The following is a 222,294-nucleotide window of genomic DNA, read 5'->3' on the forward strand; positions in this document are numbered from 1 at the left end:
AGAACGATGCCCAGTCCGGCCTGACCCCGCACGAGAACTCGCTTGAGAGCTATGTACGCACGCTGATGGACGCCGTCAACCGGCCGTACAAACCGTACGAAGCGCTGGGTACCAAAAAAGACGGCGAATGGATTCAGCTGTCGACCAACGTCCTGCAGATCGAGAACGAATACTATTCCACCATCCGCCCCAAGCGCGTGATCCGCACGGGCGAGCGCCCGGTGCAGGCGCTGTGCAAGCGTGGCGTGCAATACATCGAAGTGCGCTGCCTGGATGTGGATCCGTTCGAGCCGGTTGGCATCAGCGTTGAAACCGGCCGCTTCATGGACGCCTTTTTGCTGTTCTGCGCCCTGGACGACAGCCCCATGATCAACCAGATGGAAAGCCAGGTCCACGCGCGCAATTTCTCCCGCACCGTGAAGGAAGGCCGCCGTCCAGGGCTGACGCTCACGCGCGAGGGCGAGGAAGTCGCCTTGCAGGACTGGGCCAACGACCTGATGGCGCGCATTGCGCCTGTGGCAGCCCTGCTCGACGAGCAGCACAACGAAGGCGGCGTGCATGCCCAGTCGATGGCGGCCCAGCAGGCCAAGATCGACAACCCGGCGCTGACCCCGTCGGCGCGCGTGCTTGACGAAATCCGCGCCCTCGGCTCGGCCGCGGCTTTTGGCTTGCGCCAGAGCGAGGCGCATGCCGCCTACTTCCGCGAAAGCCCGCTGCTGCCGGCAGAAGAACAAATGTTCATCGAGCTGGCTGAAAGCTCGCTGGCCGAACAGCGCGAGATCGAACAGACCCAGACTGGCAGCTTCGACGATTTTGTCGCTGCCTACAACAGCAGTACACTGTGCGGTGACTAAGATCAGGAGCCGCCTTGCTCACCTTTTATAACGAACACCACGCCCAGCACCGCGGCCGCTTCGAGATGTTCCGCGGCGAGCAGGTGCCCTGCTTCGAAAAGCCGGAACGAGCGGACATGGTACTGGCCGAATTCGAGCGGCGCGGGCTGGGCAAGGTCGTCACGCCGCATGGCGTGTCGCTGGTGTCGCTCGAGCGCATTCATACCCCGCGTTACCTGCATTTTTTACGCAGTGCCTGGAGCGAGTGGTGCGCGCTTGACCCGGCCAACGCGGAGCGCGACGCCTTTCCTTCGGTATGGCCGATTCGCGGCATGCGTCACGATATCGAACCGGACAACTTCGCCGCGCGCATGGGTTTGTACTCGATGGATTCTGGCACGCCGCTCACGGCCGGCACCTGGATCGCCGCCAAGACCGGAGCCGACTGCGCCGTCAATGCAGCCCATGCGTTGCGCCTGGGCCAGCGCGCCACCTTTGCGCTCACGCGCCCACCCGGGCACCACGCGGGCGCTGATTTTTTTGGCGGCTACTGCTTCCTGAACAACGCCGCGCTGGCCGCGCAGCACCTGCTCGACGACGGTGCCAAAAAAGTCGCCATTCTCGATATCGACTACCACCATGGCAACGGCACCCAGAGCATTTTTTACCAGCGTGACGACGTGCTGTTCATCTCCATTCATGCCGATCCGCGCAGCGAGTATCCGTTCTACCTGGGCCACGCCGACGAAACCGGGGCGGGCGCCGGGGCCGGCTACAACATGAATCTGCCGCTGCCGCACGGTAGCGGCAGTTCGCAATGGTTCGCCGCCCTGGAAACGGCCTGCTACAAGCTGGCCGCGTTTGCACCGGACGCGCTGGTGGTCTCGCTCGGGGTCGACACCTTTGCCGGCGATCCGCTGTCGCACTTTACGCTGCAAAGCGCGGACTTTTTGCGCATTGGCGAGCGCATCGCCCACCTGGGCCTGCCGACCGCTTTCGTGTTCGAGGGCGGCTATGCCGTGACCGAAATCGGCATCAACGTGGTCAACGTGCTCGAAGGTTTCGAGACCGCGGCCTGAACCGAAGGAGAATGCCATGTCACGCTACCGGCTCGCTCAGCTCAATATCGCCAGGATGCAGGACGCGATCGACTCGCCGTTGATGGCCGATTTTGTGGCCAATCTGGACCGCATCAACGCGCTGGCGGAGCAGTCTCCCGGCTTTGTGTGGCGCCTGCAAACCGAAGAAGGCAACGCGACTGCGCTCAGCCCACTTGGCCACAACGAAATCGTCAACATGTCGGTGTGGGACGATGTGGCAGCGCTGAACCACTATGTGTACAAGACGGCCCACGTCGAGATCATGAAGCGGCGCAAGGAGTGGTTCGAGCGCATCGCCGAAGCCTACGTGGTGCTGTGGTGGATACCGTACGGGCACAGACCGACGGTGGATGAAGCGATTGCCCGCTTGCGCACCTTGCGCGCGCACGGGCCTACCGCGCAGGCCTTCACATTCAAGCAAGCGTTTGCCGCACCCGACGTTGCGGTCGATTCCGCCGGCCCATCGTTCGGCGACGCCTGCCCTGCACTTTAATTTCAAGGAAAACCCACATGACCGAATGGCAGCGCAGTTCTTTTGCCGACCTTGCCGTGGCTGATTTGTACTGCGTGCTGCAGAAGCGCCAGGAAGTGTTCATCCTCGAGCAGACTTGCTTCTACCAGGACTTCGATGGCCTGGACCAGAACGCGCACCACCTGCTGGGGTGGCACACGGTGGACGGCAAGCGCGAACTGGGCGCCTATCTACGGGTGCTGGCGCCCGGCGCAAAATACACCGAAATGTCGATCGGGCGCGTGCTCACATCGAAGGCGGCGCGTGGCTCGGGCATCGGGCGCGAGCTGCTGGCAGAAGGCATCGCCTACGCCGAGCATCTGCACCCGGGCCATCGCATCCGGATTGGCGCGCAGCGCTATCTGGAGAAGTTCTACACCGGCTTCGGCTTTGTCACCTTCTCGGAACCCTACGACGAGGATGGCATCATCCACGTCGACATGCTGCGCTAAGCGGCCGCCCTGCGCCGCAGCCCGATCAATCCCAGGCCGGTCAGCATGAGCACCCAGGCTGCCGGTTCAGGTACCGGGGCAAGGTCCAGCAGCAAGGCGGCGCAATGCTCGTCGTCGCGACAGCCATAGGCCGCGATTTGTCCGCTGTCGTTGATGCCGTGCGCGTCGTACAAGGTCCAGCCAGAGTGCGGATCGATCAGGGTGTTCAGGTTGGTCATGACGCCGTGCTCGTACAAATAGGCGTAGTAATAGTCGTCGTTTGGGTCGTTCGCGTTGCCCACCACCTGGCCTGCATTGTTGATGTCATAGGCGAAGCTGCGCCGCCCACCCAGCGTGCCCAGGTCCTGCATAACGCCATCCTGAAACAGGAAGGCATGGTGGCTGCCCTGCACCCAGCCGAAGCCGGCGATCTGGTCATGGTCATTGATGGCGGTGGCTTCGCTCAGGCTGGCATCACCCATGGTGCCCAGGTCGGTCATCACGCCGTCGGCATAGTAGAACGCGTGCGAGAGCCAGGGCGAACTGTCGTCGAGCGCGGAAATGCCGACTGCATGCCCTGCGTTGTTGATGCCGTTGGCCCAGGTATCGTTTCCGCCCAGGCTGCCCAGATCGACGCTGACACCGCCACGTTGAATATAGGCGCGCATGCCGCGATCGGCGCTGTAATAGCCGCCCGCGATATGGCCGTGGTCATTGATGGCGATGCCGTAGTTGGTGGTCGAGTTGAATACCTGTAGCGCTGTCATGCGGCCTGCCGCGTAGCTGAAACCGCGATTGTCGGCGCTGCCCGTGGCGGAATAACCGACGACCGTGCCGCTGTTGTTGATGGCCAGGGCGCTGCTGGTGGGACCGCCCAGGGTGCCTATCTGCACCAGGGAGCCGTTGGACCAGACGAAGCCACGCCAGCCGCCGTCGACCGTGATGTCACCGATGATCTGGCCGGCATTGTTGATCCCGTTCGCACTGGTGCCAAACGGCAAAGCGGTGATGGTGTAACGGGGTGTGGCCAGCGCGGCCAGTGGCGCACACAGCAGCGCCAGCAAAAAATGTCGTGGAGTCATGGCCCATCCTTTGATCAGTGAGATAACAAAGGATGGGCGAAAACGGGGCGCGGCCCCTGCGCCAGATCAGCTACAGTACTTCGACCAGCTCCATCTCGAACACCAGACCAGAGTTGGGTGGCACTACGCTATTGCCGTTGGCGCCGTAGCCGAGCGAACTTGGAATCACCACGGTGCGCTTACCGCCCACGCGCATGCCGAGTACGCCCTGTTCAAAACCAGGAATCACTTGATTGGTGCCAATGGTGAACGTGAATGGTGCCTTGCCGGCCGAGCTGTCGAATTGTGTGCCCTTGAAATTGGCCATGTTGGTGTTGTACAGCCAGCCCGTGTAATGCACTTTCACGGTCTTGGCGGCCACGGCTTCAGCGCCGGTGCCAACACTGATGTCCGTCTTGCTCAGTGCAGCCGGGCTGTACACCGATGGCGTTGGGGTATCGTTGCCGCCACCACCGCAGGCGGACAGGCTGGCGACGGCAAACATGGCGGCAGCCAGAGAAAGCTTGAGTTTCATAGATTCCTTCGGAGGTTAAACAATGCCTCCGAAGTGTAGCTGCCGCCACTGCCACTGGCTACGCGCAAAAGTGTCACCAAATGTCTTAAATTTCCACTTGGGTACCGAGCTCGATCACGCGGTTGGTCGGGATCTGATAGTAGTCGGCAGCGCCGCGTGCATTGCGCGACATGCCTACAAATAAATGCTCGCGCCACGGCGCCATGCCCGCGCCCGGCGTGGAGATCACGGTCTGACGGGCAATGAAGAACGAGGTTTCCATCATCTCGAACGGCAAGCCATGCTCGGCGCATTGGGCCAGCACGCGCGGAATATCCGGTTCATCCTTGAAGCCGTAGTACACATTGACCTGGAAGCAATTGTGGCCCAGCTCGACGACCTTGGCCTGGTCTGCCACCGGTACCCACGGCTCCTCGACCATATGGACAGTGAGGAAGACCACGCGCTCGTGCAGCACTTTGTTGTGCGACAGATTGTGCAGCAGTGCATGCGGCACGCCATCGCTCTCGCCACGCAGGAAGATCGCGGTGCCGTACACACGGGTCGGTGGCGCCACGAACAGGGAAGCGAGGAAATCTTCCAGCGGAATCGCGTGCTTCTGCAGGTTCTGGAACACCAGATGGCGCCCCTCTTTCCAGGTCATCATGCCGGTGAACAGCACCGCACCCAGCAGCAGCGGGAACCAGCCACCGTGGAACAGCTTGAGCGTGGTCGAGGACAACAGCATGATGTCCATGATCAGGAAGAAACCAGTCGCACCGAAGCACAGCGCCAGCGGCAGATGCCAGCGGTAGCGCGTCACGAAGAAGGTCAGCACAGTGGTGCACAGCATGGTGGCGGTGACCGCGATGCCGTAGGCGCCGGCCAGATTGTCGGACGACTGGAAGATCAGGACCGCGAGCAGCACGATGCTCAATTGCAGCCAGTTGACGGCCGGGATGTAGATCTGGCCGATTTCGCTTTCCGAGGTGTGCAGCACACGCATGCGCGGCAGCAGGCCAAGCGCAATGGCTTGCTTGGTCATCGAGAAGGTGCCGGAAATGGTGGCTTGCGACGCAATCACAGCGGCCATGGTCGAGAGCAGCACCAGCGGATAAATCAGCCAGCCCGACACTTGATTGAAGAAAGGATTGCTGACCGCATCGGGATGGGCGATCAGCAGCGCGCCCTGGCCCAGATAATTAAGGGCCAGCGCCGGGAAGCAGACCATGAACCAGGCCGCGCGAATCGGCTTCTTGCCGAAGTGGCCCATGTCGGCATACAGGGCTTCGGCGCCGGTAATGGCCAGCACCACGGCACCCAGCGCGACAAAGGCGACAAATTTATTCTCGACCATGAACGCCAGCGCGCACAAGGGATTGAGCGCAGCAAGAATTTGCGGCGCCTGCGCGATATGCACCACGCCCAGTACCGCCAGGGTGCCGAACCACAGCACCATCACCGGCCCGAACCAGCGGCCAATGCCGGCCGTGCCATGGCGCTGCAGCATGTACAGGCCGATCAGCACGGCAATCGTGATGGGCACCACAAAGCGCGTCATGCCAGGCGCGGCCACTTCCAGACCTTCGATCGCGCCGAGCACCGAAATGGCTGGGGTGATCACGCTGTCGCCGTAGAACATGGTGGCGCCAAACACGCCGACGATCATCAGCGGCAAGTGCCAGCGCGAATGGCGCGTGACGGCATTGAGAACCAGGGCCATCAGCGCCATGATCCCGCCCTCGCCGCGGTTGTCCGCACGCAGCACGAGGGTGACATATTTGAGCGACACAATCATCGTCAGCGCCCAGAAGATGAGGGAGATGACGCCCAGCAGATTACCGCTGTTGAGGGTGAGACCGTGGTCCGGATCGAAGATTGCCTTGAGGGTGTAGAGCGGGCTGGTGCCGATATCGCCGTAGACGATCCCGATGGCGGACAAGGTCATTGCCGCCAGACTGCTTTTCTTGTGTTCCGAGGTCAAGATTGCACCTTATTGTGGTTTTGTTGCATCGCACAATAGAATACGGCTGGAGAAAAAGCAAGGAGGATTCGCATGGTGGTGGGCCGCGCCGGCATCTGTGCAAGACGCTCAACTGTACCACCAGCGCGGTACATACGAGGTGTTCTGCGGGCACCGTGGCGAGCGCTGGCGCCGGGGGCGTGGCAAGCAAGGGCGGGACAAACGCGCCATAATGTTGATCCACCGAATTTTTTAGATCGCCCACCCATGCGTACCGGCATTTTGTCCGCCGCCCTGGCATTTCTCTGCTGGGGTCTGTTCCCGCTGTATTTTCATGCCCTGAGCGCGGTGCCGCCGACCGAGATTCTGGTGCATCGGGTGCTGTGGTCGCTGCTGTTTCTGGCCATTGTATTGACCGTGCGGCGGCAGTGGAAATGGCTAGCGGCGCTGCGCGGGCAGCCGCGCGTGATGCTCAGCTTCGCACTCAGCTCGCTCCTGCTGTCGGGAAACTGGCTGCTGTACATCTGGGCCGTCAACAGCGGGCACGTGATTGAAGCCAGTCTCGGCTACTTTATCAATCCCCTGGTCAATGTGATGCTGGGCTACCTTGTGCTCAAAGAAAGGCTGCGGCTTGGCCAATGGGCGGCGATCGGCCTGGCGGGCCTGGGCGTGCTGTGGCTGACCTGGCAGGCCGGGCACATGCCCTGGATTGCCCTGATGCTGGCCGCGTCCTTTGGCGGCTACGGCCTGATGCGCAAGACAGCGGCCCTGGGCGCGCTGGAAGGTTTGTCGTTCGAGACCATGATCCTGTTTCCGTTCGCGCTAGGCTACATTATCTGGTTGACCGTGCATGGACAGAACAGTTTCATCACAACCGATTCGGACAATGTGCGCTGGCTGCTGGTGGCAGCCGGGCCGATCACGGCGGTGCCGCTGCTGCTGTTCGCTTCCGGCGCGCGCAAGATTCCCTTGTCGGTTCTGGGCCTGCTGCAATACATTGGCCCCACCATCCAGCTCAGCCTGGGCATTTTCCTGTTCCACGAAGCCTTCACCAGCGCGCGCCTGGCCGGCTTTGCCCTGATCTGGAGCGCCCTGGCCCTGTACGCCGCCGAAGGCATGCTCAAAAAAACCTGAACCAACAATGTTTGGGGTTGGCGCGGCGCGGGGTGCTTTCCGGGCCGTGTTTACTGTATCCTGTTGCACTTCCGTTCAATACCCGAGACTCCTTAATGGCCAATTACGTCTATACCATGAACCGCGTGGGCAAAATCGTCCCGCCGAAACGCCAGATCCTCAAGGATATTTCGCTGTCGTTCTTTCCAGGAGCGAAGATCGGCGTGCTGGGCCTGAATGGTTCCGGCAAGTCGACTTTGCTGAAAATTATGGCAGGCATCGATACTGACATTCAGGGCGAAGCCGTGCCAATGCCGGGCCTGAATATTGGCTACCTGCCGCAGGAACCGCAGCTTGACCCCGAGATGACGGTCCGCCAGGTGGTCGAGTCCGGCCTGGGCGAAGTATTTGAGGCGCAAGCCAAGCTTGACGCCGTGTACGCCGCCTATGCCGACGAAGATGCGGACTTCGACGCGCTGGCTGCCGAGCAGGCGCGCCTGGAAGCCATCATTTCCACCTCCGATGGCGGCAACTTGAATTTGCAGCTGGAAATGGCGGCCGATGCGCTGCGCCTGCCACCCTGGGAAGCCAAGGTCGGCGTGCTGTCGGGCGGTGAAAAGCGCCGCGTGGCGCTGTGCCGCTTGCTGCTGGCCAAGCCCGACATGCTGCTGCTCGATGAGCCAACCAACCACCTGGATGCGGAATCGGTCGACTGGCTCGAGCAATTCCTGCTGCGCTTCCCGGGCACTGTGGTTGCCATCACCCACGATCGCTACTTCCTCGACAATGCTGCCGAGTGGATCCTGGAACTGGACCGCGGCCACGGCATCCCTTGGAAAGGCAATTATTCGACCTGGCTGGACCAGAAGTCGGCCCGCCTGAAGCAGGAAGAATCGAGCGAATCGGCACGCCAGAAGGCCCTGGCCAAGGAATTGGAATGGTCGCGCCAGAATCCGAAGGCGCGCCAGGCCAAGTCCAAGGCCCGTCTGGCCCGCTTCAATGAGCTGAGCGAGTACGAATACCAGAAACGCAACGAGACCCAGGAGATTTTCATTCCTGTGGCCGAACGTTTGGGTAACGACGTGATCGAATTCAAGAACGTGTCGAAAGCCTTTGGCGACCGCCTGCTGATGGACAACGTCTCCTTCACGGTTCCACCTGGCGCGATCGTCGGTATCATCGGCCCCAACGGTGCCGGTAAGTCGACCCTGTTCAAGATGATTGCCGGTCTGGATACGCCAGACAGCGGCGAAGTGGCCATTGGCCAGACGGCGCGCATTTCGCTGGTCGACCAAAGCCGCGACAAGCTGGCCGACAACAAGTCGGTGTTTGACGATGTCTCCGGCGGCGCCGACATGCTGACCGTGGGCCGGTTCGACATGCCATCACGCGCCTACCTGGGCCGCTTCAACTTCAAAGGTTCGGATCAGCAAAAGTTGGTGGGCAACCTGTCGGGCGGTGAACGCGGCCGTCTGCATCTGGCCAAGACCCTGCTCAAGGGCGGCAACGTGTTGCTGCTCGATGAACCATCCAACGATCTGGACGTGGAAACCTTGCGCGCGCTGGAAGATGCCTTGCTGGAATTTGCCGGCAGCGTCATGGTTATTTCCCACGATCGCTGGTTCCTGGACCGGATTGCGACCCACATCCTGTCCTTCGAAGGTAACTCGCAAGTCACCTTCTTTGACGGCAACTATCAGGAATACGAAGCCGACAAGAAGAAGCGTCTGGGTGAAGAGGGCGCCAAGCCGAAGCGCATCCGCTACAAGCCGCTCACGGTGTAAAACAAAAAGGGTCCCATGCGGGACCCTTTTTTCATGCTGCCGAGAACTTAGAAGCTGAACTTGGCGCCAGCGGTGATGGCGTCTGCCTTGGCGCCCACATCCTTGCTCTTGCCATAGCGCTCATATTCGAGAATCAGGGCGGCCTTGTCGCTCAGGTTGTACTGGCCACCCAGGCCAGCGTACACCTCGGTCTTGCTGTCGCTGCCGGACAGGCCAGGCGCCGTGGTGCTCAGCTTGGTCTTGGTGTAACCAGCACCCAGCTTGCCGTAGACCGAGAATTGCTCGTTGACGGGCATGGTTGCCTTGCCCGCCAGATAGGCACGGTGACCGTCGGTGGTGCCCGTGTAACCGGTGCCGCCAATGTTGAACGAGGTGTCCGCCTTGCGCAGGTCGGTGTAGCCGGCTTCCATACCGAAGGTCGGGGTGAAGTCGACGCCGCCGAAGATCTTGGCCGCTGGCTTCCAGCCTTCCGCGTCCACATTGGTCGCGCCGCCGATCTTGAATTCGTTCGAGGCGCTGGCCACTGCCACACCCACGTACGGTTTGCTTTGGGCCATGGCAGCGCCACTGAACACGGTTGCACCAGCGATCATTGCAAAAATAATCTTTTTCATTTGCGGTTCCTTTTTTAAAACGGTCTGTTCCGCAATTCCCGATGAATCGCGGAGTAATCAAGATAGCATCGGGATGTGTCCTGCGCTTTGCCGTTTAAGTAAGAAACGTAAGCGAATGTTACTGACTTTCCAGTCATCAATATATGCATGTATTGACCGAAATTGCCGGAAATTAGGCGATGAAGCGGAAAGTGAGGTTGACGCGCGGTCCCAAAGGCCGGGTGGATTTGTTGATGCCGTGCTGCCAGTTAGCTTGAGTATTGCCTGCCATGAGCAGCAGGCTGCCATCGGTCAGATCGATCTTCAGGCTGCGTTTGCTGGCCTTGTGGCGCAGGATCAAGGTCCGGGTTGCGCCGAAACTGACCGAGCCGATGGCCGGCGCCGGGCCCAGCTCGGCTTCATCGTCGCTGTGCATGCCCATGCTGTCGCGTTCGTTGCGGTAATAATTGAGCAGCACGCTGTTGAAGGCCCGGCCGGTCGCCGCCTCGACGGCAGCCCGTATTTCGGCCAGCAAGGGTGTCCATGGCAGAGGGTCCAGGGTCAGGCCGGAATAGCGGTAGCGTGCGTCACCGTGCCAGGCCGTCAGGCGCGGCTGCAGGAAAGATTTGCCCCACAGCGTGATCGAATCGGCCCGCCAGTCGGTTTCGGCAATCAACTGCGCCAGCACGCTCTCGTTGCTGTGCGCGAGCGGCAACTGGGACAGCATGGCCAGTTCCCCATCTTCCAGTGGAATCGGGCGCAAGGTGGCGTCAGGGGCGAACAAGTCCATGGGCGAAGCGGCTATGATGGCGGAAACAGAAACGAGGACATTTTCGCATGAATAAACGTGACTTCATGGGCGCTGCCCTGCTTGCCGCCAGCGGCGCCGCCGCGGCGGGCACGGCCAAGGCAGGCAGCGGCGGCCCAGTCCTGCTGACCCTGACGGGCGCACTGGGCAAGACCAATCGCGGGCAGTTCGATCCCGGCCGGGACATTCTGATGGGCAAACACAAGCTGGCATTCACGCAGGCGTTCAGCCTGGACTTTGCAGCGCTGGCTGGCTTGCCTGCCGTGACCATCCGGCCGACCCTGGAATACGACGGCAAGGTCCACACGCTGCGCGGCCCCTTGCTGACACAGGTTCTGGCCCTGGCCGGGATACGCTTGCAGGATGGCAGCAAATTGGCCTTGCGGGCGCTGGATGGCTACGCCGCCAGCGTCAGCGGGGCCGAGGTCAGGGACTTGCGTTTCATTGTTGCCACACACATCGACGGGCAGCCGCTGGCACTGGGCGGACTGGGCCCCTTATGGGCTGTGTTTGACGCCGACCGGGTGCCTGCGCTGGCTGCCAAACCGCTCAATGAACGGTTTGGCAATTGCCCCTGGGGCATGTATCACATCGAGGTGCTGGGCTGATTCAGGCGTAGGCTTCGGCCAGGGTCATCACGCGCGGGGTGACCTGAATACCCATCCCGGCAAACAAGGCGTCGATGGCAGCCAGATTGGCAGTGCACTCCTCGGTTTTCCAGCCATTAAACAGGTCGGTCCCGTTCTTTTGGTAATGCAGGTCAAGCACTTTGCCGCGGTCGCGGTGGGTATAGGCCTGGCTGTGGGTGTTGGTGAAACCCATTTCCGCCAGCGCTGTCAGCAGTGCCGTGGGTGGGTTGTCGGGATCGGTCGCAAGAAAGACGCCGAACGTCTTGCCCGGTGGCTTGGCAGCGATGTCGACTTCGTAAATGCCAGGCGCCTTGGTCTCTGAGGTGCTCTTCAAAAATAACATCGCTGTCTCCTTTGCGGACCGCTTGTCTTTCCGAGTCGGTGCAGCTTCTGCACGAGTAATCTAGCTTATTGCGATTCGCGGCATTTGTCGATGCATCATTGCATGTTTTCTTACGCAAAACCACGGGCCGGACGCAGCCAGCCCATAACGGTGTCGGTTTCCGCTTCGCCCCGCGCATTGTTGACCCGTGCCCGCAGCCGCCCTTCTTCGACGAAACCAAGCGAGGTGTACAGCTTGCGCGCCTTGACGTTGCTGTCGCGCGCAAACAGTTCCACCCGGGTGATGTGAGGCATCTGTTCCATCACTTCGTCCAGCAAGCCCTGGAACAGGGCGCGCCCCACCCCACGCCCTTGTGCATGGGGCGCCACGGCAATGGTCAGATCGGTCAGCAAGTGGGCCAGGCTGGCAATGCCCACCCGCGAGGCGTGGATCTCGCCCAGCAGCTCACCCTCTTCCTCGTAGACGAGCTCGATGCCGTCGGCCGCCGCCTTGCCCATGAAGCCGGCCACATAGGCTTCGCTGACCTCGTCCGGCGTGCGCGCCAGGCCGTCAGGCACGGCTGCCACTGCACGGTACAGGCGCAGCAATTGCGCAAAATCGTCTTGCCTTGCATGTCGAATCATCACGTTTTCCGCTTTGTTTTCTATAGGGCATTCTAACCACAGTCATGCCAACAATCCATTGCACCGCTCCGACCCCTGCGGCATACTCGGGCGTTGCTCAAAAATTACCAGGATAAGTGACACACTGATGCGTCTGTTTGCAGCGAACTACCGCTTGCTGGGCTGGATTACACTGATACTGATCGGCGGCTTTTTGACGACCAGCGTGGCCGCGTACATTGCGTCGCGCGATGCCATCGAGCACAGCATTTCCGAGCAGGCATTGCCTCTTACCGGCGATCTGATCTACTCTGGCTTGCAGAAGGACATTCTGTACCCGGTGTTTGTGGCCTCGCTGATGGCGCAGGATCCGAAAGTGCGCGACTGGCTGGCCGCCCCCGACAAACACGAGGCCGCCATTCTGGCCTACCTGGGCGACATCAAGGCCCAGTACGGGACCGTGGCCAGCTTCATGGCGTCTGACGCCAGCCGCAAGCTGTACCACACCTACGGTGCGCCCGATGAACTGCTGGAAGACCGGCCCATCGACAAATGGTTCTTCAAGATCAAGGCACAGCCGCGTACCAAATACGACACCAATATCGACATCGATACCGAACAGACGGGCCAGCCCACGCTGTTCATCAATCACCGGGTGGTCGACGCCAGCGGTCATTTTGTCGGCGCGACCGGGGTCGAGATCACGCTGGCCGCCCTGAATGAGGTGCTGGCGCGATATCAGCAGCGCTATGGGCGCAACATCTATTTTGTCAACGGTGAAGGCAAGGTGGTGCTGTCCGGCTCCAGCGTCAAGCCGGACCAGAAACTGCTGGCGCGCCGCACCGGCATGAAGGACATCGCCCCGGCCATCCTGAACCGCAGCACCGAGCCGACCAGCCTTTCTTACGGCAATGGCAAATCGGAGGTAATGGTCAATTCGCGCTATGTGCCCGAGGTGAACTGGTATCTGGTGGTGGAGCAGAACGTGAGCGGCAATATCCAGCCGCTGACGCGCATCTTTGCCATCAACTTTGGCATCAGCTTTGGCGTGACCCTGCTGGTGCTGATTGTGACCCTGTTTACCGTCAACCGCTTCCAGCGCCGCCTGCAGAAAATGGCGACCACCGACGTACTCACTGGCCTGCTCAACCGCCAGGCCCTGGCGCTGCTGTTCAATCAGAGCGCCCTGCTCAGCAAGCGCACCGGGCGGCCCCTGTCGGCGATCTTGTTCGACATCGACCACTTCAAGACCGTCAACGACAATTTTGGCCATACGGCGGGCGACGCGGTGATCCGCCAGGTGGCCGCCATTGCGCTCGACGCCGTACGCGCCAGCGACGTTGTCACGCGCTGGGGCGGCGAGGAATACATGGTGCTGCTGGGCGACTGCAACCTGAGTCAGGCGATGGCGATTGCAGAAAACCTGCGCATGCGTGTGGCCGAACATGATTTCGGCCTGCGCAACGATGGCGCACCGGTCACCATCAGCCTGGGTGTGGCCCAGTTCCATGACGACGAGACCCAGGCCGCTTTCTTTGCGCGGGTCGACGATGCGCTGTATGCAGCCAAGAACCGCGGGCGCAACGTGGCCAGTGCATCGCACCCGGCCACGCTGGCGCACCAGCTGTTCTAACGGCCTTGCGCCAAGGCCGTGGTGGCCACCGCCAGGGCCCGATACAGCTCGCCGCTCGGTCCGTCCCAGTCGTCCAGCGCCGCCTGCTGGCGCGCGACGGTAGCAAAGTCGCCCCGTGCGATCGGCCCGGTCAGCGCCGCGCCGGCGCCCAGGCGAAATACATTGGCCATCGATTCCTGGGCCAGCGGGGCTGCCAGCTCGCGCGCCACGCTTTCAGAGATGCCCGCAGCCTGATAGGCCCGCAGCGCGGCATCGAGTACTGTCACCAGGTAATTCGAGGCAAACACCGAAGCGGCGTGATACACCGTTTTTGCCGCGGCGTCGATTTCAACGCAGCGCGCGCCAATGGCGGCGAAGGCCGGCAGCAGCACGGCCAGCGCGTCGCTGTCGCCTTCCACGCCACAAAACGTCCCTTCAAACTGCGCCGCCACCTGCGCCGGATCCGCAAAGCTGCGGATCGGATGCACGCTGGCGGTCATCGCGCCCGCGGCGCGCAAAGACGCCAGTTCCAGTGCCGAGCGCGCGCCGCTGCAGTGAAACACGATGGTGCCAGCCATATCGGCACGTGCAGCGAGGGCGCTGCCAACAACGGCCAACTGGTCGTCGCCGGCCGCCAGCATCCACACCTGCGCTGGGCGCATGGCGCTCAGGCTGGCAGCCGCAGTGCCGGCGCCGATGAAATGCAGCGCCTCGTGCGCGCTGGCGGGAGAGCGCGTGAGCACATCCTGGATAACAAAGCTGCCGCCGGCAGCAAACAGGCGGCCCAGCGTACGCCCGACCTTGCCCGCGCCAACAATATTGAGAGTCGGTGCCATCAAAAACCGGACCCTGGCTGCGCCAGGTAATCGACTTCTTCGGGCGTGGAAGCACGCCCCAGAATCGGATTGCGGTGTGGGAAGCGGCCAAAGCGGGCAATCACCCCACGGTGCTTGTGCGCGTAATCGAGCGCGCCTTCAAAGCCCGGGTTCTCAGCTGCCAGTGCGCCGAACAGCGCCACCGATTGCTCCTGCATGCGGGCATCCTCGGCATGTTCGAAGGGCATGTAGACAAACCAGCGCTGCAGCGGCGTCAGGCCGCGGTCGGCGCCACGCGCGACCAGGCCTTCGGCCGCGGCCAGCGCCAGCGCGTCACCCGAAAACGAGGCCGGGGTGCCGCGCCAGGCATTGCGGGTGAACTGGTCCAGCACCAGGATGCGCGCCAGTACGCCAGCTGCGCCCTGCTCATCCCATTCGCGCAAGCCACCCGCCACTGCTTGTTCGAGCACGCCGCCAAAGCGGGTTTTGATGGCGGCGTCGACCTCGTCGTCCTTGCGGAACCAGAGCGCGCGCTGCTCGCCATGGCCAGGGCTGCCAGGTGGCAGAAACCAGAAATCAAGTACGTCCTGGGGGCTCATTGCAGCTCTCCTTGGGCAGTGAATCAGTTACGCGCGTGCGAGATCTGGAAGCTGTCGATGCCGGCAAACGCGGCCAGTTCGGCCGCCAGCGCGGGCAGCGGCGCACCACTTTTTTTCGACAGCGCCAGCGCCACAAAACGCCACTCCTGCATGCCTTCGGTGCAGCCAATGGTGAGCGAACCGCCAGCAATGGCGTAGCCGCGTTCCAGCGCAATACGGCGCAGCGCATCTTCGCGCGGTATGTAATCTTTTTTGAAGCGCATCATGATGGCAACCGCGTGGCGCGATGGCAGCCAGGCCTCGATCTTGGACAGGTAAATCATGATCATGGCCGACATGAAGGCCAGGCCCATGGCCGCCATGTAAAAGCCGACACCCACCAGAATCCCGATCACGGCCGAGGTCCAGATGGATGCCGCGGTGGTCAGGCCGCTGATGTTGAAGCCCTCGCGCATGATCACGCCGGCCCCCAGGAAGCCGATGCCGGTGACAATGCCTTGAATGATGCGGGTCGGGTCGCCCGCCGTCATCATGGCGGCACCATTGCCACCAAACCAGAAGCCTGGGTAGCCGCCCACGATGGTCAGCGCGGCCGACGCCATGCACACCAGACCATAGGTGCGCATGCCGGCGGCGCGGCCATGGTAGGAGCGTTCGTAGCCAACCAGCAGGCCGAGTGTGAGCGCGCCCATCAGGTTCAATAAAATCACCAGGTTGGTGGCGATTTCGGGTTTCGACCAATAGGCCGCGATCAATTCACTAAACGTCATGCGATGCTCCTGTGGCGCCAAGCGCCTACGGCTTTTTGCGCGTCAGCTGTTTTTCGAACGCCACATCGAGCTTGCTGACGCGGCGCGGCGTCTGCGGCCCCAGGCCGTTGACAAAGGCGACAAATTCGTCCAGCTCCAGCGGTGCGCACAGTGGCGGTTCGCCCGGTGCTTCGGACAGAAAAAACAGGCCTTCGCCCGTGCGTGCCATGGAGTAGCCAGGATTGCCGCTCCTGACCTTGAGGCGGTCGACGGCGGCGCTGGCGCGGGTGGAACGTGCGGTTGACATCAGATTGCCTCCGTGGTGCGTTCGAGCCAGTGCGCCGCCGCGCCTGACACATGCGGCGCCAGGCGAGTGCGCACCAGCGCGTGATAATCATTGAGCCAGGCCCGCTCGTCCGCGTGCAACAGATCGGGATCGATGCAGCGCACGTCAATCGGGCACAGGGTCAGGGTTTCAAAGCGCAGAAATTCGCCAAACTCGGTCAACCCGGCACTCTGGTTCAGCACCAGGTTCTCAAAGCGCACACCCCAGCGCCCGGGCCGGTAAATACCCGGCTCGATGGAGGTGATCATGCCCTGTTCCATGGCGGTCTGCGGCTCGGGCATGGCGGTGGCGGAAATCGATTGCGGGCCTTCGTGCACATTCAGGAAGAAGCCGACGCCGTGCCCGGTGCCGTGGCCGTAATCGATACCGGCTGCCCAGATGGGTGCGCGCGCCAGCGCATCGAGCATGGGCGCACGGGTAGCGCGTGGAAACTGCGCGGCCGACAGCGCAATCAGGCCCCTGAGCACCAGCGTGCAGTCGCGCCGCTGGGCTGCTGACGGCGTGCCGACTGCGACCATGCGCGTGATGTCGGTGGTGCCGCCGAGGTACTGGCCGCCGGAATCGATGAGCAGCAGGCCGTCGCCTTCGATGACGGCATCGGTACCGGCCTGGGCGCGGTAATGGATCACTGCGCCGTTGGCGTTAAAGCCGGCAATGGTGGCAAAACTGGGGCTGACAAAGCCGGGACGGCGCGCCCGCGCTTCGGTGATGGCGCCGTCGATCATGCTTTCGGTGAGCGGTGCGCGCAGCGGGTCGGCCAGCTGCTGTTCGAGCCAGGCGAAAAACTCGCACAGGGCCGCGCCATCCTGCTCCATGGTGCTGCGCACGTAGACCGCTTCGGTATCGTCCTTGCGCGACTTGGCAATGGTGCTTGGATTGATCGCCTCGATCACCTTGATGCCACCATCGAGGGCAGCGCGCATGCCAGCCGTGACGCGACGCGGATCAAGCAGCAGCACGGCGCCCGAATCGAGGTCGGACAGGGCTTCGCCCGCTTCGCCGTAGCGCGCCACTTCAACGCCTTGCTGCATCAGGCGCTGGCGCAGTTCGGGGCTGATTTTGCCGTCGCCCACAAACAGGGTCGCGCCTTGCGGACCAATCAGGGCGTGGGCCAGGAACACGGGGTTGTAGCTGACGTCGGCGCCTCGCAGATTGAACAGCCAGGCGATGTCGTCGAGGGTGGAAATGAAATGGTGGGTCGCACCCAGCTTGGCCATGGCGGCGCGCGTGGCCGCCAGTTTGCCGACCCGGTTGATGACGACATACGGCCCCTTGTGCTCGTACACCGGCGCCTTTGGCAGCGTGGGGCGGTCGGTCCAGACCGTGTCGAGCAGGTCGACATCGGTCAGTAGATTGATGCCGCGCACGTGCAGCGCGTCCGCCATCAGGCGCGCGCTGGCCAGCGCCAGCACCTGCGCGTCAACGGCCACCGTATGCCCGCGCTTGAGGTGAGCCGCCAGCCAGTCGATATGCTGCAGGCTGGCGCCGGAACTGGTCTTGTGCAGGGCGATGCCGCTGCCGGCCAGTTCAGCTTCGGCCTGGGTCCAGTAGCGCGCATCGGTCCAGACGCCGGCGCCATCGTGGGTCACAATCAGGGTGCCGACCGAGCCGGTAAAGCCGGACAGCCATTCGCGCCCCTTCCAGCGTTCGGGCAGGTATTCAGACAAATGCGGGTCGGACGACGGCACGACCAGCGCGTCGATGCGGTGATGGCGCATGGCTGCGCGCAAACGTTCGAGGTGGGTGCTGCGCTGTCCGGATGTTGCGGGTGGTGTCATGGTGTTCCATCGCCCTTGCCGACCGGGGCGACGTGTGTTTTTTCAGATGCCTCCATCATACCCCCTCAGGCCTGGAAATGACGCAAGCCTTCCAGGTCGAGGATGCGGATGCCGCCATAGTCGAGCCGCAGCAGCCCCTCCTTTTCCAGCAGCTGCAAGGCCTGGTTGGCACGCTGGCGCGAGGCGCCCGACAGATAGCCGATCTCCTCCTGCGAAATCTGCACGACTTTTTCCAGACCCGGGTACAGGTGCGAATTGAACATCGCGGCCAGGCAGCGCGCCACGCGGGTGTCAATATCGAGCGTGCGGTCACTCTCGACCTGGCCGATGAACTGACCCAGACGCTCATTGAGCTGCATGAGCAAAAAGCGCGTGAACGGCAGGCTGGCGTCCAGCAGCCAGATGAAGGTGGCACGCGGCATGCGCGCCACGCGCGTATCGCGCAGGGCCATCACATCGTATTTGCGCGCTTCATCCTTGAGCAGCGAGCCTTCGCCAAACCACCCGCCAGGCGGCACACCGGTGAAGGTGACGCTTTTCCCTTCGGGCGAAAAATTGTTAATCTTGACCAGGCCTTCGATGATGCCGACCCAGTTTTCGGTCAGCTCACCCTTGCGGCATACGTACCCGCCTTTGGGCACGAACTGCTCGAAACAGTCGGCTTCCACGCGCATCATTTCGGCGCTGGTCAGGGCGCGGCTCCAGATGGTGGCACGCAGATGGTCGATCAGAGTTTGTGGCTGGCTTGTCATTGTGCGACGCAACATCGAAAAGGGCGCAATTGTCATTCAAAAGACAACACGCGATTCAAACGCAAGCTACTATCATCACACAAAAAGACCCCTGCGCGGCAGGGGCGAGTACAGGGGGACGCTGGTGCAAGCAACCGAACTGCCAACTTTTCCGCGGCGCCTGCTGGCGCACGGTCAGGCGCGCCCGACGCGTCCGGCCTTCCGCGAAAAATATCTGGGCATCTGGCAGACCTGGAACTGGCTGCAAGTGAACGAGGAAGTGCGCGCGCTTGCCTGCGGCCTGGCGTCGCTGGGGTTCGCACGCGGTATGAATCTGGCCATCATTGGCGACAATCGGCCGCGCCTGTACTGGTCCATGCTGGCGGCCCAGTGCCTGGGCGGTGTGCCGGTACCGCTGTACCAGGATGCCCCTGCCGCCGACATGGCGTATGTACTGAACGATGCCGACATCGCCTTTGCCATCGTCGAAGACCAGGAGCAGGTCGACAAGCTGCTCGAACTGCGCACGCTGTGCCCGCAAATTGCCCACATCGCGTATGAAGATACGCGCGGCATGCGTCACTACCACCAGGATGCGCTGGTTTCGCTGGCCGACCTGCAGGAACGTGGGCGCGCCTGGGACCTTGCCAACCCTGGCTACTTCGAGGCCGCCATTGAGGCCGGCCGGGGCAGCGACACCGCCATCATCCTGTACACCTCCGGCACCACCGGCAAACCAAAGGGCGTGTGCCAGTCGCACGCCTCGCTGCTGGCGGCCGGCATGGGCGGGGTTGCCTTTGACCGCCTGACCGAACACGAAGATATTCTGTCCTACCTGCCCATGGCGTGGGTGGGCGATTGCCTGTTCTCGCTGGCCCAGGCCATGGTGGCCGGCTTTACCGTCAACTGCCCGGAGTCCGGCGATACAGTCATGACCGATCTGCGCGAAATCGGACCCACTTATTATTTTGCACCGCCGCGCGTATTCGAAAACATGCTCACCAGCGTCACCATCCGCATGGAAGATGCCGGCCGCATCAAGCGCCACATGTTTGCTTATTTTATGGATGTGGCCAGGCGCTGCGGTGCCGAAATCCTCGATGGCAAGGCGGTCTCGGTTGCAGACCGCGCTGCCTATGCACTGGGCCGGTTGCTGGTGTATGGGCCGCTCAAGAATGTACTGGGCTTGTCGCGCGTGCGCGTGGCGTACACCGCCGGCGCAGCCATCGGACCTGATTTGTTCCGCTTTTACCGCTCCATCGGCGTCAACCTCAAGCAGCTGTACGGTTCCACTGAAACCTGCGCCTACGTGTGCCTGCAGCCGGACGGGAACATCAAGTTCGACAGCGTGGGCCTGCCGGCGCCCGGCGTCGAAGTGCGCCTGGCCGATAACGGCGAAGTGCTGGTCAAGTCGGCGGCCACCATGGACGGTTACTTCAAGCGCGCCGACGCCACCGCCGAAGTGATCGACGCCGACGGCTACTTCCATACGGGCGACGCCGGCCTCTTTGACAGCGAAGGCCACCTCAAGATCATTGACCGCGCGGCCGACGTGGGCAAAATGCGCAGCGGCGCGATGTTTGCGCCCAACTACATCGAGAACAAGCTTAAATTCTTCCCCTTCATCAAAGAGGCTGTCGCATTCGGCAATGGCCGCGCCCAGGTTTGCGCCTTCATCAACATCGACATGGAGGCAGTCGGCAACTGGGCCGAACGGCGCAACATGGCCTATGCCGGCTACACCGACCTGGCCGGCCATGCCAGCGTGGGCGAACTGATACGCGGCTGTGTGGAAAAGGTCAATGCCGACCTGGCAGCCGAGGCGCTGATGGGTGACACCCAGATTCACCGCTTCCTGATTTTGCACAAGGAGCTCGACCCCGACGACGACGAACTGACCCGCACGCGCAAGGTGCGGCGCACCTTCATTGCAGACAAATACGCAGTGCTGATCGATGCGCTCTACAGCGACAAGACCAGCCAGTTCATCACCACCAAGGTCAAGTTCGAGGATGGCCGCAGCGGCAACGTCAGCGCCGATCTGCGCATCTGGGGCGCAACCACCTATCCCAGTGTCGCGAGAGCGGCGTGAGCGGAACCGCCGACATGCAGATGAATGAACTGAACACATCGAACCAGCCGCCAGCGCCGGCGCGCACGCCCGGCCCGGTGATCCTGGACCTGAAAAATATTTCGCTCTCGTTTGGCGGCGTGAAGGCACTGACCGACATTTCCTTCGACGTGCGACAGCATGAAATTCGCGCCATCATTGGTCCGAACGGCGCGGGCAAGAGCTCGATGCTCAATGTGATCAATGGGGTGTACCGGCCGCAGAAAGGTGAAATCGTTTTACGGGGCGAGCACCGGCGCAATATGGATTGCTATGGCGCGGCAAAGGCCGGCATCGCGCGCACCTTCCAGAACATCGCCTTGTTCAAGGGCATGACGGTCCTGGATAACATCATGACCGGCCGTAATCTGAAAATGCGCTCCAACTTTCTGATGCAGGCCCTGTACTGGGGCCCGGCACGGCGCGAAGAAATCGCCCACCGGGAAAAGGCCGAGCAGGTCATCGATTTCCTCGAGATCCAGGCGATCCGCAAAACCCCGGTCGGGCGCCTGCCTTACGGGCTGCAAAAACGCGTCGAGCTGGGACGGGCCCTGGCGGCCGAGCCGGACATTCTGCTGCTTGATGAACCGATGGCTGGCATGAACGTCGAAGAAAAACAGGACATGTGCCGCTTCATTCTGGATGTGAACGACCAGTTTGGCACGACCATCGTGCTGATTGAACATGACATGGGCGTGGTGATGGATATTTCGGACCGGGTCGTGGTGCTTGATTATGGCAAAAAGATCGGCGATGGCACGCCGGATGAAGTGCGGGCGGACCAGGCGGTGATCAATGCGTATTTGGGAGTCGCACATTAAGAACAACTTGGGCCCCCGCCTTCGCGAGGGCGATGTGGCACTGATTCGTCGTCCTCGCGAAGGCGGGGACCCATACCATGCATAAGCAGCTAAGAACATGAGCTTTTTTCTTGAAGTGTTAATCGGCGGTCTGCTCTCCGGCGTGATGTACGCGCTGGTGGCCATTGGCTTTGTGCTGATCTACAAAGCGTCCGGCGTCTTCAACTTCGCCCAGGGCGCGATGGTGTTCTTTGCCGCCCTCACCTGCGTCGGCATCATCGACAAGTTCGGGGTCTCGCTCTGGCTCGCCATTCCCCTGACCATGGCTGTGATGGTGGTACTTGGGCTGGCCATCGAAAAGGTGGTGTTGCGGCCCCTGGTCAACCAGCCGGAAATCACGCTCTTCATGGCCACCATCGGCCTGGCGTTTTTCATCGAGGGCCTGGCCCAGCTGATGTGGGGCTCGCAAGTGCACAAGCTGGACTTGCCGATTGACGACGTGCCCATCGCCTGGCTGATGGAAGACCACAACATCATCGTTTCGCAGTTCGACGTGACCGCGGCCGGCATCTGCGCCCTGCTGGTGACGGCGCTGGCACTACTGTTTTCGCGCACCAAGGTGGGGCGCGCGCTGCGCGCCGTGGCCGATGACCATCAGGCGGCACTGGCTGTCGGCATTCCCCTGCAACGCATCTGGGCCGTGGTGTGGTCGGTTGCCGGGCTGGTGGCGCTGGTGGCGGGCTTGCTGTGGGGCGCGCGCAACGGGGTACAGTTCGCGCTCACCTTCATCGCGCTCAAGGCGCTGCCGGTGCTGATTCTGGGCGGCTTTACGTCGGTCCCGGGCGCCATTGTGGGTGGCTTGATCATCGGCGCATCCGAAAAACTGGCCGAGGTGTACATCGGACCCATGGTCGGTGGCGGCATCGAGGGCTGGTTCCCTTATGTGCTGGCCCTGTTGTTCCTGCTGGTGCGGCCGGAAGGTCTGTTCGGCGAAAAAATCATCCGGAGAATCTGACCATGTTTTACCGCGAAGCCGGACAATTCAAGACCAGCTATGCCTCGGACGGCCAGATCTTCCCGATCCGCCAGGACCGCATCGCCCTCGGCATTTTGCTGCTGGTCGCGCTGGCGGCGGTACCCCTGTTTGCCTCACCCTACCTGCTGTCGGCGATTCTGATTCCCTTCCTGATTTTCGCGCTGGCCGCGCTGGGGTTGAACATCCTCACCGGTTATTGCGGCCAGCTGTCGCTGGGGACGGCCGCATTCATGGCCGTGGGCGCCTTTGCCTCGTTCAATTTTGTGGCGCGCATCCCGGGTCTGCCCATGCTGCTGGCATTTGTGCTGGGCGGTCTGTGCGCGGCCATGGTCGGCATTGCGTTCGGGTTGCCGTCGCTGCGCATTCGCGGCTTTTACCTGGCCGCGTCCACGCTGGCTACCCAGTTCTTCGTGGTCTGGTGCCTGACCAAGATTCCCTACCTGACCAATTACAGCAGTTCGGGCGTGATCACGGCGCAGAAAATCGTCATTCTCGGCTACCTGTTCGACACCCCGGTCAGCAAATACATGCTGGTGCTGGCGATTGTGGCGGTCATGGCCCTGATGGCCAAGAACATGATCCGCTCCAACGTGGGCCGCTCCTGGATGGCCGTGCGCGACATGGATGTGGCAGCCGAGGTGATTGGTTTTCGGCCCATGCGCACCAAGCTGCTGGCGTTTGCCGTCAGCTCGTTCTACTGCGGCGTGGCGGGCGCGCTGTACGCTTATGCCTATCTGGGCACGGTGGAACCGGAAGCCTACAATCTGGACCTGTCGTTCCGGATTCTGTTCATGATCATCATTGGCGGCGTGGGTTCGGTACTGGGCTCGTTCCTGGGTGCGGCCTTCATTGTGCTGCTGCCAGTGGGGCTGAACATCCTGGCACACGCCCTGTCGCTGCCGACATCCGTGGCATCGAATCTCGAATTGATGGTATTTGGCGCGTTGATCATTTTCTTCCTGATCGTCGAGCCACACGGGCTGGCACGCCTGTGGCAAGTTGGCAAAGAGAAGCTGCGGCTATGGCCGTTCCCGCATTAACCTCAGGAGACAAGAACATGCATCAGATCCGGAAAATCATGCTGTGCGCGGCGCTGGCAGGCGCATTCACCCAGGTGCAGGCGGCCGATCAGTTTGTGGCCCTGCCGTCCTACCGCGTGGGGCCGTACGCGGCTGGGGGTTCGGGCTTTTATGGCGGCGCGATCGACTATTTCAATCTGGTCAACGCCAACGGCGGCGTCAATGGCGTCAAAATCCAGTGGGAAGAATGCGAGACCGAATACAACCCGTCGCGCGGCATTGAATGCTACGAGCGCCTGAAGACCAAAAATGGCGGCGCCACTCTGGTGGAACCACTGTCAACGGGTATCGCCTACGGCATTCTGGACCGCGTCGGCACCGACAAGATTCCCCTCACCACGCTTGGCTATGGCCGCTCGGACGCCGCCAACGGCAAGGTCTTCCCGTACGTATTCCCGCTCATTACCAGCTACTGGAACCAGGCTGCCGCCATGGTTAAGTACCTGGCCGACAAGAGCGGCGGCTACGACAAACTCAAAGGCAAAAAGATCGTCCACCTGTATCACGATTCGGCCTTTGGCAAGGAACCCTTGCCGGTACTGGAAGCGCAAGCCAAACAATACGGATTTGAACTGATCAAGATCGCGGTCGCGCCACCCGGCAGCGAGCAGCAGTCGCAGTGGCTCCAGATCCGCCAGGCCAAGCCGGATCACGTGATCCTGTGGGGCTGGGGCGTGATGAACTCGGTGGCGCTCAAGACCGCCCAGCGCAACGGCTTCCCGCGCGAGAAAATGCTGGGCGTGTGGTGGGCCGGTTCCGAAGAAGACACCATCCCGTCGGGCGACGCGGCCAAAGGCTATACCGCAATGACCTTCAACACGCCGGGCAATTACCCGCTGATCGACGAGATCCGCAAAAAGGTCTACGCAGCCGGTAACGGCAATCTGGCCGACCAGGCGCGTATTGGCTCGGTCTATCACATGCGCGGCATGACCATGGGCGTGCTATGGGTGGAGGCGATCCGCACCGCCCAGGAAAAATTCGGCAAGGGCAAGGTCATGACGGGCGAGCAGGTACGCTGGGGCCTGGAAAACCTGGATGTGAACGAGGCGCGCCAGAAGAGCATTGGCGTTCTGGGCATGTTCCCGACCGTGAAAACCAGTTGCGACGACCACGAAGGTTCGGGCGCGGTCAAGGTACAGCAGTGGGATGGCAAGAAGTGGAACGCGATCACGCCAAAATGGATCGTGGGCGACAAGGCACTCACGCGCAAGCTGCTGGAAGAGTCGTCCAACGCCTATGCGGTGGAAAAGAAAATCACCCCGGCCTGCATGAAATAAGACCATGACGACTGCACCGTACCTGTCGGTTAATAACATCGAGGTCATTTATGACCACGTGATCCTGGTCCTGAAGGGCGTCTCGCTACAGGTCCCGAAGGGCAAGATCGTCGCCCTGCTGGGAGCGAATGGCGCCGGCAAATCGACCACGCTGAAAACCATCTCCACGCTGCTGCGTGGCGAGCGTGGCGACGTCACCAAGGGCGAGGTGCAGTTCAACGGCGAACGCATCGATCAGCTCACCCCCAATGAACTGGTGCGGCGCGGCCTGTCGCAGGTGATGGAAGGACGGCACTGCTTTGGTCACCTCACCATCGAAGAAAACCTCATGACAGGCGCTTACACGCGCACCGATTCGCGCGCTGCCATCAAGGCATCGCTGGAAGCGGTGTACCACTATTTTCCGCGTCTGCGCGAGCGCCGTACCAGCCAGGCTGGCTACACCTCGGGCGGCGAACAACAGATGTGCGCCATTGGCCGCGCGCTGATGGCCAAGCCATCCATGATTCTGCTGGACGAGCCGTCGATGGGCATTGCGCCTCAAATTGTGGAAGAAATTTTTGACATCGTGCGCGATCTGAACCAGAAGGAAGGCGTGTCCTTCCTGCTGGCCGAACAGAACACCACCGTGGCCCTGCGCTATGCCGATTTTGGCTACATTCTGGAAAACGGCCGCGTGGTGATGGAAGGCGCGGCTGCCGACCTGGCCAGCAACGAGGACGTCAAGGAGTTCTACCTGGGCGTGTCGGGGGCAGAGCGCAAGAGTTTTCGCGACATGAAATTTTATCGCCGCCGCAAACGCTGGCTGGCTTGAGGAACACCCATGAACTTTGAAGCCGCAAAGGCGCTGTGCCGCACTTTTCCTGGTTGTACAGAGGACGTGAAATGGGGATGCGACGCCGTATTTTCCGTAGGCGCCAAGATGTTCGCCGTCACCAATCAAGACGTACCGGCTACTGGTATCAGCTTCAAGGTCGATGACGACCGCTTTCTTGAGCTGACCGACAGGCCCGGCATCATTCCGGCCCCCTACCTGGCGCGGGTCAAGTGGGTGCGGGTCGAAAAGGCGTCAGCCTTGAGCGACAAGGAAGCGGCGGCATTGCTGCGCCGTTCCTACGAGCTGGTGTTCGCCAAGCTGAGCAAAAAAATGCAGCGCGAGATTACCGCAGCGCACGGAGACGCCCAATGACGGTCGACACCCTCGACGCGCTGGAACGGCGCGACCCACAGGAGCGCGAACACGACCTGATGGCGCGTTTGCCGCAACTACTGGCCCGCGCCCAGTCCGCGCCTGGCTGGGCCGCCATTCTGGACGGTGTGGATCCCGCCCAGGTGACCAGCCGCGCCGCCCTGGCCGAGCTGCCGATCACGCGCAAGGCCGATCTGAAGTCACTGCAAAAGCGCGCCATGCCGTTTGGCGGGCTGGCCGTCACACCGGTGGGCCAGCTGGGACGGGTCTTCGTCTCGCCCGGCCCGATCTTCGACCCCGAGGGCCGCGGCCCGGACTGGTGGCGCTTTGCACGGCCCATGTACGCCGCTGGCATTCGCGCCGGTGGGCTGCTGCAAAACTGCTTCTCGTACCACTTCACCCCAGCCGCTTTCATGGTGGAAGGCGGCGCGGCCAGGATCGGCTGCGCTGTCATTCCCGCCGGCGCCGGACAAACCGAAATGCAGGTGCAGGCAATTGTGGACCTGCGGCCCGACACCTACGTCGGCACCCCTTCCTTCCTGCGCATCATTATCGAAAAGGCGCGCGAGATGGATGCCGACATCAGCTGCCTGCAGCGCGCCGTGATGGGCGCCGAGGCGCTGCCCGAGTCGCTGCGTGCCTGGTTCCGCGAGCACGGCGTGCCACATGTGTTCCAGACCTACGCGTCGGCCGATATCGGCAGCGTCGCCTACGAAACCGCCACCGACGGCGTGCTCAATCCCGGCATGATGCTTGACGAAGACGTGATCCTCGAGATCGTACGCCCCGGCAGCGGCGAGCCAGTCGCGCCAGGCGACATTGGCGAGATCGTCATCACCTTATTTAATCCGGACTATCCGCTGATCCGCTTTGCCACGGGCGACATGTCGGCCCTGCTGGTCGATACGCCGCCGTCCAGGTGCGGGCGCACCAATCAGCGTATTCGCGGCTGGCTTGGCCGCGCCGACCAGACCACCAAAGTGCGCGCCATGTTTGTGCATCCCACGCAGGTGGACAACATCACACGCCGCCACCCCGAGATTTTGAAAGCGCGCCTGGTGGTGTCGGGCCGCATGGCCAACGACGTCATGACGCTGCGCTGCGAGGTGCGCAGCACGCCCGCCCCCGAAAAGCAGGCGCTGATTATCGAATCCATTCGCGAGGTGACCAAGCTGCGCGGCGAGGTTGAATTTGTGGCGCGCGGGGCGCTGCCGTCGGACGGTGTGCTGATCGAGGACGCGCGCGACTATCGCTAGGCAGAAGGTTGTCGCATAAAACCAACTGCTGGCCGTTTGTGCACTGCGATATGCAGGATAATCAAGCTGTGTGCATTTTCAGCGAATAATCATGCAACAGTTCCATGTAGACCGCGCCCGTACCCTTCTGGCCAATGCGGAGGAAATCTTCGACGCCACTACCGTGCAGCGCGCGGTGACTGATGTAGCCAACAAGCTCAATGCCCGCTTCGACCGGCCCGAAGACGAAACCTTCCCGCTGGTGCTGGGCGTGATGGGTGGCGCGGTGGTATTCGTGGGCCAGGTGCTGCCGCAGCTGCGCTTCCCGCTCGAATTCGACTACATTCACGTCAGCCGCTACGGCGACGACGACCAGGGCGGACGCGTGGTGTGGAAGGTCATCCCGCGCCCCAACGTAGCCGGCCGCACCATCATCGTCCTTGACGATATTCTGGACGAAGGCGAAACGCTCGCTCACGTCAAACAGCGTTTGCTCGACATGGGCGCCGCCGAGGTGATCGTCGCAGTTTTCGCCGACAAGGCCATCAAGCGCGCCAAGCCCCTCAAGGCCGACATCGTCGGCTTGACCATTCCCGACAAATTTGTGGTCGGCTTCGGGATGGACGTGTACGGGTACTGGCGCAACTTGCCCGGTCTGTGGGCCATCCGTCAGGAAGACCTGAAGGGCAAATAGGCCCTACCACCCGCGCTCGGTCTCGGTCCACGTCGCCAGACGCAGCGATATTGGGCCGAATACCCATCCCACAATACCCGCCTGTTAATTTTTTCATCAATACCAGTCGCAACGGGTATTAAATTGGTCCTGTTTTCAGAAGCCGCCAATTTGCCGTCTACGCCCTTGCTATGTCCCTCAATATTACTTGCACAGGCCCAACTGGTATGCTTGTCATGCCACTGTCATAAAACCACTTGACTACCAATTTTGCCGGTCGCATTCTCAATCCGCTTTACGCGAACGTTCAAAATAATAGGAGAGAAACATGGAGAATAGAAAAAGCGGCGTGCTACTGGCGCTGATCGCAGGGATGCTGGCAGCTTGCGGCGGCGGCACCGAAACAGGCAGCGCACCGCAAACCAAGCTGCTGGCCGCAACAACGCAATGCTTTGCAGCCTGGAGCGCTTCTGCTGTCTACACGGGCGGACAGACGGTGAGCTACAACGGCACCAACTACACGGCGGCTTACTGGACCCAGGGCGACAACCCCGGCACCAGCAGCGGTGCTGCCGGCAGTGGCAAACCTTGGACCACCGGGACCTCGTGCGGCGCTACCCCAACGCCGACGCCAACCCCAACACCTACCCCAACACCGACACCAACACCAACACCGACGCCTACCCCGCCAACGCCAACCCCGACGCCACCGCCTTCGTGCGCCATCTGGGCTGAAGGCGTGACCTACACGGCAGGCAAAGTGGTGAGCTACCTGGGTCTGTCGTACACGGCACTGGTTACGCACACTGCCTACGCGGGCACCAACTGGAATCCGAAGGATTCGCCAACGCTGTGGGGCGCAGGCGGCAACTGCAACACGCCAACCCCAACGCCGACGCCTACTCCAACGCCTACTCCAACGCCTACGCCTACGCCGACTCCTACACCGACGCCTACGCCTACACCTACGCCGACACCGACGCCTACGCCAACGCCTACGCCAATCGGTGGCCGTGAAATCGGCTCCTACTTCGCACAGTGGGGCGTGTATGGCCGCGCTTACGAGGTGGCAGACATTCACACCGCCAAAACCAACGTGGGTGGCGTGCAGACCAGTGTGGCGGACCAGCTTACCTTCATCAACTACGCCTTCGGTAACGTCTACGCCAAAAACGGCGGTTACGAATGCGACATGGTGACCAAGGCGGAAATCGGCAACGATTCGCCGACATCGCCAGAGGCCGGTACCGGTGGCGACGCCTATTCGGACTACCAGCGCTCGCCGGCACGTACGGTCGACGGCAAGGCAGTACCATGGGACGCCAAACTGTCGGGTAACTTCCTGCAGCTCAAACTGCTGAAGGCAGCCCATCCGAAGCTGCGCATATTCATTTCGCTCGGTGGCTGGAGCTGGTCGAAGAACTTCTCGGCCGCATCCAAGACCGACGCCCTGCGCAAGCAGCTGGTCCGTTCCTGCGTCAAGCAGTTCATCGCTGGCGACCTGCCGGTACAGGATGGCCGCGGCGGTCCGGGTGCGGGCAAGGGTGTGTTTGACGGTATCGACATCGACTGGGAATACCCAGGTGGTGGCGGTCAACCGTACAACACGGTCGACACGGTCAACGACAAGCGCAACTTCACGCTGCTGATGCAGGAATTCCGTACCCAGCTTGACGCGCAGGGCGCCATCGATGGCAAGCGTTACGCACTGACGGCGGCAATTGGCGCGGGCACCGAGAAGATCGCCCAGACCGAGCCTAACCTGTACGGCCAGTACATGGACTGGGTCAACGTCATGACGTACGACTTCCACGGCGGCTGGGAAAGCAGCACCAACTTCCACGCGCCGCTGTATCATGATCCTGCCGATCCATCGACTGGCGTGATCGCAAAGTACAATTCGCATGATGCGATCACTGCTCTGGTAGCAGCCGGTATGCCGAAGAACAAAATCCTCCTGGGTGTGCCGTTCTACGGCCGCGGATGGAAGGGTGTTGCGGCAGGTCCGAACGGGAATGGCCTGTACCAGGCAGCGACCGGCGGCGCAAGCGGCGCATACGAAGCAGGTATCGACGACTACAAGGTGCTCAAGGCGAAAGCCGGCCAGCGCTGGATTCATCCGGTCACCAAGCAGCTGTTCCTGTACACCACGGGCGGCGAATGGTGGAGCTACGACGACCCGGCCGTGATCCGCACCAAGATGCAGTACGTGCGTGACCAGGGCCTGCGTGGCGCCTTCTCGTGGGAGCTTGACGGCGACGCGAGCGGCGAGCTGACGACGGAGGTCTGGCAAGGCCGGTAAGGCTTGAAGCGTGGCGCTGGCGGTTCCCCCGCCGTCAGCGCCCTTTCCGATTTCACCAATAATTGCGGGGACAGGAGACAGCAGTGAAGACTCAAGCAAAAGTGCAAACGATGGCGCGTGTCGGCGATGAATGGCGGCGCTGGATTGCAGAGAACCTGATGCTGGGCGTTGCCCCTCCTGCCATTGCAGCGGTTCTGGTCAACGCGGGCATCAGCAGCAGGGAAGCGAATGCGGAAATCGAAACCGCCATCCGCAGCCCATACCTGCATGGTGCGCGGCGGCTGGTCAACCGCATCAATAAACGTGACTGGGTGTTGTCGATCCAGTCAAAGCTGAACCGCATTGGCGCAAACGAAATCGAACGACGCGAAAAGCTGACCGGGAACGAGTTCCTGGAGCAGTACTACCGCACCAACCGGCCGGTCATCATCACCGGCATGCTGGACCACTATCCGGCACGGACCAAATGGAACCTCGACTATTTTGGCGCGGAGCGTTTCCGCGACCGCATGGTGGAAGTCCAGTTTGGCCGCAACGGCGATGCGAACTATGAACTCAACAGCATTGCGCACAAGCGCAAGCTGCCATTCGGCGAATATGTGGACATGGTGCGCAACAGCGGCACCAGCAACGACTTCTACATGACGGCGAATAACGACTCGCTCAACCGCGAGGCGATCAAGGAACTGTGGGATGACGTGGGCACGCTGCCCGAATATCTGGACGACGATCCGGCCCGCAAAGGCTTCTTCTGGTTCGGACCGGCCGGCACGATCACGCCCTTCCATCACGACCTGACCAACAACTTCATGTCCCAGATCCTGGGACGCAAACGTGTACGCCTGATCGCACCATGCGAACTGGCAAACGTCTACAACCACCGTCACTGCTTCACCGAAGTAGATGCGCGCAACATCGACCTGCAACGCTTCCCCGCCATGAATGGCGTGCCCGTACTTGAATGCGTGCTTGAACCAGGCGAGATCCTGTTCCTGCCGGTCGGGTGGTGGCATTACGTTGAAGCGCTCGACATCTCGGTCACGCTCGCGTCGACCAACTTCCACTGGCAGAACGACTTCTACACAAACTACCCGCCGGACCACGACTTCTGACGGGTTAACAAGGAGTAGTACATGTACAAGCACCGACTCATCATCGCCGTGCTAGGCGGAGCTTTGTCCGCTTGCGGCGGTCAGGCCCCAGCGCCCACGCAGCCGGCCACCAAACTGCTGGCCGCGACGGCCATTTGCAATACCTGGTCGGCCAGCGCCGTCTATACCAAGGACGATTGCGTCACCTATCAGAACAAGACGTACACCGCCAAATGGTGGACGCAGAATAATGTGCCCGGGGCAGAGGAATGGGGACCGTGGGCGCTGCAGACGACGCCGACGCCGACTCCGACTCCGACTCCGACTCCGACTCCGACTCCGACTCCGACTCCGACTCCGACTCCGACTCCAACACCAACACCAACACCAACACCAACCCCTACTCCGACTCCGACTCCAACTCCCACTCCCACTCCGACCCCGACACCGACACCTACGCCGACGGTTGCCTGCCGCCCGGACGGATTGCGTTCGACGGTTGCAAACGTGCCGTATTGCGGCGTGTACGATGCCAACGGCCGCGAGGTTCTGGCGCACGGCTTGAATCGGCGGATTGTCGGCTACTTCACAAGCTGGCGTACTGGCAAAGACGGTACCCCGTCCTACCTGGTGAATAACATCCCATGGGACAAAATCACCCACGTTAACTACGCGTTTGCGTCGGTCGATACCAGCACGTCCAAGGTACTGATCGGGAGCGGTCCGAGCAACCCGGACACCGGCCTGACGTGGCCTGGCAATCCCGCTGCCGCAATGGATCCGAGCCTGCCCTACCAGGGCCATTTCAACCTGCTGGCGCAGTACAAGAAGAAGTACCCTGACGTGAAAATCATGCTGTCGGTCGGCGGCTGGGCGGGCAGTGGTGGCTTCTACACCGCCACTACCAACATCGACGGATCGCTTAACAGCGCGGGGATCGACACGCTGGCCGATTCAATGGTCGCCTTCCTGCGGCAGTACCGCTTCTTCGATGGCATCGACATCGATTACGAGCACCCGACGACCAACAACGCGGCCGGCAATCCGCTTGATTTCTCGCTGTCCAAACCGCGTCTGGCCGGTCTGATGAAAGGCTATAACGTCCTGCTGGAGCGCGTGCGCAGCAAGCTCGATGCAGCCGCAGTCGCCGACAAGAAGTACTACATGCTGACCATTGCCGGCTCGGCATCGGCATGGATACTGCGCGGAGAAGAAAACCTGTCCGGCCTCAAATACCTCGACTATGCGAGCTTGATGAGCTACGACCTGCACGGCGGCTGGAACCAGTATGTCGGTCCCAACGCAGCGCTGTTCGACGACGGTAACGATGCCGAGCTGCGCGCCGGGAACGCCTACCAGTTCGCTAACATCGGCTACCTGAACGTGGACTGGGCATACCGCTACTATCGCGGCGCCTTGCAGGCCGGGCGCATCAACCTCGGCGTGCCTTACTACACCCGCGGATGGAAGAACGTCAGCGGCGGCACGAATGGCTTGTGGGGCACCACCGCCCTGGTCAATTCAAGTGTCACCTGTGCTGGCGTACCGACCTGCGGCGAAGGCGCGGTCGGCATCGACAATCTGTGGCATGACCTGGACAGCAACGGTCAGGCCGTGCCGGGTGGCGGCAATCCGCTGTGGCACGCGCTTAACCTGGAAAAGGCGATCCTGCCCGACTACCTCGACGCCTACAAAGTGCCTGACAAGGTCCTGACCGGCACTTACGCACCGAACTACAGCGCCACAATGGCCGCACCGTGGCTGTGGAACGCGAGCAAGCGCGTGTTCCTGTCGACCGAGACTGCGCAATCGATCGGCGCCAAGACCAGCTACATCGTCAACAACAACGTTGGCGGCATCATGATCTGGGAACTGGCTGGCGACTACGCGTGGAACCCGGCGGCCAATGCAGGCAAAGGCCAGTACTTCATGGGCTCGACCCTGACCACCAACATCTTCAATGCCTTCAAACTGGCTGGCCCGTATGGCAACCAGCGGGCCGAGACGGCAGTGCCGGCAACCAGCGCCAATGTGAGCATTGAACTGGGCGGATGGAAGCTTGGCGACAGCAACTACCCGATCAACCCCGTCATGACGATCACGAACAAGTCTGCACTGACCATCCCTGGCGGCAGCGTGATCGAATTCTCGTACCCGGTGGCGGCGCCGGCGGACATGAGCGACCAGTCGGGATACGGACTGAAGGTGATCAGTGCCGGATACAACGGACCAAACAACATCGGCGGCTTCAAGGCCAATTTCAACCGCGCCCAATTGACCATACCGGGCTGGCAGGCGCTTGCGCCGGGTGCGTCCGTGTCGGTCACACTGAACTACAAGCTGCCGATTACCGGGCCGTCCGCCTACGTGATCACGGTCGGTGGCGTGCGCTACGCCCTGGCTGACGAATATCCGGAACTGCCGGTCGGGCTGCGTTAATACCAACTACAAGAGAGAACAAGATGATACGAAATCAATTATCAGTACTGGCCACCGTGCTGGTGGCCGGCGCGCTGAGTGGATGTGGCGGAAGCGACTCCGCACCGCAGCCGACGGCGACCAAGTTGCTGGCAACAACAGCGGCGGCCTGTCCAGCGTGGAATGCGGCCTCGGTCTACACCCTGGGCATGTGCGTGAGCTATCAAAGCAAGACGTACAAGGCGAAGTGGTGGACGCAGGGGAATGTGCCGGGCGCCGAACAATGGGGGCCGTGGGAGCTGACGACGGAGACGCCGACACCAACTCCAACTCCGACTCCGACTCCGACGCCGACTCCGACTCCGACTCCGACGCCAACGCCTACGCCCACGCCGACGCCGACGCCTACGCCTACGCCGACACCGGGCGGCATCCCCACAAAAGCGCAAGCATTGGCACGCGAAGTACAGCTGACGGACAACGCATTCTTCCGCACGATGAAGGCATCACTGCGTACGCTTGACAACGCGTCGCTTGAACAAGTCACGCCGGGTCGTGCTGCGAACCCGATCAACGTTCGGCGTGTGGAGCGTCTGCTGCCTGCGGCGAGCTGGGACTACTACTTCCCGGTACGCGAAGCGAGTTACACCTACCAGCGCTTCCTGCAAGCGATCGCCAAATTTCCGGCCTTGTGTGACGACTACAGTGATGGGCGCAACGCGGACGCCATCTGCAAGCATTCGCTGGCCACCATGTTTGCCCACTTCACGCAGGAGACCGGGGACCACAATGCCAGCGGCAGCGTGCCCGAATGGCGCCAGGGCCTGACCTATTTGCGCGAGCTGGGATGCAACGAGACAGGGCCTGGCTGCGGCTACAACGCCGAGTGCGCGGACCCGGTTTTCAACGCCGTGTGGACCTGCGGTAAAAACGCCGACGGCTCATTCAAGAAGTATTTCGGGCGCGGCGCCAAGCAGCTCTCGTACAACTACAACTACGGACCGTTCTCGCAAGTGATGTTCGCGGGTGACCAATCGGTGTTGTTGCGCGATCCGGACAAAGTCGCATCGACCTGGCTGAACCTGGCCTCGGCGACCTTCTTCTTCGTCTACCCGCAGCCGCCGAAGCCATCGATGCTGCACGTGATTGACGGCACCTGGGTACCGAATGCGGCCGACAAAGCCGCGGGCACGGGGAACAACTTCGCCACCACCATCATGATCATCAACGCCGAGTGTGGTGGTGGAACAGAGCGGCTGGCCGCGCAAAACCGGATCGACTACTACAAGCTGTTTTCCGCCGGTCTGGGCTGGAACATCGGCAGCGAACAACTGTCGTGCGCCACGATGCAGCGCTTCGGTCCGAGCAGCTCGGCCGCGTACAGCATCTACTGGGAAAAGAACTGGAACAGCGGCGGCGAGTACCAGTGCCAACTGGTGAACTACCAGACCCCGTACAGCGCGCTCATCCCCGACAACTACGTCAAGTGCGTGCAAGACAACTGGAAAGTCAAACTCCAGTAAGCAAATTCGGGGTCAGACCTCAATACTGCAATTCGAGGTCTGACCCCAATAATGCAACGAAAATGCCCGATTATTCCTATCTACACAAAGTTTCATCCACTTTTTCAGATGATTGAAAGCTGATTTCTTCGCGTTTTCAATCGAATACGCTTGCAAGCTCGCCTTTCGGCAACAAATCGACCCAAAAAAGTTTTTTAATCGGGGTCAGACCTCTAGTTGCAGTATTGAGGTCTGACCCCGATTTTGAAAGATTTAGAGGGCGAGGCGGGCGCGGGCGGCGCTGTATTCGCGTTGCAGGCGGGCGACCATGTCGGCGACCGTGGGGACGTCGTCCATCATGCCGACACCCTGGCCTGCGCCCCAGATGTCGCGCCAGGCTTTGGCGGTACCGTCGCCAAAGCTCATCTTCGATTTGTCCGACTCGGGCAGCGCGTCCGGATCCAGTCCGGCGTTGACGATCGATTTTTTCAGGTAGTTGCCGTGCACGCCGGTGAACAGGTTGGTGTAGACGATGTCCGCTGCCGAGGATTCGACGATCGCGTCACGGTAGCCCTGGGTGACGTTCGATTCCTGCGTCGCCAGCCAGCGCGAACCAATGTAGGCAAAGTCGGCGCCCATGGCTTGCGCGGCAAGTATGCCGTCACCGGTGGCGATCGATCCGGACAGTGCCACCGGTCCGTTGAAGAACTTGCGCACTTCGCCCACCAGGGCAAACGGCGACAGTGGTCCGGCGTGTCCCCCTGCCCCTGCGGCCACTAGAATCAAGCCGTCCACGCCTGCTTCCAGCGCTTTTTCGGCATGCCGGATCGAGACCACGTCGTGCAGCACGATCCCGCCATAGCTGTGAATCGCGTCGAGCATGTCCTTCGGCGGCGCACGCAGCGAGGAGATGATGATCGGGACCTGGTGTTTGACGCACATGGCGACGTCGTGCTCGAGCCGTTCGTTCGACTGGTGCACGATCTGGTTCACGGCGATCGGACCTACTTTGGCGCCAGGGTTGGCCAGCCGGTAGTCGTCCAGCTCTTGCTTGAGGTCCGTCAGCCAGGTGTCGAGCATGGCCGCGGGCCGCGCGTTCAACGCCGGGAAGGAGCCGACGATGCCAGCCTTGCACTGGGCCGCGACCAGGGCCGGGCCGCTGGCGATGAACATCGGCGAGCCAATAACGGGAAGGGACAGGTTTTGCAGGGCGACAGGCAGGGCCATGACTTTCTCGCAGTCGAAAAAAGGGTTCGGAAAAAATACGTTCCGGCCATTATAGTGCGAAAAAAGTACGGTCGTGCTGGAAAAATGTCCTTACAGCTCGCCGTTGAGCAGGAGGCCGCCTTCGCGCCTGGCCGCGCCAGCCCGGACTAGCGATTGCACGGCCCATTCGGCCAGCTCATCCGCACTGCGCTTGAGGAAGCGGCGGCGCGCGCCTTCGATCACGGGATTGGCTTCGAACATGGCCGGCAGGCTGTCCAGCGCAAACTGCTGCCGTTCGAGCAGCAGGAACTTGAGCATGACTTTGACGGCATTTTCGGCATTGCGCACGGGGTCGGCCGCCATGTAGTCCAGTCGTGAAAGCGCGCGGCCCAGCGCCGCTTTCACATCGGTAAAGGGGGCGCCATGGCCGGGGATAACCAGATCCACATCGAGTGTGTCGATCAGCGCCAGCGTGGCACGCGCTTCGGCAAAGCCGGATTCGCCCTCCAGTTCGGGGAAAATGACACCGAAGCCGTTGCGCCACAACGCGTCGGCCGAGATCAGAATGCGCTCGCTCGGGCAGTAAAAAATCAGCGAGTGCGGGTCGTGCCCCGGTGCGCCCAGGGCTTGCCATTCCAGGTCGCCCAGCATCAAGCTGTCGCCATGCTGCAGCGTGGTGTTGAAGCCGAAGCGCGCGCACTGTTGGCCGGTGGCGCGGTAGCTGAGCGCCTCTTCGTCCCAGGCTGCGACCTTGGCCGCTTCGGCCGCGGGAATGGCGGTGCTGCAGCCATAGCGCGCCTGCAGCGCGGCGTTGCCGCCGCAATGGTCGGAGTGCAGGTGGGTGTTGATGATACGGTCCAGCGTTCGGCCGCCCAGCGCATGGTCGACCAGCGCCAGCGTCTGCGGCGCGTGCGTCAGGTAGCCGCTGTCGACCAGGGCGGTGTCGTCGCGGCCGATGAACAGCACGTTGTTGGACGAGAGCCAGCCGCGCTCGAACACGCGCATCGATGCCGGCAGCGCCAGGCCCGTGTCGTTCATTTTTTGGCCTGGAAGGCGAGCGAGATTTTGGCGAATTCGATCAGCACTTCCGGGGTGCCGCCGTTGAAGGTCATGAAGGCGTTGCCGGTCCGGACCACCATCCGCGGCGGGAACAGCCACGATAAATAGGGGATGCCGATCATCTTGGCACTGCGTACCTGGTCCCAGCTGACGTATTTGTCGTACACCCAGCTTTGACGGATGCCGCTTGCGTCGATGGTGGTGCGCGCGCGCAGGAACCAGTAATAGCTCACACCGAGCATGATGCCGGCCAGCGCCAGCAGAGCCTTGACGCCAACGCCAAAGGACAGCATGGGAAAGCGCCAGGCGACGCTGATGCCATACACGGTCAGCACGGTGGTCAGGATGGTGGCGACCATCTTGAAGCCTTCGCTGTACGAGGGGCCGCTCACATGGCGTTCGGGCTGGTAAAAACTCATTTGAATTCCAGGGTCGCTTCGCGGCGGCGGATTTCGGCCCATACGCTGCGCTTGTAGTCATCGTCGGCACGGCTCCAGGCGACGATTTCTTCGATCGTGCGCATGCAGCCGCGGCACAGTCCTGTATCGGGCGCCATTTCGCACAGGCTGATACACGGCGAAGGCACCGGCGTTTGCAGTTCGGGGGTCATGCGGCTTTCCTTTTTTGTTCCAGTTTGGCGGCAAAGCGAAGCGGGTCGATGATGTGCCGTTCGTGGGTGCCTTCGCAAATGCGCTCGACATCATCCCATGCTTCGACCTTGAACAGCACGCGCCGCCCCGCCACTTCCAGCACTTCGCCCTTGATGCGCAGGGTCATGCCGGGCGGGGTGGGTGCGAAGTGGACGAAGTTGACCATGGTGCCCAGGCTTTGCTCGCGCGGCCAGTCCATGTACGGCAGCATGCCGTTCACGCAGGCCAGCTCCATCATGCCCACCATGTAACCGGTGGCCAGCACGTCCGGCATGTCGAGACAGAAGGCGGTGTCGTGGTAGAGCTGCGGCACGGTGGCGCGCTCGGGCACGGTGTAGGTCCATTCAAACTGCAGGCCGGGTTGAAAGTCGGGACTCATGCGGCGATCAATTCGATGCGGTTGCCAAACGGGTCGAACAGGTTGCCGCGCAGGCGCCCGCCCACTGTTTCTTCCGGTGTCAGCGCCACGCCGTGGCCAGCCAGCATGGCAGCGAAGGCGGCGAAATCGCTGACGACCAGCGCCGGATGGGCTTTTTTGGCTGCCTGGAAGTTGCTGTCGGCGCCCAGGTGCAACTGCAAGGTGCCGCACTGGAACCAGGCGCCGCCGCGCACGGCCAGCACCGCCGGCTTGGGAATTTCGGGCAGGCCCAGAACGCCGCTGTAAAACGCGCGCGCTTGCGCCTCTGCGCCAACTGGCATGGCCAGCTGGACGTGGTCGACGCCTGTGATCCGGGCGAGGTTGGTTGCCATTGCCGCTCCGCTGTATCTCGAATCCCACATTATCGCATTGAGACGAATCGCGCTTGACCCAAGCCCCCAGATCGGTACACTACCATCCATACAGATGGTGAATGGATGCCACAAGGATGATTTCTGGAGCCGTATGAACGCCCCTGATTTAAAACCGAAACTTTCCGAGTCGGAAAAGATCACAATTAACCTGGGTCTGATCGACCTGGGACAGATTGATCTGCTGGTCAACGAAGGTTTTTATTCGAACCGAACCGACCTGATTCGCACTGCAATTCGCAATCAGTTGAATAGGCATGCTGATGTGGTCCGCCAAACGGTGGCGCGCAAGTCGCTGGTATTGGGCATGCACCATTATTCCCGTGCCGATCTGGAGGCGGCGCGCGAGGCCGGTGTCCGCCTGCAGATCCAGGTTCTGGGCATGGCAAGTATCGCCAGTGATGTGTCCGAAGAACTGGCACTGGCGACCATCGAATCAATTTTTGTGCTTGGCGCGCTGCATGCCAGTCCCAGTCTCAAGACCGCCCTGGCAGGCCGCATTCAGTAGTGCACCTTTTTAGGATAGCCAAATGAAATTTAATGAACGGCTGATGGCGCAGATGCGCGCGGCCACCAATTCGCTCAAGAACGGCCAGGGCAGCAAGAGTGCCACGGCAACCATCCAGGAGGCGCTGAAGGTCCTGTCGCCTAAAAATACGGCAGGCCAGGCGCAGCCGGCGCCGGCAATGCGCGACATCAATGCGCCGCCTTCGCATGCCCAGCCGCAATCGCGGCCCGAGACGGCACCGCAGCCGGCGTCAGTCCCGCCCCGTTCTCCCATGGACGAGGTATCCGAGGTGTTGCGCAATATGGTGCCGGAGATGATGGCCAATCTCGATCGCGCTGGCACCATGTCGGGCGGCAGCCTCAAGATGCCTTCATTCGAATTGCCGGGGGGCCTGAACGGCACGCTGGCGTCCGCGCCTTCGCTGCCTGGTCAATTTATCGACGGCAGCTACAGCAATGCCGCTGGCAGCCGCGACTATAAACTGTATGTGCCCAGCACTTATACCAGTGCGCCCATGCCGCTGGTGGTCATGCTGCATGGCTGCACCCAGGACCCGGACGACTTTGCCAAGGGCACCCAGATGAACCTGCTTGCAGAAGAGCTGCAATGCTTCGTCGTGTATCCGGCCCAGTCGCAGCAAGCCAACCCGTCGCGCTGCTGGAACTGGTTCAATGAACAGGATCAGCAGCGCGGCATGGGGGAGCCTTCCATCATTGCCGGCATCACTGAAACTATCATGCATAACCACAATGTGGACCGCAGCCAGGTCTACGTAGCGGGCTTGTCTGCGGGCGGTGCCATGGCCACCATCATGGGCACGCTGTATCCGGACCTGTACGCCGCAGTGGGCGTGCACTCGGGCCTGCCGTTTGCGTCGGCCCACGATTTACCGTCGGCACTGGCGGCGATGAAAGGCCAGTTTGGTCGCAGCGCATCGGGCAGCAAGCCGATTCCCATCATCGTGTTCCATGGCGACAAGGACACCACGGTGCACCCCGCCAATGGTGACGAGCTCATCAAACAAGGCGCGCACAAGGCTGCCAGGAAGGTCGTGGTCGAGCCTGGCCGGGTGCCGCAAGGTCACGCCTACACGCGCACGGTGCACCATGGCGACGATGGCACTGCCCATGCGGAACAATGGCTGATTCACGGCGCAGGCCATGCCTGGTCGGGCGGCAGCGCCCATGGCAGTTATACCGATGGCAAGGGGCCGGATGCCAGCCGGGAAATGATGCGCTTCTTCCAGACGCGACGCGCCTAGCGTTCAGGGCGCCGTGAGCAGGCGGCGGATGGCGGGCGGCATGGCGTCAAGCAAGACCGCTTTGCGCGGCTCGCTGGCGTCATAGACCAGCGGCTCGCGTGCTTCGTCGCCCAGTTGCGCGGTCTGGTGGCTGGACACGCAGGCTTCGTGCACGACGCCGTCGGCGGACTGGAACTGGAAATACACCTGGTACACGGTTTGGCGATTGATTCGGGTGCTGGTGGCGACTTTTCTGGCGACTTTGCCCGTCGTTAGTACCCCATACCGCACCAGATGCAGATAGCGCCTGCAGCGCCTGGCGGCGAAATACAGCATCAGGAAGCCGATCGCCGGAAAGATTGCGGTCATTAAGCCGGTGATCGCGCTGAACGGCGCGAGCCGCATGCCGTCGATGCGCGAGCGGGCGGGATTGTTTGCGGCATATTGCACCAGCACCGCGTCGCCCGGATTGCTGCTGGTGTAGGTCGAAAAAGCCTGTCCCTGGTAGCGCGCCGCGCCGACGCGGTAGCGGTAGTTATATTGGTAGATGCGTTGTTTGTTCACCGCCGCGTTCACGGGCTGCTTGTCGACAAGAACGCCAGCCACCAGCGGATCGCCGCTGCGAAAAAGGAAGGGGGATTGAAAGTCGCTGGCCCTGGCAAAAAACAGCGTGAAGACACATCCGGCGACAAAAAACAGCACGCCGATCCAGGCGAACGGGTGACCAAAAAAAATGCCGCACTTGCGCTGCCACGGCAGTTGGCGCGGCTCAAGCATGGAGCCGGCGCGCGAAGTACCACTTCATGCCCAGAACGCAGGACGCCAGCACCAGCGTGATGGCATTGGCAATGACGACCGGCCATGATTTCAGCGCCAGGCCGTAGAACAGCCAGAGCGCGACGCCCAGAATAAAAATCAGATACATGCCAGATGAAATACCGGGGGCACCGCGCTGGCGCCACACCATCAGCACTTGGGGAATGAATGCACCGGTTGTACAAAACGCCGCGGCAAAACCGAGGTGATTAACATCCAGAAGCATGCTGAACTTTCATTGACGGCAGAGCTGTCAATTATAGTGCAGAGAAGAAACTAAAATCGAGCACATCGCTGATGCGCCCCGGCACCTGTTGCGCGAATCCGTCGCGGGGGGCCAGCGCCGATCCGGAGTTCAATCCGGCTTGGTCGACTCGGGGGAACTTTTCTGCGTGAGCTCGATATGCTGTTTCAGGCAGGTCGGGCACCAGCAACTGGCAACGCCGCTTGGGACTGCGACCACCGGCGGCAGGCTGATACACCAGCACTCCCCCGGCAAGCCGTCCGCCATGGCGCAGCCAAAGTCGGCGCCGCAGCGGCTGCACACGCTCACGGCTGCATGTCCTCGGGCGGACCACGGCGCATCGCGCGGCGCAACAAGTCCATCTGGCCATTGAATCGGGTACAGGCTTCGCACACCACCAAATGCAGACGCATGCGCGTCCGTTCGACCAGACTCAGTTCACGGTCCATGCCCTCGGACACGAGACGGTGTACTTCACGACAAGTTGGTTTTATGCCATCCATATGCTTTCCTGTCAGCGCGTTGCGCGGGTGCCGAACCAGTTCAGGTCCAGGCATTCACGCAGGCGGATGCGTGCGCGGTACAGTATCACCCATGCATTAGCCGTGGTAATGGCCAATTCCTTACAAATTTCTTCGGTATCGAGTTCCAGCCATTCGCGCATCATGAAAATGCGGGCGGTTTGCGCAGGCAATTTTTCCAGACACACTTCCAGCACACGGAAGAAATCTTTCTGTTCCAGGGTCGCGTCCGGATTGCCCCAGGCGCGCGGCTGCTCCGTGGTGTGGCCGTCCGCGGCAAACAGGGCGTCGATGGCGTCGTCTTCGGACTGGTCGTCACAGCTGTCGATCTGGCGTTCCCGGCCGGCGGCGCGCAAATTGTCGATGATCTTGAATTTGAGGATCCCGGTAACGTAGGTACGCAGGGTGGACTGGCCGGCGAAGCGCTCCGGTTTCTCCAGCACCGCGATCAAAGCGTCCTGAACGGCATCTTCGGCCAGCGCTTCGTTGCGCAACTGTAAATGGGCAAAACGGACAAGCTGGGGCCGCATGGCTTGCAGCTGGCGGTGGAGGTCGGTGAGGTCGATGGTCATTTGCCGCCCAGCCTAACGGATCAGGAATTAAAATACAACAAGATGGCCCTATAATGCCTACAGGGTTCGCCCTGTTGCCTGTAAAATCTCGCAAAATTTCCATAACGGACCTGCCATGACCGCACCACTGCCCCCTTTGAAGACTGACCAGTCTGACGACCTGACCGCGGTTTCGCCGCAAATCAAGGCGCAGATCCTGGCCGAGGCGCTGCCTTACATCCGTAATTTCCATGGCAAAACCATTGTCATTAAATACGGCGGCAATGCCATGACCGACGAGCGCCTCAAGCACGGCTTCGCGCGCGATGTCATTTTGCTCAAACTGGTGGGCATGAACCCTGTCGTGGTGCACGGCGGCGGCCCGCAGATCGACAATGCGCTGAAAAAAATCGGCAAGCAAGGCAGTTTCGTTCAGGGCATGCGCATCACCGACGAAGAAACCATGGAAGTGGTGGAGTGGGTGCTGGGCGGCGAAGTGCAGCAGGATATCGTGATGCTGATCAACCACTACGGCGGCCAGGCAGTGGGCCTGACCGGCAAGGATGGCGGCCTGATCCGTGCGCGCAAGATGGCCATGCCGGACAAGGAAAACCCGGGCGCCTTCCTCGACATCGGCTTTGTCGGCGAGATTGATGCGATCAACCCGGCCGTGGTCAAGGCGCTGCAGGATGACGCTTTCATTCCGATCATTTCGCCTATCGGCTTCGGTCAGGATGGCCAGGCCTACAACATCAATGCCGACGTGGTCGCAGGCAAGATCGCGGAAATCCTGAAAGCCGAAAAGCTGATCATGATGACCAACATCGCCGGCGTGCAAGATAAAAAAGGCAACCTCGTGACCGACTTGTCGGCCCGCGAAATCGATGAAATGTTCGCCGATGGCACCATTTCAGGTGGCATGCTGCCAAAAATCTCGTCCGCACTCGATGCCGCCAAGTCCGGCGTGAACACCGTGCACATCATTGATGGCCGGATTGAACACTCTTTGCTGCTCGAAGTCTTGACCGAGCAGGCATTTGGCACTATGATCCGGTCGCACTAAATATTCTTGGCGGTGCAGTTCGCCGCCAGTCTGCCGCCCTTTTAGCTCAGTGGTAGAGCACTCCCTTGGTAAGGGAGAGGCCACGTGTTCAATCCACGTAAAGGGCACCACTCCCCTCAGTACACCCGTTCCACGCTCAGCCCGCGCGCGCTCAGCAGTGCCGGTACGCTGGTGTCGCCAATCAGGTGCAGGATGCCGATGGCCGCCACAGTGTTGTTTTCCCGCTTCAGCATGCCAGCCAGTTTGTCTGCCAGGCCGATATTTCGTTCGTCGAGCATGAATTTCTTAACGAATTGACCAGACAGAGTGTTGTCGGCGGCAGCGCGCGCGGCAATCGCGTCCAGCGCATTGCGGTCGGCCGTGCGCCAGGCTTCGACGATCTCGCGCACCTCGGCGCGCTGCCGGCCCGACTCGATCAGGGTAAGGCTCTCTTCCAGAAAGCGCTGCTGCTGGGCTTCGCTCAGACGGTCGAACATGCTCAGCTGTGCGCTGGGGGTTTCCAGCGAGACGATCGGCACCTTGTTGGCCTTGGCCAGCTGGGACAGATGTGCTTCAACCGACAACTCCGTCAGGTAACCCTGGGAGCGGTACTCGGCAATGGCCAGCACCGTGGCCAGCAGCCACGGCCGGTAGCTGCTCATTTTGTCCGCATTCATGCCGGCCCTGGCTGCGGCCTGGCGCAAGCGCTCCCGCAGGGACGGTTCCAGCAACTGGCTGGTGCCTTCGCGGTACAGGCCGTACATCTGCTGGGCTTCGGCAAGGGCGCTGTAATCGGCCTCGGCATCGACTTCCAGCGCCAGCTTGGAGGCGCCGGAAACGGCTGCTACGATACGCGGTTCGAGGGGGTAAAATCCGGCCTGGCCTACGTGCATGGTGCCAAACAGGTACATGGTGTGGCCTTCGCCGACCACCTTGAACAGGGCGCCGCGGTCGGCGCTCCAGGCCTTGGGCGACACCAGCAGGAACAGGCTGAAGAACACCACTATAATCTGACGTTGCATGAATTTCCTTGAAGTATTTTTTTAGAGTCTCCTGTGTCGAATCTTACCGCGTCCACTCCCGTCTGGCTGTTTGATCTGGACAATACTTTGCATGATGCTTCCCATGCAATTTTCCCCAGCATCAGCGCCAACATGAACATTTACATCGCGCGCGTGCTCGGTGACGGGGTGACGCCGGCCAGCCAGGCCGCGGTGGACGCAGCGCGCATCGGCTACTGGAAACGCTACGGCGCCACCCTGCTGGGCATGATCAAGCACCACGATGTGCGCGCTGCCGATTTTTTGCACGAAACCCATACCATCGGCGATTTGCGCGCCTTGATGCGCTTCGAACGTGGCCTGGCGGCCATGCTGCGGCGCCTTCCCGGCCGAAAGATTTTGCTGACCAATGCACCGATGCGCTATTCGTCGGACGTGCTGCGCCACCTGAAACTCAAGCGCCACTTCAGCCACCACATCGCGATCGAAAACATGCAGGTGCACGGGCAGCTGCGGCCCAAGCCGTCCAAGCTGATGCTGCGCCGCCTGCTGCGCAAGCATGGCCTGGGCGCGCGCCGCTGCATTCTGGTGGAAGACACGCTGGAAAATCTGCGCAGCGCCAAGCAGGTCGGGCTGCGCACGGTGTGGCTGACGCGCTACCTGCGCCAGGTCGAACCGAGTGGCAGCGCCAGCCTGCCAAAAATGGCAAAGCAACCCACTTACGTCGATGTCAAAGTAAAATCACTGCGGCAGCTGCCCGCCCGCTTGCACCGCTTGCGCTGACCTTCAATCCACCTTAACCATCGAGACAACATGGCAAGCACCAAGCCAGGCCAGCGCAAGCTGCAAATCCTCCAGGCCTTAGCGGGCATGCTGGAACAGCCCAAGGGCGAAAAGATCACCACCGCGGCCCTGGCTGCACGCCTGGAGGTGTCCGAGGCGGCCCTGTACCGGCACTTTGCCAGCAAGGCCCAGATGTTCGAGGGCTTGATCGATTTTATCGAGTCCAGCGTCTTTGGCCTGATCAACCAGATCACCGAACGCGAGGCCAACGGGGTCGACCAGGCCCACGCCATGCTGCAAATGCTGCTTAGTTTTGCTGCCAACAATCCGGGCATGACCCGGGTGCTCATTGGCGACGCGCTGGTGGGCGAAGACGAGCGCCTTCAGCTGCGCATGAACCAGTTCTACGACAAGGTGGAACTGGCATGCAAGCAGGCGCTGCGCCTTGCAGTGACTCAGGGCCACGGGCAGGAACAGGACGTGGCAGCGCGCGCCAGTCTGCTGGTGAGCTATGTGGTCGGGCGCTGGCACCGGTATGCCAAGAGCGGCTTCCGTCAAAACCCCACCGAAGGCACTGCACTGCAGATTGCACTGATGCTGGCTGCCTGAGCGCATGGACAGTGCCGATTGCTTCGCCCTGCTCGACGACGCCAGCGCCGCCGACCCGCACAACGCGCGTTCGCGTCTGTACGGCGGACATGCAGGCACGCTGCGCTGCGACGACATAGGCCAGTGGCCACGGGTGCTAGCCGACATGCAGGCAGCGCTGGCCAAAGGCCTGTACGCGGTACCAGTATTAAGCTATGAATTGGGCGGACACTTGCTCGGCATCGATGCCCATGCAAACAGCGCGCCGCTGGCACAGGTGCTGCTGTTCGAGCATTGCCAGTTTCTGGCACCAGAGGAAGTGGCTGACTGGCTGAGCGCACGGGCTGGTGCCGCGCCAGCCGGTATTGCCGCGATCGAAGCCAACGTCAGCGCAGCGCAGTTCGATGCCGCGCTGGCGCGGGTGCATGCCTACATCGAGGCGGGCGATACTTACCAGGTCAATTACACCTATCGGCTGCGCTTCGACGCCTTCGGCTCGATCTACGCGCTGTATGCGCGCCTGCGTGCGCGCCAGCCGGTGCCGTACGGCGCGCTGATCGGCCTGCCCGATGGCGGCGCCTTGCTGTCGCTGTCGCCCGAACTGTTTGTGCGCCACGCGGATGGCGAAATCGTGGCCCGGCCCATGAAGGGCACCGCGCCTGCCGACGCCAACGACGGCGAGAACGCGCGCCGCGCCCATGCGCTTTCGCAGGACAGCAAAAACCGCGCTGAGAACCTGATGATCGTCGACTTGCTGCGCAACGACCTGGGACGCATTGCCGTCACCGGCAGCGTGGCGGTGCCGGCCCTGTTCGATGTGCAGCGCTATAGCTCCGTGCTGCAGATGACGTCAACCGTGCGCGCGCGCCTGCGCGCCGATGCGTCGCTGGCCGACGTTTTTACGGCCCTCTATCCCTGCGGCTCGATCACCGGGGCACCCAAGCGGCGCACCATGGAAATCATCCGTGAACTGGAACCTGCCGCGCGCGGCGTCTACACAGGCGCAATTGGCTGGTTCGATCCGCCGTCAACGGCAGGCACAATTGGCGACTTTTGTCTGTCAGTGCCGATCCGTACCCTGTCGCTACAAGCGCCCGGCGATGGCGTGCGGCGCGGCGAAATGGGCGTGGGTGCTGGCATTGTGTTTGACAGCGACAGTGCCGAGGAATACGCCGAATGCCAGCTCAAGGCGCGCTTTCTGACCGGCCTTGTCAACGATTTCGAGATCTTTGAAACCATGCATGCCAGCGCTGCCGAGGGCTGCCGCCATCGCGGTCTGCATCTGGCGCGCATGCAGGCATCGGCACGCTACTTTGGTTTTGTGTTCGACGCGGCGCTTGCCGTGCGCACGCTCGACCAAGCGTGTGCATCGATGGAAGCGGGGCCGCAGCGCCTGCGCCTTGCCTTGCGCTGCGATGGCAGCTTCGTCACCACTGTGGGCGCCCTGGCGCCGCTGTCCACGCCGGTGCGCTTGCTGCTTGCGCCGGATGCGATGCAGGCCGACCAGCTTTTCCTGCGCCACAAGACCAGCCACCGCAAGCGCTATGACGAAGCGTGGCGCACTGCCGAGGCCGAGGGCGCCTTTGATACCTTGTTCTTCAATGAGCGCGGCGAGCTGACCGAGGGGGGGCGCAGCAATGTCTTCGTGCGCATTGATGGGCAATGGCTGACCCCACCTCTGGCGTGCGGCGTCCTGCCGGGCATCATGCGCGCGGTGCTGCTGGCCGACCCGGCATGGGATGCAAGGGAAGCGGTCATTACGCGCGCCATGCTTGCCAGCGCCAGCGAGATCGTCGCATGCAATGCCCTGCGCGGGGCACTGCCCGCTACGCTGGCGTGAACCGGCGCCGGTAAGCGCCAGGCGAGGTCGCAGTCACGCGCCGGAAGTGGTGGCGCAACGATTCCTCGGAACCGAATCCGGCCCGCTGCGCCACCAGCGCCAGCGGCAGATCGCTAATCTCCAGCAGATCCTTGGTCAGGGCGACGCGCTCGCGCGTGACCCACTCCACCGGGCCGAATCCTGTGGTGTCCTGGAACTGGCGCTGCAGCGTGCGCGCACTCATGGCGGCGCGGGCAGCCATGCTGGCCACAGTGTGCTTTTCCTGCGGATGCGTGCGGACCCAGTCCATCAGGCGCGTCAGCCGCCCCCGTTCGTCGTGCGCCATCGGCCGCGGCAGGAACTGCGCCTGGCCACCTTCGCGGTGCGGCGCCACCACCAGCCGCTGCGCCACCAGATTGGCCACGCGTGCGCCGTAGTCGCGCCGTACCAGATGCAGCAGCATGTCCAGTCCCGCGGCCGATCCAGCTGACGTTATAAGCTGGCCGCTGTCGACATACAGGTCGCCCGGCAAAACGTCGATTGCCGGAAAGCGCTGCGCCAGCTGCTGCGCGTAGCGCCAGTGGGTGGTGGCCCGCTTGCCATCCAATAGCCCGGCTGCGGCCAGCAAAAAGACGCCGGAACAGATCGAACACAAACGCGCGCCCCGCGCGTGAGCGGCACGCAGCAGCGCCAGAATGGCTTCCGGTGGCGCTTCGTTGGGGTCGCGCCAGCCCGGGATCACGATGGTGTCTGCGCGCTCGAGCAGGGTCAGGTCGTGCGGCGCGGCCAGCGTGATGCCGCCAGCGGCGCGAATGGGCCCAGCTTCCATGGCGCACACGGCAAAGTCGTACCACTCGACGCCCAGTTCGGGTCGCGCCAGCGCGAACAGTTCGACCGTGCAGCCGAATTCGAATGTGCATAGCTGGTCGTAGGCCAGCGCAACCACCAGATGTTTGTTCATGGCGCAATCTTACCGGAGATTGGCGATTGCGCCACTTCTGCCGGCGGCAGGCGGCATTGATAATCAGGCTTCACTTTTCAAAAAAGGAGTCCTCCATGTCCCGCGTTACCGATGTCGCCCCGGCCGCCAGCGCAGCCGCCCTCGCCCACTTCGAGAGCCAGTTTTCGTTCGAAACCGATTGCTGGGATGTGCATGACAGCTTGAGCGGCGGTGCAGCCGACTTTGTGCTGCTGGACGTGCGCGGGACGGAAAAATACGCAGCCGGGCATGTGCCGGGGGCAGTCGATCTGGCGCAGCGCAAGATCATCGGTTCGCGCATGGCCCAGTTCCCGCAAGGGACCGTGTTCGTGACCTACTGCGCCGGGCCGCACTGCAATGGCGCGGCGCGCGCGGCCATCCGGCTGGCGCGGCTTGGCTTGCCGGTCAAGATCATGAGCGGCGGGATCACGGGATGGCTCGATGAAGGCTTTGCGCTGGCTCAGAGCCAGGCCAGCAACTGATCGCTGACCTGCCGGGACGATAACAACTGCATGTGGTTGGTCTGGTACAGCACCAGCGGCTCGAGCGGCAGACAGCGTGCCGGATCGGCATGCTGCCCCAGCGCGCTTGGTACAGGCACCAGGCCGTCGCCGGCGAGAAGATTGTCTTTCCAGTCGCCTTCGCGCTGGCCAACGGTGGCGGCAACGGCAAGGCAGCGCACACCTGGCGGCAGCGGCAGCACGGTGGGCAAAGGCACGCCATGAGCGAAACGGTCCTGCTGCGCATCGAGCACACTGCCGTGGCGCAGATCGGTGATGCCGGCGCTGCGGATTTTAGCCAGGCGCGAAAACGGGGCGCTGTAGACCGAGCTGTCCGTCAGCAGATGCACCCAGTTGCCGCCCCGTTCAAGTGGCGCGCCATGGTGTGGCGTACCCAGAAACACCATGCTGCGCAAACGCTGCAGCCAGCCATGCCCTGACTCGGCGGCGGCATGGCAACTGCTGCGCGCCACCAGCCCACCCATGCTGTGCGCGACGATGGCGATTTCCTCGACCGGTACTGGCCAGCCGTCGACCAGGGTTTGCAGCTGAGCCGCTAGTTCACGCCCGTTGTCAGCGATATGGCGGCCGCTGTTGTAGTGCAGGTAGACGGGCGTGTACCCACGTTCGCGCGCCAGCATGGCGCCGTGGTCGTGGCGATCGCGCAGCCACTGCGCATCGTTCATGCACAGGCCATGGGCCAGCAGCACAATGCGCGCAGATGGTTCGCCAGCCACACGCAAGCGCATTGGAATGGCAAGCGCATTGCCGCTGGCGGCCAGGCGGTCGCCCAGTACGCCGTTCAGTGCAGCAACCAGGGCCTCGCGGCCGGCCCATTCAGACGGCGATCCCAGTGCGGGAGCGAGGCGCCCGAGCACGGCATCGAGGCCGCCGCCCACCAGCCGGGTGGCGCCCTTGACGCTGCGGTAGACCAGGGAAGTCACGCCGGAGACAGGGCGGATCAGCGGGGTGCCAATCGCCTTGTCGAGCACATTCATGTGGACTGCTTCGACGAGTTCGGTCACCCCCGTCACCGCCTCGAGCACGAGGCGGGAAGCGCCAAGCAGATCGGCGCCGACGGTGGGTTTGGCAGGCATGGCCTAGGAGCCGAGCGCCTGTTCGATCTTGCCCACCAGCGCAGGGTCTTGCGGCGTGACTTTGCTTGGGTAGTGCTCGATCACGTTGCCCTTACGGTCGATCAGGTACTTGGTAAAGTTCCATTTCGGTTCCTTGCCAGTGGCCTTGATCAACTGGCTGTGCAGCGGGTTGGGCGTGCTGCCGCTCACTTGCGACTTGGCGAACATGGGGAACTTGACGCCATAGGTGTTGTAGCAAAGGTCGGCGATTTCCTTGGCGCTGCCCGGTTCCTGCTTGCCGAAGTCGTTCGACGGGAAACCCAGCACCACCAGACCCTTGCTGCCATATTTGGCGTACAGCGCCTCCAGGCCCTCGTACTGCTTGGTGTAGCCGCAGTAGCTTGCTGTATTGACGACCAACACCACCTTGCCCGCGTATTGACACAGGTTCTGCGGCGCGTCGTCCTGCAGGCGCGGGAAGGTTTTATTGAGCAGTGCCGGGCAGGCTGCTGCTGCCGGGGCGGCCGCCGGGGCCGGGGCTTGCGCCATGGCTGCCGGGGCGGCGCTCAGGGTGGCACCCAGCGCTGCCAGGATGAATGCGGTCGTCTTGATCATGATCTGTTCTTCCATCCAATAAGAATTGAAAATCGATTCTATGCCAATTCGGCCGCCCCTGCCGGCCCTACTCGATTACCAGTTCGGACAAGGCCGGATCGGCCGCCGGGTAGGACAGCTTGAGCGCCGCCATGACCTCCAGCAGCAGCGTGGAGATGATCAGGTTGCGGTGGGTTTTCGAGTCCGCCGGAATCAGGTACCAGGGCGCGTGCGGCGCATCGGTGGCCATGATGGCTTGCTCGTAGGCCTGCTGGTACTGGTCCCAGTATGCGCGCTGGGCGATGTCGTTGCGGTCGAATTTCCATTGTTTGTCGGGGTCGTCGAGCCGCTCCTGCAGGCGCTTGCGCTGCTCGTCGCGCGAGATATGCAGGAACAGCTTGACGATCACGGTACCGGTTTCAGCGAGCATGCGTTCAAAGTCGCGGATGTGCGCATAGCGGCGTTTGCGCTCCTTGTCGTCAATTTGTCCATGCACGACCGGCACCAGCACGTCCTCGTAGTGGCTGCGGTTGAAAATGGCGATTTCGCCGCGGCCCGGTACCTGGCGGTGCACACGCCACAGGTAGTCGTGCGCCAGTTCCTCGTCGCTGGGCGCCTTGAACTGCACCCCGCGCAAGCCCATGGGATTGATTTGCCTGAATAGGGCGCGCACGGTACCGTCCTTGCCCGAGGTGTCCATTCCCTGCAGTACCAGCAGCAGCTTGTGCTTGCGCTGGGCGTACAGCATTTCCTGGATTTCGGCGATGCGCGCGGTCAGTTCGGCGGTGGCTTCGCGCTCGCGCGTTTTGACTTCGCCTTTGGCCGCCTGCGCGTCACGCAGCGGGGTGGCGCCGGCGTCTTCGTCGCGCAGCTTGACCCGCTCCGGGGCGCGAAACTGTGCGCGCGCCTTCATCGCGTGCCTGCCGCGTGCTCGACCTTGATGCAATGGTCCATGACGACATCGAGTCCGGCAGCGGCGGCAAGGTCGGCAGCCGCCTGATTGACGACGCCAAGCTGCATCCACAGGCAGCCCGCGCGCACGGCCACCGCGTCACGCGCGATGGGCAGCATGTCGTCGGGATTGCGGAAGCAGTCGACAATGTCGATGGCGGTGCCGCTGGCAGCGAGCGCGGTCGCCGCATCGTGCAGGCTGGCGTAAACGGGTTCGCCAAGAATCTGGTCGCCCGTGTAACTGGGGTTGACCGGCACCACACGGTAGCCGTTTTGTTGCAGGTACTTGGCCACGGTGTGGCTGGCGCGTTCAGGTTTGTTCGACAGGCCGACCACGGCGATGGTCTTGCTGTCCTGGAGGATTTGCGCAATGGTTCTCATGCTGGTGCCTGGTAGTTGACGGGTTGTCCACTAGCGTAGCAGGATTGGCCACCACGGTGGCGCGCAGCATGCCAGTGCCGAGCCAGTCGCGCAGCCAGGTCGCGACGAGTGTGGCTGCGTCGTCGGACTGGGCGTCGGCGCAGATGGCGCCAAAGCTGGCGCCTGCCCGCAGTGCCATCAGCGCTGCTGCTTCGTCCACCGCAAGCGAGCGAAAATGCGGCTGCAGATTGTGGCGCCAGACCAGCCAGGTCTGGGGCGACGCGAGCGCTGCCGGCTCGGGCGGGCCACACGCGTCGCCCAGTCCCTGCCACAGGGCGACACTGTTGTGCTGCATGGTCAGCAACTGAACGGCGGGATGCAGGACAAAGGTCTGCGCAGCCCAGTCCTGCGGCGCCAGTAAGCGCAAGGCGTCCATGCTTGCTGGCGCCGCGTCTGGCGCATCGAACGCCAGGCCCAGCGTCCATTCAAATTGCGCCAGTTCCGCCACGAAGGGATGCTCGGCCAGCTGCTCGCGCAAAAAGGCCGGAAAGGCGTCGCCGTACCAGCGCAGGTTGTGAAACGATGAAGGATGCGCCAGCAGGTAGGCGCCGGCCATCTGGTTGAACAGATCGTCGCCGATATAGGTCCAGGTGCGTTCGAATGCTTCGCCCAACGCCTCGCGCATGCGGGCCCGATACGCATTGTGATAGATCGCCAGGCGCGCCGCCGGCGACAGTGCGCCCTGCTGGCGCACCGCAGGCAGCATGGGCGTCGCGTCGCCCTCGCCAAGCACATAGTCCTGAAACGCGGCCTGAAGTTGCGGCAGTGCGTTCATGCTGCCACCTTGCCGCACACGCGCGCGGCGATGGCGCGCGCCATCTCAAGTTCGCTGGCCAGTTCGGCCAGCGGCGGAATGGCGTCGTCGCGCTCAATCATGGTGGCCACGGGACCGAAGCGCTGCAGCGCGCGCGCGTACAGCGACCACACCGGATCGGCCACGGCGTGATCATGGGTGTCGATGATGATGCCCTCCTGGACGCTGTGTCCGGCCAGGTGGATTTGCTGCACGCGTGCCGGCGGCAAGGCGCGCAGATAGGTGTCGGGGTCGAAGCCGTGATTGACGCTGCTGACATAGACGTTGTTCACGTCCAGCAGAATCAGGCTGTCGGATTGTTCGGCGACTGCGCTGACGAATTCCCATTCAGGCATCGTGTCGTCGTTAAAGGAGAGATAGCTGGAGACGTTTTCAAGCAAAATGCGGCGTCCCAGAACGTCCTGCACGCGGCGCACATTGGCCACCACAGTGGACAGCGCCTCGTCGCTGTACGGGAGCGGGTACAGGTCGTGCAGATTGCGGCCCAGGGTGCCAGTCCAGCACAAATGATCGGACACCCACAGCGGCTGCACGCGGTCGATCAGCGCCTTGAGCGCTTGCAGATAGTCCGGCGAGGGTCCATCGGCGCTGCCGACGGACATGGACACGCCGTGCATCACCAGCGGGTAATCGCGGCGCACCATCTCGAGCATGGCCAGCGGCTTGCCGCCGCCCAGATAATTTTCGCTCAGGATTTCAAACCAGTCCACGCCCGTTTGGGCCGGCGTGGTGTCCGCCAGTTCGGCGTAGTGCGCGCTGCGCAAGCCCAGGCCGAAACCGGGTGACGGCATCTGTCGTAGTCGGTTCATGGTGGGCTGCGCAGCGCTGCGGCTTACTTGTTCAGATCGATGATCTTGCCGTTTTTGGCCAGGCATTCGCCCGCCTTGGTGGCCAGGAAGCCGTGGCCTTTGCAGCTGTTCTGACCCTTGCACTTGTTTTCCGCAGTGGCGCAGTCGCTGGTGCCCTTGCAGCTGTTGATGCCCGCGCAATGGACGACGTCCGCTGCAGCGATGCTGGTGGTCGGGGCGGCAATGGCCGATGTGGACATGGCCAGGACGGCTGCTGCTGCTGCAATCATGGCGCCGGCTTTGTTGGTGTTGTTCATGGTCTCGTTCCTCAATAGTTTGGTGGGTTTGGCTGGTTCCGCCCGCGCCTTCCTTGACGCTGGCTTGGGAGTCAGTCGGACCGGAGAAGGATCTCCTTACAAACTTTTCAACTTTTTTTCATGGCCAGCGATAAGCCATGCATGTATGATGAAACAATGTTAAGCAATCGATAAGGAATCAGCATGATCACCATCCGTGCCTTGCAAGCAATCGTTCTGGCCAGCGCCATGTTCTCTGTTGCGGCCGGCCAAGCCCAGGCAACCCCCGTGTCCGGCGCCATTCACATGGAAGCCGAATACGGTAATCACGTCGGGTACGAACTCGACAATGGCGCGGCCAGCTGGCGTCATGGCCTCGACGGCACCATGTACACCAGCGACAACATCAATTGGGCCAATGACGGCGTCAATATGTTCTTCGAACGGGGCGACCAGCGCTGGTTGATGCAGTTTGTAGCGCCGCTGTACGATCCGCGTGACGGCAGCGATGATGGGCAGATGCTGCAAGTGGGCCTGTACGACAATGTCAATGGCGACGCGCGCTACGCCCCCAACCAGGCAGGCATGGCCATCTCGAGCCCCCTTGGGTCGATGGTGGAATGGTCAGGCTGGTTCCGCGTGCTCGATATCGCGTACGGCAATGACGGCAATCTGAGCCGCTTTGCGGTCGACTTCATGCAGTACGACACATGGAATCAGACGGGTCCTGCGCTGAGCGGCTCGCTGCGCTACAACTCGGCACTGCCGATCAAGGGCGTGTCCGTGCCGGAACCTGGTTCGGTCCTGCTGCTGCTGGCGGGCCTGGGTATACTGGCCGGGGCGCGGCGCCGCATTTAACGGTGACGCGTATCGAACGCGTCGTTCCAGCTGGGCTTGGTCGGGGTCCGGTTGATGAAGGGCGCGTTGGCTTCTTCGATGTTGTAAATTTCGGTCAGCACCTCGGGTGGGAAGCCGGCCCGTTTGGTGGCGCGGCTTTGCACCGATAGCGAGATCAGATATTCCTCAAGATGATTGGGCTCGGTGCAGAACATGCAAATCCGTTCCCACACGTGAGGATAAGCTGCCTTGGTATGGCCCAGCGGCGCCAGCGCTTCGAGCGCCTTGACGGTCAGCGAGGTGGCACGCGCGAAGGTAATGCTGGGCATGTCGTCAAGCAGGCTGCCCGGGGCGGAAGCGAGATTTTCCGCCTCGTCCTTGGCAGCGGCCGGTTCCGCGTAGGAGCCGAACATGCGCTGCATCTGTTCGCTGGTAGGCAAGTTCTGCTTGTCCCAGCAGAAATGACGGATGCTTGCGGAGCGCAACAGCTGGGCGTTCGAGCCCGGTGTGTTGTCAATCACGCCGCCGGACTTCAATTCAATCACGCACAGCAAAGTCAGGCGGGCATCGAACACCGCGTAATCGACCTTGCGGCCCAGTAAATATTCCTTCTCCGAACGGCGTTGCCGGGTATCCGTGCTGACGGGGGTCATCAAAGCACGCAACTCCACATCCGGGAACACATAGCACTTGGGCAAAGCGCGCCGCAGCCTGCCATAAAACGCCTTTTGCTCACTCCGGAAGAATGGCTTTTTGGTAAAAGCCGGAATCGCTTCTGGAGGTGAGTTCTTCTTTAAGAGGCGCGAGAGCATGGTGGGATATTTACTGGGAGAAGTGGGTAGACAGTGTGCAATTTCTTTGTAAATAACACAAGAAAAATCGGCAAAATGTTATCACTTTCTATGAAAAATGAATAGTTATTGCACCATAGAACTGTAGCGTTTGCACCAATATGATCGTTTCATTATGCCGATTCCTGTACAGACGCTTGGGTAAACATGAGCAAAGACGTTTTTACGGCGCCAATGCCGACTTTTACGCGAAAGTTCCGGGCTAGTATGGCCTCCGCCTAAAGGCCAGGTAGAACGCGAGTTACCCACCTTCGCGTTTGACACGCAGCGCAGTCCCGATCCCGGAGTGCGTTTGCGTGTCACCACCCAACCACCAACGGAGAGAGACCATGATCATAAAAAAACCAACGCTCGTGCTAGCCGGCGTTATTGCCGTCTGCGCCAGCAGCACCGCTTTTGCAGCAGCCCAGGCAAACGATGGCCACACGCACCAGCGCCTCAAGCAAGCTGAACCACCACACGCCCGCACCATCCTGCCGCCGTCGCTCGAGCAATCGACCTTCAAGCTGCCCGCCACCACCAAACCACGCTATGACCTGATGCCGAAAAATCCGGCATTGCGGATGCAGGCAATGGCAGCGACACCGGAATGCAAGAACATGGATACCCTGGCGGGCTACCGCGGTGCCGCACTGGCCGAATACCTGGCCACCCTGCCTGACTACGAGTGCACCTATCCGCTGTTCTCGCTGAGCGCTGCGCAAGCTGCCACCGTGTATTCGGCCAGTAATTTCGCTGCAGTGGTGAGCCGCTTCAGCAGCGAAGCGAGCACTTACTCTGCCTCCAACCGCGCACTGGTCAACCTGGCCTTGTATCTGCGCGCTGGCTACTATCTGGCAGGCAGCAACACCATTCCGGCCCCGGCAACCGCGCAGACCACAGCGCTGCGCACGCCGATCCGCAATCTGGTGGAAGGATCGGCACTGTTCCGCCCGAACGCGGTCGCAACCACGACTGCGGGCGAAACCATCCGCCTGATCACCAATATGCATGACGAGGCGTACTACCTGCCCTCGATGAAGAAGGTGCTGGCCCGCTTTACCAATTCGTCCAGCACGCCGAACGCCGCAGATGCAGTCAAGGACCCGAGCGCGGCCGGTGGCCTGACCTCGGCACTGACGGTGATTTTCTATGCCCATTCCCGTCCGGATGGTGTGCCCGTGCTGCAGAACGATAGCTCCTACCCTATCGCGCTGAACAACTTTGTCACGCAAAACAAGGCTGCCCTGCTTTCGTCTTCGGTCGCGTATCAGCTGACCGACGCCGCCAACGAAGCCTTCCGCTTCATGCAATACAGCGGCTTAAAAGCCACCGTCAAACCGATGGTGCAAGCCACGCTGGCCAGCAGCAGCATGACCGGGACCGACAGTGGTCTGTGGCTGGCAGGCGCGGCAGCGGTGAAATACTATGACAACGCCAACTGCGCGCAATACGGCACCTGCGACTATGAGAAGAAACTGGCTGACGCCGTGCTCAAGTACAGCTACACCTGCAGCCCGTCGCTGCGCATTCGCGCCCAGGACATGACGACCGCCCAGCTGCAGGAATCGTGCGCCATCCTCGGCAAGGAAGAAGGCTATTTCCACGACATGCTGCAAACCAACCGCAAGCCAGTCGCCAACGACTTGAACTCGACGCTGGAACTGGTGGTGTTTGACGACTATGCCAACTACAGCAAGTACGCGTCGGTCATTTACGACATCTCGACCGACAACGGCGGCATGTATCTGGAAGGTGACCCATCGGTGGCTGGCAACCAGGCCCGCTTCATTGCACACGAAGCCTCGTGGCTGCGTCCGACCTTCTCGGTCTGGAATCTGCAGCACGAATATGTGCATTACCTCGATGGCCGCTTCGACATGAAGGGTGACTTTGGCGACGGCACCACCAAGCCCACCGTGTGGTGGATCGAGGGGATCGCCGAGTATCTGTCGCTGGGCAACAATAACCAGCAATCGATCGATATTGCCAAGAGCGGCACATACAAGCTGAGCCAAATCTTCGGCAACACCTATTCAATGGGCGACTACACCAACCGTGCCTATCGCTGGGGTTACATGGCAACGCGCTTCATGAATGAACGCCACCGCGCCGACATCGACGCCGTTGTCGCCAAGTTCCGCGTGGGCGACTACGAGGGTTACCAGACCTATATGAACTATATCGGTACCCGCTACGACAATGAGTTTGCCGCCTGGGTCCAGACTGCCACCACGGCCGGCACGCCACCGTTGCCAAGTACCGGCCTGCCGCCTTGCACGCAAGCCAGCTACCTGGGCAAAGGCTGCTCGATCTACAACCTGTCGGGCAACAGCGAAGCCTATGTGTATATCCAGGTGCCAGCCGGCGCCAAGAACCTGCGCGTGTGGACCAGCGGTGGCACCGGCGACGCCGACCTGTACATGGCCTTGAACCGCTACCCCACCACCACCGGCTACACGATTGCCTCGGCCACGGCTGGCAATAATGAAAGCGTGAAGCTGGTGTATCCGGTGTCGGGCTACTGGTACTACATCATGCTGAAGGCCAAAACGCCGTTCTCGGGTGTGACCGTCAGCGCCACTTACGACTAAGTTTCACGATCGCCTCCTTCGGCCCTGCACCGTGTCCCCGGTGCAGGGTTTTTTTTACTTCAGGCGGCTACCGGGATATTCCTGCCCGTTCTGCAACAAGACCAGCTTGTCATTGCCGTCAAAGCGTACCTTGGCCGGGACGTCGCTGACAGCAAACACGGATTCCGATTCGGCCACCAGCGCGTAAGCAGGCTGCCCGGTCACTTGACCGATGAGTTTGTCGCCCTCGCGCTTGATGGTCAGGACAACCCGCGGCGCCAGTTCAAAGCGGCCGCTATACGCGTCCAGGGTCGTCTGGCTCACCGGAAAGCCTTTGGCGGGCGGTGGTGCATCACCGGTGCGCTTGCTGACGATATCTTTTCCGTCCTCATGCAGGGTGAGCTGGGTCACCTGACCCTTGGCATCGCGCTCGAACGTGAAGGTGGAGAACGTGTCGGGGACAAAATAGCTGTCCTTGGCATAAGGGACGATCTCGACCGGTGAACGGTCGCCACGCTGCATGGTCAGTTTGCCCCCAGCGAAGCGTACTGTCCGCAGCAGTTTTTCATCCTGCTGGTACACGCCAGTGGCCGCGGCCAGGACGGCCGGGTCGGACTTGATGGCTTTGAGCACCGGGAAAGGGTTGCCAGCGGCTATCGCTGCGATTTTACGTGCGACAAAATCCGGCGACGCCAGGCCGCCGTCGATGTTGGCTAGTACGGCGACGAACACCTTCTTCTCAGGCAATCGCAAGGCAAAGGTGGAGAAGCCGTTGATGCCGCCGCCGTGCGCGATCATCGGCGTGCCGCGCAAACTGTCGATGCCCCAGCCGTAACCATAGTTGGTCAGTTTACCGTCAGCCAGCTTGTACGAGGTGAAGGCCCTGGCCCAGCTGTCGGGCTTGAGCAGTTTGCCGGCACTGATCGCGGCGTCCCAGATCGCCAGATCGTCCACGGTCGAGACCAGCGCGCCGGCTGCATAGGGTTGGGTCATGCTCAGCGGTGTTGCCAGCACGAAGCCGTCGCTGTCCTTGCTGTGGCCCACTGCCCGCAGCGGCGGCACTTTTTCACTGCCTTCATAGGCGGTATGAACCATGCCCAGCGGTGTGAAGATGCGCTGCTCCAGGAAGTTTGCGTAGCTCACTCCGGAGATTTTTTCGATGATGGCCCCGAGCACGAAATAGCCGGAATTGTTGTACTTCATGCGCGTGCCCGGCTCGAATTCAAGCGCGTCATTCTTGAACGAGTCGATCATTGCGCTGGGAGTCAGGTCGCGCGTCATGCCTTTCACGTAGTCCGGTTTGCCGGTAAAGCTGACGATGCCCGACGTATGGGTCAGAAGGTGTTCGATCGTGATGATCTTGCCCTGCATGGGATAGTCGGGCAGGAATGTGGTGATCGGGTCAGACAGGCTCAGCTTGCCCTCCTCGGCCAGCATCAGAATTGCCACTGCAGTAAATTGCTTGGTGATCGAGCCGAGGCGCAAAGTCATGTCTGGTGTCATCGCGACCTTGCCAGCCACGTCCGCACGGCCGTACGCCTTGCGCAGGACGGTCTTGCCTTCCTTGGTGACAATGACGGTCACGCCCGGTTCGTCTGCCTTGTACATGGGAGCAATGGCTGCGTCAATTTTGGCAGCGAGTGCCTGGTCGACCTTGGCGGCGACCGGGGCAGCCTGCACGACGCTGACAGGTAATTGAAGCAGAAGAACAGCGGCGAGGCAAAACGGGGTGAGCTTGAGCATGGAAGCGTCCTGTTACGTTGGTTTTAAAGAAAAATCAATATAAGACCAACGCAACAGCGGGGACAGCGCCATGCGACGAACGGTGCTTACGGCGTGATCAGCGGAAAAAAATAAGCCTTGATCAGCCGATGGCGTTGAGCTTTCGGATGCTGTCCGGATCGAGCACCAGACTGCCGGCAAGCATGTTATCGCGCAGATGCGCCACTGAGGTGGTGCCTGGAATCAGCAAAATGTTGGGCGAGCGCTGCAGCAGCCAGGCCAGCGCCACCTGCATGGGGTTCGCGTGCAATGTCGCGGCCACCTCGGACAGGACGGAAGACTGCAATGGCGAGAAGCCGCCCAGCGGGAAGAACGGTACATAGGCAATACCGGCCTGGTTCAGCTGGTCGATGAGCGCGTCGTCGGTCCGGTGCGCCAGGTTGTACTGGTTCTGCACGCACACAATGTCGCAGATCCCACGGCCTTGCTGAACTTGTGTGGCAGTGACATGACTCAGGCCGATATGGCGAATCAGGCCGCGCTGCTGCAGTTCTGCCAGGGCCGCGAGCGGTTCCTCGATCGAGCCCTCGACCGGGTGATGCACGTCGAGCATGATGCGCAAATTGACCACATCCATCACCTCCAGACCCAGATGGCGCAGATTGTCTTCCACCGCGCTGTGCAGTTCCGCCCGGCTTTGGGCCGGCAGCCAGGCGCCGTCGCTGCCACGCCGCGCGCCAACCTTGGTCACAATCGTCAAATCGTCCGGATACGGCGCCAGGGCGGACTTGATGAGTTTGTTGGTGACATGGGGACCGTAAAAGTCGCTGGTGTCGATGTGATTGACGCCCAGTGCCAGCGCCTGCTCCAGGACGTGCTCGGCGGCGGCCTGGTCAGCGGGCGGGCCGAACACGCCCGGTCCGCTCAGGCGCATGGCGCCGTAGCCGATGCGCTTGACGGTGCGCTGTCCCAATTGATAGGTGCCTGCCGAATTCAAGTTGTTCATGTTCTTTCTCCAAGTGGTGGACGACTGGGTACAAGAATAAGCGCTGGGGATTACTTCAACAATTGGGCATAATGTGTACGGGCTGTGCGGATTGATGGACAATGAAAACAGAACTGAACGACTTGCATGCATTCCTGGCGGTGGCGCGCGCACGCGGATTTCGGCAGGCCGCGCGCGCTGGTGATGTCAGTTCATCCCAACTGAGCGAGGCGGTGCGGCGTCTGGAAGCACGGCTGGGGGTGCGGCTGTTGCACCGCACCACGCGCAGTGTCACGCCCACCGAAGCGGGCGCAAAATTAATCGATCAGCTGGCGCCGGCACTGGGCGCGGTTGAGGCAGCGCTGGATGCGGCAAGCAGTGTCGGCGAACGCCCGGCTGGTACGCTGCGCCTGAACGTCCCCGTCAGTGCGGCCAGGCTGGTGTTGCCGTCCATCCTGCCCGGATTTCTGGCTGCCTATCCGCAAATTCAGGTCGACATCGTGGCGGAGGACCGGTTTGTCGACGTGCTTGAGTCAGGCTGCGATGCCGGCATCCGTTATGACGACCGCCTGGAACAGGACATGATTGCCGTGCCCATCGGCGCCCGCGTGCAACGCGCGGGTCCCGCCGCGGCGCCGGCTTACCTGGAGCGGCATGGCCGGCCCAGTCATCCGCGCGAGCTGCTGCAGCACGCCTGCCTGCGTGGCAGGTTTTCTTCGGGAACAATGGTGCCGTGGGACTTTGAACGCGATGGCGAAGTCGTGCACGTCAAGCCGCATGGACCGCTGATCGTGCAAGTGGGTGGCGCCGCCGACCTGAGCGTAGACATGGCCGTGGCCGGCGTCGGCATCGTGTATCTGTTTGAAGAATGGCTGCGCCCGCATCTGGAGAGCGGCGCACTGGAGCCGGTATTGCCCGACTGGTGGCCATCGTTTTCCGGTCCGTTTCTGTACTACTCCGGGCGGCGCCTGGTGCCGCCTCCCCTGCGCGCTTTTATCGACTTCATCAAGACGCTGGATCAGCGCTGAAGTTCGATGCGGTTGTTGGTATAGGCGTAGCCTTGCGGCGGACCAAACACACGCAGGTTCTCTTTTGAATCCGCGTTGCCCTGCTCGCGCTTCATGCGCCGCACCAGGGCCGGATCGGTGAGCTCGGTGTTGTCGATGGTGTAGACGTCGCGCCGGACCGAGGCCTTGGCATCGTAGCCGCGCTGAATCCAGGTCAGCGTCCGTGTGCTCGGGTTGTAATACAGGCGCATCGGGTCGGTATTCATATCCTGGATGAACAAGCCGCTTTCCTGCCACTGCGCATAATAATGCTCGCTGCAAACCGCTTTCGGCTCCCGCTTCCACTCGCATGCCAGCAGAATCAGCAAGTGCTTGTCGTCGATCTTTTTGATGGTAATGCGGCTTTTGCTGAAGCCCCATTTGCTCACCGGGGCCGTGTCCGACGAGACCAGACCGTAATTGCCTTCCAGCGAAACCGGTGGCGTTTGCGCGTGGGAAATCAGGGAGACAGACAAGGCAGCCAGCGCGGCGGCGATACGGTAGAGGGTTCGTTGCATGTTTGGTTCAGAGATGGACTAAGATTGCATATTATGCATCAGCTCGGACAATAAAAAAGGCAGCCGAGGCTGCCTTTTTGCTTGCTGCTGTGCTGCTTAACGCTTGTGGCGAAGCTTGGCGATGGCCGCCAGTTGCGCGATCGCGGTGGCCAGTTCTGCTTGCGCAGTGGCGTAGTCGATCTTTGCATCCTTGTTGACCATCGATTCCTCGGCTGCTTTTTTGGCAGCCAATGCTTTCGCTTCGTCCAGGTCGTGACCGCGGATCGCGGTATCGGCCAGAACCGTCACACCGTGAGGCTGCACTTCAAGGATGCCGCCAGCGACGAAGACCAACTCTTCGTCCGCCTGGCCAACCACCTTGATGCGCACCGCGCCCGGCTTGATGCGGGTGATCAGCGGAGTGTGGCTGGGATAGATCCCCAGTTCACCCGATTCACCCGGCAACGCGACGAATTCGGCTTCGCCCGAAAAGATGCTCTCTTCGGCCGATACCACGTCAACGTGAATAGTGTTTGCCATAAGTGTCCTATCGGCTCTTACTTAGTTGAGCTTCTTGGCTTTTTCGATTGCTTCTTCGATCGTGCCAACCATGTAGAACGACTGCTCTGGCAGGTGGTCCAGTTCGCCCGATGCGATCATCTTGAAGCCTTTGATCGTGTCTTTCAGCGAAACGTACTTGCCTGGCGAACCAGTGAACACTTCAGCGACGTGGAATGGCTGCGACAGGAAACGCTGCATCTTACGCGCACGGGCCACCAGCAGTTTGTCTTCCGGTGCCAGTTCGTCCATACCCAGAATCGCGATAATGTCACGCAGTTCCTTGTAGCGCTGCAGGGTGCCCTGTACGGCGCGCGCGGTGTCATAGTGCTCTTGACCGACGACGAGCGGGTCCAGCTGGCGCGAGGTCGAATCGAGTGGATCAACTGCTGGGTAGATACCGAGCGAAGCGATGTCACGCGACAGAACCACGGTCGAATCCAGGTGACCGAAGGTGGTCGCTGGCGACGGGTCGGTCAAGTCATCCGCAGGAACGTAGACGGCCTGGATCGAGGTGATCGAACCGGTCTTGGTCGAGGTGATGCGCTCTTGCAGACGGCCCATTTCTTCGGCCAGGGTCGGCTGGTAACCCACTGCGGAAGGCATACGGCCCAGCAGTGCGGATACTTCGGTACCGGCCAGCGTGAAGCGGTAGATGTTGTCCACGAAGAACAGAACGTCTTTGCCTTCGTCACGGAACGATTCAGCGATGGTCAGACCGGTCAGCGCCACGCGCAGACGGTTACCTGGTGGTTCATTCATCTGACCGTAGACCATGGCCACTTTCGAGTTGGCCGGGTTTTCCAGGTCAACCACTTTGGCGTCAGCCATCTCGTGGTAGAAGTCGTTACCTTCACGGGTACGCTCACCCACGCCAGCAAACACGGACAGACCCGAGTGTGCTTTTGCGATGTTGTTGATCAGTTCCATCATGTTCACGGTCTTGCCCACACCTGCACCGCCGAACAGACCAACCTTACCACCCTTGGCGAACGGGCAGACCAGGTCAATCACCTTGATGCCGGTTTCCAGCAGGTCTTGCGACGGCGACAGTTCGTCGTACGCAGGGGCCACGCGGTGGATCGAGGCGGTTTGCTCGTGCGAGACAGGACCGCATTCGTCGATCGGGTTACCCAGCACGTCCATAATGCGACCCAGGGTTGCCTTACCGACTGGCACCATGATTGGTTTGCCGGTGTTCTGGATGCTCATGCCGCGACGCAGACCGTCGGACGAGCCCAGCGCGATGGTACGGACAATGCCGTCGCCCAGCTGCTGTTGTACTTCCAGGGTCAGTTCGGAGCCTGCCATTTTCAGTGCGTCGAAAACCTTCGGCATTGCGTTGCGTGGAAACTCAACGTCAACAACAGCGCCAATACACTGAACGATTTTGCCATCAGCCATGTTCGTTCCTTCTATATATATTTAAAATCGGGTTAGACCGCTGCCGCACCGGCGACGATCTCGGAGAGTTCTTTGGTAATCGCAGCCTGGCGGGTCTTGTTGTAGACCAGCTTCAGTTCACCGATGACGTTACCGGCGTTGTCGCTTGCCGATTTCATCGCGACCATCCGCGCCGATTGCTCGGACGCGATATTTTCAGCGACAGCCTGGTAAACCAATGCTTCCACATAGCGCACCAGCAATTCATCGATCACGACTTGCGGTTCCGGCTCGTACAGGTAATCCCAGGCGTGTGCGCCCTTGTCGCCTTCGAGCTTGTCGGCCGACAGTGGCAGCAGTTGCTGGACCACCGGCTCTTGCTTCATCGTGTTAATGAACTTGGTGTAGCAGATGTAGACTGCGTCGAGCTTGCCTTCCTGATATTCATCGAGCATGACCTTCACAGGCCCGATCAGTTTGTCCAGGTGCGGGGTGTCACCGATCTGAATCGCATGCGACACGACCCGGACACCAACCCGATTCATAAAACCCAAACCCTTGTTGCCAATGGCAACCGCTTCAATCTTGTTGCCAGCTGCTTCCAGCTCGCGCGTTTTTTGCGTCACCATCCGCAGCACGTTGGTATTCATGCCGCCGCACAGACCCTTGTCGGTCGTGACGACGATGAAGCCAACGGCTTTTGCCTGCACGCTCTTGGCTTGCGCCATGAACGGGTGGGTGTATTCCGGATTCGCAGTAGCCAGATTGGAGGCGATATTCCGAATCTTGTCACTGTAGGGACGGGCGGCGCGCATGCGATCCTGCGCTTTGCGCATTTTCGATGCGGCGACCATCTCCATCGCCTTGGTGATCTTCTTCGTATTTTCTACGCTCTTGATCTTGCCACGTATCTCTTTGCCTGATGCCATGAGTCCTTACTCCTTTTGCGCTTTCGAGCGCCGCGGTACAGCGACGGCGCTCTCAGTCAATTAATATGCGCCGGATTTCTTGAAGTCAGCAATCGCAGCGGACATGGCGGCTTCGCCGTCTTTGTCCAGTGCTTTGGTTTCTTCAATCTTGGACAGCAGGGCAGCTTGCTTGGACTTCATGTAACCATGCAGGCCGGCTTCGAACGCCAGTACCTTCTTGATTTCGACGTCGTCGAAGAAGCCCTTGTTCACTGCGAACAGCGACACGGCCATCATCGAGATCGACAGCGGCGAGTACTGCGACTGCTTGAGCAGTTCGGTCACGCGGGCACCGCGGTCGAGCTGCTTGCGGGTCGATTCGTCCAGGTCGGAAGCGAACTGCGCGAACGCAGCCAGTTCACGGTACTGTGCCAAGTCGGTACGGATACCGCCGGACAGGTTTTTGATGACCTTGGTCTGAGCAGCACCACCCACGCGCGATACCGAGATACCTGCGTTAATGGCCGGACGCACGCCCGAGTTGAACAGTGCGGTGTCCAGGAAGATCTGGCCGTCGGTAATCGAAATCACGTTGGTCGGCACGAATGCCGAAACGTCGCCTGCCTGGGTTTCAATAATTGGCAGTGCGGTCAGCGAGCCGGTCTTGCCTTTGACTTCGCCTTTGGTGAACGCTTCGACGTAGTCCGGGTTCACGCGTGCTGCGCGCTCGAGCAGACGGCTGTGCAGGTAGAACACGTCGCCTGGGTACGCTTCGCGGCCTGGTGGGCGGCGCAGCAGCAGGGAAATCTGACGGTAAGCAACTGCTTGCTTGGACAAGTCATCGTAGACGATCAGTGCGTCTTCGCCGCGGTCACGGAAGTATTCGCCCATGGCGCAACCGGAGTAAGCGGAGATGTACTGCATGGCAGCCGATTCGGACGCCGAAGCAGCAACCACAATGGTGTATTCCATCGCGCCGTGCGTCTCGAGCGAGCGCACGATGTTCTTGATGGTCGATGCTTTTTGACCGATCGCGACGTAGATACAGGTCATGTTCTGACCCTTTTGATTGATGATCGCGTCAATCGCCACAGCCGATTTACCGGTCTGACGGTCGCCAATGATCAGCTCGCGCTGGCCACGGCCGATTGGTACCATCGAGTCAATCGACTTCAGGCCGGTCTGCATTGGCTGCGACACGGACTGACGGGCGATCACGCCTGGGGCGATCTTTTCGATCGGGGTGGTCAGCTTGGCGCCAACTGGACCCTTGCCATCGATTGGCTGACCGAGCGCGTTCACAACGCGGCCGCGCAGCTCAGGACCGATAGGCACTTCCAGAATGCGGCCGGTGGTCTTCACGGTGTCGCCTTCGGAAATGTGCTCGTAGGCGCCCAGAATCACGGCACCGACGGAATCGCGTTCCAGGTTCATTGCCAGACCAAACGTGTTGCCTGGGAATTCCAGCATCTCGCCCTGCATCACGTCCGACAGGCCGTGAATACGGCAGATACCGTCGGCTACGGAGATAACCGTGCCCTGATTGCGAATGTCAACGGAACCTTCGAGGCCTTGGATACGGCTCTTGATCAGTTCGCTGATTTCAGATGAATTAAGTTGCATGCTAACTCCTAATAGTTTCTTGATGCGTAGGGCAAGGGCGCGGTCGGTGTGGCTGCTCGGTCGTTACGACGCCAGCGCAACATGCATCTGTTGCAGCTTGGCGCGTACCGAGGTATCGAGCACTTCATCACCGACGACAACGCGCACACCACCGATCAGCGCAGGATCCACTGTCACCGTTGGGTTGAGCTTGCGGCCAAATTTCTTTTCCAGCGAGGCGACCAGGCTAGTAACCTGCTGCGCCGAGATCTCATACGCACTGACGATGCTGGCATCTGCCGCACCGGCGTCCGCGTTCTTGAGTACCTCGAACTGCTCGCCGATTTCCGGCAGCAGCGCTACGCGGTCGTTCTGGACCAGCATCGCGATCAGGTTGTTCACTTCCGGGGTCGCAGGCGACTTCAGGAGCGATACCAGGGCGCTGGTCACGTGTTCCGGCGCCACATTCGGGCTGGCAGCGTAAGCGAGCACATCAGGATGGAGACCAAGTTGCGCCAGTTCGGACACAACTTCGGACCAGGCTGCCATGTTGCCTTGCTTGGCAACACGGAACAGCGCTTCGGCGTAAGGACGGGCGACGGTTGCGATTTCGGCCATGATTACAGCTCGGTCGAAAGTTGCGACAGCATGTCGGCGTGAGCCGATGCGTTCACTTCACGCTTGAGGATCTGCTCGGCGCCTTTGACAGCCAGACCAGCAACCTGAGCACGCAGTTCGTCGCGCGCGCGCGAGACTTGCGATTCAGCTTCGGCTTTGGCGTTGGCCAGAATGCGCGCAGCTTCGTCAGCAGCGGTTTTCTTGGCTTCGTCGATGATCATGGCAGCGCGCTTTTCAGCGTCCACGATGCGCTTTTGTCCTTCGTCACGAGCGGTTGCCAGTTCGGCGTCGACACGCTTCAGTGCTACTTCCAGTTCGGTCTTGCCGCGGTCGGCAGCAGCCAGACCACTCGCGATCCTCTGGGCGCGCTCGTCGAGCGCTTTCATCAGTGGCGGCCACACGAATTTCATCGTGAAGCCCGCCAGGATGAAGAAGACCACGAACTGTGCAAACAGGGTTGCGTTTAAGTTCACGGTGTTTTCCTTCTCACAAAAACGGATGCCGAACCGCGAGGTTCGGCCATTCTTTAACTACGGCGTGACGCTTGAATTTAAGCGTGGAACGGGTTTGCGAATGCGAACAGCATTGCGATACCAACACCGATCAGGAACGCAGCATCGATCAGACCAGCCAGCAGGAACATCTTGGTCTGCAGGGTGTTCATCAGTTCAGGCTGACGAGCCGAAGCTTCGAGGTATTTGCCGCCCATGATAGCGATACCGATACAAGCGCCGATAGCGCCCAGACCGATGATCAAACCGCAAGCCAGAGCAACAAAAGAATAGTCAGTCATGAGAGTTCCTTCAAAAAGTAAATTAAAAAATCAAAAATCAAAAAAATTACAAACTTTGCTTACAACCACAATCTTTTTCTGTTCGAGCGGTGCCGATCAGTGGCCTTCATGCGCTTGGCCGATATACACCAGCGTCAGCATCATGAAAATGAACGCCTGCAGGAACACGATCAGGATGTGGAAAATAGCCCAGATCGAACCGGCAATCACGTGGCCAACGAAGCCGAACGTGGTAGCCATCGCACCCAACAAAGCGATCAACAGGAACAGCAGTTCGCCAGCAAACATGTTGCCGAACAGTCGCATGCCGAGCGACACGGTTTTTGCTGCGTACTCGATGATGTTCAACAGCAGGTTGAACGGCGCCATATAGATGCCGAATGGTGCTGCGAACAATTCGTGGATCCAGCCGCCGAAGCCCTTGATCTTGATGCTGTAGAAGATCATCAGAGCAAACACGCCCAGGGAGATACCCATGGTGCCGTTCAAGTCGGCGGTAGGCACGACGCGCTGGTAAGGGAACTTGTCGCCCAGGCCGAGGAAATTGATCAGTGCCGATGGCGCGTCTACTGGCAGGAAGTCCATCGAGTTCATCAGGGCAACCCAGACAAACACGGTCAATGCCAATGGCGCGATGAAGGTACGGTCGCCGTGGACGATGCCCTTGGCCTGGTTGTCGACCATTTCAACGACCATTTCAACGGCAGCCTGGAAACGGCCTGGCACGCCGGAGGTGGCTTTGCGCGCGGCCATCCACATTAGCAGGCAGCCGAGTACGCCACACAGGACCGACCAAAAGATCGTGTCCATATTGATAATCGAGAAATCGACCACACTTGCTTGGTGGTGATTCGAATAATGACTCAGGTGGTGCTTGATGTACTCTGACGCGGTTGGTGCGTGCGCCGCTGCGCCTTCAACTGTTGAACTCATAGTATCAGTGCCTAAATAATAGAATAATGTAACTTTTCAGTGCCACGATGAAGCCGCCAATTAAGGCGAACCAGTTCAAATCGCGGTACAGCGTCGCGGCCGCGCCTATCAGCGCCACCGTCAGTGCAATCTTTATGAATTCCCAGATAAAAAACGAGATCGGGTCAGCGCCACCAGGCCGCTTCGTGTTGAGGAACAGCCGCCCCGCCATGATCGCGTTCGGCACCACACAACACAGCCCCCCGAATATTGCAGACACCATCGCCGCCCAGCCTCCCAGCAGTCCGGCCACCAGGCCAGCGACGACTGTAACGATCAATTGCAGGGAGACTAAGCGCAGCATTTTTTGTTCTTCGCGCCAGCCATGATGAAAGCTGTTTCGGGTATTGGGATCACGTGAATCAGCGGGATTATAAGGCGATACGCACATATGCGTCAAACGTTGCGGCGTCGACAAAGAGATTAAATGTGGTGATATGTCACCTTTTTTTCGAGCGTCCGCACTAATTGAGGGCAGTCATCACTGGCAAAGGAATTGTTTCGCATAGGAAACGATTTTCATGATGAGAAACGGATGGGCGCGTCACTCCACATCGCCCTCGCGGAGGCGGGGGCCTATACCATGTGACCGAAGTCGCTGCCGTGGTATGGGCCCCCGCCTTCGCGAGGGCGATGTGCTTATTCCGCTGAGGACGATCAGGCGCGTAGTCTTGCTAAAACGCCATCGAGCACATCGAGATCGGCGAAATCGATGATCATCTGGCCCTTGCCTTTGGCGCCCATCTTGAACAACACCGGCGTGGCCAGTTTGTCGGAAAGCTCTTCTTCCAGGCGCACGATGTCGCCCGACTTCTCTTTTTGACGCGCCACCGGCGTGTTGGCCTGCTCTTCCATCGCGCGATTGACCAGCTTTTCCGTTTCACGCACCGACAAACGCTTGGCCACCACCTGATTCGCCAGGCTGATCTGGCTGGCCGAGTCGACTGCCAGCAGCGCACGGGCATGCCCCATGTCGATGTCGCCGGCCATGAGCATGGTCTGCACCGGTGCCGCCAGGTTCATCAGGCGCAGCAGATTCGACACCGCGCTACGCGAACGGCCAACCGCGCTGGCTGCTTGTTCGTGGGTAAAGCTGAAATCGGAAATCAGGCGCTGGATGCCCTGGGCTTCTTCCAGCGGATTAAGGTCTTCGCGCTGAATGTTCTCGATCAGGGCCATGGCGGCGGCAGCCTGGTCGTCCACATCGCGCACCAGCACCGGAATCTGCTCCAGGCCAGCCAGCTGGGCCGCGCGGAAGCGGCGTTCGCCGGCGATGATTTCGTACTTGGTGGCGCCGGTCAGCTTGTCGGTACCGACCGGGCGCACCAGCACCGGCTGCATGATGCCCTGGGTTTTGATGGATGCGGCCAGTTCGGCCAGCGCGCCTTCGTCCATGCGCGTACGCGGCTGGTATTTACCAGCCTGCATCTGAGTGACCGGCAGCGAGGACGGGGTGCCCGGGTCAGGCTGGGGCGCATCGCCATCGCCGCCCAGCAGTGCTTCGAGACCGCGGCCGAGGCCCTTGAGTTTTTTGGTTGCCATGATTCGGTAAGTCTTTCTGCGAAATTCTGATTACAGTGTTTTGATGCGTTTGACCATCTCGGCGCCGAAAGCAACGTAGGCTTGCGCGCCTTTCGAGGTGGGGTCAAAGGTCACACCGGGAATGCCGTAGGACGGCGCTTCGGCCAGGCGCACATTGCGCGGGATGATGGTCTTGAAGACCTTGTCGCCGAAGTGCTCTTCCAGCTGGGCCGACACTTGCTGCGACAGCGTCATGCGCGGGTCGAACATCACCCGCAACAGGCCGATGATCTTCAGGTCCGGGTTGAGGTTGGCATGCACTTTCTTGATGGTGTTGACCAGGTCGGACAAGCCTTCCAGCGCGTAGTACTCGCACTGCATCGGGATGATCACGCCATGCGCGGCGCACAAGCCATTGAGGGTCAGCATCGACAAGGCGGGAGGGCAATCGATCAGAATGAAATCGTACTCCGCATCGACCACGGCCAGCGCATCCTTGAGGCGGCGTTCGCGATGCTCCAGTTCGACCATCTCGACTTCGGCACCGGCCAGTTCACGGTTGGAAGGCAGCACATCGAACCTGCCTGCTTCCGAACGCTGGCGCGCGGTGGCCACGTCGGCCTCGCCCAGCAGCACTTCATAGGTGGACGCTTTCAGGCCGGCCTTGTTGATGCCGGCGCCCATGGTCGCGTTGCCCTGCGGGTCCAGGTCGACCAGCAAGACGCGCTGGTCCAGGCTGGCCAGTCCGGCCGACAGGTTGACAGTGGTGGTGGTCTTGCCGACGCCGCCCTTCTGGTTTGCAACGCAAAATATTTTTGCCATGTATCTTCTTAGCGTAGGACGCAACAATAATGATTTATACCGTTTATACTATCAACATCGTTTATTCGATATGTATAGTATATCTGGTATAAACCAGGTAAATGGTTTATACGGTTTATTCTGATTTCTGGATAAACACGAGGTGACGCTCTGCCTGCAGTCCTGGAACCGTGATAGGCCGTAATTCGCTCACTTTCCACTCTGCCGGCAGCCTTTCCTGCTCTTCCGGTGGCGCCGTTCCTTTGAGGGCAATAAAACGCCCGCCCTCTGCCAAAACGTGTCCCGACCAATTGACGAAATCCGACAGATCCGCAAAAGCGCGGGAGGTGACGACATCGAATTTCTGTGGCGGCTGCAGGTCCTGCACCTTCATCGTGTACACGGTGACGTTGGCCAGGCCCAGTTCGGCTTTCACTTGCGTCAAAAATGCGGTCTTCTTGTGTACCGTGTCGATCATCGACACTTTCGTCTGTGGCAGGCTGATGGCCAGGACCATGCCTGGCAAGCCGCCCCCTGCCCCCACGTCCAGCACGTTGTGCGCGTCTGCGAAGGCGGAAACGGCGGCCAGCGAGTCGAGCACATGGTGCGTCATCATTTGCATGGGATCGCGCACCGAGGTCAGGTTATAGACTGCATTCCATTTGAACAGCAGCGCCAAATAGTCCAGCAGCTGTTCTTGTTGCTTGTCGTTCAGGTTCAGTTGCAGTTCTTTGATACCGTTGGCCAGGATCTGCGCCAACGCAGGCCGGTCGAAAAACTTCATTGCGCCAGCTCCTCATTGAGGGTGGCAAAACCTTTCGCACCGCGTTTCTTTAAATGTACCAGCAAAAGCGAGATCGCGGCAGGTGTCACGCCAGAAATTCTTGAGGCCTGGCCCAGCGTTTCAGGACGTTGCTTGTCCAGCTTTTGCCGCACTTCGATCGACAGCGCCGTGATGTCCAGATAGTTAAACTCGGTCGGCAGTTTGAGGTTTTCGTAGTGGTCGTGGCGTTCGACTTCCTTAGCCTGGCGGTCGATATAGCCCGAGTATTTCAGTTGAATCTCAACCTGCTCGCGCACGGCCGGATCGGTCACGCCGGGCCCGGCCAGGTCCTGGCCTTCCACACCGGACAGGCTCATCAGCTTGTCGTAAGCCACGCCGGGACGGCGCAGCAGGTCGGCCAGATTGTATTCGCGCTCGATGGCCTGGCCAATCACACGCTCCGATTCGGCCGCCGCCAGGATGCGCGGGTTGACCCACGTGGTGCGCAAGCGTTCCAGTTCGCGCGCCACGGATTCACGTTTGCGCTCGAAGGCTTCCCACTGGGCATCACCCACGCAGCCAAGCTTGCGGCCAATTTCCGTCAGGCGCATATCGGCATTGTCTTCACGCAGGCTGAGGCGGAACTCGGCACGACTAGTGAACATGCGGTAAGGCTCGGCCACGCCCTGGGTGGTCAGGTCGTCGACCAGGACGCCCAGGTAGGCGTCGGCACGGCCCGGCACCCAGGCGTCGCGGCCCTGGGTCATCAGGGCAGCGTTGATACCTGCAAGCATGCCTTGCGCCGCCGCTTCCTCGTAACCGGTGGTGCCGTTGATCTGGCCGGCAAAGAACAGGCCCTGCACTGCCTTGGTTTCAAGCGACATTTTCAGGCCGCGCGGATCGAAGTAATCATATTCGATGGCGTAGCCAGGGCGCAGGATGAAGGCGTTTTCCATGCCCTTCATCGAGCGCACCAGGTTGATCTGCACGTCGAACGGCAGGCTGGTCGAGATCCCGTTCGGGTAAAACTCGTTGGTCGTCAAGCCTTCCGGCTCCAGGAAAATCTGGTGCGATTCCTTGCTGGCGAAGCGGTGGATCTTGTCTTCGATTGATGGGCAATAGCGCGGACCCACGCCTTCGATGACGCCGGTGTACATCGGGCTGCGGTCGAGACCGGCGCGAATAATATCGTGTGTCTGCGCATTGGTGTGAGTAACCCAGCATGGTACCTGGCGTGGGTGCATGGTCGTGTTACCCATGACCGAGAACACGGGGACCGGGTCCAGGTCGCCTGGCTGTTCCAGCATCTGGGAAAAGTCGATGCTGCGGCCATCAATGCGGGGTGGCGTGCCGGTCTTCAGGCGCCCCTGCGGCAGCTTCAATTCCTTCAGTCGGGCCGAGAGCGAGATGGCAGGCGGGTCACCGGCGCGGCCGGCGGAGTAGTTTTGCAAGCCGACGTGGATCTTCCCGTCGAGGAAAGTACCGGCCGTCAGCACGACCGCGCGGGCGCGGAACTGCAAACCGATCTGGGTAACGGCACCAACCACCCGGTCGCCCTCCACCATCAGATCGTCGACGGCCTGCTGGAACAGCCACAGGTTGGGCTGGTTTTCCAGGCGCGAGCGGATCGCTTGTTTGTACAGAATACGGTCGGCCTGGGCACGGGTTGCACGCACCGCCGGGCCTTTGGACGAGTTCAGGATGCGGAACTGGATCCCGGATTCGTCGGTGGCAATGGCCATCGCGCCACCCATCGCATCGACTTCCTTGACCAGATGACCCTTCCCAATCCCACCGATGGACGGGTTGCACGACATCTGGCCCAGGGTCTCGATGTTATGGGTGAGCAACAAAGTCTTCTGGCCCATGCGGGCGGAAGCCAATGCAGCTTCGGTACCGGCGTGACCGCCGCCGACGACAATGACGTCGAATTCAGTAGGAAATAGCATGATGGAAGTGTGGTGCGAGGAGTATGAGGGCAGATTATAGAGTCTTTTTGGCCCTCAGACTTTTTTCCGGCTAGATATCCGCCTCTAGCACCACGATTGTTCCACGTGAAACATTCCCGATTTGGGGTTTTGGAATGTTTCACGTGGAACAAAAGGAGCCTACCAGCGAAGCCATGCGTCGTAACTGGTCTTGAAAATCAGCAGAGTAACAACGATCAGGAACAGCTTGCGAACAAAGCCGCTGCCATGTTTGATGGCGAGTTTTGTCCCAACGAGCGAGCCGGCCACCTGGCACGCCGCCATCAATAAACCCAGTTGCCAGAGAAGATGACCACTGACGCCAAACCACATCAGCGCGGACAGATTGCAGGCCACGTTCACCACCTTGGCTGCCGCTGACGCGCTCAGGAAGTCGAACCCGAAAAAACGCACAAAGAGGAACAGGAGAAAGCTCCCGGTGCCGGGGCCAAAGAAGCCATCGTAAAACCCGATGCAGGCACCCATGCCTATGGCCAGGTAGCGCTCGGCATTACCGGTGTGCACAGGCGCGTGGGCCGCACCAAAGTCCTTCTTCTTGAAGGTATAGATTGCGACCGCCACCAGCACCACCGGCAAGAGCGTTCGCATGAAGTCCGCTGGCACCTTGGTCACCGTGTATGCGCCAACGAAGGAAAGGATGAAGGCGGCTACCGCCGCTGGCGCCGCAGCGCTCCAGGCCACCCTCACCCGTCGCGCGTAATTCACGGCTGCTGCGCTGGTGCCGAAGATACCGGCCAGCTTGCTGGTGCCAATCAAGGTAGCGGGTGCCTCGCGAGGAAACAACGAGAACAGAACGGGTAGCTGAATCAGACCACCGCCGCCAACCACCGCATCGACCAATCCAGCAGTAAAGGCTGCCACACCAAGCAAGGCAAAATCGAACATGGAGACACCAGAAACAGGGGAAGCATCCATTGTACGGAAGAAACTCCCTGCGCGTTCACGATGGCTCATCCTTGGTGTAAGCTTGTCGGATCAACCCGGAAAGCCAGATACCATGAACAATTTCAGCTTCAGTACGGTCCCCAACATCATCTCGGAAACCGGCGCGGCCAAGAATCTTGGCACGCACATCCGCAGCCGCTTCCCGCAGGCCAAACGGGTGATGGTCGTCACTGACCCGGGCTTTCTGCGCACTGGTCGGGTAGACCTTGCCGAATTGAGTCTGAAACAGTCGCAGCTCAAGGTGCTGGTGTATTCAGACGTGGTGGCCGATCCACCGGAAGCAGTTGTCCTCGGCGCAGTCGAGTTTGCACGCATGAATGAGGTCGACATGATTATCGGCCTCGGTGGCGGCAGTTCGATGGACGTGGCAAAACTCATCGCAGTGCTTGCACCAGGAACGCAGGCGATTTCTCAGATCTATGGGATCGGCAATGTCACGGGTACACGCTTGCCGCTGGTACAGATCCCCACCACGGCCGGCACCGGATCCGAAGTCACCAATATCGCGATCGTCACCACTGGCGAGACCACGAAGATGGGTGTGGTGGCGCCGCAGTTGTACGCCGACCTTGCCATTCTGGACGCGGAGCTGACGCTGGGTTTGCCACCCTTGGTCACGGCAGCAACGGGCATCGACGCCATGGTGCACGCAATTGAGGCCTACACCAGCAAGCACAAAAAGAATCCACTGTCCGATTCCTTGGCACGGCAGGCGCTCGGCATGCTGTCCGCCAACCTGACGAAAGCCTGTGAAAACGGGCGCGATCTGGCTGCGCGACAGGCCATGCTGTTGGGCGCCTGTCTGGCGGGGCAGGCGTTTTCAAACGCACCGGTCGCAGCAGTGCATGCGCTGGCTTATCCGATCGGCGGCATCTTCCACGTACCACATGGTCTCTCGAATGCGCTCGTGCTGCCGCACGTTCTTCGCTTCAATATGGAGTCAGCGGCACCGATGTATGCCGAACTGGCCGGAATCGTCGCACCCCATGTGGCCGGCACCGACGAGGCACGCGCGGAGGCGCTCGTTGTTGCGATGCAGCATATCGCAACCATGACAGGCATCGAAACGACCTTGCAACAAGTAGGAATCGGCGAAACTGATCTGGACCGGCTGGCCGACGACGCGATGCTGCAGACCAGACTCTTGGGAAACAATCCGCGCGAGTTAACCCGCGCGGACGCGTATGGAATTTACAGAAGCGCCTTGTAAACCTCAGGCGCTCTTTTTACTGCGACCGGCAGCGGCGAGGGCCGCGCCGATCTCACCCACGATGCCCTTGCGGAACAGCAGCACACAGGCAATAAAGATCAGGCCCGTGACCATGCCGACCGACTCGCCAATGCTGGCAAACCACTCTACCCCGGTCTGTTGCGCGAGGAAGTTGCCCACATCGCCCAGCTTGTTCTCGAGCGCGATGATGATGAAGGCGCCGATCACCGGCCCAACCAGCGTGCCCATTCCGCCGACCAAGGTCATCAGAATGACCAAGCCGGACATTGCCCAGTACACGTCAGTCAGCGTCTCGAATCCAAGCACAACAGTCTTGGTGGCGCCGGCCAAGCCAGCCAATGCGGCCGACAAAACAAATGCCAGCAACTTGTACTTGTCCACGTCAAAACCAAGCGAAATGGCGCGCGGCTCGTTTTCCTTGATGGCCTTGAGGACCTGACCGAACGGGGAATGGACGGTGCGGACGATCAAGGCGAAGCCAGCCAGAACAATTGCCAGCACGACGTAATACATCACCAGGTCATTGCCCAGATCCACAGTAGCCAACAATTTGCCGCGCGGTACACCTTGCAAGCCATCTTCGCCGCCCGTGAACGGCGCACGCAGCGCGCCGAAGTACACCATCTGCGCCAAGGCCAGGGTGATCATGGAGAAATAGATGCCCTGCCGGCGGATTGCCACCGCACCCATCACGAGACCGATCAAGGCACTCGCCCCAACGCCGGCCAGCACCGCCAGCTCAAAAGGCCAGCCTTTGTCGCGCAGCATGTACCCGGCCACGTAGCCAGCCGAACCGAAAAACGCAGCGTGTCCGAACGATAGCAATCCAGTGAAACCGATCAGCAAATTGAAGGCGCAGGCAAACAAGCCGAAGCAAAGCAACTTCATCAGGAAAACCGGGTAGCCAACAAACGGGGCCGCCAGCATCAGTGCGAGCGCGATCAGATAGCCATAGTTCTTGTTTAGCATGTGCAAGGCCTTCCTACTTTTCTTTGCCGAACAAGCCGGCTGGGCGGAGCAACAGAACGATGACCATCACGACAAACACGACCACCTCCGAGCCGGGCGGGTAGAACACCCGGGTCAAGCCCTCGATCACGCCCAGTGCAAGACCAGTGATGATCGAACCCATGATCGAACCCATCCCCCCGATCACTACAACGGCGAACACGACGATAATCAGGTGCGAACCCATCAGTGGAGTCACATTGATGATCGGAGCCGCCAGCACCCCTGCAAAGCCCGCCAAAGCGACGCCAAAGCCATAGGTGAGCGTGACCATCAACGGCACGTTGATGCCAAAGGCTTCCACCAGTTTCGGATTCTCTGTCCCAGCACGCAGATAGGCGCCAAGTTTTGTCTTTTCGATCACAAACCATGTTCCGAGGCAAACCACCAGGGACGCCACGACGACCCATGCCCGATAATTAGGCAGCACCATAAAGCCCAGGTCGGTGGCTCCCTGCAGGGCGTCCGGCACAGGATAGGCCTGGCCAGAAACACCGTAGAAAGAACGGAACACACCTTCCAGCACCAGGGTCACGCCAAACGTGAACAGCAAGCCGTACAGGTGATCAAGCTTGTAGAGCCAGCGCAGCATCGTGCGCTCGATCAAAATCCCGAAGGCACCGACAAGCAAGGGCGCTACCGCGAGCATGACCCAATAATTGACGTCAAAGTAACTGAGTCCCATCCAGGCAAGAAAGGCGCCCATCATGTAGAGCGCGCCGTGCGAGAAATTGATCACATTGAGCAGACCAAAGATCACGGCCAGCCCGAGCGACAGCATCGCGTAGAAGGAACCGTTGACAAGGCCCAGCAGCAGCTGACTCATCATCGCCTGATGAGGAACGCCGAATATTTCCATGGCTTCACAGTACAAAAGAAGGAACATCCAGGACGGCGCGCAGCACCGCCCTGCCTGGCGCGACTAACTTATTTCCAGAGCGAGCACTTGGTCTCGGCCTTGGTGGTATAGGCCTGCGCACCTGGAATGGTTTGCACGACCTTGTAGTAATCCCATGGGTATTTGGAATCGCCAGGCTTTTTCACTTCCATCAGGTACATATCGTGCACCATGCGGCCATCCGGGCGGATCTCGCCGTTCTTGGCGAACATGTCGTTGATCTTGGTCTTCTTGAGGTGCGCCATGACCTTGTCGGCATCGTCGGTCTTGAGGGTTTTGACGGCAGCCAGATAGTTCATGGTGGCCGAGTAGTCCGCCGCCTGCAGCATCGACGGCTCCTTCTTCATCTTGCTGAAGTAGCGTTTGGACCAGGCGCGGCTTTCCGGGCTTTGGTCCCAGTACCACCCGTCCGTCAGATACATGCCCTGCGTGGTTTTGAGGCCGAGCGTGTGGATATCGTTAATGAACACCAGCAAGCCTGCCAGCTTCATGGATTTGGTCACGCCAAATTCGTTGGCGGCCTTGACCGAGTTGATCATGTCGCCGCCGGCATTGGCCATGCCCAGAATCTGGGCCTTGGACGATTGTGCCTGCAACAGGAATGAGGAAAAGTCCGACGCCGACAAGGGATGCTTGACGCTGCCAACCACGGAGCCGCCATTGGCCTTGATGACATCGGTCGTGTCCTTTTCCAGCGACTGGCCGAAGGCGTAGTCTGCCGTCATGAAGAACCAGCTCTTGCCGCCCTGCTTGACGATGGCGCCGCCCGTGCCGCGCGCCAGTGCCACCGTATCGTAGGCGTAGTGTACGGTGTAGGGCGTGCACTCTTCATTCGTCAAACGGGCCGAGCCGGCGCCAATGGAGATGAACACCTTTTTCTTGTCGGCGGCGACCTTGGCCATTGCCAGGTTGGCGCCCGAATTGGTGCCGCCGATCAGCATGTCGACGCCCTGCTGGTCAAACCACTCGCGCGCCTTGCTGGCGGCGATGTCGGCTTTGTTCTGGTGGTCGGCAACAATGAATTCGATTTTCTTGCCTTCAATGGTGCCACCCATGTCGGCAATCGCCATTTTGACTGCCTCGGCACCGCCGGGCCCGTCGATATCGGAATAAACGCCGGACATGTCGGTCATCAGGCCGATCTTGATGGTGTCGCCCGATACCTGCGCGGCGGCTGGAAGGGAAAAACCGAAAGCGCATACGGCGGTTACCGCGACGGCAAGTGCTTGACGTTTCATTGTTGTCTCCGTGTGAGGGATAGTTCTTGTGGTTTGCTTACACACCCAGCAGCTCGGTCAGTACCGGCATCTTGGCGCTCAATTCGGACGCAGCAAAAGTCTCGACAATCTGACCGTGCTCCATCACATAAAACCGGTCCGCCAGCGGTGCTGCGAATCGGAAATTCTGTTCCACCATAACAATCGTGTAGCCCTTGGACTTGAGCGTGGTGATCATGCGCGCCAAGCCCTGCACAATGACCGGCGCCAGGCCTTCGGATATTTCATCCAGCAAAAGCAGGCGCGCGCCGGTACGCAGAATGCGCGCCACTGCCAGCATTTGCTGTTCGCCACCAGACAGCCGTGTTCCCTGGCTGTGCCTGCGCTCTAGCAGGTTCGGAAACATCTCGTAGATTTCCGCCACCGACATACCCTTGTCCGGACCAGCCAGCTGCGGCGGCAGCATGAGGTTTTCTTCGGTGGATAAGGAAGAAAAAATGCCCCGCTCCTCCGGGCAATAGCCAACGCCAAGATGCGCCACGCGGTGCGTGGGCAAGCCAATTGCCTCGACCCCGTTGATTTTGATCGACCCTTTGCGTGCCCCGGTTAGACCCATCAGCGCGCGTAAAGTTGTGGTGCGCCCGGCGCCGTTCCGGCCCAGCAAGGTCACCACTTCGCCCTGGTTCACGGTCAGATTGACGTCGTGCAGAATATGGGACTCGCCGTACCAGGCGTGCAGGCCGGTAATTTCCAGCGCGGCCGCCATCAATGGGCCCCTTCCAGCGCCACTTCGGCAGTGCCCATATACGCTTCCATGACTTGCGGATTGGCGGACACTTGCGCATAGGTACCTTCGGCCAGCATGGCGCCGCGCTGCAGCACGGAGATTTTGTCGCAGATGCCGGAGACCACGTTCATATTGTGTTCCACCATCAAAATGGTGCGGCCGGCGGAGACCTTCTTGATCAGCGCGGTCACGCGATGCACGTCTTCGTGGCCCATGCCCTGGGTTGGTTCATCCAGCAGCATCAACTCCGGTTCCATTGCCAGCGTGGTGGCAATTTCCAGCGCACGCTTGCGGCCATATGGTAAATCGACAGTGAGCGTATCGGCAAAGGCAGCCAGGTCCACTTCGGCCAGCAATTGCATGGCGCGCTCGTTGAGACGATCAAGACGGCGCTCGCTCTGCCAGAAATGAAAGGACGTGCCCAGTTCGCGCTGCAAGCCGATGCGCACATTCTGCAGCACAGTCAGATGCGGAAAGACCGCAGAGATCTGGAACGAGCGGATGATGCCCATGCGGGCAATCTGCGCCGGCTTCGCACCGGTGATGTCGGTGCCATTGAACAGGATCTGTCCTGCGCTGGGAGTGAGAAACTTGGTCAGCAGATTGAAGCAGGTGGTTTTTCCTGCCCCGTTCGGACCGATCAGGGCGTGGATATGGCCACGTTCAACCTTGAGGTTGACGTCACTGACTGCGGTAAACCCCTTGAACTCTTTGCTCAAGTTCCGTGTTTCCAGAATGACGTCTGTCATCGTGTCTCCGTTTTCTGGCCTTTTGTTAAGCTCTGAAAAACATTTTTAGACAGATAATACACATGAAGGTTTTTGCTCACAATACAGTAGAACTACCTTTACGTATTGGGAAAGTCTAGGCGGTATTGACGATCATTTGCGCCGCCTTTTCCGCAATCATCAAGGTCGGCGAATTGGTGTTTCCGGATGTGATGAACGGCATCACGGATGCGTCAACCACGCGCAGTGCCTTCACGCCGCGTACCCGCAGCTGACTGTCAACCACGGCCAGATCATCGTCCGTTTTGCCCATCTTGCAGGTACCCACCGGATGGAAAATCGTGGTGCCAATTTGCCCTGCGGCCTCGGCCAATTCGTCCTCGGTGCAAAAATGCACACCCGGTGCGAATTCTTGCGGCGCGTATTTTGCCAAAGCAGGCGCGGCAACGATGCGGCGGGTCAGTGCCAGCGCAGCGCCGGCAACACGACGGTCTTCTGCCGTAGTTAAATAGTTCGGCGTGATTTTGGGTGCAGCGTAGGAATCGCCGGAAGCAACGCGTACATGGCCGCGCGAACTTGGGCGCAGGTTGCACACACTGGCGGTAAATGCCGGGAACGGGTGCAAGGGGTCGCCGAATTTTTCCAGTGACAAGGGCTGCACGTGATACTCCAGATTCGGCGTTGCCTGTGATGGATCCGAACGCGCAAAGGCGCCAAGCTGCGATGGCGCCATCGACATCGGCCCGCTCTGCCGGAGTGCATACTCAAGCCCGATTTTAAATTTGCCGAACCAGCTTGCCGCGCTGGTGTTCAGTGTCTTTGCGTTGCTGACTTTGTAGATCATCCGCAGCTGCAAGTGATCCTGCAAATTTTCGCCGACGCCGGGCAAATCACATTGCACGGCAATGCCCTTGTCTTGCAATAAGGCCGCGGGCCCGATGCCTGACACTTGCAGAATTTGCGGCGAGCCAATCGCCCCTGCTGTCAGCACTGTTTCACGTGAAGCATGCGCGAACCAGGCCGTGCCGCCGCCTGTGAATTCCACGCCGCTGCAACGCTTGCCTTGATCGCTGTCCTCCAGGATCAGGCGCTCCACGTGGCACCCGGTCATGATGGTCAAGTTGGGGCGCGCGGCCGCAGGCTTGAGGAAGGCCTTGGCGGTATTCCAGCGAATACCACGCTTCTGATTCACGTCAAAATAGGCGCAGCCTTCATTGTCACCACCATTGAAGTCCTGCGTTTTGGGGATGCCGGTTTGTTCGGCGGCATCGCGAAACGCATCCAGGATTTGCCAGGACAAGCGCTGCTTTTCCACACGCCATTCACCGCCGCTGCCATGGGCAGCACTGCTGCCGCCGTAATAGTCTTCGCTTTTCATGAACATGGGAAGCACTCGGTCCCAGCACCAGGAGGAATCGCCGGTGACCTCGGCCCAACGGTCGTAATCCTGCGACTGTCCGCGCATGTAGATCATGCCGTTGATGGAAGAACTTCCGCCCAATACTTTGCCGCGCGGGTAGATCAGCGAACGGCCACCGAGGCCAGCTTCCGCTTCGGTACGATACAACCAGTCGGTGCGCGGGTTGCCGATGCAGTGCAGATAGCCGACAGGAATATGAATCCAGAGATAATCGTCGCGCCCGCCCGCTTCGATCAACAGTACGTTGACGTCACGATTGCGGGTCAGCCGATTGGCAAGTACACAGCCGGCTGTTCCAGCGCCGACAATAATATAGTCATAGTCACCTGCCGATTCCAATCCACGTCTCCTCTACTTGGTGCGCATTTCCGCGACCAGGGTCTGCATTAATTTGGCAACGGACATCGGGCGAGCGCGGCGAATATCGGCGCCTGCCCATAGGGACATCAAACCCGTGTCGCCCTTTGCCGCAGCAGCAGCACGAATGCCGGTTGTCAAAGCGTTTTGCACAGGATACGCGGGAACGCGCGTTTCCACGGCTTTCATTTCTTGCATGAAGCGATTTTCAAGTCCGCGCGCATAGCGGCCGGAAAATGCCCGTGTCAGGCGGGTAGGCGTGTCGCCAGCATGAATGAGGGCGTTACGGTAATGCTGGTTGATGCCGGACTCATCACAAACCAGGAAGGCGCTGCCCATTTGTACTGCCTCTGCTCCCAGAGACATGGCCTCAAGGATATCAACACCGGTCATGATGGCCCCGGCAGCAATGGTCGGAATCTTGACCGCGGCAGCGACCAGGGGCCACAAGGCCTTGGCGGACAAGGTCGCCTCCTCCTGCGGACCGAGGAACGTACCTCGATGTCCCCCTGACTCGACACCTGACGCAATCACGGCGTCGGCACCCACCGTTTCCCAGGCCAGGGCTTCGTCCACCGTCGTGACAGTGCCAATCACAAAGATACCGGCGCTATGCAGGCGTTCGACCTGGGCCGGGGTAAGAATGCCAAAAGTGAAGCTGGCTGCCGCAGGACGCAATTCAATCAGTGCAGCAAGTTGCCCCTCAAAGCTTTCGCACCAGGCCGCCGGAACGGACAGGCGGTCCCATCCCAGGCTTTCCCACAGCGGCCGCAACAATTCGGATGCCTCTGCAATGTCTTCCTGGGAGGGTGACGGCGTCTCAAGTACGAACAGATTGATCAAAAACGGCTGCGTGGTCATGGAGCGGATGATGGCGGCCTGATCGCGCATGACAGAGGGTGACAGCAAGGAAGCTGCCAAAGAACCTAAACCACCGGCATTGGAAACACCGGCAACCAGTGCAGGCGTGGTGGCGCCGCCCGCCATCGGACCCTGAACAATCGGAAACTTAAAAAGATCCTGTAGAAGCATGACTACCCCCCCTTGTGGATAACCGTCTGGATATCCACAGGTGCCATTTGTGGATAAACGCGGTTTTATGCACAGCCTGTTTTTTGTCCAGATTTGACCCCAAGCAGATACAGAGCAAGCAAGCGCCTTATACCGGCTGTAAACCCATGATTCGATGGAACTAAAGAGGCTTATCCACAGAAAACAGCATGCGTTAACAACTACTATTAAACATATATATTACCTTCTTAAGTAAACAAACAACGGAGCACCCCGAAAAACCAAAGGCGCAAACCTCGGCAACAAAGTGCTCTGAAGACAAGAATCTCAACATTGAACAAACGCGTGAAATTTGAAAATTGCAAGAAGTGAACTCCGATCCTGACACTGACGCAATTGCTCTGAAGACAAAAAAAAAGACGGTGAAGCCAACACTCTGTGGATAAGTCATTGCATATCCACAGGATGGGATGTGTAAAACCGCTCTACTTGTGAACAACCGAAAACTTATCCAATAAAGCTCCTGTTTTCCTACACTGTTTGTCCAGCCACTTTTTTTGCACGCAAGTTCTTGATCCTTTGGATAAATCGCGACTTATCCACAACTTCTCTCTCGTTTACTATCACTACTACTTTATGTATACATACAAGTTATATAAAACAGTAAACCAGGCGAAAAGCGTGCATAAAGCAGAGCCAAACTTTCTTTGATATGCATAAGCCAGCAAAATGTAAATATTGCTTGTTGATATGCTATTCTGGGCACCGCCTGTACAGGCCATCACCCACCTTCTCGCGAGCATACGTTCCTATGGAAATGACCAAAACTGCCGACATGCCTGGCAACTCCCCCTTGAGCGCAGTGACATCCATGTTCTATGAGCCATCAAGAGCGTTTGCCATGCTTTCGCCGCGTCGCTATGGATGGTTGCCATTGCTGTTGATCGTGGCTTGTTCACTCATCGTCATGGTGTGGTACTTCACCGCCGTCGACTTTCCTTGGCTGCGCGAGCAAATGGTTGCAAACATGCCTGCGACTGAGCGTGACGCAGCTGCCAATATGATGAGCAAAGGCATCTTGATGGGCGGTAGCATCTTTGGGGTACTCGTGGGAACGCCGATCATCATGGCCATCATGGGCGTCTATTTCATGCTGGTTAGCAAAGTTACCAACAAAGAGTTCACCTTCAACGACGGCTTTTCTCTGGCCACCTGGTCCAGCATCCCTACCATCCTTTCGTTGCCGTTGGCCGCGATCCAGATTTTGATGTCGTCCAATGGACAACTGACGTTTTCCGATCTCAACCCCTTGTCGCTGAACCAACTGATTTTCCATTACGAGTTTGGCAGTTCAATGGCAGGCGTCATGGACGCAATCAGCTTGCCGATGCTCTGGAGTATTGCGTTGACAGTCATCGGCTACCAGATCTGGGCCAAGGCCTCACGCATGTCCGCGCTGCTGGTGACGCTGGTTCCCTACGTAACGATCTATGGCATCTGGTTTGCGTTTGCCATGAGTAAGGCAGCATGAAGGGCAAATACCTGGGCATAGCTGCGGTTGTTGTTATGTTGTGCATCCCTGTGGTGCTCAAGATCACCCGGGGCGAACCTGCCCGCGCCGTGGAAACAGACAAGATCGCCTTCCGTGAAATCAAGTCGTCCATTCTGGCTTCCGGCCACCTGCTCTATGAAGAACAGGTGCTGTTGTCGCCGGAAGTGATCGGCAAGGTCAGCACCATCTTTGTAAAAGAAGGTCAGCAGGTCAAAAAAGGTGATCTGCTGTTGCATCTGGACGATCAAAGCTATCGCGCCGAAGTGGCACAACAGGAAGCAGCGGTTCGCCAGCAGCGCATCAATATCGAGCAGCAGCAGCTCAATCTGGCCAACCAGGAAACTCAGCTCAAGCGCAAGGAAGAACTGCACCGCATGAAAATGATCGCGGAATCGCAGATCGACGATGCGCGGTTTGCTGTGAATTCCGCCAAGATCGAGCTGCGTAACAGCCGATCGCGCCTCGAGCAAGTGGAAGCAATTCTCAAGCAATCAAACGAGCGGCTTGCCAAGACCACGATCCGGGCGCCGATTTCGGGCACGATTACCGCGCTAGACATCAAGGTTGGCGAAACCGCCGTTGCCAGCCAGGTCAGTATTGCCGGTTCCAGCCTGATGACGATTGCCAACACCTCGACCATGATCACTGAAGTCAATGTCGATGAGGCCGATATCGGGAAGATTGCTGTCGATCAGGAAGTGGCGATTCACACTGCCGCCTATCCAGACACGCCGATCAAAGGCAAAGTCACGATGATTCCCCTGTCGCCGAAACAAAATGCCGCTGGCGCGGCGCAAGGTGGGAATTCCTTGGCCCGCAACTACAACATCAAGGTCAAGTTGCTCGATTCGGGGAATTTATCCCTGCGGCCAGGCATGACTTGCCGCGCCGAGATCTTTACTGCGCATTCCGGCAAGTCGCTGGCCTTGCCTTTGCAAGCTGTGTTGTCGAACAACGATGAAAATACCGAGCTTGCCAACAAAAAGGACGGCAAGAACGCCAAGGTCCAGATCAAGACTGAAAATTACGTGTTCGTTGCTAAGAATGGCAAAGCAGACAAACGCATCGTGACTGTCGGCATTTCCGATGACAGTCAGCAGCAGATACTGGCCGGTGTGGAAGCAGGTGAAGCGGTGATCGTGGGGCCCTACAAAGTTCTTCGCCATTTAAAACAGGGCGATCCGGTCAAGGCCGAGCCAGTCAAGCCGGTACCGGGAAAATTGACGACGGAAAAAGCCAAGGCATGACCGTCGCAGCGCCGCTGATCCGCCTGGAAGGCATTACCAAGCATTATCAAATGGGTGGAGAGACCATTGCCGCGCTTGATGGGATTGACCTGCAGGTGGCCCGCAACGATTATGTGGCCTTCATCGGCTCGTCGGGTTCGGGCAAGTCGACCATGATGAACATTCTTGGTTGTCTCGACAGTCCCACTCAGGGTAAATACTTTCTCAACGGACGAGATGTGGCGGGGATGAGCGAAAGCGAACTGGCCCGTACTCGCAATGAAGAGATTGGCTTCATTTTCCAGAGTTTCAACTTGCTCACGCGCGCCACTGCCTTACAGAACGTGATGCAGCCACTCATTTACCGTGGCATGCGTCCAGCGGAACGGGCGCGCCGGGCACGGGAAGCAATGGCCCGGGTTGGATTGGAAAATCGCCTCGATCATTTGCCAAATCAACTGTCTGGCGGGCAGCGGCAGCGCGTCGCCATTGCCCGCGCACTATGCAGCGAACCGTCAATTCTGCTTGCCGATGAACCAACGGGTAATCTGGACTCCACCACGGCGGCCGATATCATGGCCCTGTTCGATACCTTGCATGCCGAAGGCCAGACCCTGATCGTTGTGACCCACGAGCCCGATATTGCCGCCCATTGCAGGCGCTCAGTCCGCCTGGCCGATGGACGGGTACTCAGTGATGTGATGAACGCGCCGCGAATGGCTGCAGGCCATGAGGAGAGCGGCCATGTTTAGCATCATTGAAAGCTTCCGCTCTGCCCTGCAAAGTATTCGTGCCCACAGTTTCCGCAGCTTCTTGACGTCGCTGGGGATCATCATCGGGGTGGCGTCCGTCATCGCGGTAGTGTCCATCGTACAAGGCCTGTCCGCTTCCATCAGCAATGAATTCAAGGGACTTGGCTCGAACAGCCTCACCGTGCGCGCCGATACCCCGATGGAAGAAATCATGCAGGGCAAAGTCAACGTGCTCAGCATGGCGGACTACGAAAAAGTGGTCGCCCATATCGACGACATCAGCAATGTTTCGCCCAGTTTTATGCCCTTTGGCGATTTTGGTACGACAGTGCGCCACACGGGTCAGTCGGCCTTCACGCAGGTGATGGCCATCACCGAGGCTTATCAGGACGCGCATCAAGTGTTTCCGGACAAAGGCCGCTTCATCCGCATGTCCGATGATCAATCGCGCCGTAAGGTTTGCGTGATCGGGACCAAAGTCCGTGAGAAACTCAAGCTGCCTGACGACCCGGTGGGGGAATACCTGGAAATTGGCGGCGAGTGGTTCAAAATCATCGGGATGACGGAAGAAAAGGGTGAAACCTTTGGATTCAGCAAGGACGATTACGTCCTGATTCCTTTCGCTGTCGGCAATGCAATCGCTGGCAACAAAGCTCGCCTTAACGTTGCCATTACTTTTACAGTGAATGACATCGAGCAGGTCGACGCTGTTCAAGCGCGTCTGGTTTCCTTGCTGCGCCAGGCGCACCGCCTCAAGCCAGGCCAGAGGAACGATTTCAAAGTCCAGACCTCGCAGCAGCTGGCGGACAGTTTTGCGACCATCATCAACATGATGACGGCCGTGCTGGGTGGTATTGTTAGCGTTTCCTTGCTAGTGGGCGGTATTGGCATCATGAACATCATGCTGGTGTCGGTCACGGAGCGCACCCGCGAAATCGGAATTTGCAAAGCGCTCGGCGCGCAGCGGCACCACATTTTGCTGCAATTTCTGATTGAGGCGACCACGTTGTCCTTGCTGGGCGGCCTGGTTGGCCTGGTGCTTGGTTATGCACTGGGCTTTGGCGCCGCTAAAATGATCCCGAACTTCCCCGATGCCGTGGTGCCATGGTGGGCGGTGGCAATGGCATTCGGTTTTTCCAGTCTGGTCGGTATTTTGTTTGGCATCATGCCGGCGGCAAAGGCCGCCAATCTGAATCCGATCGACGCCTTACGGTACGAGTAAATACGGCACACATATGCGACTTGGCATCATCAGCGCGCTTCAGGAAGAACAACAGGGCCTCGTGGAGGCCATGCAAGGCCCCGCCAAGCTCATCCATGGTATGCGGGAGTACACCCGGGGCCGGATTGGTGCCGTTGAGGCTGTGTGCGTGCTCTCGCGCATCGGCAAGGTAGCCGCCGCGACCACAGCGAGCATGTTGATTGAGCGCTTTGGGGTAACCCACGTTTTGTTCACCGGGGTGGCAGGCGCCGGGCATGCTGGTGTGCGCGTGGGTGACATTGTTGTGGCCGATTCGCTGCTTCAGTACGATATGGATGCCAGCCCCTTGTTTCCGCGGTTTGAAGTGCCGCTGACCGGGTTGGCGCATTTTCAGACGGACTTGTATTTGACCAATCGGCTGGCTGATAGCGCCGAGCGCTTCCTGGCGCACGACTTTGAGGCGACGATTGATGCGGCCGAACGGGGCCAGTTTGCCCTCGGCCAGCCGCGGGTGCATCGCGGGCTGATTGCGAGTGGCGATCAGTTCATCAGCAGCGCGCAGCGGATCAATGCGCTCGGCGAGGCTTTGCCGGGAATGCTGGCGGTGGAGATGGAGGGTGCGGCCGTGGCGCAGGTGTGCTTCGAGATGGGGGTACCGTTTGCCGTCATGCGCACCATTTCTGATAACGCGAATGAGGCGGCGGCGACGGATTTCATGCGGTTTGTAAGTGCGGTCGCGTCGCGGTATGCGTTTCAGATAGTCACGCGATTCTGTCGCGAGCTGGAAACCTAGTCACATCGTCCTCGCGCAGGCGGGGACCCATTCCATGCATGCGTGCTATGGGTCCCCGCCTCCGCGAGGACGATGTTTTTATGCGGTTTGTGAGTGCTGTGGCGTCGCGGTATGCGTTTCAGATAGTCACGCGGTTTTGTCGCGAGCTGGAAACCTAGTCACATCGTCCTCGCGCAGGCGGGGACCCATACCATGCATGCGTGCTATCGGTCCCCGCCTCCGCGAGGACGATGTTTAGACGAGCAGTGATTCTGCGGGGGTGTAGGTATAACCCAGATCTCTCGCCACCGCTTCGTACGTCACTTTCCCCTGGCAGACATTCAAACCATTGCGCAGATGCGCGTCGTCAGCCAGCGCTTTCTTCCAGCCTTTTGTAGCCAATGCCACAGCATGTCCGATCGTCGCGTTATTGAGCGCGAAGGTCGAGGTGCGCGCGACCGCCCCTGGCATGTTGGCCACGCAGTAGTGCACCACCCCGTCCACCACAAAAGTAGGATCGGCATGCGTGGTTGCATGCGAGGTCTCAAAGCAGCCACCCTGGTCGATCGCCACGTCAACCACCACGGCGCCCGGTTTCATCCGCGAAATCATGTCACGCGTGACCAGCTTGGGTGCAGCGGCGCCCGGCACCAGCACGCCACCAATGACCAGGTCCGCCGACAACACCGCTTCCTCGATCGCATGCGCATTCGAATACTGCGTCGAAATGCGTCCACCAAACACCAGGTCGAGCTGACGCAGGCGTTCAATGCTCTTGTCGAGCACCGTAACGCGCGCACCGGTGCCAACAGCCATCTGCAAGGCATTGGTGCCAACCACGCCGGCACCGATGATGACGATATGACCGGCAGCCACACCAGGCACGCCGCCAAGCAGCAGCCCCATGCCGCCCTTCGATTTTTCCAGATGCGCGGCACCAGCCTGGATTGCCATGCGCCCTGCCACTTCGCTCATTGGCGCCAGCAGCGGCAAACCACCGCCGGCCCCGGTAATGGTTTCGTAAGCGATGCACACAGCGCCAGACTTGACCAGCGCGGCCGTTTGTTCAGGGTCCGGCGCCAGGTGCAGATAGGTGTACAGAATCTGACCCTCGGACAGCATGGCGCATTCGCCTGGCTGCGGTTCCTTGACTTTGACGATCATCTCGGCGCGTGCGAAAACGTCTTTGGCCGTGTCGACAATGGACGCACCGGCAGCGACATACTGCTCGTCGGCCAGGCCAATCTCGGCACCGGCGCCTTTTTGCACCAGCACCGTATGCCCGCGCAGCGTCAGTTCTCGTACGCTGGGCGGGGTCAGTCCGACACGGTACTCATGGTTCTTGATTTCCTTCGGTACGCCAACAATCATGTCTTCCTCCAGGGTTAAACCATCTTATTGTCCGATTCAAAGTCCAAGTGTCATCAAGCTGGCATTACCGCCCGCGGCCGTGGTGTTCACGCACAGCGCGCGCTCCGCCACCAGGCGCCAGAGCGGGATCGCACCTTCTTCGGTGGTGTCGATCACGCCGACGATGGCGCCATTACCGGCGGCCAGCTGCGCGCGCAGGCTGCCTGCCAATGCCGCTTCCACCAGCGCGAGCTGATAGTCGGTCTTGACGGCTTCAATGCTGGCAGCAAAGTCGATGCGCTCTTTTACATCATTCGGCAAGCCTTGCGGGATCACGTCCTTGGACTGGGCCACGACAATGGCGCGGTTACCGGTTGCCAGCACGGCAGCCAGTTGATTCAATAGCACGCCAATGTCGGACGCGGCGCACAGCACCGATCCGCGCGCAGCAAACGCAAGTGCATTGCGCTCTCCGGTAGGACCGGGCAGACCAAGCGAGGTGCCCAGCAAGGTGGTACGCATGTATTGTTCGGCCAGCGTGACCACGCGCTGGTGGCCGTGGGTACGGGCCCATTCCAGCAGCGAGTCGAGACCTGGCGCGGCCTGGCGTTCGTGCTGCAGGAGCGGCGCAGCGCCCTTCTGCAAGCGTTTGAGGTAAAGCGGACCGCCGGCCTTGGGACCGGTGCCCGATTTTCCTTCGCCGCCAAACGGCTGCACGCCAACCACGGCACCGACGATATTCCGGTTCACATAGATATTGCCGACGTGGGCGCGCGCGGTGATGAAGTCGATGGTTTCGTCAATGCGCGAATGAATCCCCAGCGTCAGGCCGAAGCCGGTGGCGTTGATCGAGTCGACGATCTTGCCCAGGTCGGCGCGGCGATAACGCACGATGTGCAGTACCGGGCCAAATACTTCCTGCGTCAGTTCGGCCAGCGAGCCGATTTCCAGCACGGTTGGCGGCACGAAGGTGCCTTGCGCTGCCAGTTCGGGCGGCAGTTCGAGCGCGAAGTGGGCTTTGGCGCTGGCTTTGATGCGGGCGATGTGCTTGAGCAGATTTTGCTGTGCTTCGGCGTCGATCACGGGGCCGATATCGATCTGCAGGCGGTCCGGACTGCCAACGCGCAGTTCCTGCATGGCGCCTTTGAGCATCTTGATGGTCTTGTCGGCGATGTCTTCTTGCAGGAACAGCACGCGCAGCGCGGAGCAGCGCTGGCCGGCGCTGTCAAAGGCCGAGGTCATCACGTCTTGCACCACTTGTTCTGGCAGTGCGGACGAATCGACGATCAACGCGTTCTGGCCGCCGGTTTCGGCGATCAGGGCGATGTCGGCGTTTTCGGTGGCCGAGCGCTGCGCCAGGGTGCGGTTGATCAGTTGCGCTACTTCGGTGGAGCCGGTGAAGATGACGCCCTTGACGCGCGCATCGGCGCACAGGCGCGCACCGACGATTTCGCCGCGGCCCGGCAGCAGCTGCAGCGCGCCACGCGGCACGCCGGCCAGGTGGAACAGTTCGACCGCGCGATGCGCGATCAGGGGCGTTTGCTCGGCCGGCTTGGCCAGTACCACGTTACCGGCTGCCAGCGCTGCCGCTACCTGACCGGTAAAGATCGCCAGCGGGAAGTTCCATGGGCTGATGCAGGCAACGGGACCAAGCGCCAGGATGTTCTGCGTGCCTTCTACCTGCACCGCGTAGTAGCGCAGGAAGTCGACTGCTTCACGGATTTCGGCAATCGCGTTCGGCAGCGATTTGCCGGCCTCGCGTACGGCCAGCGCCATCAGTTCTTCGTAATGTTGTTCGAACAGGTCGGCCACTTTGGCAATGATGGCGGCGCGCTCGGACGGCGACGTGGTCTGCCAGTCCATGGCATAGGCGTTGGCGGCATGGATGGCGACTTCAACATCGTGCGCACTGGCTTCGGCCACGCGGCCCACCACGTCGGCATGCTGCGCCGGGTTGACGATCTGTTGCCAGTTCGGGGCGCCTGGCGCACCATCGATCAGCGGCGCTGCGCTGTAGGAGCGCGGCGTGGCCAGGGCGGCGGCCAGTTTGCGCAGTACGTCTTCATTGGCCAGGTCGAAACCTGCCGAATTTTTTCGCTCGGCGCCAAACAGCTGCACTGGCAGGACGATGCCAGGGTGCGGTACCCCGCCCTGGGCACGCGATGCTTCGAATGGATCGGCGATCAGGCTTTCAATGGCGACCTTTTCGTCCACGATCTGGTTCACGAACGACGAGTTGGCGCCGTTTTCCAGCAGGCGCCGCACCAGATAGGCCAGCAGCGTTTCGTGTGAACCGACCGGCGCGTAGATGCGGCAGGGCTTGTCCAGATTGTCCTTGCCCACCACCTGGTCGTACAGGGTCTCGCCCATGCCGTGCAGGCACTGGAATTCGTAGTCGGTGATGCCGTCGGCCTTGGCCCACGTGTAGATCACGGACAGGCTGTGCGCATTGTGGGTGGCGAACTGCGGATAGATCACGTCGGTCGCGGCCAGAAGTTTTTTGGCGCAGGTCAGGTAGGACACGTCGGTGTAGACCTTGCGCGTGTACACCGGGTAGCCAGGCAAGCCATCGACCTGGGCGCGCTTGATTTCGGCATCCCAGTACGCGCCTTTGACCAGACGCACCATGAAGTTGCGGCCACTGCGGCGCCCCAGGTCGATCAGGTAGTCGATCACGAACGGGCAGCGCTTCTGGTAGGCCTGCACCACGAAGCCAATGCCGTCAAAGCCGGCCAGGGCGGGATCGAAGGCCAGCACTTCCATCATGTCGAGCGATATTTCGAGGCGGTCGGCTTCTTCGGCGTCGATATTGAGGCCGATGTTGTACTGCTTGGCCAGCAGCAGCAGGCTGCGCAGGCGCGGCAGCAGTTCGCTCATCACGCGGCCATGCTGGGCGCGGCTGTAGCGCGGGTGCAGCGCCGACAGCTTGACCGAGATGCCCGGCCCGTCCTTGATGCCACGCCCGTTCGACGCCTTGCCGATCGCGTGAATGGCTTTTTCGTACGAGGCGTAATAGGCCTTGGCGTCAAGCTCGGTCAGCGCTGCCTCGCCCAGCATGTCGTAGGAATAGCGGTAGCCGCGCGACTCGTTGTCACGGCTGTTCTTGAGCGCTTCGTCGATCGTCTGGCCGGTCACAAACTGGTTGCCGAGCATGCGCATGGCCAGGTCCACGCCCTTGCGGATGAGCGGCTCGCCACCCTTGGAAATGAGCTTGGTCAGGGCCGAGCCGAGCCCTGTTTCGCTGCTGGTGTCCACCAGTTTGCCGGTGATGAGCAAACCCCAGGTGGCGGCGTTGACGAACAGCGAAGGCGATTCGCCCAGGTGTTTGCGCCAGTCGCCCTTGCTGATTTTGTCGGCGATGAGGCGGTCCGCGGTTTCGCTGTCGGGAATGCGCAACAACGCTTCGGCCAGGCACATGAGCGCCACGCCTTCTTCGGACGAGAGCGAAAACTCGTGCATCAGTGCGTCCACGCCCGACGAGCGGGTGCGCTTGCTGCGTACCGCAGCAACCAGGCGGTGCGCCAGCGCGTGCGCGTCGGCATGGGGACGTACGCCCTGGGACAGCAGCCAGCCGACGGTGTCAGCTTCATCGCGGCGGTAGGCCGCCGTGATGGCGGCGCGCAACAAGGAAGGCTGGCTGACGACTTCTTCCTGAAGTGCGGCAAAAGGGAGGAACGAGGGGGCCGGGGCGGCTGCAGTGTGCATGGAAAGGTGTCGCTTCAATAGAGGAGAAATAACGTCTGCCGCACGCAAATACAATGCGCGGCAATTTGATTCGATTGTAGTGGGGTTTCTTCTGGATTAATTCTGGTATTACAGAAGACTAGCCATAGATAGTTTTTGGTGAGACAATTTCACCAAATTATATTAATGGTGGAGCATAGAGCGAAATGTTGGACAAGATCAGCAAGAAGATTCTGTCGGAATTGCAGAGCGACGGACGCATCAGCAACGTGGAGCTGGCAGCCCGTGTCAACCTGTCTCCGGCAGCCTGCCTGGAACGGGTGCGCAAGCTCCACGAAGCCGGCTATATCATGGGTTATACAGCCCAGCTCAACCCGCAGCTGCTCGATGTATCGCTGCTGGTCTTCATTGAAGTCGTGCTCGACCGGACCACACCGGAAGTCTTTGATGCCTTCAAAAACAGTGTGCAGCTGATTCCAGAAGTGCTGGAATGCCACATGGTGGCGGGCGGCTTCGATTATCTGGTCAAGGCGCGCGTGAAAGATATGGCGGCGTACCGCGAATTCCTGGGTAAGACGCTGCTCCAGAAAGGCGTGCGCGAAACCCACACCTATGCGGTGATGGAAGAAGTAAAAAATACCACCAAGCTACCTATTAAATAACTTTTGGTCGCGAAGTCACAAATGCGTTGAGCTCACGGCGGCGATGAGTTACGGTAACAGTTATTGATACCGTAGCCACAGCGACGCCGAGGAGTTTCATGAAGCTGCTTCATTTGTCCGCCCCCCATCGCCGTCTGGCGCTGGCCCTGGCAGCCGTGCTGGCAGGCGCGCTGACGACACTTTTGATCAATTGGATCAGTGGCGGCACCCTCGGCCCCGGCTGGAGCGCGCTGCTGGCCAGCACCCTCTCCCTGATCGTGTTCTTGTTCACCTCGAGCGATCGCGGTGGTGAAGACCGCCAGATTTTGGCCGTGGTCGGTCACTCGATCGATGACATCATGATCGGCGCGGCCGAAACGTCCTACTTTGTCGACTCCGTCAAAAAGAAGATGCACGATGACGTGCAGATCACGGTACGCATCGCCGGCAGCGCGAGCGAGGTGGCCGACAGCACCGTCCAAATTGCCGGCAACGCCGAACGGGCCGCCGGGATCGCCGCCCAGGTGCGCAGCGAAAGCGTGGCTGCCCGTGCCGAAGTGGACCAGGGTTTGCAGCGCATCAGCAGCGCACGTACAGAGGCGGGCCAGGCCCAGGCCAACATGGTCGCGCTGCAGCAAAAGTCGCGTGCGATTGCCGGATTTGCCGAAGTCATCAGCGAAATTTCTGCGCGCACCAATCTGCTGGCCCTGAATGCGGCCATCGAAGCGGCCCGCGCGGGGGAACATGGGCGCGGCTTTGCCGTGGTGGCGGGCGAAGTGCGCCAGCTGGCGCATCGCACCCGTGAAGCGACGGACGAGATTGGCACGATGGTCAAAGCCATCACGCAACAGGCCGAGCAGGCAGCACTGGGCATGGCCTCGCTCAATGGCAGCGTCAGCGACGCCGCCGGCAATGTGGAGCGGGTGCATGGCTTTCTTTCCACGATCGAGCAATCGGCCTTGGTATCGGAGCAAGAGATCGGGCAGATCGCGGGCGCCGCACGCGCGCATGTGAAGACGACCCAGGGGATCACGGCCTCGCTGGCGCAGATTCGCGACAGCATGTTGTCGACCGATCAGGCCTTGCCCCGAGCCACGGAATCGGCCATGGCGCTGGCGGAAAAGGCGGAATCGATTGCCGGCGCGCTCGGCATGTCATCGGTGGAAACGCCGCATGACGCGATACGCGAAGCGGCGCAGCGGGCCGCGCACGAGGTGGGGCAACTGTTCAGCGCCGCCATAAAAGCCGGACAAATTTCGCGCGAAGCCTTGTTCGACCGGCGCTACACGCCCATTCCCAACACCGATCCGCCCAAGCACCGCACCGCTTTTGATGCATTTACCGACCGCGCCTTGCCTGATCTGCAGGAAGGCTTGCTGGCGGCTATGCCGCAGCTGGCCTATGCGGGCGCGGTGGATAACAATGGCTACTTCCCTACTCACAACAAGAAATTTTCTCAGCCGCTGACGGGGAATTACGATGTCGATATCGTCAACAACCGCACCAAGCGCATCTTTAACGACCGCACGGGCGCGCGCTGCGGCGCCAATACCAAGCCGTTTTTACTGCAAACCTACAAACGCGATACGGGCGAGGTGATGCACGACCTGTCGGCGCCCATTTACGTGGATGGGCAGCACTGGGGCGGGTTCCGGGTGGGCTACCGCTCCAGCGCGGGCTGATCAGTCGCTGGTGTTGACGGTGCGCAGCTGGTTGGTGTTCATGCCTTCCAGATGCTTGCGCAGCCATTTGTGGGCGGGGCTGCGGGCGTCGCGTTCATGCCACAGCATGTCCAGGTGGACCGCCGGCAGCGTGAACGGCAGTTCGCGCCAGACCAGTGCATCGGTCATGCCGGTCGAGGCTATCAAGTGTTTTGGCAAGACCGTGATCAAGTCCGAGTTGGCAACCACCCGCCCTGCCGTGAAGAATTGATTCACGGTCAGCAGGATGCGGCGCTCGCGCCCGATCTGGGCCAGCGCTTCGTCGACCAGGCCATGGGCCCGACCGGAAAAGCTGACCAGCAAGTGGTTGGCTGAACAATAGTTCTCCATACCCAGTTCGACCTTGGCCAGCGGGTGATTCTTGCGCATCACGCATACATAGTGGCCGGAATACAGCCGTTCGTGGCGGATCGGGGAACTGGTGTCGCTCGACAATTGTGCAGCCACGCCGGGGAAGAAACCCACCGCCAGGTCAATATCGCCACGCAGCAGCATGGGACGCGGCTCGCGCGTGGTCAGGGGCACCATGCGCACGTTGACGCCCGGGGCTTCGCTTTCAATCGAGCGCATCAGCGACGGTAGCCAGAAGGCGGCAGTGGCGTCCGCCATGGCCATGCGGAAGGTGGCGTGAGCCTTGGAAACGTCGAAAGTTTCCGGCGTGACGGCGGCTTCCAGACCCGCCAGGGCCTGGCGGACTGCCGGCCATAGTGATTCGGCACGCGGCGTCGGTTTGACGCCGTAAGCAGTGCGGATCAGCAATTCATCGCCCAGACTTTCGCGCAGGCGTTTGATGGCGTTGGATACGGCGGGCTGGGTCATGGCCAGGTGGCCGGCAGCGCGCGTCAGGTTCTGTTCTGTCATTACGGCGTCGAATACACGCAGCAGGTTCAAATCCAGGGTCAGGAAGCTCATGGGATCCAGAAAGGGTTTTGATGGTTAATCATACATTAACGCATTCACATTTGATATAACCGATATGAGCACACGCTATTGGCCCTATATGTTGCGTTGCACTATAGTTCCACATAGAAACATCGAACTCTTGGAATCCGCGTGTCTAGCTCTGCATTTGTACTTCAACATGGTATCCCGGCCGGGGCCGCGCTCCGTCTGCTGGCGGCGTTCATCCTCGGCGCTGGCGTACTCTTTCTGTTTCGCCCCCTGCTAACCGGCATTTTTCGCGCAGCGCTGCTGTTGGTGCGGCCACGGCTGTCGCTCGAGCAGCGCATTGCGCGTGCCAAACTGCGCGACCGGCGCCTGATGCAAACGATGATTGCCGCCTCAAGCGGTCCCAGCCATGCAGCCGAATTGCGGGCGATGGGTGCGCGCGACTAAATCCGCCGGCTGAAAAAAAGCGGCGCCGGGTTGCCCGGGCGCCGCTCGCCAGCCAGGATACTGTTATTTCTTGGCTGGTGCCGGTGCTGCCGCCGCTGGGGCCAGCAGTTTGGTTTTGAGGGTGTTGTCAGCCGGCTTGTCGCCCAGCCAGATGCGCAGGATGGAGTTGTAGAACACCAGATCCGGCGCTGTCTCGCCAACCCGCTTGCCGTTCAGATAGCACTGGGTGCCGGTGCCAGGAATATAGTCGAGGTCCAGGACGTCGCCTTTTTTCAGCGCGTCGATCTGCGCGAACATTTCGCCAAATTTGCTGATCTGGGTGACGATCTTCGACTTGTCTTTGTTGTCGACGTTGTTGTTCAGACCGCTCATGAAGGCGTTGCCGAAATCGTCGGACGTGATATCGCGCATCATGATCAGCTGCATGCGGCGCGGGCCATCGGCCTTGAGCACTTCGTCAACCGTCGATTCTTTCTGCTGCAGATAAAGGCCGGCCGCGTAGACTTTCACAATGAACTTGGTGCGAACACCCAGGCCATTGAGCAGCAGTTCCTTACCGCCAACTTTGGCGGTATCCGGGAACTTGACGCCCGCGACCTCCGCTGCGCCCGCGGTTTGCAAGAAAGCGCAAGCCAGGAACATCCCAGCCAGCAAACCCGTGATACGCATTTTGTTCATTGCACTCATGTTGTCTCCGTTGTTGTCATTAAAATCATCAAAATTCAGAACTCTTCCCAGTCTTCTCCGTTGGACTGTTTTTGGGTGATGCGCGCCGCCGGCTTGGCTTCCGGCTTCTTTTCCTTTAACGCAGCAGCGGGCTTGACGGTGGACACCACCTGCGGCGCCGACACTGAGGCGGCATTAGCGTCGAGCTTGAATACGCTCACCACCCGGGCCAGACCGGCTGCCTGATCCTGCATCGATGCCGCGGCAGCTGCCGCTTCCTCGACCAAGGCAGCATTCTGCTGTGTTGTCTCATCCATTTCAAGTATTGTCGTGTTGACATGTGCAATGCCCACGCTTTGTTCCTGGCTGGCCGAAGTAATTTCGCCCATGATATCGGTCACGCGGCGCACGCTGGCCACCACTTCTTCCATGGTCACGCCAGCTTGTTCAACCAGGGTGCTGCCTTCGCGCACCTTGTCGACCGAATCGCCGATCAAGGCTTTGATTTCCTTGGCAGCGCCAGCTGAACGCTGGGCCAGGTTGCGCACTTCGGCGGCCACCACGGCAAAGCCGCGGCCCTGTTCGCCAGCGCGGGCCGCTTCCACGGCCGCATTCAGGGCCAAAATGTTGGTCTGGAAGGCAATGCCGTCGATCACGCCGATGATATCCACAATCTTTTTCGACGACGCCGTGATCGAGCCCATGGTATCGACCACGTGCGAGACCACCGAGCCGCCTCGCGCAGCCACTTCGGACGCTTTGGCGGCAAGCTGGTTGGCTTGACGGGCGTTGTCGGCATTTTGCTGCACGGTGCTGGTCAGTTCGCGCATCGAGCTGGAGGTCTGGCCCAGCGAGTTGGCTTGCTGCTCGGTGCGGGAAGACAAGTCCATATTGCCGCTGGCGATTTCCGCCGACGCTTCCGCGATCGAATCCGTGCCGCTGCGCACTTGCGCCACAATCTTGATCAGGCTGGCGTTCATGTGGCGCAGCGCTTCCATCATCTGGCCCGTTTCGTCGCTGCTGCTGACATGGATATCGCTGGTCAGGTCGCCGTTGGCGACGCGCTGGGCCACACCGACGGCTTCCTTGAGCGGAGTGGTAATGCTGCGCGTGGCAAACACAGCCACCACCAGCGACAGCAGCGCCGCCACACCGGCCAGCACCATGATCATCAGCTGGGTGCGCTGGGTCTGGGCCGATGCATCCTGGCCTGCCTTGACCATTTCCTCGTTCTGGTAAGCGACAAACTTGTCGAGCTGATCGAGGTATTTGTTTTGCTGGGGACGCAGCGAGAACATGAATTTGACCATCGCGTCATCCTTCTTGTCCTCGTTGATCAGGCCGACAAACGAGGCTTGCCCTGGGATGAAGCGGTCACGCACGGTGGCAATGTTTTTCAAGATTTCCTGACCCTTGGCATCGGCGGTGGACTTGCTCAGCTCGGCCAAAGCCTTGGTGGCGGCCGCGTTGCGTGCCTCGATGTTGCTCAGTTCCTTGGCGATCTGGCTGGGGTCGGTCATGATCAGCACGTTGAGCATGCTGCGCGTGGCTTCGCTGACATCGGTCTTGATGCTGTTGGCCACCACCGTTTTGGGATAGCGGGCATCGACCATTTTGGCCACTTCCTGATTCAGACTGGCAATCCGTACATACGATAAGCCAGCCAGCAACAGCAATAAGGCAATCACGACGCCAAAACCGAGCGCCAGGCGCTGGCCAATGCTGAGATTTTTGATCATGGAAATCCGTGTCCCGAAAATAGAGTGGTCGTGCGAAAACCTGCTTCGCAAAATATACCATCTAAGACCGCACACAGTTGCCGTGGAGGACGATTTAGAAGCAGTTCGTTATCGTTTTCCCACTGAAGCTGTGGTGTTTGTGCCGCTTGCCATCAATTTGGCGAATATCAGGTATTCGCCCGCCGCATAGTGCGACGCGCGCCCTCAGGACTTGGCAGCCGTCAGGCGTTCGTACTTTGCCATCAATTCGTCCTTGGTTTCGCGCCAGGCCGGATTAAAAGGAATGCAGCTGACAGGACAGACTTGCTGACACTGGGGTTCCTCGAAGTGGCCGACACACTCGGTGCACTTGTTGGGATCGATTTCGTAGATTTCTGCACCCATGTAAATGGCGTCGTTCGGGCACTCGGGCTCGCAAACGTCGCAATTAATGCAGTCATCGGTAATGAGCAGGGCCATGGCGAAGCAACTTATTCAACAGGAGGCGTCATTGACGCGATTTTTTTCTGGAGCCAGCGGTCGACCGACGGGAACACAAACTTGGACACGTCGCCGCCAAGCATGGCGATCTCGCGCACGATGGTGCCGGAGATAAACTGGTACTGGTCGGACGGGGTCAGGAACAGGGTTTCGACATCGGGCAGCAGGTAACGGTTCATGCCCGCCATCTGGAATTCGTATTCAAAGTCCGAGACAGCGCGCAGGCCGCGCACGATGACGCGCGCATCATGCTTGCGCACAAAATCTTTGAGCAAGCCGGAAAAACTCTCGACTTTCACGTTGGGATAATGGCCCAGCACTTCGTTGGCGATTTCCAGGCGCTCGTCCAGGGAGAAGAAAGGGCGCTTGTTCTTGCTGTCGGCCACGCCGACCACCAGCGTGTCGAACAGGCCGGAGGCGCGACGCACCAAATCCTCGTGACCGCGGGTGAGCGGATCGAAGGTTCCTGGATATACAGCTACAACCATTGCGGCTCCTGAAATGCACCAATATAGAAGGCGCATTATGCCTGAAATCGAGGGGGAGCCTGCGGGGTGGCCGGGGCCCGCAGGGGCCGACCGGCCTAGGGCAGGTATTTACGCGGATGCGGCCACGTTCTTGCGCAGTTGAAGCAGATGATAGAAGACCACGCCCGCCTTGTCCGAGCGCACCAGCTCCCAGGGGGCAAGCCAGTCGGGCGGCGCACTGCCATCTTCTGGGGCAAACGGCAAAGGCGCACCGGCTTCGGCGTAGACCAGACCACCGGCGGTGAGCAAGGTCTGACACAGCGGCAGCGATTTGGACAGGAAATCCTGGTGATACGGCGGGTCCAGGAAAATCAGGTCGTAGCGCTGGCCACGCAGGGCCATGCCCTGGGCGCTGGTGAGGGCGTCGCCGCGCAGAATCTGCACATTGTCGGCCTTGAGTTTGGTCTGGATGGCTTCCAGCTGGCGCACCACGGGCGTGTGGGAATCAATCATCGTGACGGCGCGGGCGCCGCGGCTGGCGGCTTCAAAGCCGAGCGCGCCGCTACCGGCGAACAGATCGAGGCAGCTGGCGTCAGCCCAGTTCGCGTTCCACAGATGGTTAATCCAGTTGAAGACCGTTTCGCGCACGCGATCGGGCGTGGGACGCAGGCCGAGCGCATCGAGAACAGGCAGCGGCGTGCGTTTCCAGGCACCACCAATGATGCGTACCTGCTGTGGCGGCGGGGCCCGGTGGACCGGAACTTTGGCTGGTTTTTTTTGCATGACAAGACCCAAATTCAATGGGCGGCACTATAGCATGCGCTCCTCAAGCCCCGCCCCGCCAGACCTGATTACTTGGCCGCCGCGGAAAGGGCCTTAAAGTCGTCAATCCAGCCTTGCATGCGTTTCTGGGCGTGCGCTTTCTGGGCCGGTGTCGAAATCCGTATTGCCGTATGGACCAGGTTGATGGTGCTGTCGATGTAACTGTCAAAGAAGGGCTTACGGTCAAGCGACTCGAAGCGGCCGAAAATTTCTTCCAGCAGCTTGTGGAGCAAGGCCATGGTCGCGTCCTTGTTCAGCCTTTTCTGATGCACTTCGCGCAGCACGGCAACAATGCGCTTTTGCCGGATGATGCGCTCTTCCAGCCAGATTTCATTGTTCAAGGGACGCACGTCCGATGCTTTGCGCAATACGGCTTCCTGCTCGCTGCTGAAATTGCCGAACCACAGCTCGAACTGCTCCATCGATTTTTTGTAGCGCAGTTGCTGCTTTTTCTCGGTGTCGATCTTGACGAATTTTTTGCGGAAGGTCTCGTTGTTCTTCTCGAATTTCTTCTCGATGTTGTCGATTTGATCCGGCTTCACCGACAGGGCCAGGTCGGCCAGTTCGGGCAAGGCCTTGTATGCAAGCAGCTCGGTGCGGGACTTGATTTCGCGGTAATGGGTCTTCAGGTCAGCCTGGCTCACGTTGCCGCTGGCAAGCTGGCGCTGCCCATTGGCCAGCAGCTGTCCGTAATCCTTGAGCTGGGTCTTGCGGTGCCAGTTGATGAGCTGGCCGATATCTTCCTTGACCGAACCGGCTTGCTCGGAATCGAGGTCGACATAGGCGTCGAGCCACCAGTACAACAGGGTGTCGCCCTGGTTGTAGGCAAAGCGAACGCTGCTGCAGGCGGCCAGCGCCAGCATGACTGCAATCACGCACAGGAAGCGAAAGCGCTGGAAGAAAGGGTCCTGCGTGTTAAACTTTTTCATCTTTATCAACTCTTTGACCAACTGCTTATGAACGTTGTGATCCTCGCCGCCGGTATGGGCAAGCGCATGCAGTCCGCGCTCCCGAAAGTTTTGCACCCACTGGCTGGCAAGCCGTTGTTGCGGCACGTTATCGATACCGCACGTACTCTTGCACCGAGCAAATTATGCGTTATTTACGGCCACGGTGGCGCAGCGGTGCCAGAAATGGTTCAAAAGCTCAATGATGGCAGCCATGCCGCGATCGACACCGCCCTGCAGGAGCCGCAATTGGGCACCGGGCATGCCGTCATGCAGGCTGTTCCCCAGCTCGATGAAAACGTGCCGACCCTGATTCTGTACGGCGACGTGCCGCTCACCACGGCCGATTCCCTGCAGCGCCTGGTTGAAGCGGCGGGTGGCGACAAGCTGGCCATTCTCACTGTGGAGCAAGCCAACCCCTTCGGCCTGGGCCGCATCGTGCGCGAAAACGGCGAAATTCGCCGCATCGTCGAAGAAAAAGATGCCAGTACCGAAGAGCGCGCCATTCGCGAGATCAACAGCGGCATCATCGTCGCCCCCACCCGTCATTTGAAGAAATGGCTGTCTGCACTGCAGAACAACAATGCCCAGGGCGAGTACTACCTGACCGACATCGTGGCCCAGGCCGTGGCTGATGGCGTACCAGTGGTGTCGGCCCATCCTTCGGCCGAGTGGGAAGTGGCGGGCGTGAACAGCAAGGTGCAGCTGGCTGAACTGGAACGTCGCCACCAGCTCAATATTGCCCAGGCATTGCTGGAAAAAGGCGTGCATTTGCTTGATCCGGCGCGCATCGACGTGCGCGGCGAACTCATTTGCGGGCGCGATGTCAGTATTGATGTCGGTTGCGTGTTCGAAGGCCGGGTCGAACTGGCCGATGGCGTGACCGTCGGTGCGCACAGTGTGTTCGTTAATGCGCGCATTGAGGCTGGCGCGAACATCAAGCCGTTCTGCCATATTGAAGAAGCGGTGGTTGGGCCGAAATCGGTGATTGGACCGTATGCCCGCCTGCGCCCTGGCACCGAGCTGGCTGAGGATGTGCACATCGGTAATTTCGTCGAAATCAAGAACAGCCAGATTGCCGCGCACAGCAAGGCCAATCATCTGGCGTATGTGGGCGACGCTACGGTCGGTTCGCGCGTCAATATTGGTGCGGGCACCATTACCTGCAATTACGACGGGGCTAACAAGTTCCGTACGGTGATTGAGGATGATGCGTTCATCGGCAGCGACAGCCAGTTGATTGCGCCGGTTACCGTGGGCAAGGGCGCGACCTTGGGTGCGGGGACGACCTTGTCCAAAGATGCGCCGGCAGGCAAGTTGACGATTTCGCGGTCGAAGCAGACCACGATTGATGGGTGGACACGGCCGGTGAAGGTGAAGAAGTAATCAGGCGGAGGCTGGCGGTCTGCCAGCCCTGTCCCTGACCAGGAGACTTGACAACATCGTCCTCGCGCAGGCGGGGACCCATACCACGCAAGCAGTACCTCAGCGCCAGCGTGCAATGGGTCCCGAATCGTCGGACCGCCGCCTACGCGAGGACGATGGGGGGCGTTAAAGTTTTTTCGCGAATTGCGTCAGGCAGCTAGAGCTGGGGCGATTGCGGCGCGGGCGGCTTTGAACGCGGGCACGAGGCTTGCCAGCAGGGCCACCGCCAGCACCGTCAGCACGGCCATTCCCATGCGGTAAAAATCCAACTCGACCAGCATCGGGGCGTTGCCAATGCCGGGACTGACTGCGTACGACAGGGCGGCCCGGTTGATGACCCACGCGATCGAACCACTGCCCACCAGGCTGAGCGCCACGCCAGCCAGCGCCATCCACAAACCCTCCATCACGAACATCACGAACACGCCACTGCTGCGCATGCCCAGCACACGCAGCGTCCCAACCTCGCGCCGCCGTTCAAGCGCGTTCATGGACATGGTGGCTGCCACCGTGGCGGCGATAACGGCAAATACCATACCGGCGACGCTGTCGAAGGCGATATCTGTGACGCTGCGCTCGCTTGCATACACGGCCGATTGCTCCTGCCATGATTTGATTTGCGCAGGAATGCCGGCCGCGCGCAACGATGCTGCCAGTGACAGGCGCCGCTCTTCGGCGTGCTGGGGATCCGACAGGTAGACCACGATTCGCTCGGTGCGTTCCGTATCAAGCAGCGATTGGCTCAGCGCGAACGGCAGCAATATCGGCTGGCGGGCCCGTGCAGTGACGCCGCTGTAGATGTCGACGACCTGCGCCTCGATTGTCCGGGCGCGGGCGTCGAGCGTGGCGCCAGTCAGGGTGAGCGTGCTGCCAGTCGACAAGCCCAGCGACTTGGCGTCGCGGCTGCCAACCGCGATGCCGTTTGGCGCAGCCGAATTGAGCTTGCCCGGTAACTGGCGCGTGGTGTCGGACTGTTCTGCGGTTAACACAATGCCCTGGCCCTGAAACAAAGCCGAGCGTTGGCCAGTGCTGGCTACGCCGTCCACACGCATTTGCGGCACCACCAGCGCAACGCCTGCGTTCGATTCGGCCAGGCGGATCACACGCTCCGCTTCATCCGGCGTGAACATGCGCTCTGTGGGCGCGGCGCCGGGCGCGGGCGCACGCACGATGGCCAGGTGCCCAAGCCGTTCGCCAATCACGGCCTCGTATTCCATGTGCGCGCGTTCGCTGGCAACATGGCCAGCGTACAAATCCAGCACGCACAGGCTGGCGGTAATCAGCACCACGGCCAGTAGGCTGCGCGTGCTGCCGCGCAACAGCGAGCGCAGCGCCAGGCGCGCCGGACTCATAGCTGCACTCGCAGTGGCCGGCGCGATCCTGTACTGGGAAGACTCTGCAGCCTACCTTCGCTCAGTTGCAAGGTCCGGTCGGCACGGCTGAGCTGTCGCTGGTCGCGCGTGGAAATCAGAAACGCCGTGCCTTGCTCCTGTTGCTGGCGCGAGAAGAGGTCCATCACAAGGCGGATGCAGCCGTTGTCCAGACGCGAGGTGGGCTCGTCGGCAATGACCAGGCGCGGCCGTGTGACCAGCGCGCGGGCAATCGCGACGCGCTGGCATTGGCTTGCGGTCAGCTTTGATGGGTAGTGCTGGGCCTGGGTTGCCAGCCCGACCTGGGCCAGCAGCGCGTCGGCCCGGTCGTGGGCTGCCGACAACTCTCCCTGTGCAAGACTGCCGCGCAGCAGCAGAGGCAGCAACACGTTCTCGCGCGCCGTCATTACTGGAATCAGGCTGAACGACTGGAACACAAAGCCAATCATTTCGCCGCGCAAATCGGCGCGGGCTTGTTCCGACAGCCGCGATACCAGCAGGCTGGCAATGACGACGTTTCCTTCGGAAGCAATGTCGAGCATGCCTGCAATATTGAGCAAGCTGGTTTTGCCGCTGCCGCAAGGTCCGCACACGGTCACCATTTCGCCCGTTGCGACGTGCAGCTCGATATCGTGCAAGGCATGCACGCCCGCGATCCCGCCGCCATACACTTTGTGCACACGTGACAGGCTGACCAAGTCGCCGGGAATGCCGGTCAGCATCGCTTTTCGGCCATTCAAGAGCATCGCATCCATCGCCGCATCCTTGCCATGTTTCAAAACACTGCCAGTAGACACTGTTTCTACAAGGAATCGCTTGCGATGGCTCAGACGGCGATGCGGGTTTCGAACTTGCTGCGGTAGGTGGAAAAGTACGCTTTGACGTTGCGCACATTGGTGTGGGTCGCAAACAGGCGGTGCGCCAGCGCATGGTAGGCGGGCATATCGGCAACTTGCACGATCAGCACGAAGTCCGGTCCGGGCGCCACGCGGTAGCACTGCAGAACCGCGGCCTCAGCTGCAACGTACTGCTCAAATTCGCTCATGCGTTCGGCTGCTTGCACATCGAGCGTGATTTCGACCACGGCGGTCAGGCGCACACCCACCTTGTCGGGCGCAACAATGGCGACCTGGCGCTCGATCACGCCGCTTTCCGTCAGTTGCTTAACGCGCCGAAGGCAGGTGGGCGGCGAAACATGGACCCGTTCAGCCAACTCGGCATTGGTCTGCGAGGAATCAATTTGCAGGGCATTGAGGATGCGACGATCAACTTCGTCGAGATCAAGTGGTGACATTGTGTGTCCGCAATAAGGAAATACAAAAAAACTGCCGTAAAAATGAAATATTATTTCGATCAATGCTATTAATGAAATAATATACCAATTAGATAGTAAATTCGACAGCATATTTCATTGTGTTACCACTACTATCTGTCCATTGTAATTTTTTCATGAGGTTATCCCATGTGTGGCATCGTCGGAGCAGTAGCGCAACGTAATATCACCCCCATCCTGGTCGAAGGCCTGAAGCGCCTGGAGTACCGCGGCTACGATTCCTGCGGCGTGGCTCTGCACGTGGATGGCAAACTGCAGCGCTCGCGCAGCACGGCCCGCGTCGCCGAACTGGAAAGCCAAATTAACGAAGCCGGTATGCAAGGTTTTACCGGCATCGCCCATACCCGCTGGGCGACGCACGGTGCGCCGGCCTCCCATAACGCACACCCGCACTTCTCGCCGAACGAAGCCAACGCGCGCATCGCGCTGGTGCACAACGGCATCATCGAGAACCACGACGAACTGCGCGCCGAGCTGAGCGCCCTTGGTTATGTGTTCCAAAGCCAGACCGATACCGAAGTCATTGCCCACCTGGTGGACCATATGTATAGCGGCGACCTGTTCGAGACCGTGAAACTGGCGGTCAAGCGCTTGCACGGCGCCTACGCAATTGCGGTCTTCAGTCGTGAAGAGCCGCACCGCGTGGTCGCCGCGCGCCAAGGTTCGCCGCTGATCGTCGGTGTTGGCAAAGGCGAAAACTTTGTCGCATCAGACGCCATGGCGCTGGCCGGCACCACCGACCAGATCATTTACCTGGAAGAAGGCGACGTCGTCGACCTGCAACTGGGCAAGTGCTGGATTGTGGATGTGGACGGCCGCTCGGTCGAGCGCGAAGTCAAAACCGTGCACGCGCACACCGGCGCTGCCGAACTGGGCCCATACCGTCATTACATGCAGAAAGAGATCTTTGAACAGCCACGCGTGATCGGCGACACCCTCGAAGGCGTGACCGGCATCATGCCGGAACTGTTCGGTGATGGCGCCGCGCGCGTCTTCAAGGAAATTGACCGCGTCCTGATCCTGGCTTGCGGCACCAGCTACTACGCTGGCCTGACCGCCAAGTACTGGATCGAGTCCGTTGCCAAAGTGCCGGTCGCCGTTGAAATTGCCAGCGAATACCGCTACCGCGATACCGTCCCGCATCCGAAAACGCTGGTTGTCACCATTACCCAAAGCGGCGAAACAGCTGATACCCTGGCCGCACTCAAGCATGCGCGCAGCCTCGGCATGGTGCACACGCTGACGATCTGCAACGTTGCCACGAGCGCCATGGTGCGAGAGTGTGCGCTTGCTTACATCACCCGCGCGGGCGTGGAAGTGGGCGTTGCTTCGACCAAAGCGTTTACCACCCAACTGGCGGCGCTGTTCCTGCTGACCCTGACGCTGGCCCAGGTCAACGGCCATCTGAGCGACGAACAGGAAGCCACTTACCTCAAGCAAATGCGCCACTTGCCAGTCGCGATTGCAGCAGTGCTGGCGCTGGAACCACAGATTATTGCCTGGGCGGACGACTTTGCACGCAAGGACAACGCCCTCTTCCTGGGCCGTGGTATTCACTACCCAATCGCGCTGGAAGGTGCGTTGAAGCTGAAAGAGATTTCGTATATCCACGCCGAAGCTTACCCAGCAGGCGAACTGAAGCATGGCCCGCTGGCGCTGGTGACCGATGAAATGCCGGTGGTCACAATTGCCCCGAACGACGCTCTGCTGGAAAAACTGAAGTCCAACATGCAGGAAGTACGCGCCCGTGGCGGCCAGCTGTATGTGTTCGCCGACGTCGATTCGCGCATCACCTCGGGCGATGGCTTGCACGTGATCCGCTTGCCGGAACACTATGGCCTGCTGTCACCGATTCTGCACGTCGCAGCGCTGCAACTGCTGGCGTATCACACGGCGCTGGCTAAGGGCACGGATGTGGACAAGCCGCGCAATTTGGCCAAGTCGGTGACCGTCGAGTAAAGCGTGGTTGAGGCGAGACCAATGACTAGAGCAAATAGAGTTGGTCGAGCCAGAATAAAGTTGGTCGGGTGAGGTGATCTGTGCAATCACCGGCAAGCTGGGCGGGGCGAGCAAGCTCATGTACAGTGAGCGCGATCGACGGGCAGTTGTCGGCCAGATGCGGACAGTTCGATAGCCTCGTTCATTTTTCAATCTGCTTCTGTAAAGGGTAAAATTTGTGAGTCCAACTAATAACATTAAAAATGCCCTGCTGGATACGGAGGTCGATGTAAAAATTAAACTGTCCGGCCTATGGGCTGCGACGCTTTTTTGCTATCTCTACGGGGACTATTTCGAGTTATATGTTCCTGGAAAACTTAGCAGTATGCTTGATGGAAAAATTCTTCCGTTAGGTCCCGTGACTCAAGGAATCCTAGTGGGAACCGCATCCATGTTGGCGATACAGAGCGTTATGGTCTATCTATCGCTGATATTGAAACCTATCATCAACAAATGGATGAATCTCATATTCGGATTCGTATTTGCGGCGATTGTGTTGTCCGTGATTACCCAAGGTGGATGGATTTTCTATAAGCTCCTAGGCGCGGTAGAGATAGCACTTCTCTTGGGAATTGTCTGGCATGCTTGGACTTGGCCAAGAAACGAATAAGGGTCTAGAGAGATAGCTCGCTCCGAATGTCCGCTTTGGGGCGTAAGCGGTCCATCGCGACCGCGAGCACACGACGCGTGCCAGTACGAGTTCGACCAACTTTATTTGCTCGCGAGTCCGGACCATCGCGTAACTCACACAGCCCGACCAACTTTCGTCCTGCGGCGACGGTGTGAAATCAACGGGTTAGCCTGGCCAGCCCGACCAACTATATTCTGTGTGGTCAACAACACCACTAGGGCGAATAAAGTTGGTCGGAGCGGGCCCTTGCCTGTCGCAGCCCATGGTGGCGTCGACAGGCACGCTCACGTACAGTGAACCCTGCTCCTGCCTCTTCAAGCCAGGAGCAGTCGGTGACGTACTCGAATTGTCCAACCTGATCGCGATACTTGAAGCGGCAGGTCATGCCTGGCATGCGGGTGCGTGCGAACTCGTTCGTGATGTGCCATCGGGCTCAGCGCACCTGCGCCAACCGGGCCGGCGGCGAGGCACTCAGCTTGCCGACAAAGAAAGTGCCGCTGTAAGCCGGGTCGTCCACGCCCAGCGCAACGGCCGGCGTATCGCGCCGGGTCACGCCGTCGAGCGCGTCGTCCATGCTGTCCGGTCCGCACTTTGGCGTGCAGGACCAGGCTGACCCTGCCAGGTAGCGCAAGTCCAGGCTGACCAGTTTGCTTACCTTGTCGCGCACTTGCATGGCGAAGGGCGTAAAAGCGGTATTCCACGGCATGCCTTGCTGCAGGCGCGCATGCGTATTCCCGGTGAATACCAGGGAATATCCCTTTGCCGGGATAGCCGCCAGGAGGTTGGACGCCATGATTTTGTCGCGCATACTGTCGGAGACACTGTCCGGTGTGTCGTACGGCATGTCGAACGGCGTCACGCTGCGTACCCGCCCGGCGGCAGTGTCCTCGCGCAACGCGCGCAGCAGGGCCAGCATGGCCTGGCTCGATCGGCCATCTTCAGAACCCCAATGGGCGCCTTCGAGCAGCGCCTTTTCATCAATGCGCGACGCCATGAAGCCGGCCAGACGCGCGCGCTCGGAGGTGCTCATTTCCAGGAATACGGCGGGTCGCTCGCCCCGGGCTGCAAACTCGCGCACGCATTCGCCGAAGAAGCGCGGCGCTTCCTGGGTGCCGTGATATTCCCCGAACACCACCACGCCGCCGTCCGGCAGTGCGCGCTTGAGTTCCTGATAGCAGCTGGCACGCGCGCCAGCACAGCTGAACAGAAGCAGCGCAGCGATCAGGACATGGCGCGATGCCGGTTTCGGGGCAGAAGATGGGGTCGGGTTCAACGGCATAGTTGTGCGCATGATTGATTCAATAAAATTGCTCTTACATTAACATGGCAAGTCCCTCAACAGGCGGTTGGAAGCGATTTTTTCGTTCGGCATGCGCGCCGCTGCCCTGCCCTCAACGCTTCGCATTGGAGATGTACACGGGCGTCTCGGACTCGCCTTTTTCCGCCATTGCCAGCATGCCCTGCAGTTTGATGCGCTCACCTTCATCCGTCGCTGATGTCACCAGATCGCGCAAGATGGCAACATGGGCCGACTGCAACGCTTGCGCTGCGGGCACGGCGATGTTCGGCTTCACACCTACGCGTTCCCAGCTGGTTTTGGTGATGGGATTGATGGAGCGTCCATCCGGGATCGCGGCCACGATGCCGTGCCCAAGGCGATACGGGCTCACGGGATTGGCGGCGCCCAGGGTGGTTTCGCCCACCACGGTGCCGCGCTTCTGCGTCTGGAAGTTATAGGCGCATTCTTCGGCAGCCGAACCTGTACGCGCCGAGGTCAGCACGTAGACGGGTTTGCGGTAACGCTCCGTGACTGTCGTCAGCGTCCAGTACTCCCTTGTTGTGTTCGACGGCCGGTCATAAAGATCGTTCAGGTGACGCTTGTCGCCAGCAGGGAAGAAATGGCTCATCAAATAGGCGACGCTGGATGGGGAACCACCCCCATTGCGGCGCAGGTCGAGAATCAGCGCATCAGCGCCCGCCATCAAGGAAATCGCAGAAGTGTAGGCAGGACCGACCACATCCGCGGGGCCGAATTTGCTCAGCTCTATGTAGGCAACGTTGCCGGGAAGGCGCTCAATTTTTTCGATGCCGTATCCCGCGCGGATGGCTTGGGTACGGGCGTCGTCCATATCGTTCGGGCGGGGTGCGGCGGCTTCGCTGCTGGGCTTCAGTAAACGTTCATCAAACTTGACGTTGAAATGCAGGTCTCCGCTCAAGTCGCGCAGATCCTTTGCCAGAGCCGCGCTGAACGCCTGCGCACTCGCCGCGGAGGCATAGCCGCCTTGCGCATTCTTTTTGGCGATCGCATTGCCGACGCGTTTCGCTACAGCGGGATCGATGTAATTCGTGATCAGTTCTGTTGCCAGTGTCTGCAAGACCGCGGCGCGCGCGGAGGCGCTCAAGGGCGTCTCCGGCGTGGCGAAGACGGGAAGCGACAACATCGCACCTAACACGACGCCTGCAAAAAACTCCTTCTTACCTGACATATTTGCCTCCAGTTGGACTTCACATCGATGATTCGTGGCGTTGCATCACTCCGCATTCTTGTTCAGCTGTTGCAATGCCGCCGTCAGGGCGGGCATGTAGGAGCGGCTGGCGCGTAGCACGCTGCCGTCGCGCAGACGGAGCAAGGCGTCGCGGTTTGTGAGCGGACAAAGCTCGGCGATCATGTCCAGCCGCACGATGGACGAGCGGTGCACGCGGTGGAACTGGCGCGGGTCCAGCTGCATGATCAAGTGGTGAAGGCGTTCGCGCAGCAACCAGGTTTTACCGTTCGCGTGCAAGGTCGCGTAGTCACCATCAGCCTCGATGCGTTCGACTTCAGATGCGGGGACCAGGACTGTGCGTGATCCGTTGCGCACGCTGAAGGTATGTATCGCAGGGGCAGCCGGGGCTGCGGCACGCACTTGGCCACGGTATGGGAATGCTTGCTGCGCGCGGTCAAGGGCGTCGTCAAAGCGTTCATCATCGACAGGCTTGAGCAGGTAATCGATGGCCGCTAATTGAAACGCTTGCAGGGCAAAGCTGTCGTAGGCCGTGAGCAGAATCGCCATGGGCCGCTGCGCTGGGGCTAGCGCGGCCAACATCTCCAGGCCGGTCTTGCCGGGCATCTCGACGTCGACAAACACCAGGTCGGGCTTGAGCGCCAGAATACCTTCGTGCGCGCTGTCGCCGTCACCGAATTCACCGACCAGCTCAAAGGCGTCGCGCTGCGCCAGGCGGACTTTGACCGCCAGTCTGGCCAGTGGCTCGTCATCGACGATCACGACGCGGATCTTCATGCTGGCGCCCCAATTCTGTGCAGTGGCAGGGAGATGTGGACATGAAAGCGGCCATCCGCACGCCAGCTCGCGTCCACGCTTTGATGATCGCCGTACAGGTGGCGCAGACGTTCCCTGACGTTGGTCAGGCCAATGCCGTTTCCCGCCGGCGTCTGCTGCAAGCCGTCGTTCTGCACGTCGATGATCAGGCGCTCGCCGGCGCGCGCGACAAGGATGTCAAGGTGTCCGGGCGTGGACAGCGTTGCGATCCCGTGACGAATCGCGTTCTCAACCAACGGTTGCAGCACCAGGTAGGGCACGACGCTGTCCAGCAAATCGGGGCCGGCTTTCATCGTCATGCGCAGGCGGTCACCGAGCCGCGCCTTTTCAATCGCCAGGTAGGCATCGAGCAGCGCCAGTTCGTCGGCAAGCGCATGCTCGTGGCGGCCGTCGTGCGCGAGCGTGGTGCGCAGGAAGTCGGCCAGGCAGCCGATCATGCGGTTGGCTTCCTTGTTGGACTGGGCGGACACCAGCGCGGAAATGGCGTTCAGGGAGTTGAACAGGAAATGCGGATTGACCTGCAGCCGCAGCGCGCGCAACTCCGCGTCGCGCGTGGCGCTTTGGGCCTGGGCGAGATGGAGGTGTACCCGTTGCAGCGACAGATAATAAGCCGCAACCGCATGCACGGCGCAGAACGCAATCAGCGCCAGCCAGCAGCCATCCAGACCGCGCGGCAGATCGGCCCACTGGTAGCGGGTTTCCAGTCCCAGCGAAATGGCAAGGCGCTGCCCCATCAGCGCGTTCAGGATCGACATGGCGTAGCTGGCTGACAGCAGCACCAGTGCCATGCGCAGCCAGGGCCATTCGCGGCGCCACATGGCCCGCTGCAGCAGCGCCAGTGGAAACAGCCACGCCATACAGCCGACGAAAAACAGCGAACGGAAGGCCACAACATGCCCATGGCCGTAGGAAGGCAAGCCGAGAATGGCCATGCAGGCGCACACTGGCAATGCGGCAAGCACGGGAACAAGCAGGGGTGTTTCTATTTTCACGTGGGGGTCCTGGAATGCGATCGTTCAGTCACCCATCGAAAACAGCATCGAGCTGATCTTCCACCCTTCTTCTGCGCGCACCATCTGCCAGCTCTCGCTGCCGCGATTGCTCACCTTGCCGTCAACGAGGAAGTCGAAATCGAACCACACCGACGCCACTGCGCCATTGGTATCGATGCGCACGTTGTAGAAGCGCTCTTCAACTGGTTTGTCTGAATTCTGAATGTATTGGGAGAACTCTTTCCAGCTCGATGGTACCACCTTGCGGGCTTGCGGATTCCGCGCCTTTATCTCGGGCCATAGCGCCGCATCGGCGACCGACAACCAGCTGTCGTGGTCCTGCAGGAAGAGGCCGGCGAGCGTCTTGCCGTCATGCGCGATGATGGCGGTTTTAAATTGCTCGACCACCTTGTGGATGGCCGCAACGTCTGCCGCGTGCGCGCGGGCGACGGACCGATCCGCAGCGTGGGCCGGGCCAAGCAGGCACAAGGCGAAAAGAAGGAAGGATAGTAGAACGCGCATGGTCAGTCCCGAGGTCAGAAAGTGGTGACCTTAGGCGTTCGGCGGAGGGCGGTCCAGTCAAATGCGCCGAGCCGTGCATCCGGTGCGGTCAATCGGTTGGTCGGGGCAGGCATGCGAGCTTTGTTTCACTTGTAAGAATCTGCTTCAGAGTCACCGTGCTGATCGGATCGGAATTATATTGAACCCATCGAGATTCCAAACGGAGACACACATGAAACGCCTTCTCAACATTGCCATGATCACCGCCCTCAGTGCAGCCGCGCTGCTGCCCCTGTCTGCCAGCGCTGACAGCCGGGTGCGCGTCACCATCAATGCCGGCGCCCCGGTGTACAGCCACGCTGGCTATACCACGCATGAGCGCGTGCGCTACTATCAGCCCGCCTATGTCTACGCACCAGCGCCCCGCTATTACCGCGACGACCGCTACGTCCAGCAGCGCCAGTGGGGCGAGCGCAGCGGGTATGGCAGTGAGCACCGCCGCGGACGCCGCGACCTTGACCGCGATGGTATCGCCGACCGTTATGACCGCGATCTCGACAACGACGGCGTTCCCAATCGCTATGACCGCGACATGGACGGCGATGGCGTGCGCAACCGCTACGACCGCCGCCCGGATAATCGCTACCGGTATTAATGCTGTTACGACATGGCCCTCCGTCCGAGGGCCATGTTTGCTTTCGCCTGCCTAATACCGTTAGGCAACTTTGGCGAAAACACCACACAACCATCCCGAATTTCTCCCCTTCCCGGTCCAAGTTTTGACAATCCGTCAAACGTGCTAGATACTCAACGCTCGTGGAAACGCTTCCACGGAGAGCTCTGGTGCCGACCATATCGGCTGGAAGCGGTTGTAGCCCGAACGTCAAAACCCAAAATAAATTCGGAGACTTTCAACATGAAGATGAAGACGCTTAACATTTTGCTGGCATCCATTGTGGCTGCCGGCACCCTGGCCGCTTGTGGCGACAATTCGCCAAGTCAGACTCCCTCGGCGCAGGCCCCCGTCTATCTGGCCCAGACCGGCACCGCAGGTAGCGCCAGCTATGGCTACAACCCTGCCTCCACCTCCATCCAGTTTTATGTCAACAGCGCAGCCTGGGCTGATTTGCACTACACCGTCAACGGCGGCGGGCAGAACAATGTCCGCATGACTGCCTCCGGCGGCAATAACACTTACACGGTGCCGAACCTGAAGTCAGGCGACGTGGTCCGCTACTTCTTCACCGTTGCCAGTGGCAATGGCGCGCTCGACACGGCATGGCTGCAGGCGACTACCGGCGCCAGCGGCGGCGGCACGACCGTTGCCTCCACCTGTACTTTGCAGGCCGAGAATTATTCCAACGCCTTTGACACCACCGCAGGCAATACGGGCAACCAGTACCGCACCGACAACGTCGACATCGAAGCCACTACCGACGCTGGCGGCGGCTACAACGTGGCGTGGACCGCCAACGGCGAATGGCTGGCCCACAACAACATCACCTTCCCCACAACCGGGGCCTACACCCTGGCCTACCGCGTCGCGGCCCCGTCGGCAGGCGGCGTGATTTCCGCCGATCTGAATGCCGGCACCATCCCGCTGGGCACCACGGCCGTACCGGCCACGGGCGGCTGGCAAAACTGGACCACCGTCCAGCGCACCATCAATGTGAACGCTGGCACCTACAACCTGGGCACCTTTGTCAGCAATGCAGGCTTCAACCTGAACTGGATCAGTATTGCCGGCGCCAGCTGCGGCACCACGACCCCGCCAACGACGCCACCCACCACGCCGCCTTCGGGCTGGACGCTGGCATGGGCGGACGAGTTCAACGGCAGCGCCCTGGACGGCTCGAAATGGAACATCGAAGTCAACGGCAATGGCGGCGGCAACAATGAGTTGCAGTACTACACTGCGCGACCGGAAAACATCCGGGTGACCGGTGGCGAACTGGTGATTGAAGCGCGCAAGGAGGCCTACAACGGCAAGCAGTACACCTCAGGCCGCATTACCACGCAGAACAAAGCCAGCTGGCAGTACGGCCGCATGGAAGCGCGCATGAAGATCCCGACCGGCAAGGGTACCTGGCCTGCGTTCTGGATGCTGGGTAACTCCATCGCCACGGTGGGCTGGCCAGCCAGCGGTGAGATCGACATCATGGAGCACGTCAACTCGGAAGCAATGACCCATGGCACCATCCACTGGTCGGACGCAAACAACAATTACGCCAACTATGGCGGCCCATCGGGCAACCTGGACTTCGGCCAATACCATGTGTACGCCGTGGAATGGGATGCGTCGGCGATCCGCTGGTATGTGGACGGTAACAAGTTCCACGAAGTGAATATTGCCGGCGGCGTCAACGGCACATCGGAATTCCATGCGCCGTACTTCCTGCTGTTTAACCTGGCAGTAGGCGGCAACTGGCCTGGCAGCCCGGATGGCGCGACGGTGTTCCCGAACCAAATGAAGGTTGACTGGGTGCGCGTGTATCGCAAGTAAGGCCTGTTTGATTTCTCTCTGTTGACCGTTCATGGCGCCCCCACCCGGGGCGCCTTTTTTTTGTCCGCAAAACGCGCAGGGCGCTTACGCGGCTGCGGCGGCGACCGTCCCCTGTGCAGGCATGGCGCCCTTGTCCTTTTCATGGCTCGCGTCGTTGCTGCCGTCGCTGAACTGGAAATCGCCCGACGCATGCAGCGCCCATGCACCCTCACCCTGCAAGTGCAGTACATGGGTATGATGCCGCAGCACGGCTGGCCGGTGCGCAATGCTGATCAGGGTAGCGCCGCTTTCGCGCAGGCGCCCGTACAGGGCTGATTCGTTGCCACTGTCAAGCGCGCTAGTCGCTTCGTCCAGAATGACGATGCGCGGTGCGTGCACCAGCACGCGGGCAAATGCCATGCGCTGCTGCTCGCCGACGGACAACAGTTTTTCCCAGTCCTGCACGGCAGACAAGCCGCCCACGCGTTCGGCCAGCTCGGGCAAGTACACCTGGTCCAGAATGGCCAGCAATTGCTCGTCGCTCAGGTCGGAAGTAGCACTGGGATAAATCAACTGGCTGCGCAGCGACCCGTGTTGCAGGTAAGGCTGCTGCGGGAGGAAGAAGAAATCTTCCAGCGGTGGATGATGGATCCGGCCGCTCCCCGTTTGCCACAGCCCTGCAATTGCCCGCAGCAAGGAACTCTTGCCGCAACCGCTGTCGCCGGTAATGAGCAGGGCATCACCGGGCTGTAAGACCAGGCTCAGTTCCTTGATCAGTACCCGTTCCGACAGCGGCGGATGGAGGGTGAGACTTTCCAGCGAAAGCTGGGTACCGGGATGCAGTTCGATCCCGGCTGCCTTGGTCTCGCCGGGGGCTTCGTGTATGCCGTTGGGCAGAATCTTGTCCGACAATGCCTGCAGGCGACCCACACCGGCGACAAAGCGGCTCAGGCTTTCAAAGTTATCCACAATGACGCCCACCGCGCCAAGCACGGCCGTGAAGGCGCCGGCAGCCTGGGTGGCGCTGCCCACTTCCAGCTCGCCAGACAAGACGCTTTGCGCAAGAATTGCCGCCGGCAGCACCAGCGTCAGCTGGCTGAAGGTGCGCTGGTACAGGTTGAGCGAGCGCTGCTTCTTGATCAGCTTGTCGAAGTTCTGGATCACGCGGTTCAGCTTGCTGTCGATGTGGGCACGCTCCTGCGCTTCGCCCCGATAGAAGGCAATGGATTCGGCATTCTCGCGCACGCGCATCAGGCTGAAACGGAAATCCGCTTCGCGCCGCAGCTGCCAGAAGTTCAGGTGGATCAAGGGGTTGCCGAAGGCATACAGCGCAAAGGCCGTTCCCACCAGGGCGTACACCACCAGCACGCCCACCAGCAGATGGGAAATCGACCACAGCACGGCGCTGAACGCCACCAGCTGCATGGCCGAACCCAGGAAGATCAGCAAAAAGTTGATGGAGCGGCCGGTGAAGGTATTGATGTCTTCGCTGATGCGCTGGTCGGGGTTGTCCATCTCGCTGTCCGCGCCCAGGGCATAGTATTTGCGCTCCTTCAGGTAGCCGTCCAGCAGGCGGCCGGTGAGCCAGCGCCGCCATTTATTGGCGAACAAGTCGCGCATGTAGTAATAGAAGGCGTAGATCGGCACGGCAAAGGCCAGTACAAACAGGCAGGCGCGCACCGAAGCCCAGAAGCGGTCGCCCTCTTTTGCCGCCAGTGCCGAGGTCATCTCGCCAGCCTGGTTATTGAGCATGACTGCAAACTTGGTTTCAAACAGCATCAGCACGATCAGCAGCGTCAGCAAGACCCAGGCGGTCTTTTTTTCCTCGCCCAGCCAGTATGGTTTGGCCACGTTGAGGAACTGGCGCCACGCAGCGAGCGACAGGAAGGCAGTGCGGCGTCGCTTGGGCGGCGGTGGCGCGTCGTCAATATCAGCAACAGGACGCGCGGAGGTAATGGTAGCCATGGTTCAATCTTGCAAAAGGGATTTATGTCTTTCAGAATATGCCGCGATGCAAATCCGTTCAGTGCGGAAACAAACACAAGGAGAGCAATGGATCACGATCGTGAAGAAATGTGTGTGCCTCAGCCGATCCCGGCAAACATCGCCAGTCTCGTGGATGGATATGCCTGGGCACGCGATACCGTTGGTGAATCAGGCGGAACCGTATATCGGCTGCATGGCAAGTCGGATGCGCCGGATTTGTTCTTGAAGCACGGCCAGGGCGTCTTTGCAGACGACGTAATTGGCGAGATGGCCAGGCTGCGCTGGCTGGCCGGCCACATCGCCGTGCCTGCGATCGTGCAGTTTGTGGCTACCCCGGACGGGGCATGGCTGCTGATGAGCGCGATGCCCGGCAAGACGGCTTACCAGCTCATGTCAGATCAGGCCGGCTCGGGCAACGCTGTCGTCGACGCGCTGGCCGACTTTTTGCGCCGCCTGCATGCCATTCCGGTGGCTGCCTGCCCGTTTACGAGCGCGCATGCACATCGTTTGCATCTGGCGCGCGCGCGCATCGATGCCGGCCTGGTGGATGCGGACGACTTTGACGATGAACGCGCGGGCTGGTCGGCGGAGCAAGTATGGGATGCCATGCAGGATTTGTTGCCGCTCGCGCCAGACCTGGTGGTGACCCACGGCGACTATTCGCTCGACAACGTGTTCATCGTTGATGGCAAGGTCAGCGGCTGCATCGATGCCGGACGCGTCGGCATTGCAGACCGCTACCAGGATCTGGCGATCGCATGGAATTGCCTGAGCGAGTTTGGTCCCGCCTTGCAGAAAAGGTTCCTGCAACAATACGGCGTGACCCAGCCCGATCAAGCCAGGCTGGCATTCCACTTGATGCTGGACGAGCTGTTTTAAACGGGTGCCTTGATTTCGCCCTTGAAGCGGCCTTTGAATACCAGCTCATCAAGCGGTACGCGTTGCGACGGCGTTTCGCGCTGGCGCAGCGCGTCGGGCAAGCTGGCCGCATCGCCCTGGTAGCCGATGGCCACGGCTGCCTCGACCTGCAGATTGTCCGGCATACCCAGCACCAGCGGCACTTTGTCGTATTCCACCCCAGCCATGCCGTGCGCCACCAGACCCATGGCGTGCGCCTGCAAGCTCAGCGACATGAAGGCCGATCCGGCGTCAAAGCTGTGGGTGCGGATGGGGCGGGTGCCGTCGTAGGAGGTGACGGAGGCAATGATCATCAGCGCACCGGCATTGCGGGCCCAGCCTTCATTAAATGGCACCAGCAGGCTCAGCAACGTATCGAATTCCGGCTCGCCCCGTACGCCGTAGAAAAAGCGCCATGGCTGCAAGTTGGAGCCTGACGGCGCCCAGCGCGCCGCTTCCAAAACAGTCAGCACCTGTTCATGGGTGACTGGCTTGTCGGCAAAGGCACGCGGCGACCAGCGCTCGGTAAATTGCGGGTCGATCGGGTGGTCAGGGGTGCGAGCGTTGCTCATGGTGGTTCCTTGTCGGTTGAAAGGGGCTTGCAATGGCTAGGTCGAGGGCTTGTTATTTTGGGTCTGCGCCATTTCCAGCGCAGGCAAGGTCACGCTCAGGAACGACGATACCTGGACAATCAGATCGGCTGCCTGCTGGCGCACCTGTCCCATTTGCAGGATCGACAGTTCGGCCTGGCGTACGGCTTGCTGAATCAGGGTGCGGCGCTGCTGCAGTACGTCGAGCAAGGTTGCATCGTGGGCGCGGGCGGCCAGATCGGACACCACTGCCAGTGCGACCCAGTGCAAGGTCAGGTTTCTGGCCGACGCATCCAGGTCGGAAGTGGCCAGCTCGCTGTCGAGCATAAGTTGTTGCAACTGGCTGCGCGCGGCAAGCAGGCGCGGCTTGAACTCGGCGGGCGCCGCCGGCCGGCCAAACAGTTTGCCGAACACGCCGCTGGGCGGGCGCGTGCTTTCAAGTGCTGCATCAAGCAAGGCTGGCACTTCCATCTTCGCAAACTGGCGCACCAGCTCGGTCATGGGCTGCAACAGCGCGGCCTGCTCCATCAAGGGCTGTTCGGCCCATTCGGTCACGAGCGACAGCCTGACTGGCAGCAGGCGCCGGAACAAGGCTGCCAGGCGCTGTTCCGACTGGTCGAACAAGGCCGGATGGCCAACGCGCGCGCTGGCCAGGGCATCGCGCACGGCTGGGTGGTCTTCGCTGTCGAACAAAGGCTTGGGCGTGGCCGGCTTGGGAGGCATGCGTGCGGCGCTGGCGCTTTCCGGCATATCGTCGAACGAGAGCGCCTTGGGGGGCGTGCCAGCGGCCGGAGCCGCTTGCTCCTCGCCAAAGTCGAATGCCCGCGGCGTCGCAGCGGGCGTGGCGGGTTCGGGAACCGGGTCCTCGCCGAAATCGAAGGCCTTGGGCGGCTGATTGCTCATCGTGCAGTCGGAATCAGGCGCCCTGCAGCCGTCCTCAGACGGTGCCGCCGAGCTTGCGAATGAAGGTGGCAAGATTGAGCTTGAAGCCGGCGCCGACGGCCTGGAAGCGCCATTCGCCATCTTTACGGTAGAGCGAGCCGAATTGCAGCGCGGTCTTGTCGGAGTAGTCTTCGTTCAGGTTGTAGCTGGCCAGTTCTTCGCCCGTGTCGTCGTTGTACACCTTGACGTAAGCACCGTTCACGCGGCCAAAGTTCTGCTTGCGCACTTCGGCGTCATGGATGGTGACCACGATCGGCATTTCGACCACTTCGGGCTGGACTTTGGCCAGGTCGACGGTGATGACTTCATCGTCGCCATCGCGGTCGCCGGTACGGTTGTCGCCCGAATGCACCACGGCGCCGTCGGGCGAGGTGGTGTGGTTGTAATAGACGAAATGGGCGTTGCTGAGCATGACTGGCTCGTCAGCGTCGTTCTTGCGGCACAGGAAGACGGACGAGTCCAGGTCAAAGGCCTGGCCGTCAGTGGCATTGACGTTCCAGCCGAGGCCGATGCGCACCTTTTTCAAGCCAGGGGCGGTTTTTTCGAGATTGATCCGGTGGCCGGTTTCGAGCGTCGTCGACATGGACTTTCCTTGGATGGTGAAATAGATATTTTAGGCGTAGTGAGCGCTAAGTGCAGACATCGTCCTCGCGAAGGCGGGGACCCATAGCACGCTGAACAACTTCGGTACAGTGTTATAGGTCGCGAGGCGTCGCACCGCCGCCTTCGCGAGGACGATGTATTTGGCTATTTTAAGGTCAGGGCGCGGGTGGCGAAAAGCGCTCGATCAGCTCGCGCTCAAGCGCCTGCAGCTTGGGCAATTCGTCCTTGCGTCGTTGCTGGCCTTCTTTCGAGATCTGTTCCAGCTTGTCGAAGGCGGTAATGAGCTGGGTTTGCACGTGCTGCGCGGTTTCCAGGCTGACCAGGGAGCGCTGCTTGGCGCGCGCGACCGTCTCGGTATTTTCAAGCAGCATGTCTGCCTGGGCGCGGAAGGCCGCGTCAGTCGCGTCGTAAGCGGCATTGGCCACGGCCGCGCTCTGCTTGGCTTCGAGCTGCAGCAGGTACAGCGAAAACACATTACGCCAGGCGGGAATCGAGACGTTGACGATGTCGGTAAAGGTATCGGTCAGCGCGCGCGCATTGTCTTGCGACAGGCGAATTTGCGGCACCATCTGGGTGGCCATCAGCATGGCGCGGCGCAAGTCGTCGACGCGCTTTTCCAGCCGTTCGAGCCGGCGCTTGAGTTCGGTGGCCTGCTGGGCTTCAAAGGCATTGGCTGCGGCTGGCAACTGGGCCACGGCTTGCTGCAGTTGCAGGATCCAGCCTTCGCCTTTTTTGACGTCGGCATCGAGGCCCTGGTAATACACTTCCAGGCCTTTGTACATTTCGTCGAAGTCGTGGATGCGGCCCTTGTGCACATTGGCGTGGCGCGTCATTTCGCTGACCAGGGTATCCATGCGCGATTCCACCACCTGGAATTGCGACAGCATTTTTTCTTTCACGGAGCCAAACAGGTTGGTCACGCGCGAGAGCAAGCCGCCAGAGCGCAGCTTGGCCGGGTCCAGGCCCTTGGAGGTGGCAATCAGTTCGTTGAGCTGAGCGCCAAACACATCGGCGTCCGAGGCGCGCACGGTGCCAAGCAGCTTGGCCGAGACCTTGGCCACGCCGGTGCCGGTCGAGCCGCCCAGCGACTCGATGGCCTTGTCGTCAATACCGGAAATATCGACCCGCACCATCGGCGTTACGTCGGCCTCCGGGCGCAGGGCTGGCAAAGCGCCCGTGGTACCGGCGGGATCGAGCAGCGGGGCCAGGCTGGGGAGCGCGGCCGCAGGCGGCGCCGATGCCGGTTGCGCTTCTTCGTCGGAGGAAAACAGCGGTTTCATAAAATTCCTTCAGGTTGGAGGTGACGACGGTGATAGCTTACCACTGGACAAAGCGTCAACGCGAGCGGCGCGTCGACGGCGCGCCCTTCGTCAATACCCCACCACAGGATCGCTGCAGACCGCTTCGATATTATGGCCGTCGGGGCCGATGACAAATGCTGCATAGTAGTGTGCATGGTATTGAGGGCGCAGACCGGGTGGCCCATTGTCCCGCCCGCCAGCCTCCAGTGCCGCATGATAGAACGCGTCCACTTGCTGGGGCGTCGACGCGGCAAACGCCAAGTGCAGATGGGCCGGCTTTTCGTTGGTCTGGAACAGGCACAGGGTTGCGCGCGCGTCGGCACACAATTCCACGCCGTAGGCGGGATCGCCTTCAGCTGCCACCCGCACGCCGAGTGGCGCAAGGGCTGCAAGGAAGAACGCCTTGCTGGCGGCGTAGTCGCTGACCCCAAACTTAATGTGATCGAACATGTTCACTTCTCCAAAGTGCCGGGCTCAGGCCCGAAAGCGTATTGCCTCGATCACCAGCGCGCGCGACGTCTGGCGGCGGCGCGGGTAATCGGCATGCAGGCCCGGGAAATGCGGGCAGCGGTCGTCCATCACATGCCGTGGCTTGCTGGCTGCGGGGAAAGTAAGACTGGTCATAGCGCACTCCGATTTTGTGGGTTGTGCAGAATGGTAGCCTTGAAGGCGAGGTACAAAACGGCTGAAACTTGCATGGGTTTATGAATCTTGCCCATGAATGCTGCGAATTTTGCGGGTATGAATTTCATTAAACTGCTTCTGCGTGCAGCGGGGTGCACGTTTTGCGCACTTGTACATTTGCTAAGTCGGCACTATCCTTGGGTGAGGCGGCAATTTCACCGCTGCGCATTCCGGAGGATTGCCATGGCTTATGTCGTACGGTTCCGCTCTTTAGCGTGCGTGCTTGTGTGCGCGCTGTCCCTGATCGGGTGCAGCCACGCGCCGCTGCGCCCGGTGCCAGCGGTGGTACTGGTGGCGGACCAGACCAATGCGGTGGCTTACTGGCACGATATTGGCGCGGCTACGGTCACTGCGGCCGCTTCGGCTGCGGGAACGGAAGCTGAGCAACATCCCGCTTTTCCGGCCGACATGGCGACCTTGCATCTGGCCATGTACGACGCGGCGATGGCCATCGCGCCGCGTTATCGTCCGTTTCTGTACCGACCCGATGCGCCGTCACCCCATGCCTCGCTCGATGCCGCAACCGCCGCCGCGGCCTATCAGGTGCTGCTGGCCCTGTTCCCCAGCCGCGTCAGCGTGTACCAGAATGCCTACCTGCAGTTTGTTGCGGCGATTCCCGAGGGCCCGGCCAAGGTCAGCGGGCTGAGTCTGGGTGCTGCCGCCGCCGCCGCCCACCTGCAGCGGCGCACCCGCGATGGACGGGCCACGCAGTTGCCTGTCTATGCGCCTGGGGGCACGCCCGGGCAGTTCCGGGGCCGCGATCCGATCCTGCGCGACTGGATTTCGATCAAGCCCTTTGTGCTGCGCAGCCTGGCCCAGTTCCGGCCGGCGCCCGCGCCCGCACTGACCAGCAGCGAGTACGCTGCCGACTTCAACGAAGTCAAGGCGCTGGGCGGAACGGCCAGCCTGCTGCGTACCGCCGAACAGCTTGAAACAGCACGCTTTCATGCTGAATTGCCGCCGGTTCAAGTCACACGCAACCTGGGGCGCTTTGCGCGGACCACAGCCGACCCGGTCGCAGCTGCCAGACTGATGGCGGCCCTGTACACCAATTACGCCGATGCCATGGCCGCCTGCATGGAAGCGAAGTACCACTACGATACCTGGCGCCCGCAGTCCGCCATACCCCTGGCGGCAGAGGACGGCAATGCCGCAACACTCGCCGATCCCGACTGGAAGCCGGTGCTGGCGACGCCTAACCATCCGGAATACCCGGCCGGGCATGCCTGTTCATCTGGCACCATCGGGGAACTGTTGCAGCAGTACTACGGTACCGATCAGGTGGCCTTCGACTGGGACAGCAAAGTCACCGGCACCATCCGCCACTATGCCAATACCAGCGCCCTGGCCGATGAAAGCACGGTCGCGCGCATTTATGGCGGGATGCATTTCCGCTACGCGACGGTGGCCGGCGTGACCCTGGGCCGGCAAGTGGCCCGCTGGACCATGCAGCATGCTTTCCAGCCACAACCCTGACCAGGACTGATTCCGGATCGTGGCTTCAGGATGTTAATGTTAGAATAACGTTTCTTTGGCGCATTAAGCGCCACCTCTCCCTTTCCTCTTGCCCTCCTCTCTTATGATTTCTTCCTGCTCGCGTTTTGCCCGTGCCAGCCGGGCGTCCTGCCTGGTGCTTGCCGTTCTGTCTTTGTCTGCTCAGGCTGCCATCAAGGAAAGCACCACGTTTTCGAATGGACCAAAAGCGCCCGTGCTGCAATGCACTGACGTGGAATCGGGCAAAGCGGTCGAGTGTCCTGAAGCCTCCTTCAAAGAGAACTACGGGACGGCGCCGGTGGAGATTGCGTTCCATGGACACGACTTCGAAGAGCTCGACGCCATTTATGATCAGGTTGCGTCGGGCGAAAAGCAGTTCAACGATGGCGTGCCCTACCTGAAATACTATTTCGGCACGCTGTCCCGAATGATAACGACGTGGGAACGGTGGGACGCCGATCTGGTCCGCATCCAGAAATGGCAGCGCGCGCGTCCGACGTCGGTTGCGGCCAAACTGACCGAAGCGGTGTATTGGCATGCGTATGCCTGGAATGCGCGCGGCACCGCCTTTGCCTCCGAGGTGCGGCAGGAAAGCTGGGATCTGTACCGTGAACGCATCGCCAAAGCCAAGGCGGTGCTGGAAGAAATCAAACCACAGGCCAAGCAATTTCCCGCCTGGTACACGCTGCGTATTGACCTGGCGGCGGAGTCGGAATCGAAAGAGGCAACCCGGCGCATTTTTGATGAAGCGCTGACGCTTCACCGGCAGTACTACCCGATCTTTTTATCGATGGCCCATGCCTACGAGCCAAAATGGGGCGGCAGCGTGGCGCAGTTTGAAGCGTTTGCCGACGAGGCCGTCGTGCTGTCGAAGGGATTCGAAGGGCCGGGCATGTATTCCCGCATCTTCTGGACCATGGATTCGGTGCATGATCTGCCCTTCCGTTCCAAGGAGGACGCGGTGCCAAGCTGGACCAAGCTGAACGCCGGTTTTGCCGATTTGCTCGCGCGCCACCCCAAGAGCCACAATATTCTTAATCAGTATGCCTCGCTGGCCTGCCGTGCCAATGACGGGCCCCTGTACCGCAAGCTGCGCACCCAGCTCGGTGACTACCTGATGGAGCGCTACTTCACCATGGTGCCGGTGGAAGCCTGTGATCGGCGCCACCAGTGGCCGGCCGCTGCGAAGAAGAAGGCGGCGCGATGAGGCGCGCCAGTCTGGCCGCCTGCCTGCTGCTGGCATGGTGCGCCCATGCCAATGCCGGGGCCAGGATCGAACGGGGCCACGCTTTTCCGCGCGTGCCCGGCACGGATTTCGACGCTTTCGAGTGCGTGGACAGCGTGACCAGAACCGCGCGGCCCTGCCCGGACGTGACCGTCATTGACGATGCCCAGGCCGCGGCCGTGGTCCAGCCTTACGAACGGGCCGACTTCGATGCGCTCGAAGCCACCTTTGCGCGCTGGCGCGACGGCGGCAAGCAGTTCGACGATGGCAGCTGGGAACTGGCCCTGTACTTGCCAGGCTTGACGCGCGCATTTACCAACTTGACTGCCGACAGCGCCGTGCTGGCAAGCTGGCAAAAGCGCAAACCGGGCTCGCTGGCGGCGCAGATCGCCCAAGCCCAGCTCTGGTATGTGTACGCGCTGCGCGTGAAGGGGAATGACCCGCATGCCGTACCAGGGCCGGAGGCGCAGGCGATTGCTGCCGAGCGGCTCAATCAGGCGGCCGCCTTGTTGCGCACCTTGAAAGCGCCCATGCGCGGCAGCCCGCTCTGGTATGAGCTGGCAATTGCCGTGGCCAGAGAGCGCGCCGCCTTGCCCCAGGCACGTGCGCTGTTTGCCGAAGGTAGCAAGCGCTTTCCGCGCTATCACCCCTTGTATCTCAGCATGAGCGAAGCGTACACGGGCGCCGCGTTTGACACCTTCGCCGGCCAGGCGGTGGCGCTGACCAGGCAGTTCGAAGGCAGTGGCATGTACGCACGCCTGTACCTGCAGGCAGATCGCAGCAATCGGATGCGATTCGATCCGCAGCGCGCGTCGTTGCCGGGCTGGCCGCGCTTGCGCGCTGCCTACGAGGATTTGCTGCAGCGCTATCCGGACAGTATTGGCCTTGCCACCAGCTTTGCATCGGCCGCGTGCCGCGCCGAGGACAGCCCGTTGTACCGGCAACTGCGCAGCCGGGCCGATGTCTACCTGCTGTCCGAACGCTTCATCCTGGTCCCGGTCGAAGCCTGCGACCGTCGTCATGGGTGGACCGCCGACTAGATTGTTGCTTTGCAAGCTCATGCACAAAAAATAAGTTCATTATTTTTTGACTAGGACTATTCCGCACAGATTTGTAGGACTATACTTACAAGTATTTTCTACTAAGAAATTTGTGTTTATGAAAACCAAAGTCTGCCTGAGCGTCGATACGGAATTCAGCATCGGCGGCGCGTTCATTGACACGCGCAATGTTCCGATCGCTGAAAAGCGGGTCTGGTGCGACGTGGAGGGCAAGTCCGAGGGCTTGGGTTTCATCCTCGATTGTCTGGAACGCCATCGAATCACTGCCACGTTTTTTGTCGAAGCGTTGCAGCAGCACTATTTCAAGCACGATCCGATGGCGCCCATCGCCCAGCGCCTGCATGGCGCCGGGCACGAGGTGCAGCTGCATGTCCATCCGTGCTGGCATCTGTTCCAGCATGAGGACTGGAAAGAGCGCCTCGGTCAGAAGAGCCGCGTGGACGCCTTTTTTGGGCGCGACGAAGATGAGTCGCTGGCGCTGATCCAGGATGCAATGGCGATTTTTGCCGGCTGGGGCATTCCGGCGCCGACGGTGTTTCGCAGTGCCAGCCTGCAGCACGACGCGGCCCTGTACCGGGCCACCGCGCGCGCGGGCATTCCTTATAGTTCGAATATTGGCGTGGCCATCTTTGACAGCGGCGATCCGGACTACAAGCTGTATGGCGGCCGCCATCTGCGCCACGGGGTGATTGAATGCCCGATCCTGACCTTCAGCGACTGGGACATGTTTGGCAAGCAGCACCTGAAAACGCTGACGATTACCGGCACCAGTTTTGCCGAAACCCGTACCTTGCTCGAGCGCGCACAACGTGCAGGCATCGAGCAGGTGGTAATTCTGACCCATCCATTCGAGTACGTGCAGTGCGGCGACTTCACCATGCGCGAAATGCGGCGCAACCGCCTGAACCAGCGACGCCTTGAGCAGGTGGCTGCGTATCTCGATGCGCGCCGTGACTTGTTCGACACCTGCGGGATCGGCGCTGCCGCCAGCATGCCCATGGCCGCAACATCGGCCAACAACGCACTGCTCAAGGGCCGTCTGTTGCAGGCTTTGCCGCGCATGGCGAGCCAGTATGCCTACGAGCGCTATGGCAAGTGGCAACTGGCACGGATGGCACGCCAACCGCGCCCGGTCGCGGCCGGCACCGCGCCGATCGCGGACCTGGCCTAAGACAGCACTCCGGCGAAAGAGCGATAACTAAAAAGTATCGGTCGTGCGAAAAATGTGATCGGTCGTAAATATGGGGCTCTGCTAGACTCTGCAGCAATCTTGTCATTCTAGCAGTTCCACTTTTTTTCGCCCCTCCCATGACCGCTTTGCTTCGCCCAATGCCGGCTGTTGCCGTCGCCCTGTTCCTCCTTTTCTCGACCCAGGCCAGTGCGGCCAATTGCAGCGCCCCCGTGCTGGACGGCCAGTTGTACAGCATCGCCAGCCGCGCGTCGGGTAAGGTGCTCGACATTCCTGGCGGGGCGACCCAGACCGGCAGCGCGGTCCAGGTCTGGGACTACGCTGGGGGCAGCAACCAGCAATTCCGTCTGCGCAGTCTAGGCAACGACTATTGGAGCATCCAGGCGCGCCAGAGTGGCTTGCTGCTGGATGTGGCCGCCGCCTCTCAGGCAGAAGGCGCGCGCCTGTTGCAGTGGACTGCGAACGGGGCCCAGAACCAGCAGTGGCTGCTGAAAAAATCCAGCGCCGGCGGCTACAACGTGGTGGCGCGGCATTCCGGCAAATCACTCACGGCCATCGACACCGGCAGCGGGGCGCGCATCGTGCAGGCCAGCGATACCGGGTCGTCTCTGCAGCGCTGGTTCTTTAATCCGGTCAACGGCAATTGCGCAGGCGCGCCGGATGGTTTTGCCGCTCAGCCCGGTCCCGACAAGCTGGCCACCACCACCGGTGGCGGCAGCGCCCCTTCGCAGCTGGTGGCTTCGTGCAGTGCCCTGGTCAGCGCGCTCAAGTCGGCCAGCCCGGCGGTGGTGCAGATCGCTGCCGGCAGCACCATCGATTGCCGCACGGCGCCCCGCAGCCAGAGCGCGTGCGCGGTCGCTTGCCCCAGTTATCAGGATCCGGGCAAGACCACCTACCGCATTCCGGTCGGCAGCCAGACCTGCAAGGAACTTGGCTCGGCCAATGAAACGCGCTACAACCGGCCGCGCGATGAGATCACGATTGCCGTGGCGTCCAACAAGACCTTGCTGGGACTGGGGCCCGACGCGCGCTTGATCGGCGCCAGTCTGAACCTGGGCAATGCGCACAACATCATCATTCGCAATCTGGCGATCGAGAACATCAACCCCGGCCTGGTCGAAGGGGGCGACGGGATTACCCTGGACCGCTCCAGCCACGTCTGGATCGACCATGTGCGCTTCAAGCTGATCAGCGATGGCCATGTCGACATCAAGAACAGCGCCAACGTCACGCTGAGCTGGAATCGCTTCGAAGGCAGCAATCCAGCCGTGTGCGGCAGCCAGCATCACTACACCAACATGGTGGACAACTCGTCCGTCACCCTGCATCACAACTTCTGGAACAAGACCTCGGGCCGCAATCCCAAGCTCGATGGCGCAGCCACGCGGGCCCACTTGTACAACAATTATTGGCTGGACATTACCTACTTTGCGATCAACGGGCGCGATGGGGCGCAAGCCAGAATCGAGGGCAATTACTTTGCAAACACGGCGCGGCCGCACTGGAACACGGGCGCCGCTCTGTTCGATGCGCCGGCAGGGTCGAACCGCTACACCGGCATCTCGGCGACGGACCTGTACAAGAACAGCGGTGCCAGCGTGTTTGGCGATGTGAGCATGTACCGCTATGTGCTCGATCCCGTGGGTTTGATTCCGGAACAGCTGAGCGCGGGGGCTGGGCCGCGGTAAGCGCGACTGGTTTGTATGGTTTTGCCAACGTATCGCGCCATGTAAAGATAATTGTTTTATTAAAAAAGCAAGCTGATAAAATGACCAAGATAATCATCTTCTACTGAGGAAACCCGCGCATGAAACTTCGCCCTACCGCAGCGTTCGGATACACATTGGCAGCGGCGAGCGCGCTGTCTGGTTCGGCAGCATGGGGGCAGGAGGCGCAGTCAAACCAGATTGAAGTGGTGCGCGTGACCGCGCAAAAGCGCCAGGAAGATCCGAACAAGGTGGCGATGAGCATTTCCGCGGTCAGCGGCGTACAGCTGCAGGCGCAGCATGTGAACGACTTCACCGATCTGACCCGGCTGGTCCCCAATATCTCATTCACGGCTGCCAGCGGCAACGGTGGCGCCGGTCCGGGCACCTCGAACATCGAAGTGCGGGGCATCAGTTCGGCAGCAGGCGCGGCCACGGTCGGTGTGTATCTGGGTGAGGTGTCGATCACGGTCGGCAATGTCTACACGATGGGCTCGGTGGAGCCGAAGTTCTTTGACATCGACCGCGTTGAAGTGCTGCGCGGCCCGCAGGCCACGCTGTACGGTGCCAGTTCAATGGGCGGCACCATCAAGTTCGTGCCGGCCGAGCCGGATCTGAAGGAACGCGAGTTCAGCACCTACGGTGAATATTCGTCAACCAAGGGCGGCAGCGCCAATTATTCCGCCAACGTGGTCGGCAACTTCCCCCTGATCAAGGACGAGCTGGCGCTGCGCCTGGGCGTGCAAGCGCAGCGCCAGGGTGGCTTCATCGACCAGGTCGACGGCAACGGCGCGCTGCTGGCCGAGAACATCAACAAGGTGGACGACCAGGAAATGCGCATGGCGCTGAAGTGGAAGCCGGTGCGCGCGCTGACCATCACGCCGTCGCTGTATTACCAGAAGGTGGACGCGAAAGACATTTCCGCCTTTAATCTGGAGCTGCCCAACTATCAGGCACAAAAGCAGGTGCGCGAGCCGTCCAAGGACACCTTGTTCGCGCCCAACGTGACCGTCAACTGGGATTTGGGCAGCACCGACCTGACCTCCAGCACCAGCTATTTCCAGCGCAAGTTCGACCGCACCCAGAACGGCTCGGCCTATAACAGCTATTCGCTGTCGACCTTTTTGACGTCGACGGACGATGGCGGCACTGCGCCGCCTGCGCTGATTGACGCGGTCGCGGGCTTGCCGTCGGCGGTGTACCTGAACAACCAGGTGCGCCAGATCTCGCAGGAACTGCGGCTGTCTTCGCGACCCTACGATGCGCAGGTGTCGCCATGGACCTGGCTGGGTGGCGTGTATTTCTCGAACCAGCACACCAATATTACGGAGAACGATCCGATCTTCGGCGTCAACGATACGTTTGCGCAGTTCGGCTTCAGCACGTCCGATCCGGACATTCTGCCTGGCGCCACGGCCAATGCCTTCCCGAACGATAACGCCTTCTTTGGCACCTTCCACTATCGCGAAAAACAAAGCTCGATTTTTGGCGAGGCCAATTACTACTTCACGCCCGCACTGCACCTGACGGTGGGCGCGCGTTATCTGCGCGGCAGCTCGACCTTGAACCAGCAGAACGGCCTGTATCTGGCTGGCGCCGGCAACAACGGCAGCTCCAGCCTGTCATCGAAAGCGTTCACACCAAAGTACGCGCTGACATGGGAAGTCGATCCGGCCCACACGGTCTACAGCAGCGTGTCGAAAGGTTTCCGCCTGGGCGGGTCGAACGTGTTTGTGCCGCCGACCACCTGCGGCCCCGATCTGGCAGCGAACGGAATCGAAAATGGCCCGCCCACGTACGCGCCAGACAGTTTGTGGAGTTATGAAGTGGGCAGCAAGTCACGCTTCTTGAACAATAGCGTGACCTTCAATGCCGATGTGTTCTACGTGAAGTGGAAGAACATCCAGCAAGGCGTGTACTTGCCGACCTGCGCTTACACCTACAACGCCAACGCAGGCGACGCCACCAGCCGTGGCCTGGAGTTTGAACTCAAGGCCAAACCCATGGCCGGCCTGACGCTCAATGCGTCCGGCGGCTGGGTCAAGGCGGAATTGTCGAACGACAAAGGCCTGCAGAACGGAATTGTGGGCGCGGTGGCCGGTGCGCCGATTCAAGGCGTGCCGAAGTACAACGCCAGCATTGGTGCGCAGTACAATTTTTCGGTATGGGGCGACAAGAGCGCGTTTGTGATGGGTGGTGTGCACTGGGTGGGCGCCAGCAAGGGCTCGCTCGACCCGGAGCAGACCGATTACGAGCGCCCGGCTTACCATACGGCCGACTTCAGCGCCGGCATGACGTTTGATCGCGTGAATGTGAGCGTGTTTGTGAAGAACGCGCTCGATACCGATACCGTGATTCAGCATCCGCAGGTGGCGTCGATTGTGCAGGGTTACCGGGTGCAGCCGCGCAGCATCGGCATGAGCGTGGCCGCCAAATTCTGATGTCGCTTGCAGTTGTCAGTGCCAGGCATCAAGCAGACTGGCGTTCCGCCTCGGGTTCGACGGCAAAGCGCAGGCCCGCGTATTGTTCCAGGCGCGGGATCAGTGCCAGTCCCATGGCGCTGCCGGCGGTCCAGACGCCGCCGCCAGCCATGCTGCGTTCCGGGTCGCCTACCAGGCACAGGGCGCTTTCGGCGATCATTTTCGAGGTGGACCCGTAGCCAGGGTCGCGGTCACCCTTCACGCTGGCGCGCAAGCGCTGGCCGCCCGCGGTCTCGCCAATGAACAGCAAATCATAACGCCCGCTCTCGCGGGCTTTTTTGTCCGGCCCTTCGCCCGGTTTGGCCAGCACGAAACGGCGCAGCAGGGAACGGGCGGGACCGAAGCCAAGCGCGATGTTCTGCAGCCAGGTCATACGGGCCAGGTTGCGCGCGCGACGCGCTCCTTTGGCGCCATCGCCCGTCATCATCTTTTCATCGTAGCGGAAGGCTTTGCCCCACGGGTGGCCAAGCACCGCGTTGGTGCGGTGCACATTTTTGGTATTGATGGTGGCCATCATGAAGGGCCCGGTCCAGGATTGCGCCCAGTCGTCGTGGCTGGCGCTGTCGCCATCGGGCTGGGGCGGGCCGCTGAAACCGGGCGTGAGGGCAAACGGGTCGGCCATGGTGGCGGCCAGGGCCGGTTCGCGTTCGATGCGCTCGATGGTGGCCATGGCGCTGGCCAGGGTGCCGCCGGAAATGCCGCCCTTGATTCGGCGTACCCGGCCGCGCACGGTGGTCAGCGGCGCGCCAAAGCGCAGGCGCGCGTGCTCCTGCAGATATACCACGCCCAGGTCGAATGGGATGGAATCGAAGCCGCAGGAGAAGACGATGCGGGCGCCGCTGGTGCGCGCCACCACTTCCAGCTGGGGAATCATGTGCGCCATCCAGCCTGGTTCGCCGCACAGGTCGACGTAGTCGGTGCCCGCTTCGGCACACGCGCGCACCAGGGCTTCGCCATACAGCTGGTAGGGGCCGACCGTGGTGATGACGACTTTGGCGCGCGCCACCAGCGTGCGCATGGCGGCGCCATCGGCCGCATCGGCGGTGATCAGTTGCACGCTGTCGGGGGCGCCAACCAGGGTGCGCACCTCGGCCAGCTTGGCGGCATTGCGGCCGGCCATGGCCCAGCGGATGTCGCTGCCGGCGCCGTAGTGCTGGCTCAGATACTCGGCTACCAAGCGGCCTGTGAAACCGGTGGCGCCAAACACGATCAGGTCGAATTCCTTGGGCATGCAAGCTCCTGCAAAGGTGGTTGGCAGATGTGCATGATGCCAGAGAAAGCGGATACACTGTTGTGCATCCAAGCACGCCGACGAGAGTAACCATGAGCACGCCTGACCCAGTTTTCCATGCCCGGATCAACCCGCTGATCAAGCCGTTTCTGGTGGTGCAGATCGGCTTTACGATGGTGATCACGATCATTGGCATTCCGCTGGCGATTGTCTGGTTTCTTGGCCTGGGGCGCTGGTGGGCCCAGCATTATTACGACAAGCTGGAATGCCACTTGAGCGACCGGACCCTGCGCTACCGCAAGGGCATTCTGGTGCAGGTGGAAAAGACCATTCCGCTGGAGAACATTCAGGATGTGACCTTCGTGGAAGGGCCGATTCTGCGCCACTTCCAGCTCAGCACACTTAAATTTGAAACGGCTGGCAGCGGCGCCGGCCAGGCCAATGACATGCATTTGACGGGCATTGTCGATGCCCACGATTTCCGCAACCGGATTCTGGCTGCGCGCGACAAGCTCAAGCAGGAGCAACGGGGTGGCGCGCACGATCCTGCGGCAGCCGACGCCCATCTGGCCGCGCTGCGTGCCATCGAAGGCAAGCTAGATCAGATCATTGTGCTGATGCAGCGCTAACAGGAACTACCCCACATCGCCCTCGCGAAGGCGGGGGCCTATTCCAACTGCCCGAATTCGGCAAAGTGGAATGGGCCCCCGCCTTCGCGAGGGCGATGTAATGGTTTGCTTACACCTGCACTGGCAGCGAGCGGCAACTTGCAAATGCTACTCCGGTCGCTGCACCGTATAGCCACGCGCTTCCAGGGCTTGCAGCACCCCTTTCGGGTCGAGCAGGCGGCCGATGGACATCAAGCCGAAGGTGGAAACGTTGTTCTCAAGCGCCTTGTCGGCGGCGGCCAGCCAGGCTTCCTGCATGCGGGCGTTCAGCGACTGGAATTCGGGCGAGTCGCGCAGGGCTGGACTGCTGGTCATGGCGTCATTGCACACCCGCTCGGCGTTGACAAAGCTAATTTTCTGAATTTGCTCGATATCGCCCACGGCCCATGCGTTGGCGCGCGTGCGCATGGTCTCGATGTCGTTCTCCAGTCGATCGAGCGTGGCGGTAAAACAGGCTACGTCTTCCATCGATGATTTTTTGAACTCTTTGAGCATGGCGCGTGGCTCCTTGATCGGCAGCAGCACGGTGGGGCTGGTGACCTTGATCTTGTTCTTCTTGACGATGGCGTCAATGGTGGCACGCACGCGGTTATCATTCTCCAGACCGGCATGCTGCATGGCGGCGCGGTTCAGGCGCTCGGCCACGAAGAGGGGGCGCTCGCGCTCGAGGTCGTCGTCACGGCCAATGTATTTTTCCTTGAGTGGCAACCAGCGCGCGTAGACCTCTGGTGGCAGCACGTCCTTCAGGCGCGCGCCGTCGGGGTTGTTGCGTACGCCAATCGCCAGTGGCAGCAGGGTCAGCGCGCGCAAGACGCCAATATCCGTTTTGGCCGAAGACGGCTGGAGAAATTCCTGCGATTGCGCCAGGATGGTTTCAACTTCGTGGGCGCGCCATTCCATTTTGGTGGGCAGCGGCGCGTGGGTGCCGAACAGCCATAGCACGTGCTCGCCTTTGGTGACTTTCCACAAGCCAGGGCCGGGGCGCTGGCCCACCACAAGGATTTGTTCGGGCGCGGGTTCCGCTGGCGCTGGCTCGGGTGCGGTCTGGGCCCAGGTGGAGGATATGAACAGGGTCATGCATACAAGGGCGGACAGGCGTCGGGGCATGGGGAACTGGATTTGGTCGAGGGATGGCCAGTGTAGCCTTGCCGCGCCGCGCTGGGCGGCGGTTTGGGATGAAATGCAAGCTCAGGGTGGGAAGCGACGATTTGAGGGGATAGTTTGCAATTTCCTTGAATGCCCGAGCAGTAAGGCGGAGCAAGCGTGGCATGGGTCCCCGCCTGCGCGAGGACGATGTTCGAACTGATCCCCCGTCCGCGATCGTTGCAAGTGCAGGCCAGATGTTAGAACTCTTCCCAGTCTTCGGCTTCGGGCTTGTTGGCGGGTTTGGGCGCTGCCGGGGCGCGCAGACGGGCGGTTTCTTTTGCGACGACGGGTTTGGCGGGCGGCGGTGGACGGCGCACCGGTGCCGGCGCTGCAGTGGCCTGGTGTTCGCCCAGCTTGAACACGCTCACTGCCGCGGCCAGCCGCGTGGCTTGCTCTTGCAGACTTTCCGCCGCCGCTGCCGCCTCTTCCACCAACGCCGCGTTCTGCTGGGTGACGCCGTCCATTTGCCCGATCGCCTGGTTGACCTGGGCAATACCATCACTTTGCTCGGCCGTGGCCACGGTGATTTCGGACATGATGTGGGTGACCCGGCTGACGCTTTCCACCACTTGCTGCATGGTGCTGCCCGCTTCATCGACCAGCTTGCTGCCAAGGGCAACTTTGCTGACGGAATCGTCGATCAGGGTCTTGATTTCCTTGGCCGCGGCCGCGCTGCGCTGGGCCAGGCTGCGCACCTCGGCGGCGACCACGGCAAAGCCGCGCCCTTGTTCGCCAGCACGCGCCGCTTCCACTGCGGCGTTCAGCGCCAGGATGTTGGTCTGGAAGGCGATGCCGTCGATCACGCTGATGATGTCGACAATCTTGGTCGACGAGGCGTTGATCGAAGTCATGGTTTCAATGACCTTGGACACCACGGCGCCGCTCTTTTGCGCGACTTCAGACGCGGAGCCGGCCAGGTCGTTGGCCTGACGGGCGTTGTCGGCATTCTCGCGCACGGTCACGGTCAGTTCTTCCACGGACGCGGCGGTTTCTTCGAGCGCGCTGGCTTGCTGTTCAGTACGCGCGGACAGGTCGTTGTTGCCGTGCGCGATTTCGGCACTGGACGTGGCTACATTGGCGGCGCTGCTGTGTACCTGCAGCAGCACGGTGTGGATCTTGGCGACGAAGGCGTTGAAGCCTTTGCCGATGATGGCTAGTTCATCCTTGCCTTGCACGTCCAGACGCACGCGCAGGTCTGCATCGCCACTGGCGAGTTCGGTCATGGTGTCACCCAGGGTGCGTAGCGGTTTGGTCAGGCGCGATACCACCAGCACCAAAATCAGCGCCGTGGCCAGCGCGCAGACCAGGGCCACGCCCAGGGTGTAGAGCAGCAGTTCGCGGGCCGAGGCGGTGGCGTAGGATTTAGGGAAACTCAGGTCCACGCTCCACGGGGCAATATCCTTGTGGATGTGCAAGGGCTGCAACAAGTGCAGATAGCCGGCGCTGTCTTCGTATTCGTAGGACAGGCCCTGACGTATCTTTTCCAGTCCGGCGGCAGGCACATTGGTCGCCGGCTTGCCCAGCCACTCGGCCTGCGGATGGCTGGCATACAGGCCGCCGTTCGACAGCAGGGTCAGCTTGCCGCCCTCGATAATTTTTTGTTCAGCCAGAATGGCGGTCAGGCGCGGCAGCATGAAGTCGGCGCTCGCGGTGCCCCGGAAAGCGCCGCCAATCATGATGGGCGCCACCAGCGACGCCATCAGCACCGGCTTGCCGCCGATGGGGTATTCGTAAGGCTCGGTAAAGAAGACCTTGCCCATTTTTTTGGGGATGTCGTACCAGTCATTGGCGCCCGGTTTGGGGTCGAACACGATGGGCTCGACCTGCATTTCGCCGGCGGCATTGCGGGTCCAGTACGGCATGAAGCGGCCGCTGGCGTCGTAGTGCGGCTTTTTGTCGGCGTATTCGGCATCCTTGCCGTCCAGCGCATCGGGCTCCCAGGTAACGGCAGCGCCAATCAGGTCGGCCGAGGCGCCCAGGGTGGCTTTGACCACTTCATTGATCTGTTCGCGCGCCAGCGGCAGGCTGGCGGCCTTGGTGGCGCGCATCGTGTCGGCAACATTGCTGACGGCAGCCAGGTTGGCGCTGATGCGGTTTTGCACGGCCCCAGCGACCTCGCGCGAGGAGGTACGCGCCAGCTGCATGGCAGCAGCTTCGGCGCTGGCGCTGCTCTTGTAGCCGATCACGAGCGCGGTCAGGCCCAGGCTCAGCACCACCAGCCCGGTCGCGGCAATGCAAATCTTGGTATTGAGCGAGAGCTGCAGCAATGCCCCGCGTGCGCCTCCGCCATCGGTATCAAAGTTCATGATGCTGCTCCCCGCAAGGACTTAAAATGTTTTGGTGATCGACAGCACCAGCGTGGCTTTGCCGGGATTGGAACTTTCAATCACGCCAGCCGAATTGGGGATGCCCAGGGTGTAGTTGTCGTAGATCGAGGTCTTGGGGAAGGCCTTGGTCAGTGCCGCCGTGGCCGCCCAGCCACCGCTGTAGGCCTTGCTCAGGCCAATCTTGGCGTCGTTCCAGTTCCATACGTCATTGCCCGCACCTGCCACCCGACCATTGCCGGCATGCAGTTGCAGTGTCATGCCGGCGCCCAGATCGATGTTGGCGCCCACGTCGAGGTAACCGGTGCCACGCGCGTTGGTGATGCCGAAGAACTCGGGGGTGAAGGTGTAGTTGTATTTGGCGTACAGCATTTTCCAGGTCATGCCGAAGGACAGTTCGCCGTAATCGTAGGTGGTGGCGGTGGCTTTGTATTCGGCCCCCGGATAGACGTAGTAGTAGGCAAGCATGCTGTAGCCGAGCGCGCCGGCGCTGCCGCTGTAGCCGCCGTACAGGTCCACTTCCAGGGTGCCGTTTTCAATGAAGCGGTTGGAGACGGTGGACATCCAGGTGCCAACCGACCAGCCGCTGGGGTGCGCATAGTCGGCGCCGCCTTGCAGCGCCGGTTTGCCCCAGCCCTGACGGAAGCCGCGCGATATGTATTGCGAAGCCAGGGTGGCGTTGACCACCACGCCGGGAGCGGCCGGTGCCGGGGCCGGTTCGGGCTCGGCGCCCCAGGCTATGCCCGGCAAGCAGAGTGCGAGGAGCAGGAGACGGAAATTGGAAACGGATCGCATAGGCCACCTCTCAAAAAGGGGAAACACGTCGGACTTCCGGCAATGCGTATCGCATAACCATCAGTCAAGAATAGATGCCGTTAATACATAATGTCAATTCTTGTCTTGAGGCTGGGCACGAAACCGTTGTTTCAGTGGCGTGGGGTCGGTTGCTTCCTCCTGAGCAAACAGTTAGCCTGAGAGGATGACCCTCATGCGCTGCCCCAAGTGCGCTTATCAGCGCTTGCCGACCGATACCCATGTGCACTCTGGCGTGTGTCCCGCGTGCGGTATCGCGTACCAAAAGTATCTGGACCGTCAGGCGGGCGTGCTACCGCCCGTGGCCGAGATCCTGGTCCATGAAACCGTGCTGCCGGCACACGAACAACTGCGGCTGCGTTTGCTGGAGATGCCGGCCGAGGTGGATCAAGTCACCCTCGGCGGACGGGCGCTGGCCTGGACCGCCTTTGCCCTCTGGACCATCTGGTTCACCCTGCACGGCGTGAGCTGGGAAGTGATCGGCAGTTCTTTCCTGCACAACGTGATCCTGCCGTTTCACGAATTCGGGCACGTGCTGTTCCTCCCCTTTGGCCGCTTCATGACCATTCTGGGCGGCAGCCTGTTCCAGGTGCTGATGCCGCTCGGATTGATGCTGGCGTTTCTGATCAAGCAGCGCGAGACCTTTGGCGCCTCCGCCATGCTGTGGTGGGCAGGTCAGAGTCTGGTCGATCTGTCGCCCTACATTCGCGATGCGCAGGATCGCAGCCTGCCGCTGGTGGGCGGTGGTGGCGAAGAATCTCACGACTGGGGCAACTTGCTGACCATGCTGGGTTGGCTCGACCATACGGTGGCCATCTCGCGCCTGTGCTTTGGCGCCGGCGTGATCGTGATGCTGGCAGCACTGGTCTGGGGCGCGCAGCTGTTGCGCCTGCAGTACGAAAAACTGCAACAGCAGCGAGCCGCCTGAAGCGCCATGCATCCCCTCCTGTCCAATCCCGTCTGGGAATCGCTCAGCAGCACCCACGCCGGCTTCGCGCGCCAAAGCGGCGCGATGCTGCGCTTCCTGCCCGAGGTGGCGCCGTTTTGCGCTGTGCCCGAAGATGGGATCAGCCTGACCGATCCGTCAGGCCTTGCCGCCGGTGAGATAGTGTATTTCCTGGGCCCGATGCCAGCGTGGCCTGCGGGCTGGACGGTGCTGCAAGAATTTGCCGTGCTGCAGATGGTGTATGGGGGCGGCCAGCCCGACGCGGACAGCGCGTCTGCCCAGGTGCTGGGCGTGCACGACAGGGCCGCCATGCAAGCCTTGACGGCCCTGGTCTACCCGGAATTCTTTCGCCCTCGCACGGCTGAGCTGGGCATGTACATCGGCCATTATGCGCAAGGGCGGCTGGCCGCCATGGCCGGACAGCGCATGGCTTGTCCGGGTTACCGTGAAATCAGTGCGGTGTGTACCCATCCGGCCCACCGGGGCGAGGGTCATGCGGGGCGTTTGATTGCTCAGCTAAGCGCCGCCATTCTGGCCGATGGCGACACGCCCTTCCTGCACGTTAGTGCAAGCAACAAGGGCGCGTGGTCATTGTATGAACGGTTGGGGTTTGTGCCCGGCAGGACGCTACCTTGCGTCAAGGTGCAGGCGGCGGCCACGCCCTAGCGCGCAGGGCGGCGGTGGCTGCGCGCGAGCAAGCTGTGCTTGAGGCGCACACCAGGCGAACGGATGCCGCCGATCATGCCCCAGGCGGCTGCCCAGCGCGCTGCCTTGTCTTGCTCGGCAGGCAGGTCGGCGTCGATCGCCCTGCTGATCGCTTCGGCCATGCGCTGCATGGCGTAGGCTTTCCGTTCTTTTCTCGTATGCGCTTTCATGCGACTTAAAGTAACCCGCTGTGGCTCCCGGGACAGTTAAGCAGCGAACCATGCATGACAATCAGTCAATTTGTTTCGCTGCTCGCTTGCGCAGGATATAACCAGCAGAACAGCAAGGTCGCTGCCGCAGCGCCAGCCAGTTGCGCGGCGATAAAGCCGGGCGCGTCTTGCGGGCGAATGCCGGCAAAGGTGTCGCTGGCTGCACGCGCCAGCGTCACGGCCGGGTTGGCAAACGAGGTGGAAGCAGTGAACCAGTAGGCCGCAGTGATGTAGGCCGCCACTGCAAAGGGCGTACTGGCGGGGCGGCTGCGCGAACAGCCGATGATGGTGGCCAGCAGTCCGAAGGTGGCGATGCATTCGCTGAACCATTGCGCTGGACCAGTGCGCACGTGCTGCGCTGCTTGCAGCAGCGGCAGGCCGAACATGGCATGCGCTGCCAGTACGCCGATCAGCGCGCCCGCGCATTGCACCGCTATGTAAGGCAACAAAGCGCGCGGCGCCAGTTTGCCCTGCCAGGCTTCGGACAAGCTGACCACAGGGTTGAAATGGGCGCCCGACAGCGCACCGAAGGTCAGAATCAGCGCCAGCAGCCCAGCGCCGGTGGCAACCGCATTGGCCAGCAATGCCAGCGCAACGTTACCGCCAGCCAAACGTTCGGCCATGATGCCCGAGCCCACCACAACGGCCAGCAAGAGTGCCGTACCCACACCTTCCGCCACCAGGCGGCGTGCCAGGGTCATGCTTGCTCAGCCTTGGTGGGAGTGCAGGGTAGGCAAGGGTTGCCGCCGCAGCAGTTTTGCGTCAGGAAGCCAATCAAGTCCTGCATGGTGGCGAAGTTGGCGCTGTAGTGCATGAAGCGGCCTTCCTGGCGTGCCGTCACCAGCGCCGCGTGGGCCAGTTCCTTCAGGTGGAAGGACAGCGAGGACGCGGGAATGCCAAGCTGTTCGCCAATTTTGCCGGCCGCTAAACCGGCCGGTCCTGCCTCGACCAACAGGCGGAACACGGCCAGCCGGGATTCCTGCGCCAGCGCGGCCATGGCCGAGAGTACGTGTTTGGTTTCCATAATATTTCCATATTAGTGGAAATATGGAAGCCGATCAAGCATCGGTCTTTACAATACTTTACTGACCAGAAATGCTGCGTTGACAGCGGCGCCCTACAGTACAAGCATGCCAGCCCGATTGAGGCTGGACCCAACGAAAGGCACACCATGAACACAGAGAACACGACCGCCACCACCCCACGCAAGAGCAGCGCGGGCCGCCGCTGGATGCTTGCTGCCGCCACGGTTGCCGCCGTAGGCGCAGCGGGCTTCGCGGGCAGCAGCATGGCTGGCACCGATGGCGCAGGCCATGGTTTCGGCATGCATGGCGGACGCGGTCACCACGGCGCAATGGATCCGGAAAGCATGGCCAAGCACGTCGACAAAATGATTGAACGCATTGCGCCAGATGCGACGGCCCAGCAAAAGGCACGCCTGTCCGAGATCGCCAAGGCCGCATTCACGGACCTCAAGCCAATGCACGCCGAATTCCGCGATGCCCACAAGCGCTTGCACACGCTGCTGATGGCGCCAGCGATTGACCGCGTGGCGCTGGAAAAAGTGCGCGCAGAACAGATGCAGCGTGCCGACGCCATGAGCAAGCGCGTGCTGACCGCGGTGGAAGATGCGGCCGAGGTCTTGACGCCCGAGCAGCGCCTGCGCTTCCAGAAGCACTTGCAGGGCCGCATGCACCGTTAATTGCGCAAGCCATGTATTCTGGAACCTTCTTGTAACCTGACACGGGCGGCGCCTGCATGGCTCAACGCATCCTCATGATTGAAGACGACCATCGCCTGGCGGCAATGGTCGTCACTTACCTGGCCAGCAATGGCTATGACGTGATTCACGCCGGCACCGCGCAAGCGGGGCTGGCTTTGCTGCGCGCCGAACCGTTCGCGCTGGTGCTGCTGGACTTGATGCTGCCCGATGCCGATGGCCTGGAACTGTGCAAGCGCATCCGCGCCATGGGGGCGCCGCTTGAGTCGATTCCGATCGTCATGCTCACGGCCAAGGGCGATCCTTTTGATCGTGTGGTCGGGCTGGAACTGGGCGCAGACGATTACCTGCCCAAGCCCTTCGAGCCGCGCGAGTTGCTGGCGCGCATGCGCGCCGTGCTACGGCGGCCCGCGCTGGATACGGGCAACCCCAAGTCGGCGGCCCTGCAGTTCGGCCGGCTGGAGATCGATCCCGCCGCGCGCCTGGTGCGCGTGGACGGCAAGGAAAAACCACTGACGGCCTACCAGTTCGACCTGCTGCTGGCGCTGGCTGAACGGGCCGGCCGTGTACTCTCGCGCGAGCAATTGATCGATGCCGTGAAAGGGGAAGCGCTGGAACCGTTTGACCGTTCCATCGATGTGCACATCGGACGTTTGCGCGCTGCCATTGAGGATGATCCGCGCCAGCCGCGGCGCATCATCACCGTACGCGGTTCCGGTTACGTGTTTGCCAAGGTGCAGGATGCGTAAGGGGATTTCACTGTCGCATCGCCTGTATGTGCGGATTTATCTGGCCTTGCTGGCCAGCCTGGTCGCGCTGGGTTGCATGTTTGCCGTTGTGCACTGGCTGTACGCCACTGACGAGGCGCGCAACGGCTTTGACACCTTTGCCGAAGTGGCGAGCGAAGTGTTGCCGCCTGCCTCGGCTAGTCCCCAGGAGCAGCGCCGCGCCCTGATGCGCTGGCGCATGAAGGTGCGTGCCAACATGGCGTTGTACACGCCGGCGGGCGAACTGATTGCGGGCGTGGGACCCGTGTTGCCCCCCTTGCCGTCGGATCAGACCGGCACCGGCAGGATCGACGGCAGCCGGGGTGCCCAGGCGCTCAAGCTGTCCGACGGGCGCTGGCTGGTGTGGCAGCGCATGCACGGGCGCCGCTTTCCGGTCAATATTCTGCTGACGCTGGCCGCGGTCGCTTGCGTGGTCGCCATCGGCGCGTTTCCGGTGGTCCGGCGCCTGACCTCGCGGCTGGAGCGCTTGCAGAGCAGTGTCGACACCTGGGGCAGCGGGCAACTGTCGACCCGGGTCGCGGTTGAGGGCAAAGATGAAGTGGCGCTGCTGGCCAGCAGCTTTAATGACGCGGCGCAACGCATAGAAGCGCTGGTGCAGGCGCAAAAAAATCTGCTGGCCAATGCCTCGCACGAGTTGCGTTCGCCCCTGGCACGGATCCGCATGGCGGTGGAATTGCTGCAGGACCAGGCCAATCCCGCCATCAGTGCCGAGTTACGGCAGAACATCGCCGAACTCGATTTGCTGATCGATGAAGTGCTGCTTGCCAGCCGGCTCGATGCCAGTGCCCAAGGCAGCGCCACCCGCAGCGAGGTGGACCTGGCGGCAATTGTGGCAGAGGAATGTAGTCGCGTGGGTGCTGTCTTCGATGTCAGCAAGTTGACCGTGCAGGGCGACGCGCGTCTGTTGCGGCGCCTGCTGCGCAATCTGCTGGAAAACGCCAAGCGCTACGGCGACGACACGCCGGTCAAGGTAAACCTGACCGGCAACGCAGACGGCGGCGTGGTGCTCGACGTGTGCGATGGCGGGCCGGGCGTGCCAGCGGGCGAGCGTGAGCGCATCTTTGAGCCCTTCTACCGCTTGCCGGGTGCCAGCGAGGCAGCCGGGGGCGTGGGGCTGGGCTTGTCGCTGGTGCGCCAGATTGCTCAGCACCATGGCGGCCAGGTGCAATGTCTGCCAGCTCAGGAACGAGGCTGCTGCTTCCGCGTCAGCTTGCCGGGTGGACGCGAAGACGCGTAATCGCTGCCCACATGCTGGCTGATGTAGGTGGCCAGGCCCTGCCCGCTTTGGGCCAGCTGCTTCATCTGCTCGACCCGGGCGCGGCCCGTGCTGGCGTAAGAATACGTGTAGACAGTGCCGTCAACGAACTGGACGTCGATGCTGTCGTCGCCCACCGCATAGGCAACAACACCGGAGTCGCCGCCCAGCCGGCGGTAGCGCTTCAGTGCCATGCTAGACCGGTTTGGCGACCATGAGCCAGAACACCACCACCAGCGCGAAGAAGGCAGGAATGCCCAGCGCGGTCCAGATGCGCAGGTAGCGCCAGTAGCGCGGTGGCAGCTCGGTATGGTCGCGCGCGGCCACTTGCGCCATGTCGCGCATTTTGAGCTGAATCCACACCACGGGCAGCCAGCATGCGCCCGCCACAAAATACAGCGCGATCGACCACATGATCCAGGCACTTTGCAGCGGATAGCCGGCCAGGTGGATCATGTAGATGCCAGTGACGGGCTGTACCACAACAGTGGTGGCGGTGAAGATCCAGTCGGCCAGCACCACGTGGCGGCTGACCACGGCGATGGCCCGTACGTCCCGGCTCAGGCTGGTGAACAGCATGTAGAAGGCCGAGCCGATGCCGGTGCCAAACAGAAATGTGGATGACAGAATGTGCAGCCACTTCACGACCAGGTACGACATTTATTCTTCCTCACATTGGGCCAGCAGCCAGATGGCGGCGAGCATGGGTAAATTCTTGGTCAGCGGACCGTAGGGGTGGAGCAAAAACTCCGGCAACTTGAACGCAATGACGACAGTATAAAAGCCGATCAGCGCGAGCTGCGCGCGCCACAGCCAGCGGCGCCGCTTGAGCAGCAAAATGCCCAGCCCCAGAGCCAGATCGAAAACGCAGGCGCCGTACAGCATGAGCGGCCCCAGCTCGGGCGGCACGCCTGTGCGTTCCAGTAATTGCAAGCTCAGTTGCTCAGGATAGAAGAAGGCCGATACCACCGCCGTTGCAATCCAGACGAAGGCAATGGACCAGCGCAGGGGCGGCAGTAGCCAGCCCAGCTTGGCTTGCAGGCGCTCGGCCGACGGATGCTCGATGAAAGTGGCGGCGGCACGCGGCGCGTGGCCGAGCAGGCGTTCGGTGGCGGCTGGATCGGCGCTGTTGCCGCGGTCAAGCATGCGCAAGGTGTCGCGGTCGAGCAGGCCGATGCCGGCACTGGCCAGCAGGCGGCCAGCCAGCGCGGGCAGGCGCAGAATGCGCAGCTTGCCCATGCCCATCGCGGCACGCAGCGTTGCCAGATAGTCGGTGAAGGACAACGCCGCCGGCCCCACCAGGGCAATGCGGTGCGCCGTAGCGCCATTGGCGGCCACCGGCAAGGGCTGGTGCAGCAAGCCGACGATGGCGGCGACGACATCGTCCAGGTGAATCGGCTGCACCAGCTGCGGCGCCTTGCCGAACCTTACGCCAAAGGGCATGCTGGCCAGCACTTTGAAAAGGCGTGCGCTGACGCCATCTTTGCCATACACCAGCGAGGGCTGCACGATGCAGGCGCGCAGCGGCAGGCTGGCAAGGTAGTCATCTGCTGCTTTCTTGCTCAGATGGTAGGCGGTGTCGGCGTCCTGATCGGCGCCCAGGGCGGACACCTGGATCACCAGCTGCACGCTGTCGGAGGCGGCGCTGGCGGCAAACAGGGCGCAGGGGGTGTCTGTGTGCAGGCGTGCAAAAGTTTGCGTGCCGGACTCGCGAAAAATCCCCACCGTGTTGATGACGACATCGATGTCCTTCAAGCGCGCCTGCCAAATCGATTGTTGGCTATCCTTGCTGAAGTCCGCCTGTACGAAGGTCAGACGCGGATGAGCCTGCTTTGGCGGACTGCGCATGGCGCACAGGACCTGATGGCCCTGCGCCAGCAAGGCCGCCAGCAGCGGCCGTCCAATCATTCCACTTGCGCCTGTCAGCAAGATACGCATGCTTGTTCCTTACTCGCTTTATCCATAGATACACCGTTTGCATTTCAGTTCAACGCGCATTAGATCACGAGGACGATATGGAAAAATGGAAAACCGCAATCGAGCGCGGCCTGGTGTCGGGCAGCACCGCCAGCGCCCTGTCCACTGTGGCCCTGGCCGCCATGGGCAAACACGAGGCGGGCAGCGGCTTTGCACCCACCAATGCTGTCAGTCACTGGATCTGGGGTGACCAGGCCGCCCGGCACGATGGCCCTTCGCTGCGCTACACCCTCCCCGGCTACCTGATTCACCATGCCAGCGCCACGTTCTGGGCAGTGCTGTTCGAGCGCTTCATGGGCGAGCGGCTCGACCGCAGCAGCGTGGTGCGCACGGTGCAGGCAGCGACTGCCACATCGGCGGTGGCCTGCTTCGTCGATTACCAGCTTACCCCACAGCGGCTGCATCCGGGATACGAAAAGCGCCTGTCGCGCCCTGCTCTGGCGGTGGTATATGGCGCATTCGGGCTGGGCCTGGCGGCGGGTGCATTGCTGTGCCGCCGCGCTGACTGACGATGGAGCCGTTCATCATTGCGCTGCTGGCGCACGGTGTGATCGGTGGCACCGATGTGGTGCTCAATCACGAGCTGATTGCGCGTCTGCCGTCGCAAGCGTCCGCCCGCACCGAGCAAGTGTTGCACAGCGGGCGGGAACTGGCGTTTGCGCTGTTGTTTACCGCGCTGGCATGGGGCGAGTGGCATGGCGCTGCAGCACTGCTAATTGGCGCCATCCTGGTGGGGGAAACATTGATTTCCACGGTGGACATGGTGGTTGAGATCAACACGCGCATCTTGCCGGTCAGCGAGCGTGTGCTGCATGTGCTGCTGTTTACCAATTACGGGATTGTGCTGGCGCTGGTGGGACAAACCTTGCTGGACTGGTGGCAATTGCCGACGGCGCTGGTGCCAGCCGATCACGGCTGGGCCAGCTGGGTGTTGAGCCTGATGGCGCTGGCGTCGCTGGGCTGGTGCGTGCGCGACGCATTGAGCGTGCGTCGGCTTCAGACTACTGCGGCTGCCTGAGCAGGCAACCGCAGCTTTGTTGCATCAGAATGCGTAGGACGCGCGCGCGTACAGGAAGCGGCCGCCACGGCCGAATGGCGCGTAGTTGGCGTACGGCGTGTTACCGGTCGTGTTGAGCGTGATGGGGACCGATTCCGGGTACTCATCAAACACGTTGTCGGCGCCGAAGGCCAGGTTCACGTTCTTGCTGACGGCGTAGCGCAGTTCCATGTCCACCACGGTTTTGGCTGACATGGTGAAGTCCAGCGCCGGCGAGGCATTGGGCGAGAGCACTTCGCCGTAGCGCGTTGCACGCACGGTGGCGCCCACCGCGCCCAGCTTCCAGGTGACGGCGGCGTTGATCTTGTTCTTCGGCTGGCCTTTTTCGAACGACAGCACATTCAGGCGCCCAAACAGCGGTGGCGCCGGGTTCAGCGCAGCCAGCTCTTCCGTCACCGGCACACGGGTGACTTCGGTCTTGGTGAAGTTGCCGGCCAGCGTGAAGTCGAACTTGCCCATGTCGCCAGCGTTGTACGGCCAGCCCAGCACGATGTCGACGCCGGACGTGGTGGTGTCGACCCCGTTGATGAAGAAGCGGCCGCCGCCAATGCCGGCAAAGCCTTGCTGGGTCAGGTAGGCGCGAACATTGTCCTGGGTCAGGTTGTCGGAAAGAACGATGCGGTTGTCCACCTTGATGCGGTAGGCGTCGATAGTCAGGCTGGCTGCGCCAAAGCGCATCACCGAACCGAGCGAGACATTGACCGATTTTTCCGCTTCCAGCGGCTTGGCGCCGAAGGCAATGGCAATCGGATGGTCGGTCTTGAAGGTGGTGATCTCGAACGGCACGCCGTTGATAAAGTTGGTCGAGGTGGTGGTGAAGTTCTGCTGTTGTGGCGACGGGGCGCGGAAGCCGTTTTGCACCGAACCGCGCAGTGCGAACGATTTGGTGAAATCGTAGCGTCCCGACAGTTTGCCGGCCAGGCTGTTGCCGTAGTCCGAGTAATGCTCGCCGCGCACGGCCACCGAGGCCAGCAGCTTCTCGGTCAGGTTTGCTTCCAGATCGGCAAACACGCCAACGGCGGTGCGGCTGGTATCAGATTCATCGCTGGGGCGGAAGCCGGGGAACACCTGGGCGCCCGGTGCCGCGACCCCGCCACCTGGCAACGTGACCCCGCCCTGACGGTAGGAATCCGCTTCGCCTGCGTACAGGCGGTAGCCTTCACGGCGCGCTTCCATGCCGACCGCCACGTTCAGCGGCGAAGCCAGGCTGGCCATCGGCACGGCACGCACGCCAGTCAGGTTGAGCACGGTCTGGTCATAGGAATAGCCGCCCGCTTCGAAGGTGGTCTTGCTGGACGGGCCGATGGAACGGTTGAGCGAGTTTTCCACGCCGAACATCATCTTGTTCTTGCCGAAGCCAAGCGAGGCATCCAGGTCCCAGTCGCCCATGGTCCAGGTCACGCCGCCGGTGGCGCTCATGTCGTCGACCTTGGGCACAATCAGGGGCAGGAAGCCGTCCGGATAGATGGAAGCAATGTTGCGCGAATCGTTGGGCTGGCGGAACTGCCCCGCCGAAATTGCGTCCCGCTTCTGGTAACTTGCCCAGCCATAGAGCTTGACCCCGTCGCCCAGGGTATTGCCGGCATTGACGAACAAGGTCGATTGCTGCATTTCCGGTTCGCCGTACCAGGCGTTGTAGCGGTTGATGGTCAGCTCGCGCGGGTCGAAGCTGCCGTCCTGCAGTTTCGGGTATTGCTGGCGCATGTCGTAGCCGCTGCGCTCGGTGTGATTCTGGTCCTTGTATTCGGCGGCAAGGGTGACGTAGCCGGTCTCGCCCCAGGGCAAGCCTTTCCAGACGCTGACGGTACCGACCTGGCCATCGGTGCGCTTGCGGGAGGTCTGGTTGGTCCAGGTGCCGCCGGCTGGTGCGGTGGCGGCGTTGAAGTCGTATTCGGTCTTGCGGCCGCCGTAGGTGATGGTGCCTTCGCCGCCACTGCGGTCGGTCCGCAGGCGCAGGTTGACCACGCCGGAAATCGCGTCCGAGCCGTATTGGGCGGCCGCGCCGTCGCGCAGCACTTCGATGCTTTTGACGATGGCGGTGGGAATGGTGTTCAGGTCAACCGAGGACGAACCGCGGCCGATGGTGCCGTTGGTGTTGATCAGGGCCGAGGTGTGGCGGCGTTTCGAGTTGACCAGCACCAGGGTCTGGTCGGGACCCATGCCGCGCAAGGTGGCGGGACGGATGGTGTCGGTGCCATCGGCCAGGCCGGGACGGGGGAAGTTAAGCGATGGCAGGGCAACGGACAGGGCCTGGTTGATTTCGGTGGTACCGGAGGTTTTGAGGGTGTCGGCCGAAATGATGTCCACTGGCGAAGCGGTGTCGAGTGCGGTGCGGTTGGCCACCCGGGTGCCGGTGACGACCACCACGCCGCCATCGGCAGGCGGCGCAGTCTGGGCCAGCGCGGCCTGGCTGACAAATAGTGAAGCGATCGAGACTGCCAGTAACTGTTTTTTCGGCGCGAATGTTCCGGTCATAGTTCCCTCGTCAAAACGTTGTCAATAAATACTATCGAAATCTCACAACGATACTGGGACGAAGGGGAGGCAAAGTCAATTGCGCAGCGGGGGGAGCTGGCAGGATAACAACAGAATGCGGGAGGGGTGTCAGGCTGGTGTAAGGCAGAGAACGTTGGTGGTGCTCGCGTATATCTACATCGTCCTCGCGGAGGCGGGCTCGCGTGCGAGCCCCCCATGGCACATATGCACCGAGGTGACGGTTATGTGGAATGGGGGGCTCGCACGCGAGCCCGCCTCCGCGAGGACGATGTGGGGTTTGCAAACGCGTTGGTGCTTGTGGGTGCGGCTCAGGCTTTGCGTTTGAAGAGCTTGGTGACGGCGGTGACGCCCAGCAGTACCAGGCCGCCGGCGATGATGCCGGCCACGGCGTTGATCAGCGACGTCGTCAGCACCGACAGCACGCCGCCCACCACCGCGATCGAACCAGCCGCTTCGCCAGCGCCTTCGACCAGATGGTGCAGCGCGGGAATGCCGTGCAGCAGAATGCCGCCGCCCACCATGAACATGGCAGCCGTACCGACAATGGTCAGCATCTTCATCAGCTTGGGCGCAGCAGCTAGTAGCACGCGGCCAATGGCTTGCACCGCGCCGTTGGCTTTCTTGCTCAGGTGCAGACCCAGGTCGTCGAGCTTGACGATGCCGGCCACCAGGCCGTACACACCCACCGTCATGACGATGGCAATGGCCACCAGCACCATCACGCGCTCAACGAAGGTGGCAGCGGCCACGGTGCCGAGCGTGATCACAATGATTTCTGCGGACAGGATGAAGTCGGTGCGGATGGCGCCCTTGATCTTGTCCTTTTCCATGGCGCACAGGTCGACCGCCGGATCAGCCAGCGCATGGACCAGCTCGTCATGGTGCTTGGCGTCTTCTTCCGGGCTGTGCAGGAACTTGTGTGCGACTTTCTCAAAGCCTTCGAAGCACAGGAAGGCGCCGCCGAGCATCAGCAGCGGGGTGATGGCCCAGGGCGCAAGGGCGCTGATGCCCAGAGCGGCCGGGACCAGAATGGCCTTGTTTTTGAGCGAACCAACTGCCACCGCCCAGACCACCGGCAATTCGCGCTCGGGATTGACGCCCGAGACTTGCTGGGCGTTAAGCGCCAGGTCATCGCCCAGCACGCCGGCGGTCTTTTGCGCCGCCACTTTGCTCATCAGCGCGACGTCGTCGAGGATCGCCGCAATGTCGTCGATCAATGCCAGCAAACTGCTTGCAGCCATCTGTGTTGCTCCAATTCATGTGTAAAGCAGCCATCTTACCCGACTCGGGCGGCGCACAGACAGCCCGGGCCACCCCGGATTTTTGCGTTTCAAGCCCCAAATTCTGCAGCTCGTCGCTTTTTGTCACCGCGGCCATTGTGCATACGTATAGTTCATACACTGCCTGACGCGAAGCCGCCCGGCAGCCAGCCGAATCATTTATGAACTGCGGGAATACCGATTTCCGCGCTCCCTGCGAGGTAAGACCATGCAAACCGAACTCGACACTCCCGCCGCCGCTGCCAGCACAGCTCGTGCCGTCAAGCGCAAAACCCGCATCACGATTTACCTCGACGACGAGGTATTGCAGAAGTTCCGTTCGCTGTCCGAGCAGAGCGGCAAAGGCTATCAAACCCTGATCAATGCTGCGCTGCGGACCCGTCTGGCGCCGCCGCGCATGGAAGGCGCGCTGGCTGAATAAACGGCGCGCGCCGTGGCCGCGCACCCTGCGGCGTCAGCGTTTTGTCAGACAAACTCCGTCGTGATCCAGTCACAGCGGGGCTTACTTTTATATGCCACCTTCAGAATTTATTACATGTGGCAATAATTCATGCTAATCTTCCCGCTCTTTTAACTCGGGAGGATTGTATGAAAAAAGGCGAACTGATTGCGGAATTTGCAAAGCGTACCGAAATGTCGGGCGCAGCAGCGAACACGGCGGTTAACACGATCATCGAGATCATCACCGAGCGTCTGAAAAAAGGCGACACCGTTGGTATCACTGGTTTCGGTACGTTCTCCGTTGCCAAGCGCGCTGCACGCAAGGGCCGTAATCCATCGACCGGCGCAGCGATCAAGATCGCCGCATCGAAGTCGCCGAAGTTCTCGGCAGGCGCGACCCTGAAAGCAGCGGTCAATCCTAAGAAGAAGTAAGCCTTACCCTCGCGCGGCCCGAAGCGAGGGCGCCGGTCCACACCGGTGTCTTCGCTTCGGGACTGCGTGTCTGTTGTTCCCCTTCCCCGAATTCCCATGCCGCTCTCGACCTGGATTGCCTTTGTTCTCGCCGCGGTCGTGATCGCGATTTCCCCTGGTTCCGGTGCCGTGCTGTCGATGTCGCACGGCTTGTCGTATGGCGTGCGCAAGGCCAGCGCCACCGTGCTGGGATTGCAAATTGGCTTGCTGCTCGTGTTCACGATTGCCGGTGCCGGCGTCGGTTCACTGCTGCTCGCGTCCGAGCCAGCCTTCAATGTGGTCAAGTTTGTCGGCGCGCTGTATCTGATTTATCTTGGCGTGAGCCAGTGGCGTGCGCAGCCGGCGCCCGCCGCAGCAAACGGCGTCCTGGCCGACCATCCTTCCTTCGGACGGCGCGTATTGACAGGCTTTCTGACCAACTCGACCAATCCCAAGGGCATCATTTTCATGGTGGCCGTGCTGCCCCAGTTCATCGCCCACGATGCCCCGCTGCTGCCGCAACTGCTGGTGCTGGGCGTGACCATGGTGACGATTGACACCTGCGTGATGCATGGCTACGCGCTGCTGGCTGCGACCATGCAGCAGTTTTTCCGCAATGCCGCATCGGTGCGCAAACTGAACCGCTTCTTTGGCGCGGTGCTGGTTTTCATGGGCGGCGCCCTGTTCTTTGTGCGGCGCGGCGCCAGTACCTGACGTTCATGTGCAACCGTTTGTAACCCCGGTTGTCCATTTTTGACTTCGTGCGTTGTAATCATTGCACGCGCGTGTGCTGACCCCTCGGAGCTTTTGATGCGTACTCGATTCCTGAAAACTGCAGCGCTGATGATCCTGGCCACGGCGTCCGCCTTTGCGCTGGCCGACGATCTGCCGACCCGGGTGGGACGCATTTCGCTGGTGCAGGGACAGGTCGGCATCAGCGCCGAACTGGGCGACGAGACCGAAACAGCCCTGGTCAACTGGCCCGTTACCTCCAACAACCAGATTAGCACCGGGCGCGATTCGCGCACCGAAGTGCGGATCGGCTCGACCGCGCTGCGCCTGGACGCGGACACCTCGATCGACGTCAATCAGCTGGAAGACAATGCCCTGCGCATCACGCTGCACTATGGCAGCCTGAGCATCCGGGTACGCAATGCCGAACTGGCGCAGGCGCTAGTGCTCGATACGCCCGAAGGCACGGTGCGCATGCAGGAGCCGGGCCGGATCCGGGTTGACGCCGGCCGCACCCAGGACACCACCACCCTGCGCGTGTTTGATGGCGTGGCCTCGTTTGACGGCACCGGTTCGCGCCTGATCGTGCGGGCCGGCAAGCGCGCCGACATTGGCCGCGATGACCTGCGCACCGGCGTTGCCCTGCGCGACAGTTTTGATGAATGGGGCATGCTGCGCGACGCGCGCGATGAACGCTCCGAATCGGTGCGCTACGTGACCAGCGAAATGACCGGTTACGAAGACCTGGACCAGCATGGTGCCTGGAGCGAAGACCGTGAATATGGTCCAGTCTGGTATCCGCGTTCGGTGGCAGCTGGCTGGGTGCCTTACCGCGACGGCCGCTGGACCTATCTGCAACCGTGGGGCTGGACCTGGGTCGACAATTCTCCCTGGGGCTACGCGCCTTTCCATTACGGCCGCTGGGTCACCGTGGGCGGGCGCTGGTGCTGGTCGCCAGGGCGCAACGTGACGCGCGCAGTCTGGTCGCCAGCCCTGGTGGGCTGGGTGGGCGGCAACAACTGGAACGTGAGCTTCAATTCCGGCGGCAACCGGCGCGCTGCGCCAGCGACCGGCTGGTACCCGTTGACGCCGCGTGACACCTACGTGCCGACTTACCGCGTGAACCACGATAATCTGCGCTACCTGAACCGCAACGCCGGCGATGTGCGCGACGACATTCGGGGACGCAATCGTCCCAGCAACCGCCAGGTTGGCCTGACCGTGGTGCCGCATGATCAGTTCAGCCAGCGTGGCACCGTGGTGGTGCCGACTGCGCCGCGCGCCATTGTCTCGACATCGCTGCTGACCAATGTGCCGTCAGCGGTGCCGCCGGCACCGCAATACGCCGGCCGCCCGCGTGAACGGGGCGAGTGGCGTGGCCGCGACCGCGATGGTGACGGCCGTCCGGACCGCCGTTTCGAACGCGACGAGCGTGGCCAGGCGCCAGTCGGCTTGCAGACCGGGACGCCGGCGCCGCGGCCGTCCACCATTATTACCTTGCCGAGTCAGCCACAGCAGCCACAAGGCCAGGTCCAGGCGCCGCGGCGCTGGGGTGACGGACCAGATCCGATGCGCCGTGAAAACACCACGCATATGCCGACGCCAGCGCCTGCGTTGCCACCGCAAATGCAAACGCCGCCAGCGAGCCTGGGTACGCAACGCACCGAGCGCAACCCGCAGGCCGAGCCAGAGCGCGAGCGTCCCGCGCGCGGCCCCGGGTACTGGCCGCAGCAGCATACCCAGCGCCAGCCGCAGCAAGGGTTCCAGGTTCAGCAACCGCAGCCGCAAGCGCAGCCACAGCAGCGCGTGTATCAGCAGCCCCAGCCCGCGTTCCAGAGCGCGCCGCCGCAACGCAGCGCACCGCCATCAATGCCGCCGCCGCAGATGCAACAGCAGCAGGCGCCACAGCAGCAGTCGGCGCCGCGCCAGCAGGCACCTGCGCCCGTGGGACAGCAGCCTGCCGCCGAAAAACCGGCGCCGAGCTCGATTAACATCGGGATCGACGAAGGCCGCCGCCGTGGCATGCGCGACAGTAACGACCGGCGCTAGGGCCTGCGCCCCATCCCGCATGCTTCCCTACCCGGGAAGCGTTTTCAGGCCAGCCAAAGCGCTGGCCTTCTTTTTTTGGCTACAATGGGAACCGGCCGGCGCGCTGCAAGCGCGGTCCGGCCATGTTTTTCATTCTAGAACTGGATTTGTATGACTTCCCCCGCAGACTCTCTCATCGAATACCCGAGCGACTTCCCGATCAAGGTGATGGGCGCCACGCATGAGGATTTCGCCGCCACCATCGTCGACGTGGTGCTCGAGTTCGACCCGACCTTCCACATCGGACGCATGGAAGTGCGCCCTTCCGCGCAAGGCAATTACACTGGCCTGACGGTCACGGTGCGAGCCACCAGCCGGGTGCAGCTGGACGATTTGTACCGCGCGCTGTCGGCCCACCCGATGGTCAAGATCGTGATGTAAGACTGGCCGGGACTGTTGATGCAAGTTGCCCTTCCTGCGCTGGTGCGCGAGCTTGGCCGCGCCGATTACGAACCCGTGTTCGCGGCCATGCGTGCCTTTACCGATGCGCGCAAGGCCGACACGCCTGACGAATTGTGGATAGTCGAGCATCCGCCCGTGTTCACGCTGGGTCTGGGCGCTGACCGCAGCCACGTGCTGGCCGACCATGCAGTGCCGGTGGTGCAGACCGACCGCGGCGGCGAAGTCACCTTCCACGGCCCGGGCCAGGTGGTGATTTACCTGCTGATGGACTTGCGCCGCAACAAGCCTGGCGGAAAGTTGTATGCCCGACAATTTGTGGGAAAAATCGAGCAAGCTGTGATCAATACGCTGGCGGCGTATAATCTCGGTGGCGAGCGCATCGCTGGCGCGCCCGGTATTTATATCGCCGCAGGTCCGCGCAAGGGGGCCAAAATCGCCGCGCTTGGCTTGAAAGTGCGCGGCAATGGCTGCACTTACCATGGAGTATCGCTGAATGTGGCGATGGACCTGGCGCCGTTTTCCTGGATTAACCCCTGTGGTTATGCGGGGCTGGAAACGGTGGACATGCGCACGATGGGCGTGAATGTGACGCTGGCCGAGGTGCAGCACAAGCTGGCCGCCGAGCTGGTGCAGCAACTGGCAACAGCGGGCACGCCGTCCGCACCGAACAACGAATTGAATTAATCTACCGCCCTCTGGGCATGCAGCCATGACTTCCGAGACCGATACCAGCACCGTCCCTGCCGCTTACAACGCGACCGACAAGCAAAAAGGCGCCAGCAAGACGTCGCGCATTCCAATCAAGATTGTGCCGCTGGCCCAGGTCGAGCGCCTGAAAAAGCCGGACTGGATCCGCGTCAAGGCAGCATCGGCCTCGACCCGCTTCTATGAGATCAAGGATATCCTGCGCGCCAATAATCTGGTGACAGTGTGCGAAGAAGCGAGCTGCCCGAACATCGGCGAATGCTTCGGCAAGGGTACGGCGACCTTCATGATCATGGGCGACAAGTGCACCCGCCGCTGCCCGTTCTGCGACGTGGGCCATGGCCGCCCCGACCCGCTCGACGTGAACGAGCCGGTCAACCTGTCCAAGACCATTGCCGAACTGCGCCTGTCGTATGTGGTGATCACCTCGGTTGACCGTGACGATTTGCGCGACGGCGGTGCTGGCCACTTTGTCGAGTGCATCAAGCAGACGCGCGCGCTGTCGCCCAACACCCGCATCGAGGTGCTGGTGCCCGACTTCCGCGGCCGCCTGGCCAAAGCGCTGGCGATTTTTGCCGACGGCTTGCCAGACGTGATGAACCACAACCTCGAAACCGTGCCGCGCCTGTACAAGGAAGCGCGTCCGGGTTCCGACTACACCCACTCGCTCGAATTGCTGCGCGACTTCAAGGCGCTGTACCCGAATGCCGTCACCAAATCCGGCATTATGGTTGGCCTGGGTGAAACCGACGAAGAAATCCTGCAAGTGATGCGCGATCTGCGCGCCCACAATGTGGACATGCTGACCATCGGCCAATACCTGGCGCCATCGGGCGACCACTTGCCGGTGCGGCGCTATGTGCACCCGGACGTATTCAAGATGTTCGAAGAAGAAGCGTACAAGATGGGCTTCGTGCACGCGGCCGTGGGCGCGATGGTGCGCAGCTCCTACCATGCGGACGAGCAGGCGCATAACGCCGGCGTGGCCATTACCGCCTGATCGACCAGGCGCCTGCCCAGGTGACCGCGCTTGTCCTGCTTCCCGGCATGGACGGCAGCGGTCATTTTTTTCGTGATTTCTGCCATCATCTGGGGCCCGAGATCACGCCCCTAGTCATCGCCTATCCGCCCGATCAAGCACTGGACTATCAGGGTCTGACTGATTTCGTGCGCGTCAGGCTGCCGACGGACCAGCCCTATTTTTTACTCGGCGAGTCGTTCTCGGGACCGGTGGCCATTGCGCTGGCGGCCGAACGGCCACCACTGCTGGCGGGACTGATCTTGTCGTGCACCTTTGCGCGCAACCCAGTGCCACCGCTACAGGTCCTGCGCCCACTGGTGCGCTTTGCGCCATTGTCGAGCCGCTGGTCGGCGCTGGCGGCCCCCTTTCTGCTGGGCTGGAATGCGCCTTTGGGATTGCGGCAAACCTTGCGTTCCGTATTGGCGACGACTCCTGCGAGCGTGCTGCGCTTGCGCCTGCGCGAGGTGCTGGCAGTCGATTATTCGCAGCGCGCCGCCGCCATTGCGGTGCCTGTACTGTATCTGCAGGCCACGCGTGACCGGGTGGTGTTTGCGGCCTCCGGACGGCATCTGGCGGCATTGCTGCCTTCGCTGTTGCTGGCCAGGGTGAGCGGGCCGCATCTGCTGCTGCAAGTGGCCCCGGCCCGGGCCGCGGAGCATGTGCGGGCGTTCATGGCGGCAGGGCGAACAGCCGAGTAAGCTTGCGTGCCGCGACTATGTGGACGGCGGTGAGGCCCCGCGTGCGTGCTATGGGCCCCCGCCTTCGCGAGGGCGATGGGCTGGTGCTTTTTTGTCGACGATGATGACCTTTAATTCAGGTGCCGCCTTGGTGCTTGTGACGACTTGCTCGGCCACGGGCTTGCGGCTGGGCGGCCGGGGATGCTGAAACCAGAACATATTGTCTCCGTTTGCGTGGGTATGTCCACTCCCGGGATATGCGTCTGCCTGCGCCATTTTGCAAGGTGCTAACCCCGTTTTGCGTTGAAGCGCGTTTCATGGTGACATCCATTCACGGAGTCTTCCATGCGTTCCAGCCCCATTTTTGCAGCTTGTTCACTCGTTTTTGCCAGCGCATCCTGCCTGGCCAGTACCGGCGCGCCGGTTACTGCCGTTGTCCTTTATCCGGGCAGCGCCAGCATTACCCGGACCGCCCAGGTGGTGCCGGGCGCGCACGAGGTGGTGCTGACGGGATTGCCGGCCAATTTCGATGTGCAGACCATGCGCGTGTCGGCTTCGGGCGGTTTGCGGGTCGGCGCCGTCACCACGCTTGATGCTGCAGGCAGCCAGGTGCTTAATCCTGCCGAGGCGTCGCTGCGCGACCAGATCGAGGCGCTGAGCGATCAAAAGGCGATGCTGGATGCGCAGGCGGGCGCCGCGCAGATCGTGAAAACGTATCTGGAGCGCCTGAATGCCGGTGGCGAGGGCAGCAAGCCGGCGCCGGTGGCCGATGGCAAGGCGCTGGCGGGTTTGATCGATACGCTGGGCAAGGGCGCCAGCAATGCACTGGTCAAGATTCAGGCAATCGCAGTCCAGCAACGGACCATTGATCTGAAGATCGATGTGCTCAAGCGCGATCTGGCGCGCTTGCAATCGGGCACGCGCGATGCGCGGGCCGTGACGATTGCGCTGGCCGGGGCGCAGGGTGGCACCGTGACGATCAATTACCAGCTCAATAACGCGGGCTGGAAGCCGGGCTACCGCGCCAGCCTGGATTCGGGCGCATCCACCGTGGAGCTGACCAGGATGGCCACGGTGGCCCAGCACACCGGCGAAGACTGGAGCAATGTGCGCCTGACGCTATCCACGGGCCAGCCGCGCCAGTCGCCGACCGGGCGCGTGCCGCAGCCTTGGCTGCTGTCCTGGAGTGTGCCGCAGCCGCAGAAACCGATGCTCGCCGGGATGGCGCGCGCGGCTGCGCCTGCACCCACAGCGCAGCGGGTTGAGATTACCGGCAGCAGCAACAAGCTCGCGCTTGAAGAAGCCATCGATGCCAGTTTCATGACTGAGGTGCAAAGCACGTTTGCGACGGAGTTCCAGGTGCCCGAGCGGGTCAGCCTGGCGTCGGATGGGCGCGCCGTGACGCTTGCGTTGTCGAGCCAGAATTTGCCTGCCAAGCAGTATGTGCGCGTGGCGCCGCGACTGGAGCGCTTCGGCATCATCATGGCCGAGACCACCCGGCCGGACGGCGTGTGGCCGGCTGGCCCATTGCAGCTTTTCCGCGACGGGAACTATGTCGGGGCGACGCACTGGAATCTGCAAGACGGCAAGCGCACCGAGTTTGCGTTCGGGCGCGATGAATTGCTCAACGTGTCGGTCGACGCGGTGGATGGCAAGACCGGCAGCAAGGGCGTGTTTGGCACGCGCAATGCCAAAAACACCGCCGATGTGTTCACCCTCACCAGCCGCCACAGCAAACCGCTGAACCTGTTGGTGCTGGAGTCCTCACCTGTCAGCACCGCCGACGAGATCAAGGTACAGGCCGTGTTTGCGCCCAAGCCGACTGTGACCGCGTGGGAAGACCGGCGCGGCGTGGTGGCCTGGCAGACTTCGATTGCACCTGCCGCCAGCCTGAGCTTCCAGGTTGAGTACCAGATCGAGTATCCGAAAGACGGCGTGCTGGTCGGCCTGCGTTAAACGGCCAATGGCGCCAGGTACGCGTGCAGATTCGCGCGCCGCGCGCGAAAACACGTGGCGAAATCGGCGCTTATCGCACTTGCTGCGCGCGAAATCGTGCCCGTTTCGCGGGCTTGCGCCGACAAATCGTGCGTTTGCCCGGAGTTTTGGCGTTTTTCGGGCGCGCGCCGATTTTTCGCCTCCCAGGTGGAGGCGCCAGCGGGCCGGTCTCAGGGTTGGGCGGCGCGCGGGTTCCAGCGGTAATGGCCGGTCAGCGGGTAGTCGAACAGGACGTTCTCTTCGCGCGTGCCAGCGCCGATGTTGTGGATGACCATGGGCGCGCCGGTCCAGGCGCGCTGGTCGGACACGATGCCGATGTGTGGCAGATTGCCGGGCAACATCCAGGTAACGACGTCGCCGGCGCGGTAATCGCGGCCGTCGCGGGTGACTGGCAGGCTGCCGCCCTGGCGCTTGAAGAATGCTTGCAGATTGGGGACGCGGCGATGATCGATATTGCTGTCGCGTGCCTTCAGCTGCCACAGTTTGGGATAAGCAGCCCAGTCCCGTCCCATGTCCTCGTGCACCAGCGCCTGCAGGTCATGGCCGAGCTTACGATAGGCGCGGATCACGACGTCGGTGCACACGCCACGCTCCTGCGGCACGTCGCCGTTCGGGTAGGCGATCTTTTCGTAGCGCGGGTTGTAGCTGACGGTGACGCCGATCTGGGTGCGCGCGGCGGTCACCAGGTTGCTGCTGCCCTGTGCCAGCGCCAGTGCAGGCATGGCGATCAGGGCGAGGATCAGGGAGCGAACGGCAGTGGCAAGTGTCATGCGTATCTAGCAAGCAATTTATAGAAGGGTGATAATGGCATGCTACGCCCAATGCATAAAGGAATCCATCTCATGAGCACGCAAAAAACCTATACACCCGAAGCGATGAACCAGTTTGGCGCCACCAGCCTGCCTGGCCACATGGGCATTGAAATCACGCGGGTATCGGAAGGCGAAGTGGCGGCGCGGATCGAGATCAAGCCGCATTTGCTGGCGCCGAATGGTTTTCTGCACGCCGGCACCGTGATCACGCTGGCCGATACGGCGGCCGGTTACGCCTGCGTGGCCAATCTGCCGGAAGGCGCCAACAATTTCACCACCATCGAGCTCAAGTCGAACCATCTGGGCACGGCGCGCGAAGGCGCGATTTGCTGCGTCGCCAAAGCGGCGCATCTGGGCCGCACCACCCAGGTGTGGGACGTGGTGGTGAGCAACGAGGCGAATGGCAAGACCATTGCCCTGTTCCGCTGCACGCAAATGATCCTGTATCCGAAATAGTGTAAATTTGCGGGATGACTACTTCTCTCGCCAAATTGGTCGGTGCCGGCATGCTGGCTATGGCCACTCTCGGGGCGGCGCACGCGGCCGATGACGCCACCTTTCAGGGGCTGGGCGGCAAGGCCGGCATCAAGAAGATTGTTGCGACATTCATTCCGCTGATACAGGCCGATCCGCGCATCAAGGAATCGTTCACCGATATCGACATGAAGAACCTGGCGCTGCGGCTGGAAGAGCAGTTTTGCGTGCTCAGCGGCGGCCCTTGCGAATACAAGGGCAAGGACATGAAAGAGATCCATGACGGCCTGAACATCACCAATGCCCAGTTCAATGCCCTGGCCGAAGATTTGCAGATCGCCATGGAACAAGTGGGGATCGCGTCGCGCTACCAGAACAAGCTGGTGGCCAAGCTGGCTCCCATGCAGCGCGACATCGTGACCAAGTAAGCGCCGCGCTTACAGTCTTACCCAGTTCCCTTTGTAGATGATCGGGCCGGTCGGTCCGTTTGGATTGGGCGAGCCGCCCTTCGGTTCAAGCGTGACCGCCAGCAGCATCACGTCGCCGCTGAGTGCGGTATCAGGCAGCTTGAATTTGCCGCGGTTGCCGGCCAGCACACCCAGCGAACGGGGGTTGCCCGACTTGGGCACCGCCCACAGTTCCAGGCTCTTGTCCGCGGCAATTTGCGCGTTGGTGATCAGGCGCATGTCGAGCGTATGGTTGCGCGTGTCCGCCGTGACCAGCATGGCGGCCTGGGCCTTGTCATCGTTCAGGGTGGCCACATACGCAATCTTGCTGTTGTCGTCAGGTGCCTTGTTCATGACCACGACCAGCAACAACGCTGCCAGTCCGCTGGAGGCAATGCCCAGCCCGCGCCAGAAGGCGATATTTTCCTTGATCCAGTATTCCCAGCCTGTTGCGCGTGCCTTCAGGTTGAGGCGGCGCTCAATGCCGGTCCAGACCGACTTTGGCGGCTGTACGCTGCCGGCAAACTCGGCCATGGGGCTGAGCCGCTGCTGCCATTGCGCGGTGATGTTGCGCAAGTCGGCATCCTGGAACATCCAGCCTTCAAAGCGGCGGCGCGCGCCACCGCGCAGGGTGCCCAGCACGTATTCGGCTGCCAGTTTTTCGCGCAAGGCGACGTTATTTCGGATGTTCATGCTTGCTCCCGTTTCGCCAGGCAGGTGCGCAGCTTGTCCAGGCTGCGCCGAATCCAGGTTTTGACGGTACCAACTGGTAGCTTCATGTGCTCGGCCACTTCGCTATGCGACAGGTCGTGGTAAAAAGCCAGGGCCACCACTTGCCGATGCATGCCTTCGAGGGCGGACATGCACCAGGCCAGCGCCTTGGCGTCGCCTGTCATTTGCAGCGCCTCGATGGGCGTTGCCTGCGGATCCTGTAGAGCATTCATGACTTCGCTATCAAACTGTTCCGCGTCAATTTCAACCGAGACGTCGCTGCGCCGGAGGTGGTCGAAAGCCTTGTTGCGAACAATGGTGGCCATCCAGGTCATCGGTGCGGCAAGATGACTTTGGTAGGAGGCTGCATTGTTCCAGACAGCGACGAAACTCTCCTGCAACACTTCCTCGGCGAGCTCACGCTTATGCAATATACGCAAAGCGAAGCCAAACAGTTTCGGGGAAGTTGCATCGTATAAAGAACGGAAGGCGGCAGCGTCCCGTTTGCCAGCTGCGTGCAGCCAGGATTTGAGTTGCTGCGGGTCGAGCGGTTTTTGATCGTTGGACACTGCGAGCCTTGGTGTTGGGGTTCTCAATTACCGCGCATCGGCGCGGTTGCGCAGGTTGAGGTTATCGTAGATACGTACCCAAATACAACATTATTATTTGCGAAAAAATGCAAAATAGTTGAATCCGATTGCCATCGGCCTGCGTACACCATGTGGCGATGGGACAAAACGCCCGGATGTTTCGTTTGATTACGAACGCGCGCAGGCAAGCGACCGGATAGCGGTATCCGGCGGCAGCGGGGGCAATGGGATGGGGAGCAGGAACCGCAAGCCAGGTATCAGCTTGCCAGTTCCTTTTGCAGGAGAAGGTGCAGCGCTTTGAAGTCGGGCTCGCCGACATAGCGCTTGATAATCTTGCCGTTCTTGTCGATCAGATAGGTGGTGGGCGTGAGCGTGACGTCGTTGAAGGCTTTGGCGATGTCGCCGCCGCTGTCGAGCGCCACCGTGAACGGCAGTTTGCGCGTCTCGGTAAAGTTGATCACGTAATTGGGCGGGTCGTACTTCATGGCGACGGCGACAAATTCCAGGCCCTGGCCTTTGAACTTGTTGTAGGTATCGACCATCTGCGGCATTTCTTTCACGCAGGTGGTGCACGAGGTGGCCCAGAAGTTGACCATCACCACCTTGCCGCGGAGGCTGTCCAGGCCGATCTTTTGCCCTTGCAAATTAATGAAGGTGACTTGCGGCGCGGCTGGCGCGGGTGCGCGGCCCAGCGACAGGTAGGCACCGACAGTCAGCGCCGCCACCACCACGCCGATGACAGCCGGCTTGATCCAGTTTGCGCGTGGGGTGTCTTCTTTTGACATGGCGGTTACAGCGCGACGCTACCCGTGTTGGGCGAAATGGCGCGCATTTCTTCCTCGGTAATGTATTCGAACATCTTGACCACTTTGGCCACGCCGGACACGCCGCGCGCCACATCGGAAGCGACCTGGCCTTCGCGTTCGGTCACACGGCCCATCAGGTAGACCACGCCGCGCTCGGTGACCACCTTGAAGGAGGTGGCGGAAATGGTCTTCATGTCGACCAGGCTGGCTTTGACCTTGGTGGTGATCAGGGCGTCGTTCGAGCGCGAGGTGTAGCTGGCGGGGCCGGCCACTTCGAGTTCGTTGGCAACCGACAGCACGCCGTCGATGGCTTTGACTTCGCGCGCCACGCGGGCCTTGGTTTCCTCGTCCTTGACTTCGCCGGTCAGCAAGACCATGCGGTTGAAGCTGTTGGCGTTGACGTGGGCGTCGGGGCCGGCGATTTTCGGCACGCGCAGGTCGGCCTTGATCGAAATCGATTTGTCGTCGGCTTGCGCGCCCAGCGTGCGGCGGTCGGTGGCGGCGGCGCCAGCGGCAACGGCGCCACCGACGACCAGGCCCACGCAACCGCTCAGGCTACCCATCAGGGCCGCCACCAGGATGGCTTGCGCGCCACGGCGCAGAACAGGGTGATCGAAATTATTCATTGGCATCTCCTCCGAACAAGGCGACGTCGATCCCGTCGCAAATGGCATGGATGGTCACCAGGTGGACTTCCTGGATGCGCGCGGTGCGCGTGTGCGGGACGCAGATGTTCACATCCGCATCGGTCAGCATCTTGGCCAGCGCGCCGCCGTCTTTACCGGTCAACAGGACGATGCGCATTTCGCGCTCGAGCGCCGCTTCGACTGCCGCCAGCACGTTGGCCGAATTGCCGGAAGTGGAAATGGCCAGCAAGATATCGCCAGCCTGGCCAAAGGCCTGGACCTGCTTGGAGAAAATCTCTTTGTAGCTGTAATCGTTGCCGACCGCGGTCAGGATCGAGGTATCAGTGGTCAGCGCCATGGCGGGCAGCGGGAAGCGCTCGCGCTCGAAGCGGCCGACCAGCTCAGCGGCAAAATGCTGGCAGTCGGCAGCCGAGCCGCCATTGCCGCAAGCAAGAATCTTGTTTCCGTTGGACAGGGCGCCGAACATCAGTTCGATTGCCTCGCCGATCGGGTGGGCCAGAGCAGCCGCCGACTGGATCTTCAGTTCGGCGCTCTCGTGAAAGTGTGCAAGGATGCGTTGAGTATTCATAGTTGGGATTATAGTGCAACGGCCATGGAGGCCGGGCAAGAGCACTTAAATATGCTTACACTTGGACGGCGTCGCGCAGCCAGGCCAGATGGGGGCCGTCAATGGCAACCACGTCAATACGGCAGGGCGGCATGCGGGGAAAGCGTTGCAGGTAGCATTCGGCAGCGCGCACCAGGCGGCGGATCTTGGCGGGGGTGATGCTGGCGGCGGCGCCGCCGTGGCTGGCGCCGGCGCGCTGGCGCACTTCGACAAACACCCAGCAGGGGCCGTCGCGCAGAATGAGGTCGATTTCGCCCAGTTTGCAGCGAAAATTGGTTTCCACCAGGCGCAAGCCCTGCGCCAGCAGGTAGTCGAGGGCCCGGTTTTCGCCGGCCTGGCCCTGTTGTTGCCTGGCGCTTTGCCTGGCGGGCGCCATGTCAGCGCTTTTTGTCAGCCAGGCGGTAGGCGCCGCCCTGCACCACCACACCGGTTTCGGTGCGGGTGAAGCGGCTGTTGCCCTGGCCGAAGCTGAAGGTCAGGCGGCCCGTGACCCCGTCCAGCTTGACTGGACCTGTTGGCTTAAGTGCAACTTCGCGGGCGATGCGGAAGGCATCGATGCCCAGCGCGTAAAGACGGTCCAGGTCGGGCGAATTGCTTTCGGTCAGCGCACGCGGATAGACCATGACAGCGGGATTGTCCGGCTGCACCTTCCAGGGCATGTCCAGCAGGCGCACGCCGTCCAGTTCGGCCAGCGAGGCACCGAGTTCGTTGCCAGGATTGACCGAGGCGGTGCCGTAGACAGGGATGGTGGCGCCCAGGGCCCCGCGCACCTGCTTGAGCTGGGCCGGGTCGAGGGCCGCAAAGACAAGGCCGGGCGGTTCGCTCTCGACGCGGGTTTTCAGCTGGCTGAGGCCGGATTCGTGCAGATATCCGCTGGACACCGGGACTTCCAGGGTTTGGGCGACGTTGCCCAGCTGCTGCCATTTGGCCGAAAACGCCGCGGCAATGCGCCGCTGCCAGGGCGTGGTGCCGGTCACCACCAGCGCGCTCACCTTGGGGCGCTCGGCCGCAGCCCACTGGGCCACCTGGCGGGCCTGCTCTTCGATGGACAGGCCAATGACCAGCATATTCGGCGGAATCGGATTGCTGGCCGCGCCACCTTCGGGGTGGTTGAGCGCAATGGTGGGTTTGGACACGCTGCCGCTGGACGCAATGATGGACACGGCCGGGCGCGCCAGGGGGCCGACGATGAGGTCGTTTTCTTTGACGGCCGCGAGGTAAGCATCCAGCGCGTCTTCGGCGCCGTCGCCTGTTTCGATGAGGTTGACCACGAAGCCGGCACGGTCGCGCTCGTAGCCGGCCATGAAGCCGTCGCGCAGGGCCTGGGCCGGGGCGCGCAGCGCGTCCGAGCGCAGCGGCAGCATGAGCCCGATGCGGATGGCATTGGCGGCCGGGGCAGCTGCCTGGCCGGACTGGTCAGGCTGGTCGATGGGCATGGTCTGGACCGAGGGCACCACTGGCCTGGCGGCAGGGGCAGCGATGACAGCCGGCGCCGGGCGCACCAGGGCATCGGCGCGCGGATGGGCGGTGGCGGCGCTTGTGTTTGCACCGTCGGGCGCGCACAATCGGCCCGGCGCATCGCAGGGCGTACTGCAGGCGTTCAGAAAAGTCAGCGCAGCAGCGGCCAGCACGCCGTTTAACATTTTTATTGGCATTACACCCCCAAATGACAGAACAACAGTCCAGTCCGATCGCTCAGCTTCCCGTCATGGGCGAGGCGGCACAGCAGTCCTATCCTACCGCAACCCTGTACATTGTGGCCACTCCGATCGGGAATGTGACCGATATCAGCGTGCGCGCCCTGCACGTGCTGGGGATGGTGGATGCGGTGGCGTGCGAAGACACGCGCAATACCGGCAATCTGCTGACCCGTTTCGGTCTGTCGCGCCCCATGATCGCGGCGCACCAGCATAACGAGCGCGAAGTGGCCGACAAGATCATCACGCGCTTGCTGGCCGGCGAGCGGATTGCGCTGGTGTCGGATGCGGGCACGCCTGGCGTATCCGATCCTGGTGCGCGCATTGTGGACGCAGTACGGGCGGCCGGCTTGAAGGTGGTACCAGTGCCTGGCGCCTCGGCGGCGGTGACGGCGCTGTCGGCCAGTGGGCTGGTCAACGACCAGTTCTACTTTGTCGGTTTTTTGCCGGCCAAGGCCAAGCAGCGCGAAAGCGCCTTGCAGCAGTTGCTGACCGTGAGTGCGACCTTGGTGCTGTATGAAGCGCCGCACCGGATTGTCGATTGCGTGGAAGCGCTGGCAGCGGTGTTCCCGCTCGAGCGGCAGATTGTGTTTGCGCGCGAACTGACCAAGTTGTTCGAGGAGATCCATCGCTGCCCGCTGGCCGAGGCGCTGGCTTGGGTGAAGGCCGACGCGCATCGCGAAAAAGGGGAATTTGTGGTGCTGGTCGAAGGCGCGGCGGCTGGCAGCGATGCCGAAGAAGCGGAAGCGGAACGGATTCTGGGGATTTTGCTGGCCGAGTGCTCGGTCAAGCAGGCGGCCAACCTGACGGCGCAGATCACGGGGCGTAAAAAGAACGCGCTGTATGAGCGCGCGCTCCAGCTCAAGGGCGCGGCTGACGACTGACCGAATTTATTTTGGGCGCGCCCTTGACCGGACTCGCGCCAACCGTTATGATTCTGGTCCTCGGAGTGTGGCGCAGTCCGGTAGCGCACCTGGTTTGGGACCAGGGGGTCCAAGGTTCGAATCCTTGTACTCCGACCAGTATTTCATGAAACCCGTATGTCCTTTGGATGTGCGGGTTTTTTGTTTTTGCGGCGCGCGTGGCGGTTTTGATACATCGTCCTCGCGCAGGTGCCGGCGCGAGGACGACGATGTCAGGTGAGTTTTTTGGCGGCCAGGGCGTTGCCGGCCCGGCTGGCGCCCTTGCGGCCCAGGTGCTGCGAAATGAACTGGCCCGCGTCGACCACCAGGTCCAGATCGACCCCTGTCTCAATACCCAGACCATTCATCAGATACAGTACATCTTCGGTGGCCACGTTGCCGGTCGCGCCCTTGGCGTACGGGCAGCCGCCCAGGCCTGACACCGAGGAATGGAAGATCGACACGCCAATCTCCAGACTCGCATAGATATTGGCCAGCGCCTGGCCGTAGGTATCGTGGAAGTGGCCTGAAATGCGGTCAAGGTGGAAGGCACCAGCCGCGCGCAGCATCACGGCCTGCGTCTTGCGGGCGGTGGACACGCCAATGGTGTCGGCGATATCGAGTTCGTCGCAACCCAGGTCGCGCATGCGCCCTACTACATCGGCCACGGCGTCGAGAGGCACTTCGCCCTGATACGGGCAGCCGAACGCGCAGCTGATCGAGCCACGCAGGCGCAGGCCATGTTCCTTGGCAGCTTTGGCCACGCTTTCGAAGCGGGCGATCGATTCGGCGATCGAACAGTTGATGTTCTTTTGCGAGAACGCTTCCGAGGCCGAGCCGAAGATCACCACTTCCTGCGCGCCGGCCGCCAGTGCCGCCTCGAACCCCTGCATGTTCGGCGTGAGTGCCGAATACAGCGTGCCCGGGCGGCGCGTGATGCCTGCCATGACTTCGGCGCTGGTGGCCATCTGCGGCACCCACTTGGGCGAGACGAAGGACGCCGCTTCAATGTTCTGGAAACCAGCTTGCGACAGACGGTTCACCAGCTCGATCTTGACGGCGGCAGGCACGGATTCTTTTTCGTTTTGCAGGCCGTCGCGCGGGCCGACTTCGACGATTTTGACTTTGCGGGGCAGCGTAGCGTCGCTCATGATTTTTCCTTGATGGTTAAGCGTATTAGGTGGCAGCGGGAGGCAGGACCAAAGAGGCAACGAAACCCAGCCACAGCAGCATACAGATGACGATCCAGACGTAATTTGCGGCGGTCAGCCTGGCATTGCCGGCGCCGTGCGGGTCGCCGCAGGCGCGGTTGATCTGGCCTTGCACTTTGCAGTAATACACCAGCAGCACCAGACCCAGAATAGCCCACAGGGGCGCGGTATAGCTGGCCGCAATGTCGCGAGACCATAGCCGGTCGACCACTCCCCATGCCACAATCAGTGCGATCATGATGCCGGCATCGGTATCGGATTTCCAATTGAGCGGGCGTCCCTGGGCGTCGGCATATTCGTTCGCCTCGCGCAGCAGGTCGTGCAAAAAAAAGATCTGGAAAATCGCGCGCGCGGGTGGCCATTCCTGCCCGTCCGGATGGTGATTCTTGTAGCAACGCCAGTTCTTGTAGTTCCAATACACCGTGTAGTAGCCGGCCGTGACCAGAAACATGATGCACAATTTGAGCGGCGACACCACGTAGAAGGCATCTTGCAGGCGCGGTGGGGCCGGCGGCTTCTCGAAGCTTGCTGCGGGCGGGGCGTAGGGTGCGTCTTCCATGTCAATAGCCGCGCTGCCGGTCAACGACATCGGCGATGGGTTCACCGCGTTCGAACGCCAGCAGTTTGGCGCTGATCTGTTCAATGCTTTCGCGGCGCAGCGTGAGCGCCGAGATGTGCGGGGTAATCGTAATCTTCGGCTCGTCCCAGAACGGGTGCGGCGCCGGCAGCGGCTCGTTGCGGAACACGTCGAGCGTGGCGCCGGCGATATGACCAGCGCGGATCAACGTGACCAGATCCGGCTCGGCGACCAGGGCGCCGCGCGCCACGTTGATCAGGTACGCGCCTTGGGGCAGCAGCGACAGGCGGCTGCGGTCGAGCAGGTTGGTGGTCTCGGGCGTGAGCGGCAGCAGGCAGACCAGTACGCGGGTGCCGCGCAAAAAGTCGTCAAGCTGGGCGCTGCCGGCGAAGCATTCGACGCCCTCAATTTGCTTTGCCGTGCGGCTCCAGCCACGCAGGGGGAAGCCGAACGAGGCCAGCGCATCAAGCACGCGCTTGCCCAGCACACCGGTGCCCAGGACGCCGACCGTGAAGTCGGCCTTGTCGTGCTGCGGCAGCTGCTTCCAGATGCCGCGCCGGGCCTGCTGGTCGTATTCGTCCAGGCGGCGGTAATAGCGCAGCACCGCATGCGACACGTATTCGGCCATCTGGATCGCCATGCCGGCGTCGCCCAGGCGAATCACCGGAACCGGGGGCAGCGCTTCGCTGTATTTCAGGATGCCGTCGGCGCCCGCGCCCGTCAGGAAAATGGCTTTGACGTGCTGCAGTTCGGGCAGCAAGGCGACCGGGGGCGACCACAGGACGGCGTAGTCGCATGGCGCGATGGGAACGCCTTCCTGCCAGACGATGATCTGCGCCTGCGGCAGGCAGGCTGCAAAATCAGCGACCCAGGGATCGGTGATGCCGTCGGCGCGGTGCAAAAGAATGCGCATCTTGTCTCCAGTGTCGCGTTTCGTCATCGCCCTCGCGAAGGCGGGGGCCCATGCCACGCATGCTGCAACGTTAAATCATGGATGCTACAGGCCCCCGCCTTCGCGAGGGCGATGTACTGGTCAGGCGGCTTTGAAGGCCAGCAGCGGCGCGCCGTCTGCGACCTGATCACCCACCTGGTACAAAATCTCTTCCACCAATCCGTCACCTGGCGCGGCGATGGTATGTTCCATCTTCATCGCTTCCATGATCACGAGCGGGTCGCCCTTCTTCACTTCCTGCCCTTTGGCCGCCAGTACCGCCACCACCTTGCCTGGCATGGGCGCGGTCAGGCGTCCGCCAGCCGCTTCCACTTCGCCGGCATGCGCCATCGGGTCATTGAAGGTGAGCGCAAAATGGCGGCCGCCAGTGAACACGTGGAACACGTCGCCGTCGCGGCGCACGGTGCCATGCAACGAGGTTGCGCCCAGCTTGATGGAAAGGTCAGCCCCATCGCGCGCGGTGACCGACAACTCCACGTCAATCCCGTTGACCGACAAATCCCAGCCATGCGGCCGGTAGGTCAGGCTGACTGCATAGGTTTTGTGCTCGTCGGCGAAACCGAGCTGGCGCTGGTAGGCGCTGTTCATGCGCCAGCCCAGCGCATTGCCCCATGGGTCGGCTGGATTGGCCGATTGTGCCGCGGATGACGCTTTTTCTGCTTCGATCAGCGCCACCGCCGCCAGTGCCAGCGCGCCCACCGGTGCCGATTTCGGCGTCGGGAACAATTCGTCGCTGTTACGCTCGATCAGACCTGTGTCCAGATCGGCGCTGGAAAACGCGCTGCCTTCCACCAGACGCTTAAGGAAGGCGATATTGCTGGCCAGGCCCACCAGCTGGAATTCGGCCAGCGCCTGCGACATGCGCGCGAGGGCCTGGTTGCGGTCCGCGCCCCACACGATCAGCTTGGCGATCATGGGGTCGTAGAACGGCGAAATGGCGTCGCCTTCGCGCACGCCCGAGTCGATACGCACCGCCGCCGGCGCACCTGGGGTGCCGCCCAGTTCAAAACTGACAGCCTGCGGCGTGCCCATATGGCGCAGCGTGCCGATCGAGGGCAGGAAGCCCTTCTCCGGATTTTCGGCATACACGCGCGCTTCAATCGCGTGGCCATTGATGGTCAGTTCCGACTGCATTTTTGGCAGCGGCTGGCCGGCGGCCACGCGCAACTGCCACTCCACCAGGTCGGTCCCGGTAATCATTTCCGTCACCGGGTGCTCCACCTGCAGACGCGTGTTCATCTCCATGAAGTAGAACGAGCCGTCCTGGTTGGCGATGAATTCCACGGTGCCGGCGCCCACGTAGCCCACCGCGCGCGCGGCGGCCACTGCCGCTTCGCCCATGGCGGAGCGGCGTTCCGGCGTCATGCCCGGCGCTGGCGCTTCTTCCAGCACCTTCTGGTGGCGGCGCTGCACCGAGCAGTCGCGCTCGTGCAGGTAGACGCAGTTGCCACGCGTGTCGGCAAACACTTGAATCTCGATGTGGCGTGGGCGCTGCAGATATTTTTCGGCGAGGACCTTGTCGTCGCCAAAGGAGCTGATTGCTTCGCGCTTGCAGGAGGCCAGGGCTGCCTTGAAGTCCTCCGAGCGCTCGATCACGCGCATGCCCTTGCCGCCACCGCCAGCGGAGGCTTTCAGCAGAACCGGGTAGCCGATGCGGTCGCCCTGCTGCTGCAGGAAGTCCGGATCCTGGTTGTCGCCGTGGTAGCCAGGTACCAGCGGCACCTTGGCAGTTTCCATCAGCGATTTGGCGGCCGATTTGGAGCCCATGGCGCGCATGGCCGACGCTGGCGGGCCAATGAAGACCAGGCCCGCTTCGACGCAGGCGTCGGCAAATTCGGCATTCTCGGACAGGAAGCCGTAGCCCGGGTGAACCGCCTGGGCACCGGTGGCCAGTGCCACGGCGATGATGCGGTCGCCGCACAGATAGCTCTCCTTGGCAGCTGCCGGACCAATGAGCACAGCTTCATCGCACACCGCCACATGTTTTGAATTCGCGTCTGCCTCCGAATACACGGCGACAGTCTTGATGCCCATGCGGCGCGCAGTGGCGGCCACACGGCAGGCGATTTCGCCACGGTTGGCGATGAGGATTTTTGTAAACATGGGTCGCTGCCTTATCTCGTTCTTGGTTTTTTGTAGGTCGTTCTCAGCCGCCGCAAGCCGCTTTTGGCGCCGAGTCCAGCGTGGCGGCGCGTGTTACCAGGCCCAGCTTGTTGAGCAGGGCGCGGTCGTCTTCGGCTTCCGGGTTGTCGGTAGTGAGCAGCTTGTCGCCGTAGAAGATGGAATTTGCGCCGGCCAGGAAGCACATGGCTTGCACGGCTTCGCCCATCTGGCGCCGTCCTGCCGACAGGCGCACGCGTGCCTGCGGCATGGTGATGCGGGCCACGGCGATGGTGCGCACGAATTCGAACGGGTCAAGCGGATCGAGGCCGTGCAGCGGCGTGCCTTCGACCTGCACCAGGTGATTGACCGGCACCGATTCCGGATACGGGTTCAGGTTGGCCAGCTGCGCGATCAGGCCGGCGCGCTGCAGGCGCGATTCGCCCATGCCGACGATGCCGCCACAGCAGACCTTCAGGCCGGCGCTGCGCACGCGGCCCAGGGTGTCGAGGCGGTCCTGGTATTCGCGGGTGGAGATCACGTTGTTGTAGAACTCGGGCGCGGTGTCCAGATTGTGGTTGTAGAAGTCCAGGCCCGCGTTTTTCAGACGGTCGGCCTGGCCTTCTTCCAGCATGCCCAGGGTGGCGCAGGTTTCCATGCCCAGCGCTTTGACTTCGCGCACCATCTCTTCGACCTTGTCCATGTCGCGCTCTTTCGGGCTGCGCCAGGCGGCGCCCATGCAAAAGCGCGTGGCGCCGTTGGCCTTGGCCTGCTTGGCCGCGTCAATCACGGTATCGATGTCGAGAATTTTTTTCGCTTCAACGCCGGTGTCGTAACGGGCCGCCTGCGGGCAGTAGCCGCAGTCTTCCTCGCAGCCGCCGGTCTTGATGGACAGCAGGGTCGCCAGTTCCACATCGCCGGCCGGGAAGTGCGCGCGGTGTACCGTTTGCGCCTTGAACATCAGGTCATTGAACGGCAGCTCGAACAGCGCCAGCACATCGGCCAGCGGCCAGGTGGCTGCCTCAGGCAGTTTGATGGCCGCGGCAGGCGGGTGGAAAGAGACGGCGGTAGTTTGAGACATGGTCATTCCTTCTGAGGGTCAGTCGCGCTTGGACGGCCAGCCTGGCAGTCCTGCGAGATCGATAAATTTTGCGGCTTCTGCGGCCGTTGCTTGTTCAAGGTAGGGGATGCGGCCCAGGAGCGGCGCCGGAATCCGTTGTTCGAGCGCGGCGACGTTTTCGTCGGCGAACTGCATGTCGGGATCGATTTCGTTGACCACCCAGCCGGCCAGCACCAGGTCGCGCGTGATGATCGCCTCGATGGTCAGCAGCGCGTGGCTGATGCATCCGAGGCGCAGGCCCACCACCAGGATCACCGGCAGATTGAGCTGTTCGGCCAGCTGGGCGCTGTCGAAATCGTCCGAGAATGGCACCCGGAAGCCGCCCACGCCTTCGACCACCACCGCGTCGGAGGCGGCCGACACTTCGGCATAAGCTGCAATGATGGGCACCGCTTCAATGGTGACACCCTGGCGTGCGGCGGCAATGTGCGGGGCGCAGGCGTCGCGCAGCATGTAGGGTGTGGTGATATTGGCCGGCAGGTGGACATTGCCAGCGGCGATCAGCTGGTCGGCGTCTTCGTTGTGCAGTTCGCCGTCGCGCATGGCGGCACCCGCAGCCACCGGCTTCATGCCGCAGGCACGCACGCCGTTTTCCACCAGCGTGTGCAAAATCGCTGACGACACCAGCGTCTTGCCGATCTCGGTGTCAGTGCCAGTCACAAAGCAGGAGAAACGCATCGGCAGGCCTTCGGCAGCCAGTGCGGGCAGCGGTTCGACCACGGGCGTGGCGACGGCAAGCGGATCGACAGGATCGTTCAGACTCATCGCAATTGCTCCAATTCGTTGATCGCGGCAGCGAGCTGCGCGACTTCTTCATGCGTGTGCGCAGCCGACAGTGTCACGCGCAGGCGCGCCGTTCCCGCCGGGACGGTGGGTGGGCGGATGGCCGGCACCCACAAGCCCATGCCATACAAGCCGGCGCCAATGCGCAGCGCTTCTTCGTTGCTGCCAATGATGATGGGCTGGATCGCGGTGTCGGATTCCATCCGCTGCCAGCGCTTGAGTTTCAGTTCGTGGCCCAGCTGCGCCACCAGCGATTGCAGGTGGGCGCGGCGCGAAGCACCTTCGTCGCTGCCGATGATATCGATACTGGCCAGCAGGGCGTGCGCCAGCGCCGGTGGCGCGGCAGTGGTGTAAATGTAGGGGCGGCCGCGCTGGATCATGGTTTCGATCACGCTGGCATGGGCGGCCACAAAGGCACCGCCTACACCGGCAGCCTTGCCCAGGGTCCCCATGTAGACCAGGTTGGGCGAGCGCAGATTGAAGTGTTCGAGGGCGCCGCGGCCGTGGGCGCCCAGGGTGCCGAAGCCATGTGCGTCGTCGATCACCAGCCAGGCATTGTGCTGTTCGCACAGCGCCAGCAGCTGCGGCAAGGGCGCCAGGTCACCGTCCATGCTGAATACACTGTCAGTCACCACCAGCTTGCTGGTGGCATTGCTGTTGGCCAGCAGCGCGCCCAGCGCTGTCAGATCAGCATGCGGATACACCTTGACGCTGGCGCGGGCCAGGCGGGCACCATCGATCAGCGAGGCGTGGTTGAGCGACTCGGAAAATATCTCGGCATCGCCATCCTGGCCCAGGGTGGTGAGGATCGCCAGATTGGCCATGTAGCCGGTGCAGAACGACAGCGCGCGCGGGGCCACCAGATGGACGCCGACGAATTCGGCAAGGCGGTCTTCCAGCAGCTGGTGGGCCTGGGTGTGGCCGCTGATCAGGTGCGAGGCGCCGCTGCCGGCGCCATATAACGCGGCACCTTCGCGCAGCGCTTCGACCACGCGCGGATGCGCGGCCAGGCCCAGGTAATCGTTGCTGCAAAAGGCCAGCATGGGGCGTCCGCCCACCACCACGCGCGGCGCGCACGCCGTTTCCAGCACGCGCCGGTGGCGCGTGAGGCTTTGCTCGTCAAGTTCGGCCAGCTTGCGGTCGAGGGCGGCAATCATGTCCATCAGGCGTTTCCGATCACCGATTCAAACACCATGCGGGTGCGCTCGGCCAGACCGGCCATTTCGTCGTGGGACAGGATGTACGGCGGCATCAGGTAGACCGTGCGGCCAATGGGGCGCAGCAGCAGCTCGTTTTCCAGCGCGGCGCTGAAGAAGCGGCGCGAGAAGGTCGACGCGCGCGCCGCATCCGGCTCCACCGCGTCAAAGGCCCAGATCATGCCGGCCTGGCGGAAGTGGCGTACCCGTTCGTGCTGCGCCAATGGCGCCATGGCAGCGGTCAGGCTGGCGGCGCGCTGGCGGTTGTTGGCCAGCACGTTGTCGTCCTTGAATATCTGCAGGGTGGCCAGCGCGGCGCGGCAGGCCAGCGGATTGCCGGTATAGGAATGCGAATGCAGAAATCCGCGCGTGACATCCGCGCTGTAGAAAGCCTGGTAGACCTCGTCGCGCGTGAGCACCAGCGAAAGCGGGAGGTAGCCGCCACTGATGCCTTTCGACAGGCACAGGAAGTCGGGCCAGATGCCAGCCTGTTCGCAGGCGAAGAAGGTGCCGGTGCGGCCGCAGCCAACAGCGATTTCGTCGAGGATCAGATGCACGTCGTGGCGGTCGCACAGTTCGCGCACCAGCGTCAGGTACAGCGGATCGTGCATGGCCATGCCGGTGGCGCACTGCACCAGCGGCTCGATGATGATGGCGGCGATCTTGTCGGCCCGTTCCAGGAACAGGTTTTCCACATCTTTGGCGGCACGCCGTGCCACGTCCTGGGCGCTTTCGCCCTCGCCTGCCTGGCGCGCGTCGGGCGACATGACCACACGGGCGGCGCGCAGCAGCGGGCCGTAAGCATCCTTGAACAAGGCCACATCGGTCACGGCCAGCGCGCCGATGGTTTCGCCATGGTAGCTGCCTTTCAGGCAGACGAATTCCTGCTTGTCGGTGCGGCCCGAATTGCGCCACGCGTGAAAGCTCATCTTGAGGGCGATTTCCACCGCCGAGGCGCCGTCGGACGCGTAGAACGCGTGGCCGAGGGTGCGCCCGGTCATGTCGGACAGCTGCTCCGACAGGCGAATCACCGGTTCGTGGGTGAAGCCGGCCAGCATGGCGTGTTCAAGGCGATCGAGCTGGTCCTTGAGGGCCGCATTGATGCGCGGGTTGGCGTGGCCGAACAGATTGACCCACCACGAACTGATGGCGTCCAGATAGCGCTTGCCTTCGTGGTCGTACAGCCAGGCGCCGCGGCCGTGGCTGACCGGAATCAGGGGCACGGTTTCGTGGTGCTGCATCTGCGTGCACGGATGCCATACGCTGCGCAGGCTGCGGTTGACCCAGTCTTGTGGCATGTTCGCCTTCAATCTCAATGCAGCCAGTTTGGCTTGCGCTTTTCGAGGAAGGAGGCCACGCCTTCGCGCCCTTCTTCCGACGAACGGATGTCGGCGATGCGCTCGGCCGTGTCGACTACGAGCGCGCTGTCGACGGTTTTGCCGCTCACGTCGCGCACCAGTACCTTGGCCTGACGTACCGCATTCGGGCTACTGGTGACCAGCGCCTTGACAATGCCAGCCACGGTCGCGTCAAGGACGTCGAGCGCCACCACTTCGTGCACGAAGCCGATGCGATGCGCTTCCTGGGCCGAAAATTTTTCCGCCGTCAGGAAATAGCGGCGCGCGGCGTTTTCGCCCATGGCCTTGATGACGTAAGGCGAAATGGTGGCCGGGATCAAGCCAAGCTTCACTTCCGACAGGCAGAAGGCGACGCCGCTGGCGGACACCGCGATGTCGCAGGCCGCTACCAGGCCCATGCCGCCGGCGTAGCAATCGCCCTGCACCTTGGCGACCACCGGTTTCGGGCACAGGTAGATGGTGCGCAGCATGTCGGCCAGCTTTTCGGCATCGTCGACATTTTCGGCGTAGGTGTAGCCGGCCATCTTCTTCATCCAGTTCAGATCGGCGCCGGCGCAGAAGGCCGGGCCTTTGGCTGCCAGCACAATGGCGCGCACCTCGGCGTTTTCGCCCAGGTCCTTGAAGGCCAGGCCCAGTTCAGCGATGGTGAATTCGTTAAATGCGTTGCGCACGTCCGGGCGATTGAGCGTGATGGTGGCCACACGCTCAACGATGTCGACGGTCAGGGTTTCAAATTGCATCGCAGCTCCTTACATGCGGAAGACACCGAACTTGGTGTCCTCGATTTCGGCGTTCAGCGCGGCCGACAGGCCCAGGCCCAGCACCATGCGGGTGTCGGCCGGATCGATCACGCCATCGTCCCACAGGCGCGCCGTGGCGTAATAGGGGTGGCCCTGGTGCTCGTATTGTTCCTTGATCGGCTGCTTGAAGGCGGCTTCTTCTTCGGCGCTCCACTGGCCGCCCTTGCCTTCGATGCCGTCGCGCTTGACGGTGGCCAGCACCGACGCGGCCTGGTCGCCGCCCATGACGGAAATGCGCGCGTTTGGCCACATCCACAAGAAGCGTGGCGAGAACGCGCGGCCGCACATGCCGTAGTTGCCGGCGCCGAAACTGCCACCGATGATGACCGTGAACTTCGGTACTGCGGCGGTGGCCACAGCGGTGACCATCTTGGCGCCGTTGCGGGCGATGCCTTCGTTTTCGTATTTGCGGCCCACCATGAAGCCGGTGATATTTTGCAGGAACACCAGCGGGATCTTGCGCTGGCAGCACAGCTCGATGAAGTGGGTGCCCTTGAGCGCCGACTCCGAGAACAGAATGCCGTTGTTGGCGATGATGCCGACCTTGACCCCGTAGATGTGGGCAAAGCCGCAGATCAGGGTGGTGCCGTAACGGGCCTTGAATTCATCGAATTCGCTGCCGTCGACAATGCGGGCGATCACTTCGCGCACATCGAAGGGCTTGCGCGTGTCCACGGGGATCACGCCATACAGCTCTTGCGGCGCGTATTTCGGTTCGATCGATTCACGCAGGGCCATTTGCTGCGGCTTGGTGCGGTTCAGATTCGACACAATGGTGCGCGCCAGCGACAGCGCGTGCAGGTCGTTCTGGGCCAGGTGGTCAACCACGCCCGACAGGCGGGTGTGCACGTCGCCGCCGCCCAGGTCTTCTGCGGTGACCACTTCGCCGGTGGCCGCTTTCACCAGCGGCGGGCCGCCCAGGAAGATGGTGCCTTGTTCCTTGACGATGATCGATTCGTCGCTCATGGCCGGCACATAGGCGCCGCCGGCAGTGCAGGAGCCCATGACCACGGCGATTTGCGGAATGCCCTTGGCCGACAAATTAGCCTGGTTGAAGAAGATGCGGCCGAAATGGTCGCGGTCGGGGAAGACGTCGTCCTGGTTGGGCAGGTTGGCGCCGCCCGAGTCGACCAGGTAGATACATGGCAGATTGTTCTGGTCCGCGATTTCCTGGGCGCGCAGGTGCTTCTTGACCGTCATCGGATAGTAGGTACCGCCCTTGACGGTTGCGTCGTTACAGACGATCACGCATTCCTGGCCCGAGACACGGCCGATGCCGGTGATGATGCCCGCAGCTGGCGCGGCGCCTTCGTACATATCGTAGGCGGCCAGCTGGGAAAACTCGAGGAAAGGCGTGCCGGGATCGAGCAGCATCTGGACCCGGTCGCGCGGCAGCAGCTTGCCGCGTGCGACATGCTTGGCGCTGGCAGCGGCGCCACCACCGGCGGCCATGGCAGCGACCTTGGCGTGCAGGTCGTCGACCACGCTTTGCATGGCTGCCACGTTGGCCTTGAAGTCATCGCTGCGCGGATTGAGTTTGCTGTCGATTTGAGGCATTGCGATCCTTATTTGTCCGGGAAACTGCCGTCCAGGTAAAACCAGCGCGCCACCCCGTCGGCCGGCTCGCGCACGAAGCGGCTGAGCTCGTGCAAGCGATGGGCACGTCCGTTGATCTTGTAGCGGGCGACGAATTCTACGGTATCGGCGTCTTGATTTTCTGGCAATTCTGCTTTACGTTGACGTAAACGTAAAGCAGATTTTACCTCAAGTCCGAGCCACTGCAATGCCTCGTTTTCCTGCACGATGGGCTCGTTTGGCAGGGTGCTGGGATGCCAGGTGGCGCGCAGATAGGCTTCATTGCGCTGGGTATAGGCGGTATAGCGCGAACGCATCAGCGCTTCGGCGGTTGCGGGCACGGCTTGCCCTGCGAGGTAAGGGCCGCAGCAGGCGGCAAGCGAAGTGCCGCCGCAGGGGCAGGTGGCTGGTGCTGGCATGGCGGTCTGGCAAAAAAGGAATCCGGCAATTATCCGCCAAATCCGCCATGCGCGAGGGGAGCGATGCGCTTATCGCGCCAATCAGATGAAGCGGCGCAGGAAGCTGAGGCCGCCAAGCGCGGCAAGTGCTGCCAGAATCCCGTAGTGGTTCCAGAAACTGCGTTGGGTATTCTTGAAAGCGTAGGCGGGATCGCCGCGCAGTTTGCTGGCCACGGCAGCTGGCAGGTCCGCGTAGCTGTCCTGGGCGGAAACGGCCACCAGGCTGCAGTTCCAGGTCCAGATGTCGGCCCAGAACAGGCCAAAGTGATCGCATTTGTAGCCAGCCTTGTAGCTGTTCAAATCACGGTATTCGCTGACCATCTCGGCAGGAAACGGTGCTACTTCAAACAGTTCGGAGCCGGTATTAAACAGAAGGAAGCCCTTGGCCTGGGCGGGCAGGCAGAACAGCATGGCGAGAATGCTTGCGAAAACGAAATTTCTAATTTTCATGGGAACGATTCGTTGTATTGACGGAAGGCTACTGTAACCGAAATTTCAACGAATATGGTATTTTGACCAACATACAACAATGCAACATTTCCTACTGGACAGGGTTGTTCAATCATGCATGATGGCTGCCAGCTTTCGCGCCGCGCCGCAGGCAAAAGTAAATCCCAGCGGTCCATGTCCCACGTTCAGCCACAGGTTGGCATAGCGGCTGGCGCCAATCAGCGGCGCCCCGCTGGGCGTCGATGGCCGCAGCCCGGCCCAGGTGGCAAGCTGGGCATAGTCGGCCGCTTGCGGCATGGTGGCGCGCACCTGGCGCAGCAAGCCCTGAACCCGCGCCGCGTCAAGCGTCAGATTCTCGCCTACCAGATCGGCCATCGCGGCAACACGCAGTCGTTCGCCAATGCGCGCGTACAGGATTTTGCGTTCGAAATCGGTCACGCTGACCTGTGGCGCCAGATCGCCGCTGCGGATCGGTGCGGTCAGACTGTAGCCCTTGACCGGATACAGAGGCAGCCGGATATCCGCCGTGGCCGCCAGATCGCGGCTGGCAATACCGGCGGCCAGCACATAATGGTCGGCGACCAGGCGGCCCGCGGCCGTGGCCACCCCTGTGACCTTGCCGCGCGCCCGCTCAAGCTGGTGCGCAGCGCCCGTGACGCGCGCTTGAAAGCGGGGATGCTGGGCAATGCGGCGCATCAATGCTTCGCAAAAGGCATGACAATCGGCCACCGCCTCGCCCGGATTGAAGATGCCGCCGGCCAGTGCCGCTTCCACGTGCGCCAGGGCTGGCTCGCAGCGCACGCATTGCGCCGGTGACAGGAGCTGACCCGCATCCGGTCTGGCGACGGCCACGTCGAGTGCGGGACGCGAGCGATAGATGATCAGCTTGCCTGCTTCGCGCCAGCTGAATTCCTCTTGCGGAATGGCCAGTTCCGCCATGGCCTGGCGGCTCGCTTCGCCCAGTTCAAGCAGGTGGGCGGTGGTTGCACTGTTGGCGGCGGCATTGCAGTGCGCCAGAAAACTGGCCAGCCAGCGCCATTGGCGCAAGTCCAGTTCGGGCCGAAAACGCAGCGGCGCATCCTGCTGGAACATCCAGTGCAGGGCCTTGAGCGGCACGCCAGCGTCGGCCAGGGGCGACACGTAGCGGTAGCTGAGCTGGCCGCCGTTGGCGTAGCTGGCGCCGTTGCCGACCTGGACTTCGCGTTCCAGCAGAGTGACGCCAAATCCCGCCTCAAGCAGCCACCAGGCCGAGGTCAGGCCAATCACGCCACCGCCAATGACAAGTACGTGCTGCATTCAAATCCTTTCACGGAATCGATTTTGCCGGGCACGGCTGAGCGCATTCTCACTTTTTTTCGAGCGGGCGCAGTAGAATGCGACAACGGTTGCTGTAACTTTTACGGGTCCGAGGCGTTATCAGATTACACCGAAGTGCGTTTTTCGGATGCCCCCGTGCAGCACAATGAACCAAAGCGGAATGCAATGAGCGATACCAGCACCGAATTCAAAGCCGATGCGAATGACAATTCACCGCTGTACATGCAGGTGGCGCGCAAGCTCATCGCCGATGTACGGGACGGCCGTTATCAGGTCGATCAGGCGCTGCCGTCCGAACGGCTGCTGTCCGAACAGCTCGATGTGTCGCGCGTCACGGCGCGCAAGGCCATTGACCAGCTGGTCGAACAGGGTCTGGTGGTGCGGCGCCGTGGTTCCGGCAATTATGTGGCGCCGCGCATCGAGCAGCCGCTGTCGAACCTGTCCAGTTTTTCCGAGCAATTGCAGCAGCGTGGCTACCGGCCCGGTTCGCAGTGGCTGAGCCGTGCCGTGGTGGCCGCGTCCGCCGACGAGCAGCTCAGCCTGGGCCTGTCGCCCAATGCGCGGGTGGCGCGCCTGGAACGCTTGCGCATGGCCGACGATATCGTCATGGCCTACGAGGTCAGCATCATTCCCGCCAGCGTGCTGCCGCAGCCTGATGCGGTGGGCAATTCCCTGTACGAACACCTGGCCGCCAGCGGCCATATGCCCATGCGTGCACTGCAGCATATTCGCGCCATGAATGCGTCCGCCACACTGGCCGGGCAGCTGGGCGTGCCTGAAAATCAGGCAGTGCTGTTCATTACCCGCGTGGGTTACCTGGAATCGGGCCAGGCGGTCGAGCTTACCCATTCTTATTGCCGCAGCGATCACTACGATTTTGTCGCCGAAATGCGGCGCGTGGCCTGATTGCGGGTCTGACCAAAGGCGGATCGATGCTCAACACTGAAACTCCCGACCCCAGGCATGCCGATCTCGACCACTATTCCACTGAACAACTTGTCACCGTCCTGGTGGACGACCAGCTCAACGCCGTGCACGCCGTGCGCGCAGCGGCCGGGGCACTGACGCGCGCGGTGGACGCGGCCCTGCCGCGGATCGAGGCGGGCGGGCGCCTGATCTACGTGGGCGCCGGCACGTCCGGCCGCCTGGGCGTGCTCGACAGCGTCGAACTATACCCAACTTTTTCGTGGCCGCATGAACGGGCCGTGGCCCTGCTGGCGGGCGGCATTGACGCGATGTTCATTGCCGTCGAGGGTGCCGAAGATGACCTGGCCAAAGGCGGCGCCGACATGCGCGAAGTCCACCCTGGCCCGAACGATGTGGTGTTGCTGCTGGCCGCTTCCGGCGCCACGCCGTATGTGCTGGGCGCGTTGCGCGCGGCGCGCGAGGCCGGCGCACTGGCGCTGGGCTTTGCCAATAATCCCGGCGCGCCCGTGGCGGCCGAAGCGGACATCGGTATCACCCTGGACACGGGCGCGGAAGTTATTTCCGGCAGCACGCGCCTGAAAGCCGGCACTGCCCAGAAAATTGCTTTGAACACGTTTTCAAGTGCTTTGATGGTGCGTTTGAACAAGGTTTATGGCAACCTGATGGTAGACTTGAAAGCAACCAATGCCAAGCTGGTGCTGCGCGCAGTGCGCCTGACCATGTTTGCCACCGGCGCCGACGAAGCGGCGGCGCGCGCGGTGCTGGAAGAGTGCGATTTCCATGTCAAGGTCGCCATTGTCGCCTTGATGAAAAAAACCAGTATCGACCAGGCCAGGGTGCTGCTCGAGGCGACCCGCGGCAGCGTGCGCCAGGCGCTTGCAGCCTGACCTGGCCACGAAAGAACCATGCAAAAATCGTTCGCGAACAATCCCTGGAGCTGGATCCCCTCGCTGTATTTTGTCCAAGCCATTCCGTATGTGGTGGTGATGTCGCTGTCGGTCATCATCTACAAGGATTTTGGCATCAGCAATACCGACATCGCGTTTTACACCAGCTGGCTGTACCTGCCGTGGGTGATCAAGCCGCTCTGGTCCCCTTTCATTGACATGTTCCGCACCAAGCGCTGGTGGACGGTGAGCATGCAGTTTGTGGTTGGCGCGGCGCTGGCCTCGGTGGCGCTGACCACCCATCTGCCCGCCTTCTTCCAGATCAGCCTGGCCATTCTGTGGCTGATGGCGTTCAGCTCGGCCACCCACGACATTGCCGCCGACGGTCTGTACATGCTGGCGCTGCCGCAGGACAAGCAAGCGGCCTTTGTCGGCGTGCGCAGCACCTTCTACCGCCTGGCCAATATTGCCGGCCAGGGCTTGCTGGTGTATCTGGCGGGCCAGATCACTGAGCGCACGGGCGACGTGGGCTATGCCTGGTCGGTTGTGCTCTACATTTTGGCGGGCATGTTCCTGGCGTTGTGCGTGTACCACCTGACCGTGCTGCCGCGCCCGGCCAGCGATCAGCCGGTGGTGCAGACCGATAATTATTTCAAGGAATTCTTCACCACTTTCGTGCTGTTCTTCAAGCGCAAGGACATTCTGCTGGTGCTGGGCTTTATCCTCACCTTCCGGCTCGGTGAATCGCAGTTGATCAAGCTGGTGGTGCCTTTCCTGAAAGACCCGGTTGCCAAGGGCGGCCTCGGACTGTCCACTTCGGATGTGGGCTGGGTCTACGGGACCGTGGGCGTGCTGTTCCTTACCTTGGGCGGATTGCTGGGCGGTTACCTGATCTCGAAAATCGGCCTCAAGCGCGCCCTGTGGCTGATGGTGTTTGCCGTGCACACGCCGGACCTGGCGTTCGTGTATCTGGCGACCGCCTTGCCGCAGGACTTGCTGACCATCTCGGTTTGCATTGCACTTGAGCAGTTTGGTTACGGCTTCGGCTTTGCCGCCCTGCTGATGTATATGATCATGGTGGCCGATGGCGCCCACAAGACGGCCCATTACGCCATCTGCACCGGCTTGATGGCGGCCGGCATGATGCTGCCAGGCTTTTACAGCGGCCAGATCCAGGAATGGCTCGGTTATCCCCACTTCTTCATGTATGTCTGCCTGATGACACTCCCCGCCTTTTTGATGGCCGCGCTGGTCAAGATCGACCCGGAATTCGGCAAGGCGCCGGCCAAATGAGCGCGGCCAAACGACTGACCTCACTCGATGCCTTCCGTGGATTCACCATTGCCGCCATGGTGCTGGTGAATAATCCGGGCGACTGGTCGCACCTGTATTCGCAACTGGCGCACGCGCACTGGCACGGCTGGACCTTCACCGACTGGATCTTTCCCTTCTTCCTGTTCATTGGTGGGGTCTCGATGTCCTTGTCGCTGGGACGCCTGGCTGCGGCCGGCGCCGACAAGCCGGCGCTGCTGACCAAGCTGGCCACGCGCGCCGTGATGATTTTTTTGATCGGGCTGACGCTCAACCTGTTCCCCGATTTTAATTTCTCCAATGTGCGCATTCCCGGCGTTTTGCAGCGCATCGCCTTGTGCACTTTGCTGGCAGCGCCGCTGGTGGTGTACTGCGGCTGGCGCGCGCAGCTCGCTGCCATTGGCGTGTTGCTGGCGTTGTACAGTGTGTTGATGCTGCTGGTGCCGGTACCGGGCATCGGCGCCGGCGTGCTGGAACCGGGACGCGACATGGGCGCCTATCTGGACCGCATGCTGCTGGGCGGCCACCTGTGGAAGCAATCGGTGATCTGGGATCCGGAAGGGCTGCTCAGCACCATGCCTGCGCTGTGCACCCAGCTGATTGGTGTATTGACGGGGCGCTGGCTGTCATCGTCACGCCCGCGGGTGGAACAAACCGTGTGGCTGCTTTTGTCCGGGCTGGCATTGCTGTGGGCAGGGGCCATGCTTGACGTGGTGCTCATGCCGATCAACAAAGCGCTGTGGACCCCGTCATTCGTGCTGTTTACCGGTGGCTGGGCGCTCCTCTTGTTCGGGGTGTTTTACTGGCTGCTGGACGCCAATCCGCACCGCCGCTGGCGCGCCATTGCCACCCACTGGAGCACGCCGCTGCTGATCTACGGGATGAACGCCCTTTTCATCTTTGCGTTCTCTTCGCTGATTGCCAAGATGCTGATGCCATACGGGCCGGTCGTGAGTGCCATGCTGGCCACACTGGACGTGGCACCCGAATTGCGCTCTTTGCTTTATGCTCTGCTGTTTGATGCTGCCATGTTCATGGTCGCCTGGGTCATGTGGCGCAAGAAGTGGTTCGTAAAAGTCTAGACGCGAGGATTGGTTTGCAGCCTAATTTGAAGAAACGCGCATTTGCGCTCGCAAGCGCGGCCGGCGTCCTGGCCCTGATCGCCAGCTGTACCAGCGTGCCGCCACCGGTGGCCGACAAGCCTGGCGTGGCGCAGCCACCACGCGCGCCCCAAGGTACCGAGACCGAGCCGCCGCCGGCGCCGCGCGAATTCCGTGCGGCCTGGGTGTCGACTGTCGCCAATATCGACTGGCCCAGCAAGGCCAATCTGAGCGCGGCCCAGCAGCAGGCCGAAGCCATTGCCATCCTGGAGCGCGCCAAATCGCTCAATCTGAACGCCATTGTGCTGCAGGTGCGCCCCAGCGCCGACGCCATTTACGCATCCAAAATCGAACCCTGGTCGGAATACCTGAGCGGCACCCAGGGCCAGGCGCCACAGCCCTGGTACGACCCGCTCAAATTCTGGATCGCCCAGGCGCACGCGCGCGGCCTTGAATTGCATGCCTGGTTCAATCCTTACCGGGCACGCCACGCCACGTCCAAGTCGCCCATGTCGGCCGATCACGTGTCGAAGATGATGCCCTCGGCGGTCAAGAGTTATGGCCGCTTTTTGTGGATGGATCCGGGCGAAGAAGTGGCATCAAAGCAGACGCTGGCCGTGATCCTTGACGTGGTCAAGCGCTACGACATCGATGGCGTGCACATTGACGACTATTTTTATCCGTATCCGATTGGCGCGGGCGGGCCTGAAGCAGCGCTCGATGGCGCCGCTGGCGGCAAGGAACTCGATTTCCCCGACCAGGCGGCATGGCAGCGCTATCTGCTCACCGGCGGCAAGCTGGAACGGGCCGACTGGCGGCGTCAGAACGTGAACCAGCTGATCGAGGCGCTGTACAAGGGCATCCACGCCGAAAAAAGCTGGGTGCGCTTTGGCATCAGCCCGTTTGGCGTGGGCCGCCCTGACCGGCGTCCGGCCGGCATCGCCGGTTTCAGCCAGTACGACAAGCTGTATGCCGATGCCGAATTGTGGCTCGAGAAGGGCTGGGTCGACTATTTTTCGCCCCAGCTGTACTGGCCCATCGCGCAAGCGCCGCAAGCGTACGATGTGCTGCTCGACTACTGGCTGGCGCAGAACCGGCAAGGCCGGCATATCTGGCCCGGACTGTTCACCAGCCGGATCGGCGCGCCCACCAAGTCATTCGTACCGCAGGAAATCGTGCAGCAAATTGGTGTGACGCGCAGCCGGCCCAAAGCCGGCGGGCATGTCCATTTCAGCATGGCGCCCTTGATGGAAAACCGCCAGGGCATCAGCGACCAGCTAAGGGCCGGCGCTTACCCGGGTCCGGCCCTGGTGCCGGCCACGCCATGGCTGGGCAGCGAGACGCCGGCAGCGCCGGTGGTCAGCGCCCGCCGCAGCGGCGGCGTGGTGCAATTGAAGCTGGCAGCGAAGGACAACACCCACTTTGCGATCTGGTCGCGCCATGGGTCGGAGTGGCGCTTTGCAGTCGCACCAGCCGCCAGAACGGAATTTACGGTGCCTGACGACGCCAGCGCCGTGGTGGTCAGCGCCATCGACCGGCTGGGCAACGAGAGCGAGCGGGTCTCGGTGCTGAAGGCCGACGGTGTTCCCCTGGCGCCGGTGGCGGGCGCCAGGTGAGCACTGTCGGCCTCGGCATCGATGCCGGTGGCAGCCGCACCCGCTGGGCGCTGGCGCGAGGCGAGACCATCATCGCGAACGGCGAAGTTGGCGGCGTCTCCGCGCTGCAGCTGGGCAGCGCGGCGGGACGCGCAGCGATTGAGGCCGAGTTGCTGGTCCTGGCCAGGGCCGTGCTGGCACACGCGCAGCCTGCCCACGTTGTGGCCGGCCTGACCGGCTTGGGCGACGACAGCGCAGCGTTGCAAGGCTGGCTGGCCGCGCAGCTGCAGATCGCCCCTGCGGCAGTCACCCTGCACAACGACATTCACATCGCCTACCTGGCCCATTTCGCGCCGGGCCAGGGCTACCTGGTTTACGCCGGGACTGGTTCGATCGGCGCTTTCATCGACAGCGCGCAGCAATTTCATCGCGCCGGCGGCCGCGGCGTGATCCTTGACGATGGCGGCGGCGGTTACTGGATCGCGCGCGAGGCGTTGCGCCACATCTGGCGCAACGAGGACGAAGAACCAGGCCGCTGGCGCGCCTCGGCCATGGCGCAGGCGGTGTTTGCCAGGATTGGCGGCGACGACTGGGCGCTGTCGCGCCAGTTCATCTACGGCCAGGAGCGGGGCGCGGTGGGCCAGCTGGCGCTGGCCGTTGCCGCCAGCGCCGATCAGGACCCCGTTGCCACCGCCATTTTGCGTGCCGCCGGCGAGGAACTGGCGCGCCTTGCCCTGGCGCTGACGGCGCGTTTTGGCGAGCGGCCCATCGTGCTGTCCGGCCGCGCCGCTGCCCTGCACCCCTTGATCGCGCAAGCGATGCGCGCCAGATTGCCGGATGCGCTAAGCTTGACACAACATCAGGGCGATGCGCACCATGCCGCAGCACGCATCGCCGCCCGAACCGCTGCCGGAACTTGAAACGATCATGAAAAAACCGACCCTGATAGCGTTATGCCTGCTTGCACTGCTGACCGGTTGCGCCAGCGGTCCGCAGATCGATCGCAGCTTCAGCGCCAAGGGGCAGAGCAGCCGCGTCAAGTTCGTGGTGCTGCATTACACGGTTAGCAATACGCCGGGTTCCTTGCGCACCTTGACCCAGGAAGTGGTCAGCAGCCACTATCTGGTGACGGACGATGCCAAGCCGGTCGTGTATGGCCTGGTGGACGAAAACCGGCAGTCGAACCATGCCGGGGTATCGAGCTGGAAGAACTACACTCTGCTCAATGGCAGCTCGATCGGGATCGAGATCGTCAATCCCGGCTTTACCAAAGGACCCGAGGGCCGGATCTGGCATCCGTTCCCGCAGGCCCAGATCGACCGCGTGATCGCACTGGTGAAAGATATCGTGGCGCGCCACCAGATCCCGCCCGAAAATATCCTGGGACATGCTGACATAGCGCCCATGCGCAAGCAGGACCCCGGTCCCCTGTTCCCCTGGATTCAGCTGGCCCAGCAGGGGCTGGTGACTTGGCCCGACGCACTCAAGGTGGCTGCGTTGCGGCCGCAATTTGAACTGGCGCCGCCCGACACGGCATGGTTCCAGAAGAAGCTGGCCGGCGTTGGCTATACAACGCCGCAGAATGGTGAACTCGATGCAGCGACCCGTGCTTCCATGGTTGCGTTTCAGATGAAATACCGGCCGTCCCTGTTCGATGGCAGTCCGGATGCCGAGACGGCGGCGCTGCTTGAAACGCTGGTGCCGACACCGCCGCCACCACCGGCGCCGCCTGTGCCCACCATGTCGCCCGCACTTGCCGTTCCTGTCGCACCAGCTGCAACGGCAGCACCGGCAACACCGCCCGCACCGGCCGTCCCCGCGCCGGTGCCCGATCTGCCCGCGGTACCGGTCGAACACTGAGGCTGCCGCGATGGAAGATCTCGCTTCCAGCGGCCAGTTCCGTCACCTCTCGACCATCGCCGGCATCGCGGTCGATCTGCGCTATGCCACGCCGAATAACTTTGTCGGGCGCGATCTATACTCTCCCCACGACTGCGCATGGCTGCATCGCGACGCCGCGGCGGCACTGGAACAGTCGGTGGCCTGGCTGGCGACAATGCGGCCCGGCTGGACCGCGCTGATCCTCGACGCGCTGCGCCCGCAGCGGGTGCAGCAGCAATTGTGGGACGCGCTGGCCGGCACCAGCCTGCAGATGTATCTGGCCGATCCGGTGCGCGGCTCGATTCACTCCTTTGGCATGGCGATCGACATCACCTTGCTTGACGCAGCCGGGCGCGAGGTTGACATGGGCACCGGCTTTGACGACATGAGCGAGCGGTCGCACCCGGCACTGGAAGCGGCCATGCTGGCCAGCGGCGAACTTACCCCAACCCAGATCGACAACCGCCAAGTGCTGCGCGACGTGATGGCGCACGGACGCTTCCAGGGCATTGGCAGCGAATGGTGGCATTTCGATTTGGGCGACCGCGATCTGGTACGGCGCACCTACCGGCGCGTACTTTAAGGCTGGCGCGCGTAGCTTGCGGTGAGCATTTCCCACTGGTGGCCATCGGGCTCGTTCCAGTAGACGATCTTGCCGCCGTGGGCGGTGTCGACCTGCGAGTCAACCGGGCCGTGCACGGCGCTGCGAAAGGCAACGCCGGCAGCGCGGATGCGCTCAAGGATGGCATCGAATTCGGCATCGCTGACGCGGAAGCAGTAGTGGCTCAGCGGGATCGGCTCGGGCCAGGTGTCGAAGTCCAGCGTCAGGCCATCGTTGACAAACACTGGGGCGAACGGGCCGATGCCGGTGGTCGACCAGGGAACGCCCAGCAGCTCGGCCAGTTGTCGGGCCGCGGCAACCCTGTCGCGCGCGGGCACCAGAATATGATCCAGAAAAATGGCCATGTTTTCTCCCTCGTGGTGGTCGCATCAATATGACACAGAGCGCGCAAACGCGCACACGCAGACCCACGAAGTTGCCCCGAAAAAATAAGAGTTTACGCCCCTATACAAGCATTGCGGAAGCGTTTCCAATTTGTGTTGACAGCGCTTTCAAGCGGGGCGTATATTCGCCGTCATGCCCGCCGCCGCCGCCCTCCTGGAACCGAACGTCACGCTCGAACTGATCGCGCGCGAGGCCGGCGTGTCCCCCAGTACGGTATCGCGCATTCTCAATGGCACGGCCAAGGTCAGCGACGACAAGCGGCTGGCGGTCGAAGGCACCATTGCCCGCTTCAACTTTGAGCCCAACCTGATGGCGCGCAGCCTGGCAATGGGACAAACCCGCACCATCGGCGTGCTGACCCAGTTCATCGAGAGCCCGTTTTACGGCGAAGCCTTGCGCGGTGTGGAAGATGCGCTGGCCGATACGCCGTATTCCCCCCTGTTCGTCAGCGGCCACTGGAACCTGAAGACCGAGGAAGCGCGCATGCGCCTGTTGCAGGCGCGCCGCGTAGACGGCGTGATCATCCTGACCGGGCGCCTGTCGGACCAGCAGCTGATCAAGTACGCCGAGCGCATGCCGATTGTGGTCACGGGACGGCAGCTGGCCGCACCGCGTCTGCTCAGCGTCGACGTGGACGACTTTGAAGGCGCACGCAGCGCCACGCGGCATCTGCTGGAGCTTGGCCACACGCGCATCGCCTTCATCACCGGGCCGCACGACCATCCGGACGCGATTGAGCGCTTGCGCGGCTATCAACAGGCCTTGCAGGACGCCGGCGTGGCACCCGCGCCCGAACTGGTGCTGCAGGCGGACTTCATGGAAGGCGGCGGCATGCAGGCGATTGATCAGCTGCTCGCATCGGGCGCCGACTTCAGCGCCGTGTTTGCCGCCAACGACCAGATGGCGTACGGTGCGCGGCTGGCGCTGTACCGCCGTAACATTCGCGTGCCTGACGATATCTCGCTGATCGGCTTTGACGATCTGCCCAATTCAACTTATTCCATGCCGCCGCTGACGACGGTGCGCCAGCCGGTGTATGACATCGGCAGGCTGGCAGCGGTGGCAATTCTCAAATTGATAGCCGGGGAGACCGCCGATATTGCGGCCCCGCCCCTCGAACTTGTCGTCAGGGAGTCCACACGGCGCCTGCGCCGCTAGCGGACCGACGTTCCACGTTCACTTTTTCCGCATGCCCACCGGCAGGCGAGGCCGCGCCTTGGCTGCGTGCCGCTTCAAGAAGGAGGTCACCACACAAAGACACGGGTGCAGTCAGGATTCCGATCATAAAACAGTCAATAACGGAGACAACACATGTTTAGCAATTACACGGATCAATACCGAAGGCTGCTGTTCGCCCTGATGGCGATGCTGCTGCTCGCCATCGGCCAGAATGCGCGCGCGGCCGACTACACGGCCGGCGTGGCCAACATCAACGGCAGTGCCACGCTGTGGTTTCAGGGCGCTTCAGTCACACAGTCAATCGCCCACTACAATGTGGCCGGCGGTGCGCAGCAAAACGTGACGATGGCGTACAACGCCGCGCGCGCGCGGCACGAAGTGACCGTGCCTGCGGCTGTCGGCCAGACCGTCAACTTCTCGTTCACGTACACCAAAGCGGGGCTGGCCTATGACTCGCCTTGGGGCGCGGCGGTAGTGCCAGGCGCGGTCGATCCGAGCAAGGTGGCCAAGCCCAGCTTCTCGCCTGCGCCGGGCAGCTACAGCAGCGCCCAGCAGGTGAGCGCCAGTTCGGCGACTGCTGGCGCCACGGTGATGTGTTCGATCAATGGTGGCGCCAGTGCGGTGTGCGCCAATCCCATCACGGTCAGCGCCACCAGCACCATCACGGCGTATGCCACCAAGGCGGGCATGACCAACTCCGATAGTGCCAGCGCCAGTTACACCATCGGCAGCACCGATGCCGGCTTCACGCATGGCGTCACGGACAACGGCAGCTCGCTGACCATCTGGTTTGCACGTACCCCAAAGTCGGATTGGGTTGACATCCATTATTCACTCAACGGCGGCGCCCAGCAGAATCTGGCCATGGCGTACAACGGCACGCGTCACGAAATCAATGTACCGGTGACGTCCGGCGCAGCGGTGGCGCTGGCCTACAGCTTTACCTACATGACCAGCACCGGTGCGCGCGATGCCAATGGCCTGAGCTGGAGCCGTGGCACGGCCACCGTCGCCACGCCAGTGATCTCGCCCGCAGGAGGGACGTTTACCAGCACCCAGAGCGTGACACTCAGCAGCGCCACCAGCGGTGCGGCGATTCGCTATACGCTGGACGGCAGCACGCCAAGCGCCAGCTCGGCCTTGTATGCGGGCGCCTTCAGCGTTGCTGCGCCAGGCAAAACGGTGAAGGCAATCGCGCTCAAGAGCGGGATGAACAATTCTGGCGTGGCCACGGCGGTGTTCACGATCAACCAGGTCAGTGCGGTGGCCAATCCATCGTTTGCACCTGCTGGCGGCACCTATACCAGCGCGCAGAGCGTGCGTCTGTCGACGCCGACGGCAGGCGCGGCAATCTGGTACGCGGTGAACGGCGGCGCCCAGCAGCTGTATTCGGATGCCGCGCCCATTCAGGTGAGTGCATCGTCGACGCTGACGGCGGTCGCAAAAAAGAGCGGCATGAGTGACTCGGCAGCTGTCTCGGCCAGCTATACCATTAACACCAACAACGGCAGCACCTTCACCCACGGCGTGGCCGAGGATGGCGCCACGGCCCGCATCTGGTTCGCGCCAGGATGGACCACGACCACCAATATCGTGCACAGCTACGTGACGGGCAAGGACGGCGTGAAGGGCGCGCAGCGCGACGAGAACATGGTCTATGACGCAGCTCTCAAGCGCTGGCAGGCGCCGGCCATCGGTCCGGTGGCCACGGGATCGAAGATCTCGTACATGTTCACCTACTCGGCGCAAACTGGCGGCAATCTTGATTCAGCCTGGTTCACGTACACGATCTGCGGCGATGACGCGGCCGATTCTGCCGCTTGCCCAAGTCCGGTGGCAAAACCCGTGTTCTCACCGGCCGGCGGCCTGTATCCAACCCAGCAGAACGTGAGTTTGACGCTGCCTGCTGGCTCGGTGGCGGGAACAAAAATCTACTACACCATCGACGGCAGTGCACCGAACACGACCTCGGCGCAGTATGTGGCCGGCTCGCCGCTGCTGGTCAAGAGTGCGACCACCATCAATGCGATTGCAGTGCGGCCCGATGCGCAGCAGTCGCGCCGTGCCAGCGCGACCTACGACATTGAAGCGGCCTGCACGCAAACACCAGGTGGCTGCACGGTTGCTGCACCGGTGCTGTCGCATGCCGCCGGCAATTACGCGACCAGGATCGGCATCAACATGCTGACCGCGACGCCGGGTGCGACCATTCACTTCACACGCGACGGTTCCAATCCAACCCGCAGCTCGGAGCAGTTCAACGGTGCGGTATGGCTGGAAAAATCGGTGCAGAAGGGCGACACCTTCACGCTCAAGGCGCTGGCCACCAAGGACGGCAAGGATTCGCCGGTCGTCTCGCGCACCTACACCATCACCAACAATGCGGAGTCGGCCTGGAACGGCAACACCACCTTTAATGTGGTCAATGGCACGGGTGGCAAATACGCTGACAGCCAGGTTTACTGGGTCATCATCGGCAAAGACTGGGCCACAGGCCAGTACGTGCGCGCCAACGCCAGCGGCCAATTGGTGCCGGTGAGCGAGGCGGACAACACGATCATGGTGCCATCGCGTGAAAAGGGTTACGCCAACTATGGCGTCAGTCTGGCGACAGCGAAGTCGGTGACGATTCCGCCAATCGAATCGGCACGGATCTACATGAGCGTTGGCAAACCGGTGCTGCTGCAGATTAACCGCGACATCAACGGCAAGACGGGATATGCAGGTCCGGACCTGGAGAACAGCACCGATCCGAACTTGAACACGACGTTTGATTTCGGTGAATTCAATATCAACCGCCAGCGTCCGACCAGCAGCAACCCTGGCATCTACGTTAACACCAGCCGGGTCGACATTTTCGGCCTGCCGCTCAAACTGCGCGTGACCGGGCTCGATGGTTACGACGCGACGGTTGGCGAAACGCTGCTGGAAACGCGCGACGAACTGTTTGCCCGCTTTGTGCTGGAGACACCGGCGCCATTCCAGGGTCTGGCCAAGGCGCCGTACGCACCGGCGCGCATCATGGCGCCGGGCCATGCCACCTTCAATGATGGCTTGAATGTCACCACCGGCGCGCAGGACAAGCCGCGTGGTGAAAACGCCGCTTACCTGGATGGCTACATCAGCGAGGTGTGGAACAAGTATCGGGGCGAAGATCTGGTGATGAAAGTGGGCGACTGGCCGACCTTCCGTGGCCGTGTTGGTGCGGACGATGTGATGACGTTCACGGATGGTGTGGACACGTACAAGATCTATGGCAAGCCAACCACCACCGAGGTCATGCTGGGTAACGGCGTGCTCGATGACGCGACCGGCACGTCGCCGAATACGCCGAAGCACGACAAGCAGCTGCAACTGCAGGCGCAGATCTGTGCGGCGTTGAATCGGCATGTGGCTGACCTGCCGAATGATCGCTGGTATAACGCTGAGTATTTCTACCCGGCTGGTAAGCCTGCCAACTTCTTTACCAAGTTCTGGCACCAGCACAGCATTAACGGGCTGGCGTACGGGTTCTCGTATGATGATGTGGGTGGGCATAGCCCGTCGATTTATTCGCCGTCGCCGATATCGGTGACGTATACGATCGGCAGGTAGGAATGGAAATGGCGCCGGTGGGTCGGCGCCATTTTTCTTTGCGACGCGTAGGTGGAATGGGTCCCCGCCTGCGCGAGGACGATGTACTGGCTACATCGTCCTCGCGCAGGCGGGGACCCATACCATCTATGCTCAGTCGAACATCACTGCACCCTCGCCACCCAATCCACCAGCACATCCAGCGCCGCCCTGCCCGCACCTGCATTCTCGCCATTAATCATCGCCACCACCACACACGGCTGCCCATTCGCATCCGGCGCATACCCCGCGATCGCAATCACATTGCGTACCGTCCCGGTCTTGAGGCGCGCGCGTTCTGCCGCCGGGCTGTCGCGCAAGCGGCGTCGCATGGTCCCATCCATGCCCGCAATCGGCAAACTGGCCTGGAACTCCGGCGCCCACTTGCTGCGTAAACCTGCCTGCAGCAAGCGTCCCATCTGCTGCGCACTGATGCGCTCCGTGCGTGACAAACCTGAGCCGTTGTCGAGCACCATGCCGCTATCATCGATGCCCTGACGCCGCATCCAGCTGCGCACCGCCAAATCGGCTCGCGCCACGGTGGTCATGCCACCGTTGCCGGGCAGCGGCTTGCTGCCTGCAATCGCGTCGCCTTCCAGACTGCCCAGGCTCAGAAACAGGGTGCGCGCCAGCGCATTGTCGGACAGCTTGTTGGTATCGCGCACAATTTCCGGCAGCGCGCGCGACACATGCTGCGCGTAAATGCGCGCTTCCAGCGGCCCGACGCCGTCGATGGTGTCGCCGGCAATTTCGCCGCCCAGGCGCTCCCAGACTTCGCGGAACACGCGGTCCACGTAATCCTGGCGGTCCAGCACATTGATGCTGTTCGAACTCCAGCAGTTTTTTGGATAGGTGCCGCGCAGGATGATACGGATCTTGCCGCTGGCCTCGCGCACGATCTCGGGCGCCTTCCAGCCTTCTTCCCAGCGTCCGCATTCTGCGTTGATCAGGGTCATGCCCGATTCGATGGTCACGCGGTCCAGCTGCGGCTGCATGATGAGCTGCAATTGCTGCTCGTCCGAACGCATATCGAGCAGCAGCATGTTCTTGTTCAGCAGCAGCGCATCGGGGATCACGTTGTAGTACGCATCAGGGGACTCGTCGAAGGGTGGCAAGCCCTGGTCGATACGCGCCGGGTTGAACAGGCTGCGGTCCAGTACCAGGCGCCCTTCGATGCGCCGAATACCCTGGTTGCGCACGGCTTGCAGCATGTTTTGCAGCGATTCGTTGTTCAGGTCGGCATCGGCGCCGCCACGCAGGACCAGATCGCCCATCAGCGTGTCGCCCACGCGAGCGGCATTGCTGCGCAGCTCGGTGCGGCCGCGGAATACCGGCGTCAATTGTTCCAGCGCCACCAGGGTGGTGACCACCTTGATGGTCGAGGCCGGCTGCATCTGGCGGTCGGCCTGGTGCGACAGCACGGCCTTGTCACCGCGCAGCACCAGCACGCTGACGGATTGTTCGGATATCTTGGCAGCCGCCAGTGCGCGGCTGAAGGCCGGCGGCAACTGCGCCTGGGCGGCTGGCAGCCACGCCAGCAACACAGCAAAGGCAAGTGGACGAATCATCGCGGGCCTCATCCGAAGAACAGGTAAGCAACCGCGATGGCGGCGCAAATGCCGGCGAAGTCGGCGATCAGGCCGGCCGAGATGGCGTAGCGCGTTTTGCGGATACCGACTGAACCGAAGTACAGGGCCACGATGTAGAACGTGGTGTCGGCCGAGCCCTGGAAGATGCATGCCAGGCGCCCGACAAAGGAGTCGACCCCGTATGTGGTCATGGCATCGATCATCATGGCTTTGGAGCCGCTGCCGGAGAGCGGCTTCATCAGCGCCGTCGGCAAGGCCGGGGTGAATTCGGTGTTCATGCCCAGGCCGACGAAGATCCATTCCAGGCCTTTGACGACAAAGCCGAGCACGCCGGAATTGCGAATCACGCTGATAGCCACCAGCATGCCGACCAGATAGGGAATGATGGTCAGCGAGGTCTGAATACCGCCTTTGGCGCCCTCGATGAAGGCGTCATACACGTTCTCGCCCTTGCGCATGGCGCCGGCAATAAACACGATGATGATCGAGAACAGGATCAGATTGCTGGCCACGCGCGAAACCAGTTCAATTTCCGGCTTGGTCAGGTATTGAGTAAAGTAGAAGATCAGCGCGCAGATGGCGGCCGTCATGCCGCCCAGCCAGCCCAGCACCACGCGGTTGAGCAGATTGATGCGCTGCTTGATCGATACCACCACGATCCCGGTCACGGTCGCCACATAGGTGGCGATCATGCAGGGAATAAAAATATCGGAAGGATCCTTGGCGCCCAGAATCGCGCGCTGCGCCATGATGGCCAGGGGGATCAGGGTCAGGCCCGAGGTGTGCAGCACCAGGAACATGATCTGTGCGTTGCTGGCGGTATCTTTGGTGGGATTGAGCGTTTGCAGGCTTTCCATTGCTTTCAGGCCGAACGGGGTAGCTGCATTGTCCAGGCCCAGCAGGTTGGCGGAGAAGTTCATTACCATGTGGCCGGTGGCGGGATGGTCCTTTGGCACTTCCGGGAAAATGCGCGAGAAGAAGGGGGATATCACCCGTGCCAGCCAGCCCACCGCGCCGGCTTTTTCGCCAATGTTCATGATGCCCAGCCAGAGTGTCATGACCCCGGCCAGCGGCAAGGCAATATCCATCACACCCATCTTGGCCGATTCAAAGGTGCCATCGATGATCTTTTTGAAGATCTCGGTGTCGCCAAGAAACAGCCACTGGAGCAGGGCGGCCAGAAAGCCGACCAAAAAGAAGCCAGACCAGATGTAATTAAGTGCCATGTCGTATTTTCTATTTGCGTGAAGACCGATGTTGCAGCGAGAGTATAGGCTCAGCTTGCCCGTAAAGTAAAAAAGCTGCGTCCTGCCGTCGCGGCCCCTTATCATGGCGGGGCAACCACGAGAGATTCCATGATCCCTGGCCGTATCGTTTTCGCACTCCTGCTTGGCGTTGCTGCCATGGCCCTGCCCGCGCAAGCGGCCGACAAGGTACTGCATACCTATCTGAGCACCAGCGAAACGGGGCTGGACCCAGCAGTTGCGTCGGACATTGCCACGCTGAGCCTGCTGGAAAACCTGTTTGACCCGCTGTTGCGCTACAACTACCTGGCGCGTCCGCTTGCACTCGAAGGCAATACCGCCGCCGCCTTGCCCGAGGTGGATGCCAGCGGCTTGCGTTACACCTTCCACATTCGTCCCGGCATTTATTTCACGCCCGATCCCGCCTTTGGGGGCAAGCCGCGCGAACTGACCGCCGCCGACTATGTTTACAGCCTCAAGCGCCTGTACGACCCCGCGCTGCGATCCCCCTGGCTGGCCCTGTTCGACGGAAAAATTGCCGGCGACGCCGGCCTCAAGGCCGCGTTCAGCTACGACACGCCGATCCCTGGCCTGCAGGCGCCCGCGCGCTACACGCTGCAAATTACCCTGACGGCGCCGGACCCCAATTTTCTGTTCTATCTGGCCACACCCGCCTCCGCCGTGCTGGCGCGCGAGGTCGTCGACGCTTACCCTGGCCAGGTGGGCAACCATCCTGTGGGCACCGGTTCGTTCCGCATCGGTAGCTGGAAGCGTAGCGACAAGATTGTGCTGCTGGCCAATCGCGGCGCGCCCACGCCGCCCTTGATCGACCAGGTCGAGGTGCGCATCGCCGAAGAGTTCCAGGGCCGGGTACTGGGTTTTCTGCGGGGCGAATTCGACTATCTGGAGCAAGTGCCCGAGGCGATGACGGCGATGGTCATTGCCGGCGGCAAGCTCAAACCCGAGCTGGCCGCACGCGGCCTGGTGCTGACGCGCTTTCCCGTGTTGCAGACCTACTACATGTGGATGAATATGGACGATGCGCTGCTGGGCGGCTATAGCAAGCCCAAGGCAGCGCTGCGGCGCGCCATTGCCCTGAGCTACAACAGCGAGGAAGACATCGGCCTGCTGAAGAAAGGTTTCGCATTGCGCGCTGAATCACCGCTGCCGCCGAACGTGCTGGGCTATGACCCGGCCTACCGCAGCCCGGTGCGTTACAACCCGGCCATGGCGCGCGCCTTGCTGGACCGCTACGGCTACCGCCAGCGTGACGCCGATGGTTTCCGCCGCCTGCCCGACGGCAAACCGTTGACCTTGACCATGCATAGCGAAGCGACGGTGGGCGGGCGCCTGCGCGATGAACTGTGGCGCAAAAACCTCAACGCCATCGGCTTGCGCGTGGTGTTTCGCAGCGATAAGAAGACGGAAATTATCAAGGCTTCCCGCCTGGGGAAGGTACAAATGTTTGAAAGTAACTGGATTGCCGATTTCCCCGACGGCGACAATTTTTACCAATTGCTGTACGGGCCCAACAGCGGCCGCGCCAATTACGCGCGCTTCAATCTGCCTGCCTACAATGTGCGCTATGCGCAGGCACGCGCCCTGCCCGATTCGCCTGCGCGCACCCAGCTCTACCGCGAAATGAACGACTTGCTGCACGCTTACAATCCCTGGGTCCCACTGACGCATCCGGTATCGGCCGATATCCGCCAACCGTGGCTGAAACACTACACCCGCCACCCGGTCGCCCTGACCACCTGGCGCTACATTGATCTGGATCTTGAGCTGCGCGAGCGCAGTGTGAGAGCGTCCCGGTAGCATTCGCCCGCGCCACATTTCTTGCAATTTTGGTAGCCTGCGACAGCAGACTCTTCCCCCACTTGAAGGAGCTTCCATGGATTGGAAACATGGCGCGCACTGGATTGCGCTGGCCGGCACGGCCGCAGCTGCCGTCCCCGCCTTTGCGCAGAGCGAATCCCCGGCGCCCATGGCGCGTGTTGAAATTACGGGCAGCAGCATCAAGCGCATTGCCCGCGAAGGGGCGCTGCCGCTGGATGTGATTACCAGGAAGCAACTCGATGAGCAAGGCATCGTCAATGCCGAGCAATTGATCTCGACCCTCAACGTGAACGGCAATGGTTCCGACAATCTGGCCAGCAATGCGGATGTGGCCACGGGCGCGCAGCGCGGCAACAATGGCGCCAGCTCGGCCAATCTGCGCGGTCAGGGGGCCGACAGCACGCTGGTGCTGCTCAACGGGCGCCGCATTGCCACCCATGGCATGAAAGGATCAGCGGTCGATTTGAACTCAATCCCGTTTGCTGCGGTCGAACGGGTGGAAGTGCTGAAAGACGGCGCCTCCGCCATTTACGGGACCGACGCCATTGGCGGCGTCATCAACTTTATTCTGCGCCAGAACTACAAAGGTCTGGAAGCGCAGGCGTTTACCGACATCACCGAGGCAGGCGGCGCCCGCATCGACCGCTTCCAGGTCACGGGCGGCTTTGGCGACCTGGAGCAGCAAGGTTACAACGTGCTGGTGGCTGGCTCGGTCGGCAAAAACCAGGCGCTGCGGGGCGACCAGCGCAGCTTCGTCAACACCTTCCAGCCCGAGCGCGGCTTGTCGGTCGATACCCGCGGCGCGCCGTTTGCCAATGTGTTTGCCACCACGGTGGGCGATTCAATTTTCAGCCGCAGCAGCAATACCGGGCCTACCTTGCCCGGCGGTGGCCAGGCTTATAGCGGAGTCAGCCTGCTGGATTTGCCAGGCGGGGCCGGTTGCGCCGCGTTTGACGGCATGGGGCCTTACGATGCGGTGCTGTGGGATACGCCCTCGGCCGCCTACGGCTGCGCCTGGGATACAGGCCGCGCTGCCGTGCTGCAGCAGCCTGTGAAGAACTGGAACCTGGTCTCGCGCGCCACCTTCCGCCTGGGCGGCGGGCACCAGTTGTTTGCCGAACTGGTGGGCTCCAGGACCGAGGTCGCCAAGAGCTTCTCGCCCAACCAGATTTCACCCGGCACCACCACCTTTCCCGCCAGCTCGTTCTACCCAGCCACTGGTGCGGCCTACAACCAGGTCTTCAACACCCTGGCTGCCGTGTTTCCCTCGATTGAGGCAAACCGGGGCTTGCCGATTGCCTACCGCTGGCGCTGCATGGAATGCGGCAACCGTGAAATTGCCACCGAAACCGAAGCCGGTCGCATCCAGCTGGGCGCGGATGGCCAGATCGGCAAGGCTGACTATAAAATCGGACTGGGCCGCGCCTACAGCGAATCGCAATCCACCTTGGGCACGGGCTTCAATTACACGGCCGCACTGGCGAACGCCCTGGGCACCGGCATCATCAATCCCTTCCTGATGCCCGGGGAAAAGCAGTCCCAGGCCGCGCTGGATTTGATTCGCAGTACCTCGGCCGAAGGCGTGGTCTTGTATGGCGGCCGCACCACGCTCACCTCGTTCGACGCGGCATTGTCAGGCGAGATAGCACGTCTGCCTGCCGGCGCCGTGATGGCGGCCATCGGCACCGATCTGCGGCGCGAAGAGTACCGCTTCAATGGCGACTTGCGCGAACTGACCAGCCGTCCAGCCATTCTGAACGCGCCGTTTGACGATGTGAATGCCTTGCCCCAGGTCAGCCGCAGCGTGCGCGCGCTGTATGCCGAAGTCATTGTGCCGGTGACGGCCGCGCTGGAGCTGACCGGCGCCGTGCGGCGCGACCATTATTCCGGCTTTGGCACCACCGTCAACCCCAAAGTGGCGTTCCGCTACCAGCCGCAGGCGCAGTGGCTGTTTCGCGGTTCCTACAACGAGGGTTTCCGTGCCCCGGCCTTCAACCAGCTGTTCAATGGGGTGACCGAGTCCACCTACGTGGGCAAGGACCTGGCTGATCCCACCCGCTGCCCCAGTGGGAAAGTTGACACCACGCAGCCCGGGTGCGAATCGATCAATCCGATTATCTTGACGGGCGGCAAAGCGACACTGGGTCCGGAGACCGCCAAGCAAGCGACGGTCGGCTTCGTGTTCGAGCCCTCGGCGCGCTTTTCCATGAATCTGGACCTGTGGGAAATCCGGCGTGCCGATACCATCAAGAGCGTGCCGCTGTCGACCATGCTGGCCAATGCCGGTTTGTTTGCCGACCAGTTTTTGCGCGATGCCAATGGCCAGCTGGTGGCCATTGACCAGCGCTGGGTCAATGCGGGCGCGGGCGTGACACGCGGCGTGGAAGTGGGCGCACGCACCAGCGCCAAGGCCATGGGCGCCAGCTGGGGTGCCGGCATTGATGGTTCCTGGCTGCTCAAGAAAAAGAACCGGCCCTTGCCGGATGCACCGTTCGGTGACAGCGAAGTGGGCCGCTATGTCACCACGGGTGATCTGGGCTTGCGGTGGAAGCATACGGCTTACCTGAGCGCGCGCCGCGGCGACTGGAGCGGCTTGTTGCAGAACGTGTATCGCAGCGGCTATTCCGACCAGGTTTTGCCAGGCGTGGCAAGCGGACGGGTGGTGCCGTCCCAGTACGATCCGAAAGTCGATGCGTATTCGATCTTCCACCTGAGCGCGACCTACACCGGCATTCCCCAGCTGGCGCTGACGGTCGGCATCAAGAACCTGTTCGACAAGGATCCGCCTTTTGCCATTACCTACGACAGCAACACCGGTGCCGGCAGCTCGTGGGAGCCGCGCGTGGCCGACCCGCGCGGCCGCTCGCTGACCCTGATGGCCAACTACACGTTTTTGTGAATGCTATAGTTGGATAAATCCACGAGGGAATATTCGGCGATGGCAGGCAGCAACAAGATCAACCGACGCGCGTTTGGCGCGCTGGCAGCGGCAGCGCTGGCGGCGCCAACGCTTGCCGTGGGCGCCAGTCCGGCCCCGCGCATGCCGCTCATCAAGCCCCCGCGTCTGCGTCTGGGCGATACGATTGCCCTGGTGGCGCCGGGCGGACATACCGATGAAGCAGGCATCGCGTTGGCCTCGGCCCGCATTGAACGGCTGGGCTTCAAAGTGCGCCACAGCCCGAATCTGCGCGCCGTGTTCGGTTTGTATGGGGGCTCGGTTCAGCAACGCGTCAGCGATCTGCATGCGATGTTTGCCGACCCACAAGTGAAGGCCATCTGGTGCATTCGCGGTGGCTCGGGCTGCATTTCGATCCTGAATGCGCTTGATTACGCATTGATCCGCCAGAATCCCACTATCCTGATCGGCTTTTCCGACATCACGGCCTTGCAACTGGCGATCTATCGGCAGGCTGGGCTGGTCACCTTTCATGGACCGGTGGCCACGTCCAGCGATTCGCCGTATTCCAACCAGCATTTGTTGTCGGTGCTGATGGATCCGCAGCCGCGCTACGTGATTGCCATGGCTGAAGAAAACCGCGCACGCGCCTTGCAGGAGCCGCAGTTTGGCGTGCGCACTTTGACGCAGGGAACGGCGGAGGGGCGTTTGCTCGGTGGCAACCTGAGCCTGGTCAGCGCCTTGATGGGCACGCCTTATGCGGCGGATTTTCGGGATGCCATTCTGTTCATCGAAGAAGCCAACGAAGCGCCTTACCGGATTGACCGCTGGATGACACAGCTTGATCTGGCGGTGGGCTTCGCGCAAGCGGCGGCGGTGATGCTGGGCGTGTGCCAGAAGTGCGTGCCCGCCGACGATGAGCCATCGCTGAGTACCGACCAGACGCTGGACCTGCATCTGAAACCGCTGCGCATTCCTGCCGTGAGCGGCTATTCCTTCGGCCATATCCGCGACCAGTTTACGCTGCCGCTTGGCCTCCCCGCGCGCCTCGATACCGCATCACAAACGCTGACCTTGCTCGAACCCGCCGTCAGCTAACAGCGCCCTAGTGCGAGACGATCTGCGACAGGATTGCGTAAGCAGGACCGGTCTGCGGCTGCTCGAGCAGCACGGTCAGCTCGGTAAAGGTGCACATCATGGTCACCACGCTGATTTTGTTCCAGGCCAGTTTTTTCAGCACGCTGTGATAGATGCCAGGCGTTTTCAGCGCTTCGGGATTCAGACGCAGCGTCAGCGCCGTCAGGTTTTCCACGCGCGCCACGTGGCGCTCGCTGACAAACGCCGATTCCACCACGTGCACCAGCGGCCGGCTGCACACCACCAGCATTTCGTGCACGCCCCGCGTGACCGAGACAAAACTGCCGTGATGGCGTTCTGCCAGGGCCAGCAGCTTGCGCTGGCATTCATTGCTGTTGTCCGACAGCCGATAGGTGATCAGCGTCAGTTCGGTGCGGGTGGTCAGTTCGCCCATGCGCGGCGCCAGCATGATGGGTTTCACATCGCTGGGCTGGGGCATGCGCTCGGACAGGCGGCGCAGCGCCATCACCACGGCCGCCTGGCCAACCGGCTTCCATAAATCCGATTCAAGTTGCGGGCGCAGCTGGCGCGCCAGTTCCGACAGGTTGATGAGTCCGAGCGACATTCCCTCAGTCAAAAATGCCGATTCTGAGACGATTTGCTCGACTTTAGTGGCGATCGAAAGCATGTCTATCAGGTCCTCAATGCAGAGCTGACGGCCGCGGACGGTGCGAGGGGCTGTTCACGAGCCCGCCGCCGTCGAGTGGACGCGCGTGGTTACCGTGGTGCGTTGATGCAGTGTGCGGCGCGCTTGCTGCTGCGCGCCAGCAGGTCTGGTCCCGTCAATCCGTGCCGGGGCGGCGCTGTCGCAGAGAGAAACGTGGAGGTGAAAAGAGGTCCGATGCCAGATGCAATGGTGACGTCATGATGTTCCCGTTTAATCGTGGTGCGCTGTGTTTGGAGAAACTTCCCTGCGCTTTTATCAATGTTGCCTGGGTCATAAACCTGACAACTTGGATTGAGTGTAGACCCGTTCAACCAAAAAACGCAATCGAAATGCATACCGAAAACTATCGAATTGTTTCATTTCCGCACGGACCCAGAAACATGCGGGTTGCGTAAACCGCACAAAAATGAGGCAAAACTTTACCGTGACCAACAATATATTCTTTAGAAAATCGTCAAAGTGACCACGCAGTTGCCCGGTAAAAATGTTCATAACTGAACAAACGGCAGCCCGTTGACTAAATTGGCAAGTTTATTGACTCGGCGCTAGCGCCAGGATTAATGTCCCTCCACTCGCGTATTCCGGCCCACAAGTCTGGCTTGCACGGGGAGCTGCCACGGTCCCGTGGCCACGAAAAATCACATTACAACAATGATTGAATACTGGAGAAATAATGAATTTCCCTAAAACATTGCTAGCCGCATCGATTGCAGTCATGCCCATATTCGCCGCCACCGAAGCGCTTGCTTCCGGCCCGATCATGGGTGCACCGGTTGTCCAATCGAAGCAGCAAGCATCGACCCTCGTTGCCAAACTCGACGCTACCCGCGGCTCGCACGGCCTCGACACCAATCACAGCTTCGCCATCATGTCGCAGCATCCAGGCGTGACCGGCACCAAGATCACGCGTGCTGCGCACACCTATAAAGGCGTGCCGATCTTCCAGTCGGAATCGGTGATCGTGACCGATGACCGCGGCAGCATCATCAGCGAATCGGTGTCGGACCGTCGTGCCGGCCTTGGCGCCACCAGCGGCGCGCAAATCGTCGGCGCCAAAGTCGCCAGTCTCGATGTGAAGCCAAGCGTGACGTCAAGCGCGGCCATCGACAGCGTGGTGCGCAAAGTCGGCGCAGGCGCTACCCACCATGCGCCGCCTAGCGCGCAGCTGGTGGTCTTCCCCATCATGAAAACCGTGCGTGTGCCAGGCGCTGAAGCGAAGGCCGAAGCCGAACTCAATGCCATGGACCTGACCGAACAGGTAGCCGGCTACGAGCTTGCCTACGTCGTCAAGACCCGCATGATCAACGGGAACAAGGCGATCTATCACGACACCATCGTCAGCGCCAAAACCGGCCAGGTCCTGCAGCAGTGGCAATCGCTGCAAACCGTGGTTGGCGTGGGCAACAGCCAGTACAACGGCCAGGTGCCAATCGAGACCACGCTGTCGGGCTCGAACTACACGATGAAGGATTCGACCCGCGGTACGGGCGGCACCTTCGGCGGCATGGCGATCACCAACGCCAACCACACCACCAGCGCCGGTTCGATCTACACCAACAGCACCAACACCTGGGGTGACGGCAAACAGTACATCAACGGCGGCAGCACCACCAATGCCAACGGCCAGACCGCTGCAGTCAATGCACTGTGGGGCTTGATGAACACCTACGACACGCTGAAAAACGTGCTGGGCTGGCAGTCGCTGGATGGTAACAATACCGCCACCTACATTGCGGCTCACGTCAACACCGCCTACGACAATGCCTACTACAGCGACACCTGCCGCTGCATGTTCATCGGCGACGGCGGCAGCTCGTTCAACAGCCTGGGCGCGATCGATGTGATCGGCCACGAGATGGGTCACGGCGTTACCGCGGCCACCTCCAACCTGACCTACAGCGGCGAATCGGGCGGTCTGAACGAATCGCACTCGGACATTCAAGGCGAGATGGTGGAAGCCTATGCACGCAATGGCGGCACCGGTTCGGTGATCCCTGGATCGGGCAATGACTGGATGACGGGTAAAGAGATCAGCAAATCGGGCAACCCGCTGCGCTGGCTCTACAAACCAAGCAAGGATGGCCGCAGCCCGGATGCGTGGAGCAGCACCATCAAGAACCTGGACGTCCACCTGAGCAGCGGCCCGAACAACCGCATGTTCTACTTCCTGGCCCAGGGTTCGAACGCCACCGCCGGTTCGGACTACTACAGCCAGTACCTGAACAAGTCGCCGGCAGCGATGACCGGTATCGGCAGCGACAAGGCCTTCCGCATCTGGTTCAAGGCCAACACGACCAAGTTCACTTCGTCGACCAACTACGCCGATGCGCGCAACAAGACCAAGCTGGCAGCTGAAGAGCTGTACGGCGTGGGCAGCAAGGAAGCCATTGCTGTAGTGCGCGCCTATGCAGCCATCAACGTCGGTACCGACGTCGATGAAAACGGTGGCGGCACGCCAGGTGCAGTGTCGATCAGCTCGCAGCCTTCGAGCGTGAGCGTGGCGGCCGGCGCAACCGCGTCGTTCTCGGTCACGGCAACTGGCGGCACGGCGCCGTACAAGTACCAGTGGCGTAGAAATGGTGCCAGCATTGCCGGCGCCACCTCGCAGTCGTACAGCCTGACGGCGCAAACGTCCGACAACGGCGCCGTGTTCAGCGTGGTGGTGACTGACTCGGCTTCGTCGCCAACGACGGCCACCAGCTCGGGCGCCACACTGACCGTGGGCAGCACCGGCGGCAGTGTTGAACGCGTCACCAACGGCGGCTTCGAGTCCGGCACCACCGGCTGGAGCGGCACCACGGGCGCAATCGGCACATTCAGCCAGCAGCCTGCGTTTGAAGGCACCCGCAACGCCTGGCTCGGTGGTAACGGCGTGACCGCGACCGAAACCATCAGCCAGTCGGTGGCGATTCCATCGAACGCGTCGTCCGCAACGCTGACCTTTGCGCTGCATATCGACACCAAGGAAACCACCACCTCGACCGCCTACGACAAGCTGACTGTCACGGCAACCGCTGGCGGTGTGGCCAAGACCCTGGCCAGCTACAGCAACTTGAACAAGGCCGCGGGCTATCAAACCCGTACCTTCGATCTGGCTGCCTACAAGGGCCAGACCGTGACCTTGACCTTCTCGATGAGAGAAGACTCGTCGCTGCAAACCAGCTTCGCGGTCGACAAAGTCAGCGTGATCACGCAGTAATACCACCCTGAGGAGGGCGGCAGCTGCTACTGCCGTTCCCTTTTTTTAGCCCCGGCCACGGCCGGGGCATTTTTGTTTGTACCAGTGCTGTGGGCAGGAGCAAAACATGGCTGCACATGATGGATTTGAAAGCAGGACCTTGAGCGTGGCGCTGGCACCGGAAATGCTCAGCGCGGTGGTGCGCGATGGCGCGCGCGTGCTCGCTTGCAGTGAAATCAGAATATCGCCGGGCAGTGGCGACGGTCACTGGTCGGCCGGGCTGGCCGCCTTTGAAACCTGGATCAGGCACGCCGGACGCGGCCTGGCCGGGGTGCCGCTGGCCATCAGCGTGAGCACGCGCTGGTGCCAGCTGACGATGCTGCCCTGGAGCGACGCGTTGCTGTATCAGGACAGCGCCCAGCGCTATCTGCAGGCGCGCTTCGAGCGCCTGTATGGCAGCGCTGCCCGCAATTGGGAGCTGCTGTGCGACGACAGCGCACGCGGCCAGCCACGTCTGGCGTGCGCCGTCGAAAGTGGGTTCGCGCTGGGTTTGCGCGAAGTGGCGCAAGCGCACGGCCATGACAACGTGCGCATCGAATCGATTGTGACGGCGACCGCGCGAACCATTGTGCCCGCGCCCTGCGATCGCTTTGCGCTGCAGGAACCGGGCCGGCTGGTGCTGGTGGCGCGGCGTTACGGGCGGGTGGTGGGGATCGAGTCGCAGTCCTGCCCGGCCAGCTGGCCTGCTGCGCTGCCGCCAGCCTGGCAGCAGTGGACCGAGCGTACGCCGGAGGCGGGCGAGGTGGCGCAAGTGATCGTGTTTGCACATGACAGCACGGCCGTGACCATGCCGGTGCGGCCATGGCATCCGGACGGCACAGCGTACTATTTTGTGCAAAATGCAGCGCAGTCCAGCCCTGTGATGTTCGCGCACGAAGAAACCGGCCGTCCGTTGCAGCTGAGCCCTACGCGAGACGCAGTGCCATGAAAGTGTGGCCGAGCGATTCGCCATCAATGCGGAACATATCCTCGATTTCGCCCAGCTCACTGAAGCCGCAGCGCAGATACAGATTGCGCGCGGCGTGGTTGACCGACAGCACATCTAGATCGATCCATTCGATCGACTGGCTGCGTGCCCAGGCCACGGCGACCGCCACCATCGCCGCTCCCAAGCCTTGCTGACGAAAGTCGCGGTGCACACCCATGCCCAGCAGGCAGCGGTGCGCGGCTGCTTTCTCCAGGCGCGCGCGCAGGTCGATATGGCCGGCGATCTGGCCATCGGGCGTGAGCGCAATCCACCCGCGGCGCCAGCCCAGCTGCCCCACCGGCGTCTCCATCCCGATCCTGAATGCCGCTTCCTTCTCGGGCGGGAAGCCCGCTTCCGCGTGCGAGATGGGCATGAACTTGGCGGTATTGCCCAGGCCATTATCGGACAGATGATCGTTCAGATAGACGAAGAAGCGGTCCAGGTCATCCCTGACGGTCTTGCGGATCGTGATGGGGCTCGCCATTACAGCGCGCGGGCAATCAGGATTTTCTGGATGTCGCTGGTGCCTTCGTAGATCTGGCACACACGCACGTCGCGGTAGATGCGTTCGACCGGGAAGTCGCTGACGTAACCGTAGCCGCCATGGACCTGGATCGCGTCGGAGCACACCCGCTCGGCCATTTCGGACGCGAACAGCTTGGCCATGGCCGCTTCTTTCAGGCAGGGCAGGCCGGCATCTTTCATCGCAGCGGCGTGGCGGATCAGCTGGCGCGCTGCCTCGATCTGGGTCGCCATCTCGGACAGCTTGAACTGCACCGACTGGTGTTCGAAGATCGGTTTGCCGAAGCTTTCGCGGTCGCGCGCGTAGACCAGGGCTGCTTCGAATGCGGCGCGCGCCATGCCGACTGCCTGCGACGCGATGCCGATGCGGCCACCCTCGAGGCCGGACAAGGCGATCTTGTAGCCCTGGCCTTCTTCGCCAATCAGATTTTCGGCCGGGATGCGGCAGTTTTCAAACAGGATCTGGGCGGTGTCGGACGAATGCTGGCCCATCTTCTGCTCCAGCCCTGCCACGATGTAGCCAGGCGTGCTGGTTGGTACCCAGAAGGCGCTGATGCCTTTTTTGCCGGCCGCCTTGTCCGTCACCGCCATGACAATTGTCACGTCGGCATATTTGCCGCTGGTGATGAACTGTTTGGTGCCATTGAGGACGTACTCATTGCCTTCGCGGGTGGCGGTGGTGCGCAGGGCCGAGGCGTCGCTGCCGGTGTGCGGCTCGGTCAGTGCGAACGCGCCCAACATGGCGCCCTGCGCCAGGGGGCGCAGCCACTGTTCTTTTTGCGCGTCGTTCGCGTACATCATCGCGATCGAGCATACCGGGCAGTTGTTGACCGAGATGATGGTCGAGGTGCCGCCGTCGCCAGCCGCGATTTCTTCCAGCACCAGCGCCAGCGACACATAATCGAGCCCGGCGCCGCCCAGTTCTTCGGGCACGGCCACGCCAAAGGCGCCCAGCGCGGCCAGCTCTTTCAGTTCCTCTTTGGGGAAGTAGTGTTCCTTGTCCCAGCGGGCGGCGTTGGGCGCCAGGCGCTCCTGCGAAAAGGTGCGCAGGGCGTCGCGGATCATCTGGTGTTCTTCGGTCAGTATCATGGATTTCTTCGTGTGTGGCTTACCAGGGAATGGGCGTGCCGTCGTAGTTCAAAAAGGTGCCGTTGGCCTCGGGGCCGGCTTTGGCAAGGGTGGCGCGCAGGCCGCGCACGCTGACGTCAACTTCAATTTCCGCGCCCGAGCCGCCCATGTCGGTCTTGACCCAGCCAGGGTGGAAGGCGATGCAGGTCACGCCCTTGGGACCGTAGCTGATGGCGCTGTCCATCAGCACCGAGTTCAGGGCGGCCTTGCTGGCGCGGTACAGGGTGGCGTTGGCGCCGCCGCGCTGACCGATCGATCCCATGACCGAGGATAGCACCGCGATTTTTCCGCGCACGGTTTCGGCCATGGGCGCGATCAGGGGCAGCAGGCGCATGGCGGCCAGCACGTTGGTGTGCATGACCGTGTCGAATTCCTGCTGGGTGGGAAAGCCGTCGTGACGCGGGCCGAACTGGCCGGCGTTGAGGAAGGTGGCGTCGATCATTTCGCCATCCAGATTCCACCCCAGGGCGGCGATGGAATCGGCGCTGGTGACGTCGAGCTGGTAGCTGTGCGCGCGCATGCCGGCCAGGCGTTTGCAATCGGCCTCGGACCGCGCGGTGGCGATCACGCGCCAGCCGTCAGCCAGGTACTGGCGGACCAGTTCCAGGCCAATGCCGCGCGAGGCGCCGATGATCAGAGCTGTGGGCATGCTTGTTTCCTTTCGCCGTCGCCCTCGCGAAGGCGGGGGCCTATAGCACGTTACCGAATTCGGTCAAATGGAATGGGCCCCCGCCTGCGCGAGGGCGATGTGGGTGTTTCTCTGACGCGTCTTACGCCATCTCGATTGCCATGGCCGTCGCTTCGCCACCGCCAATGCACAGCGATGCCACGCCGCGCTTGCCGCCGGTTTTCTTCAGGGCGCCCAGCAGGGTCACGATAATGCGCGCGCCCGAGGCGCCAATCGGGTGGCCCAGTGCGCAGGCGCCGCCGTGAATATTGACCTTGCTGTGCGGGATATCCAGGTCGTGCATGGCCGCCATGGGCACCACGGCAAACGCTTCATTGATCTCGAACAGGTCGACATCGGAAGCCTTCCAGCCGGTCTTGGCAAACAGCTTTTTCATGGCGTCGACCGGCGCGGTGGTGAACAGATTCGGTTCCTGTGCAAACGTGGCGTGACCGACGATCTTTGCAATCACGGTCAGACCCAGTTCGCGCGCCTTCGATTCGCGCATCATGACCAGTGCGGCCGCGCCGTCGTTGATCGACGAGGACGAGGCAGCGGTGATGGTGCCATCTTTTTTGAAGGCTGAACGCAGGGTCGGGATCTTGTCGACCTTGGCCTTGAGCGGGCCTTCATCGGTATCGATGACGGTGTCGCCGGCACGGCCGCTGACGGTCACTGGCGCGATTTCCCATTTGAAGGCGCCTGCCTTGGCCGCTTCCTGCGCGCGCTTGACCGACGCGATGGCAAACGCATCTTGTGCTTCGCGCGTGAAGGAGTACTTGGCGGCGCATTCTTCGCCAAAGGTGCCCATGGAGCGGCCTTCGCCGGTTTTCTCGTTGCGCGAGTAAGCGTCTTCCAGACCGTCATACATCATGTGGTCGAACATCATGCCGTGGCCGATGCGGTAGCCAACGCGTGCTTTCGGCACCAGGTAAGGTGCATTGGTCATCGATTCCATGCCGCCAGCGACGATCACGTCGGCGCTGCCGGCCATCAGGCTGTCATGCGCGAAGATGGTGGCCTGCATCGCAGCGCCGCACATTTTCGACAGCGTGACCGCGCCCGTGGACAAAGGCAGGCCGCCCTTGATCGCGGCCTGGCGCGCCGGGGCCTGGCCCTGGCCGGCCATCAGGCAGTTGCCCATGTAGACGTGTTCGACCAGCTTGGGGTCGACACCGGCGCGTTCGACTGCTGCGGCAATCGCCACAGCGCCCAGGTCATTGGCCGATTTGGAGGAAAAATCGCCCTGGAAGCCGCCCATTGGGGTGCGGGCGGCGCCGACGATAACGACTGGATCATTCATTGTTCAGGTTCTCCAAATAGATGGGCGGCTGGGCCGCCGGGGTGGTTGTGTTGGTTTGGTTGCAAAAACGGATGTGTTGCGGATAGGGGAACACATCTTCGATATGGCCGTCCAGAATGCGCTGCTTGCGCCCTTGCCAGAAGTCGCGCGTCAGCAGGTCGGCATGGTGCTGCATGAAATACTTGCGGATCTTTGCGTTGCCCAGCAAAAAGCGGCCGAACTGTTCCGGGAAAACATCGTGCTTGCCGATCGAATACCAGGGCTCGGCCGACATTTCTTCTTCCTCGTTGCGCGCTTCCGGAATGTCGCGGAAATTGCAGTCGGTGATGTATTCAATTTCGTCATAGTCGTAGAACACCACGCGCCCGTGGCGGGTCACGCCGAAGTTTTTGTACAGCATGTCGCCCGGGAAGATATTTGCTGCCACCAATTCCTTGATCGCATTGCCGTATTCGACGATACCGTGTTCGATCAAGGCATCCTTGCCGGCCTGCTCTGCATTCGTGAGGAACATGTTCAGCGGCACCATACGCCGTTCGATGTACAGGTGACGGATGATGATGCGGTCGCCTTCGAATTCCACCAGCGATGGTGCGAAATGCATCAGCTCGGCTACCAGTTCCTCGGTGAAGCGGTCGAGCGGGAAGGCCACGTTGGAATACTCGAGCGTATCGGCCATGCGGCCCACGCGGTCGTGGTTCTTGACGAGCAGGTATTTTTCCTTGATCTGGGCGCGCGTGGTTTCCTTCGGCGGCGGGAAGAAGTCCTTGATCACCTTGAACACGTACGGGAAGGATGGCAGCGCAAACACCAGCATCACCAGGCCGCGGATCCCGGGCGCAATTTCAAAGCGGTCGGAACTGTGCTTGAGATGCTGCAGGTAATCGCGGTAGAACAGGGTCTTGCCCTGTTTCTGCAGGCCCAGAATAGTGTAGATCTCGCTGCGCGGCTTGCGCGGCAAGAGCGTGCGCAGAAACTGCACATAGGCCGACGGTACCTCCATGTCGACCAAGAAGTAGGCACGCGTGAACGAGAACAGGATGGTGATCTGCTCGTGGTCGAACAGCACCGTGTCGAGGATCAGCTGGCCATGGCGGTTGTGCAGAATCGGCACAATGAAGGGATATTCCCGATTGCCATTGATGCCCTTGCCAACGATGTAAGCGCCCTTGTTCCGGAAGAACAGGCTCGACAGCACCTGGATCTGGTGATTCGGCTCCAGCGGCTGGTTGCCGAATATGTCTTTGAGGCGCGCTTCGACGGTGCTGATGTCCCGGTCCAGATTGGCGAACGGGCAGTCGAGCTGGAAATTGGTGACGATGCGCTTGAGGGCAAAGTGCAAACCGTCCTTGGCCGGATAGTAGACACGGTAGGTGGGCGCCAGTTCCTCGGTTTCAATGTACTCGGTGGATACCACCGGGCGCACGAAGATGAAGTCGTTATGGAAATACGTGCGGTGCAGGATGTTGCAGCACACCGAATTGAAGAAAGTTTCTGCCAGTTCCGGTTGCTTATGGCCGGACAGCATGCCGATGTAATGGAGCTTGAGTTCGCGCCAGACTTCGTCGCTCAGCTCGCCGTTGTCGTATTCGTCTTCGAGAATCTGCACGCATTCCTGCACGCGCTTGTCGTAAAAGCCGATGCGTTCGCGCGCGGCTTGCTGGGCAATGGTCCAGGCGCCGGTTTCAAAGTGGCGCTTGGCGGTCTGGCTGGTCTGGCGGAACAGGCGATAGTGCTTGTCGAAGCCGTCCAGAATCGTGCGCGCGATATCGAACGCGATCTGGGAAGACAGCAGCTTGGGGAAAGCAACTTGTGTCATGCGGCTTCTCTACGTCGCCCTCGCGAAGGCGGGGGCCTATTCCACGCTACCGAAGTTGTTCAGCGTGGTATAGGCCCCCGCCTGCGCGAGGGCGATGTGGTGGTTTATTTGGTCTCGGCGAACAATTCCCGCCCAATCAGCATGCGTCGAATTTCACTCGTGCCCGCGCCGATTTCGTAGAGCTTCGCGTCACGCCACAAACGTCCTACCGGATATTCATTGATGTAACCATTGCCACCCAGGGTCTGGATTGCTTCGCCCGCCATCCAGGTGGCTTTTTCCGCGCTGTACAAAATGGCGCCAGCGGCATCCTTGCGCAAGTTGCGAATCGCTTCCGGCGTCTTGGCGCGGTCGCAGGCCTGACCCACAGCGTACACGTAAGCCTTGCACGCCATCATGGTCGAATACATGTCAGCGATCTTGCCCTGCATGAGCTGGAATTCGCCGATCGGCTGGCCGAACTGCTTGCGGTCGTGAATGTAAGGCACCACCGAATCCATGCACGCCTGCATGATGCCGAGCGGGCCGCCCGACAGCACGGTGCGTTCGAAATCCAGGCCCGACATCAGCACATTGACGCCCTTGCCCAGACCGCCCAGCACGTTTTCGGCCGGCACTTCGCAATCTTCAAACACCAGTTCGCCCGTGTGCGAACCGCGCATGCCCAGTTTGTCGAGCTTTTGCGCGATCGAAAAGCCCTTGAAGCCTTTTTCGATCAGGAAGGCAGTCATGCCGCGCGGACCCGCTTCCAGGTCGTTTTTGGCGTAGACCACAAGCACGTCCGCGTCGGGACCATTGGTGATCCACATTTTGGTGCCGTTCAGCACCCAGCGGTCACCCTTGAAGTCGGCGCGCAGCTTCATGCTGACCACGTCGGAACCTGCGTTCGGCTCGGACATGGCCAGTGCGCCAATGTGCTCGCCCGAAATCAATTTCGGCAGGTATTTACGTTTTTGTTCTTCGGTACCGTTGCGCTTGATCTGGTTGACGCACAGATTCGAGTGGGCGCCGTAGGACAGTCCCACCGAGGCCGAGGCGCGCGAAATTTCTTCCATGGCAACGATGTGAGCCAGGTAGCCCATCTGCGCGCCGCCGTATTCTTCGTCGACCGTGATGCCGAGCACGCCCAGGTCGCCCATCTTGCGCCACAGATCCATCGGGAACTGGTCGCTGCGGTCGATTTCGGCGGCGCGCGGGGCGATTTCCGCTGCGGCGAACTGTTGCACTGCTTCGCGCAGCGCGGCGATGTCTTCGCCATGGTCAAAGGTCAGGCCTGGAAGATGCAGCATTGTCGTCCTCGATGGGGGTGAGAATTAGAAGCGTCAATCATACTGGTGTTTGACGTTTACGTAAACGTAAGGTGCTATCAGCTGGCATTTGCCCGGGCGCTGGACTCGGCCAGCATGCGCTGGCATTCCTCTTCGTGGGCGCGGATCTCTTCCAATGCCATTTCGATATCTTCGCGCTGTTGCTCCAGCGTGGCGCGCTGGGTCGCCAGAACACCGAGAAAACGGTTCATCTGCGCCACGGTGTCCTTGGGCGACTCGTACATGTCGACGATACTCTTGATTTCGGACAAAGTCAGCCCGAGACGTTTGCCGCGCAAGGTCAGCTTGAGGTGGGTGCGGTCGCGCGCCGTGTAGACCCGGTTGCGCCCGCCCACGCCTTCGCGCTTGGGGTGGAGCAAACCTTGGTCTTCGTAAAAACGGATGGCACGCGCCGTGATGTCGAATTCGCGGGCCAGTTCGGCGATGGTATAAGTACGCATGGGCGGCAACAAGTGGCGGTTGGGGGAACGCGGCCGGAATCGCTTAGAATTGCCCGATAAGCTTCCGTTTACGTCAACGTCAAGCACATTGTAGCGTGCGCCGCCCGCCTGAACACGAAAGATCGTATGAACCCTCTCGAATCCCAGCTTGACTATCCTCTTGGCGAGACCCTGCCGGCACCCGGCACGGTGCACCCCCTCGCACCCGGACTTGGCTGGCTGCGCATGCCGCTGCCGTTCGCGCTCGACCACATCAATCTGTGGCTGCTGGAAGACCAGGTCGATGGCCGCACGGGTTGGAGCGCGGTCGATTGCGGCGTGGCCACCGACACCACGCGCTCTGCCTGGGAGCAGATCTTTGCTGGCGCAATGGCCGGCCAGCCGCTGGTGCGCGTGATCGCCACCCATTGCCATCCGGACCATGTGGGCTTGTCAGACTGGCTGTGCAGCCGGTTCCAGGCACCGTTCTGGGCCACCACCGGGGAATACGGCTTCGCCCGCATGATGGCGGCCGCCTTGCCGGGCGTGGATGGCACTGCCGCCATTCCCCATTTTGAGCGGCACGGCCTGGTGGACCCGGCCCTGCGCGAAAAGATGGGCGAGCGCCGCAGCTACTATCCAACCCTGGTGCCAGCCGTGCCGCAAGCCTACGCGCGCATGCAGGATGGCGAACTGGTGCAGATTGGCGCCCGGCGCTGGCGGGTGATCACCGGCTTTGGCCACTCGCCCGAGCATGCTTCCTTGTATTGCGCGGATCTGAACGTACTTATTTCCGGTGACATGGTGTTGCCGCGGATTTCGACCAATGTGTCGGTGTTTGCGGTGGAGCCGGAAGGAAACCCGCTGCAGCTGTACCTCGATTCGCTGGCGAAGTTCAGCGATTTGCCGGCCGATACCCTGGTGTTGCCGTCCCACGGCAAGCCTTTCCGGGGCTTGCATACCCGCGTCGCCCAGCTGCGCGCCCATCACACCGCGCGCCTGGCCGAGGTGATGCAAGCGGCCGCCCAGCCGGTCTCGGCGGTGGACATCGTGCCCATCATGTTCCGGCGTCCGCTCGATACCCACCAGCTCAGTTTTGCCCTGGGCGAAGCCCTGGCGCACTTGCACAAGCTCTGGTACGACGGAATCTTGCGCCGCGTTACCGGCGAGGATGGCATCATCCGTTTTCATCTGATCTAGGCCAAACCGCACAATCGTGCGGGCCGCTGGCGCGCACGCCCGGACCTAGACTGGGGGCTGGAACTTCACCGCATCGCGCATCCAACGTGCACGAACAGCGCTTGAACATGCTGCCCAATTGTTACATGACAACACCAACTTGTCACAATTGGTCTCATGCGTCAATCGACTGACATTCATGGCGTTGCGTGAAATAGTGCCACCCATGAATTCATCTAACGAACGGGAAAGCTTCAGTGAACGCTTGCAGCAGGCATTGAAGAACGCCCATTACTCACCTGACAGTCCCACCCGCCTGGCCCGGGAATTTAACATTCGCTTCGATGGAAGGCCGATTACGGTGCACGCAGCCCGCAAATGGCTCGTTGGCGAGGCTATTCCGACCCAGGAGAAGCTGCGCATGATCGCCCAATGGCTGGGCGTGCCTGCCGAATGGCTGCGTTTTGGCGGCGCCGATAATGTCGCGCAAAGTGCCGAGAATGGCAGCGCGGTATCGCGTTTCGAGTCGGCCGACGTGAAATTAATCGCCGATTTGCAGCGTCTGGACGATCATCATCGACAAATTGCACGCGAATTCATTCGTATGCTGGTGCGAATTAACAACCAAAAGTAACAGGATTTCCTCTTCTTCAGGCGAGGCGCCGGTCTTGCCACGCGCGCTCTGCCCGGCTTGACGCCGCTCATTGACAATCCACCCGCACGTTAATTTAAATCAATACCCTTCCGCGAATGTGGTGCACAATACCCCATTCGCATAGTGGTTCCGCACAGCAAGTTTGCATATTGTGCAGCGCAAAAGCCCGGAGTGGCTTATAGTCGAAGAGTACCAGCAGCATTGGCAAATTGTTACGTAACGAGGCCGAGGATTTCACCGTCTTATGAAAAGTAACTACAGCAACACCGCGCAGCTCAAAGATCTGATGACCGTTCCACCGATGACCGCCGCCCAGCATGCCGAAGTCATGCGCAAGCGGATCGCCCACCGCAGGATGGTCGAAGAAGCGAAAGAAATGAAGAAAGCCGATACCTGGCAGTTTGAAAAACGTTAGAGCGGGGTGCGGTGATCGAATTGCGCCGGCGTGCGCGCCGGCAGTGCCCCTGTCACCCTATGCATCCGGGGCTTGTTTCATCCCGCCCCAGCGCGGCGCGAGTGCGTGCTCGATGCCAAACAGATCGATCACCCGGGCCACCGTGTGATCCACCATTTCCTCGATGCTGGCCGGGCGCTGATAAAAGCCCGGCAGCGGCGGAAAAATCACCCCACCCATTTCCGTGACCAGGGTCATATTGCGCAGGTGTGCCAGATTGAAGGGCGTTTCGCGCACCATCATCACCAGTCGCCGGCGCTCCTTGAGCACCACATCGGCCGCGCGCGCGATCAGGTTGTCGGACAGGCCATGAGCCACCGACGCCAGCGTTTTCATGGAACAGGGGGCGATGACCATGCCATCGGACTGGAAAGAACCGCTGGCGATCGAAGCGCCAATATCGCGGTTCTTGTGCACCACGTGCGCCATGGCCTCGACATCGCGCCGGGCCAGGTCGACTTCCTGGTGCAGGGTGAGGGCCGCGGCATCGGAGACCACCAGATGGGTCTCGATGCCGGGCGTGGCCGACAAATGCTGCAGCAGACGCACGCCATACACGGCGCCAGTGGCGCCGGTGATGGCGACGATAATCCGCCGCGGGCGCGAATCAGGCATCGAGCAGGGCTTTGAGTTCGCCCGATTCGAACATCTCGTTCATGATGTCGGAGCCGCCGATGAATTCACCCTTGACGTACAGCTGGGGAATGGTCGGCCAGTTCGAGAAGTCCTTGATGCCCTGACGGACTTCCGGGTCTTCCAGCACGTTGACGGTGGCGATATTGTCAACGCCGCAGGCTTTCAGGATTTGGATCGCACGGCCGGAAAAGCCGCATTGCGGGAACTGGGCCGTGCCCTTCATGAACAGCACCACAGGGGTGCTGGATACGGTTTCCTTGATCCAGGTTTGTACATCGCTCATGGCTTGCCTCGGGGGTAAATGGATTAATGGCGCCATTTTATAAGAAATCGGGGGGATGGGCGCAAAGCCGCCTGTACATCGCCCTCGCGGAGTGAAGTGACCCCACAAAGTTGGACGGCTCGTTTTCTATGTTGCGTGAAGCTGGGTCCGGTATTCTACCGGGCTCATTCCGCCTAGTCTTGTTTTGATACGATCAACATTGTAGTACTTGATGTACCGCACCAAGCCAGCACGAAGTTGCTCGATGCTAGCAAATTTCTTCAGGCGGAAGTACTCGGTCTTTAGAACTGCAAAGAAGCTTTCCATTGGAGAGTTGTCGTAGCAGTTCCCCTTGCGCGACATGCTCTGGACCACACCGTGCTGCTCAAGCAGTTGCCTATAAAGCGGCATTCGGTAGTGCCATCCCTGATCTGAATATAGCGTCAAGCGGTCATCGGGACGCAAAGTTTTCAGCGCTTTTCTGAGCATGTTCGTGACCAGATCAAACGTTGGCTTCGGCGCCATTTGATATGCAATGATCTCGCCGTTGCAAAGGTCCATCACCGGCGACAGGTAAAGCTTCTCGCCCCCAACATTGAATTCCGTGACATCAGTCACCCATTTCTGGTTCATTGTGCTGGCATCAAATTGCCGAGCTAGGACGTTGGTAGCTGTCAGCGATACTTCGCCTTTGTACGACTTGTACTTTTTAGGACGTACCACCGATTTCAAGTTCATTTTTACCATCAGGTTCTGAATGGTCTTGTGGTTTATAGGCTTGCCCAATTTGCGCACGGCCTCGGTTACACGGCGATAGCCGTAGCGTCCGCTGTGCCGAGCAAAGACCTTGCGTATACACTGCTTTAAAGCAGCATGCTTGTCGGGACGCGTGGCTACCTGCTGCTGATAGTAGAAGGTACTCCGCGGCAGCTGGACCGACTTAAGTAAATCGTTGAGTGGAAATTGATGCCTCAGCTCAAGCATTACTTGCGCTTTTTCTTTGTTGCCGCGCGCTTCGCTTGATCCAAGGCTTCGAACTTTTTTAGAATTGCCAACTCCATCTCAAGCCGTTTAACCTTTTTAACCAATTCCTCGCGGGTAAGCGATGCATTGTCGGCGGCTGTTTCAGTTTGCTTTGGATTTAAATCGGACATATTTTTAGGTCTGTGCGGAGGACGTGGCGTAAGTGCATCGAAACCGCCGCTGAGATAGCAACTGATCCATTTGCGCACCGCTCCCTGGTCCCGGATATCGAAGGCGGCCGACACGGCACCGTAGGAGAGACTATTTTCCCACATGTGTTGAAGTACTGACAGTTTGAACGCCGCGTCGTACTGTCCTGACTTTGCAGTCAATCCATCGACACCATGAATCTTGAAGAATCGGACCCAGCGCTGCAGAAGTGAGCGGGGGACAAGAAGCGAACGCGATAGCGTTGTAAAGCCTGCCTCGCCGGATAGATACTGCTTCACAGCAGCTAGTTTGAATTGATCAGAATACGTTTTCACTGTAACCCCTGAAAGTTAGGATTGATATCCAACTTTCAGGGGTCACTTCAGGAGGCGGGGGCCTATGCCATGTATCCGAATTCGGAGAAGTGGTATGGGCCCCCGCCTTCGCAGATACTGTGTCAGCTAGAGTTTTGCAAGCGCTAGCTGCGGATCGAATCTGGTTCCGGACTTGATGACGCCGACCATCCAGTG

General features: G+C 61.4%; 219 protein-coding genes and 2 tRNA genes (1 of these 221 cut by a window edge). 92 read left to right on the plus strand and 129 right to left on the minus strand.

The window, feature by feature from the left end:
• The 4 genes in view from gshA to BUC24_RS20250 are tightly spaced (at most 17 nt apart) and all read left to right on the plus strand, a layout consistent with a single transcriptional unit that may run on beyond the window.
• Positions 1-854 carry the 3' portion of a glutamate--cysteine ligase gene (gshA, locus tag BUC24_RS20235; protein WP_073220950.1) on the plus strand. It extends 739 nt beyond the left edge of the window, so only the last 854 of its 1,593 coding nucleotides appear in the window; its start codon lies beyond the left edge, outside the window; it ends in the stop codon at positions 852-854.
• A 14-nt stretch (positions 855-868) separates the two neighbouring features.
• Positions 869-1,912: a histone deacetylase family protein gene (locus tag BUC24_RS20240; RefSeq protein ID WP_073220954.1), complete on the plus strand. Its 1,044-nt coding sequence runs from the start codon at positions 869-871 to the stop codon at positions 1,910-1,912.
• A 16-nt stretch (positions 1,913-1,928) separates the two neighbouring features.
• The gene (locus BUC24_RS20245) at positions 1,929-2,426 is read left to right on the plus strand and encodes a DUF3291 domain-containing protein (RefSeq protein ID WP_073220957.1); all 498 of its coding nucleotides are present in this window, start codon (positions 1,929-1,931) and stop codon (positions 2,424-2,426) included.
• A gap of 17 nt (positions 2,427-2,443) precedes the next feature.
• A complete protein-coding gene (locus BUC24_RS20250; protein WP_073220960.1) occupies positions 2,444-2,896 on the plus strand; it encodes a GNAT family N-acetyltransferase in 453 nt (150 codons plus the stop codon).
• Here the strand turns inward: BUC24_RS20250 and BUC24_RS20255 are convergent.
• The 3 genes from BUC24_RS20255 to BUC24_RS20265 form a co-directional block, all read right to left on the minus strand.
• Positions 2,893-3,957 carry a PEP-CTERM sorting domain-containing protein gene (locus BUC24_RS20255; protein ID WP_083599050.1) on the minus strand — a complete coding sequence of 355 codons (1,065 nt, stop codon included), beginning with the start codon at positions 3,955-3,957 and terminating at the stop codon, positions 2,893-2,895. The genes BUC24_RS20250 and BUC24_RS20255 overlap by 4 nt on opposite strands.
• Before the next feature lie 70 nt (positions 3,958-4,027).
• Entirely contained in the window at positions 4,028-4,471 is a 444-nt protein-coding gene (locus BUC24_RS20260) for an FKBP-type peptidyl-prolyl cis-trans isomerase (RefSeq protein WP_073220967.1), read from the minus strand.
• A gap of 85 nt (positions 4,472-4,556) precedes the next feature.
• The gene (locus BUC24_RS20265) at positions 4,557-6,434 is read right to left on the minus strand and encodes a potassium transporter Kup (RefSeq protein WP_073220970.1); all 1,878 of its coding nucleotides are present in this window, start codon (positions 6,432-6,434) and stop codon (positions 4,557-4,559) included.
• A gap of 246 nt (positions 6,435-6,680) precedes the next feature.
• On the opposite strand from BUC24_RS20265, the gene rarD reads away from it, so the two are divergent.
• Both rarD and ettA read left to right on the plus strand, forming a co-directional pair.
• Complete coding sequence (gene rarD / locus BUC24_RS20270; protein ID WP_073220974.1) at positions 6,681-7,547, plus strand: EamA family transporter RarD; 867 nt, start codon at positions 6,681-6,683, stop codon at positions 7,545-7,547.
• 95 nt (positions 7,548-7,642) lie between these two features.
• A complete protein-coding gene (gene ettA / locus BUC24_RS20275; RefSeq protein WP_073220978.1) occupies positions 7,643-9,310 on the plus strand; it encodes an energy-dependent translational throttle protein EttA in 1,668 nt (555 codons plus the stop codon).
• A gap of 47 nt (positions 9,311-9,357) precedes the next feature.
• On the opposite strand, the gene BUC24_RS20280 is transcribed toward ettA, so the two are convergent.
• Complete coding sequence (locus BUC24_RS20280; protein WP_073220982.1) at positions 9,358-9,924, minus strand: porin family protein; 567 nt, start codon at positions 9,922-9,924, stop codon at positions 9,358-9,360.
• Positions 9,925-10,096: 172 nt separating this feature from the next.
• A complete protein-coding gene (locus BUC24_RS20285; RefSeq protein ID WP_073220985.1) occupies positions 10,097-10,693 on the minus strand; it encodes an alpha-ketoglutarate-dependent dioxygenase AlkB family protein in 597 nt (198 codons plus the stop codon).
• 47 nt (positions 10,694-10,740) lie between these two features.
• On the opposite strand from BUC24_RS20285, the gene BUC24_RS20290 reads away from it, so the two are divergent.
• Positions 10,741-11,319 carry a putative pterin-binding protein gene (locus BUC24_RS20290; protein WP_073220988.1) on the plus strand — a complete coding sequence of 193 codons (579 nt, stop codon included), beginning with the start codon at positions 10,741-10,743 and terminating at the stop codon, positions 11,317-11,319.
• Position 11,320: 1 nt separating this feature from the next.
• Here the strand turns inward: BUC24_RS20290 and BUC24_RS20295 are convergent, their stop codons facing one another.
• On the minus strand, positions 11,321-11,683 hold the full coding sequence (locus BUC24_RS20295; RefSeq protein WP_073220991.1) for a hypothetical protein: 363 nt from the start codon (positions 11,681-11,683) through the stop codon (positions 11,321-11,323).
• Positions 11,684-11,793: 110 nt separating this feature from the next.
• A complete protein-coding gene (locus BUC24_RS20300) occupies positions 11,794-12,306 on the minus strand; it encodes a GNAT family N-acetyltransferase (RefSeq protein ID WP_073220994.1) in 513 nt (170 codons plus the stop codon).
• A gap of 127 nt (positions 12,307-12,433) precedes the next feature.
• Between BUC24_RS20300 and BUC24_RS20305 the strand changes: the two genes are divergently transcribed.
• Entirely contained in the window at positions 12,434-13,918 is a 1,485-nt protein-coding gene (locus BUC24_RS20305) for a sensor domain-containing diguanylate cyclase (protein ID WP_073220997.1), read from the plus strand.
• Here the strand turns inward: BUC24_RS20305 and BUC24_RS20310 are convergent.
• The 6 genes from BUC24_RS20310 to BUC24_RS20335 all read right to left on the minus strand — a co-directional run bounded on the left by BUC24_RS20310 (position 13,915) and on the right by BUC24_RS20335 (position 18,861).
• Positions 13,915-14,733 carry a Rossmann-like and DUF2520 domain-containing protein gene (locus BUC24_RS20310; RefSeq protein ID WP_073221000.1) on the minus strand — a complete coding sequence of 273 codons (819 nt, stop codon included), beginning with the start codon at positions 14,731-14,733 and terminating at the stop codon, positions 13,915-13,917. The genes BUC24_RS20305 and BUC24_RS20310 overlap by 4 nt on opposite strands.
• Complete coding sequence (locus BUC24_RS20315; RefSeq protein ID WP_073221005.1) at positions 14,733-15,311, minus strand: DUF924 family protein; 579 nt, start codon at positions 15,309-15,311, stop codon at positions 14,733-14,735. The genes BUC24_RS20310 and BUC24_RS20315 overlap by 1 nt, the downstream gene beginning before the upstream one ends.
• A 23-nt stretch (positions 15,312-15,334) precedes the next feature.
• The gene (locus tag BUC24_RS20320; RefSeq protein ID WP_073221008.1) at positions 15,335-16,081 is read right to left on the minus strand and encodes an MgtC/SapB family protein; all 747 of its coding nucleotides are present in this window, start codon (positions 16,079-16,081) and stop codon (positions 15,335-15,337) included.
• A gap of 25 nt (positions 16,082-16,106) precedes the next feature.
• Positions 16,107-16,367, minus strand: coding sequence for a hypothetical protein (locus tag BUC24_RS20325; protein ID WP_073221011.1), 261 nt, complete (start codon positions 16,365-16,367; stop codon positions 16,107-16,109).
• Positions 16,367-18,184: an aminopeptidase P family protein gene (locus tag BUC24_RS20330; RefSeq protein WP_073221014.1), complete on the minus strand. Its 1,818-nt coding sequence runs from the start codon at positions 18,182-18,184 to the stop codon at positions 16,367-16,369. Before BUC24_RS20330 ends, BUC24_RS20325 begins: the two co-directional genes overlap by 1 nt.
• 65 nt (positions 18,185-18,249) lie before the next feature.
• Entirely contained in the window at positions 18,250-18,861 is a 612-nt protein-coding gene (locus BUC24_RS20335) for a Crp/Fnr family transcriptional regulator (protein WP_229448509.1), read from the minus strand.
• A gap of 199 nt (positions 18,862-19,060) precedes the next feature.
• Here BUC24_RS20335 and BUC24_RS20340 point away from each other — a divergent pair, with 199 nt between their 5' ends.
• The 13 genes from BUC24_RS20340 (at position 19,061) to BUC24_RS20400 (ending at position 35,651) form a co-directional block, all read left to right on the plus strand.
• Entirely contained in the window at positions 19,061-21,007 is a 1,947-nt protein-coding gene (locus tag BUC24_RS20340; RefSeq protein WP_073221021.1) for an AMP-dependent synthetase/ligase, read from the plus strand.
• Positions 21,008-21,021: 14 nt separating this feature from the next.
• Positions 21,022-21,846 (plus strand): ABC transporter ATP-binding protein, encoded by an 825-nt coding sequence (locus tag BUC24_RS20345; RefSeq protein WP_073221024.1) that lies wholly within the window; start codon positions 21,022-21,024, stop codon positions 21,844-21,846.
• A 97-nt stretch (positions 21,847-21,943) separates the two neighbouring features.
• Positions 21,944-22,840 (plus strand): branched-chain amino acid ABC transporter permease, encoded by an 897-nt coding sequence (locus BUC24_RS20350; RefSeq protein ID WP_073221027.1) that lies wholly within the window; start codon positions 21,944-21,946, stop codon positions 22,838-22,840.
• Positions 22,841-22,842: 2 nt separating this feature from the next.
• Positions 22,843-23,901, plus strand: a complete 1,059-nt coding sequence (locus BUC24_RS20355; protein WP_073221031.1) for a branched-chain amino acid ABC transporter permease — start codon at positions 22,843-22,845, stop codon at positions 23,899-23,901.
• A gap of 17 nt (positions 23,902-23,918) precedes the next feature.
• A complete protein-coding gene (locus BUC24_RS20360) occupies positions 23,919-25,220 on the plus strand; it encodes an ABC transporter substrate-binding protein (RefSeq protein WP_073221036.1) in 1,302 nt (433 codons plus the stop codon).
• 4 nt (positions 25,221-25,224) lie between these two features.
• Positions 25,225-26,034, plus strand: a complete 810-nt coding sequence (locus BUC24_RS20365; protein WP_073221039.1) for an ABC transporter ATP-binding protein — start codon at positions 25,225-25,227, stop codon at positions 26,032-26,034.
• A gap of 9 nt (positions 26,035-26,043) precedes the next feature.
• On the plus strand, positions 26,044-26,409 hold the full coding sequence (locus tag BUC24_RS20370) for an MmcQ/YjbR family DNA-binding protein (protein WP_073221042.1): 366 nt from the start codon (positions 26,044-26,046) through the stop codon (positions 26,407-26,409).
• A complete protein-coding gene (locus BUC24_RS20375; protein WP_073221046.1) occupies positions 26,406-27,665 on the plus strand; it encodes a phenylacetate--CoA ligase family protein in 1,260 nt (419 codons plus the stop codon). The genes BUC24_RS20370 and BUC24_RS20375 overlap by 4 nt, the downstream gene beginning before the upstream one ends.
• Before the next feature lie 91 nt (positions 27,666-27,756).
• Positions 27,757-28,338, plus strand: a complete 582-nt coding sequence (locus tag BUC24_RS20380) for a hypoxanthine-guanine phosphoribosyltransferase (RefSeq protein WP_073221051.1) — start codon at positions 27,757-27,759, stop codon at positions 28,336-28,338.
• A gap of 307 nt (positions 28,339-28,645) precedes the next feature.
• Entirely contained in the window at positions 28,646-30,619 is a 1,974-nt protein-coding gene (locus tag BUC24_RS20385; RefSeq protein ID WP_307188472.1) for a glycosyl hydrolase family 18 protein, read from the plus strand.
• An 83-nt stretch (positions 30,620-30,702) separates the two neighbouring features.
• Positions 30,703-31,731, plus strand: a complete 1,029-nt coding sequence (locus tag BUC24_RS20390; protein ID WP_073221056.1) for a cupin-like domain-containing protein — start codon at positions 30,703-30,705, stop codon at positions 31,729-31,731.
• Positions 31,732-31,752: 21 nt separating this feature from the next.
• Entirely contained in the window at positions 31,753-34,149 is a 2,397-nt protein-coding gene (locus BUC24_RS20395; RefSeq protein ID WP_073221059.1) for a chitinase C-terminal domain-containing protein, read from the plus strand.
• A gap of 23 nt (positions 34,150-34,172) precedes the next feature.
• Positions 34,173-35,651, plus strand: coding sequence for a glycoside hydrolase family 19 protein (locus tag BUC24_RS20400; RefSeq protein ID WP_083599052.1), 1,479 nt, complete (start codon positions 34,173-34,175; stop codon positions 35,649-35,651).
• Between the two features lie 252 nt (positions 35,652-35,903).
• Here the strand turns inward: BUC24_RS20400 and BUC24_RS20405 are convergent, their stop codons facing one another.
• The 6 genes from BUC24_RS20405 to BUC24_RS20430 all read right to left on the minus strand — a co-directional run bounded on the left by BUC24_RS20405 (position 35,904) and on the right by BUC24_RS20430 (position 39,295).
• Complete coding sequence (locus BUC24_RS20405) at positions 35,904-36,857, minus strand: NAD(P)H-dependent flavin oxidoreductase (protein ID WP_073221062.1); 954 nt, start codon at positions 36,855-36,857, stop codon at positions 35,904-35,906.
• A gap of 90 nt (positions 36,858-36,947) precedes the next feature.
• Positions 36,948-37,874, minus strand: coding sequence for an MBL fold metallo-hydrolase (locus BUC24_RS20410; protein ID WP_073221065.1), 927 nt, complete (start codon positions 37,872-37,874; stop codon positions 36,948-36,950).
• Positions 37,871-38,314: a hypothetical protein gene (locus BUC24_RS20415; protein WP_073221068.1), complete on the minus strand. Its 444-nt coding sequence runs from the start codon at positions 38,312-38,314 to the stop codon at positions 37,871-37,873. Before BUC24_RS20415 ends, BUC24_RS20410 begins: the two co-directional genes overlap by 4 nt.
• Positions 38,311-38,505, minus strand: a complete 195-nt coding sequence (locus BUC24_RS20420) for a DUF1289 domain-containing protein (RefSeq protein ID WP_073221071.1) — start codon at positions 38,503-38,505, stop codon at positions 38,311-38,313. The genes BUC24_RS20415 and BUC24_RS20420 overlap by 4 nt, the downstream gene beginning before the upstream one ends.
• Positions 38,502-38,924 (minus strand): thioesterase family protein, encoded by a 423-nt coding sequence (locus BUC24_RS20425; RefSeq protein WP_073221074.1) that lies wholly within the window; start codon positions 38,922-38,924, stop codon positions 38,502-38,504. Before BUC24_RS20425 ends, BUC24_RS20420 begins: the two co-directional genes overlap by 4 nt.
• Positions 38,921-39,295, minus strand: coding sequence for a VOC family protein (locus BUC24_RS20430; RefSeq protein ID WP_073221077.1), 375 nt, complete (start codon positions 39,293-39,295; stop codon positions 38,921-38,923). The genes BUC24_RS20425 and BUC24_RS20430 overlap by 4 nt, the downstream gene beginning before the upstream one ends.
• A gap of 133 nt (positions 39,296-39,428) precedes the next feature.
• Here BUC24_RS20430 and BUC24_RS20435 point away from each other — a divergent pair, with 133 nt between their 5' ends.
• Complete coding sequence (locus BUC24_RS20435; protein ID WP_073221081.1) at positions 39,429-39,842, plus strand: CopG family transcriptional regulator; 414 nt, start codon at positions 39,429-39,431, stop codon at positions 39,840-39,842.
• A 22-nt stretch (positions 39,843-39,864) separates the two neighbouring features.
• The gene (locus tag BUC24_RS20440; RefSeq protein ID WP_218606526.1) at positions 39,865-41,103 is read left to right on the plus strand and encodes an extracellular catalytic domain type 1 short-chain-length polyhydroxyalkanoate depolymerase; all 1,239 of its coding nucleotides are present in this window, start codon (positions 39,865-39,867) and stop codon (positions 41,101-41,103) included.
• Between the two features lie 3 nt (positions 41,104-41,106).
• On the opposite strand, the gene BUC24_RS20445 is transcribed toward BUC24_RS20440, so the two are convergent.
• The 5 genes from BUC24_RS20445 to BUC24_RS20465 all read right to left on the minus strand — a co-directional run bounded on the left by BUC24_RS20445 (position 41,107) and on the right by BUC24_RS20465 (position 43,235).
• Positions 41,107-41,859, minus strand: coding sequence for a DUF3592 domain-containing protein (locus BUC24_RS20445; protein ID WP_073221084.1), 753 nt, complete (start codon positions 41,857-41,859; stop codon positions 41,107-41,109).
• Positions 41,852-42,124: a SemiSWEET transporter gene (locus BUC24_RS20450; protein ID WP_073221087.1), complete on the minus strand. Its 273-nt coding sequence runs from the start codon at positions 42,122-42,124 to the stop codon at positions 41,852-41,854. Before BUC24_RS20450 ends, BUC24_RS20445 begins: the two co-directional genes overlap by 8 nt.
• A gap of 129 nt (positions 42,125-42,253) precedes the next feature.
• The gene (locus BUC24_RS20455; RefSeq protein WP_073221090.1) at positions 42,254-42,451 is read right to left on the minus strand and encodes a cysteine-rich CWC family protein; all 198 of its coding nucleotides are present in this window, start codon (positions 42,449-42,451) and stop codon (positions 42,254-42,256) included.
• Positions 42,448-42,699, minus strand: a complete 252-nt coding sequence (locus tag BUC24_RS20460; protein ID WP_373887980.1) for a zf-HC2 domain-containing protein — start codon at positions 42,697-42,699, stop codon at positions 42,448-42,450. The genes BUC24_RS20455 and BUC24_RS20460 overlap by 4 nt, the downstream gene beginning before the upstream one ends.
• Positions 42,657-43,235, minus strand: a complete 579-nt coding sequence (locus BUC24_RS20465) for a sigma-70 family RNA polymerase sigma factor (RefSeq protein ID WP_073221096.1) — start codon at positions 43,233-43,235, stop codon at positions 42,657-42,659. The genes BUC24_RS20460 and BUC24_RS20465 overlap by 43 nt, the downstream gene beginning before the upstream one ends.
• A 115-nt stretch (positions 43,236-43,350) precedes the next feature.
• On the opposite strand from BUC24_RS20465, the gene argB reads away from it, so the two are divergent.
• Complete coding sequence (gene argB / locus BUC24_RS20470) at positions 43,351-44,277, plus strand: acetylglutamate kinase (RefSeq protein ID WP_073221100.1); 927 nt, start codon at positions 43,351-43,353, stop codon at positions 44,275-44,277.
• Between the two features lie 35 nt (positions 44,278-44,312).
• Positions 44,313-44,387, plus strand: a tRNA-Thr gene (locus BUC24_RS20475).
• 6 nt (positions 44,388-44,393) lie between these two features.
• Here BUC24_RS20475 and BUC24_RS20480 read toward each other — a convergent pair.
• Positions 44,394-45,278 (minus strand): TraB/GumN family protein, encoded by an 885-nt coding sequence (locus BUC24_RS20480; protein ID WP_073221103.1) that lies wholly within the window; start codon positions 45,276-45,278, stop codon positions 44,394-44,396.
• A 33-nt stretch (positions 45,279-45,311) separates the two neighbouring features.
• On the opposite strand from BUC24_RS20480, the gene BUC24_RS20485 reads away from it, so the two are divergent.
• The 3 genes from BUC24_RS20485 to pabB are packed head-to-tail and all read left to right on the plus strand — an operon-like array spanning position 45,312 to position 48,468.
• Positions 45,312-46,040: an HAD-IA family hydrolase gene (locus tag BUC24_RS20485; protein WP_073221106.1), complete on the plus strand. Its 729-nt coding sequence runs from the start codon at positions 45,312-45,314 to the stop codon at positions 46,038-46,040.
• A gap of 30 nt (positions 46,041-46,070) precedes the next feature.
• Positions 46,071-46,649: a nucleoid occlusion factor SlmA gene (gene slmA, locus BUC24_RS20490; protein ID WP_073221109.1), complete on the plus strand. Its 579-nt coding sequence runs from the start codon at positions 46,071-46,073 to the stop codon at positions 46,647-46,649.
• 4 nt (positions 46,650-46,653) lie between these two features.
• Complete coding sequence (gene pabB / locus BUC24_RS20495) at positions 46,654-48,468, plus strand: aminodeoxychorismate synthase component I (RefSeq protein WP_073221112.1); 1,815 nt, start codon at positions 46,654-46,656, stop codon at positions 48,466-48,468.
• Here pabB and ftrA read toward each other — a convergent pair.
• Complete coding sequence (gene ftrA / locus BUC24_RS20500; protein WP_073221116.1) at positions 48,455-49,408, minus strand: transcriptional regulator FtrA; 954 nt, start codon at positions 49,406-49,408, stop codon at positions 48,455-48,457. The two genes, pabB and ftrA, sit on opposite strands and share 14 nt — an antisense overlap.
• 95 nt (positions 49,409-49,503) lie before the next feature.
• Between ftrA and BUC24_RS20505 the strand changes: the two genes are divergently transcribed.
• Positions 49,504-49,908 carry a rhodanese-like domain-containing protein gene (locus BUC24_RS20505; RefSeq protein WP_073221119.1) on the plus strand — a complete coding sequence of 135 codons (405 nt, stop codon included), beginning with the start codon at positions 49,504-49,506 and terminating at the stop codon, positions 49,906-49,908.
• On the opposite strand, the gene BUC24_RS20510 is transcribed toward BUC24_RS20505, so the two are convergent.
• The 7 genes from BUC24_RS20510 to BUC24_RS20540 all read right to left on the minus strand — a co-directional run bounded on the left by BUC24_RS20510 (position 49,887) and on the right by BUC24_RS20540 (position 54,886).
• Positions 49,887-51,023 carry an esterase/lipase family protein gene (locus tag BUC24_RS20510; protein ID WP_073221123.1) on the minus strand — a complete coding sequence of 379 codons (1,137 nt, stop codon included), beginning with the start codon at positions 51,021-51,023 and terminating at the stop codon, positions 49,887-49,889. The genes BUC24_RS20505 and BUC24_RS20510 overlap by 22 nt on opposite strands.
• A gap of 3 nt (positions 51,024-51,026) precedes the next feature.
• Entirely contained in the window at positions 51,027-51,617 is a 591-nt protein-coding gene (locus BUC24_RS20515; RefSeq protein WP_073221674.1) for a glutathione peroxidase, read from the minus strand.
• Between the two features lie 67 nt (positions 51,618-51,684).
• Positions 51,685-52,509 carry a PPK2 family polyphosphate kinase gene (locus BUC24_RS20520; protein ID WP_073221126.1) on the minus strand — a complete coding sequence of 275 codons (825 nt, stop codon included), beginning with the start codon at positions 52,507-52,509 and terminating at the stop codon, positions 51,685-51,687.
• Positions 52,506-52,928: a CoA-binding protein gene (locus BUC24_RS20525; protein ID WP_073221129.1), complete on the minus strand. Its 423-nt coding sequence runs from the start codon at positions 52,926-52,928 to the stop codon at positions 52,506-52,508. Before BUC24_RS20525 ends, BUC24_RS20520 begins: the two co-directional genes overlap by 4 nt.
• Entirely contained in the window at positions 52,858-53,742 is an 885-nt protein-coding gene (locus BUC24_RS20530; protein ID WP_073221132.1) for an HvfC/BufC N-terminal domain-containing protein, read from the minus strand. Before BUC24_RS20530 ends, BUC24_RS20525 begins: the two co-directional genes overlap by 71 nt.
• A complete protein-coding gene (locus BUC24_RS20535; protein WP_073221135.1) occupies positions 53,739-54,590 on the minus strand; it encodes an MNIO family bufferin maturase in 852 nt (283 codons plus the stop codon). The genes BUC24_RS20530 and BUC24_RS20535 overlap by 4 nt, the downstream gene beginning before the upstream one ends.
• 23 nt (positions 54,591-54,613) lie before the next feature.
• A complete protein-coding gene (locus tag BUC24_RS20540) occupies positions 54,614-54,886 on the minus strand; it encodes a BufA2 family periplasmic bufferin-type metallophore (RefSeq protein ID WP_073221138.1) in 273 nt (90 codons plus the stop codon).
• 183 nt (positions 54,887-55,069) lie between these two features.
• On the opposite strand from BUC24_RS20540, the gene BUC24_RS20545 reads away from it, so the two are divergent.
• On the plus strand, positions 55,070-55,723 hold the full coding sequence (locus tag BUC24_RS20545; RefSeq protein WP_073221141.1) for a PEP-CTERM sorting domain-containing protein: 654 nt from the start codon (positions 55,070-55,072) through the stop codon (positions 55,721-55,723).
• Here BUC24_RS20545 and BUC24_RS20550 read toward each other — a convergent pair.
• Positions 55,720-56,355, minus strand: a complete 636-nt coding sequence (locus tag BUC24_RS20550) for a hypothetical protein (RefSeq protein ID WP_373887981.1) — start codon at positions 56,353-56,355, stop codon at positions 55,720-55,722. The genes BUC24_RS20545 and BUC24_RS20550 overlap by 4 nt on opposite strands.
• 527 nt (positions 56,356-56,882) lie before the next feature.
• Here BUC24_RS20550 and BUC24_RS20555 point away from each other — a divergent pair.
• Positions 56,883-59,126, plus strand: a complete 2,244-nt coding sequence (locus BUC24_RS20555; RefSeq protein WP_073221147.1) for a M9 family metallopeptidase — start codon at positions 56,883-56,885, stop codon at positions 59,124-59,126.
• A 54-nt stretch (positions 59,127-59,180) separates the two neighbouring features.
• Here BUC24_RS20555 and BUC24_RS20560 read toward each other — a convergent pair whose 3' ends face one another.
• Both BUC24_RS20560 and BUC24_RS20565 read right to left on the minus strand, forming a co-directional pair.
• Positions 59,181-60,848 carry a serine hydrolase domain-containing protein gene (locus tag BUC24_RS20560; RefSeq protein WP_073221149.1) on the minus strand — a complete coding sequence of 556 codons (1,668 nt, stop codon included), beginning with the start codon at positions 60,846-60,848 and terminating at the stop codon, positions 59,181-59,183.
• 121 nt (positions 60,849-60,969) lie between these two features.
• Positions 60,970-61,833: an aldo/keto reductase family oxidoreductase gene (locus BUC24_RS20565; RefSeq protein ID WP_073221152.1), complete on the minus strand. Its 864-nt coding sequence runs from the start codon at positions 61,831-61,833 to the stop codon at positions 60,970-60,972.
• A gap of 101 nt (positions 61,834-61,934) precedes the next feature.
• Here BUC24_RS20565 and BUC24_RS20570 point away from each other — a divergent pair, with 101 nt between their 5' ends.
• Positions 61,935-62,840 (plus strand): LysR family transcriptional regulator, encoded by a 906-nt coding sequence (locus BUC24_RS20570; RefSeq protein WP_073221155.1) that lies wholly within the window; start codon positions 61,935-61,937, stop codon positions 62,838-62,840.
• Here BUC24_RS20570 and BUC24_RS20575 read toward each other — a convergent pair.
• The 15 genes from BUC24_RS20575 to BUC24_RS20645 form a co-directional block, all read right to left on the minus strand.
• On the minus strand, positions 62,831-63,376 hold the full coding sequence (locus BUC24_RS20575) for a hypothetical protein (protein ID WP_073221158.1): 546 nt from the start codon (positions 63,374-63,376) through the stop codon (positions 62,831-62,833). The genes BUC24_RS20570 and BUC24_RS20575 overlap by 10 nt on opposite strands.
• Before the next feature lie 96 nt (positions 63,377-63,472).
• Positions 63,473-63,895 (minus strand): F0F1 ATP synthase subunit epsilon, encoded by a 423-nt coding sequence (locus BUC24_RS20580; RefSeq protein ID WP_073221161.1) that lies wholly within the window; start codon positions 63,893-63,895, stop codon positions 63,473-63,475.
• Between the two features lie 21 nt (positions 63,896-63,916).
• Positions 63,917-65,317 carry a F0F1 ATP synthase subunit beta gene (gene atpD, locus BUC24_RS20585; RefSeq protein WP_073221164.1) on the minus strand — a complete coding sequence of 467 codons (1,401 nt, stop codon included), beginning with the start codon at positions 65,315-65,317 and terminating at the stop codon, positions 63,917-63,919.
• Between the two features lie 32 nt (positions 65,318-65,349).
• Entirely contained in the window at positions 65,350-66,225 is an 876-nt protein-coding gene (atpG, locus tag BUC24_RS20590; RefSeq protein WP_073221167.1) for a F0F1 ATP synthase subunit gamma, read from the minus strand.
• A 60-nt stretch (positions 66,226-66,285) separates the two neighbouring features.
• Entirely contained in the window at positions 66,286-67,827 is a 1,542-nt protein-coding gene (gene atpA, locus BUC24_RS20595) for a F0F1 ATP synthase subunit alpha (protein ID WP_073221170.1), read from the minus strand.
• A 63-nt stretch (positions 67,828-67,890) separates the two neighbouring features.
• Positions 67,891-68,424, minus strand: coding sequence for a F0F1 ATP synthase subunit delta (locus BUC24_RS20600; protein ID WP_073221173.1), 534 nt, complete (start codon positions 68,422-68,424; stop codon positions 67,891-67,893).
• A gap of 2 nt (positions 68,425-68,426) precedes the next feature.
• Positions 68,427-68,897 carry a F0F1 ATP synthase subunit B gene (locus BUC24_RS20605; RefSeq protein WP_073221176.1) on the minus strand — a complete coding sequence of 157 codons (471 nt, stop codon included), beginning with the start codon at positions 68,895-68,897 and terminating at the stop codon, positions 68,427-68,429.
• 77 nt (positions 68,898-68,974) lie between these two features.
• The gene (atpE, locus tag BUC24_RS20610; protein WP_073221179.1) at positions 68,975-69,217 is read right to left on the minus strand and encodes a F0F1 ATP synthase subunit C; all 243 of its coding nucleotides are present in this window, start codon (positions 69,215-69,217) and stop codon (positions 68,975-68,977) included.
• A gap of 96 nt (positions 69,218-69,313) precedes the next feature.
• On the minus strand, positions 69,314-70,150 hold the full coding sequence (gene atpB, locus BUC24_RS20615) for a F0F1 ATP synthase subunit A (RefSeq protein ID WP_073221182.1): 837 nt from the start codon (positions 70,148-70,150) through the stop codon (positions 69,314-69,316).
• A gap of 4 nt (positions 70,151-70,154) precedes the next feature.
• Positions 70,155-70,493: an ATP synthase subunit I gene (locus BUC24_RS20620; RefSeq protein ID WP_073221185.1), complete on the minus strand. Its 339-nt coding sequence runs from the start codon at positions 70,491-70,493 to the stop codon at positions 70,155-70,157.
• Positions 70,494-70,846: 353 nt separating this feature from the next.
• On the minus strand, positions 70,847-71,731 hold the full coding sequence (locus tag BUC24_RS20625) for a ParB/RepB/Spo0J family partition protein (protein ID WP_073221188.1): 885 nt from the start codon (positions 71,729-71,731) through the stop codon (positions 70,847-70,849).
• Positions 71,732-71,761: 30 nt separating this feature from the next.
• Positions 71,762-72,532, minus strand: a complete 771-nt coding sequence (locus tag BUC24_RS20630; RefSeq protein ID WP_073221191.1) for a ParA family protein — start codon at positions 72,530-72,532, stop codon at positions 71,762-71,764.
• A gap of 115 nt (positions 72,533-72,647) precedes the next feature.
• The gene (gene rsmG / locus BUC24_RS20635) at positions 72,648-73,295 is read right to left on the minus strand and encodes a 16S rRNA (guanine(527)-N(7))-methyltransferase RsmG (protein WP_073221194.1); all 648 of its coding nucleotides are present in this window, start codon (positions 73,293-73,295) and stop codon (positions 72,648-72,650) included.
• Positions 73,292-75,223, minus strand: coding sequence for a tRNA uridine-5-carboxymethylaminomethyl(34) synthesis enzyme MnmG (gene mnmG, locus BUC24_RS20640; RefSeq protein ID WP_073221197.1), 1,932 nt, complete (start codon positions 75,221-75,223; stop codon positions 73,292-73,294). Before mnmG ends, rsmG begins: the two co-directional genes overlap by 4 nt.
• A gap of 159 nt (positions 75,224-75,382) precedes the next feature.
• Positions 75,383-76,147 carry a sulfite exporter TauE/SafE family protein gene (locus BUC24_RS20645; protein ID WP_073221200.1) on the minus strand — a complete coding sequence of 255 codons (765 nt, stop codon included), beginning with the start codon at positions 76,145-76,147 and terminating at the stop codon, positions 75,383-75,385.
• A 112-nt stretch (positions 76,148-76,259) separates the two neighbouring features.
• On the opposite strand from BUC24_RS20645, the gene BUC24_RS20650 reads away from it, so the two are divergent.
• Entirely contained in the window at positions 76,260-77,417 is a 1,158-nt protein-coding gene (locus BUC24_RS20650; protein ID WP_073221203.1) for an iron-containing alcohol dehydrogenase, read from the plus strand.
• Between the two features lie 3 nt (positions 77,418-77,420).
• On the opposite strand, the gene BUC24_RS20655 is transcribed toward BUC24_RS20650, so the two are convergent.
• The 7 genes from BUC24_RS20655 to BUC24_RS20685 all read right to left on the minus strand — a co-directional run bounded on the left by BUC24_RS20655 (position 77,421) and on the right by BUC24_RS20685 (position 84,885).
• On the minus strand, positions 77,421-78,407 hold the full coding sequence (locus BUC24_RS20655) for a branched-chain amino acid ABC transporter permease (RefSeq protein WP_073221206.1): 987 nt from the start codon (positions 78,405-78,407) through the stop codon (positions 77,421-77,423).
• A 13-nt stretch (positions 78,408-78,420) separates the two neighbouring features.
• A complete protein-coding gene (locus BUC24_RS20660) occupies positions 78,421-79,305 on the minus strand; it encodes a branched-chain amino acid ABC transporter permease (RefSeq protein WP_073221209.1) in 885 nt (294 codons plus the stop codon).
• Between the two features lie 68 nt (positions 79,306-79,373).
• Complete coding sequence (locus tag BUC24_RS20665; RefSeq protein WP_073221211.1) at positions 79,374-80,582, minus strand: ABC transporter substrate-binding protein; 1,209 nt, start codon at positions 80,580-80,582, stop codon at positions 79,374-79,376.
• Between the two features lie 37 nt (positions 80,583-80,619).
• Positions 80,620-81,327 (minus strand): ABC transporter ATP-binding protein, encoded by a 708-nt coding sequence (locus tag BUC24_RS20670; protein WP_073221214.1) that lies wholly within the window; start codon positions 81,325-81,327, stop codon positions 80,620-80,622.
• On the minus strand, positions 81,327-82,097 hold the full coding sequence (locus BUC24_RS20675; RefSeq protein WP_073221217.1) for an ABC transporter ATP-binding protein: 771 nt from the start codon (positions 82,095-82,097) through the stop codon (positions 81,327-81,329). The genes BUC24_RS20670 and BUC24_RS20675 overlap by 1 nt, the downstream gene beginning before the upstream one ends.
• 115 nt (positions 82,098-82,212) lie before the next feature.
• Complete coding sequence (locus BUC24_RS20680) at positions 82,213-83,835, minus strand: GMC family oxidoreductase (RefSeq protein WP_073221221.1); 1,623 nt, start codon at positions 83,833-83,835, stop codon at positions 82,213-82,215.
• 12 nt (positions 83,836-83,847) lie between these two features.
• Positions 83,848-84,885 carry an NAD(P)H-dependent flavin oxidoreductase gene (locus BUC24_RS20685; protein ID WP_073221224.1) on the minus strand — a complete coding sequence of 346 codons (1,038 nt, stop codon included), beginning with the start codon at positions 84,883-84,885 and terminating at the stop codon, positions 83,848-83,850.
• Between the two features lie 790 nt (positions 84,886-85,675).
• Between BUC24_RS20685 and BUC24_RS20690 the strand changes: the two genes are divergently transcribed.
• Genes BUC24_RS20690 through BUC24_RS20710 form a run of 5 tightly spaced genes read left to right on the plus strand, consistent with a single transcriptional unit; the run spans position 85,676 to position 90,388 of the window.
• Complete coding sequence (locus BUC24_RS20690; protein WP_178372587.1) at positions 85,676-86,395, plus strand: YIP1 family protein; 720 nt, start codon at positions 85,676-85,678, stop codon at positions 86,393-86,395.
• A 35-nt stretch (positions 86,396-86,430) separates the two neighbouring features.
• The gene (locus tag BUC24_RS20695; protein ID WP_178372588.1) at positions 86,431-87,663 is read left to right on the plus strand and encodes an efflux RND transporter periplasmic adaptor subunit; all 1,233 of its coding nucleotides are present in this window, start codon (positions 86,431-86,433) and stop codon (positions 87,661-87,663) included.
• Positions 87,660-88,394 carry an ABC transporter ATP-binding protein gene (locus tag BUC24_RS20700; protein WP_073221232.1) on the plus strand — a complete coding sequence of 245 codons (735 nt, stop codon included), beginning with the start codon at positions 87,660-87,662 and terminating at the stop codon, positions 88,392-88,394. Before BUC24_RS20695 ends, BUC24_RS20700 begins: the two co-directional genes overlap by 4 nt.
• Positions 88,387-89,616, plus strand: coding sequence for an ABC transporter permease (locus tag BUC24_RS20705; protein WP_083599054.1), 1,230 nt, complete (start codon positions 88,387-88,389; stop codon positions 89,614-89,616). The genes BUC24_RS20700 and BUC24_RS20705 overlap by 8 nt, the downstream gene beginning before the upstream one ends.
• A gap of 13 nt (positions 89,617-89,629) precedes the next feature.
• The gene (locus tag BUC24_RS20710) at positions 89,630-90,388 is read left to right on the plus strand and encodes a 5'-methylthioadenosine/adenosylhomocysteine nucleosidase (RefSeq protein WP_073221238.1); all 759 of its coding nucleotides are present in this window, start codon (positions 89,630-89,632) and stop codon (positions 90,386-90,388) included.
• A 234-nt stretch (positions 90,389-90,622) separates the two neighbouring features.
• Here BUC24_RS20710 and ald read toward each other — a convergent pair whose 3' ends face one another.
• Together ald and putA are read right to left on the minus strand one after the other, a co-directional pair.
• Positions 90,623-91,738 (minus strand): alanine dehydrogenase, encoded by a 1,116-nt coding sequence (ald, locus tag BUC24_RS20715; RefSeq protein WP_073221241.1) that lies wholly within the window; start codon positions 91,736-91,738, stop codon positions 90,623-90,625.
• A gap of 36 nt (positions 91,739-91,774) precedes the next feature.
• Positions 91,775-95,422, minus strand: coding sequence for a trifunctional transcriptional regulator/proline dehydrogenase/L-glutamate gamma-semialdehyde dehydrogenase (gene putA, locus BUC24_RS20720; protein WP_073221243.1), 3,648 nt, complete (start codon positions 95,420-95,422; stop codon positions 91,775-91,777).
• Between the two features lie 185 nt (positions 95,423-95,607).
• On the opposite strand from putA, the gene BUC24_RS20725 reads away from it, so the two are divergent.
• Together BUC24_RS20725 and BUC24_RS20730 are read left to right on the plus strand one after the other, a co-directional pair.
• A complete protein-coding gene (locus tag BUC24_RS20725; protein WP_073221246.1) occupies positions 95,608-96,063 on the plus strand; it encodes an Lrp/AsnC ligand binding domain-containing protein in 456 nt (151 codons plus the stop codon).
• A gap of 98 nt (positions 96,064-96,161) precedes the next feature.
• On the plus strand, positions 96,162-97,724 hold the full coding sequence (locus BUC24_RS20730; protein WP_083599055.1) for a methyl-accepting chemotaxis protein: 1,563 nt from the start codon (positions 96,162-96,164) through the stop codon (positions 97,722-97,724).
• Here BUC24_RS20730 and BUC24_RS20735 read toward each other — a convergent pair whose 3' ends face one another.
• The gene (locus BUC24_RS20735; protein ID WP_073221248.1) at positions 97,725-98,675 is read right to left on the minus strand and encodes a LysR family transcriptional regulator; all 951 of its coding nucleotides are present in this window, start codon (positions 98,673-98,675) and stop codon (positions 97,725-97,727) included. It abuts the gene before it with no gap.
• Positions 98,676-98,816: 141 nt separating this feature from the next.
• Here BUC24_RS20735 and BUC24_RS20740 point away from each other — a divergent pair, with 141 nt between their 5' ends.
• Complete coding sequence (locus tag BUC24_RS20740) at positions 98,817-99,098, plus strand: hypothetical protein (RefSeq protein ID WP_083599056.1); 282 nt, start codon at positions 98,817-98,819, stop codon at positions 99,096-99,098.
• 63 nt (positions 99,099-99,161) lie between these two features.
• Here BUC24_RS20740 and BUC24_RS20745 read toward each other — a convergent pair whose 3' ends face one another.
• From BUC24_RS20745 to BUC24_RS20770, 6 genes are all read right to left on the minus strand, one after another.
• Complete coding sequence (locus BUC24_RS20745; protein ID WP_229448479.1) at positions 99,162-99,785, minus strand: chalcone isomerase family protein; 624 nt, start codon at positions 99,783-99,785, stop codon at positions 99,162-99,164.
• Between the two features lie 35 nt (positions 99,786-99,820).
• The gene (locus BUC24_RS20750; protein WP_073221257.1) at positions 99,821-101,503 is read right to left on the minus strand and encodes a methyl-accepting chemotaxis protein; all 1,683 of its coding nucleotides are present in this window, start codon (positions 101,501-101,503) and stop codon (positions 99,821-99,823) included.
• A gap of 204 nt (positions 101,504-101,707) precedes the next feature.
• Positions 101,708-101,962 (minus strand): YfhL family 4Fe-4S dicluster ferredoxin, encoded by a 255-nt coding sequence (locus tag BUC24_RS20755; protein ID WP_073221260.1) that lies wholly within the window; start codon positions 101,960-101,962, stop codon positions 101,708-101,710.
• An 11-nt stretch (positions 101,963-101,973) separates the two neighbouring features.
• Positions 101,974-102,471 (minus strand): pantetheine-phosphate adenylyltransferase, encoded by a 498-nt coding sequence (gene coaD / locus BUC24_RS20760; protein WP_073221262.1) that lies wholly within the window; start codon positions 102,469-102,471, stop codon positions 101,974-101,976.
• Positions 102,472-102,579: 108 nt separating this feature from the next.
• Positions 102,580-103,233, minus strand: coding sequence for a 16S rRNA (guanine(966)-N(2))-methyltransferase RsmD (gene rsmD, locus BUC24_RS20765; protein WP_073221265.1), 654 nt, complete (start codon positions 103,231-103,233; stop codon positions 102,580-102,582).
• 68 nt (positions 103,234-103,301) lie between these two features.
• Positions 103,302-104,201, minus strand: a complete 900-nt coding sequence (locus BUC24_RS20770) for a DUF6279 family lipoprotein (protein WP_073221268.1) — start codon at positions 104,199-104,201, stop codon at positions 103,302-103,304.
• Between the two features lie 27 nt (positions 104,202-104,228).
• Between BUC24_RS20770 and glmU the strand changes: the two genes are divergently transcribed.
• Positions 104,229-105,605: a bifunctional UDP-N-acetylglucosamine diphosphorylase/glucosamine-1-phosphate N-acetyltransferase GlmU gene (gene glmU, locus BUC24_RS20775; RefSeq protein ID WP_073221271.1), complete on the plus strand. Its 1,377-nt coding sequence runs from the start codon at positions 104,229-104,231 to the stop codon at positions 105,603-105,605.
• Between the two features lie 188 nt (positions 105,606-105,793).
• Here the strand turns inward: glmU and BUC24_RS20780 are convergent, their stop codons facing one another.
• From BUC24_RS20780 to BUC24_RS20790, 3 genes are all read right to left on the minus strand, one after another.
• Entirely contained in the window at positions 105,794-106,996 is a 1,203-nt protein-coding gene (locus BUC24_RS20780) for an ABC transporter permease (RefSeq protein WP_073221273.1), read from the minus strand.
• Entirely contained in the window at positions 106,993-107,769 is a 777-nt protein-coding gene (locus BUC24_RS20785; protein ID WP_083599057.1) for an ABC transporter ATP-binding protein, read from the minus strand. The genes BUC24_RS20780 and BUC24_RS20785 overlap by 4 nt, the downstream gene beginning before the upstream one ends.
• Before the next feature lie 71 nt (positions 107,770-107,840).
• On the minus strand, positions 107,841-108,308 hold the full coding sequence (locus tag BUC24_RS20790; RefSeq protein ID WP_073221276.1) for an Lrp/AsnC family transcriptional regulator: 468 nt from the start codon (positions 108,306-108,308) through the stop codon (positions 107,841-107,843).
• A gap of 168 nt (positions 108,309-108,476) precedes the next feature.
• Here BUC24_RS20790 and glmS point away from each other — a divergent pair, with 168 nt between their 5' ends.
• Both glmS and BUC24_RS20800 read left to right on the plus strand, forming a co-directional pair.
• Complete coding sequence (glmS, locus tag BUC24_RS20795; RefSeq protein WP_073221278.1) at positions 108,477-110,306, plus strand: glutamine--fructose-6-phosphate transaminase (isomerizing); 1,830 nt, start codon at positions 108,477-108,479, stop codon at positions 110,304-110,306.
• A 217-nt stretch (positions 110,307-110,523) separates the two neighbouring features.
• A complete protein-coding gene (locus BUC24_RS20800) occupies positions 110,524-110,955 on the plus strand; it encodes a DUF6326 family protein (RefSeq protein WP_073221281.1) in 432 nt (143 codons plus the stop codon).
• A gap of 454 nt (positions 110,956-111,409) precedes the next feature.
• Here BUC24_RS20800 and BUC24_RS20805 read toward each other — a convergent pair whose 3' ends face one another.
• The 5 genes from BUC24_RS20805 to BUC24_RS20825 form a co-directional block, all read right to left on the minus strand.
• Positions 111,410-112,267 (minus strand): TraB/GumN family protein, encoded by an 858-nt coding sequence (locus BUC24_RS20805; RefSeq protein ID WP_143167602.1) that lies wholly within the window; start codon positions 112,265-112,267, stop codon positions 111,410-111,412.
• Positions 112,268-112,367: 100 nt separating this feature from the next.
• Positions 112,368-113,462: a S41 family peptidase gene (locus BUC24_RS20810; RefSeq protein WP_083599058.1), complete on the minus strand. Its 1,095-nt coding sequence runs from the start codon at positions 113,460-113,462 to the stop codon at positions 112,368-112,370.
• Between the two features lie 45 nt (positions 113,463-113,507).
• Positions 113,508-114,257: a LytR/AlgR family response regulator transcription factor gene (locus BUC24_RS20815; RefSeq protein WP_073221290.1), complete on the minus strand. Its 750-nt coding sequence runs from the start codon at positions 114,255-114,257 to the stop codon at positions 113,508-113,510.
• Complete coding sequence (locus BUC24_RS20820) at positions 114,254-115,288, minus strand: sensor histidine kinase (RefSeq protein ID WP_229448481.1); 1,035 nt, start codon at positions 115,286-115,288, stop codon at positions 114,254-114,256. The genes BUC24_RS20815 and BUC24_RS20820 overlap by 4 nt, the downstream gene beginning before the upstream one ends.
• A 24-nt stretch (positions 115,289-115,312) precedes the next feature.
• Positions 115,313-115,810: a hypothetical protein gene (locus tag BUC24_RS20825; RefSeq protein ID WP_073221296.1), complete on the minus strand. Its 498-nt coding sequence runs from the start codon at positions 115,808-115,810 to the stop codon at positions 115,313-115,315.
• A gap of 211 nt (positions 115,811-116,021) precedes the next feature.
• On the opposite strand from BUC24_RS20825, the gene BUC24_RS20830 reads away from it, so the two are divergent.
• Together BUC24_RS20830 and BUC24_RS20835 are read left to right on the plus strand one after the other, a co-directional pair.
• Positions 116,022-116,444, plus strand: coding sequence for a hypothetical protein (locus tag BUC24_RS20830; RefSeq protein WP_083599060.1), 423 nt, complete (start codon positions 116,022-116,024; stop codon positions 116,442-116,444).
• A 261-nt stretch (positions 116,445-116,705) separates the two neighbouring features.
• Positions 116,706-118,292 (plus strand): carbohydrate-binding protein, encoded by a 1,587-nt coding sequence (locus BUC24_RS20835; RefSeq protein WP_218606527.1) that lies wholly within the window; start codon positions 116,706-116,708, stop codon positions 118,290-118,292.
• An 84-nt stretch (positions 118,293-118,376) separates the two neighbouring features.
• Here the strand turns inward: BUC24_RS20835 and BUC24_RS20840 are convergent, their stop codons facing one another.
• Positions 118,377-120,236, minus strand: a complete 1,860-nt coding sequence (locus BUC24_RS20840; RefSeq protein WP_083599061.1) for an ABC transporter ATP-binding protein/permease — start codon at positions 120,234-120,236, stop codon at positions 118,377-118,379.
• A gap of 87 nt (positions 120,237-120,323) precedes the next feature.
• On the opposite strand from BUC24_RS20840, the gene BUC24_RS20845 reads away from it, so the two are divergent.
• Positions 120,324-121,136, plus strand: coding sequence for an APH(3')-I family aminoglycoside O-phosphotransferase (locus tag BUC24_RS20845; protein ID WP_073221298.1), 813 nt, complete (start codon positions 120,324-120,326; stop codon positions 121,134-121,136).
• Here BUC24_RS20845 and BUC24_RS20850 read toward each other — a convergent pair.
• The 6 genes from BUC24_RS20850 to BUC24_RS26745 form a co-directional block, all read right to left on the minus strand.
• Positions 121,133-121,726, minus strand: a complete 594-nt coding sequence (locus tag BUC24_RS20850; protein ID WP_073221300.1) for a nitroreductase family protein — start codon at positions 121,724-121,726, stop codon at positions 121,133-121,135. The genes BUC24_RS20845 and BUC24_RS20850 overlap by 4 nt on opposite strands.
• A gap of 36 nt (positions 121,727-121,762) precedes the next feature.
• Entirely contained in the window at positions 121,763-122,647 is an 885-nt protein-coding gene (locus BUC24_RS20855; protein ID WP_073221303.1) for a hypothetical protein, read from the minus strand.
• Between the two features lie 34 nt (positions 122,648-122,681).
• Entirely contained in the window at positions 122,682-123,269 is a 588-nt protein-coding gene (locus BUC24_RS20860; RefSeq protein WP_073221305.1) for a TerD family protein, read from the minus strand.
• A gap of 175 nt (positions 123,270-123,444) precedes the next feature.
• Positions 123,445-124,569, minus strand: a complete 1,125-nt coding sequence (locus BUC24_RS20865) for a toxic anion resistance protein (RefSeq protein WP_073221308.1) — start codon at positions 124,567-124,569, stop codon at positions 123,445-123,447.
• A gap of 90 nt (positions 124,570-124,659) precedes the next feature.
• Positions 124,660-125,040 (minus strand): VOC family protein, encoded by a 381-nt coding sequence (locus tag BUC24_RS20870; protein WP_073221310.1) that lies wholly within the window; start codon positions 125,038-125,040, stop codon positions 124,660-124,662.
• 24 nt (positions 125,041-125,064) lie between these two features.
• Positions 125,065-125,214, minus strand: coding sequence for a hypothetical protein (locus tag BUC24_RS26745; RefSeq protein ID WP_229448483.1), 150 nt, complete (start codon positions 125,212-125,214; stop codon positions 125,065-125,067).
• A gap of 243 nt (positions 125,215-125,457) precedes the next feature.
• On the opposite strand from BUC24_RS26745, the gene BUC24_RS20875 reads away from it, so the two are divergent.
• The 6 genes from BUC24_RS20875 (at position 125,458) to BUC24_RS20900 (ending at position 134,390) form a co-directional block, all read left to right on the plus strand.
• Positions 125,458-126,750, plus strand: a complete 1,293-nt coding sequence (locus BUC24_RS20875) for a vanadium-dependent haloperoxidase (RefSeq protein ID WP_178372589.1) — start codon at positions 125,458-125,460, stop codon at positions 126,748-126,750.
• Positions 126,751-126,853: 103 nt separating this feature from the next.
• Positions 126,854-127,975, plus strand: a complete 1,122-nt coding sequence (locus tag BUC24_RS20880; RefSeq protein WP_073221315.1) for a DUF4034 domain-containing protein — start codon at positions 126,854-126,856, stop codon at positions 127,973-127,975.
• A complete protein-coding gene (locus tag BUC24_RS20885; protein WP_143167603.1) occupies positions 127,972-129,033 on the plus strand; it encodes a DUF4034 domain-containing protein in 1,062 nt (353 codons plus the stop codon). The genes BUC24_RS20880 and BUC24_RS20885 overlap by 4 nt, the downstream gene beginning before the upstream one ends.
• 118 nt (positions 129,034-129,151) lie before the next feature.
• Positions 129,152-130,225: a polysaccharide deacetylase family protein gene (locus BUC24_RS20890; protein WP_073221320.1), complete on the plus strand. Its 1,074-nt coding sequence runs from the start codon at positions 129,152-129,154 to the stop codon at positions 130,223-130,225.
• Positions 130,226-130,362: 137 nt separating this feature from the next.
• Positions 130,363-131,931: an RICIN domain-containing protein gene (locus tag BUC24_RS20895; RefSeq protein WP_073221324.1), complete on the plus strand. Its 1,569-nt coding sequence runs from the start codon at positions 130,363-130,365 to the stop codon at positions 131,929-131,931.
• A gap of 119 nt (positions 131,932-132,050) precedes the next feature.
• Positions 132,051-134,390 carry a TonB-dependent receptor gene (locus tag BUC24_RS20900; RefSeq protein WP_073221326.1) on the plus strand — a complete coding sequence of 780 codons (2,340 nt, stop codon included), beginning with the start codon at positions 132,051-132,053 and terminating at the stop codon, positions 134,388-134,390.
• Positions 134,391-134,418: 28 nt separating this feature from the next.
• On the opposite strand, the gene BUC24_RS20905 is transcribed toward BUC24_RS20900, so the two are convergent.
• Positions 134,419-135,660, minus strand: coding sequence for a saccharopine dehydrogenase family protein (locus tag BUC24_RS20905; protein WP_073221329.1), 1,242 nt, complete (start codon positions 135,658-135,660; stop codon positions 134,419-134,421).
• A 92-nt stretch (positions 135,661-135,752) separates the two neighbouring features.
• Here BUC24_RS20905 and BUC24_RS20910 point away from each other — a divergent pair, with 92 nt between their 5' ends.
• Positions 135,753-136,289 carry a PH domain-containing protein gene (locus BUC24_RS20910; RefSeq protein WP_073221332.1) on the plus strand — a complete coding sequence of 179 codons (537 nt, stop codon included), beginning with the start codon at positions 135,753-135,755 and terminating at the stop codon, positions 136,287-136,289.
• A 147-nt stretch (positions 136,290-136,436) separates the two neighbouring features.
• On the opposite strand, the gene BUC24_RS20915 is transcribed toward BUC24_RS20910, so the two are convergent.
• The 3 genes from BUC24_RS20915 to BUC24_RS20925 form a co-directional block, all read right to left on the minus strand.
• Positions 136,437-137,405 (minus strand): TraB/GumN family protein, encoded by a 969-nt coding sequence (locus BUC24_RS20915; protein ID WP_178372590.1) that lies wholly within the window; start codon positions 137,403-137,405, stop codon positions 136,437-136,439.
• A 266-nt stretch (positions 137,406-137,671) separates the two neighbouring features.
• Positions 137,672-139,780, minus strand: coding sequence for a methyl-accepting chemotaxis protein (locus BUC24_RS20920; protein WP_083599063.1), 2,109 nt, complete (start codon positions 139,778-139,780; stop codon positions 137,672-137,674).
• Between the two features lie 21 nt (positions 139,781-139,801).
• Complete coding sequence (locus BUC24_RS20925) at positions 139,802-140,593, minus strand: TorF family putative porin (RefSeq protein ID WP_083599064.1); 792 nt, start codon at positions 140,591-140,593, stop codon at positions 139,802-139,804.
• Between the two features lie 193 nt (positions 140,594-140,786).
• On the opposite strand from BUC24_RS20925, the gene BUC24_RS20930 reads away from it, so the two are divergent.
• A complete protein-coding gene (locus BUC24_RS20930) occupies positions 140,787-141,539 on the plus strand; it encodes a hypothetical protein (protein ID WP_073221692.1) in 753 nt (250 codons plus the stop codon).
• Between the two features lie 6 nt (positions 141,540-141,545).
• Positions 141,546-142,223 (plus strand): GNAT family N-acetyltransferase, encoded by a 678-nt coding sequence (locus BUC24_RS20935; protein WP_073221337.1) that lies wholly within the window; start codon positions 141,546-141,548, stop codon positions 142,221-142,223.
• Here the strand turns inward: BUC24_RS20935 and BUC24_RS26750 are convergent.
• From BUC24_RS26750 to BUC24_RS20945, 3 genes are all read right to left on the minus strand, one after another.
• On the minus strand, positions 142,220-142,432 hold the full coding sequence (locus BUC24_RS26750) for a hypothetical protein (protein WP_143167604.1): 213 nt from the start codon (positions 142,430-142,432) through the stop codon (positions 142,220-142,222). The two genes, BUC24_RS20935 and BUC24_RS26750, sit on opposite strands and share 4 nt — an antisense overlap.
• Positions 142,433-142,497: 65 nt before the next feature.
• Positions 142,498-143,172: an aquaporin gene (locus BUC24_RS20940; protein WP_073221340.1), complete on the minus strand. Its 675-nt coding sequence runs from the start codon at positions 143,170-143,172 to the stop codon at positions 142,498-142,500.
• Complete coding sequence (locus tag BUC24_RS20945; RefSeq protein ID WP_073221342.1) at positions 143,169-143,495, minus strand: ArsR/SmtB family transcription factor; 327 nt, start codon at positions 143,493-143,495, stop codon at positions 143,169-143,171. Before BUC24_RS20945 ends, BUC24_RS20940 begins: the two co-directional genes overlap by 4 nt.
• A gap of 147 nt (positions 143,496-143,642) precedes the next feature.
• Between BUC24_RS20945 and BUC24_RS20950 the strand changes: the two genes are divergently transcribed.
• The 3 genes from BUC24_RS20950 to BUC24_RS20960 are packed head-to-tail and all read left to right on the plus strand — an operon-like array spanning position 143,643 to position 146,216.
• On the plus strand, positions 143,643-144,173 hold the full coding sequence (locus BUC24_RS20950) for a Spy/CpxP family protein refolding chaperone (protein ID WP_073221345.1): 531 nt from the start codon (positions 143,643-143,645) through the stop codon (positions 144,171-144,173).
• A 56-nt stretch (positions 144,174-144,229) separates the two neighbouring features.
• Positions 144,230-144,940 (plus strand): response regulator transcription factor, encoded by a 711-nt coding sequence (locus BUC24_RS20955; RefSeq protein ID WP_073221349.1) that lies wholly within the window; start codon positions 144,230-144,232, stop codon positions 144,938-144,940.
• On the plus strand, positions 144,933-146,216 hold the full coding sequence (locus tag BUC24_RS20960; RefSeq protein ID WP_073221351.1) for a HAMP domain-containing sensor histidine kinase: 1,284 nt from the start codon (positions 144,933-144,935) through the stop codon (positions 146,214-146,216). The genes BUC24_RS20955 and BUC24_RS20960 overlap by 8 nt, the downstream gene beginning before the upstream one ends.
• On the opposite strand, the gene BUC24_RS20965 is transcribed toward BUC24_RS20960, so the two are convergent.
• The 3 genes from BUC24_RS20965 to BUC24_RS20975 are packed head-to-tail and all read right to left on the minus strand — an operon-like array spanning position 146,159 to position 148,172.
• A complete protein-coding gene (locus BUC24_RS20965; protein ID WP_373887982.1) occupies positions 146,159-146,428 on the minus strand; it encodes a hypothetical protein in 270 nt (89 codons plus the stop codon). The two genes, BUC24_RS20960 and BUC24_RS20965, sit on opposite strands and share 58 nt — an antisense overlap.
• A 1-nt stretch (position 146,429) precedes the next feature.
• The gene (locus BUC24_RS20970; protein WP_073221354.1) at positions 146,430-146,894 is read right to left on the minus strand and encodes a DUF2269 family protein; all 465 of its coding nucleotides are present in this window, start codon (positions 146,892-146,894) and stop codon (positions 146,430-146,432) included.
• Positions 146,895-148,172, minus strand: coding sequence for an SDR family oxidoreductase (locus BUC24_RS20975; protein ID WP_073221357.1), 1,278 nt, complete (start codon positions 148,170-148,172; stop codon positions 146,895-146,897).
• Between the two features lie 77 nt (positions 148,173-148,249).
• On the opposite strand from BUC24_RS20975, the gene BUC24_RS20980 reads away from it, so the two are divergent.
• A complete protein-coding gene (locus tag BUC24_RS20980; protein WP_073221360.1) occupies positions 148,250-148,720 on the plus strand; it encodes a hypothetical protein in 471 nt (156 codons plus the stop codon).
• A 2-nt stretch (positions 148,721-148,722) separates the two neighbouring features.
• Positions 148,723-149,229, plus strand: a complete 507-nt coding sequence (locus tag BUC24_RS20985; protein ID WP_073221363.1) for a hypothetical protein — start codon at positions 148,723-148,725, stop codon at positions 149,227-149,229.
• Between the two features lie 24 nt (positions 149,230-149,253).
• Here the strand turns inward: BUC24_RS20985 and BUC24_RS20990 are convergent, their stop codons facing one another.
• Positions 149,254-151,743 carry a TonB-dependent receptor plug domain-containing protein gene (locus BUC24_RS20990; protein ID WP_073221366.1) on the minus strand — a complete coding sequence of 830 codons (2,490 nt, stop codon included), beginning with the start codon at positions 151,741-151,743 and terminating at the stop codon, positions 149,254-149,256.
• Positions 151,744-152,072: 329 nt separating this feature from the next.
• The gene (locus BUC24_RS21000; protein WP_073221372.1) at positions 152,073-153,005 is read right to left on the minus strand and encodes a DUF808 domain-containing protein; all 933 of its coding nucleotides are present in this window, start codon (positions 153,003-153,005) and stop codon (positions 152,073-152,075) included.
• Between the two features lie 247 nt (positions 153,006-153,252).
• On the opposite strand from BUC24_RS21000, the gene BUC24_RS21005 reads away from it, so the two are divergent.
• The 9 genes from BUC24_RS21005 to BUC24_RS21045 all read left to right on the plus strand — a co-directional run bounded on the left by BUC24_RS21005 (position 153,253) and on the right by BUC24_RS21045 (position 161,516).
• Positions 153,253-153,465, plus strand: a complete 213-nt coding sequence (locus BUC24_RS21005) for a BrnA antitoxin family protein (RefSeq protein ID WP_073221375.1) — start codon at positions 153,253-153,255, stop codon at positions 153,463-153,465.
• 167 nt (positions 153,466-153,632) lie between these two features.
• Positions 153,633-153,917: an HU family DNA-binding protein gene (locus BUC24_RS21010; RefSeq protein WP_018057799.1), complete on the plus strand. Its 285-nt coding sequence runs from the start codon at positions 153,633-153,635 to the stop codon at positions 153,915-153,917.
• Positions 153,918-154,013: 96 nt separating this feature from the next.
• Positions 154,014-154,649 (plus strand): LysE family transporter, encoded by a 636-nt coding sequence (locus tag BUC24_RS21015; RefSeq protein WP_073221377.1) that lies wholly within the window; start codon positions 154,014-154,016, stop codon positions 154,647-154,649.
• Positions 154,650-154,745: 96 nt separating this feature from the next.
• Entirely contained in the window at positions 154,746-156,716 is a 1,971-nt protein-coding gene (locus BUC24_RS21020) for a DUF6600 domain-containing protein (RefSeq protein ID WP_143167605.1), read from the plus strand.
• A gap of 150 nt (positions 156,717-156,866) precedes the next feature.
• A complete protein-coding gene (locus tag BUC24_RS21025; protein ID WP_073221383.1) occupies positions 156,867-157,136 on the plus strand; it encodes a DUF493 family protein in 270 nt (89 codons plus the stop codon).
• Positions 157,137-157,154: 18 nt separating this feature from the next.
• Positions 157,155-157,841 carry a lipoyl(octanoyl) transferase LipB gene (lipB, locus tag BUC24_RS21030; protein ID WP_073221386.1) on the plus strand — a complete coding sequence of 229 codons (687 nt, stop codon included), beginning with the start codon at positions 157,155-157,157 and terminating at the stop codon, positions 157,839-157,841.
• Between the two features lie 25 nt (positions 157,842-157,866).
• Positions 157,867-158,862: a lipoyl synthase gene (gene lipA, locus BUC24_RS21035; protein ID WP_073221389.1), complete on the plus strand. Its 996-nt coding sequence runs from the start codon at positions 157,867-157,869 to the stop codon at positions 158,860-158,862.
• Positions 158,863-158,882: 20 nt separating this feature from the next.
• On the plus strand, positions 158,883-159,581 hold the full coding sequence (locus BUC24_RS21040) for an alpha/beta fold hydrolase (protein WP_083599065.1): 699 nt from the start codon (positions 158,883-158,885) through the stop codon (positions 159,579-159,581).
• Between the two features lie 324 nt (positions 159,582-159,905).
• Positions 159,906-161,516 carry a mucoidy inhibitor MuiA family protein gene (locus BUC24_RS21045; protein WP_073221392.1) on the plus strand — a complete coding sequence of 537 codons (1,611 nt, stop codon included), beginning with the start codon at positions 159,906-159,908 and terminating at the stop codon, positions 161,514-161,516.
• A 209-nt stretch (positions 161,517-161,725) separates the two neighbouring features.
• Here BUC24_RS21045 and BUC24_RS21050 read toward each other — a convergent pair whose 3' ends face one another.
• The gene (locus tag BUC24_RS21050) at positions 161,726-162,325 is read right to left on the minus strand and encodes a DUF1287 domain-containing protein (RefSeq protein ID WP_143167606.1); all 600 of its coding nucleotides are present in this window, start codon (positions 162,323-162,325) and stop codon (positions 161,726-161,728) included.
• A 72-nt stretch (positions 162,326-162,397) separates the two neighbouring features.
• Here BUC24_RS21050 and BUC24_RS21055 point away from each other — a divergent pair, with 72 nt between their 5' ends.
• Positions 162,398-162,823: a PaaI family thioesterase gene (locus BUC24_RS21055; RefSeq protein ID WP_073221394.1), complete on the plus strand. Its 426-nt coding sequence runs from the start codon at positions 162,398-162,400 to the stop codon at positions 162,821-162,823.
• Positions 162,824-162,837: 14 nt separating this feature from the next.
• A complete protein-coding gene (locus tag BUC24_RS21060; protein WP_073221397.1) occupies positions 162,838-163,269 on the plus strand; it encodes a group I truncated hemoglobin in 432 nt (143 codons plus the stop codon).
• 9 nt (positions 163,270-163,278) lie between these two features.
• On the opposite strand, the gene BUC24_RS21065 is transcribed toward BUC24_RS21060, so the two are convergent.
• The 7 genes from BUC24_RS21065 to BUC24_RS21095 all read right to left on the minus strand — a co-directional run bounded on the left by BUC24_RS21065 (position 163,279) and on the right by BUC24_RS21095 (position 168,303).
• Positions 163,279-163,980 (minus strand): anti-sigma factor, encoded by a 702-nt coding sequence (locus BUC24_RS21065; RefSeq protein ID WP_073221400.1) that lies wholly within the window; start codon positions 163,978-163,980, stop codon positions 163,279-163,281.
• The gene (locus BUC24_RS21070) at positions 163,977-164,567 is read right to left on the minus strand and encodes a sigma-70 family RNA polymerase sigma factor (protein ID WP_073221403.1); all 591 of its coding nucleotides are present in this window, start codon (positions 164,565-164,567) and stop codon (positions 163,977-163,979) included. The genes BUC24_RS21065 and BUC24_RS21070 overlap by 4 nt, the downstream gene beginning before the upstream one ends.
• A gap of 278 nt (positions 164,568-164,845) precedes the next feature.
• Positions 164,846-165,373 (minus strand): TlpA disulfide reductase family protein, encoded by a 528-nt coding sequence (locus BUC24_RS21075; RefSeq protein WP_073221406.1) that lies wholly within the window; start codon positions 165,371-165,373, stop codon positions 164,846-164,848.
• Positions 165,374-165,378: 5 nt separating this feature from the next.
• The gene (locus BUC24_RS21080) at positions 165,379-166,020 is read right to left on the minus strand and encodes a BON domain-containing protein (RefSeq protein WP_073221409.1); all 642 of its coding nucleotides are present in this window, start codon (positions 166,018-166,020) and stop codon (positions 165,379-165,381) included.
• The gene (locus tag BUC24_RS21085) at positions 166,013-166,609 is read right to left on the minus strand and encodes a phosphoheptose isomerase (RefSeq protein ID WP_073221412.1); all 597 of its coding nucleotides are present in this window, start codon (positions 166,607-166,609) and stop codon (positions 166,013-166,015) included. The genes BUC24_RS21080 and BUC24_RS21085 overlap by 8 nt, the downstream gene beginning before the upstream one ends.
• 55 nt (positions 166,610-166,664) lie before the next feature.
• Complete coding sequence (locus BUC24_RS21090) at positions 166,665-167,024, minus strand: YraN family protein (RefSeq protein WP_073221415.1); 360 nt, start codon at positions 167,022-167,024, stop codon at positions 166,665-166,667.
• Between the two features lies 1 nt (position 167,025).
• Positions 167,026-168,303: a penicillin-binding protein activator gene (locus BUC24_RS21095; RefSeq protein ID WP_229448492.1), complete on the minus strand. Its 1,278-nt coding sequence runs from the start codon at positions 168,301-168,303 to the stop codon at positions 167,026-167,028.
• An 11-nt stretch (positions 168,304-168,314) separates the two neighbouring features.
• On the opposite strand from BUC24_RS21095, the gene rsmI reads away from it, so the two are divergent.
• Positions 168,315-169,229: a 16S rRNA (cytidine(1402)-2'-O)-methyltransferase gene (gene rsmI, locus BUC24_RS21100; protein WP_073221424.1), complete on the plus strand. Its 915-nt coding sequence runs from the start codon at positions 168,315-168,317 to the stop codon at positions 169,227-169,229.
• Between the two features lie 61 nt (positions 169,230-169,290).
• Positions 169,291-169,367: transfer RNA gene (locus BUC24_RS21105), tRNA-Pro, on the plus strand.
• A gap of 113 nt (positions 169,368-169,480) precedes the next feature.
• Here BUC24_RS21105 and BUC24_RS21110 read toward each other — a convergent pair.
• From BUC24_RS21110 to BUC24_RS21170, 13 genes are all read right to left on the minus strand, one after another.
• Entirely contained in the window at positions 169,481-170,398 is a 918-nt protein-coding gene (locus BUC24_RS21110) for a hydroxymethylglutaryl-CoA lyase (protein WP_073221427.1), read from the minus strand.
• A 25-nt stretch (positions 170,399-170,423) separates the two neighbouring features.
• On the minus strand, positions 170,424-171,017 hold the full coding sequence (locus tag BUC24_RS21115; protein WP_073221709.1) for a hypothetical protein: 594 nt from the start codon (positions 171,015-171,017) through the stop codon (positions 170,424-170,426).
• Between the two features lies 1 nt (position 171,018).
• A complete protein-coding gene (locus tag BUC24_RS21120; RefSeq protein WP_073221431.1) occupies positions 171,019-171,948 on the minus strand; it encodes a 2-hydroxyacid dehydrogenase in 930 nt (309 codons plus the stop codon).
• A 120-nt stretch (positions 171,949-172,068) separates the two neighbouring features.
• The gene (locus tag BUC24_RS21125) at positions 172,069-174,090 is read right to left on the minus strand and encodes an acetyl/propionyl/methylcrotonyl-CoA carboxylase subunit alpha (RefSeq protein ID WP_073221434.1); all 2,022 of its coding nucleotides are present in this window, start codon (positions 174,088-174,090) and stop codon (positions 172,069-172,071) included.
• Between the two features lie 43 nt (positions 174,091-174,133).
• A complete protein-coding gene (bioB, locus tag BUC24_RS21130) occupies positions 174,134-175,168 on the minus strand; it encodes a biotin synthase BioB (protein WP_073221437.1) in 1,035 nt (344 codons plus the stop codon).
• An 18-nt stretch (positions 175,169-175,186) separates the two neighbouring features.
• Complete coding sequence (gene bioD, locus BUC24_RS21135) at positions 175,187-175,972, minus strand: dethiobiotin synthase (RefSeq protein WP_073221440.1); 786 nt, start codon at positions 175,970-175,972, stop codon at positions 175,187-175,189.
• Positions 175,969-177,153, minus strand: coding sequence for an 8-amino-7-oxononanoate synthase (gene bioF, locus BUC24_RS21140; protein ID WP_073221443.1), 1,185 nt, complete (start codon positions 177,151-177,153; stop codon positions 175,969-175,971). The genes bioD and bioF overlap by 4 nt, the downstream gene beginning before the upstream one ends.
• Positions 177,153-178,484, minus strand: a complete 1,332-nt coding sequence (gene bioA, locus BUC24_RS21145; RefSeq protein WP_073221711.1) for an adenosylmethionine--8-amino-7-oxononanoate transaminase — start codon at positions 178,482-178,484, stop codon at positions 177,153-177,155. The genes bioF and bioA overlap by 1 nt, the downstream gene beginning before the upstream one ends.
• A gap of 14 nt (positions 178,485-178,498) precedes the next feature.
• Complete coding sequence (locus BUC24_RS21150; RefSeq protein WP_073221445.1) at positions 178,499-179,284, minus strand: enoyl-CoA hydratase/isomerase family protein; 786 nt, start codon at positions 179,282-179,284, stop codon at positions 178,499-178,501.
• Between the two features lie 9 nt (positions 179,285-179,293).
• A complete protein-coding gene (locus BUC24_RS21155) occupies positions 179,294-180,901 on the minus strand; it encodes a carboxyl transferase domain-containing protein (protein WP_073221449.1) in 1,608 nt (535 codons plus the stop codon).
• Between the two features lie 8 nt (positions 180,902-180,909).
• Positions 180,910-181,338 carry a YchJ family protein gene (locus tag BUC24_RS21160; protein WP_073221452.1) on the minus strand — a complete coding sequence of 143 codons (429 nt, stop codon included), beginning with the start codon at positions 181,336-181,338 and terminating at the stop codon, positions 180,910-180,912.
• Positions 181,339-181,419: 81 nt separating this feature from the next.
• Entirely contained in the window at positions 181,420-181,827 is a 408-nt protein-coding gene (locus tag BUC24_RS21165) for a hypothetical protein (protein WP_073221455.1), read from the minus strand.
• A 108-nt stretch (positions 181,828-181,935) separates the two neighbouring features.
• A complete protein-coding gene (locus tag BUC24_RS21170; protein ID WP_073221458.1) occupies positions 181,936-183,123 on the minus strand; it encodes a D-amino acid dehydrogenase in 1,188 nt (395 codons plus the stop codon).
• Positions 183,124-183,309: 186 nt separating this feature from the next.
• Here BUC24_RS21170 and BUC24_RS21175 point away from each other — a divergent pair, with 186 nt between their 5' ends.
• From BUC24_RS21175 to BUC24_RS21210, 8 genes are read left to right on the plus strand one after another with little or no spacing between them, the layout of a single operon-like run.
• Complete coding sequence (locus tag BUC24_RS21175) at positions 183,310-184,050, plus strand: GntR family transcriptional regulator (RefSeq protein WP_073221461.1); 741 nt, start codon at positions 183,310-183,312, stop codon at positions 184,048-184,050.
• 26 nt (positions 184,051-184,076) lie between these two features.
• Positions 184,077-184,958 (plus strand): N-acetylmuramic acid 6-phosphate etherase, encoded by an 882-nt coding sequence (locus tag BUC24_RS21180; protein WP_073221465.1) that lies wholly within the window; start codon positions 184,077-184,079, stop codon positions 184,956-184,958.
• Positions 184,959-184,976: 18 nt separating this feature from the next.
• Positions 184,977-186,251 (plus strand): MFS transporter, encoded by a 1,275-nt coding sequence (locus BUC24_RS21185; protein ID WP_073221468.1) that lies wholly within the window; start codon positions 184,977-184,979, stop codon positions 186,249-186,251.
• Positions 186,248-187,351, plus strand: coding sequence for an acyltransferase family protein (locus tag BUC24_RS21190; protein ID WP_073221471.1), 1,104 nt, complete (start codon positions 186,248-186,250; stop codon positions 187,349-187,351). Before BUC24_RS21185 ends, BUC24_RS21190 begins: the two co-directional genes overlap by 4 nt.
• Before the next feature lie 14 nt (positions 187,352-187,365).
• Positions 187,366-188,985, plus strand: a complete 1,620-nt coding sequence (locus BUC24_RS21195; protein ID WP_073221474.1) for a glycoside hydrolase family 10-like protein — start codon at positions 187,366-187,368, stop codon at positions 188,983-188,985.
• The gene (locus tag BUC24_RS21200; RefSeq protein ID WP_073221478.1) at positions 188,982-189,884 is read left to right on the plus strand and encodes an N-acetylglucosamine kinase; all 903 of its coding nucleotides are present in this window, start codon (positions 188,982-188,984) and stop codon (positions 189,882-189,884) included. The genes BUC24_RS21195 and BUC24_RS21200 overlap by 4 nt, the downstream gene beginning before the upstream one ends.
• 7 nt (positions 189,885-189,891) lie before the next feature.
• Positions 189,892-190,824: an N-acetylmuramoyl-L-alanine amidase gene (locus BUC24_RS21205; RefSeq protein ID WP_073221712.1), complete on the plus strand. Its 933-nt coding sequence runs from the start codon at positions 189,892-189,894 to the stop codon at positions 190,822-190,824.
• Positions 190,825-190,834: 10 nt separating this feature from the next.
• On the plus strand, positions 190,835-191,428 hold the full coding sequence (locus BUC24_RS21210; RefSeq protein WP_073221481.1) for a M15 family metallopeptidase: 594 nt from the start codon (positions 190,835-190,837) through the stop codon (positions 191,426-191,428).
• Here the strand turns inward: BUC24_RS21210 and BUC24_RS21215 are convergent.
• On the minus strand, positions 191,425-191,811 hold the full coding sequence (locus tag BUC24_RS21215) for a VOC family protein (RefSeq protein ID WP_073221484.1): 387 nt from the start codon (positions 191,809-191,811) through the stop codon (positions 191,425-191,427). The genes BUC24_RS21210 and BUC24_RS21215 overlap by 4 nt on opposite strands.
• Positions 191,812-191,983: 172 nt before the next feature.
• Between BUC24_RS21215 and BUC24_RS21220 the strand changes: the two genes are divergently transcribed.
• Together BUC24_RS21220 and BUC24_RS21225 are read left to right on the plus strand one after the other, a co-directional pair.
• Positions 191,984-193,009 carry a LacI family DNA-binding transcriptional regulator gene (locus tag BUC24_RS21220; RefSeq protein WP_073221487.1) on the plus strand — a complete coding sequence of 342 codons (1,026 nt, stop codon included), beginning with the start codon at positions 191,984-191,986 and terminating at the stop codon, positions 193,007-193,009.
• 153 nt (positions 193,010-193,162) lie between these two features.
• On the plus strand, positions 193,163-196,624 hold the full coding sequence (locus BUC24_RS21225; protein ID WP_073221491.1) for a beta-1,3-glucanase family protein: 3,462 nt from the start codon (positions 193,163-193,165) through the stop codon (positions 196,622-196,624).
• A gap of 143 nt (positions 196,625-196,767) precedes the next feature.
• Here the strand turns inward: BUC24_RS21225 and dacB are convergent, their stop codons facing one another.
• Positions 196,768-198,210: a D-alanyl-D-alanine carboxypeptidase/D-alanyl-D-alanine endopeptidase gene (gene dacB / locus BUC24_RS21230; RefSeq protein WP_073221494.1), complete on the minus strand. Its 1,443-nt coding sequence runs from the start codon at positions 198,208-198,210 to the stop codon at positions 196,768-196,770.
• A gap of 8 nt (positions 198,211-198,218) precedes the next feature.
• The gene (locus BUC24_RS21235; RefSeq protein ID WP_073221498.1) at positions 198,219-199,457 is read right to left on the minus strand and encodes a nucleoside recognition domain-containing protein; all 1,239 of its coding nucleotides are present in this window, start codon (positions 199,455-199,457) and stop codon (positions 198,219-198,221) included.
• Between the two features lie 129 nt (positions 199,458-199,586).
• Here BUC24_RS21235 and BUC24_RS21240 point away from each other — a divergent pair, with 129 nt between their 5' ends.
• The 3 genes from BUC24_RS21240 (at position 199,587) to BUC24_RS21250 (ending at position 205,308) form a co-directional block, all read left to right on the plus strand.
• On the plus strand, positions 199,587-201,293 hold the full coding sequence (locus BUC24_RS21240; protein WP_073221502.1) for an ABC transporter substrate-binding protein: 1,707 nt from the start codon (positions 199,587-199,589) through the stop codon (positions 201,291-201,293).
• A gap of 76 nt (positions 201,294-201,369) precedes the next feature.
• Complete coding sequence (locus tag BUC24_RS21245) at positions 201,370-204,213, plus strand: TonB-dependent receptor domain-containing protein (protein ID WP_073221505.1); 2,844 nt, start codon at positions 201,370-201,372, stop codon at positions 204,211-204,213.
• Between the two features lie 39 nt (positions 204,214-204,252).
• On the plus strand, positions 204,253-205,308 hold the full coding sequence (locus BUC24_RS21250) for a S66 peptidase family protein (protein WP_073221508.1): 1,056 nt from the start codon (positions 204,253-204,255) through the stop codon (positions 205,306-205,308).
• Positions 205,309-205,315: 7 nt separating this feature from the next.
• Here BUC24_RS21250 and BUC24_RS21255 read toward each other — a convergent pair whose 3' ends face one another.
• Positions 205,316-205,912 (minus strand): hypothetical protein, encoded by a 597-nt coding sequence (locus BUC24_RS21255; RefSeq protein WP_229448503.1) that lies wholly within the window; start codon positions 205,910-205,912, stop codon positions 205,316-205,318.
• An 817-nt stretch (positions 205,913-206,729) separates the two neighbouring features.
• On the opposite strand from BUC24_RS21255, the gene BUC24_RS21260 reads away from it, so the two are divergent.
• A complete protein-coding gene (locus BUC24_RS21260) occupies positions 206,730-209,213 on the plus strand; it encodes a M4 family metallopeptidase (protein ID WP_229448505.1) in 2,484 nt (827 codons plus the stop codon).
• Positions 209,214-209,319: 106 nt separating this feature from the next.
• Positions 209,320-210,180: a hypothetical protein gene (locus BUC24_RS21265; RefSeq protein ID WP_143167607.1), complete on the plus strand. Its 861-nt coding sequence runs from the start codon at positions 209,320-209,322 to the stop codon at positions 210,178-210,180.
• Here the strand turns inward: BUC24_RS21265 and BUC24_RS21270 are convergent.
• The 7 genes from BUC24_RS21270 to BUC24_RS21300 all read right to left on the minus strand — a co-directional run bounded on the left by BUC24_RS21270 (position 210,158) and on the right by BUC24_RS21300 (position 217,426).
• Complete coding sequence (locus BUC24_RS21270) at positions 210,158-210,703, minus strand: GNAT family N-acetyltransferase (protein WP_073221521.1); 546 nt, start codon at positions 210,701-210,703, stop codon at positions 210,158-210,160. The genes BUC24_RS21265 and BUC24_RS21270 overlap by 23 nt on opposite strands.
• Positions 210,703-211,830: an acyl-CoA dehydrogenase family protein gene (locus BUC24_RS21275; RefSeq protein ID WP_073221524.1), complete on the minus strand. Its 1,128-nt coding sequence runs from the start codon at positions 211,828-211,830 to the stop codon at positions 210,703-210,705. The genes BUC24_RS21270 and BUC24_RS21275 overlap by 1 nt, the downstream gene beginning before the upstream one ends.
• A 19-nt stretch (positions 211,831-211,849) precedes the next feature.
• Positions 211,850-212,518 (minus strand): SDR family oxidoreductase, encoded by a 669-nt coding sequence (locus tag BUC24_RS21280; RefSeq protein WP_073221527.1) that lies wholly within the window; start codon positions 212,516-212,518, stop codon positions 211,850-211,852.
• A 121-nt stretch (positions 212,519-212,639) separates the two neighbouring features.
• Positions 212,640-213,839 (minus strand): acetyl-CoA C-acyltransferase, encoded by a 1,200-nt coding sequence (locus BUC24_RS21285; RefSeq protein ID WP_073221530.1) that lies wholly within the window; start codon positions 213,837-213,839, stop codon positions 212,640-212,642.
• Positions 213,832-215,658, minus strand: a complete 1,827-nt coding sequence (gene aceK / locus BUC24_RS21290) for a bifunctional isocitrate dehydrogenase kinase/phosphatase (RefSeq protein WP_073221534.1) — start codon at positions 215,656-215,658, stop codon at positions 213,832-213,834. The genes BUC24_RS21285 and aceK overlap by 8 nt, the downstream gene beginning before the upstream one ends.
• Before the next feature lie 104 nt (positions 215,659-215,762).
• Entirely contained in the window at positions 215,763-216,947 is a 1,185-nt protein-coding gene (locus BUC24_RS21295) for an isovaleryl-CoA dehydrogenase (RefSeq protein WP_073221537.1), read from the minus strand.
• A gap of 77 nt (positions 216,948-217,024) precedes the next feature.
• Entirely contained in the window at positions 217,025-217,426 is a 402-nt protein-coding gene (locus BUC24_RS21300) for a MerR family transcriptional regulator (RefSeq protein ID WP_073221540.1), read from the minus strand.
• Positions 217,427-217,552: 126 nt separating this feature from the next.
• On the opposite strand from BUC24_RS21300, the gene BUC24_RS21305 reads away from it, so the two are divergent.
• The 3 genes from BUC24_RS21305 (at position 217,553) to BUC24_RS27015 (ending at position 219,654) form a co-directional block, all read left to right on the plus strand.
• Positions 217,553-218,605 carry an MBL fold metallo-hydrolase gene (locus BUC24_RS21305; protein ID WP_073221543.1) on the plus strand — a complete coding sequence of 351 codons (1,053 nt, stop codon included), beginning with the start codon at positions 217,553-217,555 and terminating at the stop codon, positions 218,603-218,605.
• Between the two features lie 178 nt (positions 218,606-218,783).
• Positions 218,784-219,218, plus strand: coding sequence for a hypothetical protein (locus BUC24_RS21310; RefSeq protein ID WP_307188473.1), 435 nt, complete (start codon positions 218,784-218,786; stop codon positions 219,216-219,218).
• 265 nt (positions 219,219-219,483) lie between these two features.
• Complete coding sequence (locus tag BUC24_RS27015) at positions 219,484-219,654, plus strand: hypothetical protein (RefSeq protein WP_178372591.1); 171 nt, start codon at positions 219,484-219,486, stop codon at positions 219,652-219,654.
• 57 nt (positions 219,655-219,711) lie between these two features.
• Here BUC24_RS27015 and BUC24_RS21315 read toward each other — a convergent pair whose 3' ends face one another.
• The 3 genes from BUC24_RS21315 to BUC24_RS26385 form a co-directional block, all read right to left on the minus strand.
• Complete coding sequence (locus BUC24_RS21315) at positions 219,712-220,308, minus strand: UbiX family flavin prenyltransferase (protein ID WP_073221549.1); 597 nt, start codon at positions 220,306-220,308, stop codon at positions 219,712-219,714.
• Positions 220,301-220,612 carry a Grx4 family monothiol glutaredoxin gene (grxD, locus tag BUC24_RS21320; protein WP_073221552.1) on the minus strand — a complete coding sequence of 104 codons (312 nt, stop codon included), beginning with the start codon at positions 220,610-220,612 and terminating at the stop codon, positions 220,301-220,303. The genes BUC24_RS21315 and grxD overlap by 8 nt, the downstream gene beginning before the upstream one ends.
• A gap of 126 nt (positions 220,613-220,738) precedes the next feature.
• Positions 220,739-222,099 (minus strand): IS3 family transposase gene (locus tag BUC24_RS26385; RefSeq protein ID WP_143167608.1). Its coding sequence is split into 2 segments (ribosomal slippage): positions 220,739-221,628 and positions 221,628-222,099, totalling 1,362 coding nucleotides; the frame shifts between segments, so codons are not numbered across the junction.
• Between the last annotated feature and the right edge of the window lie 195 nt (positions 222,100-222,294).

It is taken from the genome of Massilia sp. CF038 (assembly GCF_900129765.1).
Lineage (GTDB): Bacteria > Pseudomonadota > Gammaproteobacteria > Burkholderiales > Burkholderiaceae_D > Telluria_A.

Excerpts from the sequence above, each read along its gene's own strand:
- BUC24_RS21005 (WP_073221375.1), top strand. The coding sequence starts at position 153,253 with ATGCAAACCGAACTCGACACTCCCGCCGCCGCTGCCAGCACAGCTCGT.
- BUC24_RS20735 (WP_073221248.1), bottom strand. The coding sequence starts at position 98,675 with ATGAGCTTCCTGACCCTGGATTTGAACCTGCTGCGTGTATTCGACGCC.
- BUC24_RS20420 (WP_073221071.1), bottom strand. The coding sequence starts at position 38,505 with ATGACCCCCGAACTGCAAACGCCGGTGCCTTCGCCGTGTATCAGCCTG.
- BUC24_RS20900 (WP_073221326.1), top strand. The coding sequence starts at position 132,051 with ATGAAACTTCGCCCTACCGCAGCGTTCGGATACACATTGGCAGCGGCG.
- bioA (WP_073221711.1), bottom strand. The coding sequence starts at position 178,484 with ATGCCACAAGACTGGGTCAACCGCAGCCTGCGCAGCGTATGGCATCCG.
- BUC24_RS20280 (WP_073220982.1), bottom strand. The coding sequence starts at position 9,924 with ATGAAAAAGATTATTTTTGCAATGATCGCTGGTGCAACCGTGTTCAGT.
- lipA (WP_073221389.1), top strand. The coding sequence starts at position 157,867 with ATGACTTCCGAGACCGATACCAGCACCGTCCCTGCCGCTTACAACGCG.
- ftrA (WP_073221116.1), bottom strand. The coding sequence starts at position 49,408 with ATGAACAAACATCTGGTGGTTGCGCTGGCCTACGACCAGCTATGCACA.
- BUC24_RS20935 (WP_073221337.1), top strand. The coding sequence starts at position 141,546 with ATGCATCCCCTCCTGTCCAATCCCGTCTGGGAATCGCTCAGCAGCACC.
- BUC24_RS21310 (WP_307188473.1), top strand. The coding sequence starts at position 218,784 with ATGGCGTTGCGTGAAATAGTGCCACCCATGAATTCATCTAACGAACGG.
- BUC24_RS20350 (WP_073221027.1), top strand. The coding sequence starts at position 21,944 with ATGAGCTTTTTTCTTGAAGTGTTAATCGGCGGTCTGCTCTCCGGCGTG.
- BUC24_RS20835 (WP_218606527.1), top strand. The coding sequence starts at position 116,706 with ATGAAGATGAAGACGCTTAACATTTTGCTGGCATCCATTGTGGCTGCC.
- BUC24_RS20405 (WP_073221062.1), bottom strand. The coding sequence starts at position 36,857 with ATGGCCCTGCCTGTCGCCCTGCAAAACCTGTCCCTTCCCGTTATTGGC.
- BUC24_RS20970 (WP_073221354.1), bottom strand. The coding sequence starts at position 146,894 with ATGTCGTACCTGGTCGTGAAGTGGCTGCACATTCTGTCATCCACATTT.
- BUC24_RS20285 (WP_073220985.1), bottom strand. The coding sequence starts at position 10,693 with ATGGACTTGTTCGCCCCTGACGCCACCTTGCGCCCGATTCCACTGGAA.
- BUC24_RS20565 (WP_073221152.1), bottom strand. The coding sequence starts at position 61,833 with ATGAACAACTTGAATTCGGCAGGCACCTATCAATTGGGACAGCGCACC.
- BUC24_RS21010 (WP_018057799.1), top strand. The coding sequence starts at position 153,633 with ATGAAAAAAGGCGAACTGATTGCGGAATTTGCAAAGCGTACCGAAATG.
- lipB (WP_073221386.1), top strand. The coding sequence starts at position 157,155 with ATGCAAGTTGCCCTTCCTGCGCTGGTGCGCGAGCTTGGCCGCGCCGAT.
- BUC24_RS21300 (WP_073221540.1), bottom strand. The coding sequence starts at position 217,426 with ATGCGTACTTATACCATCGCCGAACTGGCCCGCGAATTCGACATCACG.
- BUC24_RS20690 (WP_178372587.1), top strand. The coding sequence starts at position 85,676 with ATGGAAATGACCAAAACTGCCGACATGCCTGGCAACTCCCCCTTGAGC.
- coaD (WP_073221262.1), bottom strand. The coding sequence starts at position 102,471 with ATGGTTGTAGCTGTATATCCAGGAACCTTCGATCCGCTCACCCGCGGT.
- BUC24_RS20325 (WP_073221011.1), bottom strand. The coding sequence starts at position 16,367 with ATGTCAACCGCACGTTCCACCCGCGCCAGCGCCGCCGTCGACCGCCTC.
- BUC24_RS20865 (WP_073221308.1), bottom strand. The coding sequence starts at position 124,569 with ATGAAACCGCTGTTTTCCTCCGACGAAGAAGCGCAACCGGCATCGGCG.
- dacB (WP_073221494.1), bottom strand. The coding sequence starts at position 198,210 with ATGATTCGTCCACTTGCCTTTGCTGTGTTGCTGGCGTGGCTGCCAGCC.
- BUC24_RS21235 (WP_073221498.1), bottom strand. The coding sequence starts at position 199,457 with ATGGCACTTAATTACATCTGGTCTGGCTTCTTTTTGGTCGGCTTTCTG.
- BUC24_RS20575 (WP_073221158.1), bottom strand. The coding sequence starts at position 63,376 with ATGCAACGAACCCTCTACCGTATCGCCGCCGCGCTGGCTGCCTTGTCT.
- glmU (WP_073221271.1), top strand. The coding sequence starts at position 104,229 with ATGAACGTTGTGATCCTCGCCGCCGGTATGGGCAAGCGCATGCAGTCC.
- BUC24_RS21060 (WP_073221397.1), top strand. The coding sequence starts at position 162,838 with ATGACTACTTCTCTCGCCAAATTGGTCGGTGCCGGCATGCTGGCTATG.
- BUC24_RS20960 (WP_073221351.1), top strand. The coding sequence starts at position 144,933 with ATGCGTAAGGGGATTTCACTGTCGCATCGCCTGTATGTGCGGATTTAT.
- BUC24_RS20355 (WP_073221031.1), top strand. The coding sequence starts at position 22,843 with ATGTTTTACCGCGAAGCCGGACAATTCAAGACCAGCTATGCCTCGGAC.
- BUC24_RS20460 (WP_373887980.1), bottom strand. The coding sequence starts at position 42,699 with ATGCCTGGACCTGAACTGGTTCGGCACCCGCGCAACGCGCTGACAGGA.
- rsmI (WP_073221424.1), top strand. The coding sequence starts at position 168,315 with ATGACAGAACAACAGTCCAGTCCGATCGCTCAGCTTCCCGTCATGGGC.
- BUC24_RS20400 (WP_083599052.1), top strand. The coding sequence starts at position 34,173 with ATGATACGAAATCAATTATCAGTACTGGCCACCGTGCTGGTGGCCGGC.
- BUC24_RS20685 (WP_073221224.1), bottom strand. The coding sequence starts at position 84,885 with ATGCTTCTACAGGATCTTTTTAAGTTTCCGATTGTTCAGGGTCCGATG.
- BUC24_RS20730 (WP_083599055.1), top strand. The coding sequence starts at position 96,162 with ATGAAGCTGCTTCATTTGTCCGCCCCCCATCGCCGTCTGGCGCTGGCC.
- BUC24_RS20965 (WP_373887982.1), bottom strand. The coding sequence starts at position 146,428 with ATGGCACTGAAGCGCTACCGCCGGCTGGGCGGCGACTCCGGTGTTGTT.
- BUC24_RS20580 (WP_073221161.1), bottom strand. The coding sequence starts at position 63,895 with ATGGCAAACACTATTCACGTTGACGTGGTATCGGCCGAAGAGAGCATC.
- BUC24_RS21045 (WP_073221392.1), top strand. The coding sequence starts at position 159,906 with ATGCGTTCCAGCCCCATTTTTGCAGCTTGTTCACTCGTTTTTGCCAGC.
- BUC24_RS20650 (WP_073221203.1), top strand. The coding sequence starts at position 76,260 with ATGAACAATTTCAGCTTCAGTACGGTCCCCAACATCATCTCGGAAACC.
- BUC24_RS20370 (WP_073221042.1), top strand. The coding sequence starts at position 26,044 with ATGAACTTTGAAGCCGCAAAGGCGCTGTGCCGCACTTTTCCTGGTTGT.
- BUC24_RS21125 (WP_073221434.1), bottom strand. The coding sequence starts at position 174,090 with ATGTTTACAAAAATCCTCATCGCCAACCGTGGCGAAATCGCCTGCCGT.
- BUC24_RS20780 (WP_073221273.1), bottom strand. The coding sequence starts at position 106,996 with ATGAGTCCGGCGCGCCTGGCGCTGCGCTCGCTGTTGCGCGGCAGCACG.
- BUC24_RS20550 (WP_373887981.1), bottom strand. The coding sequence starts at position 56,355 with ATGACCCCCGTCAGCACGGATACCCGGCAACGCCGTTCGGAGAAGGAA.
- BUC24_RS21260 (WP_229448505.1), top strand. The coding sequence starts at position 206,730 with ATGCCCATATTCGCCGCCACCGAAGCGCTTGCTTCCGGCCCGATCATG.
- BUC24_RS20670 (WP_073221214.1), bottom strand. The coding sequence starts at position 81,327 with ATGGCGGCCGCGCTGGAAATTACCGGCCTGCACGCCTGGTACGGCGAG.
- BUC24_RS21025 (WP_073221383.1), top strand. The coding sequence starts at position 156,867 with ATGACTTCCCCCGCAGACTCTCTCATCGAATACCCGAGCGACTTCCCG.
- BUC24_RS21170 (WP_073221458.1), bottom strand. The coding sequence starts at position 183,123 with ATGCAGCACGTACTTGTCATTGGCGGTGGCGTGATTGGCCTGACCTCG.
- BUC24_RS20915 (WP_178372590.1), bottom strand. The coding sequence starts at position 137,405 with ATGACCCTGTTCATATCCTCCACCTGGGCCCAGACCGCACCCGAGCCA.
- BUC24_RS20315 (WP_073221005.1), bottom strand. The coding sequence starts at position 15,311 with ATGAGCCCCCAGGACGTACTTGATTTCTGGTTTCTGCCACCTGGCAGC.
- BUC24_RS20525 (WP_073221129.1), bottom strand. The coding sequence starts at position 52,928 with ATGAGAACCATTGCGCAAATCCTCCAGGACAGCAAGACCATCGCCGTG.
- BUC24_RS20385 (WP_307188472.1), top strand. The coding sequence starts at position 28,646 with ATGGAGAATAGAAAAAGCGGCGTGCTACTGGCGCTGATCGCAGGGATG.
- BUC24_RS20665 (WP_073221211.1), bottom strand. The coding sequence starts at position 80,582 with ATGAAACGTCAAGCACTTGCCGTCGCGGTAACCGCCGTATGCGCTTTC.
- BUC24_RS20505 (WP_073221119.1), top strand. The coding sequence starts at position 49,504 with ATGTCCCGCGTTACCGATGTCGCCCCGGCCGCCAGCGCAGCCGCCCTC.
- BUC24_RS20980 (WP_073221360.1), top strand. The coding sequence starts at position 148,250 with ATGGAAAAATGGAAAACCGCAATCGAGCGCGGCCTGGTGTCGGGCAGC.
- BUC24_RS20600 (WP_073221173.1), bottom strand. The coding sequence starts at position 68,424 with ATGGCCGAAATCGCAACCGTCGCCCGTCCTTACGCCGAAGCGCTGTTC.
- BUC24_RS20620 (WP_073221185.1), bottom strand. The coding sequence starts at position 70,493 with ATGCTGCGCTTAGTCTCCCTGCAATTGATCGTTACAGTCGTCGCTGGC.
- BUC24_RS26750 (WP_143167604.1), bottom strand. The coding sequence starts at position 142,432 with ATGAAAGCGCATACGAGAAAAGAACGGAAAGCCTACGCCATGCAGCGC.
- atpD (WP_073221164.1), bottom strand. The coding sequence starts at position 65,317 with ATGGCTGATGGCAAAATCGTTCAGTGTATTGGCGCTGTTGTTGACGTT.
- BUC24_RS20465 (WP_073221096.1), bottom strand. The coding sequence starts at position 43,235 with ATGACCATCGACCTCACCGACCTCCACCGCCAGCTGCAAGCCATGCGG.
- BUC24_RS20695 (WP_178372588.1), top strand. The coding sequence starts at position 86,431 with ATGTTGTGCATCCCTGTGGTGCTCAAGATCACCCGGGGCGAACCTGCC.
- BUC24_RS20950 (WP_073221345.1), top strand. The coding sequence starts at position 143,643 with ATGAACACAGAGAACACGACCGCCACCACCCCACGCAAGAGCAGCGCG.
- BUC24_RS21085 (WP_073221412.1), bottom strand. The coding sequence starts at position 166,609 with ATGAATACTCAACGCATCCTTGCACACTTTCACGAGAGCGCCGAACTG.
- BUC24_RS20480 (WP_073221103.1), bottom strand. The coding sequence starts at position 45,278 with ATGCAACGTCAGATTATAGTGGTGTTCTTCAGCCTGTTCCTGCTGGTG.
- rsmD (WP_073221265.1), bottom strand. The coding sequence starts at position 103,233 with ATGCAAAAAAAACCAGCCAAAGTTCCGGTCCACCGGGCCCCGCCGCCA.
- BUC24_RS20855 (WP_073221303.1), bottom strand. The coding sequence starts at position 122,647 with ATGAGCAATCAGCCGCCCAAGGCCTTCGATTTCGGCGAGGACCCGGTT.
- BUC24_RS20520 (WP_073221126.1), bottom strand. The coding sequence starts at position 52,509 with ATGAAGGCGCGCGCACAGTTTCGCGCCCCGGAGCGGGTCAAGCTGCGC.
- BUC24_RS21160 (WP_073221452.1), bottom strand. The coding sequence starts at position 181,338 with ATGCCAGCACCAGCCACCTGCCCCTGCGGCGGCACTTCGCTTGCCGCC.
- BUC24_RS20560 (WP_073221149.1), bottom strand. The coding sequence starts at position 60,848 with ATGCTCAAGCTCACCCCGTTTTGCCTCGCCGCTGTTCTTCTGCTTCAA.
- slmA (WP_073221109.1), top strand. The coding sequence starts at position 46,071 with ATGGCAAGCACCAAGCCAGGCCAGCGCAAGCTGCAAATCCTCCAGGCC.
- BUC24_RS20425 (WP_073221074.1), bottom strand. The coding sequence starts at position 38,924 with ATGAGTCCCGACTTTCAACCCGGCCTGCAGTTTGAATGGACCTACACC.
- BUC24_RS21295 (WP_073221537.1), bottom strand. The coding sequence starts at position 216,947 with ATGCTGCATCTTCCAGGCCTGACCTTTGACCATGGCGAAGACATCGCC.
- BUC24_RS20630 (WP_073221191.1), bottom strand. The coding sequence starts at position 72,532 with ATGGCAAAAATATTTTGCGTTGCAAACCAGAAGGGCGGCGTCGGCAAG.
- BUC24_RS20920 (WP_083599063.1), bottom strand. The coding sequence starts at position 139,780 with ATGAACTTTGATACCGATGGCGGAGGCGCACGCGGGGCATTGCTGCAG.
- rarD (WP_073220974.1), top strand. The coding sequence starts at position 6,681 with ATGCGTACCGGCATTTTGTCCGCCGCCCTGGCATTTCTCTGCTGGGGT.
- putA (WP_073221243.1), bottom strand. The coding sequence starts at position 95,422 with ATGCACACTGCAGCCGCCCCGGCCCCCTCGTTCCTCCCTTTTGCCGCA.
- BUC24_RS21270 (WP_073221521.1), bottom strand. The coding sequence starts at position 210,703 with ATGGCGAGCCCCATCACGATCCGCAAGACCGTCAGGGATGACCTGGAC.
- BUC24_RS21165 (WP_073221455.1), bottom strand. The coding sequence starts at position 181,827 with ATGAAAATTAGAAATTTCGTTTTCGCAAGCATTCTCGCCATGCTGTTC.
- BUC24_RS20725 (WP_073221246.1), top strand. The coding sequence starts at position 95,608 with ATGTTGGACAAGATCAGCAAGAAGATTCTGTCGGAATTGCAGAGCGAC.
- BUC24_RS21245 (WP_073221505.1), top strand. The coding sequence starts at position 201,370 with ATGGATTGGAAACATGGCGCGCACTGGATTGCGCTGGCCGGCACGGCC.
- BUC24_RS21120 (WP_073221431.1), bottom strand. The coding sequence starts at position 171,948 with ATGCGCATTCTTTTGCACCGCGCCGACGGCATCACCGATCCCTGGGTC.
- BUC24_RS21075 (WP_073221406.1), bottom strand. The coding sequence starts at position 165,373 with ATGTCAAAAGAAGACACCCCACGCGCAAACTGGATCAAGCCGGCTGTC.
- BUC24_RS20555 (WP_073221147.1), top strand. The coding sequence starts at position 56,883 with ATGATCATAAAAAAACCAACGCTCGTGCTAGCCGGCGTTATTGCCGTC.
- BUC24_RS21050 (WP_143167606.1), bottom strand. The coding sequence starts at position 162,325 with ATGACACTTGCCACTGCCGTTCGCTCCCTGATCCTCGCCCTGATCGCC.
- BUC24_RS21150 (WP_073221445.1), bottom strand. The coding sequence starts at position 179,284 with ATGCAATTTGAAACCCTGACCGTCGACATCGTTGAGCGTGTGGCCACC.
- BUC24_RS21285 (WP_073221530.1), bottom strand. The coding sequence starts at position 213,839 with ATGAATGATCCAGTCGTTATCGTCGGCGCCGCCCGCACCCCAATGGGC.
- BUC24_RS20335 (WP_229448509.1), bottom strand. The coding sequence starts at position 18,861 with ATGATGCGCGTGGAAGCCGACTGTTTCGAGCAGTTCGTGCCCAAAGGC.
- BUC24_RS27015 (WP_178372591.1), top strand. The coding sequence starts at position 219,484 with ATGAAAAGTAACTACAGCAACACCGCGCAGCTCAAAGATCTGATGACC.
- BUC24_RS20990 (WP_073221366.1), bottom strand. The coding sequence starts at position 151,743 with ATGACCGGAACATTCGCGCCGAAAAAACAGTTACTGGCAGTCTCGATC.
- BUC24_RS21280 (WP_073221527.1), bottom strand. The coding sequence starts at position 212,518 with ATGCCCACAGCTCTGATCATCGGCGCCTCGCGCGGCATTGGCCTGGAA.
- BUC24_RS20945 (WP_073221342.1), bottom strand. The coding sequence starts at position 143,495 with ATGGAAACCAAACACGTACTCTCGGCCATGGCCGCGCTGGCGCAGGAA.
- BUC24_RS20975 (WP_073221357.1), bottom strand. The coding sequence starts at position 148,172 with ATGCGTATCTTGCTGACAGGCGCAAGTGGAATGATTGGACGGCCGCTG.
- BUC24_RS20290 (WP_073220988.1), top strand. The coding sequence starts at position 10,741 with ATGAATAAACGTGACTTCATGGGCGCTGCCCTGCTTGCCGCCAGCGGC.
- rsmG (WP_073221194.1), bottom strand. The coding sequence starts at position 73,295 with ATGAAGTTTTTCGACCGGCCTGCGTTGGCGCAGATCCTGGCCAACGGT.
- BUC24_RS21110 (WP_073221427.1), bottom strand. The coding sequence starts at position 170,398 with ATGAGCGACGCTACGCTGCCCCGCAAAGTCAAAATCGTCGAAGTCGGC.
- BUC24_RS20440 (WP_218606526.1), top strand. The coding sequence starts at position 39,865 with ATGAAATTTAATGAACGGCTGATGGCGCAGATGCGCGCGGCCACCAAT.
- BUC24_RS21000 (WP_073221372.1), bottom strand. The coding sequence starts at position 153,005 with ATGGCTGCAAGCAGTTTGCTGGCATTGATCGACGACATTGCGGCGATC.
- ald (WP_073221241.1), bottom strand. The coding sequence starts at position 91,738 with ATGATTGTTGGCGTACCGAAGGAAATCAAGAACCATGAGTACCGTGTC.
- aceK (WP_073221534.1), bottom strand. The coding sequence starts at position 215,658 with ATGACACAAGTTGCTTTCCCCAAGCTGCTGTCTTCCCAGATCGCGTTC.
- BUC24_RS20940 (WP_073221340.1), bottom strand. The coding sequence starts at position 143,172 with ATGACCCTGGCACGCCGCCTGGTGGCGGAAGGTGTGGGTACGGCACTC.
- BUC24_RS20510 (WP_073221123.1), bottom strand. The coding sequence starts at position 51,023 with ATGCCTGCCAAACCCACCGTCGGCGCCGATCTGCTTGGCGCTTCCCGC.
- BUC24_RS20345 (WP_073221024.1), top strand. The coding sequence starts at position 21,022 with ATGCAGATGAATGAACTGAACACATCGAACCAGCCGCCAGCGCCGGCG.
- BUC24_RS20260 (WP_073220967.1), bottom strand. The coding sequence starts at position 4,471 with ATGAAACTCAAGCTTTCTCTGGCTGCCGCCATGTTTGCCGTCGCCAGC.
- BUC24_RS20625 (WP_073221188.1), bottom strand. The coding sequence starts at position 71,731 with ATGGCAACCAAAAAACTCAAGGGCCTCGGCCGCGGTCTCGAAGCACTG.
- BUC24_RS20395 (WP_073221059.1), top strand. The coding sequence starts at position 31,753 with ATGTACAAGCACCGACTCATCATCGCCGTGCTAGGCGGAGCTTTGTCC.
- BUC24_RS20895 (WP_073221324.1), top strand. The coding sequence starts at position 130,363 with ATGACCGCTTTGCTTCGCCCAATGCCGGCTGTTGCCGTCGCCCTGTTC.
- BUC24_RS20570 (WP_073221155.1), top strand. The coding sequence starts at position 61,935 with ATGAAAACAGAACTGAACGACTTGCATGCATTCCTGGCGGTGGCGCGC.
- BUC24_RS20830 (WP_083599060.1), top strand. The coding sequence starts at position 116,022 with ATGAAACGCCTTCTCAACATTGCCATGATCACCGCCCTCAGTGCAGCC.
- BUC24_RS21315 (WP_073221549.1), bottom strand. The coding sequence starts at position 220,308 with ATGCCTGATTCGCGCCCGCGGCGGATTATCGTCGCCATCACCGGCGCC.
- BUC24_RS20245 (WP_073220957.1), top strand. The coding sequence starts at position 1,929 with ATGTCACGCTACCGGCTCGCTCAGCTCAATATCGCCAGGATGCAGGAC.
- BUC24_RS20295 (WP_073220991.1), bottom strand. The coding sequence starts at position 11,683 with ATGTTATTTTTGAAGAGCACCTCAGAGACCAAGGCGCCTGGCATTTAC.
- atpG (WP_073221167.1), bottom strand. The coding sequence starts at position 66,225 with ATGGCATCAGGCAAAGAGATACGTGGCAAGATCAAGAGCGTAGAAAAT.
- BUC24_RS20360 (WP_073221036.1), top strand. The coding sequence starts at position 23,919 with ATGCATCAGATCCGGAAAATCATGCTGTGCGCGGCGCTGGCAGGCGCA.
- BUC24_RS21180 (WP_073221465.1), top strand. The coding sequence starts at position 184,077 with ATGCTCAACACTGAAACTCCCGACCCCAGGCATGCCGATCTCGACCAC.
- BUC24_RS20910 (WP_073221332.1), top strand. The coding sequence starts at position 135,753 with ATGAGCACGCCTGACCCAGTTTTCCATGCCCGGATCAACCCGCTGATC.
- BUC24_RS21220 (WP_073221487.1), top strand. The coding sequence starts at position 191,984 with ATGCCCGCCGCCGCCGCCCTCCTGGAACCGAACGTCACGCTCGAACTG.
- BUC24_RS20925 (WP_083599064.1), bottom strand. The coding sequence starts at position 140,593 with ATGCGATCCGTTTCCAATTTCCGTCTCCTGCTCCTCGCACTCTGCTTG.
- BUC24_RS21240 (WP_073221502.1), top strand. The coding sequence starts at position 199,587 with ATGATCCCTGGCCGTATCGTTTTCGCACTCCTGCTTGGCGTTGCTGCC.
- atpE (WP_073221179.1), bottom strand. The coding sequence starts at position 69,217 with ATGACTGACTATTCTTTTGTTGCTCTGGCTTGCGGTTTGATCATCGGT.
- BUC24_RS21205 (WP_073221712.1), top strand. The coding sequence starts at position 189,892 with ATGAAAAAACCGACCCTGATAGCGTTATGCCTGCTTGCACTGCTGACC.
- BUC24_RS20930 (WP_073221692.1), top strand. The coding sequence starts at position 140,787 with ATGCGCTGCCCCAAGTGCGCTTATCAGCGCTTGCCGACCGATACCCAT.
- BUC24_RS21090 (WP_073221415.1), bottom strand. The coding sequence starts at position 167,024 with ATGGCGCCCGCCAGGCAAAGCGCCAGGCAACAACAGGGCCAGGCCGGC.
- BUC24_RS20955 (WP_073221349.1), top strand. The coding sequence starts at position 144,230 with ATGGCTCAACGCATCCTCATGATTGAAGACGACCATCGCCTGGCGGCA.
- BUC24_RS21155 (WP_073221449.1), bottom strand. The coding sequence starts at position 180,901 with ATGCCTCAAATCGACAGCAAACTCAATCCGCGCAGCGATGACTTCAAG.
- BUC24_RS20890 (WP_073221320.1), top strand. The coding sequence starts at position 129,152 with ATGAAAACCAAAGTCTGCCTGAGCGTCGATACGGAATTCAGCATCGGC.
- BUC24_RS20305 (WP_073220997.1), top strand. The coding sequence starts at position 12,434 with ATGCGTCTGTTTGCAGCGAACTACCGCTTGCTGGGCTGGATTACACTG.
- BUC24_RS20655 (WP_073221206.1), bottom strand. The coding sequence starts at position 78,407 with ATGCTAAACAAGAACTATGGCTATCTGATCGCGCTCGCACTGATGCTG.
- mnmG (WP_073221197.1), bottom strand. The coding sequence starts at position 75,223 with ATGCTATTTCCTACTGAATTCGACGTCATTGTCGTCGGCGGCGGTCAC.
- bioB (WP_073221437.1), bottom strand. The coding sequence starts at position 175,168 with ATGTCTCAAACTACCGCCGTCTCTTTCCACCCGCCTGCCGCGGCCATC.
- BUC24_RS21305 (WP_073221543.1), top strand. The coding sequence starts at position 217,553 with ATGAACCCTCTCGAATCCCAGCTTGACTATCCTCTTGGCGAGACCCTG.
- BUC24_RS26745 (WP_229448483.1), bottom strand. The coding sequence starts at position 125,214 with ATGACCAGTCTTACTTTCCCCGCAGCCAGCAAGCCACGGCATGTGATG.
- BUC24_RS20700 (WP_073221232.1), top strand. The coding sequence starts at position 87,660 with ATGACCGTCGCAGCGCCGCTGATCCGCCTGGAAGGCATTACCAAGCAT.
- BUC24_RS20660 (WP_073221209.1), bottom strand. The coding sequence starts at position 79,305 with ATGGAAATATTCGGCGTTCCTCATCAGGCGATGATGAGTCAGCTGCTG.
- BUC24_RS21250 (WP_073221508.1), top strand. The coding sequence starts at position 204,253 with ATGGCAGGCAGCAACAAGATCAACCGACGCGCGTTTGGCGCGCTGGCA.
- BUC24_RS20515 (WP_073221674.1), bottom strand. The coding sequence starts at position 51,617 with ATGATCAAGACGACCGCATTCATCCTGGCAGCGCTGGGTGCCACCCTG.
- BUC24_RS21255 (WP_229448503.1), bottom strand. The coding sequence starts at position 205,912 with ATGTCGCTCGGACTCATCAACCTGTCGGAACTGGCGCGCCAGCTGCGC.
- BUC24_RS20375 (WP_073221046.1), top strand. The coding sequence starts at position 26,406 with ATGACGGTCGACACCCTCGACGCGCTGGAACGGCGCGACCCACAGGAG.
- BUC24_RS20255 (WP_083599050.1), bottom strand. The coding sequence starts at position 3,957 with ATGACTCCACGACATTTTTTGCTGGCGCTGCTGTGTGCGCCACTGGCC.
- BUC24_RS20540 (WP_073221138.1), bottom strand. The coding sequence starts at position 54,886 with ATGAACAACACCAACAAAGCCGGCGCCATGATTGCAGCAGCAGCAGCC.
- BUC24_RS20380 (WP_073221051.1), top strand. The coding sequence starts at position 27,757 with ATGCAACAGTTCCATGTAGACCGCGCCCGTACCCTTCTGGCCAATGCG.
- bioD (WP_073221440.1), bottom strand. The coding sequence starts at position 175,972 with ATGAGTCTGAACGATCCTGTCGATCCGCTTGCCGTCGCCACGCCCGTG.
- BUC24_RS20785 (WP_083599057.1), bottom strand. The coding sequence starts at position 107,769 with ATGGATGCGATGCTCTTGAATGGCCGAAAAGCGATGCTGACCGGCATT.
- BUC24_RS20860 (WP_073221305.1), bottom strand. The coding sequence starts at position 123,269 with ATGTCGACGACGCTCGAAACCGGCCACCGGATCAATCTCGAAAAAACC.
- BUC24_RS21225 (WP_073221491.1), top strand. The coding sequence starts at position 193,163 with ATGTTTAGCAATTACACGGATCAATACCGAAGGCTGCTGTTCGCCCTG.
- argB (WP_073221100.1), top strand. The coding sequence starts at position 43,351 with ATGACCGCACCACTGCCCCCTTTGAAGACTGACCAGTCTGACGACCTG.
- BUC24_RS21080 (WP_073221409.1), bottom strand. The coding sequence starts at position 166,020 with ATGAATAATTTCGATCACCCTGTTCTGCGCCGTGGCGCGCAAGCCATC.
- BUC24_RS20710 (WP_073221238.1), top strand. The coding sequence starts at position 89,630 with ATGCGACTTGGCATCATCAGCGCGCTTCAGGAAGAACAACAGGGCCTC.
- BUC24_RS21115 (WP_073221709.1), bottom strand. The coding sequence starts at position 171,017 with ATGGAAGACGCACCCTACGCCCCGCCCGCAGCAAGCTTCGAGAAGCCG.
- BUC24_RS21015 (WP_073221377.1), top strand. The coding sequence starts at position 154,014 with ATGCCGCTCTCGACCTGGATTGCCTTTGTTCTCGCCGCGGTCGTGATC.
- ettA (WP_073220978.1), top strand. The coding sequence starts at position 7,643 with ATGGCCAATTACGTCTATACCATGAACCGCGTGGGCAAAATCGTCCCG.
- BUC24_RS20905 (WP_073221329.1), bottom strand. The coding sequence starts at position 135,660 with ATGCCCAAGGAATTCGACCTGATCGTGTTTGGCGCCACCGGTTTCACA.
- BUC24_RS20755 (WP_073221260.1), bottom strand. The coding sequence starts at position 101,962 with ATGGCCCTGCTCATTACCGATGACTGCATTAATTGCGACGTTTGCGAG.
- BUC24_RS21185 (WP_073221468.1), top strand. The coding sequence starts at position 184,977 with ATGCAAAAATCGTTCGCGAACAATCCCTGGAGCTGGATCCCCTCGCTG.
- bioF (WP_073221443.1), bottom strand. The coding sequence starts at position 177,153 with ATGGACATGATTGCCGCCCTCGACCGCAAGCTGGCCGAACTTGACGAG.
- BUC24_RS20450 (WP_073221087.1), bottom strand. The coding sequence starts at position 42,124 with ATGCTTCTGGATGTTAATCACCTCGGTTTTGCCGCGGCGTTTTGTACA.
- BUC24_RS20530 (WP_073221132.1), bottom strand. The coding sequence starts at position 53,742 with ATGAACGCACTGCCGCAACTTCAGGCCGCGTTTCAGGACTATGTGCTT.
- BUC24_RS20885 (WP_143167603.1), top strand. The coding sequence starts at position 127,972 with ATGAGGCGCGCCAGTCTGGCCGCCTGCCTGCTGCTGGCATGGTGCGCC.
- BUC24_RS20985 (WP_073221363.1), top strand. The coding sequence starts at position 148,723 with ATGGAGCCGTTCATCATTGCGCTGCTGGCGCACGGTGTGATCGGTGGC.
- BUC24_RS20825 (WP_073221296.1), bottom strand. The coding sequence starts at position 115,810 with ATGCGCGTTCTACTATCCTTCCTTCTTTTCGCCTTGTGCCTGCTTGGC.
- BUC24_RS20810 (WP_083599058.1), bottom strand. The coding sequence starts at position 113,462 with ATGTCAGGTAAGAAGGAGTTTTTTGCAGGCGTCGTGTTAGGTGCGATG.
- BUC24_RS20675 (WP_073221217.1), bottom strand. The coding sequence starts at position 82,097 with ATGACAGACGTCATTCTGGAAACACGGAACTTGAGCAAAGAGTTCAAG.
- BUC24_RS20840 (WP_083599061.1), bottom strand. The coding sequence starts at position 120,236 with ATGGCTACCATTACCTCCGCGCGTCCTGTTGCTGATATTGACGACGCG.
- BUC24_RS21175 (WP_073221461.1), top strand. The coding sequence starts at position 183,310 with ATGAGCGATACCAGCACCGAATTCAAAGCCGATGCGAATGACAATTCA.
- BUC24_RS20805 (WP_143167602.1), bottom strand. The coding sequence starts at position 112,267 with ATGCGCACAACTATGCCGTTGAACCCGACCCCATCTTCTGCCCCGAAA.
- BUC24_RS20410 (WP_073221065.1), bottom strand. The coding sequence starts at position 37,874 with ATGAACGACACGGGCCTGGCGCTGCCGGCATCGATGCGCGTGTTCGAG.
- BUC24_RS21275 (WP_073221524.1), bottom strand. The coding sequence starts at position 211,830 with ATGATACTGACCGAAGAACACCAGATGATCCGCGACGCCCTGCGCACC.
- BUC24_RS20435 (WP_073221081.1), top strand. The coding sequence starts at position 39,429 with ATGAACGCCCCTGATTTAAAACCGAAACTTTCCGAGTCGGAAAAGATC.
- BUC24_RS21095 (WP_229448492.1), bottom strand. The coding sequence starts at position 168,303 with ATGCCAATAAAAATGTTAAACGGCGTGCTGGCCGCTGCTGCGCTGACT.
- BUC24_RS20790 (WP_073221276.1), bottom strand. The coding sequence starts at position 108,308 with ATGTCACCACTTGATCTCGACGAAGTTGATCGTCGCATCCTCAATGCC.
- BUC24_RS20705 (WP_083599054.1), top strand. The coding sequence starts at position 88,387 with ATGTTTAGCATCATTGAAAGCTTCCGCTCTGCCCTGCAAAGTATTCGT.
- BUC24_RS20365 (WP_073221039.1), top strand. The coding sequence starts at position 25,225 with ATGACGACTGCACCGTACCTGTCGGTTAATAACATCGAGGTCATTTAT.
- BUC24_RS20430 (WP_073221077.1), bottom strand. The coding sequence starts at position 39,295 with ATGGCAACCAACCTCGCCCGGATCACAGGCGTCGACCACGTCCAGCTG.
- BUC24_RS21265 (WP_143167607.1), top strand. The coding sequence starts at position 209,320 with ATGGCTGCACATGATGGATTTGAAAGCAGGACCTTGAGCGTGGCGCTG.
- BUC24_RS21210 (WP_073221481.1), top strand. The coding sequence starts at position 190,835 with ATGGAAGATCTCGCTTCCAGCGGCCAGTTCCGTCACCTCTCGACCATC.
- BUC24_RS20875 (WP_178372589.1), top strand. The coding sequence starts at position 125,458 with ATGGCTTATGTCGTACGGTTCCGCTCTTTAGCGTGCGTGCTTGTGTGC.
- BUC24_RS20645 (WP_073221200.1), bottom strand. The coding sequence starts at position 76,147 with ATGTTCGATTTTGCCTTGCTTGGTGTGGCAGCCTTTACTGCTGGATTG.
- BUC24_RS21065 (WP_073221400.1), bottom strand. The coding sequence starts at position 163,980 with ATGAACATCCGAAATAACGTCGCCTTGCGCGAAAAACTGGCAGCCGAA.
- BUC24_RS20850 (WP_073221300.1), bottom strand. The coding sequence starts at position 121,726 with ATGAGCAACGCTCGCACCCCTGACCACCCGATCGACCCGCAATTTACC.
- BUC24_RS20300 (WP_073220994.1), bottom strand. The coding sequence starts at position 12,306 with ATGATTCGACATGCAAGGCAAGACGATTTTGCGCAATTGCTGCGCCTG.
- grxD (WP_073221552.1), bottom strand. The coding sequence starts at position 220,612 with ATGAGCGATGTACAAACCTGGATCAAGGAAACCGTATCCAGCACCCCT.
- pabB (WP_073221112.1), top strand. The coding sequence starts at position 46,654 with ATGGACAGTGCCGATTGCTTCGCCCTGCTCGACGACGCCAGCGCCGCC.
- BUC24_RS20445 (WP_073221084.1), bottom strand. The coding sequence starts at position 41,859 with ATGCTTGAGCCGCGCCAACTGCCGTGGCAGCGCAAGTGCGGCATTTTT.
- glmS (WP_073221278.1), top strand. The coding sequence starts at position 108,477 with ATGTGTGGCATCGTCGGAGCAGTAGCGCAACGTAATATCACCCCCATC.
- BUC24_RS20745 (WP_229448479.1), bottom strand. The coding sequence starts at position 99,785 with ATGAGTGCAATGAACAAAATGCGTATCACGGGTTTGCTGGCTGGGATG.
- BUC24_RS20310 (WP_073221000.1), bottom strand. The coding sequence starts at position 14,733 with ATGGCACCGACTCTCAATATTGTTGGCGCGGGCAAGGTCGGGCGTACG.
- BUC24_RS20845 (WP_073221298.1), top strand. The coding sequence starts at position 120,324 with ATGGATCACGATCGTGAAGAAATGTGTGTGCCTCAGCCGATCCCGGCA.
- atpA (WP_073221170.1), bottom strand. The coding sequence starts at position 67,827 with ATGCAACTTAATTCATCTGAAATCAGCGAACTGATCAAGAGCCGTATC.
- BUC24_RS20750 (WP_073221257.1), bottom strand. The coding sequence starts at position 101,503 with ATGATCAAAAATCTCAGCATTGGCCAGCGCCTGGCGCTCGGTTTTGGC.
- BUC24_RS20815 (WP_073221290.1), bottom strand. The coding sequence starts at position 114,257 with ATGAAGATCCGCGTCGTGATCGTCGATGACGAGCCACTGGCCAGACTG.
- BUC24_RS21190 (WP_073221471.1), top strand. The coding sequence starts at position 186,248 with ATGAGCGCGGCCAAACGACTGACCTCACTCGATGCCTTCCGTGGATTC.
- BUC24_RS21020 (WP_143167605.1), top strand. The coding sequence starts at position 154,746 with ATGCGTACTCGATTCCTGAAAACTGCAGCGCTGATGATCCTGGCCACG.
- BUC24_RS20770 (WP_073221268.1), bottom strand. The coding sequence starts at position 104,201 with ATGAAAAAGTTTAACACGCAGGACCCTTTCTTCCAGCGCTTTCGCTTC.
- BUC24_RS21055 (WP_073221394.1), top strand. The coding sequence starts at position 162,398 with ATGAGCACGCAAAAAACCTATACACCCGAAGCGATGAACCAGTTTGGC.
- atpB (WP_073221182.1), bottom strand. The coding sequence starts at position 70,150 with ATGAGTTCAACAGTTGAAGGCGCAGCGGCGCACGCACCAACCGCGTCA.
- BUC24_RS20330 (WP_073221014.1), bottom strand. The coding sequence starts at position 18,184 with ATGACACCACCCGCAACATCCGGACAGCGCAGCACCCACCTCGAACGT.
- BUC24_RS20250 (WP_073220960.1), top strand. The coding sequence starts at position 2,444 with ATGACCGAATGGCAGCGCAGTTCTTTTGCCGACCTTGCCGTGGCTGAT.
- BUC24_RS20535 (WP_073221135.1), bottom strand. The coding sequence starts at position 54,590 with ATGAACCGACTACGACAGATGCCGTCACCCGGTTTCGGCCTGGGCTTG.
- BUC24_RS20320 (WP_073221008.1), bottom strand. The coding sequence starts at position 16,081 with ATGACGTTTAGTGAATTGATCGCGGCCTATTGGTCGAAACCCGAAATC.
- BUC24_RS21215 (WP_073221484.1), bottom strand. The coding sequence starts at position 191,811 with ATGGCCATTTTTCTGGATCATATTCTGGTGCCCGCGCGCGACAGGGTT.
- BUC24_RS20415 (WP_073221068.1), bottom strand. The coding sequence starts at position 38,314 with ATGAGTTTTTACCAGCCCGAACGCCATGTGAGCGGCCCCTCGTACAGC.
- BUC24_RS20545 (WP_073221141.1), top strand. The coding sequence starts at position 55,070 with ATGATCACCATCCGTGCCTTGCAAGCAATCGTTCTGGCCAGCGCCATG.
- BUC24_RS20880 (WP_073221315.1), top strand. The coding sequence starts at position 126,854 with ATGATTTCTTCCTGCTCGCGTTTTGCCCGTGCCAGCCGGGCGTCCTGC.
- BUC24_RS20870 (WP_073221310.1), bottom strand. The coding sequence starts at position 125,040 with ATGTTCGATCACATTAAGTTTGGGGTCAGCGACTACGCCGCCAGCAAG.